The 230686-nt window shown below is 39.6% G+C and carries 238 protein-coding genes, 8 pseudogenes and 1 riboswitch (1 of these 247 running past the window's edge); of the genes and pseudogenes, 208 read left to right on the top strand and 38 right to left on the bottom strand.

The window, feature by feature from the left end; genetic code table 11:
• Positions 1–126: 126 nt before the first annotated feature.
• The 13 genes and pseudogenes from CCC20_RS04225 (at position 127) to CCC20_RS04170 (ending at position 8084) form a co-directional block, all read left to right on the top strand.
• Positions 127–666, top strand: coding sequence for a hypothetical protein (locus CCC20_RS04225; protein WP_236718687.1), 540 nt, complete (start codon positions 127–129; stop codon positions 664–666).
• Positions 667–673: 7 nt separating this feature from the next.
• Positions 674–1333: an AMP-binding protein gene (locus CCC20_RS04220; protein WP_236718686.1), complete on the top strand. Its 660-nt coding sequence runs from the start codon at positions 674–676 to the stop codon at positions 1331–1333.
• A 205-nt stretch (positions 1334–1538) separates the two neighbouring features.
• The gene (gene ahpC / locus CCC20_RS04215; protein WP_003066370.1) at positions 1539–2099 is read left to right on the top strand and encodes an alkyl hydroperoxide reductase subunit C; all 561 of its coding nucleotides are present in this window, start codon (positions 1539–1541) and stop codon (positions 2097–2099) included.
• An 11-nt stretch (positions 2100–2110) separates the two neighbouring features.
• A complete protein-coding gene (gene ahpF / locus CCC20_RS04210) occupies positions 2111–3649 on the top strand; it encodes an alkyl hydroperoxide reductase subunit F (RefSeq protein ID WP_058692481.1) in 1539 nt (512 codons plus the stop codon).
• Between the two features lie 275 nt (positions 3650–3924).
• Positions 3925–4557, top strand: a pseudogene (locus tag CCC20_RS11415) (biotin synthase BioB); the annotation flags it as partial.
• Positions 4555–4758, top strand: a complete 204-nt coding sequence (locus CCC20_RS11410) for a biotin transporter BioY (RefSeq protein ID WP_338000510.1) — start codon at positions 4555–4557, stop codon at positions 4756–4758. The pseudogene CCC20_RS11415 and the gene CCC20_RS11410, both read left to right, overlap by 3 nt.
• A gap of 475 nt (positions 4759–5233) precedes the next feature.
• A complete protein-coding gene (locus CCC20_RS04200) occupies positions 5234–5398 on the top strand; it encodes a hypothetical protein (protein ID WP_041974136.1) in 165 nt (54 codons plus the stop codon).
• Between the two features lie 242 nt (positions 5399–5640).
• Complete coding sequence (gene rpsF, locus CCC20_RS04195) at positions 5641–5931, top strand: 30S ribosomal protein S6 (RefSeq protein ID WP_003066359.1); 291 nt, start codon at positions 5641–5643, stop codon at positions 5929–5931.
• 11 nt (positions 5932–5942) lie between these two features.
• Positions 5943–6464, top strand: a complete 522-nt coding sequence (locus tag CCC20_RS04190; RefSeq protein WP_287179302.1) for a single-stranded DNA-binding protein — start codon at positions 5943–5945, stop codon at positions 6462–6464.
• Positions 6465–6524: 60 nt separating this feature from the next.
• Positions 6525–6764 (top strand): 30S ribosomal protein S18, encoded by a 240-nt coding sequence (rpsR, locus tag CCC20_RS04185; RefSeq protein ID WP_000068664.1) that lies wholly within the window; start codon positions 6525–6527, stop codon positions 6762–6764.
• Between the two features lie 133 nt (positions 6765–6897).
• On the top strand, positions 6898–7422 hold the full coding sequence (locus tag CCC20_RS04180; RefSeq protein ID WP_058692480.1) for a DUF2975 domain-containing protein: 525 nt from the start codon (positions 6898–6900) through the stop codon (positions 7420–7422).
• Positions 7423–7424: 2 nt separating this feature from the next.
• The gene (locus CCC20_RS04175) at positions 7425–7634 is read left to right on the top strand and encodes a helix-turn-helix domain-containing protein (protein WP_009854897.1); all 210 of its coding nucleotides are present in this window, start codon (positions 7425–7427) and stop codon (positions 7632–7634) included.
• An 18-nt stretch (positions 7635–7652) separates the two neighbouring features.
• Positions 7653–8084: a hypothetical protein gene (locus CCC20_RS04170; RefSeq protein WP_058692479.1), complete on the top strand. Its 432-nt coding sequence runs from the start codon at positions 7653–7655 to the stop codon at positions 8082–8084.
• Between the two features lie 44 nt (positions 8085–8128).
• On the opposite strand, the gene CCC20_RS04165 is transcribed toward CCC20_RS04170, so the two are convergent.
• Together CCC20_RS04165 and CCC20_RS04160 are read right to left on the bottom strand one after the other, a co-directional pair.
• On the bottom strand, positions 8129–8785 hold the full coding sequence (locus CCC20_RS04165) for a DUF1129 domain-containing protein (RefSeq protein WP_013852223.1): 657 nt from the start codon (positions 8783–8785) through the stop codon (positions 8129–8131).
• A gap of 302 nt (positions 8786–9087) precedes the next feature.
• Complete coding sequence (locus tag CCC20_RS04160; RefSeq protein ID WP_003066347.1) at positions 9088–10032, bottom strand: magnesium transporter CorA family protein; 945 nt, start codon at positions 10030–10032, stop codon at positions 9088–9090.
• A 315-nt stretch (positions 10033–10347) separates the two neighbouring features.
• Here CCC20_RS04160 and uvrA point away from each other — a divergent pair, with 315 nt between their 5' ends.
• The 4 genes from uvrA (at position 10348) to CCC20_RS04140 (ending at position 15266) form a co-directional block, all read left to right on the top strand.
• Positions 10348–13173, top strand: a complete 2826-nt coding sequence (uvrA, locus tag CCC20_RS04155; RefSeq protein WP_287179297.1) for an excinuclease ABC subunit UvrA — start codon at positions 10348–10350, stop codon at positions 13171–13173.
• Between the two features lie 147 nt (positions 13174–13320).
• On the top strand, positions 13321–14382 hold the full coding sequence (locus CCC20_RS04150) for a M24 family metallopeptidase (protein WP_058692477.1): 1062 nt from the start codon (positions 13321–13323) through the stop codon (positions 14380–14382).
• Between the two features lie 33 nt (positions 14383–14415).
• The gene (locus tag CCC20_RS04145) at positions 14416–14880 is read left to right on the top strand and encodes a deoxycytidylate deaminase (RefSeq protein WP_009854890.1); all 465 of its coding nucleotides are present in this window, start codon (positions 14416–14418) and stop codon (positions 14878–14880) included.
• A gap of 206 nt (positions 14881–15086) precedes the next feature.
• Positions 15087–15266, top strand: coding sequence for a hypothetical protein (locus CCC20_RS04140; protein WP_013852220.1), 180 nt, complete (start codon positions 15087–15089; stop codon positions 15264–15266).
• A gap of 89 nt (positions 15267–15355) precedes the next feature.
• Here the strand turns inward: CCC20_RS04140 and CCC20_RS04135 are convergent, their stop codons facing one another.
• Positions 15356–15511 carry a hypothetical protein gene (locus CCC20_RS04135; protein WP_236718684.1) on the bottom strand — a complete coding sequence of 52 codons (156 nt, stop codon included), beginning with the start codon at positions 15509–15511 and terminating at the stop codon, positions 15356–15358.
• 167 nt (positions 15512–15678) lie between these two features.
• Between CCC20_RS04135 and efp the strand changes: the two genes are divergently transcribed.
• The 3 genes from efp to nusB all read left to right on the top strand — a co-directional run bounded on the left by efp (position 15679) and on the right by nusB (position 17119).
• On the top strand, positions 15679–16239 hold the full coding sequence (gene efp, locus CCC20_RS04130; protein WP_003066333.1) for an elongation factor P: 561 nt from the start codon (positions 15679–15681) through the stop codon (positions 16237–16239).
• 69 nt (positions 16240–16308) lie between these two features.
• Entirely contained in the window at positions 16309–16698 is a 390-nt protein-coding gene (locus tag CCC20_RS04125; protein WP_012962452.1) for an Asp23/Gls24 family envelope stress response protein, read from the top strand.
• Positions 16691–17119 (top strand): transcription antitermination factor NusB, encoded by a 429-nt coding sequence (nusB, locus tag CCC20_RS04120; protein WP_003066329.1) that lies wholly within the window; start codon positions 16691–16693, stop codon positions 17117–17119. The genes CCC20_RS04125 and nusB overlap by 8 nt, the downstream gene beginning before the upstream one ends.
• 94 nt (positions 17120–17213) lie before the next feature.
• On the opposite strand, the gene CCC20_RS04115 is transcribed toward nusB, so the two are convergent.
• Positions 17214–18176 (bottom strand): LacI family DNA-binding transcriptional regulator, encoded by a 963-nt coding sequence (locus tag CCC20_RS04115; protein ID WP_058692476.1) that lies wholly within the window; start codon positions 18174–18176, stop codon positions 17214–17216.
• Position 18177: 1 nt separating this feature from the next.
• The gene (locus CCC20_RS04110) at positions 18178–19617 is read right to left on the bottom strand and encodes a sucrose-6-phosphate hydrolase (protein ID WP_003066324.1); all 1440 of its coding nucleotides are present in this window, start codon (positions 19615–19617) and stop codon (positions 18178–18180) included.
• A gap of 187 nt (positions 19618–19804) precedes the next feature.
• Between CCC20_RS04110 and CCC20_RS04105 the strand changes: the two genes are divergently transcribed.
• The 11 genes from CCC20_RS04105 to CCC20_RS04055 all read left to right on the top strand — a co-directional run bounded on the left by CCC20_RS04105 (position 19805) and on the right by CCC20_RS04055 (position 33341).
• On the top strand, positions 19805–21742 hold the full coding sequence (locus tag CCC20_RS04105; protein ID WP_003066321.1) for a sucrose-specific PTS transporter subunit IIBC: 1938 nt from the start codon (positions 19805–19807) through the stop codon (positions 21740–21742).
• A gap of 152 nt (positions 21743–21894) precedes the next feature.
• Positions 21895–22776 (top strand): fructokinase ScrK, encoded by an 882-nt coding sequence (gene scrK, locus CCC20_RS04100; RefSeq protein WP_058692431.1) that lies wholly within the window; start codon positions 21895–21897, stop codon positions 22774–22776.
• 515 nt (positions 22777–23291) lie between these two features.
• Entirely contained in the window at positions 23292–25820 is a 2529-nt protein-coding gene (secA, locus tag CCC20_RS04095) for a preprotein translocase subunit SecA (protein WP_013852217.1), read from the top strand.
• Between the two features lie 96 nt (positions 25821–25916).
• The gene (locus CCC20_RS04090; protein ID WP_003066311.1) at positions 25917–26948 is read left to right on the top strand and encodes a 3-deoxy-7-phosphoheptulonate synthase; all 1032 of its coding nucleotides are present in this window, start codon (positions 25917–25919) and stop codon (positions 26946–26948) included.
• A 3-nt stretch (positions 26949–26951) separates the two neighbouring features.
• Positions 26952–28007: a 3-deoxy-7-phosphoheptulonate synthase gene (locus tag CCC20_RS04085; RefSeq protein ID WP_013852216.1), complete on the top strand. Its 1056-nt coding sequence runs from the start codon at positions 26952–26954 to the stop codon at positions 28005–28007.
• A gap of 121 nt (positions 28008–28128) precedes the next feature.
• A complete protein-coding gene (gene acpS, locus CCC20_RS04080; protein ID WP_013852215.1) occupies positions 28129–28488 on the top strand; it encodes a holo-ACP synthase in 360 nt (119 codons plus the stop codon).
• A gap of 56 nt (positions 28489–28544) precedes the next feature.
• Positions 28545–29651, top strand: a complete 1107-nt coding sequence (alr, locus tag CCC20_RS04075) for an alanine racemase (protein WP_003066300.1) — start codon at positions 28545–28547, stop codon at positions 29649–29651.
• An 86-nt stretch (positions 29652–29737) separates the two neighbouring features.
• A complete protein-coding gene (recG, locus tag CCC20_RS04070) occupies positions 29738–31753 on the top strand; it encodes an ATP-dependent DNA helicase RecG (protein ID WP_013852214.1) in 2016 nt (671 codons plus the stop codon).
• 490 nt (positions 31754–32243) lie between these two features.
• Positions 32244–32594 carry a hypothetical protein gene (locus CCC20_RS04065; RefSeq protein WP_013852213.1) on the top strand — a complete coding sequence of 117 codons (351 nt, stop codon included), beginning with the start codon at positions 32244–32246 and terminating at the stop codon, positions 32592–32594.
• A 27-nt stretch (positions 32595–32621) separates the two neighbouring features.
• Positions 32622–33125, top strand: a complete 504-nt coding sequence (locus CCC20_RS04060) for a DUF2975 domain-containing protein (protein ID WP_013852212.1) — start codon at positions 32622–32624, stop codon at positions 33123–33125.
• 12 nt (positions 33126–33137) lie between these two features.
• Positions 33138–33341: a helix-turn-helix domain-containing protein gene (locus CCC20_RS04055; protein ID WP_013852211.1), complete on the top strand. Its 204-nt coding sequence runs from the start codon at positions 33138–33140 to the stop codon at positions 33339–33341.
• 64 nt (positions 33342–33405) lie between these two features.
• Here CCC20_RS04055 and CCC20_RS04050 read toward each other — a convergent pair whose 3' ends face one another.
• Positions 33406–34368 carry an asparaginase gene (locus CCC20_RS04050; protein ID WP_003066282.1) on the bottom strand — a complete coding sequence of 321 codons (963 nt, stop codon included), beginning with the start codon at positions 34366–34368 and terminating at the stop codon, positions 33406–33408.
• A gap of 70 nt (positions 34369–34438) precedes the next feature.
• Here CCC20_RS04050 and CCC20_RS04045 point away from each other — a divergent pair, with 70 nt between their 5' ends.
• A complete protein-coding gene (locus tag CCC20_RS04045; protein WP_013852210.1) occupies positions 34439–35842 on the top strand; it encodes an HAD-IIB family hydrolase in 1404 nt (467 codons plus the stop codon).
• A gap of 77 nt (positions 35843–35919) precedes the next feature.
• Here CCC20_RS04045 and CCC20_RS04040 read toward each other — a convergent pair whose 3' ends face one another.
• Positions 35920–36372, bottom strand: coding sequence for a universal stress protein (locus CCC20_RS04040; RefSeq protein ID WP_013852209.1), 453 nt, complete (start codon positions 36370–36372; stop codon positions 35920–35922).
• 323 nt (positions 36373–36695) lie between these two features.
• Between CCC20_RS04040 and CCC20_RS04035 the strand changes: the two genes are divergently transcribed.
• From CCC20_RS04035 to CCC20_RS03890, 30 genes and pseudogenes are all read left to right on the top strand, one after another.
• Complete coding sequence (locus CCC20_RS04035) at positions 36696–38462, top strand: glycerophosphoryl diester phosphodiesterase membrane domain-containing protein (RefSeq protein WP_287179292.1); 1767 nt, start codon at positions 36696–36698, stop codon at positions 38460–38462.
• 36 nt (positions 38463–38498) lie between these two features.
• A complete protein-coding gene (locus CCC20_RS04030; protein WP_003066271.1) occupies positions 38499–39713 on the top strand; it encodes a pyridoxal phosphate-dependent aminotransferase in 1215 nt (404 codons plus the stop codon).
• A gap of 213 nt (positions 39714–39926) precedes the next feature.
• Positions 39927–40712: a GTP-sensing pleiotropic transcriptional regulator CodY gene (gene codY, locus CCC20_RS04025; RefSeq protein WP_003066268.1), complete on the top strand. Its 786-nt coding sequence runs from the start codon at positions 39927–39929 to the stop codon at positions 40710–40712.
• On the top strand, positions 40712–41260 hold the full coding sequence (locus CCC20_RS04020) for a cysteine hydrolase family protein (protein WP_013852207.1): 549 nt from the start codon (positions 40712–40714) through the stop codon (positions 41258–41260). The genes codY and CCC20_RS04020 overlap by 1 nt, the downstream gene beginning before the upstream one ends.
• Positions 41261–41382: 122 nt before the next feature.
• Complete coding sequence (gene gatC, locus CCC20_RS04015) at positions 41383–41685, top strand: Asp-tRNA(Asn)/Glu-tRNA(Gln) amidotransferase subunit GatC (RefSeq protein WP_003066263.1); 303 nt, start codon at positions 41383–41385, stop codon at positions 41683–41685.
• Complete coding sequence (gene gatA, locus CCC20_RS04010) at positions 41685–43151, top strand: Asp-tRNA(Asn)/Glu-tRNA(Gln) amidotransferase subunit GatA (RefSeq protein ID WP_003066261.1); 1467 nt, start codon at positions 41685–41687, stop codon at positions 43149–43151. Before gatC ends, gatA begins: the two co-directional genes overlap by 1 nt.
• Positions 43151–44593: an Asp-tRNA(Asn)/Glu-tRNA(Gln) amidotransferase subunit GatB gene (gatB, locus tag CCC20_RS04005; protein WP_003066259.1), complete on the top strand. Its 1443-nt coding sequence runs from the start codon at positions 43151–43153 to the stop codon at positions 44591–44593. The genes gatA and gatB overlap by 1 nt, the downstream gene beginning before the upstream one ends.
• Before the next feature lie 159 nt (positions 44594–44752).
• Positions 44753–45661 carry a DMT family transporter gene (locus CCC20_RS04000; protein ID WP_041973337.1) on the top strand — a complete coding sequence of 303 codons (909 nt, stop codon included), beginning with the start codon at positions 44753–44755 and terminating at the stop codon, positions 45659–45661.
• 145 nt (positions 45662–45806) lie between these two features.
• Entirely contained in the window at positions 45807–46223 is a 417-nt protein-coding gene (locus CCC20_RS03995; protein WP_003066255.1) for a MarR family winged helix-turn-helix transcriptional regulator, read from the top strand.
• A gap of 8 nt (positions 46224–46231) precedes the next feature.
• On the top strand, positions 46232–47620 hold the full coding sequence (locus tag CCC20_RS03990) for an MFS transporter (RefSeq protein ID WP_003066253.1): 1389 nt from the start codon (positions 46232–46234) through the stop codon (positions 47618–47620).
• A 125-nt stretch (positions 47621–47745) separates the two neighbouring features.
• Positions 47746–48273: a YqeG family HAD IIIA-type phosphatase gene (locus CCC20_RS03985; RefSeq protein ID WP_013852205.1), complete on the top strand. Its 528-nt coding sequence runs from the start codon at positions 47746–47748 to the stop codon at positions 48271–48273.
• Positions 48273–49391, top strand: coding sequence for a ribosome biogenesis GTPase YqeH (gene yqeH / locus CCC20_RS03980; RefSeq protein WP_117575395.1), 1119 nt, complete (start codon positions 48273–48275; stop codon positions 49389–49391). Before CCC20_RS03985 ends, yqeH begins: the two co-directional genes overlap by 1 nt.
• Positions 49392–49531: 140 nt before the next feature.
• A complete protein-coding gene (yhbY, locus tag CCC20_RS03975; protein ID WP_041973355.1) occupies positions 49532–49846 on the top strand; it encodes a ribosome assembly RNA-binding protein YhbY in 315 nt (104 codons plus the stop codon).
• Positions 49847–49923: 77 nt separating this feature from the next.
• On the top strand, positions 49924–50562 hold the full coding sequence (locus tag CCC20_RS03970) for a nicotinate-nucleotide adenylyltransferase (RefSeq protein WP_013852203.1): 639 nt from the start codon (positions 49924–49926) through the stop codon (positions 50560–50562).
• The gene (gene yqeK, locus CCC20_RS03965; RefSeq protein ID WP_013852202.1) at positions 50552–51145 is read left to right on the top strand and encodes a bis(5'-nucleosyl)-tetraphosphatase (symmetrical) YqeK; all 594 of its coding nucleotides are present in this window, start codon (positions 50552–50554) and stop codon (positions 51143–51145) included. Before CCC20_RS03970 ends, yqeK begins: the two co-directional genes overlap by 11 nt.
• 35 nt (positions 51146–51180) lie before the next feature.
• Positions 51181–51534 (top strand): ribosome silencing factor, encoded by a 354-nt coding sequence (gene rsfS, locus CCC20_RS03960; protein WP_013852201.1) that lies wholly within the window; start codon positions 51181–51183, stop codon positions 51532–51534.
• Positions 51535–51619: 85 nt separating this feature from the next.
• Entirely contained in the window at positions 51620–52357 is a 738-nt protein-coding gene (locus CCC20_RS03955; RefSeq protein WP_009854853.1) for a class I SAM-dependent DNA methyltransferase, read from the top strand.
• Between the two features lie 94 nt (positions 52358–52451).
• A complete protein-coding gene (locus tag CCC20_RS03950; RefSeq protein ID WP_013852200.1) occupies positions 52452–54485 on the top strand; it encodes a DUF262 domain-containing protein in 2034 nt (677 codons plus the stop codon).
• 184 nt (positions 54486–54669) lie between these two features.
• Positions 54670–55764 carry a nucleotidyltransferase gene (locus CCC20_RS03945; protein ID WP_287179284.1) on the top strand — a complete coding sequence of 365 codons (1095 nt, stop codon included), beginning with the start codon at positions 54670–54672 and terminating at the stop codon, positions 55762–55764.
• Positions 55765–55849: 85 nt separating this feature from the next.
• Entirely contained in the window at positions 55850–56572 is a 723-nt protein-coding gene (locus tag CCC20_RS03940; RefSeq protein WP_270619592.1) for a MerR family transcriptional regulator, read from the top strand.
• A 117-nt stretch (positions 56573–56689) separates the two neighbouring features.
• Entirely contained in the window at positions 56690–57529 is an 840-nt protein-coding gene (locus CCC20_RS03935) for an SDR family oxidoreductase (RefSeq protein ID WP_270619593.1), read from the top strand.
• 231 nt (positions 57530–57760) lie between these two features.
• Positions 57761–58477, top strand: a complete 717-nt coding sequence (locus tag CCC20_RS03930) for a YebC/PmpR family DNA-binding transcriptional regulator (protein WP_003066231.1) — start codon at positions 57761–57763, stop codon at positions 58475–58477.
• A 188-nt stretch (positions 58478–58665) separates the two neighbouring features.
• Positions 58666–59352, top strand: a complete 687-nt coding sequence (locus CCC20_RS03925) for a gamma-glutamyl-gamma-aminobutyrate hydrolase family protein (RefSeq protein WP_003066229.1) — start codon at positions 58666–58668, stop codon at positions 59350–59352.
• A gap of 93 nt (positions 59353–59445) precedes the next feature.
• Positions 59446–59699, top strand: a pseudogene (locus CCC20_RS03920) (amino acid ABC transporter substrate-binding protein); the annotation flags it as partial.
• A complete protein-coding gene (locus CCC20_RS03915; RefSeq protein WP_013852196.1) occupies positions 59696–60841 on the top strand; it encodes an amidohydrolase in 1146 nt (381 codons plus the stop codon). The pseudogene CCC20_RS03920 and the gene CCC20_RS03915, both read left to right, overlap by 4 nt.
• A gap of 119 nt (positions 60842–60960) precedes the next feature.
• The gene (locus CCC20_RS03910) at positions 60961–61803 is read left to right on the top strand and encodes an amino acid ABC transporter substrate-binding protein (protein ID WP_013852195.1); all 843 of its coding nucleotides are present in this window, start codon (positions 60961–60963) and stop codon (positions 61801–61803) included.
• 113 nt (positions 61804–61916) lie between these two features.
• A complete protein-coding gene (locus CCC20_RS03905) occupies positions 61917–62816 on the top strand; it encodes a MetQ/NlpA family ABC transporter substrate-binding protein (protein WP_287179281.1) in 900 nt (299 codons plus the stop codon).
• A 208-nt stretch (positions 62817–63024) separates the two neighbouring features.
• A complete protein-coding gene (locus tag CCC20_RS03900; RefSeq protein ID WP_013852185.1) occupies positions 63025–64407 on the top strand; it encodes a M20/M25/M40 family metallo-hydrolase in 1383 nt (460 codons plus the stop codon).
• Positions 64388–65452 carry a methionine ABC transporter ATP-binding protein gene (locus CCC20_RS03895; RefSeq protein WP_003066218.1) on the top strand — a complete coding sequence of 355 codons (1065 nt, stop codon included), beginning with the start codon at positions 64388–64390 and terminating at the stop codon, positions 65450–65452. Before CCC20_RS03900 ends, CCC20_RS03895 begins: the two co-directional genes overlap by 20 nt.
• The gene (locus CCC20_RS03890) at positions 65453–66145 is read left to right on the top strand and encodes a methionine ABC transporter permease (RefSeq protein WP_003066216.1); all 693 of its coding nucleotides are present in this window, start codon (positions 65453–65455) and stop codon (positions 66143–66145) included. It begins immediately after the preceding gene.
• A 30-nt stretch (positions 66146–66175) separates the two neighbouring features.
• Here the strand turns inward: CCC20_RS03890 and CCC20_RS03885 are convergent, their stop codons facing one another.
• Complete coding sequence (locus tag CCC20_RS03885) at positions 66176–66616, bottom strand: Rrf2 family transcriptional regulator (protein WP_003066214.1); 441 nt, start codon at positions 66614–66616, stop codon at positions 66176–66178.
• Positions 66617–66797: 181 nt separating this feature from the next.
• Between CCC20_RS03885 and CCC20_RS03880 the strand changes: the two genes are divergently transcribed.
• On the top strand, positions 66798–67427 hold the full coding sequence (locus CCC20_RS03880; protein ID WP_003066212.1) for an NAD(P)-dependent oxidoreductase: 630 nt from the start codon (positions 66798–66800) through the stop codon (positions 67425–67427).
• A 59-nt stretch (positions 67428–67486) separates the two neighbouring features.
• Here CCC20_RS03880 and brnQ read toward each other — a convergent pair whose 3' ends face one another.
• A complete protein-coding gene (gene brnQ, locus CCC20_RS03875; protein WP_003066210.1) occupies positions 67487–68860 on the bottom strand; it encodes a branched-chain amino acid transport system II carrier protein in 1374 nt (457 codons plus the stop codon).
• 335 nt (positions 68861–69195) lie between these two features.
• Here brnQ and sstT point away from each other — a divergent pair, with 335 nt between their 5' ends.
• From sstT to CCC20_RS03850, 5 genes are all read left to right on the top strand, one after another.
• On the top strand, positions 69196–70422 hold the full coding sequence (gene sstT / locus CCC20_RS03870) for a serine/threonine transporter SstT (protein WP_003066208.1): 1227 nt from the start codon (positions 69196–69198) through the stop codon (positions 70420–70422).
• 150 nt (positions 70423–70572) lie between these two features.
• Entirely contained in the window at positions 70573–71427 is an 855-nt protein-coding gene (locus tag CCC20_RS03865) for an SAM hydrolase/SAM-dependent halogenase family protein (RefSeq protein WP_013643373.1), read from the top strand.
• Entirely contained in the window at positions 71424–71972 is a 549-nt protein-coding gene (locus CCC20_RS03860) for an ECF-type riboflavin transporter substrate-binding protein (RefSeq protein ID WP_003066204.1), read from the top strand. The genes CCC20_RS03865 and CCC20_RS03860 overlap by 4 nt, the downstream gene beginning before the upstream one ends.
• A gap of 55 nt (positions 71973–72027) precedes the next feature.
• Entirely contained in the window at positions 72028–73704 is a 1677-nt protein-coding gene (locus CCC20_RS03855) for an ABC transporter ATP-binding protein (RefSeq protein WP_003066201.1), read from the top strand.
• Positions 73697–74527, top strand: coding sequence for an energy-coupling factor transporter transmembrane component T family protein (locus CCC20_RS03850; protein WP_003066199.1), 831 nt, complete (start codon positions 73697–73699; stop codon positions 74525–74527). Before CCC20_RS03855 ends, CCC20_RS03850 begins: the two co-directional genes overlap by 8 nt.
• A gap of 53 nt (positions 74528–74580) precedes the next feature.
• Here the strand turns inward: CCC20_RS03850 and ktrA are convergent, their stop codons facing one another.
• The 3 genes from ktrA to rsmG form a co-directional block, all read right to left on the bottom strand.
• The gene (gene ktrA, locus CCC20_RS03845; RefSeq protein WP_003066197.1) at positions 74581–75252 is read right to left on the bottom strand and encodes a potassium uptake transporter gating subunit KtrA; all 672 of its coding nucleotides are present in this window, start codon (positions 75250–75252) and stop codon (positions 74581–74583) included.
• Between the two features lie 11 nt (positions 75253–75263).
• The gene (locus CCC20_RS03840) at positions 75264–76637 is read right to left on the bottom strand and encodes a TrkH family potassium uptake protein (RefSeq protein ID WP_285394848.1); all 1374 of its coding nucleotides are present in this window, start codon (positions 76635–76637) and stop codon (positions 75264–75266) included.
• 69 nt (positions 76638–76706) lie between these two features.
• The gene (gene rsmG, locus CCC20_RS03835; protein ID WP_270619618.1) at positions 76707–77420 is read right to left on the bottom strand and encodes a 16S rRNA (guanine(527)-N(7))-methyltransferase RsmG; all 714 of its coding nucleotides are present in this window, start codon (positions 77418–77420) and stop codon (positions 76707–76709) included.
• A 330-nt stretch (positions 77421–77750) separates the two neighbouring features.
• On the opposite strand from rsmG, the gene CCC20_RS03830 reads away from it, so the two are divergent.
• From CCC20_RS03830 to greA, 15 genes are all read left to right on the top strand, one after another.
• On the top strand, positions 77751–78299 hold the full coding sequence (locus tag CCC20_RS03830; RefSeq protein ID WP_013852188.1) for a LemA family protein: 549 nt from the start codon (positions 77751–77753) through the stop codon (positions 78297–78299).
• A gap of 126 nt (positions 78300–78425) precedes the next feature.
• On the top strand, positions 78426–79325 hold the full coding sequence (htpX, locus tag CCC20_RS03825) for a zinc metalloprotease HtpX (protein WP_003066190.1): 900 nt from the start codon (positions 78426–78428) through the stop codon (positions 79323–79325).
• Positions 79326–79463: 138 nt separating this feature from the next.
• Positions 79464–80000, top strand: coding sequence for a YceD family protein (locus tag CCC20_RS03820; protein WP_013852190.1), 537 nt, complete (start codon positions 79464–79466; stop codon positions 79998–80000).
• Between the two features lie 244 nt (positions 80001–80244).
• Complete coding sequence (locus CCC20_RS03815; RefSeq protein WP_003066186.1) at positions 80245–80937, top strand: response regulator transcription factor; 693 nt, start codon at positions 80245–80247, stop codon at positions 80935–80937.
• A complete protein-coding gene (locus CCC20_RS03810; protein ID WP_003066184.1) occupies positions 80937–82421 on the top strand; it encodes a sensor histidine kinase in 1485 nt (494 codons plus the stop codon). Before CCC20_RS03815 ends, CCC20_RS03810 begins: the two co-directional genes overlap by 1 nt.
• 189 nt (positions 82422–82610) lie before the next feature.
• Entirely contained in the window at positions 82611–83105 is a 495-nt protein-coding gene (gene nrdR / locus CCC20_RS03805) for a transcriptional regulator NrdR (protein ID WP_003066183.1), read from the top strand.
• Positions 83092–84249 (top strand): DnaD domain-containing protein, encoded by a 1158-nt coding sequence (locus CCC20_RS03800; RefSeq protein ID WP_013852183.1) that lies wholly within the window; start codon positions 83092–83094, stop codon positions 84247–84249. Before nrdR ends, CCC20_RS03800 begins: the two co-directional genes overlap by 14 nt.
• A gap of 10 nt (positions 84250–84259) precedes the next feature.
• The gene (gene dnaI / locus CCC20_RS03795) at positions 84260–85162 is read left to right on the top strand and encodes a primosomal protein DnaI (RefSeq protein WP_013852182.1); all 903 of its coding nucleotides are present in this window, start codon (positions 84260–84262) and stop codon (positions 85160–85162) included.
• Positions 85163–85316: 154 nt separating this feature from the next.
• On the top strand, positions 85317–86627 hold the full coding sequence (der, locus tag CCC20_RS03790; protein WP_013852181.1) for a ribosome biogenesis GTPase Der: 1311 nt from the start codon (positions 85317–85319) through the stop codon (positions 86625–86627).
• Between the two features lie 143 nt (positions 86628–86770).
• Complete coding sequence (locus CCC20_RS03785) at positions 86771–89860, top strand: pilus expression-regulating Snf2 family helicase (RefSeq protein WP_287179264.1); 3090 nt, start codon at positions 86771–86773, stop codon at positions 89858–89860.
• A gap of 257 nt (positions 89861–90117) precedes the next feature.
• Complete coding sequence (zapJ, locus tag CCC20_RS03780; RefSeq protein ID WP_144356717.1) at positions 90118–90714, top strand: divisome accessory protein ZapJ; 597 nt, start codon at positions 90118–90120, stop codon at positions 90712–90714.
• A gap of 33 nt (positions 90715–90747) precedes the next feature.
• Entirely contained in the window at positions 90748–92079 is a 1332-nt protein-coding gene (gene murC / locus CCC20_RS03775) for a UDP-N-acetylmuramate--L-alanine ligase (protein WP_287179261.1), read from the top strand.
• A 51-nt stretch (positions 92080–92130) separates the two neighbouring features.
• A complete protein-coding gene (locus CCC20_RS03770) occupies positions 92131–92625 on the top strand; it encodes a GNAT family N-acetyltransferase (protein WP_003066172.1) in 495 nt (164 codons plus the stop codon).
• Positions 92626–92723: 98 nt separating this feature from the next.
• On the top strand, positions 92724–94445 hold the full coding sequence (mltG, locus tag CCC20_RS03765) for an endolytic transglycosylase MltG (RefSeq protein ID WP_287179258.1): 1722 nt from the start codon (positions 92724–92726) through the stop codon (positions 94443–94445).
• A gap of 82 nt (positions 94446–94527) precedes the next feature.
• Entirely contained in the window at positions 94528–95010 is a 483-nt protein-coding gene (gene greA / locus CCC20_RS03760) for a transcription elongation factor GreA (protein WP_003066170.1), read from the top strand.
• A 293-nt stretch (positions 95011–95303) separates the two neighbouring features.
• Here greA and yidC read toward each other — a convergent pair whose 3' ends face one another.
• Positions 95304–96224 (bottom strand): membrane protein insertase YidC, encoded by a 921-nt coding sequence (yidC, locus tag CCC20_RS03755; protein WP_003066169.1) that lies wholly within the window; start codon positions 96222–96224, stop codon positions 95304–95306.
• An 89-nt stretch (positions 96225–96313) separates the two neighbouring features.
• Entirely contained in the window at positions 96314–96592 is a 279-nt protein-coding gene (locus CCC20_RS03750) for an acylphosphatase (RefSeq protein ID WP_003066168.1), read from the bottom strand.
• 177 nt (positions 96593–96769) lie between these two features.
• On the opposite strand from CCC20_RS03750, the gene CCC20_RS03745 reads away from it, so the two are divergent.
• From CCC20_RS03745 to yidD, 32 genes and pseudogenes are all read left to right on the top strand, one after another.
• Positions 96770–97759 (top strand): LacI family DNA-binding transcriptional regulator, encoded by a 990-nt coding sequence (locus CCC20_RS03745; RefSeq protein ID WP_003066167.1) that lies wholly within the window; start codon positions 96770–96772, stop codon positions 97757–97759.
• Positions 97760–98054: 295 nt separating this feature from the next.
• Positions 98055–99437, top strand: coding sequence for a glycoside hydrolase family 32 protein (locus CCC20_RS03740; RefSeq protein ID WP_003066166.1), 1383 nt, complete (start codon positions 98055–98057; stop codon positions 99435–99437).
• Between the two features lie 17 nt (positions 99438–99454).
• Positions 99455–100729 (top strand): oligosaccharide MFS transporter, encoded by a 1275-nt coding sequence (locus CCC20_RS03735; protein WP_003066164.1) that lies wholly within the window; start codon positions 99455–99457, stop codon positions 100727–100729.
• A 49-nt stretch (positions 100730–100778) separates the two neighbouring features.
• Entirely contained in the window at positions 100779–101522 is a 744-nt protein-coding gene (locus tag CCC20_RS03730) for a TrmH family RNA methyltransferase (RefSeq protein WP_003066162.1), read from the top strand.
• Between the two features lie 99 nt (positions 101523–101621).
• On the top strand, positions 101622–102125 hold the full coding sequence (locus CCC20_RS03725; RefSeq protein ID WP_003066160.1) for an HDIG domain-containing metalloprotein: 504 nt from the start codon (positions 101622–101624) through the stop codon (positions 102123–102125).
• Between the two features lie 48 nt (positions 102126–102173).
• Entirely contained in the window at positions 102174–102866 is a 693-nt protein-coding gene (locus CCC20_RS03720) for a Bax inhibitor-1/YccA family protein (protein ID WP_003066158.1), read from the top strand.
• Between the two features lie 127 nt (positions 102867–102993).
• Positions 102994–104238: a diaminopimelate decarboxylase gene (locus CCC20_RS03715; RefSeq protein WP_003066153.1), complete on the top strand. Its 1245-nt coding sequence runs from the start codon at positions 102994–102996 to the stop codon at positions 104236–104238.
• Positions 104239–104566: 328 nt separating this feature from the next.
• Complete coding sequence (locus CCC20_RS03710) at positions 104567–104767, top strand: hypothetical protein (protein WP_003066150.1); 201 nt, start codon at positions 104567–104569, stop codon at positions 104765–104767.
• A gap of 315 nt (positions 104768–105082) precedes the next feature.
• Entirely contained in the window at positions 105083–105622 is a 540-nt protein-coding gene (locus tag CCC20_RS03700) for a DUF1697 domain-containing protein (RefSeq protein ID WP_003066148.1), read from the top strand.
• 151 nt (positions 105623–105773) lie between these two features.
• Positions 105774–106016 (top strand): DUF961 family protein, encoded by a 243-nt coding sequence (locus CCC20_RS03695; RefSeq protein WP_472926573.1) that lies wholly within the window; start codon positions 105774–105776, stop codon positions 106014–106016.
• Positions 106017–106108: 92 nt separating this feature from the next.
• The gene (locus CCC20_RS03690) at positions 106109–106429 is read left to right on the top strand and encodes a TfoX/Sxy family protein (protein WP_003019339.1); all 321 of its coding nucleotides are present in this window, start codon (positions 106109–106111) and stop codon (positions 106427–106429) included.
• Positions 106430–106538: 109 nt separating this feature from the next.
• Positions 106539–106832: pseudogene (locus CCC20_RS03685) on the top strand (YdcP family protein); the annotation flags it as partial.
• Positions 106833–106932: 100 nt separating this feature from the next.
• The gene (locus CCC20_RS03680; protein WP_287179228.1) at positions 106933–107550 is read left to right on the top strand and encodes a DNA alkylation repair protein; all 618 of its coding nucleotides are present in this window, start codon (positions 106933–106935) and stop codon (positions 107548–107550) included.
• A 207-nt stretch (positions 107551–107757) separates the two neighbouring features.
• Positions 107758–108015, top strand: a complete 258-nt coding sequence (locus CCC20_RS03675; protein WP_002305255.1) for a DUF3781 domain-containing protein — start codon at positions 107758–107760, stop codon at positions 108013–108015.
• Positions 108012–108482 carry a GyrI-like domain-containing protein gene (locus CCC20_RS03670; RefSeq protein WP_003066134.1) on the top strand — a complete coding sequence of 157 codons (471 nt, stop codon included), beginning with the start codon at positions 108012–108014 and terminating at the stop codon, positions 108480–108482. The genes CCC20_RS03675 and CCC20_RS03670 overlap by 4 nt, the downstream gene beginning before the upstream one ends.
• Before the next feature lie 92 nt (positions 108483–108574).
• Complete coding sequence (locus CCC20_RS03665; protein ID WP_003066132.1) at positions 108575–108883, top strand: hypothetical protein; 309 nt, start codon at positions 108575–108577, stop codon at positions 108881–108883.
• Positions 108884–108885: 2 nt separating this feature from the next.
• A pseudogene (locus CCC20_RS03660) lies at positions 108886–109107 on the top strand (replication initiation factor domain-containing protein); the annotation flags it as partial.
• 39 nt (positions 109108–109146) lie between these two features.
• Positions 109147–109254 carry a DUF3789 domain-containing protein gene (locus tag CCC20_RS03655; RefSeq protein WP_353733552.1) on the top strand — a complete coding sequence of 36 codons (108 nt, stop codon included), beginning with the start codon at positions 109147–109149 and terminating at the stop codon, positions 109252–109254.
• On the top strand, positions 109255–109476 hold the full coding sequence (locus CCC20_RS03650; protein WP_002317729.1) for a hypothetical protein: 222 nt from the start codon (positions 109255–109257) through the stop codon (positions 109474–109476).
• A 76-nt stretch (positions 109477–109552) separates the two neighbouring features.
• Positions 109553–110038: a hypothetical protein gene (locus CCC20_RS03645; RefSeq protein WP_003066119.1), complete on the top strand. Its 486-nt coding sequence runs from the start codon at positions 109553–109555 to the stop codon at positions 110036–110038.
• A gap of 68 nt (positions 110039–110106) precedes the next feature.
• Positions 110107–110286 (top strand): annotated as a pseudogene (locus CCC20_RS03640) (hypothetical protein); the annotation flags it as partial.
• A 178-nt stretch (positions 110287–110464) separates the two neighbouring features.
• Positions 110465–110692 (top strand): annotated as a pseudogene (locus tag CCC20_RS11470) (site-specific integrase); the annotation flags it as partial.
• Between the two features lie 219 nt (positions 110693–110911).
• Positions 110912–111154, top strand: coding sequence for a YneF family protein (locus tag CCC20_RS03630; protein WP_013852176.1), 243 nt, complete (start codon positions 110912–110914; stop codon positions 111152–111154).
• A gap of 172 nt (positions 111155–111326) precedes the next feature.
• Complete coding sequence (gene racE / locus CCC20_RS03625; protein ID WP_003066111.1) at positions 111327–112136, top strand: glutamate racemase; 810 nt, start codon at positions 111327–111329, stop codon at positions 112134–112136.
• A 17-nt stretch (positions 112137–112153) separates the two neighbouring features.
• Positions 112154–113170 carry a nucleoside-triphosphate diphosphatase gene (locus CCC20_RS03620; RefSeq protein WP_003066110.1) on the top strand — a complete coding sequence of 339 codons (1017 nt, stop codon included), beginning with the start codon at positions 112154–112156 and terminating at the stop codon, positions 113168–113170.
• Positions 113152–113673: a metallophosphoesterase gene (locus tag CCC20_RS03615; protein ID WP_003066108.1), complete on the top strand. Its 522-nt coding sequence runs from the start codon at positions 113152–113154 to the stop codon at positions 113671–113673. The genes CCC20_RS03620 and CCC20_RS03615 overlap by 19 nt, the downstream gene beginning before the upstream one ends.
• Positions 113670–114137, top strand: a complete 468-nt coding sequence (cbpB, locus tag CCC20_RS03610; protein ID WP_003066106.1) for a cyclic-di-AMP-binding protein CbpB — start codon at positions 113670–113672, stop codon at positions 114135–114137. Before CCC20_RS03615 ends, cbpB begins: the two co-directional genes overlap by 4 nt.
• Entirely contained in the window at positions 114130–114870 is a 741-nt protein-coding gene (gene xerD, locus CCC20_RS03605; protein ID WP_003066102.1) for a site-specific tyrosine recombinase XerD, read from the top strand. The genes cbpB and xerD overlap by 8 nt, the downstream gene beginning before the upstream one ends.
• Entirely contained in the window at positions 114870–115574 is a 705-nt protein-coding gene (locus CCC20_RS03600) for a segregation/condensation protein A (RefSeq protein WP_003066099.1), read from the top strand. Before xerD ends, CCC20_RS03600 begins: the two co-directional genes overlap by 1 nt.
• A 55-nt stretch (positions 115575–115629) precedes the next feature.
• Positions 115630–116196 carry an SMC-Scp complex subunit ScpB gene (gene scpB, locus CCC20_RS03595; RefSeq protein ID WP_013852175.1) on the top strand — a complete coding sequence of 189 codons (567 nt, stop codon included), beginning with the start codon at positions 115630–115632 and terminating at the stop codon, positions 116194–116196.
• 81 nt (positions 116197–116277) lie between these two features.
• Positions 116278–117003 carry a pseudouridine synthase gene (locus CCC20_RS03590; protein ID WP_013852174.1) on the top strand — a complete coding sequence of 242 codons (726 nt, stop codon included), beginning with the start codon at positions 116278–116280 and terminating at the stop codon, positions 117001–117003.
• A complete protein-coding gene (gene yidD / locus CCC20_RS03585) occupies positions 117003–117263 on the top strand; it encodes a membrane protein insertion efficiency factor YidD (RefSeq protein ID WP_012962401.1) in 261 nt (86 codons plus the stop codon). Before CCC20_RS03590 ends, yidD begins: the two co-directional genes overlap by 1 nt.
• Before the next feature lie 20 nt (positions 117264–117283).
• Here the strand turns inward: yidD and CCC20_RS03580 are convergent, their stop codons facing one another.
• Positions 117284–118723, bottom strand: a complete 1440-nt coding sequence (locus tag CCC20_RS03580; RefSeq protein ID WP_009854793.1) for a TrkH family potassium uptake protein — start codon at positions 118721–118723, stop codon at positions 117284–117286.
• Positions 118724–118726: 3 nt separating this feature from the next.
• Positions 118727–120076: a Trk system potassium transporter TrkA gene (gene trkA / locus CCC20_RS03575; protein ID WP_013852173.1), complete on the bottom strand. Its 1350-nt coding sequence runs from the start codon at positions 120074–120076 to the stop codon at positions 118727–118729.
• A 257-nt stretch (positions 120077–120333) separates the two neighbouring features.
• Between trkA and kimA the strand changes: the two genes are divergently transcribed.
• From kimA to CCC20_RS03530, 9 genes are all read left to right on the top strand, one after another.
• Positions 120334–122181, top strand: coding sequence for a potassium transporter KimA (gene kimA, locus CCC20_RS03570; protein WP_013852172.1), 1848 nt, complete (start codon positions 120334–120336; stop codon positions 122179–122181).
• 295 nt (positions 122182–122476) lie between these two features.
• Entirely contained in the window at positions 122477–123022 is a 546-nt protein-coding gene (locus CCC20_RS03565; protein ID WP_003066084.1) for a tRNA (cytidine(34)-2'-O)-methyltransferase, read from the top strand.
• A gap of 95 nt (positions 123023–123117) precedes the next feature.
• Positions 123118–123288: riboswitch (FMN riboswitch) on the top strand.
• Between the two features lie 81 nt (positions 123289–123369).
• A complete protein-coding gene (locus CCC20_RS03560) occupies positions 123370–123939 on the top strand; it encodes an ECF transporter S component (RefSeq protein ID WP_003066082.1) in 570 nt (189 codons plus the stop codon).
• 387 nt (positions 123940–124326) lie between these two features.
• Entirely contained in the window at positions 124327–124740 is a 414-nt protein-coding gene (locus CCC20_RS03555) for an EamA family transporter (protein ID WP_003066080.1), read from the top strand.
• A 121-nt stretch (positions 124741–124861) separates the two neighbouring features.
• Entirely contained in the window at positions 124862–125518 is a 657-nt protein-coding gene (locus tag CCC20_RS03550; RefSeq protein ID WP_013852171.1) for a phosphatase PAP2 family protein, read from the top strand.
• Between the two features lie 122 nt (positions 125519–125640).
• Positions 125641–126582 (top strand): tRNA modification radical SAM protein MnmL/YtqA, encoded by a 942-nt coding sequence (gene mnmL / locus CCC20_RS03545; protein WP_003066076.1) that lies wholly within the window; start codon positions 125641–125643, stop codon positions 126580–126582.
• The gene (mnmM, locus tag CCC20_RS03540; RefSeq protein ID WP_003066074.1) at positions 126579–127142 is read left to right on the top strand and encodes a tRNA 5-(aminomethyl)-2-thiouridylate-methyltransferase MnmM; all 564 of its coding nucleotides are present in this window, start codon (positions 126579–126581) and stop codon (positions 127140–127142) included. The genes mnmL and mnmM overlap by 4 nt, the downstream gene beginning before the upstream one ends.
• Before the next feature lie 5 nt (positions 127143–127147).
• The gene (locus CCC20_RS03535; RefSeq protein WP_003066072.1) at positions 127148–127402 is read left to right on the top strand and encodes a hypothetical protein; all 255 of its coding nucleotides are present in this window, start codon (positions 127148–127150) and stop codon (positions 127400–127402) included.
• A gap of 49 nt (positions 127403–127451) precedes the next feature.
• Positions 127452–129476, top strand: coding sequence for a cation:proton antiporter (locus CCC20_RS03530; protein WP_003066070.1), 2025 nt, complete (start codon positions 127452–127454; stop codon positions 129474–129476).
• A 34-nt stretch (positions 129477–129510) separates the two neighbouring features.
• On the opposite strand, the gene CCC20_RS03525 is transcribed toward CCC20_RS03530, so the two are convergent.
• The gene (locus tag CCC20_RS03525; protein ID WP_003066068.1) at positions 129511–130299 is read right to left on the bottom strand and encodes an ABC transporter ATP-binding protein; all 789 of its coding nucleotides are present in this window, start codon (positions 130297–130299) and stop codon (positions 129511–129513) included.
• Positions 130300–130825: 526 nt separating this feature from the next.
• Between CCC20_RS03525 and CCC20_RS03520 the strand changes: the two genes are divergently transcribed.
• The 5 genes from CCC20_RS03520 to CCC20_RS03500 all read left to right on the top strand — a co-directional run bounded on the left by CCC20_RS03520 (position 130826) and on the right by CCC20_RS03500 (position 135004).
• On the top strand, positions 130826–132157 hold the full coding sequence (locus CCC20_RS03520; RefSeq protein WP_003066066.1) for a hemolysin family protein: 1332 nt from the start codon (positions 130826–130828) through the stop codon (positions 132155–132157).
• Between the two features lie 73 nt (positions 132158–132230).
• The gene (gene pflA / locus CCC20_RS03515; RefSeq protein ID WP_058692447.1) at positions 132231–133019 is read left to right on the top strand and encodes a pyruvate formate-lyase-activating protein; all 789 of its coding nucleotides are present in this window, start codon (positions 132231–132233) and stop codon (positions 133017–133019) included.
• 53 nt (positions 133020–133072) lie between these two features.
• Positions 133073–133720 carry a hypothetical protein gene (locus CCC20_RS03510; RefSeq protein WP_003066062.1) on the top strand — a complete coding sequence of 216 codons (648 nt, stop codon included), beginning with the start codon at positions 133073–133075 and terminating at the stop codon, positions 133718–133720.
• A 149-nt stretch (positions 133721–133869) separates the two neighbouring features.
• Positions 133870–134802: a manganese-dependent inorganic pyrophosphatase gene (locus CCC20_RS03505; RefSeq protein ID WP_003066060.1), complete on the top strand. Its 933-nt coding sequence runs from the start codon at positions 133870–133872 to the stop codon at positions 134800–134802.
• A 64-nt stretch (positions 134803–134866) separates the two neighbouring features.
• Positions 134867–135004: a hypothetical protein gene (locus CCC20_RS03500; RefSeq protein WP_003066058.1), complete on the top strand. Its 138-nt coding sequence runs from the start codon at positions 134867–134869 to the stop codon at positions 135002–135004.
• 78 nt (positions 135005–135082) lie between these two features.
• Here the strand turns inward: CCC20_RS03500 and yaaA are convergent, their stop codons facing one another.
• The gene (gene yaaA, locus CCC20_RS03495; protein ID WP_003066055.1) at positions 135083–135814 is read right to left on the bottom strand and encodes a peroxide stress protein YaaA; all 732 of its coding nucleotides are present in this window, start codon (positions 135812–135814) and stop codon (positions 135083–135085) included.
• Positions 135815–135923: 109 nt separating this feature from the next.
• Between yaaA and CCC20_RS03490 the strand changes: the two genes are divergently transcribed.
• Entirely contained in the window at positions 135924–136439 is a 516-nt protein-coding gene (locus CCC20_RS03490) for a YiiX/YebB-like N1pC/P60 family cysteine hydrolase (RefSeq protein ID WP_003066053.1), read from the top strand.
• Positions 136432–137088: a DUF1803 domain-containing protein gene (locus tag CCC20_RS03485; protein ID WP_003066051.1), complete on the top strand. Its 657-nt coding sequence runs from the start codon at positions 136432–136434 to the stop codon at positions 137086–137088. Before CCC20_RS03490 ends, CCC20_RS03485 begins: the two co-directional genes overlap by 8 nt.
• Positions 137089–137158: 70 nt before the next feature.
• Here the strand turns inward: CCC20_RS03485 and CCC20_RS03480 are convergent, their stop codons facing one another.
• From CCC20_RS03480 to CCC20_RS03460, 5 genes are all read right to left on the bottom strand, one after another.
• Positions 137159–138160 carry a FecCD family ABC transporter permease gene (locus tag CCC20_RS03480; RefSeq protein WP_013852170.1) on the bottom strand — a complete coding sequence of 334 codons (1002 nt, stop codon included), beginning with the start codon at positions 138158–138160 and terminating at the stop codon, positions 137159–137161.
• The gene (locus CCC20_RS03475; RefSeq protein WP_003066047.1) at positions 138157–139179 is read right to left on the bottom strand and encodes a FecCD family ABC transporter permease; all 1023 of its coding nucleotides are present in this window, start codon (positions 139177–139179) and stop codon (positions 138157–138159) included. Before CCC20_RS03475 ends, CCC20_RS03480 begins: the two co-directional genes overlap by 4 nt.
• 77 nt (positions 139180–139256) lie before the next feature.
• Positions 139257–140189, bottom strand: a complete 933-nt coding sequence (locus CCC20_RS03470; protein ID WP_270619607.1) for an ABC transporter substrate-binding protein — start codon at positions 140187–140189, stop codon at positions 139257–139259.
• A gap of 21 nt (positions 140190–140210) precedes the next feature.
• A complete protein-coding gene (locus CCC20_RS03465) occupies positions 140211–140993 on the bottom strand; it encodes an ABC transporter ATP-binding protein (RefSeq protein WP_270619609.1) in 783 nt (260 codons plus the stop codon).
• Between the two features lie 187 nt (positions 140994–141180).
• A complete protein-coding gene (locus tag CCC20_RS03460; protein ID WP_270619610.1) occupies positions 141181–142632 on the bottom strand; it encodes a UDP-N-acetylmuramoyl-L-alanyl-D-glutamate--L-lysine ligase in 1452 nt (483 codons plus the stop codon).
• A gap of 96 nt (positions 142633–142728) precedes the next feature.
• Between CCC20_RS03460 and CCC20_RS03455 the strand changes: the two genes are divergently transcribed.
• From CCC20_RS03455 to CCC20_RS03355, 21 genes and pseudogenes are all read left to right on the top strand, one after another.
• Positions 142729–144366 (top strand): putative polysaccharide biosynthesis protein, encoded by a 1638-nt coding sequence (locus CCC20_RS03455; protein ID WP_270619611.1) that lies wholly within the window; start codon positions 142729–142731, stop codon positions 144364–144366.
• Between the two features lie 263 nt (positions 144367–144629).
• Positions 144630–145724 (top strand): cystathionine gamma-synthase, encoded by a 1095-nt coding sequence (locus CCC20_RS03450; protein WP_003066037.1) that lies wholly within the window; start codon positions 144630–144632, stop codon positions 145722–145724.
• 1 nt (position 145725) lies between these two features.
• Positions 145726–146889, top strand: coding sequence for a MalY/PatB family protein (locus CCC20_RS03445; RefSeq protein WP_003066036.1), 1164 nt, complete (start codon positions 145726–145728; stop codon positions 146887–146889).
• A 157-nt stretch (positions 146890–147046) separates the two neighbouring features.
• A complete protein-coding gene (upp, locus tag CCC20_RS03440; protein WP_003066034.1) occupies positions 147047–147676 on the top strand; it encodes a uracil phosphoribosyltransferase in 630 nt (209 codons plus the stop codon).
• 259 nt (positions 147677–147935) lie between these two features.
• Complete coding sequence (locus CCC20_RS03435; protein ID WP_071432006.1) at positions 147936–149057, top strand: DUF6017 domain-containing protein; 1122 nt, start codon at positions 147936–147938, stop codon at positions 149055–149057.
• A gap of 15 nt (positions 149058–149072) precedes the next feature.
• Complete coding sequence (locus CCC20_RS03430; protein WP_002574007.1) at positions 149073–149285, top strand: DUF5348 domain-containing protein; 213 nt, start codon at positions 149073–149075, stop codon at positions 149283–149285.
• A 105-nt stretch (positions 149286–149390) separates the two neighbouring features.
• Positions 149391–149867 carry a PcfB family protein gene (locus tag CCC20_RS03425; RefSeq protein WP_069988615.1) on the top strand — a complete coding sequence of 159 codons (477 nt, stop codon included), beginning with the start codon at positions 149391–149393 and terminating at the stop codon, positions 149865–149867.
• Positions 149864–151669: a VirD4-like conjugal transfer protein, CD1115 family gene (locus CCC20_RS03420; protein ID WP_154252786.1), complete on the top strand. Its 1806-nt coding sequence runs from the start codon at positions 149864–149866 to the stop codon at positions 151667–151669. Before CCC20_RS03425 ends, CCC20_RS03420 begins: the two co-directional genes overlap by 4 nt.
• A gap of 28 nt (positions 151670–151697) precedes the next feature.
• Positions 151698–151925, top strand: a complete 228-nt coding sequence (locus CCC20_RS03415) for a hypothetical protein (protein ID WP_005946702.1) — start codon at positions 151698–151700, stop codon at positions 151923–151925.
• A gap of 96 nt (positions 151926–152021) precedes the next feature.
• A complete protein-coding gene (locus tag CCC20_RS03410) occupies positions 152022–152237 on the top strand; it encodes a Maff2 family mobile element protein (RefSeq protein ID WP_002566673.1) in 216 nt (71 codons plus the stop codon).
• 71 nt (positions 152238–152308) lie between these two features.
• Entirely contained in the window at positions 152309–153172 is an 864-nt protein-coding gene (locus tag CCC20_RS03405) for a VirB6/TrbL-like conjugal transfer protein, CD1112 family (protein ID WP_005946756.1), read from the top strand.
• 19 nt (positions 153173–153191) lie between these two features.
• Complete coding sequence (locus CCC20_RS03400) at positions 153192–153641, top strand: PrgI family protein (protein WP_003509300.1); 450 nt, start codon at positions 153192–153194, stop codon at positions 153639–153641.
• A complete protein-coding gene (locus CCC20_RS03395) occupies positions 153544–155949 on the top strand; it encodes a VirB4-like conjugal transfer ATPase, CD1110 family (protein ID WP_287179124.1) in 2406 nt (801 codons plus the stop codon). The genes CCC20_RS03400 and CCC20_RS03395 overlap by 98 nt, the downstream gene beginning before the upstream one ends.
• Positions 155950–155970: 21 nt before the next feature.
• Complete coding sequence (locus CCC20_RS03390) at positions 155971–157929, top strand: C40 family peptidase (protein ID WP_287179122.1); 1959 nt, start codon at positions 155971–155973, stop codon at positions 157927–157929.
• Between the two features lie 21 nt (positions 157930–157950).
• Entirely contained in the window at positions 157951–158202 is a 252-nt protein-coding gene (locus CCC20_RS03385; RefSeq protein ID WP_087257686.1) for a DUF4315 family protein, read from the top strand.
• Positions 158192–158932, top strand: a complete 741-nt coding sequence (locus CCC20_RS03380; RefSeq protein WP_287179119.1) for a DUF4366 domain-containing protein — start codon at positions 158192–158194, stop codon at positions 158930–158932. Before CCC20_RS03385 ends, CCC20_RS03380 begins: the two co-directional genes overlap by 11 nt.
• A gap of 3 nt (positions 158933–158935) precedes the next feature.
• Positions 158936–161020, top strand: coding sequence for a DNA topoisomerase 3 (locus CCC20_RS03375; protein ID WP_287179118.1), 2085 nt, complete (start codon positions 158936–158938; stop codon positions 161018–161020).
• Positions 161021–161153: 133 nt separating this feature from the next.
• A pseudogene (locus tag CCC20_RS03370) lies at positions 161154–167234 on the top strand (YodL domain-containing protein); the annotation flags it as partial.
• A 175-nt stretch (positions 167235–167409) separates the two neighbouring features.
• Complete coding sequence (locus tag CCC20_RS03365; RefSeq protein WP_287179115.1) at positions 167410–168354, top strand: hypothetical protein; 945 nt, start codon at positions 167410–167412, stop codon at positions 168352–168354.
• A gap of 2 nt (positions 168355–168356) precedes the next feature.
• On the top strand, positions 168357–168560 hold the full coding sequence (locus CCC20_RS03360; protein ID WP_069988605.1) for a transposon-transfer assisting family protein: 204 nt from the start codon (positions 168357–168359) through the stop codon (positions 168558–168560).
• A 299-nt stretch (positions 168561–168859) separates the two neighbouring features.
• Positions 168860–169684: an HNH endonuclease signature motif containing protein gene (locus CCC20_RS03355; protein ID WP_287179114.1), complete on the top strand. Its 825-nt coding sequence runs from the start codon at positions 168860–168862 to the stop codon at positions 169682–169684.
• Positions 169685–169783: 99 nt separating this feature from the next.
• On the opposite strand, the gene CCC20_RS03350 is transcribed toward CCC20_RS03355, so the two are convergent.
• Positions 169784–170308, bottom strand: a complete 525-nt coding sequence (locus CCC20_RS03350) for a hypothetical protein (RefSeq protein ID WP_069988603.1) — start codon at positions 170306–170308, stop codon at positions 169784–169786.
• 386 nt (positions 170309–170694) lie between these two features.
• The gene (locus CCC20_RS03345; protein WP_071431988.1) at positions 170695–170889 is read right to left on the bottom strand and encodes a helix-turn-helix domain-containing protein; all 195 of its coding nucleotides are present in this window, start codon (positions 170887–170889) and stop codon (positions 170695–170697) included.
• Positions 170890–171190: 301 nt separating this feature from the next.
• On the opposite strand from CCC20_RS03345, the gene CCC20_RS03340 reads away from it, so the two are divergent.
• From CCC20_RS03340 to CCC20_RS03330, 3 genes are all read left to right on the top strand, one after another.
• A complete protein-coding gene (locus tag CCC20_RS03340) occupies positions 171191–171523 on the top strand; it encodes a PadR family transcriptional regulator (RefSeq protein ID WP_071431986.1) in 333 nt (110 codons plus the stop codon).
• A 4-nt stretch (positions 171524–171527) separates the two neighbouring features.
• The gene (locus tag CCC20_RS03335; RefSeq protein WP_206671208.1) at positions 171528–172091 is read left to right on the top strand and encodes a DUF1700 domain-containing protein; all 564 of its coding nucleotides are present in this window, start codon (positions 171528–171530) and stop codon (positions 172089–172091) included.
• A 169-nt stretch (positions 172092–172260) separates the two neighbouring features.
• Positions 172261–173124: a CPBP family intramembrane glutamic endopeptidase gene (locus CCC20_RS03330; RefSeq protein ID WP_071431984.1), complete on the top strand. Its 864-nt coding sequence runs from the start codon at positions 172261–172263 to the stop codon at positions 173122–173124.
• A gap of 167 nt (positions 173125–173291) precedes the next feature.
• Here CCC20_RS03330 and CCC20_RS03325 read toward each other — a convergent pair whose 3' ends face one another.
• The 5 genes from CCC20_RS03325 to CCC20_RS03305 form a co-directional block, all read right to left on the bottom strand.
• Entirely contained in the window at positions 173292–173648 is a 357-nt protein-coding gene (locus tag CCC20_RS03325) for a cysteine-rich VLP domain-containing protein (protein ID WP_502705560.1), read from the bottom strand.
• An 11-nt stretch (positions 173649–173659) separates the two neighbouring features.
• On the bottom strand, positions 173660–174991 hold the full coding sequence (locus tag CCC20_RS03320; protein WP_287179102.1) for a relaxase/mobilization nuclease domain-containing protein: 1332 nt from the start codon (positions 174989–174991) through the stop codon (positions 173660–173662).
• Positions 174952–175281 carry a plasmid mobilization protein gene (locus CCC20_RS03315; protein ID WP_069988592.1) on the bottom strand — a complete coding sequence of 110 codons (330 nt, stop codon included), beginning with the start codon at positions 175279–175281 and terminating at the stop codon, positions 174952–174954. Before CCC20_RS03315 ends, CCC20_RS03320 begins: the two co-directional genes overlap by 40 nt.
• Before the next feature lie 257 nt (positions 175282–175538).
• Positions 175539–175907 (bottom strand): helix-turn-helix domain-containing protein, encoded by a 369-nt coding sequence (locus CCC20_RS03310; RefSeq protein WP_115784438.1) that lies wholly within the window; start codon positions 175905–175907, stop codon positions 175539–175541.
• Between the two features lie 74 nt (positions 175908–175981).
• Entirely contained in the window at positions 175982–176143 is a 162-nt protein-coding gene (locus tag CCC20_RS03305) for a helix-turn-helix transcriptional regulator (RefSeq protein WP_201798040.1), read from the bottom strand.
• 183 nt (positions 176144–176326) lie between these two features.
• Here CCC20_RS03305 and CCC20_RS03300 point away from each other — a divergent pair, with 183 nt between their 5' ends.
• The 7 genes from CCC20_RS03300 (at position 176327) to CCC20_RS03270 (ending at position 179862) form a co-directional block, all read left to right on the top strand.
• Positions 176327–176707, top strand: coding sequence for a GntR family transcriptional regulator (locus CCC20_RS03300; RefSeq protein ID WP_115784439.1), 381 nt, complete (start codon positions 176327–176329; stop codon positions 176705–176707).
• Complete coding sequence (locus CCC20_RS03295; RefSeq protein WP_115784440.1) at positions 176700–177560, top strand: ABC transporter ATP-binding protein; 861 nt, start codon at positions 176700–176702, stop codon at positions 177558–177560. The genes CCC20_RS03300 and CCC20_RS03295 overlap by 8 nt, the downstream gene beginning before the upstream one ends.
• Positions 177557–178201, top strand: coding sequence for an ABC-2 transporter permease (locus tag CCC20_RS03290; RefSeq protein ID WP_115784441.1), 645 nt, complete (start codon positions 177557–177559; stop codon positions 178199–178201). The genes CCC20_RS03295 and CCC20_RS03290 overlap by 4 nt, the downstream gene beginning before the upstream one ends.
• A gap of 35 nt (positions 178202–178236) precedes the next feature.
• Positions 178237–178494, top strand: a complete 258-nt coding sequence (locus CCC20_RS03285; protein WP_118633979.1) for a YgiT-type zinc finger protein — start codon at positions 178237–178239, stop codon at positions 178492–178494.
• Positions 178495–178523: 29 nt separating this feature from the next.
• Positions 178524–178712, top strand: coding sequence for a cysteine-rich KTR domain-containing protein (locus CCC20_RS03280; RefSeq protein WP_115784241.1), 189 nt, complete (start codon positions 178524–178526; stop codon positions 178710–178712).
• A 485-nt stretch (positions 178713–179197) separates the two neighbouring features.
• On the top strand, positions 179198–179629 hold the full coding sequence (locus CCC20_RS03275) for an RNA polymerase sigma factor (RefSeq protein ID WP_115784242.1): 432 nt from the start codon (positions 179198–179200) through the stop codon (positions 179627–179629).
• Positions 179626–179862 (top strand): helix-turn-helix domain-containing protein, encoded by a 237-nt coding sequence (locus CCC20_RS03270; RefSeq protein ID WP_115784243.1) that lies wholly within the window; start codon positions 179626–179628, stop codon positions 179860–179862. The genes CCC20_RS03275 and CCC20_RS03270 overlap by 4 nt, the downstream gene beginning before the upstream one ends.
• A gap of 195 nt (positions 179863–180057) precedes the next feature.
• Here the strand turns inward: CCC20_RS03270 and CCC20_RS03265 are convergent, their stop codons facing one another.
• Positions 180058–180579: a PadR family transcriptional regulator gene (locus CCC20_RS03265; protein WP_115784244.1), complete on the bottom strand. Its 522-nt coding sequence runs from the start codon at positions 180577–180579 to the stop codon at positions 180058–180060.
• Positions 180580–180792: 213 nt separating this feature from the next.
• On the opposite strand from CCC20_RS03265, the gene CCC20_RS03260 reads away from it, so the two are divergent.
• The 21 genes from CCC20_RS03260 to CCC20_RS03160 all read left to right on the top strand — a co-directional run bounded on the left by CCC20_RS03260 (position 180793) and on the right by CCC20_RS03160 (position 198816).
• The gene (locus CCC20_RS03260) at positions 180793–182169 is read left to right on the top strand and encodes an MATE family efflux transporter (RefSeq protein WP_287179079.1); all 1377 of its coding nucleotides are present in this window, start codon (positions 180793–180795) and stop codon (positions 182167–182169) included.
• A gap of 482 nt (positions 182170–182651) precedes the next feature.
• Positions 182652–183083 (top strand): sigma-70 family RNA polymerase sigma factor, encoded by a 432-nt coding sequence (locus CCC20_RS03255; protein ID WP_083389937.1) that lies wholly within the window; start codon positions 182652–182654, stop codon positions 183081–183083.
• A 5-nt stretch (positions 183084–183088) separates the two neighbouring features.
• The gene (locus tag CCC20_RS03250) at positions 183089–183322 is read left to right on the top strand and encodes a helix-turn-helix domain-containing protein (RefSeq protein WP_069988586.1); all 234 of its coding nucleotides are present in this window, start codon (positions 183089–183091) and stop codon (positions 183320–183322) included.
• Positions 183323–183717: 395 nt separating this feature from the next.
• Positions 183718–183885, top strand: coding sequence for a transposon-encoded TnpW family protein (locus tag CCC20_RS03245; protein WP_083389936.1), 168 nt, complete (start codon positions 183718–183720; stop codon positions 183883–183885).
• A gap of 105 nt (positions 183886–183990) precedes the next feature.
• Positions 183991–185820, top strand: coding sequence for a recombinase family protein (locus CCC20_RS03240; RefSeq protein ID WP_287179067.1), 1830 nt, complete (start codon positions 183991–183993; stop codon positions 185818–185820).
• A 410-nt stretch (positions 185821–186230) separates the two neighbouring features.
• Positions 186231–186821, top strand: a complete 591-nt coding sequence (gene clpP / locus CCC20_RS03235) for an ATP-dependent Clp protease proteolytic subunit ClpP (protein ID WP_003066032.1) — start codon at positions 186231–186233, stop codon at positions 186819–186821.
• 91 nt (positions 186822–186912) lie between these two features.
• Entirely contained in the window at positions 186913–187356 is a 444-nt protein-coding gene (locus CCC20_RS03230; protein WP_003066031.1) for a YlbF/YmcA family competence regulator, read from the top strand.
• Entirely contained in the window at positions 187349–187600 is a 252-nt protein-coding gene (locus CCC20_RS03225; protein WP_003066029.1) for a YlbG family protein, read from the top strand. The genes CCC20_RS03230 and CCC20_RS03225 overlap by 8 nt, the downstream gene beginning before the upstream one ends.
• A 109-nt stretch (positions 187601–187709) precedes the next feature.
• Positions 187710–188891: an ABC transporter substrate-binding protein gene (locus CCC20_RS03220; RefSeq protein ID WP_003066027.1), complete on the top strand. Its 1182-nt coding sequence runs from the start codon at positions 187710–187712 to the stop codon at positions 188889–188891.
• Between the two features lie 51 nt (positions 188892–188942).
• A complete protein-coding gene (locus CCC20_RS03215; RefSeq protein WP_003066025.1) occupies positions 188943–189827 on the top strand; it encodes a branched-chain amino acid ABC transporter permease in 885 nt (294 codons plus the stop codon).
• A 3-nt stretch (positions 189828–189830) separates the two neighbouring features.
• Complete coding sequence (locus CCC20_RS03210) at positions 189831–190784, top strand: branched-chain amino acid ABC transporter permease (RefSeq protein ID WP_003066023.1); 954 nt, start codon at positions 189831–189833, stop codon at positions 190782–190784.
• Positions 190784–191548, top strand: coding sequence for an ABC transporter ATP-binding protein (locus tag CCC20_RS03205; protein WP_003066020.1), 765 nt, complete (start codon positions 190784–190786; stop codon positions 191546–191548). Before CCC20_RS03210 ends, CCC20_RS03205 begins: the two co-directional genes overlap by 1 nt.
• Positions 191548–192258 (top strand): ABC transporter ATP-binding protein, encoded by a 711-nt coding sequence (locus CCC20_RS03200; RefSeq protein ID WP_003066018.1) that lies wholly within the window; start codon positions 191548–191550, stop codon positions 192256–192258. The genes CCC20_RS03205 and CCC20_RS03200 overlap by 1 nt, the downstream gene beginning before the upstream one ends.
• A 173-nt stretch (positions 192259–192431) precedes the next feature.
• On the top strand, positions 192432–193091 hold the full coding sequence (locus tag CCC20_RS03195; protein WP_058692439.1) for a CBS domain-containing protein: 660 nt from the start codon (positions 192432–192434) through the stop codon (positions 193089–193091).
• Between the two features lie 186 nt (positions 193092–193277).
• Complete coding sequence (gene tmk, locus CCC20_RS03190) at positions 193278–193913, top strand: dTMP kinase (RefSeq protein WP_003066013.1); 636 nt, start codon at positions 193278–193280, stop codon at positions 193911–193913.
• A gap of 10 nt (positions 193914–193923) precedes the next feature.
• Positions 193924–194799 carry a DNA polymerase III subunit delta' gene (locus CCC20_RS03185; protein ID WP_003066011.1) on the top strand — a complete coding sequence of 292 codons (876 nt, stop codon included), beginning with the start codon at positions 193924–193926 and terminating at the stop codon, positions 194797–194799.
• A complete protein-coding gene (locus CCC20_RS03180) occupies positions 194796–195596 on the top strand; it encodes a PSP1 domain-containing protein (protein ID WP_003066009.1) in 801 nt (266 codons plus the stop codon). The genes CCC20_RS03185 and CCC20_RS03180 overlap by 4 nt, the downstream gene beginning before the upstream one ends.
• The gene (gene yabA, locus CCC20_RS03175; RefSeq protein WP_003066006.1) at positions 195589–195909 is read left to right on the top strand and encodes a DNA replication initiation control protein YabA; all 321 of its coding nucleotides are present in this window, start codon (positions 195589–195591) and stop codon (positions 195907–195909) included. The genes CCC20_RS03180 and yabA overlap by 8 nt, the downstream gene beginning before the upstream one ends.
• Positions 195910–195915: 6 nt before the next feature.
• Positions 195916–196782 (top strand): 16S rRNA (cytidine(1402)-2'-O)-methyltransferase, encoded by an 867-nt coding sequence (gene rsmI / locus CCC20_RS03170; RefSeq protein ID WP_003066004.1) that lies wholly within the window; start codon positions 195916–195918, stop codon positions 196780–196782.
• 400 nt (positions 196783–197182) lie between these two features.
• Positions 197183–198418, top strand: a complete 1236-nt coding sequence (locus CCC20_RS03165) for an ammonium transporter (protein ID WP_003066002.1) — start codon at positions 197183–197185, stop codon at positions 198416–198418.
• Between the two features lie 56 nt (positions 198419–198474).
• Positions 198475–198816, top strand: coding sequence for a P-II family nitrogen regulator (locus tag CCC20_RS03160; RefSeq protein WP_003066000.1), 342 nt, complete (start codon positions 198475–198477; stop codon positions 198814–198816).
• A gap of 321 nt (positions 198817–199137) precedes the next feature.
• Here the strand turns inward: CCC20_RS03160 and CCC20_RS03155 are convergent, their stop codons facing one another.
• Positions 199138–199767, bottom strand: a complete 630-nt coding sequence (locus CCC20_RS03155; protein ID WP_003065995.1) for a copper homeostasis protein CutC — start codon at positions 199765–199767, stop codon at positions 199138–199140.
• A 135-nt stretch (positions 199768–199902) separates the two neighbouring features.
• On the opposite strand from CCC20_RS03155, the gene serC reads away from it, so the two are divergent.
• From serC to CCC20_RS03125, 6 genes are all read left to right on the top strand, one after another.
• Positions 199903–200994 carry a 3-phosphoserine/phosphohydroxythreonine transaminase gene (serC, locus tag CCC20_RS03150; protein WP_003065993.1) on the top strand — a complete coding sequence of 364 codons (1092 nt, stop codon included), beginning with the start codon at positions 199903–199905 and terminating at the stop codon, positions 200992–200994.
• 70 nt (positions 200995–201064) lie between these two features.
• Positions 201065–201613, top strand: a complete 549-nt coding sequence (locus CCC20_RS03145) for a GNAT family N-acetyltransferase (RefSeq protein ID WP_003065991.1) — start codon at positions 201065–201067, stop codon at positions 201611–201613.
• Positions 201614–201658: 45 nt separating this feature from the next.
• Complete coding sequence (locus CCC20_RS03140) at positions 201659–202837, top strand: 3-phosphoglycerate dehydrogenase family protein (protein ID WP_003065989.1); 1179 nt, start codon at positions 201659–201661, stop codon at positions 202835–202837.
• 155 nt (positions 202838–202992) lie between these two features.
• Positions 202993–203166 (top strand): DUF6440 family protein, encoded by a 174-nt coding sequence (locus tag CCC20_RS11400; protein WP_003065987.1) that lies wholly within the window; start codon positions 202993–202995, stop codon positions 203164–203166.
• A gap of 58 nt (positions 203167–203224) precedes the next feature.
• Positions 203225–203710, top strand: a complete 486-nt coding sequence (locus CCC20_RS03130) for a methylated-DNA--[protein]-cysteine S-methyltransferase (RefSeq protein WP_003065984.1) — start codon at positions 203225–203227, stop codon at positions 203708–203710.
• Between the two features lie 12 nt (positions 203711–203722).
• Positions 203723–204079, top strand: coding sequence for an arsenate reductase family protein (locus tag CCC20_RS03125; RefSeq protein ID WP_003065982.1), 357 nt, complete (start codon positions 203723–203725; stop codon positions 204077–204079).
• 136 nt (positions 204080–204215) lie between these two features.
• Here CCC20_RS03125 and CCC20_RS03120 read toward each other — a convergent pair whose 3' ends face one another.
• Positions 204216–204719, bottom strand: coding sequence for a LysR family transcriptional regulator substrate-binding protein (locus tag CCC20_RS03120; RefSeq protein ID WP_003065980.1), 504 nt, complete (start codon positions 204717–204719; stop codon positions 204216–204218).
• 224 nt (positions 204720–204943) lie between these two features.
• On the opposite strand from CCC20_RS03120, the gene CCC20_RS03115 reads away from it, so the two are divergent.
• Positions 204944–205087: a hypothetical protein gene (locus tag CCC20_RS03115; RefSeq protein WP_003065978.1), complete on the top strand. Its 144-nt coding sequence runs from the start codon at positions 204944–204946 to the stop codon at positions 205085–205087.
• A 65-nt stretch (positions 205088–205152) separates the two neighbouring features.
• On the opposite strand, the gene CCC20_RS03110 is transcribed toward CCC20_RS03115, so the two are convergent.
• On the bottom strand, positions 205153–205980 hold the full coding sequence (locus CCC20_RS03110; protein WP_003065976.1) for an exodeoxyribonuclease III: 828 nt from the start codon (positions 205978–205980) through the stop codon (positions 205153–205155).
• Positions 205981–206191: 211 nt separating this feature from the next.
• Between CCC20_RS03110 and CCC20_RS03105 the strand changes: the two genes are divergently transcribed.
• The gene (locus CCC20_RS03105) at positions 206192–206470 is read left to right on the top strand and encodes an autorepressor SdpR family transcription factor (protein WP_003065975.1); all 279 of its coding nucleotides are present in this window, start codon (positions 206192–206194) and stop codon (positions 206468–206470) included.
• Complete coding sequence (locus CCC20_RS03100) at positions 206460–207098, top strand: SdpI family protein (RefSeq protein ID WP_003065973.1); 639 nt, start codon at positions 206460–206462, stop codon at positions 207096–207098. The genes CCC20_RS03105 and CCC20_RS03100 overlap by 11 nt, the downstream gene beginning before the upstream one ends.
• On the opposite strand, the gene CCC20_RS03095 is transcribed toward CCC20_RS03100, so the two are convergent.
• Positions 207087–207635: a TetR/AcrR family transcriptional regulator gene (locus CCC20_RS03095; protein ID WP_013852164.1), complete on the bottom strand. Its 549-nt coding sequence runs from the start codon at positions 207633–207635 to the stop codon at positions 207087–207089. The two genes, CCC20_RS03100 and CCC20_RS03095, sit on opposite strands and share 12 nt — an antisense overlap.
• A 126-nt stretch (positions 207636–207761) precedes the next feature.
• On the opposite strand from CCC20_RS03095, the gene CCC20_RS03090 reads away from it, so the two are divergent.
• From CCC20_RS03090 to CCC20_RS03040, 11 genes are all read left to right on the top strand, one after another.
• Entirely contained in the window at positions 207762–209075 is a 1314-nt protein-coding gene (locus tag CCC20_RS03090) for an MATE family efflux transporter (RefSeq protein WP_003065970.1), read from the top strand.
• A 118-nt stretch (positions 209076–209193) separates the two neighbouring features.
• Entirely contained in the window at positions 209194–211197 is a 2004-nt protein-coding gene (gene metG / locus CCC20_RS03085) for a methionine--tRNA ligase (protein WP_287179036.1), read from the top strand.
• 196 nt (positions 211198–211393) lie between these two features.
• Positions 211394–212626 carry an aminoacyltransferase gene (locus CCC20_RS03080; RefSeq protein ID WP_270619615.1) on the top strand — a complete coding sequence of 411 codons (1233 nt, stop codon included), beginning with the start codon at positions 211394–211396 and terminating at the stop codon, positions 212624–212626.
• 63 nt (positions 212627–212689) lie between these two features.
• Positions 212690–212926 (top strand): DUF2829 domain-containing protein, encoded by a 237-nt coding sequence (locus CCC20_RS03075; RefSeq protein WP_003065964.1) that lies wholly within the window; start codon positions 212690–212692, stop codon positions 212924–212926.
• Positions 212919–213617, top strand: coding sequence for a 3-oxoacyl-ACP reductase (locus CCC20_RS03070; RefSeq protein ID WP_013852161.1), 699 nt, complete (start codon positions 212919–212921; stop codon positions 213615–213617). Before CCC20_RS03075 ends, CCC20_RS03070 begins: the two co-directional genes overlap by 8 nt.
• 198 nt (positions 213618–213815) lie before the next feature.
• A complete protein-coding gene (locus CCC20_RS03065; RefSeq protein ID WP_013852160.1) occupies positions 213816–214259 on the top strand; it encodes an ASCH domain-containing protein in 444 nt (147 codons plus the stop codon).
• 22 nt (positions 214260–214281) lie between these two features.
• A complete protein-coding gene (locus CCC20_RS03060; RefSeq protein ID WP_013852159.1) occupies positions 214282–215244 on the top strand; it encodes a Gfo/Idh/MocA family protein in 963 nt (320 codons plus the stop codon).
• A 143-nt stretch (positions 215245–215387) separates the two neighbouring features.
• A complete protein-coding gene (glmU, locus tag CCC20_RS03055) occupies positions 215388–216770 on the top strand; it encodes a bifunctional UDP-N-acetylglucosamine diphosphorylase/glucosamine-1-phosphate N-acetyltransferase GlmU (RefSeq protein WP_003065956.1) in 1383 nt (460 codons plus the stop codon).
• Between the two features lie 206 nt (positions 216771–216976).
• On the top strand, positions 216977–217525 hold the full coding sequence (locus CCC20_RS03050) for an NUDIX hydrolase (protein WP_013852158.1): 549 nt from the start codon (positions 216977–216979) through the stop codon (positions 217523–217525).
• Between the two features lie 5 nt (positions 217526–217530).
• The gene (macP, locus tag CCC20_RS03045) at positions 217531–217860 is read left to right on the top strand and encodes a cell wall synthase accessory phosphoprotein MacP (RefSeq protein ID WP_003065954.1); all 330 of its coding nucleotides are present in this window, start codon (positions 217531–217533) and stop codon (positions 217858–217860) included.
• An 83-nt stretch (positions 217861–217943) separates the two neighbouring features.
• On the top strand, positions 217944–218636 hold the full coding sequence (locus CCC20_RS03040) for a 5'-methylthioadenosine/adenosylhomocysteine nucleosidase (RefSeq protein WP_013852157.1): 693 nt from the start codon (positions 217944–217946) through the stop codon (positions 218634–218636).
• A 1402-nt stretch (positions 218637–220038) separates the two neighbouring features.
• On the opposite strand, the gene CCC20_RS03035 is transcribed toward CCC20_RS03040, so the two are convergent.
• Together CCC20_RS03035 and CCC20_RS03030 are read right to left on the bottom strand one after the other, a co-directional pair.
• Positions 220039–222216 carry a GH92 family glycosyl hydrolase gene (locus tag CCC20_RS03035; protein WP_013852155.1) on the bottom strand — a complete coding sequence of 726 codons (2178 nt, stop codon included), beginning with the start codon at positions 222214–222216 and terminating at the stop codon, positions 220039–220041.
• A 1-nt stretch (position 222217) separates the two neighbouring features.
• Positions 222218–223258 carry a GntR family transcriptional regulator gene (locus CCC20_RS03030; RefSeq protein WP_003065948.1) on the bottom strand — a complete coding sequence of 347 codons (1041 nt, stop codon included), beginning with the start codon at positions 223256–223258 and terminating at the stop codon, positions 222218–222220.
• Positions 223259–223457: 199 nt separating this feature from the next.
• Between CCC20_RS03030 and CCC20_RS03025 the strand changes: the two genes are divergently transcribed.
• Positions 223458–224747 carry a glycoside hydrolase family 125 protein gene (locus CCC20_RS03025; protein ID WP_043910284.1) on the top strand — a complete coding sequence of 430 codons (1290 nt, stop codon included), beginning with the start codon at positions 223458–223460 and terminating at the stop codon, positions 224745–224747.
• Here CCC20_RS03025 and CCC20_RS11465 read toward each other — a convergent pair.
• Positions 224744–225517 (bottom strand): annotated as a pseudogene (locus CCC20_RS11465) (IS110 family transposase); the annotation flags it as partial. The gene CCC20_RS03025 and the pseudogene CCC20_RS11465 overlap by 4 nt on opposite strands.
• Positions 225518–225767: 250 nt before the next feature.
• Between CCC20_RS11465 and CCC20_RS03015 the strand changes: the two are divergent.
• The 4 genes from CCC20_RS03015 to CCC20_RS03000 form a co-directional block, all read left to right on the top strand.
• The gene (locus CCC20_RS03015) at positions 225768–228446 is read left to right on the top strand and encodes an alpha-mannosidase (protein ID WP_058692433.1); all 2679 of its coding nucleotides are present in this window, start codon (positions 225768–225770) and stop codon (positions 228444–228446) included.
• Positions 228446–229378: an ABC transporter permease gene (locus CCC20_RS03010; protein ID WP_003065938.1), complete on the top strand. Its 933-nt coding sequence runs from the start codon at positions 228446–228448 to the stop codon at positions 229376–229378. The genes CCC20_RS03015 and CCC20_RS03010 overlap by 1 nt, the downstream gene beginning before the upstream one ends.
• A 14-nt stretch (positions 229379–229392) precedes the next feature.
• Positions 229393–230319: a carbohydrate ABC transporter permease gene (locus CCC20_RS03005; protein WP_013852152.1), complete on the top strand. Its 927-nt coding sequence runs from the start codon at positions 229393–229395 to the stop codon at positions 230317–230319.
• Between the two features lie 68 nt (positions 230320–230387).
• Positions 230388–230686 carry the 5' end (the start) of an ABC transporter substrate-binding protein gene (locus tag CCC20_RS03000; protein ID WP_058692432.1) on the top strand. 1162 nt of this gene lie beyond the right edge of the window, so only the first 299 of its 1461 coding nucleotides appear in the window; its start codon is at positions 230388–230390; its stop codon lies beyond the right edge, outside the window.

Raw genomic sequence — 230686 nt, 5'->3', positions numbered from 1 at the left:
GACGTAACTTTATTATTTCCATTTCAGCACTTATTCAGTGGCTTTTCTTTTTTATATCAAATACATTTTCTCACATTAAGACCATACGAATTGGCTATATTTTTCCCGTTCTTACGGAATGTTTGTTTGGACTTATCAATTTTACTTTATGGCTATTACTTATGTCATTACGATAAAGTCATGACACTTTTGATGACTTATCAAAAGCGAATTTATGCGATAACCGCTTGTCTAAGTCTGGGGACGATAGGGCTTTATTATTACAATACAAAGATTCTTGGGTTAAGTCGTCATTATGCGCATTTGGTTCATCAGCCTTGCATGATGATTTATGCGATTTTCATGATTGCAACGATATTTGCGCTTAGTTTGCATTACGCTAAAAATCGTGAAAAACCAAGTCTCCAATGGTTACGTCGCTCGGTTGATTTGTCGTCGAAATTATCATTTGGGATTTATCTGACGCAAACAGCCTCTCTTGCCATTTTTGGCTTAGTGATTGATTGGATTAATCCGTATTTGAGTGATGTAGCCTTGGCTTTGCTTTTCCCATTGGGTTATCTTTTGGTATTGGGTGGTGCGTGGCTAATTTCTTATTTTTGCTACAAAGTATCGCCATTTGGCATTTTAATTGGTCGTCCAAATCATATAAAGAAAGGAAATTAAGATATTCATGACACAGTTAGTTGATGATTTAAAGGCACGTTTGTTGGAAAATGCGGAGCGTGAATTTTTAAAAGATATCTCTCTTAATCGCTGGTTTACGGGGCAAGATGTGGAAGATGATATTGCTATTTTTCAAGAGGCTTTTAGGCGGAATGGTCTTGGAAAAGATGATGTCGTTTTTATGGCTCTGGAAAATTCAGCGGTTTATATTCCGATGAATCAGGCGATGTGGCGTTATGGGATTACCGCACATCCTGTAGCAAGTACAACACCGATTGCAGAATTGGTAGCAGATTATGATGAGAATCAGTATTCTGCTATGATTTTCAATCAGGAAAAAGCAGCTGCTTTCAAAGAAAATGCTGAATTGCACTACGAAGTGTCACATCTTAAAACATTTCCAGATTTGGTCTTGCTAAGTCGTAAGGACAATGATAATACGTATAAAGAAATGACACCAACTGAAGATACCTTAGGCTGGATTTTGAATACGTCTGGGACGACAGGAAAGTTTAAGCAAGTTGGACTTTTACACCGTTTTATGCGCTTAGCTGGTGAGGATAATTTTGTGTTGCACCGCATGACAAAAGAAGTTGATGAGCTTTTAAGCCTTGTTGGTTTATCGGATTTTGCGAATCATTCTCCAGATCATTTGTCAGGAGGGTGAAAATATCGATTGATTTTCTCAGTTTTTTGTTTGGAATTGAAATTAATAGATATTTGGTATCACTTATAAAATTGTTATACAACTATAGAACATATTGTTGGACATTGTGCAAAGGTTTACATATAATGTAGGGGATTGAAAGTGTTTAATTATTTTAGACATTTTTAATCAACTATAATGAATAAAATAATAGGAGGACTAGCACATGTCACTTATTGGAAAACCTATCGTTGAATTTTCAGCAGATGCTTATTATAATGGAGAGTTTATCAAGGTATCAAATGATGATTTACAGGGAAAATGGGCGATTTTTTGTTTCTATCCCGCTGATTTCTCATTTGTTTGCCCAACGGAACTTGGTGATTTACAAGAACAATATGCAGAGCTTCAAAAACTTGGTGTTGAAGTGTATTCTGTTTCAACAGATACGCATTTCGTTCATAAAGCTTGGCACGATGATTCTGATGTTGTCGGAACAATCACTTACGCTATGATTGGTGATCCAGCCCATGTTTTATCAGAAGGCTTTGAGGTTCTTGGTGAAGATGGTTTGGCACAGCGCGGCACATTTATCGTGGATCCTGATGGTATTGTTCAAGCCGTTGAAATTAATGCCGATGGCATTGGACGTGATGCAAGTACTCTTTTAGATAAAGTGCGTGCTGCACAATATATCCGAAAACATCCAGGAGAAGTTTGTCCTGCAAAATGGAAAGAAGGAGAAGACACATTAAAACCAAGTTTGGATTTAGTAGGTAAAATCTAAGGAGGTTTTATATGGCATTAGATGCAGAAATCAAAACACAATTGTCGCAATATCTTGCATTAATTGAATCTGATATTGTTTTTCAGGCTAATCTTGGAACAGATGAAAATTCTAAAAAAGTCAGAGATTTCATTGATGAAATCGTCTCAATGAGTGATAAGATTGGTTTTGAATCAAAGAAGCTTAGTCGTATGCCTGCTTTTCGAATTGCTAAAAAAGGACAAGAATCTGGTGTTGAATTTGCCGGCTTACCACTGGGACATGAGTTGACTTCATTGATTCTGGCACTTTTACAGGTTTCTGGACGACCACCAAAAGTAGATGAGGAAGTCATCAACCGAATTAAAGCTATTGATACTCCTCTTCATTTTGAAACTTATGTCAGCCTTAGTTGTCATAATTGTCCGGATGTTGTACAAGCTTTCAATATTATGGCTGTGATTAATCCGAATATTAGCCATACCATGATTGAGGGAGGTATGTTCCAAGATGAGGTCAAGGCTAAAGGGATTATGTCCGTTCCAACCGTTTTTCACAATGATGAAATACTGACTTCAGGACGTACCAACATTGAACAATTACTTGATTTGATTGCAGGACCAGTGTCAGAAACGACATTTGCAGATAAGGGAATTTTTGATGTCTTGGTTATTGGTGGCGGGCCGGCTGGAAATAGCGCAGCTATTTATGCTGCACGAAAAGGAATCAAAACAGGCTTATTAGCTGAAACGTTTGGTGGACAAGTGATGGAAACCGTCGGAATTGAAAATATGATTGGAACACCTTATATAGAGGGACCAGTGCTTATGTCCCAAGTAGAAGAGCATACCAAATCATATGATGTCGATATCATGAAAGCTCAAAAAGCGATAGCTATTCATAAAAAGGATGTTATCGAGGTTACGCTAGCTAATGGTGCGATTCTAAAATCTAAAACAGCCATTCTATCTCTTGGTGCCAAATGGCGTAATATTAATGTTCCGGGAGAAGTTGAATTTAGAAATAAAGGAGTCACTTATTGTCCGCACTGTGATGGACCACTTTTTACAGATAAAAAGGTAGCTGTCATTGGTGGTGGTAATTCAGGGCTTGAAGCAGCTATTGATTTAGCAGGACTTGCTAGCCGTGTCTATATTCTTGAATTTTTACCAGAATTAAAAGCTGATAAAGTCTTACAAGATCGTGCAGAAGCACATGATAATATTACTATTTTGAAAAATGTTGCTACAAAAGAAATTTTGGGTGATGAGCAGGTTACTGGACTAATTTATACGGATAGAGAAACTGGCGAGGACAAAACACTTGACTTAGAGGGAGTCTTTGTTCAAATTGGTCTCGTTCCCAATACTGACTGGCTAAAAGATTCTGGAATTGACCTTAATAATCGTGGTGAAATTATTGTGGATAATCAAGGGAGTACAACTGTTTCAGGTATTTTTGCAGCTGGCGACTGTACAGATCAAGCATACAAGCAAATTATTATTTCTATGGGAAGCGGAGCTACTGCAGCCTTAGGGGCATTTGACTACCTTATCAGAATGAATGATTAATTTTTAGGTTGAAGAAAAATCCTATTTTGGATTATTTTCTTCAATCTTTTTTATCTTATAATCAAAAAATATAAAATTTGGCGATATTTCTGTTGTAAGGATTATAAGAATTTTGTTATTGGTAACTAATGTCTACTAGTTTTAAAGGTTTTTATTTTATCATAGTTTAATGTTATAAAAGATTAATAATGTCGCTACAAGATGAAAAGAAAATTTTGTTAGAAAACAGTTAACTCAAATGTCATAATTGATTAACTGTTTTTAGGAGGTTTTCTATGATTTCAAAAAGAGACTGTTTAAATATTTTACAAAGTGACAGAAATTGGTGGGAATATTATGCGCAAGCTATTGTAGTGAAAAAGTAGATCAGGGAATTGGATTAGACTAAATACTCTACTGAATGCTAAAAGTGGCTATTGCTCTAAGGCTAAAGGTAGTAAGTCAAACATTGAGCGTTATGGATTATTACCTAAAAATCAAATTATTAGACAAGCTATTATTACCAAACGAAATCATTCCAGTGTTTTTTTGTATTGCATTAAGTTGGAGATAAGGAATTTTCTATATTGTGTGATGTTATATCGGGAATAAAGCGTATTATGGCGATTGAAATTTGTCTATCTATTGGTTTAGTTCGTGATGACCAACTAGTAAAATTAAAAGCAGCGGGTGTTGATAGAATTAATCATAATTTGAATACGCCACGAGATAATTATCCTAAAATTACGACGACACATACTTATCAAGATCGTTTAGACACGCTAGAAGTCTTAAAAAGAAATAATATTAATACTTGTTTGGGATTTATTTGTGGAATGGGAGAAACGGATGAACAGTTAATAGAGTTAGCTTTGGATTTGAAAAGTCAAGAACCTTACTCGGTTCCAGTAAATTTTTTGTTACCTATGCCGTTGGTAGATTTTATTTCAATACAGATAATTATTGTGTATATGTTATATCCTATTTTAGGAAAATACCATAGTTTCTTAACTCTTTTTATTTATCTTTTGTTAGGGCTATTCGGTTTACCTGTTTTTGCATTGGGTGGTGGTATATTATATATTTTGAGACTAAGTTTTGGAAATTACCATTTATTCAAGCTGAAGTAGAGAAACTATTAGGAAAGAAAGTAGTAACCTTTGCTAATATATTTATACAGAATTTGATATGTTTGCTATTTATTTACTTATTCGGCTTAACATACAAAACAGTTATCCTTTTAGTATTTTATGGAAAATTTGAAGTCTTTCACGATATACTATTTTTTAGTTCACTTGTTGATTTTTTAGTAGATTCAGGTCTAACTGTTATTATAACTTTAATGATGATAAAACTAAGAAACTATCATTTTTATAATTGATTCTTTTAGTTTAAGACGACTTTCAATATAGTCATTCTAGAGTAAGAAGATGTGTTTGATAGAAAATATTACTTTAACAGGAAATTAACTGATTTTCGTGTTATAACACTCAAAAAATATGTTAAAACAATTTGAATATTATATTAAAAATTCAAGACAAGACAAAATTTTTTTACAATTTATGCTATAATGTATCTCAAACTAGCGAAAAGCGAGGTAGGGATATGTGGGTTGTTCGGAAAATGTATTGGCGTAGTGGTCAACAATATGTACAAGCACAGAAAATGTTTGAAACCCGCGAAGAAGCGGATAATTTTAGAAAAGGCTTAGAGATTGCAACAGAGCTTTATGAAACGAATCTCCCTGTCTCTAATAAAGGTGAATTTTAATTTAATTTTTATATAGAAAGCACGGCTGTGCTTTTTTATTGTCTTATTCTATATAGTAGATAATGTTAATTTTTTAAAATGTCATTTTAACAATGTACATAATGGACAAATAAAATCTTTCTGTAATGCATAAATCTCTTGCGTATTCGCTCTACGTATAGTATAATAATTTATTGTGAGTATCCCTCACTTACTCGTGACGAGGGTCACGGGTCATTAGACCAAAAGGAGGAAAAATATCAATGGCTAAATACGAAATTCTTTATATCATTCGTCCAAACATTGAAGAAGAAGCTAAAAACGCTTTGGTAGCACGCTTTGACTCTATCTTGACAGACAACGGTGCAACTGTTGTTGAATCAAAAGATTGGGAAAAACGTCGTCTTGCGTACGAAATCCAAGATTTCCGTGAAGGACTTTACCACGTTATCAACGTTGAAACAGAAGATGCAACAGCTCTTAATGAGTTTGACCGTCTTTCAAAAATCAACGGTGACATTCTTCGTCACATGATCGTTAAACTTGACGCGTAAGAAGGTATTTTATGATTAATAATGTAGTACTTGTCGGTCGTATGACTCGCGATGCAGAACTCCGTTACACACCATCACCATCTAATCAAGCTGTTGCCACATTTACACTTGCTGTAAATCGCAACTTTAAAAATCAAAATGGTGAACGTGAAGCTGATTTTATTAACTGTGTGATTTGGCGCCAACAGGCAGAAAATCTGTCTAATTGGGCTAAAAAAGGCACATTGATTGGTGTTACAGGTCGTATCCAGACTCGTAATTATGAAAATCAACAAGGTCAACGTGTTTACGTAACAGAGATTGTTGCAGATAATTTCCAAATCTTGGAAAGTCGTGCTACACGTGAAGGTCAATCAGGTGGTTCATATAACGGTGGATTCAACAATAACAATTCATCATTTGGTGGCTCATCAAACGACGGTGGTTTCTCATCACAATCTTCACAATCACAAACACCTAACTTTGGTCGTGATGAAAGCCCATTTGGCAATTCAAATCCAATGGACATTTCAGATGACGATCTTCCATTCTAATGGATATGGACAACTCAAGTGAAAAACTTGAAACAACAATAATATAAAGGAGAATAAAACATGGCTCAACAACGTCGTGGCGGATTCAAACGCCGTAAAAAAGTTGATTACATCGCAGCTAACAAAATTGAATATGTTGATTACAAAGATACTGAGCTTCTTAGCCGTTTCGTTTCAGAACGTGGTAAAATTCTTCCACGTCGCGTAACTGGAACTTCAGCTAAAAACCAACGTAAAGTAACAACAGCTATCAAACGCGCTCGCGTTATGGCTCTTATGCCATTCGTAAACGAAGACTAATTCGTTACTTTAAATAAGAAAAATGACTCCGCGAGGGGTCTTTTTGTGTATGCAAATACTTTACAGAGTAAAATTATTGTTTTATAATAATTTTGAAGAGATAATTATTGTAAAACAATAATCGAGGTGTAAAATGAAACAGATTGTTTTTAAGGTTAGTAGGGAAGTTGTCAAAATTATACGCTATTTAGCAATTATTGGAATTATTGTCATGTTTTTAGGTATTCTAGGTGTTGTTCTTGACGGCTGGAATCAAAATGGAATGTTGACACTAGATTATAGCTCGCAAATTGCTCAAGTGCCGATTTGGTTTCCGATGCTTATATTGCTATTAGCGGCTGCTATTTTTTATATGGTCGTTATGATTATGCGAGCGTTAGACAAACTACTAATGAATTTTCAGAAAGACTCTTATTTCAATTCTGAAAATATCACTTGTCTTTCTAAAATATTGCGTTGCTTGCTGATTGCGACAGGTATTCAGTTGGCTGTTAACCTTATTTTTAATTTTTTGAATCTTGAACATGTTAGTGATTTATTTGAGCTATCATTGAAAGATTATTGGCTCAACATTGTATTACTTGTTGTCAATTATATTGGTATCCTTGTGATAAAACACGGCGTTCAACTTCAAAAAGATTACGATGAAATTATTTAGCTATGGAAGAAATACAAGTACATTTAGATAAAATGCTCAAGTTGAGAAATATAACCTCCAAAGAATTGGCTGAAAAAATTGGTATAACTGAGGCGAATTTATCGATTTTAAAGACTGGAAAGGCAAAAGGTGTTAGGTTTAATACGTTGATGAATATTTGCCGCGAATTAGACTGTCAACCAGGAGATATTTTGAAATATAGGAGAGACTAAGATGAAAAAGAGAAATTTTTGCTAGGACTGTTAGTGCTGTTGCTAACTATTTTGGCAGGATGTGGTGCTGATTCAGAATTAACTGACGTGTCGCAAGACATTCAAACGGAGATTAACAAAGATTATTCAGCAGAATTGTCAGAAATGAATATTATGGATATTATTTCAGTTGAGAGCGATGAGGAACAACAATTATCAGCACAGTTTTCGGGTACTCTTTATATCATGACTACCAAAGAGGACTTGCAGAAGTTATCTTCTGATGTCGATTTTGCTTTAAATGACGTTTCATTTACGGCTGTTAAAGAAAATAGTGACGATGATTTTAACATTAGGTATAACAATAGGACGTATTTTTCGGTTAAGAAAATTGATGTGACAGATATTGATAAGGTGAAAATTACATCAGATTGGTCAAAGAAAATTATCGTGGCATTGCGTAATGCCTAAAAAAGTCCTGCTAGGTTACCTAGCAGGACTTTTAATGTTTGAAATTATTGTTTCGGTGTCATGGCATTAAGGATATTATATTTCTTTTGAAGGAAATGACGTCCAAGAAGTGCAGCTGCACCAATGATTAACATAACGATGGCTGGTAATTGTGGGTTGATAACTGCTGGCAAGAATGCTGTTCCAGTGTAAAGGAGGACCCAACCAAGCATTGCCAAACCAAGCACCAAGATGGTTTTGGTCCAACCTGGACGTTCGCTTTTTGGTTTACCAGAGTGGCGATAGATGAAGTGATAAGTGGCATACATAGCAGCACCACCACCAAAACCAAGGGCAAGCAATGAAAGCAACCCAGAACTTGTTGTCGTTGAATTGAAGAAATCAATGACAGTATTAAGGAGGGCAACAATACCGATGAAAAGAAGTGATGTATCAAGCCACATTAACCAAGGATTGTCATTTTTATCAGTTTGCTCAGCATTCTTATCTGAATCTTTTTCAGTAAATGAAGCAGCCCAAACGGTAGGGGCACCGAAAAGAGCACGTGCAGTCAATCCTTTTTTCTGATTTTCAACAATTGTTGGTAAAACTTCTTCTAAAATCGTTTTGATTTCATCATCAGATTTGCCATCTTGAATTAATTGATTAGTAGCAATGTGAATAAATTCTTGATTCTTTTTAGTAAGTTTAGTTAAATCCATAATATATAGTCTCCTGTTTTTGTGAAATAGAAGTGTTGCTAAGAACATCCAGTAAAGCCCATGATTAAGATGAATTACTAGTGAGAGAAAATAAAACAGTTACTTTCTCTAATTAATAATCACCATAAATACACTGCCGATAAAATATTAAACTTCCGTTACTTAACATATCAAATGTCATAATGCAAAAACATTGGCTTGATAATAGTCACCTTTCAAACTAGTAAGCTGCCTAGGAAGAATCCTATTAGGATTCTTCCGTAATTCTGTTAGCGACCTTAGTCGCAACAGAATTTGGCAGGTTAAAACCACTTCTTCCTAAAGAAATAGATAACAACGAAGGCGCTCATAGCAGCGGCGATAAAAACAATGTACCAAAAGGCGTGTGGTAGACCATTTAGTGGCAACCAGTTATTTTGGAAGTTCATGCCATAAGCTGAGAAGATAACAGTTGGAATATCCAAAGCCATGGTCATCAATGCCAAGGTTTTCATGATTGTATTCTGATTGTTGTTGATGATTGAAGCAGTTGTTTCTGTCATGGCGTTCAAGACATTTTCATAAATGCCAGCCATCTCAATCGCCTGTTGCGTTTCAATCAGAGTGTCTTCAAGCAAATCTTCATCTTCGATATATTTTTTCAAAGAGCTGGTGCTACTTGAAAGCTTTTTAACGATACGTTCGTTGAATTTCAATGAGGCTTTCAAATAGACGATAGATTTTTCCAACTCCATCATGTCAATTAATTGCTCATTACGTGTGGCGTTTTCCAATTCAGCTTCGATTCGGTCGCTTTGGCGGTCGATAGAACGAAGGGCTGTTAGGAATAGTTCTGCATTGCGATAAAGCAATTGGAATACAAAACGTGTTTTCATGAATGTGTAAAAGTTTTTCACACGACGATTGAAAAAATTATCAAAAAGCGTCAATTCTTGCAAACACGTTGTGATAACAGCGTTGTCTGTCACGATAATACCGAGCGGAATAGTGACATAGTAACTTTTGTTATTACGTTCTTCGTAGGTTGGCACATCGACGATAATCAATGTATAATCATCTTCAACGGCAATACGTGATGTTTCTTCAAGGTCGAGTGGCGCACGAAGGTCTGTAATATCGATATTGAATTGCTCAGATAATTTGACAGATTCTTCCTGGGAGGGGTTGACCAAATTAATCCAAGCGCCGGGCTCGAATGTATTGATTTCTTTAAATTCTAACGCTGTTGATAGAAACATTTGTTCCATAAAAACAACCCCTCCTTTTACTCTAAGATACAAAATCTAGTTAAACGTATAACATTGGATTTTGTTCCATTTATTTTTGCTGTATGTCATATTAAAATCCTTAGCTTGATATTTTCAAGAGGAGAAAATTTTACATACTAATCTATTATACTACAATTAGCAGTTTTTTGGGATAAAGAATAGTAGAAAATTTGTTATAATAAGGTAAGAATCTTAGAAGTAGCTATGAAGAAAGGACTAGGACATTGGTAAAAAGTGAACCTATCGGATGAAGGATCATCAAGATAGGTTATTCATTTTGCTGATGAATAGATTATGCAAGATAAATTAATTATTCGTGGGGCACGTGCCCACAATTTAAAAAATATCAATGTTGACATTCCGCGGGATAAGTTGGTTGTTGTGACTGGTTTGTCTGGTTCGGGAAAGTCAAGTTTGGCATTTGATACGATTTACGCAGAAGGGCAACGTCGTTATGTAGAAAGTTTGTCAGCTTATGCGCGTATGTTTCTTGGTAATATGGAAAAACCAGATGTTGATTCGATTGAAGGTCTCAGCCCTGCTATTTCCATTGACCAAAAAACAACTAGTAAAAATCCTCGCTCTACGGTAGGGACAACGACAGAAATTAACGATTATCTGCGTCTTTTATATGCTCGCGTGGGGACGCCGTATTGTATCAATGGGCATGGTGCCATTACGGCATCATCTGTTGAGCAAATTGTTGACCAAGTTTTGGAATTGCCAGAACGGACGCGAATGCAGATTTTAGCGCCAGTTGTGCGTCGTAAAAAAGGACAACACAAGACGATTTTTGACCGTATTCAAAAAGAGGGTTATGTGCGTGTGCGCGTGGATGGCGAGATTTTCGATATTTCAGAAGTTCCTAAGTTATCTAAGAGCAAAATGCACAATATCGAAATCGTTGTTGACCGTTTGATTAATAAAGACGGTATCCGTTCGCGCTTGTTTGATTCGGTGGAAGCTGCGCTTCGATTGGCTGATGGTTATGTGATTATTGATACTATGGATGGTAATGAATTGCTCTTTTCAGAGCATTATTCATGTCCTGTTTGTGGTTTTACCGTTCCAGAATTGGAACCACGTCTTTTTTCATTTAACGCACCGTTTGGTTCATGCCCAACCTGTGATGGCTTGGGAAGCAAATTGGAAGTCGATTTGGATTTGGTGATTCCTGACCGTAGTAAAACGCTTCGTGAAGGGGCTTTAGCACCGTGGAATCCAATCTCATCTAACTATTACCCAGCCATGCTAGAACAAGCCATGACTTCTTTTGGTATTGATATGGATACACCATTTGAAAATTTGACAGAAGAAGAACAAAACTTGGTCTTGTATGGCTCAGGCGAGCGTGAATTCCATTTCCACTATATCAATGACTTTGGTGGTGAACGTAATATCGACCTTCCGTTTGAGGGAGTTGTCAATAATATTGACCGCCGTTATCATGAAACAAATAGTGACTTTACACGTAATGTTATGCGTGGTTACATGAATGAATTGCCATGTGCAACTTGTCATGGTTATCGTTTAAATAATCAAGCACTTTGTGTTCGTGTTGGTGGCGAAAATGGCTTAAATATTGGGCAAGTGTCTGATTTGTCAGTTGCTGACCACTTGGAACTTTTAACTCACCTAGAACTCTCTGAAAATGAAAAGACGATTGCAACGCCGATTGTTAAGGAAATCAAAGACCGTCTGACCTTCTTAAATAATGTTGGCTTGAATTATTTGACCTTGTCGCGTTCTGCGGGGACTTTATCTGGTGGTGAAAGTCAGCGTATTCGCTTGGCAACGCAAATTGGTTCAAACCTATCAGGTGTCCTTTATATTTTGGATGAACCTTCGATTGGGCTTCATCAACGTGACAATGACCGTTTGATTTCAAGCTTGAAAAAAATGCGTGATTTGGGCAATACCTTGATTGTCGTTGAACACGATGAAGATACCATGCGCCAAGCTGATTGGCTCATTGATGTCGGACCAGGTGCAGGTGATTTTGGTGGGCAAATTGTTGCCTCTGGAACGCCAGAAGATGTTGCCAAAAATAAAAAATCAATTACAGGGCAATATTTGTCTGGAGCAAAAGAAATTCCTGTGCCACTAGAACGTCGTAAAGGAAATGGGCGCGTGCTTCGTGTCAAAGGTGCTTCTGAAAATAACCTGCAAAATATTGATGTGACTTTCCCACTTGGTAAATTCATTGCGGTGACAGGTGTTTCGGGTTCTGGAAAATCAACCTTGGTTAACAGTATTTTGAAAAAAGCTGTTGCTCAAAAATTAAATCGCAATTCTGCCAAACCTGGTAAACACAAGGCACTTGAAGGTATTGAAAACATTGAACGCTTGATTGACATTGACCAAAGCCCAATCGGTCGTACTCCGCGTTCAAATCCTGCAACTTACACAGGTGTTTTTGATGATATTCGTGACCTTTTTGCTAAGACCAATGAAGCTAAGATTCGTGGTTACAAAAAAGGACGTTTCTCATTTAACGTCAAAGGTGGACGTTGCGAGGCTTGTTCTGGTGACGGAATTATCAAAATTGAAATGCACTTCTTGCCAGATGTTTACGTACCTTGCGAGGTTTGTCATGGCACACGTTATAATAGTGAAACGCTTGAAGTTCATTACAAAGACAAAAATATCGCTGAAATTCTTGATATGACAGTCAATGATGCGGTTGAATTCTTTGCACCAATCCCTAAAATCGCACGCAAATTGCAAACTATCAAAGACGTTGGACTTGGTTATGTTACTCTCGGACAACCAGCCACAACGCTGTCTGGTGGTGAAGCACAGCGTATGAAATTGGCGAGTGAACTTCACAAACGCTCAACTGGTAAGAGCCTTTATATCCTTGATGAACCAACGACAGGACTTCACACAGATGACATTGCTCGTCTGCTTAAAGTCCTTCAACGCTTCGTGGATGATGGAAATACCGTGCTTGTCATTGAACACAATCTTGATGTGATTAAGACAGCTGACCACATTATCGACCTTGGACCAGAAGGCGGTGTCGGTGGTGGACAAATCGTTGCCACAGGCACACCAGAAGAGGTCGCCAAAGTTAAAGAATCCTTCACAGGACAATATTTAAAAGACAAATTGAAATAAAAAATACACTCCGAAATCTGGTTTTCGGGGTGTTTTTCATCAACTTTCCTTCACCGCTTAAGCTTTTTTGGAAAAAGTCGGTAGAATACGATTGTCTTGGTGTTTTTTTGGTATAATAATTTTAAAATATCTACTAAGGAGAGTTGTATGCTAGCGAGAGTTGAGAGATTTGAGGCTAAGTTGAATCAATCAGAGGTTGATGCGTTTTTGGTGACTGGTCAAAATAATATTTATTATTTGACAGGGTTCTGGGGAACGTCAGCGACTGTTTTTATTTCTAAAAGTCGTCGGTTGTTTGTGACGGATGCTCGTTATACCTTGATTGCTAAACAGTCTGTTCAAGGATTTGACATCATTGAAAGTAGAGATGCTCTCCAAGAAATTGCTAAGGTGATTCAGGCGGATAATCTAAAGAAAATTGGTTTTGACAGCCAAGTATCTTTTGCTTATTATCAGACTTTGCAGGGTGTGTTTGCAGGTTATGATTTGGTAGCTATGACGAATTTTATGGAAGAATTGCGCATGATTAAAGACTCTTCTGAGATTGCAACGATTCGTAAGGCTTGCTCGATTTCCGACCGCGCTTTTGCTGACATGCTTGATTTCATCAAACCAGGTCAGACAACAGAATTACAAGTGGCGAATTTCCTTGATTTTCGTATGCGTGAATACGGTGCTTCTGGTGTGTCTTTTGAAACCATTGCAGCTTCTGGTTACCGCTCTGCCATGCCTCACGGCGTAGCCAGTGAGAAAGTCATCCAATCTGGTGAAACTTTGACGCTTGATTTTGGTTGCTACTACAACCATTACGTCAGTGATATGACACGTACCATTCATATTGGTGAGACGACTGATGAAGAGCGTGAAATTTATGACGTGGTTTTACGTGCTAATCAAGCGGTGATTGATTCGGTCAAAGCAGGAATGACACGCCGTGATTACGATAAATTGGCGCGTGATGTGATTGTAAAAGCGGGATATGCTGAGCAATTCACGCACGGCATTGGACATGGCATTGGGCTTGATATTCATGAAATTCCGTTCTTTGGCAATTCAGATGAGTTGGTTGAAGTTGGTATGACTATTACGGATGAACCAGGAATTTACCTTGATAACAAATACGGTGTCCGTATCGAAGATGATTTGGTTGTGACAGAAAATGGCTGCGAAGTCTTAACCTTAGCACCAAAAGAATTGATTGTGTTGTAGAGTTAGAGTTAGAGTTAGATAAGGAGGAAAACGATGACTGATAGACTTTCTTGGCAAGATTATTTTATGGCAAATGCGGAGCTGATTTCCAAGCGTTCGACTTGTGACCGTGCTTTTGTTGGTGCTGTTTTGGTGAAAGATAATCGCATCATCGCGACTGGTTACAACGGTGGTGTGTCAGAAACTGATAATTGTAATGAAGTTGGGCATAAAATGGAGGACGGACATTGTATCCGTACCGTTCATGCTGAAATGAATGCGCTTATTCAGTGTGCTAAGGAAGGTATTTCAACCAAAGGTACAGAAATTTACGTCACACATTTTCCATGTATCAACTGTACCAAGGCGCTGCTTCAAGCGGGAATTAAAAAAATTACTTATAAGACTGCCTATCGCATGCATCCATTTGCTATCGAATTAATGGAACAAAAAGGTGTTGAATACGTTCAACATGACGTTCCAGAAGTTAAATTGGGAATGGATGAATCGGAAGATTAATGAAGTTTAGGGAAAATGATTTATGAAAAATAAGGGAATCATTCTTGCAATATTAGGGATTTTAGTTTTATTCTTTAATCTCTCTCAACCAGTCTATGCAGGAGTTGACAATACTGGAAAGTAGGGGTAGTGTCACGACTGACGGAGGCTTTGGCTCTTTTGGTGGTTTTCGAGTGGTCTCTAGCGTTTCAAGCTCGAGCAGTAGCATGCCAACATCTAGTGGAGACGGCGATTTATTCGGCGTTGTATGTTTACTTGTCATGCTCTATGTATTTAGGAAAACAGGCAATGATGGGAAAGTAGAGCCTGAAAATGAAATTTTTTATCTCAATTTATCATTTAAAATTTTGTCATCAATTTCTGAAGCAGGCCCAACCCTTTGCTAGCAAATCGTTGATATAAAAATTATTATATAAAACAGCAAAGGCGATGTTAAGAACAAGACTGGCATTAGCATCAATATTGAGAGTTGGCGTTACAAACCTGCAATGATTGAGTCAATTACAATTTCCAGCCATTTCCAATCCTTGCGAAACAATGGCACAAATAAGAAAAAGAAAAGTGTTGTCCAGATAAAGCCACCTTTGACTTCCTTGATTGGACTGCTTGTATTTTTAAGTCTTACTGTCATCCATAAATCTTCGTTAGAATAAATAATTGATAATTCATTTTAGCAGAGTGAAATTTCTTTGACAAGAAAGATGTAGTAATGCCTTTTCAAAGATTAAAAACATTTGAGCCATAGCGTATTTTATGGTAGAATGAAGTGATAAATAATTTATAAGAGGTAATTAATAAATGATTGAAGCAAGTAAGCTTAGAGCAGGTATGACCTTTGTAACATCTGATGGAAAACTCATCAAAGTTCTCGAAGCAAGTCACCACAAACCAGGTAAAGGTAATACTGTTATGCGTATGAAACTTCGTGATGTACGTACTGGTTCAACCTTTGATACTACTTATCGTCCAGAAGAAAAATTTGAACAAGCAATCATCGAAACACGTGCTGCACAATATCTTTACAAAATGGATGACACAGCATACTTCATGGATACTGAAAGCTACGAACAGTATGAAATCCCAGTTGTTAACGTAGAGCAAGAATTACTTTACATCCTTGAAAACTCTGAAGTTAAAATCCAATTTTACGGTACAGAAGTTATCGGTGTAACTGCTCCTACAACAGTTGAATTGACAGTTACTGATACTCAACCATCTATCAAAGGTGCTACTGTTACTGGTTCAGGTAAACCTGCAACTCTTGAAACAGGTCTTGTTGTTAACGTACCAGACTTTATCGAAATCGGTCAAAAATTGGTGATTAATACGCAAGAAGGTACTTACGTATCACGTGCTTAAGCTTGCTAGTAGAGAGGGCATCGTTCTCTTTGCTTTTATCCTTATATTTTAATTTAGAAAGGAATGCTTATGACAACTGAAAATATCGGTGATATTGTTATTTCACCACGAGTACTAGAAGTTATCACAGGTATTGCTGCAACAAAAGTCGATGGCGTTCATTCACTTCGTAATAAAGCTATGACAGATAGTTTCAGCAAAACAGTTTTAGGTAAAGGAGTTTACCTTCAAACAGAAGAAGACGGCACAGTTAATGCAGACATTTACGTTTATCTTCAATATGGTGTTAATGTTCCTGCTGTCTCAATCGCAATCCAACAAGCTGTGAAAGCAGCTGTTTACGATATGGCAGAAGTAACAATTTCATCTGTTAATATTCACGTTGAAGGTATCGTTCCTGAAAAAACACCAAAACCAGATTTGAAAGCATTATTTGATGAGGATTTCTTGGATGACTAATAATTTTACAAATTCGAGACGAGACCTTCGTGAACGTGCTTTCCAAGCGCTCTTTAGCCTAGAATTTGGTGGAGAATATTTAGCAGCCGCACAGTTTGCCTATACTTATGACAAGACAATCGAAGAAGACGATACTATTGATGTTCCTGTCTTTCTTTTAAATCTTGTTAAAGGCGTACAAGATTTAAAATTTGAAATCGACCAACAAATTGAGACACATTTGAAGTCAGGTTGGTCATTAGAACGTTTGACACTAACTGATAGAGCCTTGCTTCGCTTGGGGCTTTACGAAATCAAATATTTCGAAGAAACTCCAGGACGTGTAGCGGTAAATGAAATCATCGAAATTGCTAAAAAGTATTCAGATGACACTTCAGCAAAATTTGTCAATGGCTTGTTGAGCCAATTTGTCGTAGAATAATAAACAGAGTGAAAGTTATAGGCTTTCGCTCTGTTTCAATAGAAATCATTAGTAAAATCACCAGCTATCTTTGTGATAGTTGGTGATTTTATATCTAAATACTTCCGCCAGGCAGAAGTGATATTGGTAGAATGTAATCTTTGCTCGCCTTTTCGCCTTTGATTTTCTTTAACAGAACATCCACGATTAGGCTTGCAATTTCATCAATCGGTTGTCGAATGGTTGTCAATTGTGGGAAGAAATTCTCAATAAATGATGTCCCGTCATAGCCGATAATTTTTAAATTATCAGGAATCTTCAGCTCAAGCTGATGTGCAATTTTCATGGTAAGGATTGCTGTTAAGTCATCTGAAACAAAGATGCCATCTGGTTTATTACTTGCAATGATTGACTTGATTTCCATTTCACGACGAATTGTGGATAGGGTGTTAGGAACTTTAAAAATCTTGCCTTCTGGGATTTGGAAAGAAAAACCAAGAGCGCGTAAGCCTGTGGGTGAATCTGTGTTATCATTTCCTGTAATCATAATGATATTTTGGCAGCCATTTTTTTGTAATGTTTTAGCGGCTAATTTACCCCCTTCAAAGTTATCAGAAGAGATAATAGGGATATTGGGAGCTAAATTTCTGTCAAAAGCAATAATAGGAGCTGCAACACGCTCGTAATCATCAATTCCTAAATTATGACTAGATGAGATGATACCATCAACTTGATTAGCTTCAAGCATTTCAATGTATTCACGCTCCTTAGCAGGATCATTTTGGCTGTTACAAATAATCGCCTTATAACCATGTTTGAATAATTCAATTTCAAGATATTCAATTAGTTCAGAATAGAAAATGTTGCTGATATTAGGAAAGATAAGTCCAATAAGTTGGGCTGATTTACCTTGAAGTCCGCGAGCTAAATTATTAGGCTTGTAACCCAGAGTCTTCATAGCTTCTTGAACTTTTTGTTTTGTTTTTTCTGATAAATAACCTTTATTATTAATGACACGAGAGACGGTTGTTGGACTTACTCCAGCTAATTCTGCGACATCCGTTAGTTTTGCTATCATGTTAGTATTTTAATTCAAAGTACGTTCCACTTGCTTCGCCTGATTTGATTTTAATACCATTTTGTCCTTCTTCAGGGAACACGCGGCTAGTAAATACTTTTTCTCCTTTGTTGATAAAGATTTCAATAATCGAATTATCTACAAAAATATTAGCACTTGTTTCTTTTGTATCAATCGAACATTCACGACTTGTACCAAATTCTGTAGCATATTGAACACCGGCTTTACTGCGGTCAAGGATAATTTTACCGTCTTTAGTATCTACAGTCAAGCTAAGTCCATTGCCTTTCTCATCTGCAAAAAGAAGAATTTCAGATTTTTGATTTTCGGGGAAAATCAATTCTAACTCATAAGTATTAGTGGTTTCGGATTTGTTAGCAAACGTTTCAGAAGCCGCACGAAGGGACGTGATAGCTTCTACAGGGTACTGATAGAGTTTTCCGTTTTTGATAGAAAGTTCTTTAACAAGACTCATTGCTCCTTGATAATCGTATTTATCTGTTGGATAATCAATATCAGGAAGTCCAATCCAACTAATAATTAAAGCACGTCCATCAGGAGCATTAAATCCTTGAGTGGCATAGGCTTCAAATCCATAATCAAGGTTTTGGATTTCAGAAGCATCAACAAGTTTTGCATGTTTAGTGTCAAACGATTGACATATTTTGTAAGTATTCGGAAAAATATTACTATAATCTAGCTCTGTTTTATCAAGACCTTGTGGACAATAAAGCAGAACAGGTTTATCGTCTACGAAAACAAGGTTTGGGCATTCAATCATATATTCTGAGCCTGTACCACCAAAATCAAGGTTACCAACTTCTTCCCAATTTTCAATATCGTTATTAACAGCTTTATACAATTTAATGAAGCCTGATTCATTAAGATTTTGAGCTCCAAGGATTGCGTAAAATTGACCTTTGTAGTTAAAGAGCTGTGGATCACGGAAGTGATCGGTTACATCATTAGCTTGGTGAATAAGAACATTTTCACACTTTGTAATATTGTAGTCCTTATCCATCCAAGCACCGATTTGAAATGGGTAGCGTACCCAATTTTCGTCACGGACATTTCCAGTGTAGAATAAGAAAAGCTTCCCATCTATTTCATAGGCAGAGCCAGAATAAGCGCCATGGCTATCGCGTTTGGTGTCGGGACGAAGCTCAGTACCAGTTTCATAAAAGTGAACTAAATCATCTGATTCTGTATGAACCCATTCTTTTAAGCCATGAGCCGCTCCAAATGGCCAATTTTGATAGAAGAGTGTGTATTTGCCGTTAAAGAAAGAAAAACCATTAGGGTCATTTAATAATCCAGTTTTAGGTTCAATATGATAGCTAGCATGCCAAGGAGATTGTTTTACATTTTTATTGATTGTTTCTCTCTCCTCTTTGCTCCAATCAGCATAAGCACGATATCGTATTTTTCTAGGTAAATCCATAATTTTCTCCTTTTATTTATCTATATACAAATAATATAGTAAACGTTTTCTTCTTAAAAATCAATCATTTTACACAAAAAAATAAAAAATATGATAAACGCTTGACATATATCTAAAATGTGTTAGAATGTAAATGTAGTTAAGTGAAACGCTTTCACGAAAGAAAATTATAAAAGGAGTTACTGTAATGGATTATGGTAAGGTAGCTTCCGACGTTGTAAAAGCAGTCGGAAAAGACAATCTTGTTGCAGCTGCGCATTGTGCGACACGACTTCGTCTCGTACTAAAGGATGATACAAAAGTTGACCAAAAAGCATTGGATGAAAATCCAGATGTGAAAGGTACATTTAAAATTGATGGCCAATATCAAGTTATTATCGGTGCTGGTGATGTTAACTTTGTTTATGATGAACTTATTAAAGAGACTGGTCTTTCAGAAGTTTCGACGGATGATTTAAAACAAATTGCTAGCAGTGGTAAAAAATTCAATCCAATTATGGCATTGATTAAATTGCTGTCAGATATTTTTGTACCAATCATTCCTGCTCTTGTTGCAGGTGGTCTATTGATGGCATTGCGAAACTTTTTGACATCTGCTGGACTTTTTGGACCTAAGTCAATTGAAGAAATGTATCCTGCTATCAAGGGTATTTCTGCAATGATTCAGCTTATGTCAGCTGCACCTTTCATGTTCTTACCAATCTTAGTTGGAATTTCAGCTGCGAAACGTTTTGGAGCAAATCAATTCCTTGGTGCTGCGATTGGTATGATTATGACAACACCAGATCTTGGTGGTTCGACGGAATATTGGAATATTTTTGGTTATCATGTTGCTCAAACGAATTATGCTTATCAAGTTATTCCAGTGTTAGCCGCTGTTTGGTTGTTATCAGTATTAGAGAAATTCTTCCACAAAAAACTACCGTCATCTGTTGACTTTACATTTACGCCATTATTATCAGTAATGATTACTGGTTTCCTAACTTTCACAGTTATTGGTCCTGTAATGTTATTGGTATCTAATGGAATTACAGATGCAATTGTTTGGTTGTATAATACAACTGGATTTATTGGAATGGGTATCTTTGGTGGTACTTATTCACTTATTGTTATGACTGGGCTTCACCAATCTTTCCCAGCGATTGAAACACAACTGCTTTCAGCATGGACAAATGGTGTGGGATATGGTGATTTCATCTTTATAGTTGCTTCTATGGCAAATGTTGCTCAGGGTGCCGCTACATTTGCAATCTGGTTCTTAACTAAAAATTCTAAGACAAAAGGCCTTACTTCATCTGCAGGGGTATCAGCGCTTCTTGGTATCACCGAACCTGCGTTATTTGGGGTTAACTTGAAATATCGTTTCCCATTCTTCTGCGCTTTAATTGGTTCAGGAGTTGCTGCAGCGGTGGCAGGTTTACTTAAGGTAGTTGCTGTCTCACTTGGTTCAGCAGGTTTCCTTGGTTTTCTTTCTATCAATGCAACATCCATTCCATTCTATGTATTGTGTGAATTAATTAGCTTTGCGATTGCTTTTGCAATCACTTACTTCTACGGTAAAACAAAAGCTGCAGGTGTCTTTGAAGCGGAAGCAGCTGCTGAACAAATAGCAGTTGAAACTCCATCCACTAAAGAAGCAGAAGTTGCTGCTGAATCAGCTCAACCTGGTGTGTCTGCTGAAACAATTGTTAGCCCACTCGCTGGTGAAACAGTTCCTCTTACAGCAGTAAATGACCCGGTATTCTCATCAGAAGCTATGGGTAAAGGTATTGCTGTGAAACCAAGCGGAAATACAGTTTACTCTCCAGTTGATGGTATAGTCCAAATCGCTTTTGAAACTGGTCATGCTTATGGTCTTAAATCTGACAATGGTGCTGAAGTTCTTATTCATGTTGGTATCGACACAGTATCAATGAATGGTAAAGGATTTGCACAAAAGGTTACTGCTAATCAAAAAGTTAAAAAAGGCGATGTTCTTGGAACATTTGATACTGCAGCTATTGCAGCAGCGGGTCTTGATGATACAACAATGATTATTGTGACAAATACTGCTGACTATTCAGAAGTGACTTCAGTTACAGAAGGTACAATTGAAGAAGGTGCAGATTTACTTAAAGTCAAATAAATATATATGTATATTTTTAGAGGTGGATATTCACCTCTTTTTATATAGAGAGAAGCTTGATTTTACAAGGTTTTAAGCTGTTTTTACTATTGCGTTATCGCTTTCTTTTGTGTATAATATTGAGTATAAAATTAGTAATTGAGGGAGAAAAAATGACTAAATTATACGGTAGTGTAGAAGCGGGCGGAACCAAATTTGTTTGTGCCGTTGGAGATGAAAATTTCCAAGTTGTTGAAAAAGTACAATTTCCAACAACAACCCCTTATGAAACCATTGACAAAACAGTAGCATTCTTTAAACGTTTTGAAGCTGATTTGGCAGGAATTGCTATTGGCTCTTTTGGTCCAATCGATATTGATGAAAATTCAGAAACTTACGGCTATATCACAACCACTCCAAAACCACACTGGGCTAATGTTGACTTGGTTGGATTGATTTCAAAACACTTTAAGGTGCCAATGTATTTCACAACAGATGTTAACAGCTCTGCTTATGGTGAAACAATTGTTCGTAAAGGTGTTAAGAGCCTTGTCTATTACACAATCGGTACAGGTATCGGTGCCGGTGCAATTCAAAATGGTGAATTCATCGGCGGTATCGGTCATACAGAAGCTGGTCACGTTTATGTGGCTCCACATCCACAAGACGTTGCGAACAACTATACTGGTTTCTGTCCCTTCCACAAAGGTTGTCTAGAAGGTATGGCAGCAGGACCATCACTAGAAGGCCGTACAGGCATTCGTGGTGAATTGATTGAGTTGAATTCAGAAGTTTGGGACGTTCAAGCTTACTATATCGCACAAGCTGCAGTTCAAGCTACTCTTCTTTACCGTCCACAAGTTATTGTCTTTGGTGGTGGTGTTATGGCTCAAGAACACATGTTGAAACGCGTTCGTGATAAATTCACTGCTTTGTTAAATGGTTACGTACCAGTTCCAGATGTAACAGAATATATTGTGACACCAGGTGTTTCTGAAAATGGTTCTGCTACTCTTGGTAACTTTGCTTTGGCTAAAAAAGTATCTGAACGCTAATTATTAATGTCTAATAAACCATTGAGATTGAGGGAATCTAAGGAAGCTTTCTTCAATCTTTTTTTATCTGAAATCTTATGAAGTTGATTTAATGTGTTTTCTTGTTGTTGAGGCAAAAAAAGGGTATAATCGTAGCGAGTCAAAACTGTAAAAATAGGAATCATTAAATTAAGACTAGACAAAGCTATTTTCTTCCTAAAATACGTTTTAATTTTATATTAATCTCGTTCAATTTTGGGAGCAAAGCGAGCATAAAAAACGATACTTTTCTGTTGTAGTGAAAGTGGCTGAATACTGCTTAATTCAGCCACACGGAAGTTTTGAGACAAACCTAGTTATGTCCAACAGTCCATTGGACTGTTGGACATGCCGTCTGCATTACTTATAAGGAGAGTATCAAAAAAAGAATTTTTACTGATTTTGAGCCTGTGAGCTCATTGCTTCAACGGTGAATTCTTGAATTCAAGCGCTTTTTGTGTTAGAATGTGATGATAAGTTTATCGAAAGGAATTGGGATGGCAAATATTCTACGGACTGTTATCGAAAACGATAAAGGTGAATTAAGAAAATTAGAAAAAACTGCAAAGAAAGTTGAGTCATATGCTGATGCTATGGCAGCTTTGTCTGATGAAGAATTGCAAGCAAAAACACCAGAATTTAAACAAAGATATCAAAATGGTGAAACATTAGATCAATTATTACCGGAAGCTTTCGCAGTTGTCCGCGAAGCAGCAAAACGTGTATTAGGACTTTATCCATATCGTGTTCAAATCATGGGTGGTATTGTTATGCACAATGGTGACGTTCCTGAAATGCGTACTGGTGAAGGTAAAACATTGACAGCGACAATGCCTGTTTACCTTAATGCCCTTGCTGGCGAAGGAGTACACGTTATCACAGTTAACGAATACCTCGCAACACGTGACGCTACTGAAATGGGTGAAGTTTACAGCTGGCTTGGATTATCTGTTGGTATTAACTTGGCTGCTAAATCACCATATGAAAAACGTGAAGCATACAATTGTGACGTGACCTATTCAACAAACTCAGAAGTTGGTTTTGACTATCTTCGTGACAACATGGTTGTTCGTCAAGAAGATATGGTACAACGTCCATTAAACTTCGCATTGGTCGATGAAGTTGACTCTGTTTTGATTGATGAAGCAAGAACGCCATTGATTGTTTCAGGTCAAGTAAGTTCAGAAACAAGCCAACTTTATATTCGTGCGGATCGCTTTGTAAAAACATTGACAAGTGTTGATTACGCTATTGATGTACCTACAAAAACAATCGGTTTGACTGATTATGGTATTGATAAAGCAGAAGAATACTTCCACTTGGAAAATCTTTATGATTTAGAAAATGTTGCTCTAACGCACTACATTGATAATGCTCTTCGTGCTAATTACATCATGCTTTTAGATATTGATTATGTGGTTAGTCAAATGGGAGAAATCTTGATTGTTGACCAATTTACAGGTCGTACAATGGAAGGACGCCGTTTCTCTGATGGTTTGCACCAAGCTATTGAAGCCAAAGAGGGCGTGGCTATCCAAGAAGAATCTAAAACAAGTGCTTCAATTACTTACCAAAACATGTTCCGTATGTACAAAAAATTGGCTGGTATGACAGGTACTGCAAAAACAGAAGAGGAAGAATTCCGCGAAGTTTACAATATGCGTGTCATTCCAATCCCAACTAACAAACCTGTGGCACGTATTGACCATTCAGACCTTCTATATCCAACACTTGACTCTAAATTTAGAGCTGTTGTTGCGGATGTCAAGGCTCGTCATGAAAAAGGTCAACCGGTCTTGGTTGGTACTGTTGCGGTGGAAACATCAGACCTTATTTCTAAGAAATTAGTTGAAGCTGGTGTGCCACACGAAGTTTTGAATGCGAAAAACCACTTCAAAGAAGCACAAATTATCATGAATGCTGGTCAACGTGGCGCTGTTACAATTGCGACAAATATGGCTGGTCGTGGTACCGATATTAAACTTGGTGAAGGTGTTCGTGAACTTGGTGGGCTTTGTGTCATTGGTACAGAACGTCATGAAAGCCGTCGTATTGATAATCAACTTCGTGGTCGTTCAGGTCGTCAAGGTGACCCAGGTGAATCACAATTTTACCTTTCACTTGAAGATGACTTGATGCGTCGTTTTGGTTCAGACCGCATCAAGGCTTTCCTTGACCGCATGAATCTTGAGGAAGAAGAAGCAGTCATCAAATCTAAAATGTTGACACGCCAAGTTGAATCAGCTCAAAAACGTGTTGAAGGTAATAACTACGATACTCGTAAACAAGTCTTGCAATATGATGACGTGATGCGTGAACAACGTGAAATTATTTATGAAGAACGTCGTGATGTTATCACAGCAGACCGCGACTTAGCTCCTGAAATCAAAGCTATGATTAAACGCACAATCAATCGTGCCGTTGATGCTCACAGTCGTGCAGACCGCGAAGAAGGTATCCGAGCAATCTTGAACTTTGCCAAAGTGAATCTGGTTGCTGAAGATTCAATCAGCTTATCTGATTTAGAAGGTTTGGACTTTGAGGCAATCAAAGAAAATTTGTATGAACGTGCTTTGAAAGTTTACGATACACAAATTGCTAAATTACAAAACCAAGAAGCTGTTATCGAATTCCAAAAAGTTTTGATTTTGATGGTTGTTGATAATAAATGGACTGATCATATCGATGCTCTAGATCAATTGCGTCAATCAGTCGGTTTGCGTGGTTATGCCCAAAATAACCCTGTTGTTGAATACCAAGCTGAAGGTTTCCGTATGTTCCAATCAATGATTGGAGCGATTGAATTTGATGTCACACGTACCATGATGAAAGCTCAAATTCACCAAAAAGAACGTGAACATTCATCACAACGTGCAACAACAATGGCAGAAAAGAATATTGCGGCGCAAACTGTTCGTGCTCAAGCTGATAGCGATATTGATTTTTCTAAAGTTAAACGCAATGACTTGTGTCCTTGCGGTTCTGGTAAAAAATTCAAAAATTGCCACGGTCGTAAACAATTTTAAAAAGTCGATAGAAAATTCTGAAAAATCAATTGAAAACCCACCTGAAAATGGTATAATAGAAAAAATCTAAAGTTTCTATTCAGGAGAGGAAAATTCATGTCATTTAAAGCAACAAGTAAAAAGATTAATTTCGATTCTCTCAAGGAAGAATCTGCCTTAACAGGTGACGTTTTAGTTAAAAAAGAAGCACGGGATCGTGAGCTAGAAGCTATTATTAAAGGTGAAGATGACCGTGTTCTTTTGGTCATCGGTCCTTGCTCATCTGATAATGAAGAGGCTGTTCTTGAATATGCACACCGTTTGGCGAAACTTCAAGAAGAAGTTAAAGATCGTGTCTTTATGGTTATGCGTGTCTATACAGCAAAACCGCGTACAAATGGTGATGGCTACAAAGGCTTGATGCACCAACCTGATACGTCAGAAGCACCAAGCTTGATTAATGGTATCAAAGCTGTACGTAACCTTCATTATCGTGTTATTTCAGAAACAGGATTGACAACAGCGGATGAAATGCTTTATCCTGAAAATCTTCCGTTGGTTGATGACTTAGTTTCTTATATTGCTATTGGCGCGCGTTCTGTTGAGGATCAACAGCACCGTTTTGTAGCATCAGGCATCAGCGTTCCAACAGGAATGAAAAACCCAACATCAGGTAATTTGAATGTTATGTTCAATGGTATCTATGCTGCACAAAACAAGCAATCTTTCCTATTTAATGGCGAAGAAGTTGAAACATCAGGTAACCCATTAGCGCACGTAATCCTTCGTGGTGCAACTAATGAGTATGGTAAAAATGTACCAAATTATTATTATGACAATGTTATCGATACGATTGAGCAATATGAAAACATGGGCTTAGAAAATCCTTTTATCGTTATTGATACAAATCATGATAATTCAGGTAAACAATATTTAGAACAAGTTCGTATCGTCCGCCAAACATTGATTAACCGCGATTGGAATGAAAAAATTAACAAATATGTTCGTGGTTTCATGATCGAATCTTACTTAGAAGACGGTCGTCAAGATTCGCCAGAAGTATTTGGTAAATCTATCACAGACCCATGTCTTGGTTGGGAAAATACAGCACAACTTGTTCACGAAATTTATGACACATTAGGTAAATAATATATGGGAATACATCAAAAAAGTGCAAAAATTGATATTGCACAAGTAAAAGAACTTTCAAAATTAGAAGGTGATTTTCTTGCTAAGAAAGCTGCGCGTGATGCAGAATTGGCAAAAATCATCACAGGTGAGGACAATCGTATCCTTTTGGTTATCGGTCCTTGTTCATCTGATAATGAAGAGGCTGTTCTTGAATACGCTAACCGCTTAGCGAAACTTCAAGAGGAAGTTAAAGACAAAATCTTTATCGTTATGCGTGTTTATACAGCAAAACCACGTACAAATGGTGATGGTTACAAAGGATTGATGCATCAACCTGATACCTCAAAATTGCCTGACCTTATCAATGGTATTGCTGCGGTTCGTCATCTTCATTATCGTGTTATCACGGAAACTGGCTTAACAACAGCGGATGAGATGCTTTACCCAGCAAATCTTCCATTGGTAGATGATTTGGTTTCTTATCATGCTATTGGTGCACGTTCTGTTGAGGATCAAGAACATCGTTTTGTGGCATCAGGTATTGATGTTCCGACAGGTATGAAAAATCCGACTTCAGGTAACTTGAACGTTATGTTTAACGGTATCTATGCCGCACAAAATAAACAAAACTTTATTTATCACAGCGCTGAAGTTGATACTGACGGAAATCCATTGGCACACGCGATTCTTCGTGGAGCAACGAATGAACACGGCGAAAATGAACCGAATTATTATTATGATGATTTGTTGAAAGCTATTGATCTTTATGAGAAAATGAGCTTAGAAAATCCATTTATTGTTGTTGATACAAATCATGATAATTCAGGGAAAAATTATCTTGAACAAATTCGTATCGTTCGTCAAACATTGATTAATCGTGATTGGAATGTTAAGATCAATAAGTACGTTCGTGGTTTCATGATTGAATCTTACTTAGAAGATGGTCGTCAAGACGCACCAGAAGTATTTGGTAAATCTATTACAGATCCATGCCTTGGCTGGGAAAAAACAGAACAACTTATTCGTGAAATTCATGCCACACTAAGTCGTGATTCGTTTGAAGAATTGCTATTCTAATAATTGAATAACCTATGGGGCTGGGGAATTTTCTCAGCTCCTTAGTTTTGGAAATCATTAAGTGATTAAGCAGATAAAACGTTTGAATTGGTAAAAAAATCGTTTTTCATAAAGGAGACGTATGATTATTGGTCACGGCATTGATTTGCAGGAAATTGATGCAATCAAGCGAGCCTATGAGAAAAATAACAGATTTGCTAAGCGAGTGTTGACAGACAAAGAGTTCCAATGCTTTTCAGAGCAAAAAAGTACGAAACGGCAGATGGAGTTTTTGGCGGGACGCTGGGCGGCAAAAGAAGCTTTTGCAAAGGCAATGGGGACTGGAATTGGAACACTTGGTTTTAAGGATATTGAAATTTTAAATAACCAATTAGGTGCGCCTGTGATTACCCAGTCACCTTTCTCAGGGAAGTGCTTTATTTCACTTTCTCATACAGGAAACCTTGTTCAAGCCAGTGTTATTTTGGAAGATAATACCTGAACAATGAAATTGAAACAAAAACATTCAAAAAATTTTCTAGCTTTGGAGGAGATAAAATGATTTCAAGTTTACACAGACCAACAAAGGCAGTCATTGATTTAGATGTCATTTGTCAAAATATTGATGCGGTTAAAGCCAATATACCACAAGATAAAAAAGCTTTTGCAGTTGTTAAAGCTAATGCTTATGGGCATGGTGCCACAAATGTAGCGCACGCTATTCATCATCTTGTGGATGGATTCTGTGTGTCAAATATTGATGAAGCTTTGGAATTACGTGAAGCAGGTATTGAGGAAACAATCCTTATTTTAGGTGTTATTATGCCTGATGAGGTGGCTTTGGCGCGTGATTACCATGTTACTTTGACGGTTGCTAGTCAAGAATGGCTTGATTTGGCAAATGAACAAGGTATTAGTTTAGCTGGTTTGGACGTTCACTTGAAAGTGGATTCTGGTATGGGGCGAATCGGTGTGCGCAGTCTTGATGAAGCAGAAAATGTGATTGCGAATTTGAAAAAAGCTGGCGCTAACGTTGCAGGTATCTTTACGCATTTTGCAACAGCAGACGAAGCTGACGATACGAAATTCAATGAACAGTTGGAATTCTTTACGAATTTGGTTGACAATTTAAGTGACAAGCCTGCCATTGTCCATGCCAGTAATTCAGCAACAAGTATTTGGCATAGTGAAACCATTTTTAACCTTGTTCGACTTGGGATTGTCATGTATGGATTGAATCCAAGTGGAACAGAGCTTGACTTGCCTTATCCGCTAAAGCCAGCGCTTAGCTTGGAATCATCATTGGTTCATGTTAAGACGATTCCTGCTGGGGCAACGGTTGGCTACGGTGCTACCTATACTGCTCAAAAAGAGGAATATATCGCGACTGTTCCAATCGGTTACGCAGACGGTTGGACACGTGATTTACAAGGTTTCTCAGTGCTTGTGAATGGCGAATTTTGTGAAATTGTTGGACGCGTGTCAATGGATCAAATTACCATTCGCTTGCCAGAAAAACTTCCAATCGGAACGAAAGTTACTTTGATTGGTCAAGAGAGCGACAAGGTTATTTCAGCGACAGATTTGGCTCAAAAACGTGGCACAATTAATTACGAAGTTCTTTGTCTATTGAGTGACCGTATTCCACGTGTTTATTCAAAATAAATGATAAAAAGATTCTATCTTGCTGTAAGAAACTTGCGGCGATTTAGAATCTATTTTTTGTTATAATAGTAGCAAAGTGAGGTCATATGAATTTACAATCATCAATTGTGGAATTAAAAGGAATAGGGGCTAAGTCGGCGGAAAAATTTTATAAGTTAGATATTTATACCATTGAAGATTTACTGCTGTACTATCCTTTTCGATATGAAGATTTTAAGAGCAAGCGTGTTTCAGAGCTTGCTGATGGGGAAAAAGCTGTCATTACGGGAACGGTTGTGACACCTGCAAATGTGCAATATTATGGTTATAAGCGTAATCGTTTGTCGTTTAAAATCAAGCAGGGCGAAGCGGTTATTGCGATTTCTTTTTTTAACCAGCCTTATTTAGCAGATAAAGTCGAGCTTGGCAGCGATATCGCGATTTTTGGAAAATGGGATGCCCTAAAATCAGCGGTGACTGGTATGAAAATTTTAGCGCAAGTTGAAGATGATATGCAGCCAGTTTACCGTGTTGCTCAAGGTATTTCACAAAATGCACTAGTCAAAGCTATCAAATCAGCTTTTGAAATTGGTGCTCAGAATTGGTTGCCTGAAAATTTACCGCAGGTGCTTTTGGACAAGTATCGTTTGTTAGGGCGTGCTCAAGCAACGGCTGCTATGCACTTTCCGAAAGATTTAGCAGAGTATAAACAAGCACTTCGTCGGATAAAATTTGAAGAACTGTTCTATTTCCAAATGAATTTGCAAGTTTTAAAGGCAGATAATAAATCAGAAGCTAATGGTTTGGCGATTGCTTATGATGAGCAAAAAGTTGCTGATAAGATTGCAGCTCTGCCATTTACCTTGACGGGTGGGCAAAGGCGCAGTCTTGATGATATTTTGGCGGATATGCGTTCTGGTGGTCATATGAATCGTCTCTTGCAAGGGGACGTTGGTTCTGGTAAGACGGTTGTGGCTAGTCTTGCCATGTATGCTACTTATACGGCAGGTTTTCAATCAGCTTTGATGGTGCCAACGGAAATTTTGGCGGAGCAGCATTTTGAAAGTTTGACCCAGCTTTTTCCAGATTTGTCCATTGCAATTTTAACATCAGGGATGAAAACAGCAGCCAAACAAGCGGCACTTTCGGCGATTGCGGATGGTTCGGTAGATATGATTGTTGGTACGCATGCGCTGATTCAAGATGCGGTAACTTACCACCGCTTGGGGCTTGTCATTACTGATGAACAACACCGTTTTGGTGTCAATCAACGTCGTGTTTTCCGTGAAAAGGGCGAAAATCCAGATGTGCTCATGATGACTGCAACACCAATTCCACGGACACTTGCTATTACGGCATTTGGTGAAATGGACGTTTCGATTATTGATGAATTGCCTGCAGGACGCAAACCGATTATCACGCGTTGGGTTAAACATGAACAGTTGGAAGTTGTGCTTGATTGGGTCAAAAAAGAATTGCAAAAAGGGGCACAAGCCTATGTGATTTCACCTTTAATTGAAGAATCTGAATCACTTGATTTGAAAAATGCTGTTGCCTTGCACGAGGAATTGTCAGCCTATTTTGCGGATAGTGCAACCGTAGCGCTCATGCATGGTCGCATGAAAAATGACGAAAAAGAAGCTATCATGCAAGATTTCAAGGCACAAAAAAGTCAGGTTTTGGTATCGACAACCGTCATTGAAGTTGGTGTTAATGTCTCAAATGCGACCATTATGATTATTATGGATGCTGACCGATTTGGGCTTAGCCAGTTGCATCAGCTTCGTGGACGAGTTGGGCGTGGAGATAAACAATCTTATGCTATTTTAGTCGCCAATCCCAAAACACAAACAGGAAAAGAGCGCATGAAAATCATGACAGAAACAACGGATGGTTTTGTTTTAGCAGAAGCCGACCTTAAAATGCGTGGTTCAGGTGAGATTTTCGGCACACGCCAATCAGGAATTCCAGAATTCCAAGTGGCAGATATTGTCGAAGATTACAATATTCTCGAGGAAGCTAGACGCGTTGCAAGTCAGATCGTTTCCGAAAAAGATTGGCAAAACAATCCACAATGGCAAATTGTTAGCCAAAATCTCAAAGACAAAGGAACTTTCGATTAAGGTTTATGAAAGTTTTCTGCAAGGATAGGTTAAGCTTTGCTCCTTATAATGACCCTATCAAATGAAACGAGAGGTAAAGCTTATGACAGTAAAAGTAACCTACAAAAAGTATTTTGCCAAAAAAATTCATGTGAAACCAGCTTACGGAAAGTAAGCTGAAAAAAGAGTACTCTTTTTTGATAAATCGCTATGGCAGTAGGGTAAAATCCCATGATAAGATACATAAGACCATAGAAAATATCGAGCTCAGCTGATAATGGCTGGGCTTTTTGGGTGCTTTTAAAGTTAATTTTTAGCTCAAAAACAGCAAAATGCTGCAAAAAACATTGAAAATCAATAAAAAAGTATTGTGAAACATAAAAAATGTGATATACCAAATATATCGAAAAACAATAAAATATTTTCGAAAAAGAATAATTACATATTGTAAAACGGATTTAAAAACTGAGCTCACAATAAATTCAAGAAAACAATTTTTAGGAGATTTATCATGAATACAAAAACTATCGGAAACCTTACCAAAACAGTCGCTAAAGTCGCTATCAATCTTACAACTATCGTTCTAGCTTTAACTATTATTGCTGATTTGGTTTCACATATTTACGGTTATGATACTGTCCACGTTGGTCACTATGGTGTCATTGATTGGTCAATCGGTAAGGAAACAAAGACATGGTTGTTGACTGCTTTAACCATTCTAACAAACAGTGTTATTATCTATGGTCTTGCGCAATTAAAAGCATTTATTTCAGAATTCACTATTAAGGAAGTTTTAGCTGACAAAACAGATTTAGCGACTTTGGCAGTTAAATACTTCTGCACACGTCGCTTAGCTCAATAAAAAAGGATACGATTTAAGGAGAATATCATGAAAAAAACAAACTATAAAGCCTTGAAAATTGCTAATATTTTTATCAATATTGTGATTGCTGTTATTGTCATATCAACGATAATCGCTATTGGACTTTCGGTGACTCAATCACATTTAGCTTTGACTAATCAAGTAGGCAATGGCATCGTATTTGATATTAACATTCCAGAAAAACTGTTACATTCGCCAGCTTTTATTGGATTAACCGTTATTGTTTCTGTTCTTTGGATTGCTTTGCTTGTTTGGGTTAAAATGTTCTTTCAAAATATTATTGATAATCGCATTTTTACTCAAGACAATGTTAAACTAGCGCGTTATGTTGAATATAATTTTATCGCTTTGGCATTTTTGGATAGCTGGTTCCAAAGTTTATGTTCTGGTTCGGAGGTGCTTAACCTTGTTAATGTAGCATACTTGGTGGCTGCTTTTGTGGTATGGGTATTCTCAATGATTTTAAAAGAGGCAATTATTATCGCTGAGGAAAACGAATTTACGATTTAAAGGAGGGAACATATGATTCGAATTAATCTTGATGTTGAGCTGGCAAAGCGGAAAATGAAATCTGGGGAATTGGCGGAACGTATTGGGATTACGAATGCTAATCTCTCTATTCTTAAAACAGGAAAGGCTAAAGCTGTTCGGTTAACGACTTTAAATGCCATTTGCCGTGAATTGGGTTGCCAGCCTGGGGATATCTTGGAATATATTTCTGATTAATAAAAAATCTGAGACACTGTCTGTCAGTTTGACAGAATCAATGTTTCAGATTTTTTTGTATTAATTAACCTTCAATGTATTCTTTGAGGGCTTGTCCTTTTAAGCCAGCGTTTAAGGCAATGAGCAATTTCAAGCGTGCTTTTTGGGCGTTGAGTTCTTTGACAAACATGACACCAGCCTTGGCGAGTTGGACACCGCCACCTTCATAAGCATAAACAGGTTCGGCAATACCGTTGAAACAACGTGAAACGAGAACAACAGGTACCCCTTGTTTGATTAAATCAACGATTTCTTGAGCTGCGCGTGGTGGCACATTTCCAGCGCCAAGGGCTTCGACAACAACGCCACAGACATTGCTAGGATTTAGGAAACTGATAATGCCGTCTCCTCCCATACCAGCGTAAGCTTTTACAATAGGAACCGTCCCTGAAATATCCTGCAAATCAAAACGGACACGTGGGTCAGCCGTTCTAAAGAAAAGAATGTCATGTTTTGTAATCAGACCAAGTGGACCGTGAATTGGTGTTTGAAAGGTTGAAACGTTAGTAGTATGCGTTTTTGTGACGTATTTGGCTGCGTGAATTTCATCGTTCATGACAACGAGAACACCTTTTCCGATAGCTTGGTCATGACTAGCCACACGAAGGGCACTAAGATAATTATAAACACCGTCACTACCAAGCTCGTTTGATGAGCGCATAGCACCCGTTAGGACAATAGGAATATTGGGAATTTCCATTGTATCAAGAAAATAAGCCGTTTCCTCTAGGGTATCTGTGCCATGAGTGATGACAATGCCGTCATAGTTATCAGCGTTTTTCTTAATCTCTTGGTAGAGTTTTAGCATATGTTTAGGTGTAATGTGCGGGCTTGGAACATTAAAAAAATCAAGTGCCGTCACTTGAATGTTTTCAAGATTAATCCCAACATGATTCATTGGGTTATCGGTATCTGGGCAGACATTACCTGCTTCATCAGCATGCATAGAAATGGTACCACCAGTATGCAGAACAAGGATTTTTTTCATTATTATAAAACTTCCTTTAAAAATGTGTTATAATCTATTTTAACATAAAGATGGAGGGCAAGGAAACGATTTGGCGATAAAAGCAGTCTTTTTTGATATTGATGGAACTCTTTTAAATGACCGAAAAAATGTGCAACAATCAACACAAAAAGCCATTAAAAGTTTGAAAAAACAAGGAATTTTTGTTGGTCTGGCGACAGGTCGCGGACCAAGTTTTGTACAACCGTATCTTGAAAATCTTGGCTTGGATTTTGCGGTAACCTATAATGGGCAATATATTTTTACACGTGACCAAGTACTTTATCATAATCAATTACCTGTTTCAACCATTTATCGTATTATTCGTTATGCGAATGATAGGCGCCGTGAAATTTCTCTGGGAACGGCATCTGGTTTAGTTGGTTCACGTATTATTGATATGGGAACTAGCCGTTTTGGACAAGTGGTTAGCACGATTGTCCCAAAACGTTGGGCAAAAGCGGTGGAGCGCAGCTTTAAGTATTTGATTCGTCGTTTCAAACCGCAAAATTTGAACAATCTGTTAACCATTATGCGCCAGCCGATTTACCAAATCGTTCTTGTTGCAACTGAAGGTGAGACTGATAAGATTCAGGAAGCTTTTCCTTATATCAAAATCACACGTAGTAGCCCTTATTCTGCGGACTTAATCTCAAAAGAACAATCAAAGATAAAAGGGATTGAGCGTGTGGGTGAGATGTTTGGCTTTGAATTAGCTGAAGTCATGGCATTTGGTGATTCTGATAATGATATTGAGATGTTATCAGGTGTCGGTATTGGTGTGGCTATGGGAAATGCTAAAAGTTCGGTTAAAGAACTCGCTCACTACACAACTGACAGCAATAACAATGATGGCATTTCAAAGGCTTTGGCTCATTACGGCTTAATTCATTTTGAAGTTGAAGAAAGTTTTGAAAGTCAAGACGAGAATTTCAATAAAGTTAAGGATTTTCATCATCTTATGGACGGTGAGACTTGCGAAACACCACGATTGTACGGCAGTGAAGAGGCAACACATCGTTCTGATTTTAAAGTGGAAGAAATTGTCGAATTTCTACATGCGGCAAGTAAGGGGAATCCAGAAACGTTTGAACAATCAATATCAAATTTGCATGCTGCCATTGATAAGGCAGTAAATAAAGTACGAAGTAAAGAACATCTAGAAACACCGCTGGTTGGTCAGGTAGATGCTTTGACGGACTTGTTATATTTGACCTATGGTTCATTTGTTTTGATGGGAGTTGACCCAAAACCGTTTTTTGATACGGTTCATGAAGCCAATATGGGAAAAATCTTTCCTGACGGAAAAGCGCATTTTGACCCTGTAACACATAAAATTTTGAAACCGGATGACTGGGAAGAACGGTTTGCGCCTGAACCTGCTATCAAACGTGAACTTGACCGTCAAATTCAAAAATCATTAAATCGTAAAAAAAGAAGCCAAGCTAGTCATTAAACTAACTTGGCTTTTTTTTGTAATTATAGAAGATTGATTAAAAATTATTATTAAAGAGTATCGATATGGCGCAAGACTTAGAAAGTCTTTTCGCTATCACGAACAACTAGCAAATCGACTTTTGCATGACGCATGATATATTCTGATGAAGACCCGATCAGAAGTCGTTCAAATGTATTGAGACCAGTTGCCCCAACCATAATCAAGTCAACTTTTTCTTTGTCAGGAATATCTCGTGCTAGGAGAGTTTTAGGATTACCAAATTCGATAACTTGTTTGACTTTCGTTAATCCTTTTTCGCGTGCTTGTTGCTCATAATTGTTCAATACATCTTTTGCTTCCTGTTCGAGCTTTTCATAAATGTAAGTGTCGAAAGTAGCAACGCTTTGAAGTGCGCGTGTATCAATAACGTGTGTTAGTAGCAACTCAGCATTATTGCGTAGTGCAATGTTTATCCCTTTTTCAAAAGCCAACTCTGATTCATAAGAACCATCAATCGCAATTAGGATTCGTTCATAATGATGTGACATAACTGCCTCCTCCTTAATTATGCTAGCAAGAGCGTAAAAGTGACCGAAAATGTAGGATTAATAAGAAATCTTGGTTTTAGTGACCTAAGGTTAGTTATCCGTGTGCTATTACATCAGGTAAAAGCATCCCGCATTCCAAACTTTCAGCCCATATCAATAAGTTTAATAAGCTAATTGCGGGATGAACAAGTAGCGTTAAACGCTTACAATTATTGTTAAAACATCCCTAAACTTATTATACTCTTTTTATGTAAAAAATGAAAGCGTTTGAAGTATTTTTCTGAATATATTTTGCTATAATAGAAAAAGTGAGGAAAAAAGTAATGAGAAAAGATATGATAGCTGTTTTAAAAGATTTGTATCGTCATAAATACACATACATTTTACGAGCAACGATTTTACAACTCCTAATCACGACAGTTGGGGCTTATGTCTTGTCACTGTTAATTAGGGTTGTTTTGGTTGGTTCTGACATTCCAGGAATGACAACCGACAATATCTTTTCTTTTTTAACCAATCCATTAACATTAAGTGTTTTGGTGATTTATCTTTTTTTGCTAGCTTTTTTAGTTTACCTAGAATTTTCGTTTCTCGTTGAAATTGTTCGGCATAAGGAAGCAAAATTACGGTTGACTTGGATGCGGTTAAAAGAAGATGCAATTTACTTTTTTAAAGCCATTTCAGGCTGGCACTTCTTAGCCTTTTTGGTTTATCTTATCTTAACGATTCCGTTTTTGAATGTGATGTTTTCATCAGCTTTGTTAGAAAATCTCTATATTCCGAAATTTATCTCAGGTGAGCTTTCGAAAACGGCAAATGGAAAACTACTCTATTATGGGCTTTACCTTTTTTTAGGCTACCTAAATCTTCGATTTTTATACACCTTGCCCTTGACGGTGACTGGAAAAGGTGAACGTTTTGGACGTCATATGGCAACATCTTGGCAACTAACACGTGGTAAGAAAATTTTTAAATTATTTGGGCTTGCTATTGTTTTGATTAGTGTTATAGCTGTTGTTGCTGTGTTTAGTTTCCTTGGCATCAGTTTGGCGGCTTTGGTTGATGGTGTAGATAAATCGTTTTGGGTTGAAACTTTATTCCTATCCTTTGTTTGGGGAGTATTGTTTGCAGGGCGACTGCTGTTCAAATTAGCATCGATTTCCTACTTATTACAAGTGATAGAAAATAGCAGTAGCACTTTAGCACCCGCTAATCAAGGAAATAGGCGACATCGTTTGTTAGCTTTGGCTGGACTAATTCTGGTCATTGGTGGTATGAATTATATATACAATGTTTTGAAAGTGTCTGGCGAACCTGTAGAGCACCTAGAAGTGATTGCACATAGGGGAATGGTTTCGCAAGGGGTTGAAAATTCTCTGGAGGCTTTGGAAGGTGCGGCAAATGCTGGCGCTGACTATGCTGAAATGGATATTATTTTATCAAAAGACCAGCAATTTATCGTTAGCCATGATGATAATCTTAAACGCTTAACGGGCAAGGATATCACGATTTCACAATCTAATGCTAAAGACGTCATTGGTTTGAAAACAAGTCAAAATGGATACCAATCGCAAATTATTTCTTTCGAGGATTACGTCGCTAAGGCAAAGCAACTCGGTATTAAATTGTTAGTCGAGTTAAAACCAACAGGCAATGAACCTGCAAATTATGAACAATTGTTTGTTGATAAAATGAAAGAGCTGGGTGTTGAGAAATCTTATATGACCATGTCTGCGGACCTAAAGACAATTGAAACGGTTGAAAAACTTGACCCAGCAATCAAAACAGGTTATACCATTTCTTTGCAAATTGGAAATTTCACCAGCCAGAAAGTGGATTTTTATGCGATTGAGGACTTCTCATATAATGAGCTCTTAGCACGTACAGCGCATAAAAATGGCAAGAAGATTTACGTCTGGACGATTAATTCAACTGATGATATTGAAAAATACGTCAAAACCAGTACAGACGGGATTATTACCGATTATCCAGATTTGGTGAGAGATATTGAAGTATATTTAGCAAACGATAATAGCTATCTTGACTATTTTTTGCATCTAACTAACCTTTCTTGGATTGAAAATTTGTAGGGGAAAGTTTATAATATCTAAAACGAGGTAAAATCTATGAAAATATTTGATAAATCTTCAAAGCTAGAACACGTTTCTTATGACATCCGTGGACCAATTCTTGACGAAGCCACTCGTATGATTGCTAATGGTGAAAAAATCTTGCGTCTTAATACTGGTAACCCAGCTGAATTTGGCTTTACAGCACCAGACGAAGTCATTCGAGATTTGATTGCCAATGCTCGCAATAGTGAAGCTTATTCAGATAGTAAAGGGATTTTTTCTGCGCGTAAGGCAATTATGCAATATTGTCAGCTAAAAGGGTTCCCACATGTGGATATTGATGATATTTATCTAGGAAATGGTGTATCTGAATTGATTTCAATATCTCTTCAGGCGCTTCTTGATGATGGGGATGAGGTCTTAGTACCAATGCCTGATTACCCATTGTGGACAGCTTGTGTTAGCTTGGCGGGAGGCAATGCTGTTCATTATCTTTGTGATGAAAAAGCTAACTGGTATCCTGATATTGATGATATCAAATCAAAAATCACTTCTAACACAAAAGCGATTGTTGTGATTAACCCTAATAACCCAACGGGAGCTTTGTATCCTGATGAGCTTCTTAAAGAAATTGTTGAAATTGCTCGTCAAAATGATTTGATTATCTTTGCTGATGAAATCTATGATCGCTTGGTAATGGATGGCAAAAAACACACAGCAATTGCTAGCTTAGCACCAGATGTTTTCTGTGTGTCAATGAATGGTTTATCAAAATCTCACCGAATCTGTGGTTTTCGTGTTGGTTGGATGGTCTTATCAGGTCCTAAAAATAATGTTAAAGGCTACATTGAAGGGCTTAATATGTTGGCAAATATGCGTCTTTGCGCTAATGTTTTAGGTCAACATGTTGTTCAAACATCACTTGGTGGCTACCAATCAGTTGATGAATTGTTGATTCCTGGTGGTCGAATCTATGAACAACGTAACTTTATCTACAAAGCTGTTAATGAAGTTCCAGGGCTTTCAGCTGTAAAACCAGATGCAGGACTTTACATTTTCCCTAAAATTGACCGTGACATGTATCAGATTGATGATGACGAACAATTCTGTTTGGAATTATTGAAACAAGAAAAAGTTATGTTGGTTCCTGGTAAAGGATTCAACTGGAATGAACCGGACCACTTCCGTATCGTTTATCTACCACGCGTGGAAGAATTGGCAGAAGTTCAAGAAAAGTTAACAAGAGTATTAAATCAATATCGACGCTAAGGAAAAAGCTATTAAAATGTTGGAAGTTTACAGTTTGATTGAAAAATCAACTTTAAAACCCGAACGTTTTAATGCTTTTTTTAATTAAAATCCGCCTAAAAAGAATGCGTTTACAAAAAATGTCAGAAGATAAAGGAATTTTCAGATAATTGTTTGCAAAATAAGAATTCCTTTGATATAATTGTAACGCAAATAACGCAAAGGAAGTAGAAAATGCCGAATTTATTAGAAAAAACACGAAAGATTACATCAATTTTGCAACGCTCCGTTGACAGCTTAGACACTGAATTGCCATATAATACAATGGCTGCTCAATTAGCTGATATCATTGATTGTAATGCTTGCATCATTAATGGAGGGGGTAACCTTCTTGGTTATGCAATGAAGTATAAAACAAATACTGACCGCGTAGAGGAATTCTTTGATGCCAAACAATTCCCAGAAAGCTATGTTAAAGCGGCTAGTCGTGTTTACGACACAGAGGCAAATTTGTCTGTGGATAATGAATTGACTATTTTCCCAGTAGAATCAAAAGACATCTATCCTGATGGCTTGACAACTATTGCACCAATCTATGGTGGCGGTATGCGTCTAGGTTCTCTTATCATTTGGCGTAATGATAAAGAATTTTTAGAAGATGATTTGATTCTTGTTGAAATTGCCTCAACAGTAGTTGGTATCCAATTACTTAATCTTCAAACTGAAAATCTTGAAGAAACCATTCGTAAACAAACAGCTGTTAATATGGCTATTAACACGCTATCTTACTCAGAAATGAAAGCTGTATCAGCTATTTTGGGTGAATTAGACGGTACAGAAGGTCGCTTAACTGCATCAGTTATTGCTGACCGCATTGGTATTACACGTTCAGTTATTGTCAATGCCCTACGTAAATTGGAATCTGCAGGGATTATCGAAAGCCGTTCATTGGGGATGAAAGGAACTTACCTTAAAGTCATCAATGAAGGTATCTTCGATAAATTAAAGGAATATAATTAATGAAAAAAGCTCTTATTTCAATTGACTATACCTATGATTTTGTAGCAAATGATGGCAAGTTAACGGCTGGAAAGCCAGCACAAGCTATTGAAGAAGCTATTACGCGTGTCACCAAAGAAGCCTATGAAGCGGGGAATTATATCTTCTTTGCCATTGATGGTCATGATGAGGGTGATGATTTTCATCCAGAGACAAAATTGTTCCCACCTCATAATATCAAGGGAACAAGCGGTCGTGATTTATATGGTCAGTTAGCTGATTTATATGCAGAAATCAAGGAAGATAGCAAAGTTTTTTGGTTGGATAAACGTCATTATTCAGCCTTTTCAGGGACGGATTTGGATATTCGATTGCGCGAACGTCGTGTGACAACTGTTGTATTGACAGGTGTTTTGACGGATATTTGTGTTTTTCATACAGCTATCGACGCTTACAATTTAGGATATGACATTGAGATTCCGGCGGAAGCAGTCGCGAGCTTAACAGAGGAAAATCATCAGTTTGCACTAAATCATTTTAAAAATGTCTTAGGTGCAAAGATTGTTTAAAAGTTGGAAGAAGTGGGAGACTACTTCTTTTTTTCATGTTAAAGAGGCTTAAAATATGGTATAATTTTAAGGACTGTATTGTAATTTAAGTTACGATTTAATTTAATCAAGGAGAGATAGAGATGAAAATTTCTGAAGAAGAAGTTCGTCATGTGGCTGATTTGTCAAAATTGTCCTTTGCTGAAGAAGAAACAGCAGAATTTGCGACAACTTTGTCTAAAATTGTAGATATGGTAGAACTCTTGAATGAAGTTGATACAGAGGGTATCCCTGTAACGACAACAATGGCAGACCGTAAGACTGTTATGCGTGAAGATGTGGCAGTAGCTGGTGATGACCGTGATGAGCTCTTTAAAAATGTGCCTCAATCTGAAAATTACTATATTAAAGTTCCTGCTATCTTAGAGGACGGAGGAGATGCCTAATGTCATTTAATACAAAATCAATTGATGAGTTGCATAATCTTCTTGTCAATAAAGAAATCTCAGCGGTTGAATTAACCAAAGCAACACTTGAAGATATTAAAGAACGTGAAGCAGCTGTTGATTCTTTCATCACTGTTTCTGAAGAAGCAGCTCTTGCACAAGCGGCAGCCGTTGATGAGAAAGGAATTGATGCTGATAATGTGATGTCAGGGATTCCTTTGGCTGTTAAAGATAATATTTCAACACGTGGTATTTTAACAACAGCAGCGTCTAAAATGCTTTACAACTATGAACCAATTTTTGATGCAACTGCGGTTGAAAAACTTTACGGTAAGGATATGATTGTTGTTGGTAAAACAAACATGGACGAATTTGCCATGGGTGGTTCAACTGAAACATCATACTTTAAGAAAACAAAAAATGCTTGGAATCATAGCAAAGTTCCTGGTGGATCATCTGGTGGTTCTGCGGCAGCTGTTGCCTCAGGTCAAGTTCGTTTGGCATTAGGTTCTGATACTGGTGGTTCAATCCGCCAACCGGCAGCCTTTAATGGTGTTGTCGGTTTGAAACCAACTTATGGACGTGTGTCACGTTTTGGTTTGATTGCATTTGGTAGCTCACTTGACCAAATCGGTCCATTTTCTCAAACAGTTAAAGAAAATGCACAATTGTTGAATGTGATTGCTGGTCATGACGCTAAAGATGCGACATCTTCTGACCGCGAAGTGGCTGATTTCACAGCTAAAATTGGTCAAGATATTAAAGGCATGAAAATTGCTTTGCCAAAAGAATACCTTGGAGAAGGTATCGATCCAGAAGTGAAAGAAACAATTCTTAAAGCGGCTAAACACTTTGAAAAACTTGGTGCAACAGTTGAGGAAGTTAGTCTTCCACACAGTAAATATGGCGTAGCGGTTTACTATATCATTGCATCATCAGAAGCTTCTTCAAATTTGCAACGTTTTGACGGTATTCGTTACGGTTACCGCACTGAAAACTACAACAATCTTGAAGATATTTATGTTAATACACGTAGCGAAGGTTTCGGTGATGAAGTGAAACGTCGTATCATGCTTGGTACATTTAGTTTGTCATCAGGTTATTACGATGCTTACTTCAAAAAAGCTGGTCAAGTTCGTACATTGATTATTCGTGATTTTGAAAAAATCTTTGCGGATTATGATTTGATTTTAGGTCCAACTGCTCCAAGTGTAGCCTTTGGTTTGGATACCCTTAATCATGACCCTGTTGCTATGTATTTGGCAGATATTTTGACAATTCCTGTCAACTTGGCTGGGCTTCCAGGGCTTTCAATTCCTGCTGGATTTGCCCAAGGGCTTCCAGTTGGTATGCAATTGATTGGTCCAAAATACAGCGAAGAAACTATCTACCAAGCTGCAGCAGCCTTTGAAGCAACAACTGATTATCATAAACAACAACCGATTATTTTTGGAGGTGACAAATAATGAACTTTGAAACAGTCATCGGGCTTGAAGTCCACGTTGAGTTAAATACAAATTCAAAGATTTTTTCACCGACATCAGCACATTTTGGTAATGAACAAAATGCCAATACAAATGTTATCGACTGGTCATTCCCAGGTGTTCTTCCTGTGATGAATAAAGGTGTTATTGATGCTGGTATTAAAGCAGCCTTGGCACTTAACATGGATATTCACCAAAATATGCACTTTGACCGTAAAAACTATTTCTATCCTGATAATCCAAAAGCTTACCAAATTTCACAATTTGATGAGCCAATTGGCTACAATGGTTGGATTGAAATTGAGCTTGAAGATGGGTCAACTAAAAAAATTCGTATCGAACGTGCTCATTTGGAAGAAGATGCTGGTAAAAACACTCACGGTACTGATGGTTATTCTTATGTTGACCTTAACCGTCAAGGTGTACCGTTGATTGAAATCGTCTCAGAAGCTGATATGCGTTCCCCGGAAGAAGCTTATGCTTACTTAACAGCTCTTAAAGAAGTCATCCAATACACTGGTATTTCTGACGTTAAAATGGAAGAAGGTTCTATGCGTGTGGATGCCAACATCTCTCTTCGTCCATATGGTCAAGAAGAATTTGGTGTGAAAGCTGAATTGAAAAACTTGAACTCATTTAACAACGTGCGTAAAGGGCTTATCTATGAGCAAAAACGCCAAGCACAAGTTCTTCGTTCAGGTGGTCAAATTCAACAAGAAACACGTCGTTATGATGAATCGACTGGTGAAACAATTTTGATGCGTGTTAAGGAAGGGTCATCAGATTATCGTTATTTCCCAGAACCAGACCTACCACTTTACGAAGTGTCAGACGAATGGATTGAATCAGTTCGCAAAACATTGCCAGAATTTCCAAAAGACCGTCGTGCCAAATACGTCACTGAATTTGGTTTGACAGCTTACGATGCTGCGCAATTGACAGCAACGAAAGCAACATCTGATTTCTTTGAAAGTGCAGTTGCGCTTGGTGGTGATGCTAAACAAGCTTCTAACTGGTTGCAGGGTGAAGTTGCTCAATTCTTGAACAGCGAAAATAAGACACTTCCAGAAATCTTGTTGACACCTGAAAATCTTGTTGAAATGCTTGCTATCATTGCTGACGGTACGATTTCATCAAAAATTGCCAAGAAAGTCTTTGTTCATTTGGCTAAAAATGGTGGTTCTGCGCGTGAATACGTTGAAAAAGCTGGTTTGGTTCAAATTTCTGACCCTGCTGTGCTTATTCCGATTATCCACCAAGTTTTTGAGGATAATGAAGCTGCTGTTGCTGACTTCAAGTCTGGTAAACGTAATGCCGATAAAGCCTTCACTGGATTTTTGATGAAAGCTACAAAAGGTAAAGCTAACCCACAAGTTGCGCTTAAATTGTTGGCACAAGAGTTGGCAAAATTAAAAGAAGACTAATAATAAGTAAAATCATCCTTCGGGGTGATTTTTTGTACAGCAGGGCAGAATTTTTAGAAAGATTATTTGACAAAAGTATCAGAAGTGGTGTGTTTTCTTTGATTTAAATATGTTATACTGATAGCTGAATTTACTTTTGATGTGTTGAATGGAGTTAAGATGAATAAGAATTTAAAGGGAACAATTATGGTGCTTATGGCAGGTATTGCTTGGGGGATTTCTGGCATCTCAGGGCAATATCTTATGACACATGGGCTGAACATTAACTTGCTGACAAGCATGAGATTAATTGTTTCTGGGCTTTTGTTGACTGTAATGGCGATAATTTCGCAACCACAGCATTTTTTTCGTGCAATAAAACAGCTGAAAGTTTTAGGCGGTATCGCTGTTTTTGCCATTATTGGGCTTTTGATGAATCAATATGCGTATTTGATGGCAATTCACTACACGAATGCTGGTACGGCGACGGTTTTACAGTATGTGGCACCGATTATTATTTTGGCTTACGTGTCGTTGAAAAATAAGCAACTACCGACATTGTCAGAATTCTTTGCGATTCTCTTTGCGATTTTAGGTACCTTTATCATTGCAACACATGGTCATTTTGACGGTTTGGCAATGACTCCGAAAGGCTTTTTCTGGGGGATATTTTCAGCAGTAACTTATTCTTTTTACATTGTTTTGCCTGTCAAATTAATTCGTAAATTTGGAAGTTTTACGGTGATTGGACTTGGCATGCTTATGGGAGGCATCGTTTTTCCAATCATGACACGCTCATGGCAGTATCCGCTAGTGTTAACATCAGGTAATTGGTTAGCTTTATTTGGAATTATCATTATCGGAACTGTCTTTGCTTATACTTTTTTCTTAAAAGGGACGACGATTATTGGGGCTGTGAAAGGGAGCCTGCTTGCAGCGGTAGAACCAGTCTCATCAGTCTTTTTCTCGGTAACCATTATGCATGAAATTTTCTACCCAATGGATTTTGTGGGAATGATTTTCATCATCGTAGCTGTTTTAACGGTTTCTCTCCATGACTTAATCGCTGTGCGTAAACAATTGCATTAATCACAATATCAAAGAGTTATGGTTGAGCAAATTTGCTTGCCATGACGTTTTTTGTTTTGTCCCTTGACATTTTTATAAAATAGGCTTAAACTATAATTTGTTAGCTTTCTAATAATTAGCTAACTAACAAAAATGAGGAAACGTTATGGAAAAAAATATCGGACGTTTGGTCAAAAAGGCAAGCAATCAATTGGGGCGAGAGTTTGACCAATTCGCAAAACCGTTTGATTTGACTGGTATGCAGATGTCTATCATTGATTTTTTAAGTCAAGGTGTAAAGGAAGAATATTTCCAGCAAGACATTGAAAAAGAATTTAACATTCAGCGTTCAACGACGACGGTACTTTTGCAACGAATGGAGAAAAAGGTACTAATTTATCGTCAAGTATCGCAACAGGATGCCAGACAAAAATCCGTTTATTTAACGGAGAAAGCTCAAGGTTTAGTGGAAGAATGTCGCTCTTACTTCAGAAATCAAGAAAGAGAGTTGGAAAAAAACTTTTCAGAAGAGGATATTGCCATTTTTGAGAAAATTTTAAAGTATTACATGAAAGAAAAATAGGAGGACACATGTCAGAAGAAAAAATTTCACCTAAAGTCATTAGAGCCGTTGTTGGTGCGGGAATGTTATCATTTTGTGGTGTGGTTGTCGAAACAGCTATGAATATCACATTTCCAACCTTGATGACAGAATTTGGAATTAATACCTCAACGGTTCAATGGATGACAACGATTTACCTTTTGGTTGTTGCGTCAGTTGTGCCTTTGTCAGCTTATTTAAAACGTTCATTTAAGACAAAATCTGTCTTTTTAGCAGCCAACTTGTTGTTTATTTTGGGGATTCTAATCGATACTATTGCGCCAAGTTTTGCCCTCCTTTTATTTGGTCGTGTGGTTCAAGGGATTGGTGTCGGAATTGCTCTCCCTTTGATGTTTAATATCATTTTGGACCAAGTGCCAATGAGTAAAATTGGTACAATGATGGGAGTAGGAACGTTGATTACAGCGGTCGCTCCAGCAGTTGGGCCAACATTTGGTGGTCTGGTCGCTTCAAACTTAGGTTGGCGTTTTATTTTTGTTCTGTTAATTCCGCTGTTATTAATTTCTTTGGCATTAGGTGTGACGTCTATTGAACAAAAAGATGAAGTGGCGCGTGAAAAATTAGATATTCTTAGCGTGATTGCGATTCTTTGTGCCTTTATTGGTTTGATTTTAGGAATTAATAATCTTGCTGATTACGATTTTCTTAGCTTGCCTGTTCTAGGCAGTTTATTTGTTGGTATAACAGGGCTTGTCGTACTTGTGAAACGTTCAGCTCAATTAGTTGTGCCGATTGTTGAGCTATCCGTTTTGAAAGACGGAAAATTTGCAGGACACGTCGTGGCATTTTTCCTTTTTCAAATTGTTAACTTGGGACTATCATTCTTGATTCCAAACTATATTCAAATGGTTAATCATTCAACATCAACAGTAGCAGGTCTTCTGGTTTTTCCAGGAGCGTTTATTGGTGCTTGTTTTGCTCCATTTAGCGGAAGTATCTTAGATCGTTTGGGAGCTAAAAAGCCAATTATTTTTGGGGTAAGCATGCTTGTTTTTGCTCTTTGTCTTTATAGTATTTTTGGCTTGCATTTATCAAATACTTGGTTGACAATTTTTTACATCCTATCAATGGGTGGAACTGGAATTGCTTTTGGTAATGTCATGACAAGTGGTCAAAAACAAATAGCACTTAAGGAGCGTGCAGATGCTAATGCTATTTTTAATACACTACAACAATTTGCTGGTGCTGTTGGAACAACAATCGCTTCACTGGTTGTAGCCTTAAGCCAAACAAACAGCAGCCTTAGTTACTCTGCAGCAACAGCCCAAGGTTCACGCAACGCTTTTATCGTCTTGCTTATTCTAGCAGCTGTCGAACTTGTTATCTTACTACGAGTTGTTGACGGAAAAGAAAAATAAGTTTATAGAGAGTGGCTTGCTGCTCTTTTTTCATTAAATTTCCTTATGTGGGAATGGTTTTCAATTCGCCATATTTTGGCAAATATGTTAAAATAAATAGTAAAATATATTTTTTGGAGAAGGATTTGAGTATAGACGATTATAGGCCGACCTTCGTGGTTGAGGCAGTTTATGATTTAAGAGCAGATGATTTATTACGACGTGGGATTCATGCCGTGTTAGTGGATTTAGATAATACCTTAATCGCATGGAATAATCCTGATGGAACGCCTGAAGTGCGTGCATGGTTAGATGAGATGACTATGGCGGATATTTCAGTTGTGGTCGTATCAAATAACAAGCATTCTCGTGTGAATCGTGCGGTTTCGCGATTTGGTGTGGACTTTGTTAGCCGTGCTATGAAACCTTTTACACGCGGTATCAATATGGCAATCAAACGTTATGGTTTTGATCGTGATGAGGTTATCATGGTCGGTGATCAGTTAATGACGGACATTCGTGCGGCACACCGTGCTGGTATTCAGTCTGTTTTGGTTAAGCCATTAGTGACTTCTGATGCTTGGAATACAAAGATTAATCGTTGGCGCGAACGCCGTGTTTGGGCTAAACTTGAAGAAAAATACGGAAAAATTCAATATCAAAAAGGAATTTAATGGAAGAATTATTATGTATTGGCTGTGGAGCCAAAATTCAAATAGAAGATAAGGAAAAGGTAGGATATACCCCAAAAGCTGCTCTTGAAAAAGGTTTAGAGAGTGGCGAATTGTATTGCCAAAGATGTTTTAGATTACGTCATTACAATGAAATCACCGATGTGCACATCACTGATGATGAATTTTTGAAACTTCTACACGAAGTTGGAGATAGTGATGCTCTTGTGGTTAATGTTGTGGACATCTTTGATTTCAATGGTTCAGTTATCCCTGGCTTGCCACGTTTTGTTTCTGGCAATGACGTCTTACTTGTCGGAAATAAAAAGGACATTTTGCCAAAATCAGTTAAGGATAGCAAAGTGACACAATGGCTGACAGAACGTGCGCATGAAGAAGGGCTTCGTCCAGTTGATGTCATTTTGACGAGCGCCCAAAATCATCAGGCTATCAAGGACTTGATTGAAAAAATTGAAAAATTACGTCGTGGGCGTGATGTTTACGTCGTGGGTGTTACAAACGTTGGTAAATCAACCCTTATCAATGCTATTATCAAAGAAATAACAGGTGAAAAAGATATTATTACGACATCTCGCTTCCCTGGAACAACCCTTGATAAAATCGAAATTCCATTGGACGACGGTAGTTATATTTTTGATACACCAGGGATTATTCACCGTCACCAAATGGCACATTATCTTGGGGATAAAAATTTGAAATACATCAGTCCTAAGAAAGAAATTAAACCGAAAACTTATCAGCTCAACCCTGAACAAACGCTGTTCTTGGCCGGTTTGGGACGTTTTGATTTTATCTCAGGAGACAAGCAAGGTTTTACAGCTTATTTTGACAATAATTTGAAATTGCACCGTACCAAATTAGCTGGTGCTGATGCTTTCTATGACAAACACGTTGGTAGTCTTTTAACACCACCAATAGACAAGGAATTAGCTGATTTTCCAAAATTAGTCCGTCATGAATTTACCATTAAAGCTAAAATGGATGTGGTTTATTCTGGGCTGGGTTGGATTCGCATTAAAGCTTCGCAAGATAGCCCTGTTAAAATTGCTGCTTGGGCGCCCGAAGGGGTGGCAGTATTGCTTCGCAAGGCATTGATTTAAAAGAATAAAAAGAAAGGAAGTTCAGGTCAATTTTGAGTGACTTGAACAGAGGCGGAAAATTTACTGAAAAGCCGACTGAACAAATTAAGATTTTTTGTTGAGTGTGTTTTTAGTGGATTTTTATGCCTGATATGATAATTATGTTAACATCAAAACAACGTGCTTTTTTGAAATCACAAGCACACTCAATGAAACCAATTGTGCAAATTGGGAAAAATGGTCTTAATGACCAAATTAAAACAAGTGTCCGAAATGCTTTGGATGCGCGCGAATTGATTAAGGTAACGCTTCTTCAAAATACCGATGAAGATATTCACGAAGTTGCTGAAATCTTAGAAGATGAAATTGGTTGCGATACTGTTTTGAAAATCGGACGTATCCTTATTCTTTATAAAGAATCGTCTAAAAAACAAAACCGTAAAATCTCACCAAAAGTAAAAGAATTGAATCGATAAAGTCAAGTTTACGAATTGACAATGTCGTTTTAAAGAGTTAGTCGTTTAAGAAGTCGCCTGGCTTGGAGGTAGTCAATATGGCATTAGAATTGTTAACTCCATTCACCAAAGTTGAATTGGAGAAGAAAGAAAAAGATAAAAATCGTAAGCAGATTGGAATTCTAGGAGGTAATTTCAATCCTGTTCATAATGCACATCTCGTCGTTGCAGACCAAGTTCGCCAACAATTGTGTTTGGATAAGGTTTTTCTTATGCCCGAATACGAGCCACCACACGTTGATAAGAAAAATACAATCGATGAAAAACATCGCTTGAAAATGCTTGAATTAGCCATTGAAGGTGTTGATGGTTTGGGAATTGAAACTATTGAATTGGAACGTAAAGGCATCAGCTATACTTACGATACAATGAAGCTTTTGATTGAAAAAAATCCTGATGTTGATTACTATTTCATCATTGGCGCAGACATGGTGGATTATTTGCCAAAATGGCATAAAATTGAGGAATTGATTAAAATGGTGCAATTTGTCGGTGTTCAACGTCCTAAATACAAAGCTGGAACGTCTTATCCAGTGATTTGGGTTGATGTGCCGCTGATGGATATTTCATCTAGTATGATTCGTCATCATTTTGAAAATGGTTGCCGTCCGAATTTCCTAATGCCACAGACAGTTATTGACTACATTGAGAAAGAAGGACTTTATCATGACTTATGAGGCTTATACCGCGGGAATTGAACGTGCTGAGCTTTTAGGCAAAGTTGCATCAGTTATGAGTGAAAAACGTTTTAACCATGTCCTTGGCGTGGAAAAAACTGCCATTGAATTGGCAGAGCGTTATGGTTATGATACGGAAAAAGCTGGACTGGCTGGATTAATCCACGATTATGCCAAAGAGATTTCAGACCAAGAATTTTTAGATTTGATTGATAAGTATCAGCTTGACCCAGAACTAAAAAAATGGGGCAATAATGTTTGGCATGGCATGGTCGGTATTTATAAGATTCAAGAAGATTTGGGCGTGACGGACAAGGAAATCTTGCGTAGTATTGAGACTCATACCGTTGGTTCAAGTGATATGTCTTTGCTAGATAAGATTGTTTATGTGGCAGACTATATCGAGCCAAATCGCCGTTTTCCCTTGGTGGAAGAAGCGCGCGTGATTGCTAAAGAATCGTTAGATAAGGCGGTTGCCTACGAAACTGTTCATACCGTAGAACATCTAGCGCACCAAGCCTTTCCTATCTTCCCACAAACCATTGAGACTTATAATGCGTATGTTGGGTTTATGAAAGATTAATCAGATAGATTGTAATTATTGAAAGAGGATATATATTGACTAAAGAAGAACTTTTAGCTGTTGTTGTCAAGGCAGCTGATGAAAAACGTGCAGAAGACATGGTTGTCTTAGACCTTTATGGATTGACTAGTGTGACAGATTATTTTGTAGTGGTTAGCGCCATGAACACACGTCAACTGGATGCTATTGCAGAAAATATTCGTGAAAAAGTTAAAGAAGCTGGTGGTGATGCCAGTCATGCTGAAGGTGATAGTCGTACAGGTTGGGTACTTCTTGACCTTAATGATGTTGTTGTCCATATCTTCTCAGAAGACGAACGTGAACACTACAACATTGAAAAACTTTGGCACGAAGCACCAATGGTTGACGTATCAGAATACCTTGCTTAATTTTGTAGCATTATTCTTATAATCTGGGGCACTTGTCTCAGATTATTTCATTCTAAGAATGATAGAAGTTTGATAGGACAAAACAATGAACAAAAACTACGAAAAATTTGCATCGGTTTATGATGCTATCATGGATGACTCCCTTTATGATAAATGGACTGACTTTTCGCTCCGCCATTTTCCAAAAAATAAGAAAAAACTCTTGGAATTAGCCTGTGGAACTGGGATTCAGTCAGTACGTTTTGCCAAAGCTGGCTTTGACGTGACAGGGCTTGATTTGAGTGAGGATATGCTTGAAATCGCAAGAAAACGTGCAAAAGCAGCTAGTGAAGCTATCGAGTTCAAACAAGGTAATATGCTCGATTTGTCGCAAGCAGGAAAATACGATTTGGTGACCTGTTATTCAGATTCTATCTGTTATATGGCTGATGAAGTTGAGGTTGGTGATGTCTTTAAGCAAGTTTACGACTGTTTGAATGAGGACGGAGTATTCATCTTTGACGTGCACTCAACTTACCAAACTGACACCGTTTTTCCTGGTTATTCTTACCATGAAAACGCAGAAGAATTTGCCATGGTTTGGGATACCTATGCTGATGAGGCACCACATTCTGTTGTGCATGAATTGACTTTCTTCCTGCAAGACGAGGATGGACGCTTCACACGCTATGACGAAGTTCATGAAGAACGCACTTATGAAGTCCTAACTTACGATATCCTCTTGGAACAAGCAGGCTTCAAATCATTCAAACTCTACGCCGACTTTGAGGACAAAAAGCCACGCAAAAAATCAAACCGCTGGTTCTTTGTCTGTCAGAAGTAGGGGGGAGTTACAGTTTATAATGTTGATGAAGTGAAATGATTAATAATGTTTGTACTATATTTGAGATACTTAACCTAGGATATGAGGAAAAATAATGCTTGGAAATTTAGAAACTTTAGATGTAATACTTCGCGAAAATTTATTAAGAATTCCTGATTATCAGAGGGGATATTCATGGAAAGATAAAGAGGTACGAGATTTTTGGGAAGATCTAGAGTTAATTGATGAAAATCGTAATCATTATGCAGGAGTCTTAACTTTTGAACGTGTAGACAGTAAGGTTTACGATAACTGGAATAAAGAAAATTGGTTAATAACTGAAAGAAGGATGAATCCTTATTATATAGTTGATGGGCAACAGAGATTAACTACAGCTGTTATATTATTGGTGAGCATTTTAGAAATTGCTAAAGCTTGTTATCCTGAAAAAGAGTTGGATACTAATCGTTCGATTGCATCTATTTATAGTGACTATATAGCACAAGAAAAAGATGGGAATAAAACATATAAGTTCTTGTATGACAATACAAGTGATAGCTTAGGATTTTATATTAAAGAAATTTTGAAAGATGATTTCCCAATAAATTTTAATTATGTGGTAGAGCAAAATGAATATTCAAATAATTTGAAAACTGCCAAGGATTTTTTTACTAACCAGTGTAAAAAATTAAGTTTTGAAGAGTTGGATAGATTATTAAAGAAACTTTTGTATCATCTTGTTTTTAATAAGTATATTATTGATGAAGAGTTAGATATTTTTGTTACATTTGAGACAATGAATAATCGAGGAAAACCTTTATCAAAATTGGAGCTGTTGAAAAATAGGCTAATTTATTTAACAATGCTTTTAAAAACGAATGACTGTGCTAAAGCAAATTTGAGAGAACAAATCAATGAATGTTGGAAAAAATTATATAGATATTTAGGGACTGAAGAACTTAATATTACTAATGGTAGCTTTTTAGGAAATAAGAGGGGTGGAAAAGATTTAGATGATTCTTTTTTGATGCAGCAGATAGATTCTTATAAGCCGATGAGAGAATATATTAGAAAATCTTCAAAAGAAATTAGTAAAGTTGATCTTCTTTTGGAGAATTATTTTACTGCTAAGAATGTGATTGACGGGGTTATCAGCATAAATGATATAAGAAGCTATATTGATGATTTGGGGAATAAGATAACATTGTGGGTTGGACTGAATAATCCATTCCAGTATTCAACAATTAGTTTTGAAGAAGCTAAGTTATTGAATGGAATCAGAATATTACTTAATTCTAAAGACAAAGTTCAAATTTTTGATCTTGTATATCCTGTTGAAATGATTAGTAGAGTAATTTTTTCTTTATATGGAGAAGAGAGTTGTGACGAAAAAGTCAGAAAGGGAATATTACAACAATTTGAATCTGCATTACTAATAAGATTGTTTGTAAGCAATTTAAAATATAAACGTGGTTATGGAAGACTTTCAACATTTATTCAGTTTAGAGATTTCTCTGTGCAATTAATGGATTTTTTTGAAAATGAAGAACTAAACTTTTCGGAATATCTTAATAAATTAAGAATAACTGTCAATAAGTTGAAACAAGCATTTGTTAGCGGTGAATTTTTTGAGAATGCAAAAATTGATTCTTTTTATTTTTATAAAAATAATAAACGAGTCGCTAAATATATTTTATATAATTTAGAAGCTAATTTAATTGAAGAAGCAAAAGATCCTGAGTTTAAAAAAAGGATTAGTGAGCTTTTTTCTCGCTTTGAAACTGATTTTTACAATATTGAGCATATCTATCCTAAAGCTGGTAAAAATACTTACTGGAGTGAACGATTCAGTAGCCTTAATGATAGAGAGAAGGAAAAGAAGAAGCATTCTTTACCTAATTTATTATTAGTTGGTAAAAAAAAGAATGGTTATCTTGCAAATAAATCGTATCCAGAAAAAAGGCAAGAAGGTGAATGCTGCTATGAATTCGGTATATATTCAGAGAGGAAGTTAGCAAAAGATTATGATAATTGGACACCAGAAACAATTCATCAAAGAGCTGAATCTTTAAAAAGATTTATTAATAAACGTTGGTCGATTTCTTTCAATAACAACGATATTTTTGATAAATTTATTGGATTAGATTAGCTATTTTAGTATGTAATTTGATGTATAGCACAAAAAAGTATTTATAATAGGAATTAAAGAAATGTGTTAACTATAGTTATAAATTTCTTTATTACTATCACTTTTTTGAAATGGTAAATAGAATCACATATTTTTTAATTGACTATTATGGAGTGGAGTTTGAGTATAATTAAAGGAGCACAACATGACTGTTACTGGTATCGTTGCTGAATTTAATCCTTTTCATAATGGGCATGAGTATTTGTTGTCACAGGCTGAGGGGGTCAAGATTGTTGCCATGTCGGGAAATTTTGTCCAACGTGGTGAGCCTGCGATTGTGGATAAGTGGACACGCGCGGAAATGGCTCTGCGAAATGGCGCTGATTTGGTGGTTGAATTGCCATTTTTGGTGGCTGTTCAGTCAGCGGATTACTTTGCACAAGGTGCGGTGGATATTTTAGAGCGTTTAGGTGTGGATAAGTTGGCATTTGGCACGGAAGAAAATCTGGATTATCAACACTTTTCACAGATTTATGAGGATAATCAACAGAAAATGGTGGATTACTTGCAAAGTTTGCCAGATAATTTGTCTTATCCACAGAAAACGCAGAAAATGTGGGAGACTTTTGCTGGTGTGAACTTTACTGGAAATACGCCAAATCATATTTTAGGACTTTCTTATGCCAAAGCTTGCGCTGGAAAAGCTATTCAGCTGACTCCAATCATGCGTCAAGGAGCAGGTTATCACTCGCTTGAGACAGAAACACCCTTTGCGTCCGCGACAAATTTGCGTGTCCACAGAAAAGACAAAGCTTTTGTGGATAAATTCATGCCAAATGCGGACCTTTTCCTAGGCGCCTCTCAGGTGACTTGGAATGATTATTTCCCTTTGCTCAAATATCAAATCCTGACAAATGCTGATTTGACGGGATTTTTCCAAGTTAATGAAGAACTAGCCAGCCGTATTCGCTCTGCTATTAGGAGTGTAGCGACTGTGGACGAGTTAGTGGATAAAGTTGCCACGAAACGCTACACAAAAGCGCGTGTGCGCCGTATTTTGGCTTATATTTTGGTGGGAGCTGTAGAAAAGCCCTTGCCAGAAGCTGTTCATGTGCTGGGATTTACGCCAAAAGGGCAGAAACACCTCAAAACGGTGAAAAAATCTGTGGATATCGTGGCTCGAATCGGTGCAAAACCGTGGGATGTGGTAACGCAACAAGCCGACCAAGTTTATGCGCTAGGAAATCCACACATTCAAGAGCAAAACTGGGGAAAAGTTCCAGTGATAATAAATAAGTGAGCGATTACAAGTAAAAAACTTCATTTTTTCTCTTGACCCTAACGTAACGTTATAGCCTATACTTATCATCGAGAGGAGCTAGTACATGAAAACAGTAAAAGAGATGAGTCAGATATCAGGCATTAGCGTGCGAACGTTGCATTATTATGACCAGATTGGTCTTTTAACTCCCTCCTTTATTGGGGAAAATGGCTATCGCTTTTATGATATGGACGCATTTGAACGCTTGCAAGAAATTCTTCTGTTTCGTGAGCTAGAATTTCCTCTTAAAAAAATAAAGGAAATCCTGTCGGACCCAAGCTATGACAAAGAAGAAGCTTTATGCGAGCAGATAAAATGGCTCGAATTGAAAAAAGAGCATTTGGAAAAAGTTATTTGTCATGCCAAGTCCTTGCAGGAAAATGGAGGAAACATGATGACATTTACGGCTTACGACAAGTCAGAGTTGGAAGCTTTTCAAAGAGAAGCTAAAGAACGTTGGGGAACGACGGAAGCTTATCAAGCATTTGAAAAAAATCCACAGACTGATTTTTCGGTCATTACGGAAGAAATGGCAGCGATAATGAGAGACTTTGCAAAGCTAAAAGAGTTTTCTTTTTCTGATAGCAAGGTTCAAAAACAAGTTGAAACTTTACAAAGCTATATTAGTGAGCATTTTTACCCATGTGATATGGAGATTTTGTCAGGTCTGGGGCAAATGTATATTGCGGATAATCGTTTCACAGCTTTTATCGATAAAGCGGCAGGTCAAGGGACAGCTAGTTTTGTCAGCTCTGCCATTGCAGAATATGTTAAAAATAACGGATAATTTATAAGTAGCCCAAGCTTTTAAAAAGCTTGGCTTTTCATTTTCAAACTAAATGTCAGCAGTTTTTGTGAGCTCATGCTAAAATGAAGGTGATTAAAGCTAACGGAGGAAAAAAACATGACGACATTAGCGATTACTGGTGTGACGGGGCATTTGGGTGGTTTTGTCGCCAAGGAATTATCAGAAGCAGGTGTTGCGGCACGTCACTTGGCGCGTTCGCCAGAACGTGCTCCCAAACTGGCAGGGGCAACTGTGAAAAAATGCAGTTATGAGTATTCTGATGAAGCTATCGCGGCTCTTTCAGGGATTAATGTGCTTTTTATGATTTCAGCCAAGGAGAATCCTGAACGTTTGCAACAACACAGGGCTTTTATTGATGCTGCTAAAGCGGCTGGTGTTAAGCATATTGTTTACACTTCGTTTTACAATGCTAGTCCAAGTTCAATCTTTACTTTGGCACGTGACCATGCGGCAACGGAGCAATATATTAAGGAAGAAGGATTGGCATACACTTTTTTGCGTGATAATTTTTATATTGATTTTTTTGTTGATATGGCACGCCAATACGGTGAAATCAAAGGTCCAGCAGGTAATGGAAAAGTTTCTGCTGTTGTGCGTTCGGATGTTGCCGATGTGGCAGTAGAAATTCTTAAAAATCCTGAAAAGTGGGCAAATCAAACCTTAAATATGACAGGACCAGAAGAATTGACATTATCGGAAATGACAGAGCAAATCAGTCATTCTCTTGGAAAAACGGTGACGTACGTTGAAGAAACTGTTGAGGAAGCTTACGACTCTCGCAAAATTTGGCAAGCCGAGCAATGGGAATACGATTCTTGGGTGTCAACTTATACCGCAATCGCTAAAGGGGAACAAGCAGGCTTATCAGATGATATTGAGTGTGTGCTAGGAAAAGCACCAATGTCCTTGGCACAATATTTGCGAGATTTGAGCTGATTTTTAATCATTTATGTGCCGTAAAAAGGCTTCTTTTTCCAAAAAATGTCCATTTAGTCAATTGTATGGAATTTAAACTCCCCATTTTACACAGCCTCGTCAAAGTGCTATAATATTAAGGATTACGAATTTAGCTTTGCTAGTTCAGTAGTTCAATGATTTGGAGATTTACGGTGTCCAAATCAATTAATCATGCTAAAATAAAAATAATCTTTACAAAGGAGACTACCCATGGGACGTAAGTGGGCCAATATTGTTGCCAAAAAAACTGCCAAAGATGGTGCTAACTCTAAAGTTTATGCGAAATTTGGTGTCGAAATCTATGTTGCTGCTAAAGAAGGTGAACCAGATCCAGAATCAAATTCAACTTTGAAATTTGTACTTGAACGTGCAAAACAAGCGCAAGTACCAAAACACGTTATCGATCGCGCAATCGATAAAGCAAAAGGTAATACAGACGAAACTTTCGTTGAAGGTCGTTACGAAGGATTTGGACCAAACGGTTCAATGATTATCGTGGATACTTTGACAAGTAATGTGAACCGTACTGCTGCTAACTTACGTACTGCATTTGGTAAAAACGGTGGTAACATGGGAGCATCTGGTTCTGTATCTTACATGTTCGATAAAAAAGGTGTTATTGTCTTTGATGGTGATGACGTAGATAGCGTTTTTGAACAATTGCTAGAAGCTGATGTTGATGTTGAAGACGTTGAAGCAGAAGATGGTGTTGTTACCGTTTATACAGCCCCAACTGACCTTCACAAAGGTATCGAAGCTTTGCGTGCTAACGGTATTGAAGAATTCAAAGTAACTGAACTTGAAATGATTCCTCAATCAGAAGTGACACTTGAAGGTGAAGACCTTGAAGTCTTTGAAAAACTTGTTGATGTTCTTGAAGATGACGAAGATGTTCAAAAAGTTTACCATAACGTATCAGATTTCTAATATCAGATATCGTTGATAAAATGATGGGATATTCAGCCTTTTTGAGCTGAGTATCCTTTTTATTTTTGGTGATAAGCTAAGGCTATCTTGGTGATAAAAAAAATCTATTGGCAATTAGTGCGAATTTAGGATAGAATAAATTTATCACAGTAAAGCAACCTTAAAACTAACGAAAGTGAGGACATCAAATGAAACAAGTCATTGTTGGGATTACAGGAAATATCAAAGAAATGCCAGCTATGTCAGGAATGTATTTTGATGCGGTTTCTCGTCATTTATCAGATGGTGTTAAGGTAGCTGGAGGGGTTCCAATCATCATTCCTGTGGGAACACCAGACCTTGCTAAAACCTATATCAGTATGATTGATAAATTAGTTTTATCAGGTGGACAAAATGTTACGCCAGAATTTTACGGTGAAGAAAAAGAAGTTGATAGTGACGATTACAGCTTAGAACGTGATGAATTTGAATTTGCTTTGGTGAAAGAAGCCATTCGTCAAAATAAACCGATTTTTGCAGTCTGCCGTGGTATGCAATTGCTTAATGTTGCTTTGGGTGGCACACTTAATCAAAAGGTTGATAATCATTGGCAAGATGATATTTCGGGTACATCTCATAAAGTGGAAATTTTGCCGAATAGTCGCGTTAGCCATTTGGTGAAGTCAGGTTCATGGATTAATTCGTTTCATCATCAAAGTGTCAAAGATTTGGCACCTAATTTGATTGCGACAGCGCGTGATGTTCGTGACGGGACAATCGAAGCTTATGAAAGTAAACATGGTGCTCCAATTTTGGGAATTCAATGGCACCCAGAACTTCTTCTAGAAAAAAGTGAAAGTCGTTTGCTGTTCAATTATTTGGTAAAAACATTATAATATAGATAAAGCTGATGTCAGTCAGTTTTTTTGGTATCCAGATATTTAGGAGAACTGAAAATGGGAAAAGTTTTATTGGAATTGGCAGTTTTATTGATTTTTGATAAAATCTCAGTTGAAACGATTATTAAACAAAAGAATCTGGATTTGACGAGTATTGAGCTGAATACAGATGATAATCCGGATAACTACATCATCTTTTCAAGTGATAGCCAATATCTACAAACAGCTTTTAATAAAGTTGTTTGTAGATGTTGTATAACAATGGGACTCTGGAAAAATTGAGTCAAAAATATTTAGGTGGTAGCTATTTACCAGAAGCATCAGCATTAGAGGTGAACAAATGACAGCAGAACTTTATGAAAAATTAACCAAAATTCGTCGTGATATTCATCAACATCCAGAAGTGTCTGAACGTGAATTTAATACGACAGAATTTCTGAAAAATCATCTTTCCAATCTTGGAATTCGCATTGTTGAAACAGGTTTAAAAACAGGATTTATTGCCGAAATTGGCCAAGGTGAGCCAATTATTGCGCTTCGAGCTGATATTGATGCTCTGCCGATTCGAGAAGCCAATACGTTTGATTACGCAAGTAAAAACGGTGCAATGCATGCGTGTGGACACGATTTTCACCAAACAAGTTTACTGGGAGCAGCTGAATTATTAAAGGCAAAAGAAGCTGAGCTTAAGGGAACCATCCGCTTGATTTTCCAGCCAGCTGAGGAAGTGGGGACCGGTGCTGATGCGGTGATTGAAGCAGGTGGTATTGAAGGAGTGTCTGCAATTATAGGCTACCATAATAACCCTCATCTTAAACCGGGGCAAATTGGCTTGCGTTCTAAAGCAATTATGGCTGCGGTTGAAAAATTTAAGGTTACGGTAACTGGTGTTAGCGGTCATGCTGCGCGTCCAGATTTTGGCATTGATACAATTTTGACCATTACGACCATTGTAAATAATTTGCAGGCGATTATCAGTCGAACGGTTTCGCCATTTGATGCGGCAGTGTTATCGGTGACACATATTGATGCTGGGACGACATGGAATGTTTTGCCGGATTCAGGCTATTTTGAAGGAACGATTCGATCATTTACGCCAGAAAATCGTCAGCATTTGCGTGAGCGATTTACCAAAATTGTGAAAAATACAGCCGAGCAATTTGGCGCACAAGTCACTATCGAGTGGGGAAAAACACCAACGGTGACTTATAACGACGAGACGTTGACCCCGCTTATTTTTGAGCATTCAAAACAGTTTGCGGAAGTTTTAGAAGTTGCTCCATTAACAGGAGGAGAAGACTTTGCGACCTACCAAGAACATATTCCAGGCGTTTTTGCCTTGATTGGCAGCAACGGTGATGACAATGCAGCAGATTTACATCATGATACCTTTACTGTAAAAGATGAAGCCCTACCAACAGCTGTTAATTATTATGTACAAAATGCTCTGTATCTACTAGACTATTACCGTTCTAAAAAGGATTAGCCGTGTGTGATAAGTTTTATTTATCACTGTGATAGATTTTAAGTATTTGTTAAGTGAGCTTGGTGATGTTAAGATGTAAGCATACCTTTGAAAGGGAGTTTCAAAAATAGGAGACAATTATGACATTAATGAAAAAAATCCTTGGTGTAACAGGTGTTGCACTAGCCTCTATAACCTTTTTAGCAGCTTGTTCATCAAGCTCATCTTCATCATCTAGTTCTTCAGGAAAGGAAGAAGTTGTCTTTGCAACAGTTGGAACAACGGCTCCATTTTCATATGAAGAAGACGGTGAATTGACAGGTTATGATATTGAAGTCGCAAAAGCAGTCTTTAAAGATTCAGATAAATACGAAGTAACATTCAAAAAAACAGAGTGGTCTTCAATCTTTACTGGACTTGATTCAGGAAAATATCAAATGGGTGGTAATAACATCAGCTATACTGAAGAACGCTCAGCAAAATACCTCTTCTCATATCCTATCGGTTCAACACCGTCAGTACTTGTCGTGCCAAATGACAGTGATATAACATCTTACGATGATATCGGTGGTCATTCGACACAAGTTGTTCAAGGAACGACAACCGCTGCTCAATTGGAAGAATATAATGAAGAAAATGCAGATAATACTGTTGACATCAATTATACAAATGAAAACATCACTCAAATCTTGACAAATCTAAATGATGGCAAATATGATTTCAAGATTTTTGATGCCCCAACTGTTAATTCTGTCATTAAGAATCAAAGTTTGGATAATTTGAAAACCATTGATTTGGAATCAGAAGAGCAACCATACATCTATTTCATCTTTGGACAAGACCAAGAAGATTTACAAGAATTTGTTAATAAACGTTTGAAAGAATTGCAAGAAGACGGTACATTGACAGAACTTGCTGCAAAATACCTTGGTGGAGATTACATACCTTCTGCCAATGATTTGAAAGTTCCAACATCAGATTAAAAAGTGTTGGTTATAGTTTTAAACTATAAGAAAACCTTGTTAATAACAATTTGAAACCTAGAATCAAATAGGATAAAATAAAAACACTTATTAAAACGAAAGAGGACATATCTATGAAATTGAAAAAATTATTTGGATTAGCTAGTGTAGCTTTGGCGTCAACTGTTTTGTTGGCAGCGTGTGGAGGTTCTTCAGATTCATCATCTTCTGATGATAAAACACTTAAAGTTGGTGTCATGACTTTAGATGATGCAACAGAACCACTTTGGGATAAAGTTGAAGAATTGGCAGAAGAAAAAGGTGTTAAGATTGAACTTGTTGAATTTACAGACTATAATCAACCAAACGAAGCCCTTCAAAATGGCGAAATTGATGTCAATGCTTTTCAACACAAATATTTCTTGAGCAACTGGAATTCTGAAAATGATGGAACTTTGGTAGAAGTTGCTGATACGTTTCTTAGCCCAATTCGTCTCTTCTCAGGAACTGACAGCGACGGCGATGCAAAATACACTGACGTTAGTGATATTCCAGATAAAGGGACTATTTCAATTCCTAATGATGCTTCAAATGAAAGCCGTGCCCTCTACCTTCTTCAATCTGCAGGTTTGATTGAATTAGACGTTTCTGGTGATGAATTGGCTACAATTAAAAACATTTCATCAAATCCGAAAAACTTAGATATTAAAGAAGTTGATGCTGCTCAAACTGCTTCTACATTAACATCAGTTGACGCTGCAGTTATTAACAACTCTTATGCACAATCTGCTGATGTTGACTATGACACAACACTCTACAAAGAAGCTGTTGATGAAAACTCAAATCAATGGATTAACGTTATTGCAGCCCAAAAAGGTTGGAAAAAATCAGACAAAGCTGATGCTATCAAGACTTTAGTTTCTGTTTACCAAACAAACGAAGTCGGAAAAATCATCGAAGAAGCTTCAGATGGTGCTGATATTCCTGCATGGGATGGCGCAACACCATCTTCATCATCTTCTGATGACGATTAATATAGCCTATTGAAAATGAAAAATTAGAGGCTGGGATAACTTCCCAGTCTCTAAAGCATTATTTCATATTTTATGGAGAGTTAATAACTTCTAAATTGCTTCTTTGTCGGGAGTGGATTTTAAAATAATTAGCAATATGGTAGAATAGTAACTTGGAGAGTTTTCAAAACTGTGCTACCGATGTGTTTTGAATTTTGAGAGGTAGAAAATGGTAGTAAGTGATAGTAATCAGTTGCAGAAGTTTGAAAATGATGACGTTGCTCAATATTATTTTGAGATTTTACGTCAGTTAATTGCTAAAAAATCGATTTTTGCACAGCAAATTGGGTTAGCAGAAGTAGCAAATTATTTAGGCGATATTTTCACTGAAGCTGGTGCTGAGGTGACGATTGACGATACCTGTACGGCGCCGTTTGTTTTAGCACGTTTTAAGAGCAATAGACCTGATGCTCAGACGATTATTTTTTACAACCATTATGATACTGTGCCAGCTGATGATGACCAGCCTTGGTCGTCAAATCCTTTTGAATTAACCGTCCGTGATGGCTACATGTATGGACGTGGTGTTGATGACGATAAAGGGCATATTACAGCACGCTTGACAGCCGTTCAGAAGTATCGCCGTGAGTTTGGAGATTTTCCAGTTAACATTATATTTATTATGGAAGGTTCGGAAGAATCAGCTTCTGTGGGTCTTGAAACCTATCTTGAAAAATACGCTGATGAGCTCCGTGGCGCGGATTTATTGGTGTGGGAGCAAGGTATTTCAAATGCCAAAGGTCAGATTGAAATTTCTGGTGGAACAAAAGGTATTGTCACCTTTGATATGATTGTTGATTCTGCTAAGGTTGATATTCATTCGAAATTTGGTGCGGTCATTGAGTCAGCATCATGGTATTTGATTAATGCAATTGCTAGCCTTCGTGATGAAACTGGTCGCATTTTGGTTGACGGGATTTATGACCAAGTCATTGAGCCAAGTGAGCGTGAGTTGTCACTTATACTAGAACATGCCAATCTTGATGCTGATAACCTAAAAACACTATATGGTTTGAATTTGCCGATGTTGACAAGGGATAAGGAAAAGTTAGTTCGAACGCTTTTCTTTGAACCAGCTATCACGATTGAAGGAATTTCAACAGGATATCAAGGGCAAGGTGTCAAAACAATTCTACCAGCTAAAGCTCAGGCTAAAATGGAAGTTCGTTTGGTTCCTGGGCTTGTGCCAAGAGATGTTCTTCAGAAGATTGAACAACATTTGCAACAATATGGCTTTGAGCAGGTGGAGTTGGTTTACACATTGGGTGAAAAGGCTTATCGTAGTGACATGTCTGCCCCAGCTATTCTCAATGTGATTGAGATTGCAAAGGTATTTTCACCAAATGGTGTTTCAGTTTTACCTACGACTGCTGGTACTGGACCAATGCACCAATTCTTTGAAGCATTAGAAGTTCCGATTGCTTCTTTTGGTATTGGCAATCCAGATAGCCGTGACCATGCTGGAGATGAAAATGTTAATTTGGCGGATTATTACACCCACATTGAAATGATTGAGGAGTTGATTAAGAGTTATGACAAAACCGATTATTAATTTAGAACATATTGACATTACGTTTTATCAGAAAAAACGTGAGATAGAAGCAGTAAAAGACGTTTCTATTACGATTGATAAAGGTACAATTTATGGAATTGTTGGTTATTCTGGAGCAGGGAAATCAACCTTAGTCCGTACGATTAACCTATTGCAGGCACCAACTTCTGGGAAAATTACGATTGGTGATGATGTGACATTTGACAATGGTAAGGTGCAGTTAAAAGGCGCAGCTTTACGTCAAAAACGTCAAAAAATTGGAATGATTTTCCAACATTTTAATTTAATGGCACAAAAAACAGCGCGCCAAAATGTGGCTTTTGCGCTTCGTCATTCAAAATTATCAAAAGAGGAAAAAGATAAGAAAGTTGCTGATTTGCTTGAATTAGTAGACTTGTCAGATCGTGCTGAAAATTATCCTGCTCAATTATCAGGTGGGCAAAAACAGCGCGTTGCGATTGCGCGTGCTCTTGCAAATGACCCAGAAATCTTGATTTCTGATGAATCAACATCTGCCCTTGACCCTAAAACGACAAAACAAATTTTAGCTTTACTGAAAGATTTGAATCAAAAGCTTGGTTTGACTGTGGTTATGATTACGCACGAAATGCAAATTGTTAAAGATATCTGTCACCGTGTTGCTGTTATGCAAAATGGGCACTTGATTGAAGAAGGTTCTGTATTGGACATTTTCTCAAATCCAAAAGAACCATTGACGCAAGAATTTATCAAAACAGCTACTGGTATTGATGAAGCTTTGGTTAAAATTGAAAAGCAAGCTCTTGTGCAACATTTGCCAAAAGACGATTTGCTTGTTCAATTGAAATACGCAGGAACATCAACAGACGAGCCTATTTTAAATCAGATTTACAAACAATTTGAAGTAACAGCGAATATCCTTTATGGAAATATTGAAATTCTAGACGATACACCAGTTGGTGAAATGATTGTTGTACTATCTGGTGAAGCCGATGCGCTTGCTGCTGCCCAAACAGCTATTCTTGAAGCTGGAATTGAATTAACTGTATTGAAACGAGGTGCCTAAATGATTGAATGGATTGAGACAAATTTACCAAATGTTTACCGCATTGGTTGGGAAGGAACGAATTCTTGGTCAGATGCCTTTTCAGCAACGCTTTATATGACTGGCTGGTCATTTGTGATTGGTGGCATTTTAGGACTTTTAATGGGATTATTTTTAGTTCTAACTGGACCAAATGGTGTGCTTAGCAATCGTATTGGGTTTAAAATTTTAGATATTTTCACGTCAATTGTTCGTGCCATTCCTTTCATCATTTTGTTGGCTATTTTGAAAGGTTTCACCTATGCTATCGTTGGAACCAACCTAGGTCGAACAGCGGCGCTAATTCCGCTATCAGCAGCGACATTTGCCTTCTATGCTCGTCAGGTTCAAGTTGTCTTTTCAGAAATGGATAGAGGTGTTATTGAAGCCGCACAAGCTTCAGGAGCTACCCTTTGGGATATTATTAAAATTTACCTTAGCGAAGGTTTGCCAGAACTTATCCGTGTCTCAACAGTAACGCTCATCTCACTTATCGGTGAAACAGCTATGGCGGGTGCGATTGGAGCAGGTGGTCTTGGTTATATTGCCATTTACTACGGTTATAACCGCTCAGCAACAGATGTCACTATCGTTGCAACAATCTGTATCCTTATCCTAGTCTTTATTATCCAATTTATCGGAGACTTCCTCACTAAAAAACTAAGTCATAAATAGAAAAAAGCACTTCTGTGAAAACAGAAGTGCTTAATGATTGTTTTGTGCTATTTTATTGTCCATGTCTGTAATGAGACTAGCAAGAGTGATATTCTCGAGAGAAGCTTTAAAATTTTCTTGAACCTCATCAATACGTGGTTGTAAAACGGAGTTCACCACGCGACCAACTGGGCAATTGGGGTTGGTATCATCATTAGCTTTAAAAATAGGCTTGTTTTTATCTTCGACTGCTTGAAAAATATCCCAAAAAGTGAGTTCTTGAGGTGCTTTTGTCAAATGCGCTCCGCCAACACCAGCTTCTACCTTTACGAGTTCAGCTTTTTGTAATTTCCCCAATAAATTTCGGACAATCACAGGATTGGTCTGGATACTGTTAGCGAGAAAGGTAGATGTCACTTTTTCTTTATTTTCAAAATGATAAATAGCTAATAGGATATGGACAGAAGTCGCTAATCGTGCAGAGTAAGGCATTTTTTCTCCTTGTACTAATCTAATTTGTTAAGAGTATTATAGCATATTTTTGTTGTAATTAAAAAACTTACAACTTTTTAGTTGTAACTATTGACATTACATCTGAAGAAGAATATACTATAGATATAGTTGTAATTGAATATATTACAACGAAAATTATTTATATTTTGGAGGAATCATTATGAAAATTGCAGTAGTTGCCGCAAATGGTAAAGCAGGTCAATTAATCGTTGAAGAAGCGCTTAATCGCGGACATGATGTCACAGCAGTTGTTCGTAGTTCTAATAAATCAAAAGCTCAGAAAGTTATTGAAAAAGACTTATTTGACTTAACAAAAGAAGATCTGGCTGGCTTTGATGTGGTTGTGGATGCTTTTGGGGCTTGGACAGAAGACCAACTTCATCTTCACAGCGATTCACAAAAGCATTTAGCAGATTTGTTGTCAGGAACAGATACACGCTTGATGATTGTTGGTGGTGCAGGAAGTCTTTATGTCAATCCTGAACATACCGTGCAATTGGTTGACACACCAGAATTTCCTGCTGTTTTCAAACCATTGGCTAATGCGCAACGTCAATCATTGGCAGAAATTCGTGAACGCAATGATGTCAAATGGACATTTGTTAGCCCAGCAGCAGATTTTCAAGCTGACGGTAACCGTATAGGGCAATATATTCTTGCTGGTGAAGAATTAACTACAAACGATAAGGGTGAAAGTATTATCAGCTATGCAGACTATGCTATTGGCTTTGTTGATGAAATTGAAAATAGCAAACACATCCAAGAACGCATTAGTTTGCTTGGAAAATAAGATAACAAAACACACCAAACTCATTTGAGTTTAGTGTGTTTTGTTAGTAATCATATTATCTATGCTTTTTTGACTTTTGTGATAAATATGCTAAGAATGAAGCCGACGAGGGCAAAGCTAATCCACCCCATTGAGAATTGTCCGAATGGAACAATTGTTGTGAAGAATTCAACGAAGCTCGTTGGAAGTGTGAATAAGCCAGTCATTGTAGATAATGTTGAAAAGGCATCATATAGTGCTGGAATAACAGTGAAACCAATGGTTAAGCGATAAACAATTGGACTATTATTGAAGAATTTATCAAGGAGTACCAAAAGAACAATCACGACTGTAAGTGGGTAGAGAAGGTAAAGAACTGGCAATGACCATTTAATCAACTCAGAAAGACCACCAAAGTAGAAGAATAAAGCAATCAAGGTAAAGATACTTGCCCAAGCAACGTGAGACAATTTTGGTTGTAGTTTGTGGAAATATTCTGCGCAGGCTGTGATTAGCCCTGTTGCTGTCGTTAAGCAAGCAAGGAAAATTGCTGCCGCAAGAACTGCTCGTCCAGTGTTTCCAAGATAGAAATAAGCTGCTTGTCCTAAAACGTTTCCACCATCAATAGCAGCGCCATTAAATGTAAATTGTCCGTTAGTAAGTGTAAATAAGCTTTGTGATGTTGCACCGATACGAGACACAAAAATGTAAATAAGCGCAAGCAATATGGTTGCAATGATACCAGATTTGAAGGTCAAAAGAGCGACTTCTGACTGATTTTTGGCACCGTGTTGTTTACTAGCATTGATAACGATAATGGCAAAAGCAAGGGAGGCAAGGGCGTCCATTGTACCATATCCTTGAATGAGCCCCGCAACAAAAGGGACGTCTTTAAAGGCATTACTAATATCGTTAGCGGCGTTATAAGCAGTACCAATGTCACCAGCTGGTTTGACAAAGGAAGCAATCACCAAGATTGCAAGAATGATAAGAAGCGCAGGTGTCAAATATTTCCCAATACGATCAGCAATCTTGCTTGGTTTAATGGCTAAAATGTACGAAAGACCAAAAAAGAGCAAACCGTAAGCAATTTTTACACCAATGCTATCACCTAAAATTGGTTGAATCCCAATCGAGAATGAAGTAGCACCTGTCCTTGGAATCGCAAAGAAAGGTCCAATTGACAAATAGAGGGCAATCGAAAATAACAAGGCATAGTGGCGTGAAACAGGGCGTGCAAAATCCTCGACGTCGCTAGCACCAGAATAAGCAACAGCAACGACTCCAAGCAATGGCAAAGTGACGCCTGTCAAGCAGAAACCAAGAATAGCCAAGGTTAAGTTACTTCCAGAATAAATGCCTAAAAAGGCAGGGTAAATAAGGTTACCCGCTCCAAAAAATAGAGCAAATAACATGAAACCGATAATGACATAAATATTTTTAAATGGTTTCATATGTCCTCCTAATAATGAAAAATGCTTACAATTACTTTTTAATTGAGTAAAATTGTATGACAAATATTATAGCGAACCGACAAGCTGTCGTCAATAGAAGAAAAGTTCAAAAATGATAAACAAATGCTCATAAAAAGCTGGCAATCCGTGTCCTAAAGCCGCAAAATACGGTAAATAATGACAAAAGAGGTATCATCAAAAAATTTAAATTGTGAAAATATTTGGGAAATAGTGTATTTAAGTGCTGTTATTTAACAAATCTTGTGAGAAGGATGTTTGACGAAGTAGCGGTTTTGTATTATTATAAAAAAGTTATTACTATATGAGGAGTTACTATGAGACATTTTATTGGGGTTTGGAATAGAACTAGCCTAATCAAACGTATCATTATGGGAGTGATCCTTGGTTTAATTCTGGGAGTATCCTTTCCAAAATTATCAGGAATCGGCATTTTGGGAGATTTATTTGTAGGTGGTCTTAAAGCTGTGGCACCATTACTGGTTTTTGTTTTGGTTGCCAATGCTTTATCACAACATGAAGCAGGACAAAAGACTAATATGTCAACAGTTGTCGGCCTTTACCTTATTGGAACATTGGCTGCAGCGCTAGTAGCAATATTAGTTAACTACATTTTCCCGTTAAAATTGACATTAGCCAATGTAGCAGAATCGGATTTATCAGCACCAGAAGGGGTAGCAGAAGTTTTCAAAGACCTCTTACTCAAAGTTGTGGATAACCCTGTCAATGCTATTGCATCTGCTAACTATATTGGAGTGCTGGCCTGGGCAGTTGTCTTTGGGCTTGCGATGCGCAATGCTAGCCAACAAACTAAAGACTTACTACAAACTATGGCAGAAGTAACGTCGCAGGTTGTGCGTTGGATTATTAATTTAGCGCCATTTGGTATTTTAGGTTTGGTCTTTAACACTATTTCTGATAATGGAATCGGAATTTTAGCTAATTATGGTTTCTTGATTGTAACTCTAGTTGGAACAATGTTTTTTGTGGCTCTGGTGGTTAATCCATTAATTGCGTTTGTGATGATCCGTCAAAATCCCTACCCACTTGTTTTTCGTTGTTTGAAAGAATCTGGTTTGACAGCCTTCTTTACGCGTAGTTCAGCGGCAAATATCCCTGTCAATATGAAACTCTGTGAAGATTTAGGCTTGAATAAAGACACTTATTCAGTATCTATTCCTCTTGGAGCAACAATCAATATGGCTGGTGCAGCGATTACGATTAACGTCTTAACACTCGCTGCGGTTAACACCCTCGGAATTAGTGTTGATTTTCCAACTGCTTTCTTATTGAGTGTGATTTCAGCAGTATCTGCTTGTGGTGCTTCTGGTGTGGCAGGTGGTTCTCTCCTATTGATTCCAGTTGCGTGTAGTTTATTTGGCATTTCAAACGATATTGCTATGCAAGTTGTTGGTGTTGGGTTTATTGTTGGTGTTGTTCAAGATTCTTGTGAAACAGCGCTTAACTCATCAACGGACGTTCTTTTTACAGCAGTAGCTGAAAAATCCGTCTGGGGTAAAAACAAAAAAGCAAAACATAACTAATCACCGTAGCTGGGCAAATTGCTCAGCTATTTTTTATATTAAAACCCTTGCTATAACCTGTATTTATAACTGGTTCAAGAAATAAGCTTCTTTAAAATATACCTTATTTATGGTAAAATAAAACAACATCAAAAAGGAGGAAATATCATTTTGAGCAATCATTTACTTGTTTTACAATCGGATTTTGGTTTGGTTGACGGGGCAGTTGCTGCCATGGTTGGAGTTGCCTTGCAGGAAGAGCCAACTTTAAAAATTCATAATTTAACTCATGATATTACTCCTTATAATATCTTTGAGGCCTCTTATCGCCTTTTTCAAACGGTGGAATATTGGCCAGAAGGAACCACTTTTGTTTCAGTGGTTGATCCAGGAGTTGGTTCAAAGCGAAAAAGTGTTGTTGCTTTAACAGAGAACAACCAGTTTATCGTGACACCTGATAATGGCACTTTAACCTATATCAAAACACATGTTGGTATCAAGGCAGTCCGAGAAATTTCAGAGGTTAAAAATAGACGCAAGAATACAGAGTATTCTTATACATTCCACGGACGTGATGTTTATGCTTATACAGGAGCAAAACTAGCTAGCGGTCATATTTCATTTGAAGAAGTGGGACCAGAATTACCTGTTGAAGCTGTTTTGGAATTGCCTGTCGTTGAGACAGAAATTCTGGAGAATGCTGTGCGTGGGGCAGTCGATATTTTAGATGTTCGTTTTGGGTCATTGTGGACATCAATTAAACGTGAAGAGTTTTATACGTTATCGCCTGAATTTGGTGACCGTTTTGAAGTGACCATTTTTAATAACGATATGTTGGTTTACCAAAATCAAGTGACTTACGGAAAATCATTTGCAGATGTGCGAATTGGTCAGCCGATTATCTATATTAACTCACTTTATCGTGTTGGACTTGCTATCAACCAAGGGTCATTTGCCAAGGCTTATAATGTTGGGGTCGGATCTAATTGGCGCATTGAGATTAAAAAATTAGGAGTATCATTATGAAAAATAATTCGATAAAAACCGTTGTTGCGACAGGAATTGGCGCAGCCTTGTTCATTATCGTTGGAACTTTGATTAACATTCCAACACCTATCCCAAATACCAATATTCAATTACAATATGCCGTAATTGCTCTTTTTGCTGTGATTTATGGTCCGACGGTTGGTTTCTTTTCTGGTTTTATTGGACATGCCCTGAAAGATGCCCTTCAATATGGTTCACCTTGGTGGACATGGGTGCTTGTTAGTGGCTTGATTGGTTTGGCTATTGGCTTATTAGCTAAGAAAATCAATATTGAAAAAAGTCCTTTGACAGTAAAAGATTATGTTTGGTTTAATGCTGTACAGATTATTGCTAATGTTGTTGGTTGGGCTTTGATTGCCCCTTATGGTGATATTTTGATTTACAGCGAACCAGCAAGCAAAGTTTTTGCTCAAGGTATTTTATCAGCAGCTATCAACAGTTTGACAATCGCTATTGGTGGTTCCCTCTTGCTTGCAGTATATTCTAAAACACGCACGCAATCAGGTAGCCTAACCAAAGATTAATACATAAGTAGAAGCAGGGGTTCCCTGCTCCTAATCATTTTTTAGGAGAATAGTCATGAAGCCCTTTATTCAATTTAAGGATTTCACTTTTAAATATGATATTCAAGCAGAACCAACGTTAGAATCTCTTAATTTAACGATTGAAAAAGGACAAAAGGTACTCATCATAGGTCCATCAGGTTCTGGAAAATCAACAATTGGTCACTGTCTTAATGGGATTATCCCTAATATTTACCATGGGGAGAAATCTGGGCAGTTTACTATTGATGGTAAAGAAGCATTTGGCTTGTCTATTTACGACAAGTCTCATTTGGTTTCTACGGTTTTACAAGACCCAGATGGTCAATTCATTGGATTAACTGTGGCAGAGGACTTGGCTTTTGCGCTTGAAAATGACTGTGTTTCTTTGGAAGAAATGCAAGAAAAAGTTGCTCATTGGGCAAAAAGGCTTGATTTAACAGAGTTTTTAGACAATCGTCCGCAAGATTTGTCAGGTGGACAAAAACAACGTGTTAGTTTAGCGGGGGTTCTGATTGATGAGAGTCCGATTTTACTTTTTGACGAGCCCCTTGCCAATCTAGACCCAAAATCAGGTCAAGAAATGATTGATTTGATTGACCATATTCATCATGAAGAAAAGGCGACGACGATTATCATTGAACATCGTTTGGAAGATGTGCTCTATCGTCATGTGGATAAAGTCGTTTTGGTGAATGATGGTCAGATTTTATTTGATGGTCATCCAGATGAGCTATTACGGACAGAGCTTTTGATTCAAAATGGCATTCGTGAGCCACTTTACGTAACGGCTTTAAAAGATTTGGGTGTTGATGTGACATCAATGGAACATCTGTCAGATCTAAGTCAAGTTGATTTGACAAATATTACTGTAATGGCGCCTAGTTCAATTCAAGAAGAAGTACCGCAGGATAAGCTTTTAACGGTTGAGCAGCTACATTTTGCTTATCAAGAGAATCGTTCTATTTTGAAAAATATCAATTTTGAGATTAATCAAGGTGAACGGATTGCCATTGTGGGAAAAAATGGTGCTGGCAAGTCAACTTTGGCAAAAGCTATCTGCCAATTTATCACGCCAGAAGGTGATATTCGTTATAGAGGACAATCGATTATGATGGAGTCTATCAAAGAGCGTGCCGAAAAAATCGGTTATGTTCTTCAAAATCCAAATCAGATGATTAGTCAGACGATGATTTTTGATGAGGTGGCGCTTGGACTTCGTTTGCGTGGAGTAGCTGAGCAAGACGTTGAAAAACGCGTGTTGGAAACGTTAAAAGTTTGTGGTTTATATGAATTCCGAAAATGGCCTATTTCTGCGCTGTCTTTTGGTCAGAAAAAACGAGTGACAATTGCTTCGGTTCTGGTAATGAATCCTGAAATCATTCTTTTAGATGAACCGACAGCAGGTCAAGATAAGCGAAATTATACTGAAATCATGAATTTCCTTAATCAGCTCAATAAAGCAGGGCATACCATTATCATGATAACCCATGATATGCAGTTGATGTTGGAGTATTCTGACCGCAGTATTGTAGTGAGCAATGGTGAAATCATTGCGGATTGTTCGCCAGTGGCATTATTCAATCAAAATACTATCCTAGAAAAAGCTAACTTGAAAAAGACTAGCTTGTTTGAATTAGCAGAAAAATTAGCAGTTGACCCAATTGCCTTGACGCATTATTACATTGAAAAAGAGGGAGGTATTCATGGCTAGTCATCTTATTGGTTATCAGAGTGGTCGTGGTTTCCTTTATCAATTGTCAGGTGCCAGCAAATTAATTTTCTTTGTTTTGGTATCGGTTGCTTGTATGACAACCTATGATACGCGTTTGATAGCAGCAATTGGTATTGCTTCCCTTGTTTTGTTTAAAATAGCAGGCATTCGTTGGCAGCAAGTTTCTTTTGTCGTCAAATTTATTGGCTTTTTTGCTTTTTTAAATGTGGTCATGGTGTATTTGTTTGCGCCGAATTATGGCGAAACAATTTATGGAACTAAGACCATTTTGCTACAAGGCTATGGGCGATTTTATCTTACCAGTCAAGAATTATTTTATCTGTTTAACCTTGCTTTGAAATATTTTTGCACGGTTCCGTTGGCTGTCTTATTTCTTATGACAACGCAGCCAAGTCAATTTGCTTCAAGTCTGAATCAAATCGGTGTGTCTTACAAGGTCGCCTATGCAGTTAGTCTGACCCTACGCTATATTCCTAACGTGCAAGAAGAATTTTACATGATTCGAATGTCACAAGAAGCGCGTGGACTGGAACTATCACAAAAAGAAAAACTAATGAAACGTATCAAAGGAAACCTCCAAATTGTCATTCCCTTGATTTTCAGCTCACTTGAGCGAATTGATACGGTGTCAACAGCCATGGAGCTACGTCGTTTTGGAAAAAATAAAAAGCGTACTTGGTACACTTATCAAAAATTCACAACAGCGGATTTGTTGACTATTGTGGTTGCTATTTTACTAGTCATTATTAGTTTGTGGCTTTTCCATCTTAACCAAGGACGTTTTTACAATCCTTGGCATTAAAAAAACGTATAACCCAGAACAATTAGCTGTTCAACGGTTTATACGTTTTTTTCTTATTTCAAATAACCAAGATAATCAAATTTTTCAAACGTATTGTCATTTGCAATGGCAACGACTTCAGTATTGGCTTCAAAAGCTTGGTTGGGATTGATAGGGGTATCAAGACTTGACGTTGATTTTTTACGAATACCGATTAAATTAAGATCGTATTTGTGTCGAAGGTCCAGCTGAACTAGACTTTTTCCAACCCAAGAATCAGGAATAGAAAATTCAATCATAGCAATATTATCCTCGATGTGAATAATATTTTTAATATGGTGTCGAAGCATATTTGAAGCAACTCTTTTTCCAGAGTCGCGTTCTGGTGTGATAACTTTAGTCGCCCCAATGCCGTAAAGCACTTCTTCATAAGTTGCATTTTTGGCTTTGGCCAGAATAGTTTTTACCCCTAATTTTTTACAGTGCATAATGGCAAGAACTGAAGATTCCAGGGTGTTTCCAGTTGCAATTACGACAACATCACATTGCGCAATGCCGACGGCTTTTAAAAATTCAATATCTGTCATATCACCAACAGCTGCCTTAGTTGCCATATCAGCCACATTTTGAACGAGATTTTCATATCTATCTAAAGCAATGACCTCTTGCTCGAATTTATTTAATTCTTCAACAACAGTACGTCCAAAAATTCCTAATCCAAGAACTCCAAAAATCTTTTTTGTCATAATAATTTCCTCTAACCAACATTAATATTTGTTTGTGCGTAGCGAATATCTTTTTCCTTCTTTTGCAAAAGACTAAGTAGTACAGTAATCGGTCCAACACGTCCGATAAACATAAGTGTCATGATGACAAATCGCCCTGCTTGCGATAATTTAGGCGTTAAATCCATGGAAACTCCGACCGTAGCAATCGCAGAAATGGCTTCAAACAGCAGAGCTAATGGGTCATGAAGTGGTTCGAATTCCAAAAGTAACAGATAGCCGATAGTTAAAATAGTAAAGAAAAAGATTAACACGGTAAGTGTTTGTTTTATAGCTTTATTGGCAATAACACGGTGGCGGAAAGTGACCTCATTTTGCCCTGCAAGTTCGGATTTGAAAAGCAAGAAGGCAATTGCAACTGTTGTCACTTTAACACCGCCAGCCGTACCACCAGGAGCACCACCGATAATCATTTGAATCATATAAAGAACATTCGTTGCTGAATGCGTATCAAGATAAGAAATCGTTGCAAATCCAGCCGTCCGCATGGTTACTGATTGGAAAAAGCAGACCATGATCTGTTGAAAAAAGGTGTAGTGCCCAATTGTCTTAGCATTTTTAAATTCAATTAGCCACGTCAATGCTGTTCCAAGCAGTAAAAGTATTCCCGTTGTAGCAAGCACTAAACGTGTCTGATTGCTTAATGAGCGAGAAAATGCAGAGAAGCGATAAGGTTTGTCTTTGATAAAGTGTTTGATAGCTTTTTTTAAATCCATCCAAACAGCAAACCCGATCCCGCCAGATATGATTGCAGTGGTAACCGCCAGATTAACCAAGGGCTTTAGAGCGAATTGTTTAAGGCTGGCATCGCCAAAATTATCAAACCCAGCATTACAAAAGGCAGAGACAGCAAGAAAAATGGCATTAAAAATACCGTGCCCCAAGCCAAAACGTGGAATAAAATCAAAGAGCAATACAATAGCAACCAAGGACTCAATAATAAAAGTGATTTTGTAAGCATTAAAAAGGTAATGCCTAAGGTCATTGTTATTGTCATAGCTAAGCGCTGATTGCAGCAAACTCTGCTCTGATAAATTCATGCGACGACGTAAAAGGTAGGTACTGATTGCAATTAAAGTAACCAATCCTAGACCACCAATTTGCATGAGACACATTGCAATCACTTGACCGAGTCCATTATAAACACTTGCGACAGGAACGACTGATAATCCCGTCACACAAACCATTGAAACCACATTGAACAAGTGGTCAAGGTAAGTAGTGCTAGGAGCATCGGCATAGTGAACTATCGGGAGTGAGAGTAACAAACTCCCAAAAAAAATGACGATGACAAAACTAAACGTTAACCGTCGCGTACTTGTTAAAGATTTAAAAATGCTATTCAAAGAGTATTCCTCCTAAACTCCAAAACGGTTTTCAAAGCCTTCTAAAAGAGCCTTACGGCTCATAATATATTAAAGAGGTTTTTTATTTGGCATCCCAGCCTTACGTGGGTATTTATTTGGTGTTTCTTTTTTCTTTTCAAGAATTGTGATTTGGCGACTATCGCCATTTGGCAATTCATAATGATAATTGTCTATGAGTTTTGAAAAAAGAATTGTCATGGCATTTTTGGCATCTGCCAATTCTTCTTCGGCAGCAGAAGCTTTAAGAGCAATTAAGTGCCCACCAACTTTTAAAAATGGGATTGTCAATTCGGTCAATACTTGGAGACGAGCAACAGCTCGTGCTGTTACAATATCATAGCTTGCGCGGAAATGCTTATCTTGACCAAAATCTTCAGCACGTCCATGGTAAAAATGAACGCCCTCTAAGCCAAGTTCATCTGCCAATAAATTAAGAAAATTAATACGCTTATTTAGCGAATCAATGATAGTAACATCAATATCAGGGCATAAAATCTTGATAGGAATACTTGGAAAACCAGCTCCAGCTCCAATATCTAGCAAATGAATCGCTTGATTTGTTATTTTTCCTTGAAGAACGGGAGCAATAGAATCATAAAAATGTTTCAAATAAACCCCCTCTTTATCCGTAATAGCCGTCAAATTAATCTTTTGATTCCATTCAACCAAAAGCTCAAAATAACGTTCAAATTGCTTTTTTTGTGTATCTGTCAACTCAAAACCTTGTTGACTAAGTTTCTTATAAAATTCTTCAGGTGTCATGATTATCAGTAAAGAAAGCATTAGCAGCCTGCAAAACACAAACCACCACAACTTTCTTTAATATCCTTTCAATTCCAATATATGTCATCTTATTTTACCATAAAATCCCATCCAATAACATTCTTAGAAATAGTTATAACATCCGAAAAACTAATTTTCCCCCAGCTTCTTATGTAATCACTTTAAGAATTAAAAGAAAACTGATATAATAAGCCTAGAAAGTATATTTTTATCTATTTATTTTAGTAGTTTATCAAAAGCTTTTGTGTAGCGGTAGGTTACAAAAAGCAACTGATTTTGGAAGGGTATGTCATACCCAAGGAGGAATTTATGATTTTTGTTATTATCGCTATTATTGTTTTAGTAGTTTGGATTATTGCTGTCTATAATGGTCTTGTTAAAAGTCGTATGCAAACTAAGGAATCTTGGAGTCAAATTGATGTGCAACTCAAACGTCGTAATGACCTCATTCCAAATCTGATTGAGACTGTAAAAGGCTACGCAGCTTATGAAGAAAAAACATTTGCTAAGATTACAGAATTGCGCAGTCAAGTTGCTCAAGCAGAAACACCAGCAGAAGCAATGCACGCGTCAAATGCTCTTACCAAACAACTCTCAAGCTTGATTGCTGTTGCTGAAAATTATCCTGAACTTAAAGCTAATAACAGCTTTATCAAGTTGCAAGATGAATTGACAAATACAGAAAACAAAATTTCTTATTCACGTCAGTTGTTCAATACAACAACAGCAAATTATAATGTTAAATTAGAAACTTTCCCAAGTAATATCATCGCAGGTATGTTTGGCTTTAAACCAAGCCAATTCTTGGAAACACCTGAAGATGAAAAAGAAACACCAAAAGTATCATTTGACTTCTAAAAAATGGTGTTTTGAGAAGTTGTTTTAAAGCAACCTTTAATAAAGAAAGGAATAAAATGGAAGGTCTCTTGAAATGGTTGGTGACTTTAACAACTCAAAGAGACTTTCTATTTTCTTAATAAAATCATGTTATACGATCAAATTTCTAGTAACAAGCGAAGAACGGTTGTTTTGATTCTTGTTTTCTTCTTGATTTTGTCAGCTATTGGTGCCGCAGTAGGCTATCTTTGGTTAGATAGCCTAGAATTCGGTGTGGTTATCGCCTTAATCATTGGTGGAATCTATGCTGCTAGTATGATTTTTCAATCTACAAATGTTGTCATGTCAATGAACAATGCGCGTGAAGTCAGCGAGGAAGAAGCCCCAGAACTTTATCATATTGTAGAAGATATGGCAATGGTGGCACAAATTCCAATGCCGCGCGTGTTTATCGTTGAAGATGATTCTTTAAATGCGTTTGCGACAGGTTCGAGTCCTGAAAATGCTGCCGTCGCAGCCACCACAGGATTGTTAGCTGTGATGAATCGTGAAGAATTGGAAGGTGTTATCGGACACGAAGTTAGTCATATTCGTAATTACGATATCCGCATTTCTACCATTGCTGTCGCCTTAGCCAGCGCAGTGACTTTGATTGCCAGTATTGGTAGTCGCATGATGTGGTTTGGTGGGAACAGTCGTCGCCAATCAAATAACCGTGATGAGGGTGGTCTTGGTATTTTGATGCTTCTCTTTTCGATTTTATCGTTAATTTTAGCACCACTTGCTGCAACTCTTGTTCAATTAGCGATTTCACGGCAACGTGAATACCTTGCTGATGCCAGTTCTGTTGAACTCACTCGCAACCCTGAAGGAATGATTAAAGCACTTCAAAAACTGGAGCAATCTTCTCCAATGCATCATCCTGTTGATGAAGCAAGTGCGGCACTCTATATTAATGACCCTATCAAAAAAGAAGAAAGAACAACATCATTGTTCAATACACATCCATCTATTTCGGATCGTATTGAACGTCTTCGTCAAATGTAAGTATTTTTCTCCTTCACACGCTTGTGTGAAGTTTTTTGTTGCTACGTTATTCAATAAGCTTTATTATTGGTAGTAATATGTACAGACAATACTGTAAAAAGTTGGTATAATAGTAAAGAAATTTTAAAAGAGGTAATAATGATGTTTTCAATTTCGGAAATAAAAAAGAATTCAGATGGAATTAGTTTTAATTCTGTTTTAGAAATTAAAGAAAAATTAATAGAACGTACTAAAGATGTGCTAGATGTTAAAGAGATTTTTGTACAAGGAACTATTTCCTACGATGATGGCTTATATCTGTTAAATTATACACTTGATTATACGATTACGTTACCATCAAGTCGCTCAATGTTGCCTGTAGATGTGCATCAAGTTGAAGAAGTCTCAGAAATTTTTATTGACGCAGCGGATATTCATGCAAAAGAAGATCTTGTTAGAGAAAATCTTGTCTTAGTACTTGAAGAAGATTATATTGATTTAGAAGAGAGTGCTATTGATAATATTTTATTAACGATTCCAATGCAAGTTTTAAGCGAAGAAGAACAAAATTCTGACACAATGCCATCAGGAAATAGCTGGTCAGTTTTGACAGAAGAACAATATAATGCCCTGCAGAATAAGAAGAAAAAAGAAAATAGTCCGTTTTCTGCTTTAAATGGATTGTTTGAAGATTGATAATATTTTTATTAAAAAAATAAAGTATTCTTGAATTATTGTTAACACTTTGATATACTTTTAAAGTGTTATAGTATACTTATCTTTAATATTTGCTTTGATGATATTATAACAAACAAGTAAGAATGCTATAATATTTTTTTAATCAATAAACAAAGGAGGCGCTCTGTATAAGAGTGTATACTTTAGCAAAATAGAGATTTTATAATTTTTAGAATAATAAAATAATAAAAGGTTGGTGACAATGAGTAAAAAGATTTTAATTATTGAAGATGAAAAAAATCTTGCACGCTTTGTGTCTTTGGAATTACAACATGAAGGTTATTCAGTAGTTGTAGAAACAAACGGGCGTTTAGGGCTTCAAACAGCTCTTGATGATGATTTTGACTTGATTTTGCTTGATTTAATGCTTCCAGATATGGATGGATTTGAAATTACGCGTCGTCTTCGATTGGAAAAAGAAACTTCTATTATTATGATGACAGCTCGCGACTCTATTATGGATATTGTTGCTGGGCTTGATCGTGGTGCAGACGACTATATTGTCAAACCATTTGCAATTGAAGAACTCTTGGCTCGTGTTCGTGCCGTTTTTCGCCGGCAAGATGTTGAATTTAAACGAGAACAGGGTAATCAAGGAAAAGAAGGATTGCTTGGTCTACGCTTAAATCCTCAAAATCGTTCAGCGGTTCGAGGTGATGATGAAATTTCGCTTACAAAACGTGAGTACGATTTGTTAAGTGTTCTTTTGTCGAATGTTAATCGTGTAATGACACGTGAAGAACTGTTAGCCAATGTTTGGAGATATGATACTGATATTGAGACAAATGTTGTTGATGTTTACATTCGTTACCTTCGCGGAAAAGTCGATATTCCAGGTAAAGAATCTTACATTCAAACAGTTCGTGGAATGGGCTACATTATTCGAGAAAAATAATGATAAAATGGGAAGAAAAGTCTTTATCTAGAAAAATATCGATTTTCTCTTTGCTTCGGATTCTCCTTGTGTTAACTATTTTTAATCTAATCGTTTACTTTGGGACTACCCAAATCTTTTTAGCACGAGAACGTTACGATGTTGAGCAAGGTGCCGAAGTAGTGAGAGATTTTTTGTCTCAAGAAAGTGCACTGACAGTTGATAATCTTTTGGAGCTGTTGGATGAATATAATGCTACGAGGTCACTTGTTGAGGAAGATGGTACCCAATATATCCTAGATAAAAGTGGTGGGATTGATGATTTGACTTCTGATAATCAAGATGTCGCCATTTTTAACAAGGATAAGCAATTAGTTTTAACGACTGATAAGTCAGTTGCAAATTTTAAAACAGGTACAGTTGGCAAAATAAAAATCTACCGTGCACCTGCTTTTACAGGTTACTATTCAACGGCGAAAGTTTACTCCAAAAACACAAAAGAAGTTATTGGCTATGTGACGCTTTTTCAACACTTTAGCTCCTACTATCGGATGCGATATTGTCTTGTAGCAATCCTTTTGATTACAGAGTTGGCTGAGATGGGGTTAATTTCACATGTTCTTTTCTCTTCGACAAAACGCTTTTTACGTCCGTTGGAAGAATTTCAAGGAGTTGTTAGTAATATTGCCGAAACCCCTGGTGATTTGACTGTCCGTAGTGCTATTCATTCTGGAGATGAAATTGAAGAAATTTCTGCTAACTTTGATAAAATGTTAGATCAAATTGAAGGGTATACTAAAAGACAAGCGCGTTTTGTTAGTGATGTTAGTCATGAATTACGAACACCGATTGCAGTTATTAAAGGACATCTTGGTTTACTGAAACGTTGGGGGAAAGAAGACCAACATATTCTTGAAGAAAGTTTAGATGCTGCTTATCATGAAACGGATCGAATGTCCATTATGGTTAATGAAATGCTAGATATGGTTCGTGTTCAGGGAAGTTTTGATTTACACAAAGGTGAAAAAACAGATTTGAAAAAATCAATTGAATTTGTTTTGGGAAATTTCCGTATTTTGCACCCAGATTTTAATTTTCAATTTTCAACAAGTGTGGAAGAATGTGTCTTTGCAGAAATTTACAAAAATCATTTCGAACAGGCAATTTTGATTTTAATTGATAATGGCGTAAAATATTCTTCTGGAAGTAAAATAATACATGTGACTTTGGACGTCCAAGGAGATGATGCTATTATCAAAGTTCAGGATGAAGGAGAAGGTATTTCTCAGGAAGACCTAAAATATATTTTTGAACGTTTTTATCGAACAGATAAATCACGTAATTGTGTTTCGACACAAGGAGGTCTTGGGATTGGTTTAGCTATTCTTAAGCAGATTGTTAATGCTTATGAGATCAATGTTAGCGTTAATAGTGTTGTTGATGAAGGCACGGAGTTTACATTGGTTATTCCGATAATTAAGGCAAAACAAGATAAAACAGACTGAGTTTTTCTCTCGGTCTGTTCGTTTTTCTAATAAAGCATAATTGAACGGTCAATTTTTTATTAGAAAAGGGACAAGGTTTAAAAAATGGGAAAAGTTTTGGCTGATATGGTCAAACTGGTATTACTTTCCTAATGATTGATTTTATGTTAGAATAAAGTATTAAATTAATTGGTAAAATGGGGTGTTTGCATGCGTTGTCCAAAATGTAATTATAATAAATCAAGTGTTATTGATAGTCGCCAAGCTGAGGACGGAAATACCATTAGACGTCGTCGCGAATGTGAAAATTGCCATACACGTTTCACGACTTTTGAACGTGTTGAAGAATTGCCCTTACTAGTCATAAAAAAAGATGGAACGCGTGAACAATTTTCTCGTGAAAAGATTTTAAATGGTATTTTCCAAAGTGCTCAAAAACGTCCAGTATCAAGCGATGATATTGAACAAGTTGTCTCACGTATCGAGCAAAAAGTTCGTAGTGAGTACGAGGGTGAGGTTCCGAGTACAGCCATTGGTAACCTTGTCATGGATGAGTTAGCTGAACTTGATGAGATCACTTATGTGCGTTTTGCCTCTGTTTACAAATCGTTTAAGGACGTTGATGAGATTGAAGAACTTCTACAACAAATTACCAAACGAGTTCATAGTAAGAAGAAAAGAAGTAATTTAAATGAGACCGATTGATGAGTTTTCTTATATCAAAAATAATAAGGTTTTATTAGATTCTGATAGTCTTAGCCAGTTGTATCACCCAGTAATTGGAAATCACGCGGTTTTGCTTTACGATTATTTATTGGCATTTTTTGATAATGGTGTTAAACGTCATAAATTTAGTGAGATTCTCAATCATTTGCAATTAAGCATGCATCAGGCGGAAGAAGCTTTTGCAATTTTGACTGCTGTTGATTTGCTTGTTTTGTACCAAACACGTGATGCTTATGTTTTAAAATTACAGCCAGCTTTGAATCGTGAGACTTTTCTTAGCAATCCTATCTATCGTCGTTTGTTAGAGCAGGAAATTGGAGATGTTGCAGTGGCGGAATTGGATATTAAAATTCCGCAAGAGGCTAGAGATATTTCCAAAAAATTCTCGGATATTTTTTCAGCAGAGGGGACACCAAAGCCAAAAGCAAATGTGTCAAAAAATCATTTTGATTTGGATAGCTTTGAGCGTTTGATGTTGCGTGATGGCCTGCAATTTAAAGATGAAAAAGCAGATGTTGTTTCGATTTACAGCCTTGCTGACCAATACACAATGAATTGGTTTGATACCTATCATTTGGCAAAAAGCACGGCTATTAATGGTAAAATTTCACCACAACGAATGACTGTTCAGTTGGAACAACAAAAAAATACGACATCACAAGGTCAAAGCAAAGAGCAATTTGATGCCAAGGAACAAGTGATTATTCGTGAAGCTAAGCAAGCTAATGCAAGAGAATTTTTGGAGAAAATCAAAGCACCACGTCGTGCAGTAGTTACCGAGAGTGAGCGAAAATTATTGGAAGAATTAGCCAACATGAGCTTTTTAGATGAAGTAATTAACGTTATGGTGCTTTATACTTTAAGTAAAACACAGTCAGCTAATCTCAATAAACCTTACATTATGAAGGTAGCAAATGATTTTGCCTATCAAAATATTACGACTGCTGAAGCTGCTGTTTTGAAAATGCGCAGCTTTACCCAACGCAATAAAGACCGTAAAACACAAGCAAAGGTTGCTAAAAGCAATGTCCCTGAATGGACAGCAAAAGAATACAAGCACGTTGCTACTGCTGAAGAAAAGGCAAAATTGGAAGAACTCAAACGTAGCATGTTAGAAGATTAAGGAGCGAATGATGGAAAAAATCGGACAAACCTTGGCTAAACAGCTTCGCCAAAGTCACACAGACCTTAATGAATTGACCCAAGTTATTTTAGCAGATAAGGAAATTGCTGATTTTATCACGTCAAATGGCTTGACTCAGAAGCAAATTAACCGTAGCTTACCTAAGTTTAATCAATTCATGGTGGAGCGTGAAAAATTTCAAAATCAGGATAAATCCTATATTGCTAAAGGTTACAAGCCTGCTCTTAGCATGAATGAGGGCTATGCAGATGTCATTTATTTGGAAACACGCGAGTTAGTCGAGGCTAAAAAACGTCAAGATATTAAAAATCGTGTGACTTTGATTGGTTTGCCAGCTAGTCTCAAACACATTTCAACAGATGATCTTGATTTAGGAGACCCAAATCGTATTGAAATTTACAATTATTTGAACGATTACCAAAAAAATCTTGAGACTGGAACTCAAAAAGGGCTTTACGTTTTTGGAAATTTTGGTGTTGGGAAGTCTTATTTGATGGCTTATCTAGCAAATCGTTTATCTGCCAAGTACGGCAAGTCAACGACCTTGCTTCATTTTCCGACTTTCTGTGTTGATATTAAAAATGCTATCAATACAGGAACGGTGAAAGAGCAAATTGACCAAATCAAACAATCTGAAATTTTAGTTCTTGATGATATTGGGGCAGAGCAACAAAGCCCATGGATTCGTGATGATGTTTTGCAGGTTATTTTACAATACCGCATGCAAGAAAATCTCTTGACATTCTTTACATCAAATCTTGATGTTAAAGGACTTGAAGAACATTTTGCGGCATCACGTTCAGGTGATGAAACATGGCAAGCCAAGCGTGTCATGGAACGTATTCGTTATTTGGCTCGTGAAATTCATTTACAAGGTGATAATCGTCGCTAATCGTAAATCATTAAAAGTGATAAAATAGATAAAAGAATTTGAAAGGAATAAATTCGACAAAGGGATTCTTGAGAAATCAAAATGTCTTTCGTGTGGAAAAAAATCCACTTAAAATAGTTTAGACTGTTTTAACGAAGCTGGTACTAGAAGAATTATGGCTTTACCTACAGTTGCTATTGTCGGGCGTCCAAATGTTGGAAAATCGACTTTGTTTAACCGTATTGCCGGTGAGCGCATTTCAATTGTGGAAGATGTCGAAGGTGTTACACGTGACCGCATTTACACAACGGGTGAATGGCTTAACCGCAAGTTTTCATTGATTGATACTGGTGGTATTGATGACGTTGATGCACCATTTATGGAACAAATCAAACACCAAGCTGACATTGCGATGACTGAAGCAGATGTTATCGTGTTTGTGGTTTCAGGAAAAGAAGGCGTTACAGATGCTGATGAATATGTTTCAAAAATCTTGTATCGTACTAATAAACCAGTGATTTTAGTGGTCAATAAAGTTGACAACCCTGAAATGCGTAGTGATATTTATGACTTTTACTCACTTGGTCTTGGGGACCCATATCCAGTATCATCTGTTCACGGGATTGGTACAGGGGATGTCTTGGATGCTATCGTTGAAAATCTGCCTGTTGAGGAAGAGGACGAAAATCCAGATATTATCAAATTCAGTCTGATTGGTCGTCCAAACGTTGGTAAATCAAGTTTGATTAATGCGATTCTTGGTGAAGAACGTGTGATTGCAAGCCCAATTGCAGGGACAACACGTGATGCTATCGACACAAACTTTACGGACAGCGAAGGTCAAGAATACACAATGATTGACACCGCAGGTATGCGTAAATCTGGTAAGGTTTATGAAAATACTGAAAAATATTCAGTAATGCGATCAATGCGTGCCATTGATCGTTCAGACATCGTTCTTATGGTTATCAATGCCGAAGAAGGAATTCGTGAGTACGATAAACGTATTGCAGGATTTGCTCACGAAGCTGGTAAAGGAATCATTATCGTTGTTAACAAATGGGATACAATTGAAAAGGACAACCATACAGTTGTAAAATGGGAAGAAGATATTCGTGATCAATTCCAATTCTTGTCATATGCACCAATTGTCTTTGTTTCAGCGGCGACAAAACAACGCTTGAACAAATTACCTGATATGATTAAGAAAATTAGCGCAAGCCAAAACAAACGTATTCCGTCAGCTGTGCTTAATGATGTTATCATGGATGCTATTGCTATCAACCCAACACCAACAGATAAAGGGAAACGTTTGAAAATCTTCTACGGCACACAAGTTTCTGTTAAACCACCAACGTTTGTTATCTTTGTTAACGAAGAAGAACTCATGCACTTCTCATATATGCGTTTCTTGGAAAATCAAATCCGTGCAGCTTTCAGCTTTGAAGGCACACCAATTAATTTGATTGCCCGCAAACGTAAATAAGATTTAAAAGCACCGTTTGTGGTGCTTTTTTTGCTGCATTTGGAAAATATCGCTAAAAATAAAATTAAAAGGATTATTTTTTCAAGCTAAAGAGGGCTGAATTTGATATAATAAAAGGATAAGGAAAAAGGTGGTGGCTAAGAGTGGGTAGAATGATTCCAGGTCGAATTCGCAATCAGGGAATAGAACTTTACGAACAAGGTTTGGTTGATATTGTTAGTAAACAAGAAGAAGTAATTCAAGCGAAAGTTGGTGTACATCATCTTCAATATGCTTTAGAAGATGAACAAGTGAGATGTGATTGTGATCTGTTTGCCAAGAAAAAATATTGTGAGCATTTGGCGGCTTTAGAGTACTTCCTAAAGAATAATACAGAAGGCAAAGAGTTGTCAGATGAGCTTAGTTCACATCAAGAAATTCAGCAAGAAACGAAAAAAGTAACCTCATTTGGTAGTGTCTTTCTGGACGGCTTGGTTATCAACGATGACGACACAACAAAATACCGTTTAGCAGCTTATGGTAATCAGAGCCCCTATTCATCAGATTATTGGTGGACGTTAAAAATTAATCGTTTGCCTGATGACCGTGCTTATGTTGTCCGAGACATTAAAGCCTTTTTAGCGATTATTAAAAGCGAAGGCTATTATCAAATTGGGAAAAATTATTTTGAACCTTTGTCTTTGATTCAATTTGATGAGGCTAGTAAAGACTTAATTCAATTTTTATGGCGTGTCTTGCCAGATAGTGACCGTGTTGATTTGGAGTATATTTTGCCAAATCACGGTCGAAATCTTGCGTTGACAAGTGGGACATTTGAGGAAGGCATTTCATTGTTAAACGCGCTTTATGATTTCTCATTTGAACACAATCATCAAAATTATGGGCAACTGGTTTTTAGACCATTAGATGCCTCAGAAGGGCTGTTGTCATTTAAAGTCATTGTTCACCGTCAATCAATTGAACTAATTATTACAGAAAAAACATTTCAGCCACTTTTTGACAATACTTTCTTATTTACAAATGGTATGATTTACGGTTTGAATTTGAAACAACAAAAAATCTTAGCCGCTGTTCGTAGTCTGCCGATTGAGTCTGATTTAGCGAAGCATTTGTTCTTTGATTTGGATGACCAAGCAAAATTAGCTGCTAGTTTGCTTGATTTTAAAGAGCTTGGAGTGGTTGAAGCTCCGAAAAGTTTTGAAATTCATGACTTTGTACCTTCTTTCCATTTAATGTTAAATGAATACCAAGAGATTGCTTTAAAGGTGACTTTTGATTATGGTACGGTTAAGGTCAGTAGTAAACGTGAACTCGAAGACTTACCATTTGCTAGTCATTTTAAGCATGAAGAACGTGTGTTTAGGACTTTAGAAGCAAATGGCTTTGCTGCCTCGTTTTCATCTTACCATGCACCTTTGGCGAATGAAGATTTATACGACTTTTTTACCAATACTTTGGAACAATTGGAACGTTTAGGTAAGGTAATCCTGTCTGATGATCTTGAGGAAATGCGTCAGTTTGAGCGCCCACAAGTTTCTGTTCAAACAAATGGTGGTTTGTTGGATATTTCTTTTGATTTTTCAACTATTTTTGAAAACGATATTGATGCTGCCTTAGAAGCACTCTTTAAAAATCAACCCTATTTTGTGAATGATGCTGGTAAATTAGTTGTTTTTGATGAGGAAACACAACGTGTCAGCAATGCTTTGCAAAAATTACGAGCTAAGCAGCTGAAAAATGGGCATTTACAATTAGAAGCCATTTCAGCGTTCCAAATTTCAGATTTATTCCAAGACAATGATCGTGTGACATTTTCAAAAGAAGTTGAACAATTGGCACACGATTTGAGACACCCAGAAAATTTTGAGGTTACGATTCCGGAATTAAACACGCAGTTGCGAGATTATCAGACGACTGGTGTTCGTTGGTTATCTATGCTTGACCATTACGGATTTGGTGGCATTTTAGCTGATGATATGGGACTCGGTAAAACCTTACAAACAATTGCTTTTCTAACCTCTAAATTAACGCCAGAAACACGCATTTTGATTCTATCACCGTCAAGTTTGATTTACAATTGGCAGGATGAATTTACTCGATTTGCACCAGAAATTGATGTCGTTGTGGCTTACGGTTTAAAAGCAGTGCGTGATGATATTATTTCGCAAAATCATCAGGTTGTGATTACTAGTTATTCCTCTTTCCGTCAAGATTTTGACGAATATAGTCAGTTGGATTTCGATTATTTGATTTTGGATGAAGCGCAAGTGATGAAAAATACACAAACGAAGATTGCTCACTATTTGCGCCAATTTAAGGTTAAAAATTGTTTTGCTCTTTCTGGAACACCGATTGAAAATAAATTATTGGAAATCTGGTCAATTTTCCAAATTGTTTTACCAGGATTATTGCCAGATAAAAAACGTTTCCTCAAAATGGAAGCTAAGCAAGTGGCACGTTTTATTAAGCCATTTATCATGCGTCGCCATAAAGAAGAAGTTCTTCCAGAATTACCAGATTTGATTGAAATTAATTATCCTAATGAGCTTGATCATAAGCAAAAAGCGATTTATTTAGCACAGCTTCGACAAATGCAAGAAACGATTGCAGGAGCATCTGATGCCGATATTAATCGTCGTAAGATTGAGATTTTATCAGGTATTACGCGTTTGCGGCAAATTTGTGACACACCAAGTCTCTTTATGGATTACAATGGTGAAAGTGGCAAACTAGATAGTCTTCGCACTCTCTTGATACAAGTTAAAGAAAATGGACACCGTGCTCTTATCTTTTCACAATTTAGAGGGATGCTTGATATTGCAGAAAAAGAAATGGAAGAGCTTGGTTTAACTTCCTACAAGATTACAGGGTCAACACCAGCGAATGCCCGTCAAGAAATGACACGAGCTTTTAATAATGGCTCAAAAGATACCTTCTTAATTTCTTTGAAAGCAGGTGGTGTAGGACTTAACTTGACTGGTGCCGATACGGTTATCTTGATTGACCTTTGGTGGAATCCAGCTGTTGAAATGCAAGCCATTAGCCGTGCTCATCGTATTGGTCAAAAAGCAAACGTCGAAGTTTATCGCTTAATTACACGCGGAACCATTGAAGAAAAAATTCTAGAAATGCAAGAAAGCAAGAAAAATCTTGTAACAACGGTACTTGATGGTAATGAAACTCGTGCTAGTATGACCATTGAAGACATTAAAGAAATTTTAGGTGTCGATTAATAATCTTAACGTCAGTTTTTCAGCTATGAAAGACTGACTTTCTTTTGTGAAAACTTTGAAAAAATACCTGAATTAGTTTATAATAAAAATGCTACAAAGTTGGGGTTTGATTTGAGCTAATTTTGGTTTCTAACTTTATTTTGAGATGGAATCTTTGAGTTACTAGGACGTAGGTCATGATAGTGACTATTTGCCTTGACTTCTTAGTGAGTGATGATAAGTAATTGGCATAGTGTGTTGAGAAAGGAAGTGATGCTGTGAGTAAAACTGTAAGACGCTTTCCCTTAGTTGCTGATGGTGAGCCAGTAAGTAATCCATCAAAAGCAATGGCTTTATACGAAAATGAAGATTTAATTACCAATATTCATGGAACTTATCATGAAAAGGACTACGACAACGTCGCTAGAGACGATAACTTTGTTGGAAATATAAAAAATGATGCAGAGCGCATAAAAACAGTTAGCGAAGGTAAATCTTATGCGGAATTAGCGCGCGATGAAGCGAGACGAGATATTAAGAAAAAGCGTCAAGCTTACTTATCTAACGACGTTAAAAAGATGCCGTCAAAAGCAACTTTTCAACAACAACTAAAGGCTACTTTACCTAAAACTCCTGCTAAACCGACTAATAAACTTAGTCATTTAACAGAAAAAATGCATCAAGAAGACTATATCTTGGCAGAAATTCCCGTAACGTATAAAGAGCCAGATAATTCTTCTGTACCAAAACCAAAGAAAAACAACTATGATTTCTTGAAACGTAGCCAAATTTACAATAAGGAAGCTCAACAAAGCCAAAGGGAGCATAAGGTTGCTCAAGAGTTAAATTTGACACGCTTTGATGACGCTAATTAAACTGCCTGGCAGTTATTAAATAGAGGAGAAAAAATGTCTAAAACCTATCATTTTATCGGAATTAAAGGATCTGGTATGAGTGCCCTTGCCTTAATGTTGCACCAAATGGGATATAAGGTTCAAGGGAGTGATGTTAGTAAATATTACTTTACACAACGTGGTTTAGAACAAGCAGGCATTAAAATCTTGCCATTTTCTGAAGACAATATCACATCAGACGTTGAATTAATTGCCGGTAATGCTTTCCGTGAAGATAATAATGTTGAAATTGCCTATGCCGTTAATAATGGCTTTAAATTCAAACGATATCACGAATTCCTAGGTGATTTCATGCGCAAATTCACAAGTTTTGGTGTTGCAGGTGCACACGGAAAAACATCAACTACAGGTTTGTTGTCACATGTATTAAAAAATATTACAGATACCTCTTATTTGATTGGTGATGGTACTGGTCGTGGGTCAGCTAACAGCAACTATTTTGTTTTTGAGTCTGATGAATATCAACGCCATTTCATGCCTTATCACCCAGAATATTCTATTATTACAAATATTGACTTTGACCACCCTGATTATTTCAAGAGCATCGATGATGTTTTTGATGCATTTAATGACTATGCAAAACAAGTTCAAAAAGCTTTGTTCTTGTATGGTGATGATGCTTATCTTCGTAAAATCACGTCAGATGCTGACATTTACTACTATGGATTCAAAGATACAGATGACTTTGTTGCTTATGATATTGTTCGCACAACAAACGGTTCTGTTTTCAAAGTGAGACACGGTGATGAAGAACTTGGTTCATTCCATCTTCCAGCGTTTGGTCTCCACAATATTTTGAATGCGACTGCTGTTGTTGCCAATCTTTATATCGCTGGTATTGATATGGAATTGGTAGCAGAGCATATGAAGACATTTGCAGGGGTTAAACGTCGTTTCACTGAAAAAGTAATTAATAACACGACTATTATCGATGATTTTGCACACCATCCAACTGAAATCATTGCGACACTTGATGCTGCTCGCCAAAAATATCCAAGCAAGGAAATTGTAGCGATTTTCCAACCACACACCTTCACACGTACAATTGCCCTTTTGGATGAATTTACGAATGCTTTGAATCAAGCAGATTCTGTTTACTTGGCACCAATCTATGGTTCAGCACGTGAAGTTGACCACGGTGATGTTAAAGTTGAAGATTTAGCTAGTAAAATCCAAAAATCAGCTAAGGTGATTAGTCTTGAAAATGTATCACCACTACTTGACCATGATAGTGCCGTTTATGTTTTTATGGGGGCTGGTGATATCCAAATGTATGAACGTGCTTTTGAAGAATTGTTAGCAAATTTGGCTAATAATACGCAATAAAAAATGTGGTGAAAAGGAGCAAAGAGCTCTTTTTCTTTTGAGGATGATTCTATGATGATAAGGAATGTATGTCTTGAGGATTTACAAGATATTATAGATATTGAACGCAAGAATTTCTCTGCAGAAGAAGCAGCAAGCCTAAAAGATATGAAAGAACGCATTCTGACTATTCCAGATACTTTTTTAGTAGCTGAGATTGACGGAAAGATTTGTGGCTATGTTGAAGGACCTGCCATTTTTCAACGCTATTTAACAGATGATTTATTCCATCAGGTTGTTTCAAATCCAGTTGACGGAGGATTTATTGCAATCACAAGCCTTTCAGTGGCTCCTGATTTCAAAGGACAAGGTATTGGAATGGCTTTACTGGCGACAATGAAAGATTTAGCAATTGCTCAAAAACGTATAGGGATTACACTTACTTGTCATGAGAATTTAATTTCTTACTATGAAAGAAATGGTTTTAGCGATGAAGGTGAATCAGAATCTACCCATGGTGGTTCTAGTTGGTATAACATGGTCTGGGAATCACCAATGATTGAGTGATGACATTATTAAGAATAGATAACAAACCACCCCCGTCAGTTGATTTTGCGCTATTTTTAGGTTATAATGGCGATTGATTAAGATTAGGAGGATAAGCTTTGACCGAATTTAACGACGATAAGCCAAAAACTCAAAAAGAAAAAAGTTTCAAGGAGCAAATTTTAGCTGAGTTAGAGGAAGCCAGACGTTTGCGTAAGCAACAAGATTTAGAACTTCAGCAGAAAGAAAGAGAAGCAGAGGAATTTGCACGTAAGACAGCAGAATTAATGGCAGAATACGAAGCTGAGGAACGAAAAGAGCGCCAAGAGGCGGAAATTCATGAAGAAAAGCACCGCCTTGAAGAAAAAGCTCAAACAGCTATTGCTGAAAACCAGATTGAAACGACGATAGATGACAAAGAGATTAATGATGTTTTGAAAACTATTAATCAAACTTTTAATCCCAACAGTTCAGTTTCAGAGGGGAGTGCTGAAAACGAACAGGAAAGTTATCTTGTCCGAGCAACAGATGGTGTTGGTTTTGCTGGTATTCCAGATATTCCTGAAGAAATTACAAGTGATGATTCTCAAGTTGCTGATTCTAATATTCAAGCCGATGAAAACGTTCAGGCTGCAGAAAGCATTACGGATAGCTCAGCAGAGACTAATATAGACTTGGAGAAAAACGTGGGAACAAAACGCAAAAGAAAACGCCAAAAAACCGATAGTTTGGCACGACGTATTGCCTTGTTCTTGATAACAGCTATTATTATTGCTTTATTGGCAACTGTTTTTTTTGTTTATCGATATGTTGATAGCGCTGTCGGAGCACTTGATAGCACATCAACAGAGTACGTTACCGTTGAAATTCCAGAAGGTTCAGGAAACAAATACATCGGACAAATTCTAGAAAAATCTGGTGTTATCAAGAGCGCAACTGTCTTTAATTACTATACAAAATTCAAAAATTATAGTAATTTCCAAAGTGGCTATTATAACTTACAAGCTAGTATGGATTTAGAGGAAATCTGTAAACTTCTTAAACAAGGTGGGACCGCAGAGCCAGAAGAACCTTCTCTAGGAAAAATTCTGGTGCCAGAAGGCTATACCATTAAACAAATTTCAGAAGCTGTTACAAAAAATACAGCGGATGATGATTCATCAACACCTTTCACAGCAGATGACTTTTTGTCGGTTGTTCAAGATGGATCTTTCATTTCAAAAATGGTTGAAAAATATCCGAAATTATTAGCGAATTTACCAAGTGCAGATGAGGCGACGTATCAATTAGAAGGTTACCTTTTCCCAGCTACTTATAGCTACTATGAAGATACAACCATGGAAGATTTGGTTGAGCAAATGATTTCAACAATGGATTCGTATATGTCTAGTTACTATGATACGATTTCTGAAAAAGGTATGACTGTCAATGAAGTGCTTACGCTAGCCTCATTGGTTGAAAAAGAAGGTTCAACAGATGATGACCGTCGCAATATTGCAAGTGTCTTTTACAACCGTTTAAATGCTAACATGGCTCTTCAAAGTAATATTGCTATTTTGTATGCTATGGGCAAACTTGGTGAAGAAACGACATTATCAGCGGATGCAAGTATTGACACATCCATTGATTCACCGTATAATGTTTATACCAATACTGGTTTGATGCCTGGTCCAGTTGATAGTCCAAGCTTGTCAGCTATTGAGGCGACTATTAATCCCGCTTCAACGGATTACTACTATTTTGTAGCCGATGTGAATACAGGAGCTGTTTATTACTCAGAAACCTATGAAGAGCATGAAGCAAATGTTGAAAAATATGTTAATAGTCAATTAGATGAATAATAAATACTGACAAACATGGTGTGCTTCACATCATGTTTGTATTTGTAGATTATCCAAATAAATTTTAGAAAAGAGATAGAAAATGGCAGAAAAAACTTATCCAATGACCCTCGCTGAAAAAGAACAACTCGAACAAGAATTAGAAGAATTAAAATTAGTTCGTCGTCCAGAAGTTGTCGAACGTATTAAAATTGCACGTTCATATGGTGACCTTTCTGAAAACTCAGAATACGATGCTGCTAAAGACGAACAAGCTTTTGTTGAAGGACAAATCCAAATTTTAGAAACTAAAATTCGCTATGCTGAAATCATTGACAGCGATGCTGTTGCCAAAGATGAAGTAGCGATTGGTAAAACTGTTACTGTTGAAGAAGTTGGTACAACTGATAAAGACGTTTACCATATCGTCGGTGCAGCTGGTGCTGATATCTTCTCAGGACGTATTTCTAACGAAAGCCCAATTGCGCAAGCTTTAATTGGTAAAAAAACAGGTGATATTGTTACTATCGAATCACCTGCAGGAAGCTACGACGTTAAAATCGTTAGTGTTGAAAAAACAGCTTAATAAAGTCAGAGCCCCACAAAGGGCTTTTAGAATGTAGATAAACCTATTTTTAACTGAGATAAGTTATAAATAATTATTGTCTCTGTTTGTTTTCAGGATTATTTGCGAGTGAAGCGAGCAAGAAAATGATACTTTGTGCCGCTTAAACAATCTGGGAGATTGTTAGAGATCTTATCTAGAAATAAAAAAGCGAGGAACCTAAGGGAAGTATCGAAAAAGACTTTTTCTTGAAGTTAAAAATTAAAAAGGAACAGGAAGTGCTAAACTTCCTGTTCCTTTTGGTTTTAGTTTTATTATTTACGTTTACGTTGTTTACCAGCGTTGCGGTTGCTTTTCTTAGGTTTGTTGCTAAGTTGTGCATTGTTAGCAGCTGGTGTTACGTCTTTACGAACTTTTGATTTGTAAGTTTTTGGTGGATTTTTTTCAAATTCAGCAGCAATTTTCTGACGAAGTTTTGGTTTGATGATGAGCATAGTAATCAATTGTTGGATGATTGAGAAGAAACCACCGACTAACCAATAAAGGAGAACACTTGCTGGCATGCTCATACCGAAGAATACCATCATAAGTGGCATAGCGTACATCGTACCTTTCATCGCAGCACGTTGTTCTTCAGCAACACCTTGCATAGACAACCATGATTGGAAGAGGTACAAGACGGCGATAACGGCTGTTAGAGGGATACTGCGTGTGCCAAGGTCTATTCCTAAGAAAGTACTTTCAGAGACACCTTGTGTGTATTGCGCAGCAAAATACATTGCTGAGAAGAATGGCATTTGGACGAGAAGTGGGAGACATCCCATACCACCAAGCATATTGATGCCATTTTCTTTTTGGGCAGCCATCAATTCTGTTTGGGCAGCTAATTTTTCTTCTTGTGTTGTTGCATTACGCATACGCTCGTTGATTGGTTCAAAGATTGGTTTAAGATAAGCCATCTTTTCAGATTGATAGCTTGCTTTCCAAGATTGGTAAAGTCCGAGCGGTAGAATAATACAACGAACAATGATAGTTACTAAGATAATAGCTAAACCAAAGCCAAGTCCAACATTATTAGCAAAATATTGGATAAGTTTTGCCATTGGTTCACCAAGAATGTACCAGATAGTACCAGTAGGATTACCATTTGAATCACGACTGACACAACCAGTTAGTAAGAACAATAACGATAAGCTGAGTCCTGAAAAGAGGACACGATTTAGTTTCTTTTTCAATAGATTATTTCCTTTTATTATAATACCCTACTATTTTACTGTTTTTTGGGCAATTTCTCAATACATCTGTAGTCTTATTTTTTAGTGTATTAGTTGACAATGCGAAAATCAGTGAAATCTTCGAAATTAGCAATTTTAACATCAACATAGGTAACCTTTGACCATTGTGAAGGACCTTTGCGAATTTCTTGGATGAATTTAGCTATTTTAGCTGAGTCCTCGGATTGAGCGAGAATTTCTACGGTGCCATCGTCATTATTCCAAACGCGACCATAAATATCCCCGAGTTCAAGGGCTAGGGCATAAGTCGAATAACGGAATCCAACACCTTGAACACGCCCTGAGACAATTAAGCGTACTTTTTTCATCTCACTTTCCTCCTTATAAATACTTGTTAACTTTATCTAGTTTTATTATAACATAAGCAGTTTATGACTGCTTATGTTATAATAGTCATAAAGTTAAAAAAAGAATAGTTAAGTAAGATTACTGATTAATGATTACTGGAATTGGTAGTTGTTAACTCAAAAATTAGTGAGGAATATATGTCCGAAAAACGTCCAAGACTTGAAGATGTAGCTGCTTTGGCGGGTGTTTCCAAAACAACTGTTTCCAGAGTTTTAAATAATAGGGGATACTTAAGTAAAGAAACAATTCAAAAAGTTAATGATGCAATGAAAGAAATAGGCTATCAGCCAAATATTATTGCACGACAATTCTATACACAAAAGACTAACTTAGTCGGACTTATCTTCCCTACTATTAATAACCCATTCTTTGCGCAACTAGAAGCTGAAATGGAACTTCTTTTGTACAAAAAAGGATATAAAGTTTTAATTGGTAATTCACAAAATGATCCAGATAAAGAAGAAGATTATTTGAATCAATTACTGAGTCATCAGGTTGATGGTTTAATTGTTGGGGCGCATAACCAGGGGTTAAGTGAGTATCAAAACAGAAACTTACCAATTGTTTCTATTGATAGAATTATGAATGAGGATATTCCTGTTATTTCTTCGGATAATTACCAAGGTGGGAGGATAGCTACAGAAAAACTAATTTCTGCTGACTGTCAGTATATCGTACATACTAATGGTCCTATAGAATTACAGACACCAGCTCAGAAGCGTCGTATTGGTTATGAAGATACCATGATAGAACATGGATTGACACCAATAACTTATCATCTTGACTTTAATATTAGTCAGGAAGAAAAAAGGGAGTGTCTACGTCACATTTTTGTAGAACATCCGGAAGTTGATGGTATTTTTGCATCTAATGATACTGATGCAGCTATTTTGTTATCTTTAGCACAAGAATTTGACCGTAATGTTCCAAATGATTTAAAAATTATTGGATATGATGGTGCAGATATGGTACGCTTATTACTCCCCCATCTTTCGACTATTCAGCAGCCTATCAATGAGATGGCTGAACTAGCAGTAACCATTTTAGATAATCGGATTAATGGTAAAGGTGACGAAACTACTTCATATACATTACCGGTGAAACTGATTGAAGGTAAAACTTGTTAAATATAAGCAGAAGTAATTAATATTTTTTACAACAGACTCTACATTCTATTTATATGAGAATGTAGAGTTTTTTGCTTGTTTTTACAAGTATATAAAATGTCACATTATTCCTAAAATAATAAGTTAGTATTTGGGTTAAGTCAATGGTGCTACTGGCTAAGATTTTTTTATTTTTTTTGCAAAAAAATATATCAACCGGTTGACATATGAAAATGTAAGCGTTATAATATAACTAACTTCTAGAGGAAAACGATTATATTATATGTTAACCGGTTGATATAAAAAGAGGATAATTATGAATGAAATGACTGTTACTAACCAACGTTATCGCCTTAACTATCATTTAATGGCCAAATCAGGATGGATTAATGATCCTAATGGTTTATCATATTTTAAGGGGTATTACCATATCTTTTATCAATATTATCCATATGACTCTGAGTGGGGGCCAATGCATTGGGGACATGCTAGAAGTAAAGATTTGGTTCATTGGGAAACACTACCAGTTGCTTTAACACCAGGAGAAAGTGAAGATGGCTGCTTTTCAGGTAGTGCGATTGAGTATGATGGAAAATTATGGTTGATTTATACTGGTCACCATTATACTGATCCAACAGATCAAGAACAATTTTATGAAGATCAGAATCTTGCCTACAGTACTGATGGTATCCATTTTACAAAATATGAAGGTAACCCTGTTTTGAGAACACCTGTCGGTAACACCAAACATTTTAGAGATCCAAAAGTTTGGCAAGATAGTGATAATTTCTATATGGTTTTGGGAAGTCAAGAGGAGAATGGATTAGGTAGAGCGTTGCTATATCGTTCTAAAAATTTAATTGATTGGGAATTTATTTCAGTATTATCACAAGCTATCGATTGTGATAGAGAAGGTTTTATGTGGGAATGTCCAGATTTCTTCAGATTAAATGGAGAAGATGTTTTACTAATGTCGCCACAAGGAGTCCAAGAAGATGGTGATAAATACCGTAACCTGAATCAGACAGGCTATTTACTTGGACAATTAGATGACAACAATGGTGTCTTCCATCGTGGGGAGTTTTTCGAGATTGATAATGGTCATGATTTCTATGCAACTCAAACTTTACTGACACCAGATGGACGTCGTGTTATGATAGCTTGGATGAATGCCTGGGATTCTCCGATGTATGAAAAAGAAGATGGTTGGGCAGGAGCTTTAACATTACCAAGAGAATTGGTTATTCGTGATGGTCGACTTTGTCAGTTGCCAATTAAAGAATTAAAAACTTTGCGCGAAAAGATATTATTTGATGGAAAACTTGAAAAAGATGTGCCTTATACTTTAGAAGATAGCAGTGAAATTATTATTGATGCTCAACATATTAATTCTGGTCAATTCTTAAGTCTTTTTGATGGTAGTAATAGTTTAAAAATATCCGTTGATCGTGATGGTGATCGAATTATTTTAAATCGAACAACTACTGATGGTGAACGTGTCGCTCATATGTCATTATCTGATAGCTTGTCTTTACATATTTATGTAGATAGTAGCTCTGTTGAAATTTTCATGAATCAAGGAAGTGTCACTTTTACAGAAAGGATGTATTGGCAGGATAAAATTAACCTAAGCCTGTTAGCAGACTGTGATAATCAATCACGTATCTATCAATTGGAAAGAAATGCAAATAGTTACTAAGATTTGAGAGGTAAATTATGAGTAATTTAAAAAAGTATACTGCTAATCCGTTTTATATGAGCAATTCCTTGATGATTCTTTTATTCTTTACAGGTTGGGGAATTTGGTGGTCATTTTTTCAAATTTGGTTAACAACTAAGCAAGGCTTTTCAGGAACACAAGTTGGAACAATCTATTCTTTCAATTCAGCTATAACATTGATTTTAATGTTTGTGTATGGTTCACTACAGGATAAGCTTGGAATCAAAAAAAATCTATTAATTTTTTGTGTTGCTTGTGAAGTATTTTTAGGTCCTTTCTTTACTTGGGTTTATGTTCCTCTATTAAAAAGTAATTTTATTGTCGGTGCTTTAATTGGTTCTATTTACCTTTCAGTAGCTTTTCTTGCTGCTTCACCAACTTTTGAAGCTTTAGCAGAACGAATGAGTCGTCGTTTTGGTTTTGAATATGGTCAAGCACGCGCATGGGGATCTTTTGGTTATGCTGTTGCGGCTTTAATCGCAGGCTTCATGTTTACACTAAATGCCTATTTGATTTTTTGGATTGGTTCAGTATTTTCAATTGTATTATTACTTGTTTTGCTTTTTGTTAAACCAGAAAATGACACAGCTATCGTTACAAAATATGAAAGTAAATCTGATAACCAAGATGTCAATAATTCACCATCGCTACTAGAAATTTTGAGTGTGTTCAAGATGCCTGATCTTTGGAAAATTGTTATTTTCATCAGTATGAGTTGGACTTTCTATACTGTTTTTGATCAACAAATGTTTCCTGAATTTTTCACTACATTCTTTGGAACAGAAACAGCAGGTCAACAAGCTTATGGTGTTCTTAACTCTTTAGAAGTATTCTTAGAATCAATTATGATGGGAATTATTCCAATTATGATGAGAAAGACAGGGGTTCGTAAAAGTCTATTGATTGGATTGGTTATTATGGTTCTACGTATTGGTGGCTGTGGTTTGGTAACTAATCCTCTTGGTGTATCAATCATTAAGCTTTTACATGCTCCAGAAACTGCAATTTTTATTCTTGCAATGTTCCGTTATTTTACCCTACACTTTGACACGCGTATTTCGACGACACTTTATATGGTAGGGTTTCAAATTGCTGCACAAGTTGGACAGATTATTTTTTCAACGCCATTTGGATTATTACATGATAAAATTGGCTATCAACCAACTTTCTTAATTGTGGCAGGTATTGTATTCATTTCTGCGATATATGCTTTCTTTGTTTTAAAAAAGGACGATCAAGATGTTTATGGACAACCTTTGGAAATAAATTAAACACTACACTAAATCTCCTATTTAGGAGATTTTTTGTTATAATGTAAGCATGCAAGTAGTTATAACCTCAAAATCGAATAATCTCATTAAAAAGGCTAAAAAGTTATTGAAAAAAAAGTATCGTGACCATTCTTATTTAATTGAAGGTTGGCATCTTTTTGAAGAAGCGGAAAAAGCAGGGGCAGAATTTTTAAATATTTTTGTTCTTGAGGACTATGCTGACCGCGTCAGCCATTTTTCAATGGTAACATATGTAACACCTGAGATTTTAAAAGAATTAACGGATTCTAAGACACCGCAGGGGATCATTGCTGAACTTGCTATGCCAAGCCTGCCTTTAGAGAATTTAAAGGTAGGGCGATATTTGGTACTGGAAGATGTTCAAGACCCAGGAAATGTGGGAACGATGATTCGTACAGCAGATGCCGCTGGTTTGGACGGTGTGTTGATTTCAGAAAAATCAGCTGATATTTACAATCAAAAAACGCTACGTTCCATGCAGGGTAGCCATTTTCATTTACCGATTTGGCGTACTAATGTGTATGAGGCTTGTCAGAAGTTACAAAATCTTGATGTACCGCTGATTGCCACAACACTTTCCAAAGAGTCTGTGTCTTACAAGACCGTTGAGCACAATGGAAATTTTGCGCTTGTCATGGGAAATGAAGGTAATGGTATCTCAGATTCAATGACAAAGCAAGCTGATATTTTGGCACATATTATTATGCCTGGGCAAGCAGAAAGTTTAAATGTTGCTGTGGCAACAGGAATTGTCCTTTTTCAGTTGATTTAATTTGAAAATTGCGGTGCAGGAAAAGTAATTTTTGAGAACTTATTTTCAGTTTAATTTAAGGTCATATGCTATAATTAGAGCGAAAGAAGGTGATTCTGCATGGAAGCATATAAAAAAGATAAAGAGTTTATGGAGCTTGTTGGTCATCTTATCCAACACCCTCGTTTTCAAAAATTAGATAATATTCCACAGCATCACTATTCGACGCGTATGGAACATTCTATTAATGTGGCTTATACGAGCTACAAGATTGCCAAAAAAATTGGTTGGGATGAAAAATCCACGGCGCGAGGAGGACTTTTACACGATTTCTTTTATTACGATTGGCGAGAAACGAAATTTAATAAAGGCCATGCTTGGGTACATCCGAGAATTGCTGTGCGTAATGCCAGAAAATTGACTACACTAAATAAACGTGAGGAAGATATTATCTTGAAACATATGTGGGGAGCAACAATTGCTCCACCGCGTTATAAAGAAGGTTATATCGTGACAATGGTGGATAAATATTGGGCTGTCAAAGAAGCCATTACCCCATTTCGTAATCGTTTTAATAAGAGAAAGCGTTACAGTCGTAAAATTTTACCTAGTAATCATCGCTAGAATGGATTGAGTTTAGAAGGATTTTCTAATAGTAAGAGAGGAGATTTCATGAATCATAACGATGTTATTTACACACAGACAGATAGTGCACTGAATCGTTTCTTTGCCAAGATTTACGGTTTGGTCGGAGTTGGAATTGGGTTATCAGCTTTGGTATCGTTTTTGATGCTATATGTGTTTACTGATAACATGATTAATATTATTGTTTACCATCCATTTGTTTATTATGTTGCTATCTTTTTAGAGCTTGCTTTGGTTTTCTTAGCTAGTAATGCTGCTCGTAAAAATACGCCTGCTGCTCTGCCGTTGTTTCTATTTTATTCGGCATTAAATGGCTTTACGCTTAGTTTTGTTATTGTGGCATATACGCAAGCAACGGTTGTTCAAGCCTTTGTTTCATCAGCTTTAGTCTTTGGTGTTATGGCTGTTATCGGAACTTTTGTTAAAAAAGATTTGTCTGGAATGGCTAAGGCACTTATGGCAGGGTTGATTGGTATAATTATTGCTAGTTTGGTCAATATGTTTATTGGTTCAGGCACAATGAGTTATATCATTAGTATCATTTCAGTTTTGATTTTCTCTGGTTTGATTGCTTATGATAATCAAATGATTAAACGTGTTTATGAGAGCACTGGTGGTAATGTTGGTGATGGTTGGGCAATTTCAATGGCCTTAAGTCTTTACCTTGATTTTATTAACTTGTTCTTGAGTTTGCTTCGTATTTTTGGAAATGACGATTAATATGATGAAAAGGAGTTGGTGCAGTTCAATCTGTATCGGCTTCTTTTATTTTTAGGGGATTTCCATTGGTGATTTTGGCGCTTTGTGTTATAATAGTCCTAATATTTTGAAAATTCGAGGGATAAATATGAAAACACCTTTTATTTCAGCTGAAGAGCTCCAAAAAATTACTGATGCATTTCCAACGCCATTTCATCTTTATGATGAAATGGGTATTCGTGAAAAAGCTCGCGCCTTAAACAAAGCTTTTGCTTGGAATAAGGGGTTCAAGGAGTATTTTGCGGTTAAGGCAACACCGACACCTGCGATTTTGAAGATTCTTCAAGAGGAAGATTGTGGTGTAGATTGTGCGACAGAAGTGGAATTATTGATGAGTCACAAGCTTGGTTTTACCGATATTATGTTTTCATCGAACGATACTCCTGCGCGTGAATTTAGATATGCTAAAGAAATCGGAGCAACGATTAATCTTGATGCTTATGAGCATATTGCTTTCTTGAAAGAAGCGGCTGGGCTTCCTGAAACCGTTTCGCTTCGTTACAATCCAGGAGGTGTTTTTGCTCTTGGAACAGATATTATGGATAACCCCGAAGAATCTAAATTTGGGATGACTAAAGCCCAATTGATTCAAGGGTTCAAAGATTTGAAGGCAGAAGGCGTCAAAAACTTTGGTATTCATTCATTTCTTGCTTCAAATACAGTCACAAATGATTACTATCCTGAATTGGCGCGTCAATTATTTGAATTGGCAGTTGAGGTTAAAGAAAAAACAGGTGTAGCTGTCAGCTTTATCAATTTGTCTGGTGGTGTTGGGGTCAACTATCGTCCCGAACAAGAACCAAATGACATTGCTGTGATTGGTAAAGGCGTTCATCGTGTCTTTGATGAGGTGTTGATTCCAGCTGGACTTGGTGATGTCAAAATATTTACCGAACTTGGTCGCTTTATGTTGGCGCCGCATGGTTTACTTGTAACCAAAGTTCGTCATCGTAAACAAACTTATCGAACTTATATTGGAGTCGATGCGTCAGCAGTTAACCTGATGCGCCCTGCCATGTATGATGCTTATCATCATATCACTAACGTGTCTAATCCTAATGGCAAACTTGAAGTGGTTGACGTTGTCGGCTCACTTTGTGAAAACAATGATAAATTTGCAAAACAGCGTGAATTGCCAGAAGCGCGTGTTGGTGATACGCTTGTGGTTCATGATACTGGTGCGCATGGTTTTTCAATGGGCTATCAGTATAATGGTCGCCTACGTTCAGCCGAAATCCTTTACCAAGAAGACGGTGGTGCTCGCTTAATCCGCCGTGCAGAAACACCAGAAGATTATTTCGCAACTATCGAAGGATTTGATTTCGATAACTAACATACCACCATAAAGCACTCGCTTGTGCAATCAAAGTATTGATTAGCATAAAGCGGGTGTTTTTTAGTTAAAAATATAATAAAAATCTGATTATCCGCTAAAACACAGTATCTATCAGCATTTTCAAGGAAATAAATACATCAACTTACTACTTATTTACTACCATTGAATGAGCCTTGATACGCAAAGTTTTCCTAGATATGGTACAGCATATCAGTATTGAAACAGGAAAAATTGAATAACTCATAGACTATGGAATACCTAAAATGACGTTCCATCTCTATTTTATTACCCAAAATGAAAGTAGCATTAGATTTATGAAAAAATATTGAAACGATTGTGTGCGGGCGTACTTGCCCTAGCGACTGTCGTTACCACCTTATCGAGTACATCTGTTCATGCGGAAAGTAAACAATACTGGGCGCAATCCAATGAGCGTGTCTCTATCGTTGAAAAAATAATGAATGACGATTTGGAGGTAATGACTGACACAGTCTATAAAGGAATTATCCGCGCTAGCAGGATATAAAATGACCTATCCATTGACAATCAAAGCTGGCGAAAAGTATTTTAAGTACGAATAAAAGGTAAAACTTGCCAATCCAGTAGCCGATACGGTATCAGGAAAAAACTATACGGGTGCAGATGTGGACTGGTATGTAAAGGCAGAGGATATTGTGTTGAAGAATAAAGGCAATCAAAACGCAGGCAATCCACAGAACCATACACCGCAGGGACAGACGAAAAAATAGGCTTAGTGAATAGATTTTCATTGTAGCGGATATGTGGAACTGTTATAATATGGAATGAAAACAAATTAAATTCATGTAAAGGTAGTGGTGTTATGAAAAGGTATATTGCATTTCTTCGAGGTATAAATATCAGCGGAAAAAATAAAATTTCAATGGCAGAACTAAAAAAGAATTTTGAAGAACTTGGTTTCGAGGAAGTTAAAACATACCTAAATAGTGGCAATGTGATTTTTTTGAGTGATGAAGAAAATATAGGAAAATTAACAATTCAAATTGAAACCATGATAAAGGAATATTTTGGATTTGATATCCCTATCTTTTGTATGTCCAAAGAAGAACTTGAAAATATTTTACAAAATGCTCCTGATTGGTGGGGCAACGAAAATAAAGAAATTTATGACAATTTGATTTTTATTATGCCCCCTGCCACGTTTTCTGATGTTTTCAATGAAATTGGAGAACCGAAAGAAGAATTAGAAAAGATAAGAAATTATAAAGATGTTATTTTCTGGTCTTTTAGTCGAAAGGATTATCAAAAAACAAATTGGTGGTCTAAGACAGCAAGTACAAATATTAGTGGAAAGCTGACAATAAGAACAGCAAATACAGTTAGAAAACTAGCTAAAATGTAATTACTTTTTTACCACAGTTTATATTTCATATCCATACACGCAAAGCAGTTAGTCTGAGGATTGACTGCTTTTTTCGTACCCAGAAAGGAGTGATTGATTTATGCGTATGATTTTGGAATAAAGGACACCGAGTCCCCAGCTTAAAAAGCGTATCTATGATTTGAAGTGCAGTCTGCATGGTGGAATTATCCCCGTGTCTGTACCGCCAGAAGTGCCGTTAAGGGAATTTCCCTACAATGCAGTCGTGGAGCTTGTCAATCCCGCAGCCGATACAGTATCAAGAAAAACTTTTACTGGTGCTGATGTAGACAGGTATGTAAAGGCAGAGGATATTGTATTGAAGAATAAAGGCAATCCACAGAATAATAACACGCAGGAACAGGCCAAAAAATAAGCCAACATCTTATATTTTTATTGTAGCGGATATATGGAACTGTTATAATATGGATATGAAGAAACGAGCAAATTTGAATTTGAGGTGGAAATATGGCATCAAGCAAGGAATATTTAGAGTTTATTTTAGGGCAGTTATCTGAGTTAGAAGAAATTACTTATCGAGCTATGATGGGAGAATTTATTATCTATTATCGTGGCAAGATTGTAGGTGGTATCTATGATGATAGATTGCTTGTTAAACCAGTGAAATCGGCAATTAGTTATATGCCGACAGCTCCGTATGAATTACCCTATGAGGGAGCAAAAGAAATGTTGTTGGTAGATGAAGTTGATAATAAGGAATTTTTAGCAGGATTATTTAATGCTATGTATGATGAGTTACCAAATTCAAAACCGAAAAAGAAGAAATAATAAACGCCCAGTTTGAAAACTTTATATCCATACACACAAAGCAGTTAGTCTTAGGATTGACTGTTTTTTCATACCCAGAAAGGAGTGATTGATTTATGTGCATGATTTGGAACAAAGGACATCGAGTACCCAGCTTAAAAAGCGTATCTATGATTTGAAGTGCAGTCTGCATGGTGGAATTATCCCCGTATCTGTACCGCCAGAAGTGCCGTTAAGGGAATTTCCGTACAATGCAGTCGTGGAGCTTGTCAATCCCGCAGCCGATACAGTATCAAGAAAAACTTTTACTGGTGCTGATGTAGACAGGTATGTAAAGGCAGAGGATATTGTATTGAAGAATAAAGGCAACCAGAACGCAGGTAATCCACAGAACTCTACACCGCAGGGACAGCCGAAAAAATAAACTTACGAAATAGATTTTCATTGTAGCGGATATATGGAACTGTTATAATATGGATATGAAGAAACGGACAAATTAGAATTTGGTGAGGAGATGAGGCTGTTTGAAAAAATATATTGCTACTTTAGAAAAAGAATTTTCTTTAATAGAAAATGGGTTCAAAGAGGAAGAAAAAAGAGCTTTTTTAGATTATAAATCCAATGATAGTGAACATAGTAAAACATTGGCATTTTTAGCCTATAAGTCTGATGTGTATCAAGTAAGAATGTACGGCGTATTTCTTTTTGGTTATTTATCAGAAGATGAAAATATTTTAGAATTTATGAGAGATGAGGTTTCGCATGACGATAATTGGAGAGTTCAAGAAGTTTTAGCAAAGGCGTTTGATGAATTTTGCAAGAAAACAGGATATAAACAGGCACTTCCAATTATAGATGAATGGTTAAAAAGTAGTAATCCTAATACAAGGAGAGCTGTTACAGAGGGATTGAGAATATGGACAAGTAGACCATATTTCAAAGAAAATCCGAATGAAGCTATTAAAAGAATTTCCGGCTTAAAAGAGGATACAAGTGAATATGTTAGAAAATCAGTTGGGAACGCTTTAAGGGATATTAGTAAGAAGTTCCCAGAGTTAATTAGAATTGAACTTGATAGCTGGCACTTAGAAACTAAAGAAATTAAACAAGTTTACAAGCTTGCAAGTAAATTGATTGTATGACAAATTCCAGTTTGACAATTTCATATCCATACACACAAAGCAGTTAGTCTTAGGATTGACTGCTTTTTTCGTACCTAGAAAGGAGTGATGAAAAGATGTGCTGTTAGAACTTTTTAATAAGATTATCGGAGCATAAAATTTTATTGTGGTACTGATATGCGAATGTTATAATTGGGATATAAAACATACAAATAAATTTGCTGAAAAATGAGGTATCAAAATATGGAAAATGAATTACTGGAAAACTTAGGAAGACTTCACACAACTGAACTTGGCGTTATTAGAATTAAAAAGAACTTATCTTTGAATGTAGAAAATGTAATTGAATGGTGCAAAGAAAAAATTAGCCTTTCTAATGCGGAAATCACAAGAAAAGGAAAAAACTGGTATATAACGATTGATAATTGTATTATAACGGTAAATGCGTACAGTTATACCGTTATCACTGCTCACAAGGTAAAATGATAAATTTTTCTATAAAGGAATTAAACGCATTTGCAGTTATTGGGCAAGAAGTAGAACTGACTAATTATCAAAAAAAGAATATTCAGATTAGTACACAGTTTTGGAGAAAGTTTAACAGTAGTTTGAAAAAAGCGTATCTTTCACAATCGGGAAATTGGGTAAAATATGCTTTTATGGAAAGAAGAAATGGAAAACTTTATTATTTCTGTTCTATTCCCCAAAGAACCATTACCCCAGAGGGCTTTCTGTATAAAGAAATACCGTCTTATAAATATTTGGTTGTGGAGCATATTGGTGCTATGGATAAAATATATGAAACTTATGGCAAGATTTATCAAGAAATTATTCCTAGTACATCGTATATTCCTATAAAAGATATTATCCTACACTTTGAAAAATACGATTATCGTTTTCATTGGAATAGTGATAATTCAGTTATTGAAATTTGGATACCTATTCAAGATTGAAAGCAATTTCATATCCATACACAAAGCAGTTGGTCTTAGGATTGACTGCTTTTTTCATATCCAGAAAGGAGTGATTGATTTATGCGTAAGATTTGGAACAAAGGACATCGTATCAGAGCCAGCGACAAGCACCTTGTTTACCACTTTTCCATAGGGACGCTTCTGTTTGTATTCGTGGCGGTTCTATTGCTATTGAATATAAAACAGCTCATGCGTACCGATTGGGAGCATTTCGGCTTGTTAGAAAACGGCTTGACGCTTTCCCCTTACAACTTTATAACGATACTGATAGCGACTGGTGTTTGTACATTGGTCGCTTTTCTGTATTATCGCTTCTGCTACGACAGTTTCAAGAAGCTCCTACACTGTCAAAAGCTGGCAAGAATGGTACTGGAAAATAAATAGTATGAAACTGACGACAAAGCCAGAGCCTTACACCTTAGACCGCACATTGCGTTGGGTACAACGGCAGGTAGCACCGACCTTGAAAATGCTGAAAAAGATTGATAAGGGAAACGGTACAGACTACATGGAAACAATCGAAAAGCAGGCAACCTTGAGTGAAAAACATAAAATGATAATCAAACAGCAGACGACCCCTGCAAAAGATTTAGTGGAAAGTTAGGAGTGATAAAAAATGTGGGAATTAGGAAAAGACTTCCTGTTGGTATCTATGGGAATGGGTATCGGCGTAGTCTTGATGTGTATTTTGAGTGTTGGCAAAGAAGCTGACTATAAAATGAAACAATTAAAAGAAAGCGAGGACAATTAAATGAATTTCGGGCAAAATTTGTATCAATGGTTTTTAAGCAACGCACAGAGCCTAGTGCTTATGGCGATTGTGGTTATCGGTATCTACTTAGGGTTCAAACGTGAATTTTCAAAGCTCATTGGCTTCTTGGTAGTTGCCCTTGTCGCAGTCGGCTTGGTATTCAACGCTGGCGGTGTGAAAGATGTACTGTTAGAGCTGTTCAATAAGATTATTGGTGCGTAAAACCTTATTGTAGTGTTTATATAGGGCTGATATAATTGAAATATCTTAATAAAATATCAAAGGAGAAACCTATTTTATGAGCCAAAATTTTCAATATACTAAACAATTCAATTTTTTTACTGATAAAGAAATTGAAGAACAGTTAAAGAAGTCTGATTATAAACACTTGTATAAATGGTTTGATACTGACATACCCAATGATAATCCAAAGCTAATTAGACCTAGCAATAATTTTGAAAATAAACTTGCTGACGAGAGAATATATTATTTTGCATATATAAAATTTTTCAAAATGGACAATCAATTATATGGGATTGTTGCAGGAAAAACAAAGTCTAAATTAGTTAATAGAACTTCTGATGTGAATTTTACAAAAAATTTGAAATATGCTCCTAAAACAAAATGGAACGCAAAAGAATTTCTTGTTCTAAATAACCTTGAATGGGAAAAAAGTAAAATTTTAGTAATTATTCCAAAACAAACAGAGATTGGGTTAAAAGAGAAAGAAGCAAAACAAATAGAAAATTGGTTGCAAAAAGAATTTAATTTGTTCGGTAGTTGATATTGAAAGCAGTTAGTCTTAGGATTGACTGCTTTTTTCTTACCTAAATTTCAGATTGGAGTGATGAAATGAATGATATTTTTAAGGATATGCAGGCAAAAGTCGGCTGTGATTATATTTCTGACCTGCCCTCTTACAAACGTAAGGTATGGCAGGAAATGAAACGACTGAACCCTGCCGATTATGAAGAAAAGCAGTTGGAAGATTTTTCAAAGTATGTGTTTGGTATGTCGTACCAGACCTTAAAAAGACACATGCTGGGAAGCGTGATGGTATATCATTGAGGGAAAAAGAAGCACAGATAAAAAGCGGAACGATGGTATCGACACAGTCAGCGGTAAAATGGCAGTCTGCCAGCTCTATGACAAGAAGAACAGTCAAGGAAAGAATATCAAGAGGACTACTGAAAAATGACCCGTTGGATATGAGGGGCTGGTGCGAGAACTGATTAACAAGTATCACATGGACAAGTTACTGAACATCACACCACATTTATTCCGACATACTTACTGTACAAATATGACAAACAGAGGAATGAACTCAAAAACTCTCCAATATCTCATGGGACACGCTAACATAACCATGACACTTGGCTGTGACGCACACGGTACATTTCAGTCTGAAAAAGTGGAGCTGAAAAGACTGGCTTGTTAATATCGGAGCTTATATATACTACTCATTTACTACTTTTGGTTGCATTTTCATGCTGGTAAATGCCAGCTTATCAACTTATGAAAAGATAATCAGAAATTTAGTAAGCTTTTTAGTTAAAAAGACTTACAATTCATTTGACAAAAACCATTCAAGAATTTGTAAACTCTTTCTATTTTTGCTATAATGAGTGTTGTAGAAAAACTTAGGAGAAAATTATTCATGACAACATTTCTTTGGATTTTGTTAGTTTTGGTTGCCCTTCTTGGCGGCCTTGTTGGTGGCGTTTTTATTGCTCGTAAACAGTTTGAAAAGGAAATTGGTGAACACCCACGTTTGACGCCTGAAGCGATCCGTGAAATGATGAGCCAAATGGGTCAAAAACCTAGCGAAGCTAAGATTCAACAAACTTATCGTAACATTATCAAACAATCAAAAGCAGCTGCAACCAAAGCTAAAAAATAATCTTTAAGCTTTGGTTTGAAAAAATAATTGTCAATTGCTGTGATTGGTGTCGTTGATATTCCAAAAAGTCAGTCTTTTGGCTAAGATTTTCGAGCACAGAGCTCAGAAATGAATGACTCAGTTGGCTCACCAACTGAGTTTTTTCTAAGTCCATGATTAGAAAGAAGATTCTATGGATAATAGACCAATTGGTTTTTTAGATTCTGGAGTTGGTGGCTTAACAGTTGTACGTGAGTTAATGCGTCAGCTGCCACATGAAGAAATTGTATATATTGGAGATTCTGCTAGAGCACCGTACGGTCCTAGACCTGCTGAACAGATTCGCGAATACACTTGGGAATTGGTTAATTTTCTCTTGACACAAAATGTTAAGATGATTGTATTTGCTTGCAATACTGCAACAGCAGTCGCTTGGGAAGCAGTTAAGGAAAAACTGGATATTCCTGTTTTGGGAGTTATTTTGCCAGGTTCTAGCGCAGCCATTAAATCAACTCGCAATGGAAAAATCGGTGTGATTGGAACGCCGATGACAATCAAGTCGGATATTTATCATCAAAAAATAAAATCATTGGCACCGCAAATGAACGTTACAAGCCTCTCTTGTCCTAAATTTGCTCCTCTTGTAGAATCTAACGAAATGACATCAAGTGTTGCTAAAAAAGTTGTTTATGAAACGTTAGCACCGCTTGTTGGTAAAGTCGATACATTAGTGCTCGGATGTACACACTATCCTTTACTTCGTCCGATTATTCAAAACGTAATGGGACCGAATGTCAAACTTATTGATAGTGGGGCTGAATGTATTCGTGATGTATCGGTTTTGTTAAATTACTTTGAAATTAATCGCAGTCGCACACAAGATGATGTGACTCATGCGTTTTACACAACAGCAAGTAGCCAGAGTTTCAAAGAAATTGCTGTGAATTGGCTTGCTAAAGATATTGATGTGCAACACGTCGATTTGAAAAAGCTGAACAAATAGAAATAGGATTGTAATAAATGACTGATAAAATTTATGAGTATAAAGATGCGGAAAATTGGTTTCTTGGTGAATGGGGCGGATTTAATGCCATTTCAGGTTTAGGAAATGTTTGCGATGATGCCGTGTATGAATTAAGTCAACAACTGGCTAAATTGAACACAAGCAAGTGTTGTGGCAATTGCCACGGAGATTGTCATTCCGATGATAGAAATGGTTATAATGTGACTGTTGTGAAAAAATCATCAGATTTTCAATTGATTCGTTTTGTCGCTGATATGATTAATCAAGAAACAAATCGCAAGCTTGAAGTGACACAACGTGCGGGAGCAGTGATTGTTACGGAAGCTGAACAATTGCTCTTGGTTCATTTGCCAGAAAACGGTGTTGAAGCAGCGGCTTTCTTTGGACAAACTTCTGAAGCTGACTTTGGTGATACGATTTTGATTGCAACACGTAATGAAGGCAAGACCAAAGAATTCCGTAAGATGTTTGAAAAAATCGGTATCAAGGTTGAAAATCTTAATGATTATCCTGATTTACCAGAAGTTGAAGAAACTGGCATGAGCTTTGAGGAAAATGCACGTTTGAAAGCTGAAACCATTTCAAAATTGATAGGAAAAATGGTCTTGGCAGATGATTCAGGATTGAAGGTTGATGCTCTTGGCGGACTTCCTGGGGTTTGGTCAGCTCGTTTTTCTGGACCAGATGCGACAGATGAATCAAATAACGCCAAACTACTTCATGAGCTGGCTATGGTATTTGACCATAAAGACCGTTCTGCACAATTCCATACTACTTTGGTGGTTGCAGCACCAGACAAAGACAGTTTAGTTGTTGAAGCTGACTGGCCAGGCTATATTGCAATGGAAGCAAAAGGCGATAATGGCTTTGGCTATGACCCATTGTTTATGGTCGGTGAAACTGGACGTCACGCAGCTGAATTGACTGCTGAAGAAAAAAATAATATTTCGCACAGAGGATTGGCTGTTAAGAAATTAATGGAGGCATTCCCAGTATGGCAAACAAAACAATAATTGTAATGAGTGACTCTCATGGCGACCGTGAGATTATCAATGATATTAAGACAAAATACCAAGGGGAAGTAGATGCTATTTTCCACAATGGTGATTCTGAATTGCCAAGTTCGGACACGATTTGGGAAGGTATCAAGGTGGTTCGTGGTAACTGTGACTATGACAATGGTTATCCTGAAAGATTAATCACTTATCTCGGTGATGTTGTTGTGGCACAAACACATGGTCATCTTTATAATATTAATTTTACGTGGGATAGATTGGATTTATTTGCCCAAGAAGCGGATGCTGATATTTGCCTTTATGGTCATCTACATCGTCCAGCAGCTTGGCGCAATGGCAAAACAATCTTTATCAACCCAGGTAGTGTTTTACAACCACGTGGTGATGTGAAAGAAAAACTCTATGCCAAAATTGACATTACTGATGATAAGATTAAGGTAAATTATTACACACGTAATCACGACCTTTTCCATGTACTTTCTAAGGAATTTGACAGATGATAGCAAAAGAATTTGAAGAGTTTCTTCTCAGTCATTTGGAACATTATTTGATTCCAGCAGAGGATTTAGCTATTTTTATTGATACTCATAATTCTGACCATGCTATGCTTTTATTAGCTAACAATGGTTATTCGCGTGTTCCGGTTATTACTAAAGAGAAAAAATATGTTGGAACCATTAGCATTGCGGATATTATGTCTTATCAAGCCAAAAATCAGTTGACAGACTGGGAATTAGCTCAAACAGATATTGGTAAAATGGTAAATACTAAAATGGAAACGATTAGTGAAACGTCAAATTTGACGGATATTATGCATCTTTTGGTAGATTATCCATTTTTACCTGTTTTAGATAAAAATGACCAGTTTTTGGGCATTATTACTCGTAAATCGATTCTAAAGGCGGTGAATAGCCTTTTACACGATTTCACTGATTATTACACGATTACTCCGAAAGATGATTGATTTTATCCAAGATTTTATTGATAGCAAGCCCTTATCTGAAAATACAAAGAATGCCTATTTTTATGATTTGCAACAATTCGTTGAAGCTATTGATGGCAAAGTTAGCAAAGAAAAGCTGGCATTGTATGAACACTCTTTGTCACTTTTAAAAGCTTCGGCTAAAAAACGAAAAATTTCAGCGGTCAATCAGTTTCTGTATTTTTTATATGAAACAGACCGACTGGACCATTTTTACAAGTTGAGTAATAAAGAGAAAATCACAACAAAACCAGTTGAACTGGCGCTTTTGGATTATCGTTCTTTTTATCAGGAAACGAATTGTCAAACAGGGCAGCTAATTGCGCTTTTGATGATTGAGCTTGGTTTATCACCAAGTGACATTCAACAGTTAAAAATTGCTGATTTTGATTTGACTTTTGCTGTTTTGCGCGTGCAAAGAGCAGGCTTAGTGAGGGTTTTAGAGCTTCCTGAAAAATTATTGCCTTATGTGGCAGCAAGTTTTTCAGAGAATCAGCTTTATCTTTTTGACAATCAAGGACAACCTTATTCACGTCAATGGTTTTTCAATCAACTAAAATCATTTTTAGCAACCTTGGATTTAGATTACTTATCTGCGCAGGCAATTCGCAAGCAGTACATTTTGCATCAAAAAGCAGCAGGTAAATCAATATTGGAGGTTAGTCGTAATCTGGGCCTTAAAAGTCCAGTGACTTTAGAGAAATTTTATAAATAATGGATATTAAGTTAAAAGATTTTGAAGGTCCTCTTGATTTGCTTTTGCATTTGGTTTCAAAGTACCAAATGGATATTTATGATGTGCCGATTGTAGAAGTTATTGAGCAATATTTGGCTTATATTTCAACCTTGCAAGCCATGAAATTGGAAGTGGCTGGTGAATATATGGTTATGGCAAGTCAGCTGATGTTGATTAAAAGCCGTAAGCTTTTGCCAAAAGTTGTCGAGGCAGAGCCAGAAGAAAATGACCCTGAACAAGAATTGCTGACCCAAATTGAGGAATATCGCCGCTTTAAAGCGATTAGTGAGGAACTGTCAGCGCAGCACGACGAACGTGCTAAATTTTATTCAAAACCAAAGCAAGAATTAATTTTTGAAGATGCTGTGTTAACACACGATAAGACGGTCATGGATTTGTTCTTATCGTTTTCGCATGTCATGGCTGAAAAACAAAAAGAATTAAAAAATAGCAATACAGTTATCGAACGTGATGATTATCGCATTGAGGACATGATGACAATCATTGTGGAACGTCTTAATGCGACAAAAAAACTAGTGCTGACAACCGTTTTTCGTGAATGCCAGACACTTCCTGAAATGATTACCATTTTTTTGGCAACCTTGGAATTAATCAAAGTTCACGAAGTTGAGGTTGAACAAGAAAAAAATTTTGGTGACATTGTTTTACGAAGTGTTAGCTAAGCTGTCAAATCTTGTAGAAGGCATTTAGCAAAAGAAGATTAAGAAAGGAAGTTACATGAACTATTTAGCTCAGATTGAAGCCCTCCTTTTTGTGGCAGGTGAAGAGGGATTGAGCTTGCGACATTTGGCTAGTATGGTTAATTTAACACCGACAGCTCTCCAACAACAATTGGAAAAATTAGCCCAAAAATATGAAGTAGATGAGACATCAAGCCTCTGTCTGATTGAAACCGCAGGTAATTATAAAATTGTAACGAAGGAAATCTTTGCTGGCTTACTACGAGAGTTTGCTAAAGCACCTGTCAACCAAAGTTTATCACGTGCGAGTTTAGAAGTTTTGTCCATTATTGCTTATAAACAACCTATTACACGTATTGAAGTTGATGATATTCGTGGGGTGAATTCAAGCAGCGCTATTAGCAAATTGATGGCTTTGGGACTGATTACAGAAGCAGGGAAAAAAGAAGTTATTGGTCGTCCAAATCTATATGCGACAACTGATTATTTCTTAGATTTCATGGGCATTAACGACTTGAGTGAATTAATCGACGTTTCCAATATTGAGTTGGTCGATGAGGAAATGACCCTTTTTGATAATTCTGGCTTGCCTGAAGAAGGTTAGACAGTCGCTAAAAATAACGAAATACTGTAAAATAACAATAAAATCAATTGGTATTTTATAGCATGTAGTAAAGGAAAGAGAATGAGAATTAATAAATATATTGCCCATGCGGGAGTTGCTAGTCGTCGAAAAGCTGAGGAGCTTATCAAAAAAGGCTTGATAACGATTAATGGTAAGGTGGTTACAGAACTAGCAACAACGGTCAAATCTGGCGATGTTGTTGAGGTTGAGGGCTCACCGATTTATAATGAGGAAAAGGTTTATTATCTTCTTAATAAGCCTCGTGGTGTTATTTCAAGTGTTTCAGATGAAAAAGGTCGTAAAACAGTTGTTGATTTGCTGCCAAATGTTACCGAACGCATTTATCCTGTTGGACGTTTGGACTGGGATACAACTGGGCTTTTGATTTTGACTAATGATGGTGATTTTACAGATGAAATGATTCACCCACGTAATGAAATTGACAAAGTCTATTTGGCGCGTGTTAAAGGCATTGCAACGAAGGAAAACTTGCGCCCATTGACACGTGGTGTGGAGATTGATGGTAAAAAGACAAAACCAGCACGCTACAATATTGTCAAAGTTGACCCTGAAAAAAATCGTTCAGTCGTTGAGTTAACTATCCACGAAGGACGCAATCATCAAGTCAAGAAAATGTTTGAATCTGTTGGACTTTTGGTGGATAAATTGTCTCGTACACAGTTTGGAACGCTTGATTTGGCAGGACTTCGTCCAGGCGAATCACGTCGTCTCAACAAAAAGGAAATCAGTCAATTGCATAATCTGGCTGTCAATAAACAAAAATGATGAAAAAAAGTCTTATTGCTCTTGTGAAATGGTATCAAAAACGGATTTCACCCATGTCACCGCCGTCATGTCGCTATCGCCCAACGTGTTCTAATTACATGATTGGCGCGATTGAAAAGCATGGTTTAAAAGGTGTTTTAATGGGAATTGCACGTATTCTACGTTGTCATCCATTTGTGACAGGTGGTGATGACCCAGTTCCAGACTATTTTACGCTTCGACGCAATAAAGATTTTCGCACAAAGAAAGAGGAAGGCTAAAGCTTTCCTCTTTTCGTTATTTAATATTTTGACCAAGTTCTTGGAATGAAGAGTAGTAACATTGGGTAAATTTCCAAACGCCCAGCAATCATAGCAAAAGACATGATTAATTTTGAAAATGGGCTAAAGATAGCAAATGTATCACTAGTACCAAGCATTGGTCCGATATTATTGAAGGTTGAAGCAGCAGCGCTGACAACGACCATAAAGTTATTACTATCTAACGATAAGATTAAAATGAGTCCAACCAACAGTGTGATGTAGAGTGAAAAATACTTCAAGACACCACGTTGCGTTTCTTTGTCAAGTGGTTGATGATTGACATGGAGAGTCATAATGCGATTAGGGTAAAGCGTTGATAAAACTTGATTTCTTGAGATTTTGGTTAAAATCAATGCTCGCATAACTTTGAGCCCACCAGCCGTAGAACCAGCCGAGCCACCGATAACCATCAGAATGAGCAGGATAACTTGAGAAAAGAGCGGCCAGACGGTTAAATCAGTAATTCCGAATCCTGTTGTCGTAATTACATTAGCAACTTCAAATAGTGCATTTTCCAATCCTTTACCAGCACTTGCATATAGCCCACCAACATTGAGCCAAATAAGCGCCGTAGCAATGACAATGATGCCGATATATGTTCTTAGTTCTTCATCTTTAAAGAATGCTTTGAATTTACGAAGGAGTAGGAAATAATACAAGTTGAAGTTGATTCCGAAAAGAAGAACAGCAACAGAGACAATATTGGTAATGAGTGAGCTGTTATAGTGAGCAATCGAATCATTATAAACAGCGAAGCCACCAGTACCTGCACAGCCCATGGCTGTAACGATACTATCATATATTGGCATGCCGGCTATTTTTAAAATAATAGCAAGTACAACGAACATTGTCAGGTAAATAATGTATAAAATCTGTGCCGTTTCTTTTAATTTGGAAACCACTTTACCAAAAACAGGTCCAGGGACTTCAGCTCGCATGACTTCGAGGTGGCTATTTTTACTATTTTCCATAATGGCTAGCGCGAAAACAAGCACTCCCATACCACCGATTAAGTGGGCGAAACTTCGCCAAAAAAGAAGTGAGTGCGTTAAGACGCTGACATCAGGTAAAATGGTTGCTCCCGTTGTTGTAAATCCTGAGCTCATTTCAAAGAAGGCATCGATGATGCTTGGAATTTGCCCAGATAAGACAAAAGGCAGTGCTCCGAAGAAAGACCAGAGTATCCAACAAAGAGCGACAATCAATAACCCTTCCTTGGTATAAATGTGGTAATTTTTAGGCTTGAAAGCAGACCCCAGCAAACCAAGAATAAGAAGGATACCAATTGTAATGCCAATACTGTTGAGCACACGCAATGGCTCACTATAAATAATGGCGACCAACATTGGTACAAGTAGAAGTGCCGCTTCAATTAAGAGTAATTTTGAAAGGAGGTAACGAACCATACTTCTATTCATAACTTACCTCGCTAACAAATCATAAATGCGTGTGATGTTTTTCAAGAAGGTAACAACGACAATTTTATCACCAACTTGTAGAACATCTTCACCTGTAGGATAGATTGTTTTTCCTTTGCGGATGATGGCAGCAATCAAAATATTATCTCTGAATTTCAATGATGATAGGCTCTTACCAGCCATTTTATTGGATTCACGAATTTCAAATTGCAAGGATTCAATGCGTCCGTTGGCAATATGGTGCATGGCATCAAGGTTTGAATCTTGTGCATTAACACGTCCGCGAATGAAGTGCATCATGGTATCAACAGCGATACTTTTTGGTGTGACAATACTTGAGAATTGACTGGTATCAATAATCTCAAGCAAACTTGTACGGTTGACTTTGGTAATATTTTTTTGCACTCCCAAGGTTTCAAGGAACATTGAAGTGATGATATTTTCTTCGTCAACTCCTGTCAAGGTAGCAACAGCATCAAAGTTTTCAACGCTTTCTTCCAATAACACACTTTTGGCAGTACCATCACCTTGAACAACATGTACATCAGGAAACTCTTGGCTAAACAGTTCAGCACGTTCCTGATTGTTTTCAATCACTTTAAGATTGATTCTTGTATGTTTTAAGATGTTGAGGAGATAGTATGCGATTCGTCCTGCGCCGATAATCATCAGATTTTTAATGATTTTGGTTTTGACAAAGTTGTGGAAGAGAATCATTTCCACACGATTTCCTGTGACAAAAATCTTATCTCCCGTTTTGAGAATGGCATCACCATCTGGAATAATCAGCTTACCTTGGCGTTCAATGGCACAGATGACAATATTGCCAAATTTCTTTCGGAATTGGCTAAGTGTCATTTGACAAAGCTTACTGCCGTCAGCAATCATAAATTCCATTAACATGACGCGACCGTTGACAAAGTGTTCTACGGAAAGTGCATTTGGAAAATCAACTGAGTTGGCAATGTAGCGAGCTGTTAGCAACTCTGGATTGACAACAAGTGAAAAACCAAGAAAGTCTTTATCTTTAAAATAGGCGTTAGAGTATTCTGGATTGCGCACACGAACAACGGTTTCTTTAGCTCCCATTTTTTTAGCCAAAACAGCTGAAATCATATTGACTTCATCTTTGGCAGTTAGGGCGATAAAGATATCACAGTTGCTAACATCTGCTTGTTCGAGAATTTTAAAATTGGCTCCGTTACCAACAATCCCCATAATATCTTGACGTTTGGTGATGTTTTTTAAAACGGATTCTTTCTCTTCAATTAAGACAACATCGTGTTTTTCTTCAACAAGGGAGCGACAAAGTGCGGTACCAACCTTACCTCCGCCGACAACAATTATTTTCATTCTTACCTCCGAAATGTATCACCCCTATAATACTCTTTTTTTTCTAAAAATACTAGCTATTTAATCATTTGTAACCCCTTTCTTTATAGAGCTGTTTTCCTATTTAAAAAGAATGGTTGAGATAGATTCTGTATTTTTGAAAAATTTACAGAAGGTAACATTGATTGTTAAAATTATATAACATTTTTACAAAATACTTGCTAAATGAGAAGGGGAGAATTATAATAAATCGTTATCTAATTTTAGGGAGAATTTCAATGCTTGAAAAGTTAAGAAATGTTTTTATCGGTAATCCATTAAAATCAGCTGGCGAGTCTGATGAAGAACATTTATTGTCTAAATCACAAGCGTTAGCGATGTTATCGAGCGATGCTCTTTCATCTATTGCCTATGGACCAGAACAAGTTATCTTAGTTTTAACAACGATTTCTGCGGCAGCTATTTGGTGGTCTCTACCGATTGGATTATTGGTTTTGGTATTGTTAGCTAGTTTGACAATTTCTTACCAACAAGTTATTCACGCCTATCCAAAAGGTGGCGGAGCATATATGGTTTCGACTGAAAATCTATCGCCAAGCATGGGCTTGATAGCTGGTGGTAGTCTTTTGGTTGATTACATGTTGACGGTAGCAGTATCCGTAGCATCTGGTGCCGATGCAATTACATCAGCTTTTCCTGCTATTAAAGAATTTAATCTGGAAATTTCTATTGTATTGGTTCTAATTTTGATGTTTATGAATTTGCGTGGTTTGCGTGAATCAGCGACCTCGCTGATGATTCCAGTTTACCTTTTCATTGTCAGCATCCTTTTCTTAATTGGCTACGGAGGCATTCAAATTGCAACGGGGCACCTTGCTTATAGTGCAACAGCACATGTTGGCAAAGTTGTTCCTGGGGTGTCGTTGATTCTTTTACTAAGAGCTTTCACAAGCGGTTCGGCTTCCCTTACTGGTGTTGAAGCTATTTCAAATGCGGTGCCATTTTTCAAAAAGCCTAAAGAAAAAAATGCTGCTGGTACGCTTGCTATCATGTCAATCATTTTAGGTGTTATGTTTGCAGGTATCACTTTCTTAAACTATTGGTTGGGCATTTTGCCAACAGCACATGTGACTGTTTTGGCGCAAATTGCTCAAAAGGTCTTTGGAGATTCAGCAATTGGAAACGCACTTTTCTATATTTTCCAGTTGTCAACAGCACTTATCTTAGCCGTAGCTGCTAATACTGGTTTTTCAGCCTTTCCAATGTTATCTTTCAACATGGCTAAAAATAAATACATGCCACATCTTTTCATGGAAAAAGGAGCCCGTTTAGGCTATTCTAATGGAATTATTACCTTGGCAGGCGGAGCAATTGTTTTGCTCTGTATTTTCAATGGATCAACAGAACGTCTTATCCCACTTTATACAATTGGTGTTTTTATTCCATTTGCTCTTTCACAAACTGGTATGGTCATCCATTGGAAACGCAAATTTGGTAAAGGGTATTTGAAACATTCGCTTGCTAATATTTTAGGAGCAATCATTTGTTATCTGATTATCTTGATTTTATTGATTTTTAGAATCGGTGAAATCTGGCCATTCTTCCCAATTATTGTGGTCTTGATGATTCTATTTTATTCAATTAAGAGCCATTATAATAATGTTGCCATGCAGTTACGTTTAACAGACGATGTCAAAAATATTCATTACGACGGCAATACGGTTTTGATTTTAGTTGGGAATATCACACAAGCAAGTATTCGTGCCATTAATTACGCCAAAAGTATCGGTCAAACCGTTGTTGCTATGCATGTTTCAACGTTAGAAACCCGTGAAAAAGATTTGGAAATTGAACAAGAATTTAAAACCTATTTCCCAGACGTAACGTTTGTCAATATCGAATCAAACTACCGTGATGTTGTGAAACCAACAATGTCATTCGTTCAAAAAATGAATCGGGAAGCTAAGAAAAACAACCATACCATGACGGTAATTATTCCAAAATTCATTCCAAAACACAGTTGGCAAAATATTCTTCACAACCAAATGAGCTTACGCTTGCGTGCTCGCCTACGCTGGTATGAAGATATTATCATCGCAACGTATTCTTATCATTTGAAAAAATAAATACATAAAGCCCTGAATTTCAGGGTTTTTTAAAAAAAATGAAATAAAAAGTATTGAAACCGTTATTTTTAGGAAAAGAGTCAAAAAATCTTGAAAAAATACGCAAAAACATCACAAAATCATGTCAAATGCGTTGACTTTAGGTATTAAAGTGTTATAATAAATATCAAGAATTCGTTAGTTTAAATCAAACCTGTTATGATTTAAGTTAATGAATCGCCGCCAACCACATTGTTTGCTGAGCTTGACTCCGAGCAGTGTGGTTTATTTTTATGTCGAAATGAAAGGGTAAGTTATGAATATTGAAGAGCTTGACTATCACGAAGAACCGAATAAAGCGACGAATCATATTGTTCTTTTTCAACCACAAATTCCACAAAATACAGGAAATATTGCCAGAACTTGCGCTGCGACAAACGCTCCTTTGCACATTATTCGTCCAATGGGATTCCCAATTGATGACCGTAAAATGAAACGCGCGGGGTTGGATTATTGGGAAAAACTTGATGTGACATTTTATGATAGTTTGGATGAATTTATGGAAAAATGCGATGGTGAGGTTCATTTGATTAGTAAATTTGCCAACAAAGTGTATTCTGATGAAAATTATAACGACGGGAAGCACCATTATTTTCTTTTTGGGCGTGAAGATAAAGGTTTGCCAGAAGAATTTATGCGAGCTAATCCTGAAAAAGCTCTTCGCATTCCGATGAATGATGAACACGTTCGTAGCCTAAACTTATCAAATACTGTTTGTATGATTGTTTATGAAGCTCTTCGTCAGCAAGCTTTTCCGAATTTAGAATTAAGTCATACTTACGCACACGATAAATTAAAATAATTCATATGAAAGCAGTCAAAATGGCTGTTTTTTTGATAATGGCAAGGTTTTTGTGCGAAAAATATTGCATGAATGCTGTTTTTTTGCTATTCTAGAATTGTCTTCAGGGCAGGGTGTAATTCCCGACCGGCGGTAATAATTGCTGAAAATTTTCAACAACTTAGTTTGGTAAGAGAACGAGAGTGATTTAAGTCCGCGAGCTGCAGGGCAGCTGATCTGGTGCGATTCCAGAACCGACAGTATAGTCTGGATGGGAGAAGACTAAGAGTTTGGCTATGCTGTTTTTGTTGTGCTACCATATACTCGAACGCCTTCTTTCAATTTGAGAAAATTGGAGGAACTTTTTTATGCCTGAAACAATGACTAATACGCGTAAAATCGCTCATATTGCGATTTTATCTACACTTTCTTTTTTGCTGATGTATCTTCAGTTTCCACTGATTCCATCAGCTAGTTTTTTACAGTTTGATTTTTCAGTTTTGCCTGTTTTAGTTGGGCTTGTGATGTTTGATTTGAAGAGTGCTTTGGGAATTTTAATTCTTCGTACTCTGCTAAAGCTTTTGCTAAATAACGGTGGTATTTCAACGATTATTGGTTTGCCAATGAATGTCCTTGCTCTAGGTGTTTTTGTAGTAGCGCTAGCTATTCTTTGGAACCAAAAACCAAGCTTGAAAAATTACATACTGGCATCAGTCGTGGGAACGCTTGGCTTAACTGTGGTAATGTTTATGCTGAATTATGTTTACGCTGTGCCACTTTATGCCAAATTTGCGAATTTTGATATTTCTGCTATTTTAGGTTTGGGAAACTATCTCTTTGCCATGGTCATTCCATTTAACCTCATTGAAGGGATTATCTTTTCGGTGACATTCTTTATTTTATATAGTTGTCTTAAACCAATTTTAAAAATAGATTAAGTTGAAAAATTTTTAATACTTCCCCTAGGTTTCTTGCTTTTCAATTTCTAGACTTAGACCTCAAACCATCCACTGGATGCTTTGAGCTGTCGGCAAGTTTAACAGTCCAGTGGACTGTTAGAGGAAACCAAGGAATTCTTAAAACTTCCGAGACGTCATTTCTCTTATCTGCAACCTTAAACAATCTTCCAGATTGTTTAAGCGGTACAAAGTATTGTTTTGTTGGGAGCAAAATTCGCAAATAATTCTAAAATAAACAGAGAAAATAATTATTTGTAACCTATTTTGGATTAAAAGTGGTTTGTCTATACTCTAAAAGCCAACAATGTGTTGGCTTTTGCTTTACGCTCAAAAATGTTATAGTTTAAGTGGAATGAGGGAAAATAGATGTGGGTTTTATTTGCGATTTTATCGGCAGTATTTGCTGCGTTAACATCTATCTTAGCTAAGATTGGGATAAGTGGTGTCAATTCAAATTTAGCGACAGCTATCAGAACAGTTGTCGTGGTTTTCATGGCTTGGGGAATAGTCTTTATCACAAATGCTCAGAGTGGTATTGGTGATATTAGCCGAAAAAGTTGGTTGTTTTTGATATTGTCTGGGCTTGCTACTGGTGTTTCTTGGTTATTTTATTATCGCGCTTTACAAATGGGCGACGCTTCAAAAGTAGCTTCGATAGATAAATTAAGTGTTGTCATCACCTTGATTTTAGCCTTCATTTTTCTAAATGAACAGCTAACTTTAAAGTCAATGCTTGGGTGTTTGCTGATTGTGGCTGGAAGCCTTTTGATGATTTTGTAAACTGTTTAGAATGATAAATTCCTACAATTTTGCCACAGATTTTTCGAGGATTTATCTGGGATTTGAAAACTAACTAAGGTATAATAGACTTACGACATTTTGATAGAAAAGGTATTGTAATATGAAACATAAACAAAATTATCTTGTAGGAGCTTCATTTTTCCTTGTCATTTTTATGATGTTAGGCTATTTGGTCAAATTCTTTCCTGAGACTTTGGCTGGAATTGACTCAAGCATTCAAACAAGTGTTCGTGGCGACCTTCCTGCCAATGCGACAACTTTCTTTAAAATCGTAACGAATTTTGGACACGAAGTTTTTATCTTTGTTTATGTCTTTGCCATTGCTTTTGTATTTTATTTCTGGAAAAAGTGGAAAGCAGAGGCTATTTTGCTAGCTGGAAATTTAGTGTTAATGGGTATTTTTTCAACAGGTTTTAAATACCTTTACAATCGTCCGCGCCCAAGTATCCAGTACTTTATTCCAAAGCCAATGGGACCATCATTTCCTAGTTGGCATTGTGCGGCAACCATGGTCGTTGCTTTGAGTTTGGTTGTGATTATGGAACAACACTTAACCAAGATGATACTTAAACGTTGCTTACAAGTTTTAGTTGTGGTTATTGCTTTGACAACAGCACTTTCAAGAATTTACTTAGGGGTTCATTATCCGTCTGATATTTTGGGAGGCTGGTTACTAGCATTTACTATCGTAGCCGCAACCTATCCATTTTATGACAAAAAACGCTTTGAATGGCGCTTTCAAGGAAAACAAGAGTGAAAAAATTAGAATGAGAGAATAAAAGAAACTGGGGTCATCCCAGTTTCTTTTATAGCTAAGAATACGCTTACGACAAGTGATAAGAGTTTGTTTGTTTTTGGGAAAGTGTTATAATATAAGCTATGAAAAAGCGTTATAATACTTTAAATGATTATTATCGTCAGATTTTTGGGGAGAAGATTTTTAAAGTTCCTATCGATGCGGGCTTTGATTGTCCAAATCGAGATGGTACGGTCGCACATGGAGGCTGTACATTTTGCACTGTATCTGGTTCAGGAGATGCGATTGTTGCTCCTGATGCACCAATTCGTGACCAATTTTACAAAGAAATTGATTTCATGCACCGCAAATGGCCAGATGTTAAGAAATACTTGGTTTATTTTCAAAATTTCACAAATACGCATGATACCGTAGATGTCATTCGTGAGCGTTATGAGCAAGCCATTAATGAACCTGGGGTGGTTGGTATCAATATTGGTACGCGTCCAGACTGCCTGCCAGATGAGACGATTGCTTATATTGCTGCGCTTTCTGAGCGTATGCATGTAACGGTTGAGCTTGGTTTGCAAACAACTTATGATGAAACATCCAAAATCATCAATCGCGCGCATACTTATGACCTTTACGTTGAAACGGTTAAACGCTTGCGTCAGTTAGCGCCAAAAGTTGAGATTGTTTCACATTTGATTAATGGTCTGCCTGGCGAAACGCATGACATGATGATTGAAAATGTCAGACGTTGTGTGACAGATAATGAAATTGACGGGATTAAGCTTCATTTATTGCATTTGATGACAAGTACGAAAATGCAACGTGATTACCATGAAGGGCGTTTAAAATTGCTGGGTATGGAAGAATATGTTAATATCATCTGTGACCAACTGGAGATTATTCCTAAAAATATCATTATTCATCGTATTACAGGTGACGCTCCGCGCGATATGCTCATTGGTCCAATGTGGAGTCTTAAAAAATGGGAAGTCTTAAATGCCATTGATCAAGAAATGGAACGCCGTGGTTCTTATCAAGGGTGTAAGCTAGAAAATAAGGAGGTCGTGTTATGATAAAACGTCCTTTGCATTTATCTCATGATTTTTTAGCAGAAGTTTTGGATGAACAAGCTATCGCAGTTGATGCGACCATGGGAAATGGCAATGACACAGCTTTTCTTGCCCAACATGCTAAAGAGGTTTATGCCTTTGATGTGCAAGAACAAGCTTTGCAAAGCACGAAAGAACGTTTAGAAAAACAAGAAATTCACAACGCTCATTTAATTTTGGATGGGCATCAACATATTGACCATTATGTGAATCAACCAATTCGCGCAGCTATTTTCAATTTAGGGTATTTGCCAAGTGCTGATAAAACGGTTATCACTAAACCTGACACAACCTTGATTGCTGTGGAGAAAATTTTAGAAAAGCTTGAGGTTGGTGGTCGCTTAGCTATCATGATTTACTATGGACATGAGGGTGGCGACATGGAAAAAGATGCTGTGCTAGAATATGTCAATCAGCTAGACCAAAGGCTTTTTACCGCCATGCTGTATCAACCTTTAAACCAAATTAATCAACCACCATTTTTAGTGATGATTGAAAAATTAAAACAGTCGAAAGAGAGTTAAGCATTATGCAAACCGTAGCGGTTCGTGAAAAATTACATCAAATGCATCAAAAATATTTAGATGACGCAAACACTAAACCGTGTGCCAAGTTGTCAGAAGAAGATGCAGAGAAAATCTTGACAATTAAGAAAAAGTTAGCTAGTCTTGAAAAAGAACGTTGCGTACGACTTCGTGATCGTAAAGATGTTACGGCTATTGATCAAAAAATTGCCAAGCAAAAAGAACGTTTTACTGTTTATTGCCGCCAAAAACAACGATAAGGAGTGATGGTTTATCGAGAGTTCTATCCTTGTTATAGCATTTTTATTAATGCTTATTGTTTCCAACGTCATTAATCGTCTTTATCCTAAATTGCCTTTACCTTTTATCCAAATTGTTTTGGGAATTTTGGTGGGTGTTTTAGCAAAAGAGACGACACTCACTTTAGATTCAGAGCTATTTCTGGCTTTGGTAATTGCACCGCTTAATTTTAGAGAGGGGCAAGAAAGTGATGTGACGACCTTTGTCAAATACAAGTCGATTGTGGCTTATCTGATTTTGCCAACTGTTTTGATAACAATGCTGACAGTTGGTTATGTGACTGGTAAGTTATTGCCTGTTGATGTCCCCTTGGCTGCTAGTTTTGCCTTGGGAGCAGCGCTTGCTCCGACAGATGCCGTTGCGTTTTTATCAATTGCAAAACGGTTTAAATTTCCAAAGCGAGTCGAATCCATTTTGACAATAGAAGGGCTTTTGAATGATGCCAGCGGTTTGATTTCTTTCCAATTTGCTGTGACGGCTTTGACTACTGGAGCCTTTTCTTTGCTTACTGCGAGCTTTAGTCTGTTTTGGGCAATTATTGGTGGAATGTTGGTCGGGCTATTTTTTGCCTTGTTAAATCGAGGAGTCATGGCTTTTCTTGAAAAAATTGACGTCGCTGATGTGACAGGGGCTCTCTTATTGGAATTATCATTGCCGATTGTGTCATACTTTGTTGCCAGTCTTTTTGGTGTATCGGGTATCATTGCTGTCGTGATTGCTGGATTATCACAAGCCAGTCGCTTCAAACGAATTCGCTTATTTGATGCTGAGGTGGACCGTGTCAGCCAGATTATTTGGGAGACGGTCAGCTTCATCTTAAATGGCTTTGTCTTTATCGTTTTTGGCTATGAATTGACACGTATTGTTGAGCCTGCTTTGACCAATCCTTTGGTTAATAATTATCGTCTTGCGGCGATTGTGTTAATCGTGACAGCTTTGCTCTTTTTAGTTCGATTTGTCATGGTTGGGCTTTATTATATTCTCCATTATCGTAAAGAAAAACGTTTCAGTAAATCACTATTGAGGGAGGTTTTACTGTTAACTTTTTCTGGTGTGAAAGGGACGGTATCAATCGCGACAATTTTGCTATTGCCGCAGTTTGAAAGTTACGCCTATAGCTTGATTTTATTTACTGTAGCAGCGGTGACTTTGTTAAGTTTTCTAATTGGAGTATTTGTTTTACCACACTTGGCACAAAACTCTGATGATACTGATACTACCGATTATGTCACTCAAATTGCTATTTTAAATGAAGTGGTTAAGACATTGGAGCAAGATTTAAAAGAAGTCAAGAACAAAGGTCCACTTTATGCAGCCATTGATAATTACAATGGGCGTATTGAGCACTTAATTTTGGAACAAGAGCCGACTATTGTCAAAAAAGAATTGGCTTACTTGCGCTTGATGATTCTTGGAATTGAAAGCGATGGTTTAGAGCATGCTTTTTCAGAAGGCAAAATAGAATTAGTTGAATACCGTTTGTATCAACGTTATTTGCAAAATTTGGAACGTCAGATTAATCGCGGTTTTATTTCAACGTTTAGTTATTTCTTCACGATTAGCATGCGAGTGATTCGTCGCTTAGTTCGTGAAAGCCTTAGTTTTTGGCCGACTATCCGTCACTTTCTTTCTGGAAAATCACGCGAAATTAAATTGACAGAAGATAACCGTGACCGCTTGACAGAGCTTTATTTAAGCAATACGGAGCTGGTGTTAGAAGGGTTACAAGATTTGGAAGGCATTTATAATTCTGAGCTGATTGGCTTTCTTCAAAGGTCACGCCTACAAGAAGCTAATATCATTGAATCGGGCGTCTTTGTTGAACGTGTCATTGCTCATATGAAACCTGATAATATTGATGAAATGTTGCGAGGGTATTATCTTGAGCGTAAAGTGATTGCTGAATATGAAATGCGTGGAGACATTACATCAAGCTACGCAACCTTCCTACGCCGCAATGTCAATAAACTCGAAAGTTATTCGTTAAAAGATGACTATGGAACACTACCATATAATTACTTTATTATAAAATGACCCCTAGAACAAAAATGTCCTAGGGGTTTTACTGTTATGATTTAAATTCAGGTTTGATGTAAATGCGTTCGTCGCCTAGTGGGATGATTGAGACGGTTTGGTCATAGAAATCGGTTAAAATGTCCTCAGTCAAAACATCATTTTTAGGACCTTGGGCAATGATTTCTCCTTTTTTCAGCAACAAGACATGAGTTATTGATCGTGTAATTTCTTCGGCATGGTGTGTTACGTAGAGAATTGTTGGAGCATTAGGAAGGCTTGTGATTTGCTTAATCTGTGTCAATAGTTTTTCACGCGCAAACAAATCAAGCCCACTTGTAGCCTCATCTAAAATCAAAATTTCAGGATTTTCCATTAAACTACGTGCGATAAGGAGCAGTTGTTTTTCACCTTGTGACAGACTAGCATAAATACGTCCAAGCAGATGTTCGCCACCAATTGAAATCAACATTTGTCGTGCTTCATCAAGTTCTTTTTCACCGTATTCTTTGTAAAGAATGCTTGATTTGTATTTCCCAGTCAAAACGATTTTTTCGGCAAGCATATTTGCTGGAAGTCGCTCAGCAATAAATGAGCCAACGATACCAATTTTGGTACGAATATCGCTAATATCAGTACCACCAAATGGTGTTCCTAGGACTTCCACCTCACCGTCTGTTTTCCAATATTCAGCCATGATAAGCTTTAAAAGTGTTGTCTTACCAGAACCATTCAATCCTAAAATAGCCCAATGTTCCCCCTTGTTAACTGCCCAGTTAAGATTTTTTAATAATAATTTATGTTGACGTTCTAAGCTGACATTTTTTAGTTTTACTTGTAACATCTGGAGACCTCCATGTGTTTTTAATAATTATTATATCATTTTTCTGAAAATTTTGATATTTTAGTTTGGCATATGTAAAATATGGATGATATAGCTATCAGAATGTAAATAAATCTACTTTTAACCGAAATAAGTTATAAGTAATTATTACTTCCGTTTAATTTCAGAATTATTTGCGATCCTTGTCCCCAATAAAACGATACTTTGTGCCGCTTAAACAATCTGGGAGATTGTTTAAGGTTTCAGATTGGGAATTTTTTGGTTTCCTCTAACAGTCTACTGAATTGTTAGGACTGCCGATGGTTCAAAGCCTCTAGTGGATGGTTGAGGTTTAAGCCTAGAAATTGAAGAGCGAGGAATCTAAGGAAAGTATCAAAAAGACTTTTTCTTCAGTTTAACAGCTGATAGAGCTGTTTGCCTATTACATAAATGCAAAAATATGCTATAATGTAATTACTGTACTATTTTGTCGTGGAGAATAAAATCTTACCATAATAGATATTTGAAGAATAGGAGTAGAATTGATATGGAAGACCCCAGTCAGAATTTAATTTTGCAATTTGTTTTATTATTAATTTTGACCTTGCTAAATGCTTTTTTCTCAGCTTCTGAGATGGCATTAGTTTCCCTTAATCGTTCACGTGTTGAACAAAAAGCAGAAGAAGGCGATAAGAAATTCATTCGTCTATTGTCTGTTTTGGAAAATCCTAATAATTTTTTATCAACGATTCAAGTTGGTATCACCTTTATCAGTCTCTTACAGGGGGCTAGCTTATCTGCCTCTCTTGGGGGTGTTATTGCGTCTTGGTTTGGAGATTTTGTTTGGGCTCAGACAGCAGGTAGTGTTATTTCCCTTGTCTTTTTGACCTATATTTCCATTGTTCTTGGTGAGCTTTATCCAAAACGTATTGCCATGAATCTCAAGGAAAATCTGGCTGTTATCTCTGCCCCTGTTATCATTTTTCTTGGAAAAATTGTTAGTCCTTTTGTTTGGCTCTTATCAGCGTCAACCAATCTTCTCTCACGTATTACGCCAATGCAATTTGATGATGCGGACGAAAAAATGACCCGTGATGAAATTGAATACATGCTGTCAAATAGTGAAGAAACTCTAGATGCTGAAGAAATTGAGATGTTACAAGGTATCTTTTCGCTCGACGAATTAATGGCGCGTGAAGTTATGGTTCCAAGAACAGACGCTTTCATGATTGACATCAATGATGATACACAAGAAAATATTCAAGAAATTCTCAAACAGAATTTTTCACGTATTCCTGTCTATGATGATGATAAGGATAAGATTGTTGGTGTACTTCACACCAAACGCCTGCTGGACGCTGGTTTCCGTGATGGTTTTGACAATATTGTCTTGCGTAAGATTTTGCAAGAACCGCTCTTTGTTCCAGAAACGATTTTTGTGGACGATTTGTTACGCCAATTGAGAAATACCCAAAATCAAATGGCAATTTTGTTGGACGAATATGGTGGCGTTGCAGGTATTGTCACACTTGAGGATTTGCTTGAAGAAATCGTCGGAGAAATCGACGACGAAACAGATAAAGCAGAGCAATTTGTCCGTGAAATTGGTGAACATACTTATATTGTTCTTGGGACAATGACCATCAACGAATTTAATGACTATTTTGACGTCGATCTTGAAAGTGATGATGTGGATACTATTGCTGGTTACTACCTAACTGGTGTGGGAAATATTCCGGACCAAGATAGTCGTGAAACATTTGAAGTGGATACGAAAGAAAAACACCTTGCTTTGACAAATGATAAAGTTAAAGATGGACGTGTTACAAAACTGAAAGTTATTTTTTCTGATATAGAACAGAGTATTGAAGAAGACTAAGCTAATCTTAGTCTTTTTCCTTTAGAAAATGTTATAATGAAAGCAGAAAAAACGGTTACAAAGGAAGAAAAAAATGACTGAAATTGATTACGGAAAAGTAACTGGGATGATTCACTCAACAGAAAGTTTTGGCTCTGTGGACGGTCCAGGGATTCGGTTTGTAATTTTTATGCAGGGCTGTAAGATGCGCTGTCAATATTGCCACAATCCAGACACTTGGGCTATGGAAACCAATAAATCGCAAGAACGCACAGTTGATGATGTATTGGCTGAAGCTTTGCGTTACAAGCATTTCTGGGGAAACAATGGTGGCATTACCGTATCAGGTGGTGAAGCCATGTTACAGATTGAATTTGTCACAGCACTTTTCACAAAAGCAAAAGAATTGGGAATCCATTGCACGCTAGATACTTGTGGTTTTGCTTTTCGTGACACACCAGAATACCATGAAATTGTGGATAAATTGTTAGCAGTAACAGATTTGGTTCTTTTAGATTTGAAAGAAATTAATCCTAAACAACATATTGTTGTGACACGTCAGCCAAATACTAATATTTTGGCATTTGCGCGTTATTTATCTGATAAGGGTATTCCTATTTGGATTCGTCACGTTTTGGTACCTGGATTAACTGATTTTGATGATGATTTGGTTGAACTTGGTAAATTTGTCGCAACGTTGAAAAATGTGGATAAATTTGAAATTCTTCCTTATCATACCTTGGGTGAATTTAAATGGCATGAGCTTGGCATTCCATATACTTTGGAGGGCGTTAAACCTCCAACGAAAGAACGTGTGCAAAATGCCAAAGACCTGATGCATACAGAATCTTACACCGAATACATGAAACGGATTCATCAGTAAAAATATTGACATTAGCTTGAAACTTTGGTAAGCTCTAGCATAAGGTGGAATCTATGAACAGTTACAAAGTTTTAAAATTTGACGACGAATTCGTTTACTTGATGCAAGACGGAAAAATAAAAAAGCTTGCGCGTGATTTATTTGATTTTGACATAAAACTAGGAGACAAGGTTGACTATATTCAAGACGGGGACATTGTCCTTGTCTTGCCAAATCAAGATGAGGCGACTTTTGATTTAGATGATGACAAGTCTGTAAAATCTGGGCTATTACAAGGTATCTTGAACCTTTTTCTAGAAACATTGTCTATCCATAATAATGACCTAGGTAATCTGAAAAAAATTTTTTCTCAATTATTGGTGACGCTTTTTATGGCTTGGAGTTTACTTGGTGTCATTGCGATTGAAATCTTACTCTTGATTGAATCGCTTATTACATTTATTTGGCGTTTGCTCGTCAAAGGTGTGAAGAAATTGCATATTGTGGATAATAGCCGAAAGTACATGGCTTATCGCAAAGAACAAGAAGCTATCCGCAATCAAGAAAATCGTGAAGAAGAAGAACGCTTGTTACGCTTAGCCTTAGAGCAAGAAAAAACTGCAAAAGCAGAAGCCGCTAAGGACGATTCTTCTGATAATGAAATGCCAGATGTCGAAAACATCAGCAATGATTTCAAACAAAACACGACAGAAAAAGACTAAAGTAAAAGCATTTTTATCAGTAATTAACAATAATTAGTGATAAAGGTGCTCTTTTTGTGTTATTATTGCGATAAAAGCAGCTACTGACTTTGCTATCTCCTTTAAATTTTGCTAAAATAAGAATAAATAATTATTATGAGGTAGAAAACATGTCTAAAATTTTAGTTTTTGGTCACCAAAATCCAGACTCTGATGCTATCGGTTCATCAGTTGCTTATGCTTATTTGAAACGTGAACTTGGTGTTGATGCTGAAGCTGTTGCTCTTGGAACACCTAATGAAGAAACAACTTTCGCTTTGAATTACTTTGGCGTAGAAGCACCACGTGTTGTTGAATCAGCAAAAGCTGAAGGGGCTGACCAAGTTATTTTGACAGACCACAACGAATTCCAACAATCAATCTCTGATATTCGTGACGTTGAAGTTATCGAAGTTGTTGATCACCACCGTGTTGCAAATTTTGAAACAGCTAACCCACTTTACATGCGTTTAGAACCAGTTGGTTCAGCTTCATCAATCGTTTACCGCCTATACAAAGAAAATAACGTTGTTATTCCTAAAGAAATGGCTGGTTTGCTTTTGTCTGGTTTGATTTCAGATACACTTCTTCTTAAATCACCAACAACTCACTCAACTGACCCAGCTGTTGCTGCTGACTTGGCAGAAATCGCAGGTGTAAACCTTGAAGAATATGGTTTGGCATTGCTTAAAGCTGGTACAAACTTGGCAACAAAATCTGCTGAAGAATTGATTGACATTGACGCTAAAACATTTGAACTTAATGGAAACCAAGTTCGTGTAGCACAAGTTAACACAGTTGATATTAACGAAGTTCTTGAACGCCAAGCAGAAATCGAAGCAGCTATTACAGCAGCAAATACTGCAAATGGTTACTCTGACTTTGTACTTATGATTACTGATATTCTTAACTCAAACTCAGAAATCTTGGCACTTGGTTCAAACATTGACAAAGTTGAAGCTGCCTTCAACTTCAAACTTGAAAACAACCACGCATTCCTTGCAGGTGCTGTTTCACGTAAAAAACAAGTTGTCCCACAATTAACAGAGAGCTTCAACGCTTAATTAATAAGGGATAATAAAAAAGCGACGTGAGTCGTCTTTTTTGGAGAAGTTAAGGAAAAGAAATATGACAGACGAAAAAATACTCTATCATAAAAAAGGAAACCATTGGGAGATTACACTTTCAAAAACGTCAAAAAGAGAAAAGATAGAAGGTGTAATAGGACTTCTTATTGCACTCATTACTTATTTTTTGATGAAATAATGTTATTTCGGTAAATCCTAACATAACAAAAGCCAACCAATCGTTAATTTGATTGGTTTGCTTTTTATTTTTGGGATGTTATTCTTGATCACGGATAAAGGTGAGGGTTTGGTCTTTGGATAATTCTGGTGAGAATTGGAAGCCGTCAAAGGTTAGGTGTTTGATTTGCTCAATGGTTTCAATTTGTTTTTCAGCCATTAGTGAGACCAAACGACCACGTCCTTTTTTAGAAATGGTTGAATGAACTTTTGGCTTTCCGTTTCTATTTTCCATAAAGACAATTTTAACCATGCGTTTGCGGATATTTGGAGAGAAAACTTGCTCAAATTCTGATGACAGTAATGAAATGATGAGTTCGTCATCTTGGACTTCTTCGTTGTATTGTTGTCTCCAAAATTGTTTTAATGATGTGTTGTCAATCTTGAGATTTCCTTGAAAATCAAGGCGATGTGGTGCGATTAACGTCATGGGACTGATTAAACCGTATAAGGCAGTAGCGATACGAAGGTGGTTATCAAGATAATGTCGCTCCGCTTCGGTTACCTGAGTTCGTTTCATATACCGATACATGAGACCGTCATATAATAGCCATGCGGGATAGGTTTTGGCTTGTTTATCCGCTAGACGTTGCCAACGTGTCCATTCTTGGTCAGCTTTACTTGAATTGATTTTGTAGAAATTAGCCAAATTTTCGGCGGGGTATTCTTGTAAGGTTTTGAGCACTGCTTGGCTCTGGGCAGATAATGGTTGGCTTGGAAAAGCATCTTGGTTGGTATGTAATTCTTTGGCGTTAGGAATTAATATTTTCATACTGGCATTATAGCATAGACCTCAAAAATTCTTCAAAGATAAAAACTTATTAAAAAGTGAAGTTTATCTTCTTATAGCAGTCATTCTTGTTTTTTGTTACAATAAAGCTATGAATATTCAAGAATTGCGAGCTGGCGATTTGCTTTTTATGTACGGAATTTCCGATATGTCGCAAGCTATCCAGAAAGCAACTGGACAATATAGCCACGTTGCTATTTATTTTGACTCAATGATTTATCACGCGACCAAGGATAAAGGTGTCATTAAACAGCAGTTAAGGGAATTTTTGAAAACGAAGCAGCATAGGATTTTTGTTTACCGTTATCCTAGGATTAAGGCTGATCAGGTTCAGGTAGCAGCGGAGCATTTGCTGGGCAGACCTTACAATCACAGTTTCTATCCAGATAATGGTTCTTATTATTGCTCACAATATATTGCGGATATTTTGCCGATTTTTGAAACGATTCCCATGCAGTTTGGTGATGACAAGCATACGATTTCTGAGTTTTGGCAGCAATATTATGATGAGCTTGGAGTGGCTGTTCCGTTAAATCAATCTGGGACTAACCCTAGTCAATTGGCACAGTCCGAGAATTTGCAGTATTTAGGAGAATTACATGATTAACATTTGTAATCCAGATAAATTAACCAGACAAGCTTTTTTTCAAGACTTGATTAATTTTCTTTATCAAACAGATGATGTGACCTTACGCCAAATCAAGGCAAACTTTCCAGAAGTTCCCAAAATTGACCGTTTGATTGAGGAATACGTGCAAGCAGGCTACATTATTCGTGACAATAAACGCTATACGATTGGTTTTGACTTGCTTGATAGCCTAGAAAATGTTAGTTTAGACAGTCAACTTTTTGTAGATGACCAAAGTGCTATCTATGAGGACTTGATGGCTCTGACTTTTGAAACACGTTTGACAAATGAGGCTAATGATTTGGTGCTTGTTGAAAAAACAAGTATCGCTCGTAGTGAGTTAACCTTGTCAAATTATTTCTTCAAATTAGCAGATAATTTACCAATGTCTAAAGCGCAAGAACCTTTGTATGACTTGCTTGGAGACGTCAATCCACAATACGCTTTGAAATATATGACAACATTTTTGTTAAAATTTGGTCGTAAGGACGAAGTTGCCCAAAAACGCCCAGATATTTTTGTAGAAACGTTGGAAAAATTGGATTATATCCGAAAAAATGACCAAGGGAAGTACGAATTGAACATGCTTTTTGACAAAGAAAACTTGATTTTTACCAGTAAAGCTTAAAAAACCTGTCCAGTGGACAGGTTTTTCATGAGCCTGAAAATTAAAAATCGAGTTAAGTCCATTGGACAATTCACGTTGTTTTTATCATTAGATAGAGAAAATAAGGAGCTCCGATAACGGCAACGACAAGTCCTGTTGGAATTCCTGTGCCAACTAAGCAAACACGTCCAATTGTATCGGCGATTAAAAAGATAATCATTCCGATGAGCAGACTAGACGGAAGGCTGATGCGGTGGTCGCTTCCTAATAATTGGCGCGTGATGTGACCAGCAAGCAGACCGATAAATGTAATATTGCCCACAAGAACAACACTAAGCGCCGCCAAGGCAGTCGAGAGTATTAGTGTGTAGAGACGTTCTCGTTTTAGATTTAAACCTAAAGCGATAGCTGTTTCTTCGTTAAGGCTCATAATATTTAGTGCATAACTTCGACTGTAAGTTAGTAGCCAAGTGACTAATAGCAGCGGTGCTAAAATCATCAATGTCTGCCAATTGCCACCACTTACTTTTCCGCTTAGCCATGAGACGATATAATCCGTCTTACTCGTATCAAGGTTAGCAATGATTGAAATCATGATGCCTGAAAGCAAGCTAGAAATCCCAACACCTGTAATGATAAGGCGTGTCGGACTAATCGGCTGATTTTTCTGACGTGAAACAAAATAAACAGTACAAATGGTCAGAATACCACCTAACATGGCTAAAAATGGCATAAGCGCAATCATCATGGAATTGGTAACATCCAAAAGCCCAACCATAATCGCAATCACGAGCCCAGCTCCTGCATTTATTCCTAAAATACCTGAATCGGCTAAGGGATTTTTAGTGAGTGTTTGAAGCAACACACCTGACATGGCAAGCGAACCGCCACCGAGCATACAAGCCAAAATGCGTGGCAGTCTGATTTGCGTGACAATGAAAGACATGGTTGCATCTGATTTTCCTAAAAAGACCTTGCAAACCTCTAGAAGTGAGGAATTAGCATATCCTAGAGATAAGGATAGCAGGAAAATAAGACATAACAGAAAAATGAGAACACTGAAATGACAAGCTACTTTCTTTCCAGATGTCATAAATTTTCCCCCTTTCGCACCAACCACAGAAAGCATGGTAAGCCAACAATACTAACAACCGCACTAACTGGCGTTTCTGCTGGCGGATTGATTGTACGGCAAATCAAATCGACCCAAAGCATAAAAGTGCTCCCAGCAAATGCTGTTAAAGGAAGGATAATCCGATAATCTTTCGCCACAAACATTTTGATAAAATGAGGAATGATAAGCCCGACAAATGCAATGCTGCCAACAAGAGCCACGGCGGCAGCCGATAAGATAACCACAATAGCAAGGAAAGTCATGGTCATGGCAAAAGTTCGTTGCCCCAGAGCTTTAGCAACTGTTTCATCAAGACTTAGAATGGTTAATTGACGCGCAAAAAGCTGCGCTAATAGCAATCCAAGGATAATAAAAGGCGCAATAATTCCCAACATTTTCCAATTTATTTGTGCTAAGCCACCAGATTGCCAACCGATAACTGCTTTTGACAAATCAAAATACAGCGTTATTGCCTGACCAAGTGATGAAAATAGGGTTGAAATCATAGCACCTGCTAAAATGAGTCGAAGTTGTTGGTATCCTTTTCGAGGATGATAAGCTATTCCAAATACTAAAATAGCAGCTAAAATCGCACCAAACAGACAAGTGATTAAAATCAAACTGTAATGCATACTACCAAAAATGGCATAACCTACAATCAAGGCTAAACCAGCGCCAGCATTAATGCCAAGCAAACCAGGGTCAGCAATAGGATTACGAGTAACGCCTTGAATAATGCTACCAGCTTGTGCCATGGCAGCCCCAACTAAAATAGCAGCAATGGTTCTTGGAAGCCGCAAATCAAAAATCACATCTTGTAAGTTAGAATCAGTTAAAGGGTGTCTAAAAACACTCATTAATTGAGCATTAGAATAAGCTACCGCACCAAAGCGAAGGCTTAAATACCAACCAAGGATAAAAAGAAAACATAGGCTGAAAAAAAGAAGCCACGCTCTTAAACGTTTATTCTTTTGAAAAAGAAGGTACAGTTGTTTCATTGTCTTTCCCTTTCAGAGAAATCAGCGAAAACTACCTAGCGTATGGATTGCAGGCAGTTCTCAGCTGGTAAATGAGTTTAACTATTAGCTTGCTTGATTGCTGATACAAAAGCATCCAGCTGTTTATCAAGCGACATTGGGTCTGAGAAGTAGAAGAGGCTTTCATCAACTTCTAAAACGTGATTATTTTTCACAGCAGAAATATTGTTCCAAACATCGCTTTCTTTTAGGGAAGCTGCCGCTTCTTTAGTGTCGTCACTAACATTAAGAACAACGTAGTCTCCGATATAATCTCCAAGAACTTCTTGTGAAATGCCAAACCAGCCAGCAGGGAAAACATCATCTTGGACTTTTTGTGGTGCAGCATAACCAAGCGAATCATAAATCAACTCACCACCACGTCCCCAGTTATTACCATAAAGGTAGATATCTTTGTCGTAAAAATCCATAACCGTAAAAGTCGTTGATGAATCAATGTATTGACTCAGTTCTTCTTTAGCTTCAGCAGTTTTAGTTTCCCAGTTATCAAGCCATTCTTGGGCTTCATCTTCTTTATCAAAAACTTTTCCGAGATTAGTCATCATTTCCAAATAATCACTTTTACCGTATTCAATGACTAAAACAGGAGCAATTGCTTTCAAATCATCAAGATTTTCATCTGTTGAAAAAGCGATGATAAGGTCTGGTTTTTGGGTAGCAATAGCTTCGGTATCATCTGATGTTAATTGGACAGCCTCAGCTAATTGATCACCAAAAGAAGGGCTATTTTTTTCTAAATCAAGTGAATAACTTGAAACATTGACACCGAGTTCTAATAAATAACCTGTGTATGAGTAGGCAAAATTAATGACCTTTTGAGGATTTTTAGGAATATCTCCTTCATAAGAAAATCCAGTAATTTTAGGCATGCTAGATAACTCGGTATTATCTGAAGTTGATGATGTATTATGGCAAGCAACGAGTAAAAATGTTGCTAGAAAAGTCGTTAAAACGGCGAAAAACTTTTTCATGTCTATTCTCCTAATAAAAATCTATGTTAGCTGATAAGTCAGCAAAATAGGACGATTGTGGATAGGGTCTTGAACGATATGGGCTTCGATATTAAAAATATCACGTAAAATGTCTGCTGTCATGATGTCTTGAACCTTACTGTGATATTTAATCGCGCCAGCTTTCATGGCAATCAATTCGTCAGAAAAACGTGCTGATAAGTTCAAATCGTGCAAAACCATAATAATAGTTTTCTGGGTATCTTGGTTAAGTTTTTGGAGTAATTCCAAGATTTCCAGCTGGTGGTTCATATCTAGATAAGTTGTTGGCTCGTCTAAAAAAATAGTATCTGTGTCTTGAGCTAAAGCCATAGCAATCCAAACACGTTGACGTTGGCCACCTGAAAGCGAATCAACTTTTTCATTGGCAAATTCAACAACTTTGGTTATTTCCATTGCCCAGTTGATTTTTTCCTTGTCTGTGTCGCTTAAACTTCCCAAATAGTTTTGATGTGGAAAGCGACCGTATGAGACAAGCTCATAAACTGAAATCCCTTCAGTCGCTTCAAGCATTTGGGGGAGTAGTGCTAACTTTTTGGCAATTTCTTTAGTTGGTAAATGAGCAATTGCTTCTCCGTCAACAAATACTTGACCAGCTTTAAGGGCATGAATGCGTGTTAAAGCTTTTAATAAAGTTGATTTACCACAGCCATTGGCACCGATAATTGTCGTGATTTTTTGTTTTGCTATGGTGACAGATAAGTCATTGATAATCACTTTATCCTCGTAAGCTACTGAGATGTTTTCAGCGTAAATATCTGACATAATCGACCTCCTTTCAAAATGATTTTAGGGGAATTTTTCTTCCCAAAAACAAGTCCCTAAATCGAGAATTGTTTTTTTATTGTAACAAGAAAAAAGACCTCTGAAAAGCCTTTTTTTGAATATTTTTATATTATTTAAATATTTTTATTATTAATTAGAATAGTTCAAAATAATACTTGAAATCGTTCTAATTAAGATAGCTTTTAGCGATATTCAAATCACCAGCATAAGCTGTGCGTTCACCATTTACGATTTGATAAGCATCAGCTCCTTTACCAGCGATAATAACGGCATCTGTTTCATTATTAGTGCGTGCCATAGCTTGTGAAATAGCCTTTTCACGGTCAACTTGAATGTCAAGTGGACGTGTCACTTGACTAGCAATTTCTTCGGCAATAGCTTGTGGGTCTTCGTAATTAGGGTCATCAGCTGTTAAGATAACGTGAAGATTTGGGTGAGCATTGATGACACGAGCAAAGTCAGCACGACGGCTTTCTCCCTTATTACCAGTTGCACCAAGAATCAGGTGAAGGTCGCCTTTTTGGTGTTCCTCAACGACAGATAACAGTTTTTCAAGACTGTCACCATTGTGCGCATAATCGACGAAGACTTTAGCACCATTAGTTTGCGTAATGACTTCCATGCGACCAGGGACACTTGTTTGGGCAATTCCTTTTTGAATATCAGCTAGACTTGTTCCCAAACGCAGACAAGCAAGACCAGCAGCAACCGCATTTTCTTGGTTAAATGAGCCAATGAGCTGAATATCATAATGTCCTGCCAGTTTGCCAGTCACATCAAAGTCAAAAGCTCTGCCATTTTCAATCGTATTATCAGAATCCTTGCCGTAAAAATCATGAGGAGTATTGGCAACTTGTTGTGCGACAACATTAAAATAATCCATACCTGCATTGACAACAACAGCTTTGCTATTTGTCATTAAAAGGCGTTTGTGGTAGAAATAATCTTCAAATGTTGGATGTTCAATCGGTCCAATGTGGTCTGGGCTGATATTAAGAAATGCTCCAACATCAAAAGTCAATCCGTAGACACGATCGACAAGGTAAGCTTGGCTAGACACTTCCATGATGAGGTGAGTCATGCCATTATCAACAGCAGTTGCCATCATCTTGAAGAGGTCGAGACTTTCAGGTGTGGTTAATTTTGATTTGAAGAATGTCTTACCATCAAGCGTTGTGTTCATTGTTGAAAACATAGCTGGTTTGTGGCTTTGTTTCAAAATGTTGTATGTAAAGTAAGCCGCAGTTGTTTTCCCTTTTGTACCAGTGAAAGCAATGATTTTTAATTTTTCTTCTGGATGACCATAAAATTCCATGGCAATCAAGCTCATCGCTTTTTTGATATCTGTTACGATAATCGCAGGAATATCAAGTTCGTAATCAACTTGGCTGACATAAAAAGGTAAGCCTTTTTGGATAGCTTGTTCAAGGTATTCTTTTTTAAAAGTTGCCCCTTTAGCAAAGAAAAGGGTTGAACTGTCGATAGCACGACTGTCAAAACTGATTTTTGAAAAGCTAGGATTTTCTTTCCAAGTCAGACTGTATTGATTGTGGAAGATTATTTCGCGGAAATTATGGTTTTTTTTCAGAATGTCGAGGGTTTTTTCAAGTGTAATCATACTCTCTATTTTAGACTTAATGTCTTTGTTTTACAAGTCACAATCAAAAGTTTATAATAAAAAGTAACGCTTATTTTAAAAATTAGGAAGAATACTATGTCTGAAAACAAAACAAATATGACACAGCAGCAACAGATGGTGCGCGGGGCGGCATGGTTGACAGCGTCAAACTTTATTAGTCGCCTTTTGGGTGCTTTCTACATTATCCCTTGGTATGCTTGGATGGGGACTCACGGTGAGCAAGCCAATGCACTTTTTGGAATGGGCTATAATATTTACGCCGTTTTCCTACTCATCTCAACCGCGGGAATTCCTGTTGCCATTGCTAAACAGGTTTCGAAGTATAATACGTTAGGTCAAGAAGATACTAGTTATTATTTATTATGTCAAATTTTAAGATTGACCTTGGTATTGGGGCTTATTTTTGCGGCGATTATGTACATTGGCTCACCAATTCTAGCTGCTTGGAGTGGTGGCGGAGCTGATTTGGTTCGTGTTATGAAAAGTTTATCTTGGGCACTCTTACTTTTCCCGTCAATGAGTGTTCTACGTGGCTTTTTCCAAGGATTTAATAATTTAAAACCTTATGCTATGAGCCAAATTGCAGAGCAAATTATCCGTGTTATTTGGATGCTTTTAACAGCTTTCATGATTATGAAAATTGGCTCTGGTGATTATGTTTCAGCCGTTGTTCAATCAACGTTTGCTGCTTTTATCGGAATGATTGCTAGTGTCCTCGTCCTCCTTTTCTTCCTTCGGCGCGAGGGTAAATTGCAAGCTATTTTCTCTGCAGGAAATAATGATGTTGATATTGATGCCAATGCGATTATCATTGAAACGATAAAAGAAGCTATTCCGTTTATTATTACAGGAGCAGCGATTCAACTCTTCCAGATTGTTGACCAGTTGTCATTTATCAACACAATGAAGTTGTTTACGTCGCATACGACCAAAGAATTGCAAATTTTATATGCTTATTTGTCAAGTAATCCAAATAAAGTAACGATGATTTTGATTTCTTTGGCTACTGCCATCGGTGGAGCTGGTATTCCCCTTTTGACAGAAAACTTTGTTAATAAAGACAAAAAAGCAGCAGCGCATTTGGTTATTAATAGTTTGCAAATGCTGTGTATGGTGCTTTTCCCAGCAATGCTTGGGGCGATTATTTTAGCACAGCCACTCTATACGCTTTTCTACGGTGCGCCAAATAGCACAGCCCTGTGGTTATTTGTAGGTGCCTTGCTGCAAGTGATTTTCTTAGCACTTTATAGCCTTTTAGCCCCTATGCTTCAAGCTTTGTTTGAAAATCGCAAAGCTATTCGTTATTTTGGTTACGGTTTAATTATTAAAATTGTTTTGCAAATTCCGTTTATCTATTTCTTCCACGCTTATGGCCCACTTTTATCCACAGCCATTGGTTTAACAATACCGATTGTTCTGATGTATAAGCGCATTTATGAAGTGACACGCTTTAACCGTAAAGCTTTGTTGCGAGGAATTTTTCTTGTTAGTATTTTAACAGCTATGATGGGTGTTATTGTTGCTATAGCAACCGTTGGACTTCATTTTATTGTTAGCCCAACGACACGTGTTGGTAGTGTTGTTTATATTGTGCTTGTAGGTGCCTTAGGTGTTCTTGTTTACGGCTTCCTTGCCCTAGTAACTCGTTTGCTTGATAAATTAATTGGTGGCAGAGCAAAAGCACTCCGCCAAAAACTACATTTAGAGCGATGAAAACAGTCCAGTGGACTAACTCGCTTCTTTATTTTTAAGCTCATGAAAAAACAGTCCACTGGATTGACTCGCTTTCTTATTTCTGGGCTCGTGAAAAAAACGTCCAAGGGACGTTTTTTTTAGTTATAGTTTTTACTTATAGATGATTATCAAGAAATAGAATAACGAAAAAGTCATGCATTTCAACGAATAAATGATAGAATAGTTTATAAATTTTAATAGACCAGATAGCTGGTAGTGATATGTTTTGAGGGGGAGACACCATGAAAAGTGATTGTAGATTGGCAACTATTTTAGCACATGCAGGAATAAAATCAGATGAAGCGACAGGAGCGTTAGCAGCACCTATTCATTTTTCCACAACTTATCAACACCCAGAGTTTGGAAAATCAACAGGTTTTGATTACACAAGAACGAAAAATCCAACACGCGCAACGCTTGAAAAGACACTTGCAGCGATTGAAAAAGCAGATTATGCACTTGCAACGTCATCTGGTATGAGTGCTATTGTTTTAGCCTTTGAAATTTTTCCTGTTAGAGCCAAAGTAGTTGCCGCACGTGACTTATATGGTGGCTCTTTCCGTTGGTTCAATGATAAAGAAAAAGAAGGGCGTTTTTCGTTTGAATACACCAATACAGAAGCAGAGCTTTTAGCAGCGATTTCTGATGACACGGATATTGTTTACATTGAGACCCCAACGAACCCACTAATGGTTGAATTTGACATTGAAAAAGTGGCGAATGCGGCTCATGCCAAGGGCGCTAAGCTTATTGTGGACAATACTTTTTACAGCCCAATTTATCAAAATCCAATTCCACTTGGAGCTGATATTGTTGTGCATTCAGCCACAAAATATTTGGCAGGACATAATGATGTCTTAGCAGGCGTTGTGATTACAAACGACAAAGAGACATATGACAAACTTTTCTACAATCTCAATACGACTGGTCCAACCTTATCACCATTTGATTCTTATATGTTGATGCGTGGGCTAAAAACCCTTAAACTTCGCATGGAAAAATCAACTGAAAATGCGCGTGAGATTGTTGCATTTTTGGAAAAATTACCTGCTGTTAAAGAAGTGCTTTATACGGGTAAAGGTGGCATGATTTCTTTCAGAGTGGTTGATGAAAGTAAGATTCCAGATATTATCAATAGCCTTGACATCATTACATTTGCAGAAAGTCTTGGTGGTGTGGAAAGTTTAATCACTTACCCGAGAACCCAAACACACGCAGACATTCCTGAAGAGGTTCGTTTATCTTACGGATTAACCAATGATTTATTGCGCCTATCTATTGGAATCGAAGATGTTGAAGATTTGATTGATGACCTAAAACACGCATTGGAGGCTTAGTATGGGAACATATGATTTTACAACGAGACCAAATCGTCTAACACATTTCACATATAAATGGCAGGCATCTGAAAATGACCCTGATTTGCTTCAACTTTGGGTTGCTGATATGGATTTTTTGCCTGTTCCAGAAATTAAAGAAGCGATTATAGATTATGGACAAGAACACATCTTTGGCTATAATTATTTTAAGGATTCTCTTTATCAATCAGTGATTGATTGGGAAAGAAAAGAACACGGCTACAACATCACCAAAGATGACATTTCTTTCATTGACGGTGTTGTTCCTGCCATTTCAGTTGCTATTCAGGCCTTTACTGAAAAAGGCGATGCGGTGCTGATTAATTCGCCAGTTTATTATCCTTTTGCACGGACAATTCGCTTAAATGACCGTAAATTAGTGGAAAATTCTTTGATTATTAAGAATGGGCATTTTGAAATTGACTTTGACCAACTTGAGAAAGATATCGTTGATAATCAGGTAAAACTTTATGTTTTTTGTAGCCCACACAACCCTGGTGGACGTATCTGGTCAGCACAAGAATTACAAAAAATCGGTGAGCTTTGTGAAAAACATGGCGTTATATTGGCTTCAGATGAAATTCATCAAGATTTGGCGCTTTTTGGCAATAAGCATCATTCTTTCAACACAGTTGATGACCGTTTTAAAGAATTTACACTTATCCTGTCATCAGCTACGAAAACATTTAACATTGCTGGTACGAAAAACAGTTTTGCGATTATTCAAAATCCGAAACTTCGTAAGCAATTTAAACGTGTCCAACTGGCTAATAATCAACACGAAGTTCCGACTCTGGGAATGATTACGACGGAAACTGCCTTTACTTATGGCAAGCCATGGTTAGAAGAATTAAAAAAAGTTATCGAAGAAAATATTAATTACGTTGTGGATTATTTTGAAGAACATACCAAGATTAAGGTCATGAAGCCTGAGGGAACTTACCTTGTGTGGCTTGACTTTTCAGCCTATGACATTGAACAACCACAATTAGATGAAAAACTTCAAAAGGAAGCAAAAGTGGTGTTAAATGACGGCGCACATTTCGGAAAAGAAGGCAAAAGTTTTGCTCGTCTAAACGTTGCTGCACCACTAGAAACTGTAAAAGAAGCCAGCAAACGCATCGCTAGCGTCTTTGGAAAGTAAAGACATCAGTCCAATTGGCTGATGTTTTTTTCATAAAACTGAGAATAATGACTAATTTTAAAAAAGTATGACATTCGTCATAATTAGTGAGCATATTTTGCCATTTTCTGCTATAATTGATAAGGTTAAACTAAATTCAGTATAAAAGGAGTACATCATGGGAAAATTCCAAGTTATCTCACACCCGCTTATCCAACACAAATTATCAATCTTGCGTCGCACAACAACTTCAACTAAAGATTTTCGTGAATTAGTTAACGAAATTGCAATGCTTATGGGTTATGAAGTGTTGCGCGACCTTCCACTCGAAGATGTTGAAATCGAAACACCGATTACAAAAACAACTCAAAAACAATTAGCTGGTAAAAAATTAGCAATTGTTCCTATTTTACGTGCTGGTATCGGTATGGTTGATGGTTTTCTTAGCCTTGTTCCAGCTGCTAAAGTTGGTCATATCGGAATGTATCGTGATGAAGAAACATTGCAACCTGTTGAATACCTTGTAAAATTACCAGAAGATATTGACCAACGACAAATTTTTGTGGTTGACCCAATGCTTGCAACAGGTGGTTCAGCTATTTTAGCCGTTGATTCTCTTAAAAAACGTGGCGCAGCTAACATTAAATTTGTTTGTCTCGTATCTGCACCAGAAGGTGTTAAAGCTCTCCAAGAAGCACACCCAGATATCGACATTTACACAGCCACTCTTGACGAAAAACTTAACGAACATGGTTACATCGTTCCAGGTCTTGGTGACGCTGGTGACCGACTATTCGGTACAAAATAAGGTTAAGTTGATTGCTTAACTATTAAAAAGAGCACCTCATTAACCGTGGTGCCATAAGAAAACATGAAAAAACCCAGTAAAATCAATGTTTTTTAGGGCAGCGGAAAACGGGGCAGGTCAAAACAACTGAATAATCAGACAGAAACAGGGTGTTGTCAAGCATGACAGCGCCCTTTTCTGTTCCCCGGCCAAGCCGCAGATTTTGAAAAAAGTCTGCGGCTTTTCTTTTTGCCCAAAAGCAGAAAGGAGGCGACGGCCTATGTACTTCACTTCCGGCAGCGATCGGGCCTTTGAACAGCTCATGCAGGGCAAGCCCGGTTTTGACCACTACGACAGCGGCGAGGCGGTCACGCCGGAGGACTGCGGCACCTGCCGCTTTTATCGCCCGCACTGGAAATATCAATTCTGCGTCTATGCGGAATGTCCCTACCAGCCGGGCAAGCTGACCGCCTACGACGCGGTGACATTTCGAGTGAAAGGAGTTGAGAATATGGCAGTATTTCGTGTAGAGCGTAACAAGGGCTACACGGTGATGTCCAATCACCACCTGCGGAACAAGGACTTATCCCTGAAAGCCAAGGGCCTGTTATCGCAAATGCTCTCCCTGCCGGAAGATTGGGACTATACGCTGAAAGGTTTGTCCCTTATCAACCGGGAGCAGATCGACGCGATCCGGGCCGCAATCCGGGAGCTGGAACAGGCCGGGTACATCGTCCGATCCCGTGAGCGCGACAGCCAAGGGCGCTTGCGCGGCGCGGACTATGTGATCTATGAACAGCCCCAGCCTGTGCCGGATTCACCTACGTTGGAAAATCCAATGTTGGATAATCCAACGCAGGAAAAGCCTACGTTGGGAAAACCAACGCAATTAAATAAAGATATATCAAGTAAAGAAAAATCAATTACTGATGTATCAATTACCGATCCCATTCCTATCCTTTCCCGACCCTCTCCTTTGGAGGACGAGGCGGCACAGCCGCCGGAACGGAAAGGAACGGAAGCGAAATCACAGAGCGCCATAGAGATTTATCGTCAAATCATCATGGACAACATTGAGTACGAACACCTTTGCCAGCACGTCAAGGGCATTGACCGGGAAACGCTGGACGAGATTGTGGACTTGCTGGTGGAAACCGTATGCAGCGCCCGCAAGACCATCCGCATTGCCGGGGACGATTACCCAGCAGAGCTGGTGAAATCCAAGTTTATGAAACTGGACAGCTCTCACATCGAGTTTGTCTTTGACTGTTTGAGCAAGAACACTTCGGAAATCCGCAACATCAAGAAATACCTGCTGGCTATGCTGTTCAATGCGCCCAGCACGATCAACGGTTACTATGCCGCGCTGGTGGCCCATGACATGAACACCGGCAAAATCTGAAAGGAGGACGGCCCTATGAAACAGGGTGCATTGATTTTCGACGAGCGCAGCGACCGTTACGACATTCGCTTTGATCTGGCGGACTACTACGGCGGCCTGCACTGTGGGGAAACCTTTGATGTGATGGTGGGCGGCAGGTGGAAGCCCACCCGCATTGAGTACGGGGCCAACTGGTATCTGGTTGGCATCCGTGCCGACGATCTTTCCGGCCTGCGGGTGAGGATTTAATCGGGGACAACCGGCGCAAGCGGCTGTCCCTTTTCTGTTTCCTGCGGCGGCTGACGGTGCCACCTTAACCGTCCCGCCGCACTTCTGCGAAAGGAGGGATAGCGATTGCAGGAGGAAGTAACCCAAAAGACAATAGCCTTTTCCATCAAATCGGCCAAGCTGACAATCCAAGTGCTGCAAGCGGCGGCCCGCAAGTTTCTGGAAACCCAAAACAAGGGCAAGACCAAGCTGCACCACGGCCAGCAGAGCCTAAAGCAGCTCAAAAAGCACGGGGCGGCCCTGTCCAATATCGAGATCACCGACGCCAACATTGGACTGTTTAAGCCCTGCGCCAAGAAATACGGCGTGGACTTCACGCTGCGGAAAGACGCCACTACCCAGCCCCCGCACTACATCGTGATTTTCAAGGCCAAGGACGCCGACAACATGGAACAGGCGTTCAAGGAGTTCACGGCCAAGAAGTTGCAGCGGGAGGAACGGCCCTCGATCCGCAAGGACATTGCCGCAAGCAAGGAAAAGGCAGCAGCCCGCAACGCTGACCGGGCCAAGGAAAAATTCAAAGAAAGGGGGCTGTCACGATGAAGCCGGAAATGAAAAAACTGATAATCGCCAATCTGCCCTATCTGCTGTTTGTCTATCTGTTCGGCAAGCTGGGGCAGGCGTACCGGCTGGCGGAGGGCATCGACCTTTCCCAAAAGCTCCTGCACTTTGCGGATGGCTGCGCGGCGGCCTTTGAAAGTGCCGCCCCCAGCTTCCACCCCACTGACCTGCTGATCGGCGTCGCTGGTGCTGCGGCGCTGCGGCTTATGGTGTACTGCAAAGGCAAGAACGCCAAGAAATACCGCAAAGGCGTGGAATATGGCAGCGCCCGATGGGGCGGCCCCAAGGATATAGCCCCCTATATCGACCCCAATTTTGACAACAACATTCTGCTGACACAGACGGAACGGATCACCATGAACAACAGGCCGAAAGACCCCAAAACCGCAAGAAATAAAAATGTTCTGGTGATCGGCGGTTCCGGCTCCGGCAAGACCCGGTTCTTTGTAAAACCAAACCTGATGCAATGTGTGTCCAAGGACTATCCGACCTCATTTGTGATAACCGATCCCAAGGGCAGCTTGATCGGTGAAGTGGGCCAGCTCCTTATCCGCAGCAGCTACCGCGTGAAAGTGCTGAACACCATCAATTTTTCCAAGAGCATGAAATACAACCCGTTTCGGTATCTGCACTCGGAAAAAGACGTGTTGAAGCTGGTAAATACCCTGATTTGCAACACTAAAGGCGAGGGCGAAAAAAGTGCGGAAGATTTTTGGGTGAAATCGGAACGGCTGTTCTACACGGCCCTGATCGGCTATATCTGGCAGGAAGCGCCGGAGGAAGAAATGAACTTCACGACGCTGCTTGAAATGATAAATGCCAGCGAAGCCCGCGAGGACGACCCGGAATTTCAGTCGCCGGTGGATTTGATGTTTGAGCGATTGGAGGAACGCGATCCAGACCACTTTGCCGTCCGCCAGTATAAAAAATTCCTGCTTTCGGCGGGCAAGACACGTTCCTCTATCCTTATCAGCGCAGGCGCGAGAATGGCCCCTTTTGACATCCGCGAGGTGCGGGAGCTGATGGAGGACGACGAACTGGAACTTGACACCATCGGGGACGAGAAAACGGCGCTGTTCCTGATTATGTCGGACACGGACACCACCTTTAATTTCATTCTGGCAATGGTACAGAGCCAGCTTATCAACCTGCTTTGTGACCGGGCCGATGATAAATACGGCGGGCGGCTGCCGGTTCACGTCCGCATGATACTGGACGAGTTTGCGAACATCGGCCAGATACCCAACTTTGACAAGCTGATCGCCACCATCCGAAGCCGTGAAATCTCGGCTTCTATTATTTTGCAAAGCCAGTCACAGTTAAAGGCCATCTACAAGGACGCTGCGGAAATCATTTCCGATAACTGCGACTGCACGCTTTTTCTTAGTGGGCGGGGCAAGAACGCCAAGGAAATCTCTGACGTGCTGGGCAAAGAAACCATCGACAGCTACAACCAGAGCGAAAACCGGGGCGCACAGACCTCTCACGGATTGAATTATCAGAAGTTAGGAAAGGAGTTGATGTCACAGGACGAAATCGCAACGATGGACGGAGGCAAGTGTATTTTGCAGGTGCGCGGTGTCAGGCCGTTTTTCAGTGAGAAATACGACATTACCCGTCACCCCCGCTATAAATACCTTTCCGACGCCGACAAGAAGAACTATTTTGATGTGGACAGCTACCTGTCGTCCCTGCGCCGGAAAAGGCGGCGCGTGATAACGGAGGACGAACCCTTTGACCTCTACGACATTGAGCTGTCGGAGGAAGATTTTTCCGCAGAATAAAGCGGCCATAGAGAAAGGAGCGTGACCGATGGGACACTCGGACGAATGGACATTTGCGGATTATTTCAAGTATGAGAAAGAAATCTACCGGGCAATCATTTCCGCTGCGGTGCTGTGCCAGTGGATCGCAGAACATGATACCCCGCCCACGGACGGGGAAGCCGAAGAACTTGCAAGGGAAATAGACCGCAGACTGTGTGAAGCATGGGGCGAAATTTTTTCGCTGGCTGTGCTGGAATGGCGGGACGGCCAGTAACTCCGGGCCGTCTGCGGATTGTGAGGCTGCCGCTGTGAACGGCGGCTTTTTTTGCACCCAAACACCATCACAATCTGAATTTATGGAGGTATATTTATGGAATTTTTCAATAGTGCAGTTGATACTTTGCAGACCATCGTTGTGGGCCTCGGCGGCGCGCTTTGCGTATGGGGCGGCGTCAATCTTTTGGAGGGATACGGGGCGGACAACCCTGCAAGCAAGTCACAGGGAATCAAGCAGCTTGTCGCCGGAGGTGGCGTTGCCCTCATTGGCATGACCCTTGTTCCGCTGCTGTCCGGGCTGCTGGGATAACCCCATGTGTGTTAGAAAACCCTCCGCGTCCTCTCTGATCTGGGAGGGCGCGGGAAAGGAGGTGTCCCCACATGATCGGTGATTTAATCGGGGAATGGATCAAAGGAATCCTGATCGACGGTATCATGGGCAACCTGTCCGGCCTGTTTAACACGGTCAATACCAAAGTCGGGGAAATCGCGTCGGATGTGGGCAGTACCCCGCAGGACTGGAACGGCGGCATTTTCTCCATGCTGCAAAACCTGTCCGAAACGGTGATCGTCCCCATTGCGGCGGCCATTCTCGCCCTTGTGATGTGCTATGAGCTGATCGACATGATTGTGGAAAAGAACAATATGCACGACTTCGACAGCTCCATGTTCTTCCGCTGGATTTTCAAAAGCGCCTTTGCCATCCTCATTGTGACGAACACATGGAATATCGTCATGGGCGTGTTTGACGCCACCCAGCAGGTCGTCAACCAGAGCGCCGGGGTGATTATCGGAGATACCAGCATTGATTTTGACACGCTGCTCCCTGATCTGGAAAGCCGCCTTGAAGCAATGGACATCGGGCCGCTTCTGGGCCTGTGGTTCCAGACCCTTGTTGTGGGGCTGACGATGAACATTCTTTCCATCTGCATTTTCCTTGTGACCTATGGAAGAATGATTGAAATTTACGCCGTGACCGCATTGGGGCCGATCCCCCTTGCCACGCTGGGCAATGCAGAGTGGCGCGGCATGGGCCAGAACTACTTGAAATCCTTGCTTGCGCTGGGCTTCCAAGCCTTTTTAATCATGGTGGTTGTCGGGATTTATGCGGTGCTGATCCAGCAGATCGGAACCGCCGACGACATATCCGGTGCGATCTGGGGCTGTATGGGCTATACCGTTTTGCTTTGCTTCTGTCTGTTCAAGACGGGAAGTATCAGCAAGGCCGTATTTACCGCCCACTAAAGAAACGAGGTGACTTTTTATGGCTTATGTAACTGTCCCCAAGGATTTAACCAAGGTCAAATCCAAGGTAGTATTCGGGCTGACGAAACGCCAGCTCATTTGTTTTGGCGGTGCGCTGCTTGTTGGCGTCCCGCTTTTCTTTTTGATCCGGGGCCGCGTCCCGACCAGCGCGGCGGCGCTCATTATGGTGTTTGCCATGCTGCCGGGCTTTCTGCTGGCGCTTTACGAAAAACACGGCCAGCCCCTTGAAGTGGTGGTGCGCCAGATCGTAGAGTGCTGCTTCATCCAGCCCAAGGAACGGCCCTACCAGACCAACAACGCTTATACCGCCCTTGTGCGGCAATCCCAAATGGAAAAGGAGGTCAACGCCATTGTCCAAAAAGCAAAAGAACGAAACGAGCGCAAAAGCGCCGGTCAAGCTCACCCGCGCCGAAAAGAAAGAGATTCAGGCCGTCATCCGAAAGTATAAGGGCGACGGCAAGCCCCATTCGGCGCAGGTCAGTATTCCCTATGAGGCCATGTATCAGGACGGCGTGTGCCGGGTGACGCCCCGCACCTTTTCCAAGTGCATTGAGTTTACGGACATCAGCTACCAACTGGCGCAGGCGGACACCAAGACCGCCATCTTTGAAAACCTGTGCGACCTCTACAACTATCTGGACGCCTCCATTCATGTGCAGTTTTCCTTTATCAACCGCAAGATCGACCCCAAGCAGTACGCCAAGAGCTTTGAAATCCGGGCGCAGGGGGACGACTTCGACGACATCCGCAGCGAGTATTCCGACATTTTGCAAGACCAGCTTGTGAACGGGAACAACGGACTGATGAAGCGGAAATTTATGACCTATACCATCGAGGCGGACAGCCTGAAAATGGCCCGCGCCAGACTGCGCCGGATCGAAACCGACCTTTTGGGCTATTTCAAGAGCATGGGGGCCTCCGCGTGGGGACTGGACGCCAAGGAACGGCTGGAAGTCATGCACAGCATTTTCCACCCGGACGGGGAACCGTTCTCCTTTGACTGGAAGTGGCTTGCCCCGTCGGGGCTTTCTACCAAGGACTTTATCGCCCCGTCCTCGTTCCGCTTCGGCAATGCCCGGATGTTCGGGCTGGGCGGCAAATACGGGGCGGTGAGCTTTCTGCAAATCCTCTCCCCGGAACTGTCGGATGAAATGCTGGCCGACTTTCTCAACACGGAAAACGGCATTGTGGTGAACCTCCATGTGCAGGCCATCGACCAGAGCGACGCCATTAAGACGGTCAAGCGCAAGATCACCGACCTTGACGCCATGAAGATTCAGGAACAGAAACGGGCTGTCCGCAGCGGCTACGACATGGATATACTTCCCAGCGACCTTGCCACCTACGGGCAGGACGCCAAGGAGTTGCTAAAGACCTTGCAGAGCCGGAATGAACGGATGTTCCAGCTTACCTTTTTGGTGCTGAACACCGCAGACACCCGGCAAAAGCTGGAAAACGATGTGTTCTGGGCTGCCGGTATTGCACAGAAATACAACTGTTCCCTTGTGCGGCTGGACTACCAACAGGAACAGGGGCTTATGAGCAGCCTGCCGCTGGGGGCCAGCCACATCCAGATTGAACGCTCCCTGACGACTTCCAGCGTGGCCGTGTTCGTCCCTTTTGTAACGCAGGAGCTTTTTCAGGGCGGCGACGCCATGTATTACGGGATCAACGCCAAGACCGGCAACATGATTATGCTCGACCGCAAACGAGCGAGGTGTCCCAACGGGCTAAAGCTGGGGACACCGGGAAGCGGCAAAAGTATGAGCTGTAAATCAGAAATTTTGAGCGTGTTCCTCTGCACCCCGGACGATGTGTATATCTGTGATCCAGAGGCCGAGTATTACCCCCTTGTGAAGCGGCTGCATGGGCAGGTGGTGAAGCTGTCGCCTACCAGCAAAAACTATGTGAACCCGCTGGACATCAACCTGAACTACTCCGAGGATGAAAACCCGCTGGCCTTAAAATCCGACTTTGTACTGTCGTTCTGTGAGCTTGTCATGGGTGGCAAGAACGGGCTGGAAGCCATTGAAAAGACGGTGATCGACCGGGCGGTACAGGTGATCTACCGGCCTTATCTGGCAGACCCCAAGCCGGAAAATATGCCCATCCTTGCAGACCTGCACAAAGCCCTGTTAGACCAGCATATCCCGGAGGCCGACCGGGTGGCGCAGGCCCTTGACCTGTATGTGTCCGGCAGCTTAAATGTGTTCAACCACAGAACCAACATCGACATTCAAAACCGCATTGTGGCCTTTGACATCAAGGAGCTGGGCAAGCAGCTAAAGAAAATCGGTATGCTCATTGTCCAAGACCAGATTTGGGGGCGCGTCACCCAAAACCGCAGCAAGGGCAAGGCGACATGGTATTTCTGTGATGAGTTCCACCTGCTTTTGCGTGAGGAACAGACGGCGGCCTTTTCCTGTGAGATTTGGAAGCGTTTTCGTAAGTGGGGCGGGATTCCCACAGGTGCGACACAGAATGTGAAAGACCTGCTTTCCTCCCCGGAAATTGAGAACATTTTGGAAAACAGCGACTTCATCTGCCTGCTCAATCAAGCCAGCGGCGACCGCAAAATCCTTGCGGAACGGCTGAACATTTCGCCCCAGCAATTACGGTATGTGGACAATTCCGAACCCGGCGAGGGGCTTCTCATTTACGAAAATGTGATCCTGCCCTTTAAGAACCCCATCCCGAAAAACACCCAGCTCTACCAGATCATGACGACCCGGTTAGGCGAGGGCGAAACGGTATGACAGACAAGGAGGTGACGCCCTATGAAGCCATTGAAGCCCCGTGATAAGGTGACGCAGCACATGACCCGCGACGGCCTGACGCTGGATAACCAGACCACAGGCGAAAGCGTCAACATTTCCAGCCGGGAGGCCGAACAGGACTATTCCGCAGCCGAGCCGGGCGGCACCGCTGAAAAGGTGCTGGAACGTGCCGGGGACATCCGGGAGCGCAGCAAGGCAAAGCGTGTCGCCAAGGATGGTGCGAATACAGCGGCGCAGGCCACCGGCCCCGCGTCCCGCCTGCAATTCACCGCCGAGGAACGGGCCGATCCCGCCCTTTCCAAGTACGTCCACAAGGCGGAAAAGCGGGCGGAAAAGCTGGACGCAGCCAAAGAAGCCCTGCCGAAAAAGCGCGTCGTCACCACGGAAACCGTCTATGACGAGGCCAAGGGCAAGGCCAAAACCAAGCTGCACTTTGACAAGGTGGAGAAACCGGCCCCCAAACTCAAACCCAACCCGGCCAGCCGTCCGATGGAGGAAGCGGGCTTGTATCTGCATGGAAAAATCCATGAGGTTGAGCATGAGAATGTGGGCGTCGAGGGCGGCCATAAGGGAGAAGAACTTGCCGAGCGCCAAGCGGGAAAAGCCATCCGCAGCGGCATCCGGCGTCATAAACTCAAACCCTACCGGGCCGCAGCCAAGGCCGAGAAAAAGGCCATTGCCGCCAATGCGGAGTACATCTACCAGAAATCCTTGCGGGATAACCCGGAAATGGCGCAGACGGTGAAAAACCCGGTGGCCCGGTTCTGGCAGAAACAGAAAATCAAACGGGATTACGCCAAGGCAGCACGGGCGGCGGGCCAGACGGCACAGGGCGCAGCCAGCGCCACTAAGACCACCGCCGCAGCCGCCAAGAAAGCCGCCGAGAAAAGCAAACAGGCCGCGTCCTTTGTGGCCCGACACTGGAAAGGCGTGCTGCTGATCGGCGGTGTGGGCCTCATGCTCATGTTGATTATGGGCGGCCTGCAATCCTGTACGGCCATGTTCGGCAGCGCCGGAATCGGCGTGGCGGCCACGTCCTATCTGTCCGAGGACAGCGATATGCTGGGGGCCGAAGCCGCCTATGCGGACATGGAGGCCGATTTGCAGTATGAGATTGACAACTACGAAAGCCTGCACCCCGGCTATGACGAATACCGCTTCGATCTGGACGAGATCGGCCATGACCCCTATGTGCTGACTTCCATCCTGTCGGCGTTGCATGATGGCGTCTATACGCTGGGCGACGTTCAAGGCGACCTTGCCATGCTCTTTGAGAAGCAATACACCCTGACACAAACCATTGAAACAGAAACCCGATACCGCACCGAAACCCGGACGGACAGCGAGGGTAACCCCTACACCGTGCAAGTTCCCTACACCTATTACATCTGCAACGTGAAGCTGGAAAACTTCGATATGTCCCATCTGCCTGTTTACATCATGGGCGAGGAACAAATGAGCCTGTATGCGGTGTATATGCACACGCTGGGCAACCGGCCTGATCTGTTTCCCAACGGCACCTATCCCAACGCTTCCACCGTCAAGGAGCCGACCTACTACGAGATACCCCCGGAGGCTTTGGAGGACGCCACCTTTGCCGCAATGATGGCCGAGGCGGAAAAGTATGTGGGTTATCCGTATGTGTGGGGCGGCAGCTCTCCCAGCACCAGCTTTGATTGCAGCGGCTTTGTGAGCTGGGTCATCAATCACAGCGGATGGGACGTGGGACGGCTGGGCGCACAGGGCCTTTGCAATATCTGTACCCCTGTTTCCCCGGAGCAGGCCAAGCCCGGCGACCTTGTATTTTTCGTCGGCACCTACGACACCCCCGGCGTTTCCCACGTCGGTATTTATGTGGGCAATTCCGTGATGTTGCACTGTGGCGACCCTATTTCTTACACCAACCTCAATTCGAGTTATTGGCAGCAGCATTTCTATTGTTACGGGCGTCTGCCTTGACGCCAGAAAGGAGTTTTGACGATGGCAAACAAACTTGACCGTATCGAAAAAGACATTGAGAAAACCAAGGCCAAGATCGCGGAGCTGCAAAAGCAGCTTCGTGAGCTGGAAGCGGCAAAGACCGAACAGGAGAATTTGCAGATCATCCAGCTTGTGCGCGGCCTGAACATGAAGCCGGAGGAATTTGCGGCGTTCCTGCGCGGCGGCGCTTTGCAGAGCGCCCCGGCCCCGCAGCCGGATTTTGAACAGGAGGACAATGCCGATGAAGAATAAGATCATTCGCACGTTTACCGTGACGCTGGCCGCCGTGCTTTGCCTGACGGCCTTTTCCACCACCGCTTTTGCCGGTGGCACTGACCCCAACCCGGAGCCTTTGCCGGAAACCACCGAGGCACCGCAGGAGGAAGAACCCACCACCGGCGGCATGGAGCCGGAGGGCGTACCTGTTACCCCGGAGGGCAACGCAACACTGGTGGATGATTTTTATGGGGATAAGCAGCTTATCACCGTTACCACCAAGGCGGGCAACTACTTTTATATTTTGATCGACCGGGCGAACGAGGACAAGGAAACCGCCGTTCACTTCCTCAACCAAGTGGACGACGCTGACCTGCAAGCACTGTTGGAGGACGGCGAAGCTGCCCCGGAAACCTGCACCTGTACGACCAAGTGCGCGGCAGGAACCGTCAACACGAATTGCCCGGTATGTAAAACCAATATGACCGAGTGTACCGGCCCGGAGCCGGAGCCGCAGGAGCCGGAGGAAACCGAGCAGCCGCAGGAAGATGAAGCGAAAGGCACCGGCATGGGCGGCCTTGTCGTGTTCCTTGTGGTGGCCCTGATCGGCAGCGGCGCGGCCCTTTACTTCTTCAAGTTTAAGAAGCCCAAGGCCGACACCAAGGGCGGCGACGAGCTGGACGAATACGATTTTGGCGAGGACGAGGACGACGAGGACGAACCGACCCCGGAGGACGAGGAACCCGCGCAGGATAAGGAGGAATAAGGAATGAGTATTCAGTTGGTAATTGCAGAGAAACCGAGCGTCGCCCGCAGCATTGCGGGCGTGATCGGTGCGGATCAGAAAAAGGACGGCTACATGGAGGGCAACGGCTATCTGGTGAGCTGGTGTATCGGCCACCTTGTTTCCCTTGCCGACGCCGGAGCCTATGACGAGCGTTTCAAGAAGTGGCGCTATGACGACCTGCCGATTTTGCCGCAGGAGTGGCAGTACATCATCCCCGCCGAGAAAAAAGGACAGTTTGCCGTGCTGCGTTCCCTGATGGAGCGCCCCGACGTGACGGGCCTTGTGTGCGCCACCGACGCCGGGCGCGAGGGCGAGCTGATTTTCCGTTTCGTCTACCAGATGGCGGGCTGCAAAAAGCCGTTCAAGCGCCTTTGGATTTCCAGCATGGAGGACGCCGCGATCCGCGAGGGCTTTGCCCACCTGAAACCGGGAGCCGACTACGACGACCTGTATCAATCGGCCCTGTGCCGGGCGCAGGCCGATTGGCTGGTAGGGATCAACGCCACCCGGCTTTTCTCCATCCTCTATCACAAGACCCTGACCGTGGGCCGTGTCCAGACGCCTACCCTCAATATGCTGGTTGACCGGGAAGCCAAAATCAGCAATTTCAAGAAAGAGAAATACCACGTTGTCCATATCGCGGCGGGCGGCATGGAGGCGGCCAGCGACCGCTTTATGAACCCCGACGACGCCGACGCCACCAAGACGGCCTGTGCAGGAGCGCAGGCCGTTTGTGTATCGGTGAAGCGTGAGAAAAAGACGGAGCAGCCGCCCCGCCTGTATGACCTCACCACCTTGCAGCGGGAGGCCAACCGCCTGTTTGGATTTACCGCCAAGCAGACCCTTGACTATGCCCAACAGCTCTACGAAAAGAAGCTGCTGACCTATCCCCGCACCGACAGTCAGTATCTTACCGACGATATGCAGCCTACGGCGGAAAGCATCGTGTCCGGCCTGTGGCCGCTGCTTTCCTTTGCGGCGGGGCTGGACATTGCTCCGCAGTTTGGCCGGGTGCTGAACAGCAAAAAGGTGTCCGACCACCACGCCATTATCCCCACGATGGAGTTTGTGCAGAAAGGCTTTGACGGGCTGACCGAGGGCGAAAAGAAACTGCTGTCCCTTGTGTGCTGCAAGCTGCTGTGTGCCGTGGCCGCGCCCCATGTGTATGAGGCCGTCACCGCCACATTCACCTGCGCCGGGAACGAGTTCACCGCCAAGGGAAAAACCATTCTCATCCCCGGCTGGAAAGAGATTGAGCGCCGCTTCAAGGCGTCGTTCAAGACCGACGCCGACGAGGACGCGCCGGAGCTGGCACGGGAGCTGCCGGAGATCACCGAGGGCCAGACCTTTGACCCGGTGGAGGCCAGCATCACCGAGCATTTCACCACACCGCCCAAGCCCTACACGGAAGATACGCTTTTGTCTGCTATGGAACAGGCCGGGGCCGAGGATATGCCGGAGGACGCCGAGCGCCAAGGTTTGGGAACCCCGGCAACCCGCGCTTCTATTCTGGAAAAGCTGGTGCAGATGGGCTTTGTGGAGCGCAAAGGCAAGCAGCTACTTCCCACCAAGGACGGCCACAATCTTGTGTGCGTCCTGCCGGATGTGCTGACTTCTCCCCAGCTCACGGCTGATTGGGAAACCAAGCTGACGGCCATTGCCAAGGGCGAGGCCGACCCGGAGGGCTTCATGGCGGGCATTGAGGAAATGACCCGGAGCCTGATTTCCCGGTATTCGCAGATCAGCGAGGACGCGCAGAAGTTGTTTCAGGCCGAGCGTATTGTTATCGGCAAGTGTCCCCGCTGCGGCGAAGCCGTCTACGAGGGCAAGAAAAACTATTACTGCGGAAACCGGGCCTGCCAGTTTGTCATGTGGAAGAATGACCGATTTTTTGAGGAACGGGGCAAGATGTTCACCCCGAAGATCGCCGCCGCGCTGCTCAAAGACGGAAAGGCAAAGGTAAAGGGCCTGCGCTCCATGAAAACCGGCAAAACCTACGACGGGACGGTGCTTTTGGCCGATACCGGCGGGAAGTATGTCAACTACCGCGTGGAGAAAAAGAGCTGACGGAGTAACGTAGCAAGCATAGGAAGTGTAGCCACACTTCCGATAAATCCCTGACCCGGCCACCCTGCCGGGCCGGGGATTTTGCATGTTGGGGAAAGCCCCAAACCCCTATGAATATGAAAGGAGTGAACCCATGAGCGAAGTGTTTTCTATCCTGTTTCATAACCGACAGCGTTATGAGCAAGGCAAAGAGGGCCTTTGGTTTTCTTTGCCGACCACAACCGAAAAGCTGCAAGCAGCCCTGCGGGAAATCGGGATCAGTGCCGACAATCCGCAGGACTTTTTCTTGTACGACTACCAAAGCCCGCAGGAGCGTTCCATTAAGCTGCCCCGCGATTTGGTGCTGTCTGCCGATGTGGACGAGCTGAACTTCCTTGCCGCGAGGCTGGAAAAACTGGACGCCGCCGAGCTTGCGGAGCTGAACGCCGCCCTGACAAGCCCGCAGAGCGATTTTCACAGTATCGGCCAGATCATCGACTATCCCGACAACGTGGACTACTATGTGCATCTGCCGGATGTCACCGGCACGGGCCAGTTGGGTGACTACTACCTGAACCGTTCCGGCATGGTGGATATGCCGGAGGAATGGAAAGCGGGAATTTTCCTGCCCCGTTTCGGCCTGCATATTGCCAATACGGAGCATGGTGTTTTCACTGATTACGGCTATCTGGTGAAAAGCGGCGACGAGTGGCAGCGTGTCCATGAGGGCCAGCCGGTGCCGGAGGAATACCGGGTGATGGCTTATCCCGCGCCGGAAATTCTGCGGGACGAGGCCCCGGCCCGGACGGTGCAGCCGGAGGCAGCGCCCACCGCCGAAGCTGCGGCCCCGCCGCCCGTCGTCCCCATTATTCTCAACAGCCAGAACAGCGCCGACCGCATGAAAGAAATCACCGACCGGCTGGAAACCGGCATACAGGAACTTTTCGAGAGTGAACGCTACAAAGCCTATCTCACCTCTATGGCGAAGTTCCACAGTTACAGCTTCAACAATACGCTGCTGATCGCCATGCAGGGCGGCCAGCTTGTGGCGGGCTACAACAAGTGGCGGGACGATTTTCACCGCAATGTGAAACGGGGCGAGAAAGGCATCAAGATTTTGGCCCCCGCCCCCTATAAGGTGAAAAAGGAAGTGCCGAAGCTGGACGAACAGGGCAAGCCGGTCATGGACAAAGACGGCAAGCCTCTGACCGAAGTACAGGAAACACAAGTTCCGGCGTTCAAGATCGTGTCTGTCTTTGACGTGAGCCAGACCGAGGGCGAACCGTTGCCCTCTATCGGTGTGGACGAGCTGGCCGGAAATGTGGAGCAATACGAGGACTTCTTCAAGGCACTGGAACAGATTTCCCCCGTGCCGATGGCCTTTGAGGACATCCCCGGTGGTTCTCACGGCTACTACCACCTGACGGAAAAGCGGATCGCCATACAGGAGAACATGAGTGAGCTGCAAACTTTGAAAACAGCCATCCATGAGATTGCCCATGCCAAGCTCCACGCCATTGACCCGGAGGCCCCTGTGACCGAGCATGCCGACCGGCCCGACAGCCGCACCCGCGAGGTGCAGGCCGAGAGCGTGGCCTATGCCGTCTGCCAGCACTACGGACTGGACACGTCCGACTATTCCTTTGGGTATGTGGCCGGTTGGAGTTCCGGCAAAGACCTGAAAGAGCTGCGGGCGTCCCTTGAAACCATCCGGGCCACCGCCCATGAGCTGATTACCACCATCGACGGCCACCTTGCCGAGCTTCAGCAACAGCGGCAGGCGCAGCAGGCCGTGGAGCAAATTGTGGAGCCGACTGTGGAACAGGCCGCCGAGCAGCCTGCCCCCGACAGTGTGTTTTCCAAGCTGCCCCCGGAACAGCAGCAGGAAATGACCGACAGTGTAAAGGCCATGCTGCAAACCCTGATTGACGCCGATGTGAAATCCACCGGCGAGGTGACGCAAGGCACGTTGGACGCTATTCAGACACAGGGCTTTGTCCTTTCCGGCGACGGGACGCTGCAACGGGCCGAGGCCCAGCCGGAGCCGCAGCCGTGGAATGGGATTGACGGCCTTTTGAACAACAAGCCCATTATGCCGGAGGCCACCCCCACGGAACGGGCCAACGCCCTGATCGACTGGGCCGAGCGTGACGGACAGCGCATGGGCAACGAGGAACGCCGGTTGATCGTGGAGTACGCCGAGGCCGTGGACAACACGGACAAGGTGATTGCCCTTATCAATGAGCTTTGCGAACATGGCTTTGAAATGCAGCACGGCCATATGGACGAGCTGGTGAAAAGCCGGATTGACCGAGAAATTGCGGAGGCCAAGGCCGCACAGCAGCCCGCCCTTGACCCCACGGCAGAGCCAGTTGTGACGATCCTTTTCACTGAAAGCCCCGATCTGGAAATGGGCCAGCAAATGCCGCTGCATGAGGCTGACGCCTTGTTTGCCCGGCTGGACGCAGAACATCGAGGCGGCGGCTACTATGACAAGACCGACTTCCGCATTGATTTTACATTCCAAGGAGAGCCGCACAGCTATTCCGGGCGGCAGGATTTTGGCGACCGGGACGGTTCCCTGATTGAGCATATCCGGGAGTATCAGACCTTTTATCTGAACGACGAAAAATGGAAAGACCATCTGACCCGGCAGGGAGGCCCGGAGGCATGGGCGGAGGATCACGCCAGCCGGGAAGCCTTTCTCACCGAGATCATCCCCTACATGGAGCTGCATTGCAACCTGTCCCGGCTGGAACAGGAGGCGCAGACCCGTTTGGCGTCCAGCGACACCCTGACGCCGGAGGAAACCGCCTACTATGGGGCGCTGGTGGACTACGCTATGGAGTGCCGTCCGCTGCTCAACCACGGAGAGCCTTTGCCGGAAATGCCGAAACTGACCGACTTCGACCAGAGCTTGCAGGACTACAAGGCGCAGGTGGAGGCCGAAATTGCACAGGAGGCCGCCGACGCCGGTATGACCGTGGAGGAATATGCGGCGGCTGGCTATGAGGCCCTGGCCCAGCCTCAGGAGGCCCAAGAGCCGCCCCAGCAGGAAACCCCGGCCCAGCCGACGAAAGAGCCTGCGGTGTCCGACTACTACTATTCCATCAATGAGGGCGCGGCCCGCCGTGCCAAGGAAATGAACAGCTTTTCCGACTACCAGCCCGGCAGCGCCACAGCCGAGTACCGGCATTATGTGGATGAAGCCTTTGCGCTGGCACAGGAACAGAAAAAGCGCGTCGATCCCATGTACCATGAGAAGATCGACAGCCTGCTTGACACCTATGCCCGGAAGCTGGCCGCCAACATGAACCACGGCTATGAGATTGACGCCCGTGTTCCGTCCATTTTGATTGCCGGTGGTTCCAATTTCCCGGTACGCCAGAAAGAAAAACAGAACGCGGCCCGCGACAGTAATATGCAGGAATGGCAGTACATCCAAGGGCTGCTTGATAAAATCCGCAGCACCGGCATGGGCGGCATCCGGCAGGACGACCCGCAGGCCATTCCCAAGCTGCAAAAGAAGCTGGCCGGTCTGGAAAAGGCGCAGGAAACCATGAAAGCGGTCAACGCCTATTACCGCAAACACGGCACACTGGACGGCTGCCCGCACCTCTCTCCTGAAAACATCGAAAACCTGAAAGCGGATATGGCATCCGGCTGGCACTATGAAAAGAAGCCGTTTCAGAGCTGGGAGCTGTCCAACAACAATGCGGAAATCCGCCGCGTCCGGCAGCGGATCGAAAGCCTGACCCGCGCAAACGAAGTGGCCTATGTGGGCTGGGAGTTTGACGGCGGCCATGTGGAGGCCAACCGGGATCAGGGCCGCTTGCAGGTGTTCTTTGACGGCAAGCCGGAAGCGGACGCCCGCCAGCAGTTGAAAGAACACGGTTTCCGCTGGGCGCCGAGTGTGGGCGCATGGCAGCGGCTTTTGAACGACAATGCCTACCGTGCGTCGGACAGGATTGCTTGTATTCAGCCCCTTTCCGGCATCAAGCCCACGGAGCTGCAACGCAACAGCAGCCGGGAGCAGAGGGCGCAGATGGCACAAGAACAGGCCGAGCCGGACTACTTCTACCGGGTACACGCCAACCCCCGCAGCGACAGCCGGGAAAACCTGTATATGCTGCAAGCCTATATCCCGCAGGACAACGGCAGGGCCAAGATTGGGGATGTTCTCTACATCGGGACGCCGGAACGGTGCCGGGAGCTGATGGATCAGCTTAATACCGGGGAGCTGACGCAGGAGGCCGTCAAGGAGCTGTATGCCAAGGAACAGGAGCAGCCGGAACAGAAACCCACCCCGGAACAGGAACCGGCACCAGAGCCGGAGCCGGAACAAGAACCCGTGCAGGAGCCGGAAACCGCCCCGGAGCCGGAAGTTACTTCCGACACCGAACCGCAGGCAGCCCCCGCAAAAACCCTGACGGAGTTGCAGGAAAAGGCGCTGGAAATCGCTGACCGATACAAAGACCTGCCCTTGCAGGCCAAGATTGATGTGATCGCGCAGGCGTTTGGCTGTAAGACCGGCGAAATCCACACGTCCCCCTGTACCGGCAAATGGCGCGGCACCAGCGATATGACGATTCGTTTTGACAACGGCGCGTCCCTGTTTATCGGCAACCACCTGACGCCGAAAGCCAAGACGGTCAAGGTGCAGACGGAATGTGTCAACCGTACTTTGGTACAGTACAACCCGGAGATCGTCAAGGCCACCAAGGAAGCGGCCCTGCCCGCGCTGTTGCAGCGGGAGGCCAAGGACAACGAGATCGCGGCCCAAAAGGGATTGAAGCCCTACACGCTGCTCAATGTGGAGTTCAACGAGGGAGCCGACGAAAAGACCGGCGGTTATATTGGCTGGTACTATGTGACGCTGGCCGTGGACGGCAAAATCTGTACCCATCTGGAAACGGGATTGAACCATGACATTGCCAGCGGCAAGGTAAGCGACACCCCCACACGGGCCGACTACTACCCGGCAGGAGCCTTGAAAGAGGCCGATGTGGACTACGTTTTCAATAACGTGGGATTTTCTTCTGATTCCAGCCTCTATACGGTGCCGCTGCGGGACGATGTGCGGGAACGGGCCGAAAAGACACTGGCCGAGCGCAGCGCCGCCGCGCCGGAGGCAAGCCGGGAATGGGGCTTTTACATCATTCCCGATCTGAAAACATGGGCCACCAATGCCGAGCAGCAGACCCCGATAGAGCATTTCGCTACCTTTGAGGAAGCCAAGGCCCGGTTCGACGAGCTGCGGAGCCAGCCCTATAACAGCGAGGCCAAGGATTTGAACACCGATGGCCGCCCCTATGCCCATCTGACGCTGGGCATGGAAAGCAAGGACGGCATGAGCGCCGCCGATATTCTTCATGTACGGGCGGGCCAGAATTATCTTGTGGAGGACTTCACTCGCATGGAACGGTTGCGGAGTGATCCCGTGGTACTGGAAAGCCTTTCCCGTGTGGCACAGGAAATCGGCTTTGACCGGGTGCGGCCCTATGTGGTGGAGAACGGCAGCTACAAGGCCATGCCGGATATGCCTTTCACCCAATGGGAAAACCCGTATTTCACCGTCGATCCCCCGGCACAGGAGCAGGGCGACACCTTTACCATCTACCAGCTCAAAGGCGGGCCGGAAACACGGGACTATCGCTTTGAGGCTTACGAGAGCTTGCAGGAAGCGGGGCTGGCCGTTGACCGGCAGAATTACGATCTTATCTACACGGCCCCGCTGGACGGCAAAACCACGCTGGAGGACATCTACCGTACATTCAACCTTGACCGTCCCGCCGACTTCACCGGCCACAGCCTTTCCGTTTCCGACGTTGTGGTGCTGAACCGTAGCGGCAAGGAGGAAGCCCATTACTGTGACAGCTTCGGCTTTACGCCGGTGCCGGAGTTTTTCTTGCAGCGGGAAAAACAGCTTACGCCACGGGAATTGCTCACCGGCGAGAGCATCCAGACCCCAAGAGGTAGCTTCCTTGTAACCGACATGAGCCGGGAGCAGTTGGAGGCCGCAGGCTATGGTTTCCACCACCAATCCGAGGACGGCAAGTATCTTATCATGGGCAACGGCACAGACGCTTTTGCCATCCCCGCCCAGCAGGAAAGCCCCATCAAGGCCGCTGAAATGACGACCGAGCAGAACTACAACATGATCGACGGTGTTCTGAACAATGCCCCGACCATGAGTGAACTGGAAGCCAAGGCCAAAGCCGGGGAACAGATTTCCTTGTTCGACGTGGCCGAGGCAGCCAAGGCGGAGGCCCAAAAGCCCAAGCAGCCCCAGCGCCCGGCGCAGAAACAGAAAAAACCGTCCATCCGGGCGCAGCTCAAAGCCGCCAAGGAGGAACAGCAGAAGAAACCGCCGCAGCGGGAAAAAGCACAGGAATTGGAGGTGTGACACCATGAACAGGTTTGAGAATGTGGATGTTCTGGCCGCGCTGGAACAGCTCATGCGGCAGAACACCGCCTTTTATCGCAACGATTTTGAGATCGACAAAGAGATCATCGGGCGGGCCGCTGCCAGCGACAAGGCCGAGGACAGGACGCTTTTGTGGATGTCCCGCCCGTCCGGGACGCACTGTTTCCGGGAAAGTGATGTGTACCTGCAAGGCACCCGGCAGCACAACACATGGAAGTTTTACGGGGAGCAGACCCGTGACCGGGTGCTGGCCTACGCCGTGGAGCTGACCGGCAAGGTGCGAGGCGTCATTCGCGGCAATCTCTATGAGCTGGACTATCCCCAGCACTTCCGGCACGTCGCAGCCGAGGCGGTACAGGCCGACAACATCATCCTGCACTATGAAAAGGGCGACCGGGAGCAGCCCGCCGGTCTGTACTTCGACGGGCGGCCCGATCCCAAGTTGGGGGCGTTCCTGCGGTATGAGGCCAAGCCTAATGAGCCGGAACACCTGCGGGAGCTGTTGCGGCAGGAACAGAAAGGCCGGGCGCAGCTTGCGCCCGGCGACTTCAAGGCCCACGTCACGGCGCTGCATGACGGCATGATTTTGGCCGAGGCGCAGCGGATCGTGGCCGGGCTGAAAGATCTGTCCGCCCCCAACAGCCCCAACAAAACGCATTTCATGGTGGAGCTGTCCCCGTACTTCGTCCAGATTGCGTCCAGCAAGGACACCGACCGACTGTTTTCTATGCTGCCCTATAAATCCCTGTGCTTTACCGGCATGAAAGACCGGCACGGCCTGTATGCGGTGATCGGCAAGGACGAGAACCGGGACAAGGAAGTGCGGAGGCCCCGCGCTTCCATCCGCAGGCAGCTATCCGAAACCAAACAGGCCCAAGCCCCGAAAAAGGCCCCGGCCAGAACCAAGAAAAACGAATTGGAGGTATGACAATGGTACCGTTTACCGTAGAGGAAGAAAACCTGATCTGTATGTATCACAAGAGCGACCGGCGCAGAACGGCGGCCAACATTCGGGCCGCCCTGCCGGACATGGACGAGGACATGGCGGCGCTGGCCCGCCAGACCGCAGACAAGCTGGACGCCATGCACGACGCCGACTTTGAGGCGCGGCAGTTCCATTTCACGGACGAGTGATCCAAGTATAGCAAAGCGCCGGGCGCGGTGGCTGTATGGCCTCTGCGTCCGGCGCTTTTTAGTATATTACACTGTATTGTTCATATAATATTGACTTTATACTTCATAATTTGTATAATTTTACCATAAAACATAAGGGGATTGCGCGATTGAAATGAATGAAAGAGGTGATTCCATTGGGATGATAGTTTGATGGCATTTTCTATTTACGATACCTAATAAGGAGGAATGACTGTATGTTGAAAAAACACTTAAAGAAAATTGTGAGTTTGGTGCTTGTCACCATGATGGCCATAGGAATGTCGATTACTGCTATTGCGGCTGAACCCTACCAGAATGAGTTGGAAGCCGTCATGGATACCTCTCCCGCTGATTCCGGGCAAGTCACTCATTACGATACGACCACGGGTGAAATGCTTGTTGAGGATGGTGAACTTCTTACTTTCGACGAAGTTGCCATCCCTGTTCCTAAAGGATCTGCTGATACTCCCAGTGAGCGAGGAATTGAAATTTATCTTGTCCGTGCTGGAATTAAAAAAACCAGTGGCGGCGAATTTACTTGGTATTTTAATGTTGATTGCCCAACCTCTCCTTTTGTGAAACCAAATATTAAATTGACAGCTCAATTAAAGGGGAGTTTTACAACATTATCCGGCTCTTACTCAAATGTTGGGGGTTCTGTTTACCATACATATACATCCAACAGTGAGTATGGCGTAGATTACACATGGACAGTTCCTGCAAAAACAGGGTATTATTATGTTGCCTACACTATTACGGACTATGATAATGCTACTTCTGGAAGTGGCGTAACAACAACTGCACTTTCTAATAGAACAGGACACGCTTGGAATTTTAATTTTTCTGATTCTGTAAGCGGGAAAAGCCTACCCATGCCGCCTGCTAACTATGCCAAAGGTGCAACAACTACTCGTCCGTCTAATTTAGCTGATACCTACTATAATACTTACACCGCCAATACGGGCGTTACCTTAAATCGCAGTTTATACGATGTTCACCATATTCGCCCGCTTGCATACGGCGGAAGTAATGCGTATAGCAATCTGATTCATCTTCCAAAAGCAACACATACACAGGTAACAAGTTGGTGGGCTGGTTATTAACGGCATCCTTTTCAAAGAAATCTCACAAAAATCAAAAGTTTAATTAGTCAACAAAAAAGTTGCAGAAGAACACTGTTGAACGTGTCCTCTGCAACTTTTTTAGATATTCTCTTGCCGTGTTAAACCAGTTATATTATAAAATTCATCTGTAAACTTTATCTCTTTATACGGAAAATCCTTTTGGAGTTTTTTGATATAATCAAATGGATTTTCTATCGGTTCAACCTCTAAATTAGAGGAAATATTTTGAAGTATGCTTTGTACTGGCTCACTACTTGTATATCTAACTTCATCAGGATCATTCATAAAGTTTTCAAAAGCATCTTTATCCATCCACACTACTTGTTGAATTGCATTTGTTGTTTTCAGAGAAAGAAGCAACCTTAAAAAATCTGTAAAATCTTTAGCAAGTGGATAAACATAATAATTACAGCACGTTTCTGGATTTACGCAAAAAACAATCTCCTTAAATCCCTTGATAAAGCAATAATGTATTCCATTATCCCACCCAATAATTTGGGCTCCAATCGGCGTACAAAAAAATGGTTCTCTCAATTCGATTGATAGACCTATGGGCGAGGTGTCTAAATTTAATTTCTTGAACTTATCAAATATATTCTCCATAATCAGCTCTCCACATCAAAAATCCTATTTTGTAATCGTACCTTTCATTTTCCTTTCTGTCCATTAAAAAACACAACCAAGGCCCCCGCTACGGCAACGGCTACAATCACACCGAGATCAGTAGATCCATTAAGGAAATCATTTCCTATTGCCATGAATACAACTCCTACAATAAGGGTAACTATCAATGTTATAATTGATTTGAGCATAGTATATTTTTCCCTTTCTTTTAACTTGTAGATACACACTTGATATTCTTTTCTTAGTATATCATCAATGTGGTTTTAGAGCAATACAATATGAAATATAAAGTGTAAGAGTGATCTAAGCATCGCAAAGCGCCGGGCGCGGGGGCTGTGTGCCTCTGCGTCCGGCGTTCTTTTTCTTTATGCCTGCCCCATCGGGAAGTGTGGCAGTTCTTCCAGCAGTTTCAGAATAAGGTGCTGCTTCATATCTTCGTCAACGGCCAGCACGTCGATCATAGGGGTGTAGTGTTGGATCACCTTTTCCGTGGCCCACTTCTCACCTGCAACGGCGGCCTTGATCGTGGCGCTGTCCAGCAACATTTCCTGTTCGGCCATCCCTTAAACACTCCTGTCATAGTTTTATTATGAGCATACCACAGAAGCGCCGGGAATAACACCATAAGAAGAATTTTCCTACGCATTTTGAAGTCCTCTCTGACGGGGATTGGATAACCTGTCCTGCCTGCCCGCCGACCATGCCGAAAAAGCCCCGAAATGGCGGGTTTTTCAGCGGCTTAAATGCGTAGACAGATAGAGTTTTTAAGTTATTAGATAAGATACATACAAAGTTTGTTTGAATATACTCTTGACATTAGATATACTGTGTAGTACGATATATAGGCAGGAGGTACAGTACATGAATATTGACGATTGGAAATCCCAGATTAAGCGAGGGACACTTGAATTTTGTATTCTGTTAATGATAAAGCAGCGACCGTCCTATGGATATGAAATTATCAGCACATTAGAAAAATATCCTATTTTGGCCGCAAAAGAGAATACAATTTATCCGCTACTTAGACGGCTAATGAAAGAAGATTATGTTTCATCCTCATGGCAGGAAAGCGCCGAGGGTTTGCCGCCGAGAAAGTATTATTCCATTACGGACAAAGGACTTGAGTATATTTCTGCAATGTCTAAAGAATGGAATAATCTATTAAATGCAATCAATGAAATTAAAGGAGAATAAAACAATGGAACTGGAAAAATCCCTTAACGAATATCTTGAAAAAATTGAAAAATATCTGAAACCACTGATTGTATCAGAGCGTGTGGACATTGTCAAAGAGATTAAAAGCGAAATGCTTGAATTACAGGCCAGCGGTACTTCCACAGAACAGATCATTGAGCGACTGGGAAATCCGAAAGAACTTGCAAGAGCCTATTTAGGGGAAGCTGTTGCAAAAAACAATGGTTTTAACTGGCGTCGGTTGAGTGCCGTAATTGCGTTTTACAGTCTTGCAGGCATTGGTGGTATGTTTGTTTTGCCAATTACCAGTATTTGCGGTATCGCCTTTATGGTAAGTGGTGTGCTTTGCCCGATTGCGGGTATTATCAAGCTCGTTGCTCATTTAATGGGATACGAAATTACAGAAATTGGTATCAGCATCGGCGCTTTTTCTGCTAATGCGATAGCTTTTCTCCCTATTTCTATTTTGATTGGTGCAGTAATTTTTGCTATTGGATGGTTGCTTTGGAAGCTCACCATTGTAATCATTAAGTCTATGAGCAAAGGGAAGAAAAAACTGGATCAATAATATAATAAAAAATGCCGGATATAGCGGCCTGTCAGCCCTGCGTCCAGTGTTTTTTTCAACCGGCGACCACTACACAATAAGGTAGAAATTTGACAGCAAATGCGAGAATTTCTTTTCAGTAGCTTTCCAGTTTTTGTTGCAAAGTCATTGAGAAAGGTTGATACATAAAATGGAGCATATAAAATTTACTTCATTGCAAATTACTGTTGCAATCGTACTTTCTATAATCATTTTAACTGTCGCACAAATACTTTCATTTTCAATCAGTGAGTTACCCCTAAATATAGGCGTGACACCTGCTATCTGCAATATCTTTGCAGGAGTGCTGTATTGTGTGTTCGCCTTCTTAGGAACCAAGTTATTATGCCAAAAGCTATTGAAAACGTCTTTACTCGAATTAAAAATTCCTCGATTTAAGGTTAAAGCGGTTTGGATAATATCAGCTTTGACAATGCCTGCTTTGGTTTTGCTAATTGCAATACTGCTCGGCGGACATTGGGAGATCAATACTTTTAATTCCACAGATCGCAATGCAACAATTACTGGTGCCATCTTCTTTTATGGACTGGCAACAGGGATTGTGGAGGAACTGATTTTTCGGGGCATAATCATGGGATGTCTGGAAAAAAGGTTCAACATACAAATTGCCGTTATAGTACCATCTGTTCTTTTTGGGCTACTTCATATTATCGGAAATGACCTCAATTTTATAAGTATTATTCAACTTCTAATTGCTGGAAGCATCGTTGGGGTATTGTTTTCTCTGATAGCCTATGGAAGCAACTCTATCTGGAATAGTGCTATCGTTCATGGTATTTGGAATATAGTTATCATAGGAGGAATTTTGCATATAGGAAATGAAGCAGACAGTAGTTCCATTTTCAATTTTATACTGGATAACAAGTCTTTTTTAATATCTGGCGGTGATTTTGGTATTGAAGCATCTATAATTTCCATTTTGGTCTATTTACTTTTCATTGTATTGGCAGCTATTCAGGTTAAACGGAAAGGCACTAAAAGTAAGATTGAATAATATCGTTCCATGAGAAAACGCCGGGCGCAGGGCCAGCAGGCCGCCGCGTCCGGCGCTTTCTCATGGGTTGCTTTCTACGCATTTAGAAGTGTGTTCTGGCGGGGATTGGATAATCTGTCCTGCCTGCCCGCCGACCATGCCGGAAAAGCCTTGTCACGGCTGGGTTTTCACCGGCCTAAATGCGTAGACAGGAGGTATCTTTTCCTCTGCCGTTCGGCTTCCTTCTTCCGGCGCATCCGCACCGCGCAATCCGGGCAGTATTTGGCCCGGTTGGACTTCGGCGTAAACACGGCCCCGCATACGGCGCAGCGTTTCACCTCGTCCCGGCTTTTGCTGATCTCGGCGTACAGGGCCGCGTCCAGTGGGAGGACGGCAACCTTAAACCACCGGCACAGCAGCGAATAGGAAATGCTCTGAACACAAACACATTCTTCGACATCGTCCAGCAGTAGACAGTTCCCGTCACAGTAATTGCAGCACTCATGCGTCAGCTTCCGGGCCTTGCGGTATTGAGGGTAATTCATTCTCGGTATGCTCATAGCTCTTGTGCCTGCTCCTTTCCCGGCGTCACCCGCAAAATGCTGTCCACATTCTGCTTGATAATGCCGTATTCTTTCAGCTCTCGCTTGACTTCGCCGTACTGTTCGTACAGCCGCGCTTTCTGCTTGTCCAGCTCCCGGTACTCGGCTTTCAGGGCGGCCAGATCGGGCAGCCTTGTGATCCCGGCGTCCTTGATGGCCTTTGCCGCAGCCTCGTACAAAATGAGCTGGCTTTCATGTTCGCGCCGGAACGCGGCCTTGTCTTTGGCCTTGCGGTATTCCAGCACCACGGGCCGGAGCTGCTTGTAGGTGGTGAGGTTCTTTATCAGCACCGCCATGTTCCCAAGACGCCGTTCCACATCTTTGAGGGCCGCAGCCGCCTCGTCGTTGGCCGCGCTGATCTCAATAACCTTGCTTTCCAGCTCGGCATATTGCTCTATGCCATGCTCGGTAAGAAAGTTCATTGTCTTTGCGGCCTGCTTCAAATTTTGGAGTTTCGCCCAACGTGCATAGCCCGCGCTCTGCTGGGCCTTGATGTTGTTCTCCAAGTCGATCCGCAGGGTGATACCCTTGTGCTGCCGGTTTGGGCCTCTGTCCACGGCCAGCCCCTTGATCCGGCTGGTGATGGCTTCCTCGGTGTAGTTCTCGCCCAGCGTCTTGCAGCGGGTGAAGCGTTCCTGTCCGGGGGCGCGGAACGAAATAAATTTACCCTGCTTGATCTCATAGCCCTGCGCCGCCATGAGCCGGAGAAAATCGTCAAAGTTTTTGGCCTGCGGGATTACTGTGTCAATGGCAGCTTTCAGTTTGGCTTTCCAGCTCTTGCCCTTGCGCCCGGCATCCCATTCCGCATAGCTCTTGCCTTTATCCCGGCTGGGCTGTACCACCGACAAACCATGTTCCCGGCACAGTCGGTCACTGGTGCGCCGGATATAGGCGTAGCTCTGCCGATTAGAATTGTACTTGCGGTGGTTCACCATATCCACGGCACAGAAAATCAGGTGATTGTGGACATGGCCCTTGTCGATGTGGGTTGTCAGCACATAGGAGTATTTGCCTTGCAGCACTTCGTCGGCAAGTAGCTTGCCGATCTCATGGGCCTGTTCCGGCGTGGCCTCGCCGGGGGCAAAGGATTGGATCAGGTGGTGGGCCAGATTGTTGCCTTTCTGGATGGCCTGCGCCAGCAGCATTTCAAATTCTATGTCCGCTGTTTCATAGGAACAGCCAAAAGAGGACACCAGCATTTTGTCCTCGGTCTTGTCCGGGTTCTCGATGTAGTCCAGCGCCTTTTTCAGCGTTGACTTGATAGGATGTATCTTTGTAACTGCCATATCTTCGCCAGCGCCCCTTTGATGTCCTCAATGTCCTGCGCGTACACAGTCCCGGTACTGTTGATACGCCGGGCAATCTGATTGACATTGACGCCGATCTTTTGCAGCTCCGCGGTCTGCGCCCGGATGTCGCTGGTGTCCATGTGGACGATATACCCGTCAATGAGCATTTTCCGGGCATAGGCGGAAAAGTTCTTCGTGTGGAGCTGGGCCATTTTCTGCTGGATCAAGGCCCGTTCTTCCGGCGTCACAGGGACGCGCAGCACAATGTTTCGTGTTCGGTTTGCCATTCATTCACCGTCCTTTCTGAACAGGGGTTTGGGGCTTTCCCCAACAAGCAACCGGCCACGGCCCGCAGGGACAGGGGCGGGCCGGTTTTCGGAAGTGTGGCTACACTTCCTATGCTTGCTGCGTTTCTTCTTCTCCGCTATAAGTACATTCGCAAGCCCTCAAATTACCCGCAAAACAGGGGCTTTCTCGAAAAAAGCGCAAAAAAATAAGAGAGCCTTGCGGCTCTCCTTGTAAAAGCGGAAAACAGAGGATGCTTTCACACATCCCCCGTTTCTTTCGCTGATTGTTCAATTTTCAGCGCCCCGTCGATTGCGCCCTCAATGACCGGCAAATAGTGTTCCGGGCAAAGTTTCAGCTTGTGGCTGACCCGCTGCCGCTGTTCGCTGTCCCCGCGTATGACTTCCGGGTTGAAATACTGCTCTACGGGAAGCCCGCAGACTTTGATAAGCTGGATCACAACCGGGAGGCTGGGGATCGTGCCTTTATTTTCAATATTGGCAAGATAGCGCCATTCAATTCCCACTATTTCGGCCAGCACCTTGCGCGTCAGGTGCTTTGCTTTCCGCGCAGCTTTCACGTCCGCGCCGAAAGTTTCAAAGCCGGGGCAATCTTCAACTTTAGCCATATAACATCACCCATTTACATTGTATAATTCATACTCTGTCCGTGGAATGTTGTTATATGCAGTTAGATTAAACTTTATAATTCATATTGTCCTTTGTTCTCAATATTCATAATGGTACGGGAGTCACGGTCTACTAATTCCGCAACATAGGCTTGTGTCCAGCCCTTTTCTTCTCTGGCTCGTTTGAGTGCCAGCCCGAGGCCGTGAAAGTCAAACCTTCTTTCATCTTGGTTCATTCTCATATCACCCTATATCATTCTACATTTCGTGTTAGATTATGGGAATGTAATGAAGTTTTACATTAGGTTGTATTTTATTTCTCGTTTCTTCCCAAATGTTGATTGTGGCGATCCACTTGACAAAACTGCTCTTTCTGACTATACTGTATATGTATAAAGAAATACAGTTAGGGGGATTGTATGCACATAGTAATATCAAACACATCAGATTTGCCGATTTATGTGCAGATAAAGGAGCAAGTCAAAGAACAAATTTTGTCGGGTGAGCTTGAGGAAGATGAAATGCTACCATCACTTCGACAGTTGGCAAAGGATTTGAAAATCAGTGTATTGACTACTACACGAGCCTACAACGAGTTAGAGGAAGAAGGTTTTATTACAAGTCGTCAAGGTAAAGGATTCTTTGTAATGTCGAGTAGTTCAAATCTCATTCGAGAACAGCTAATACAAGAGGTAGAAAAAAATCTTAACAGTGCAATATTGGCGGCTGAACGAGCTTCTATGACCGATGAAGAACTTATTAAGCTCCTACGGCTTTTATTGGAGGTAAACCATGAGTGAACAATGTTTAGAATTAAAAAATGTATGCAAAAGTTTTCGTGATTTTACGCTGAATAATATTAGCTTCACATTGCCACAAGGGTATATTATGGGGCTTGTCGGCCCGAATGGAGCAGGAAAAACGACAACAATTCAGCTTATTCTCAATATGCTTGAAAAAGATGCTGGCAAGATTTTGGCCTTTGGTAAAGATAATGTGGTTAGTGAAAAAGAGATAAAGCAGGATATTGGTATTGTTTTTGATAGCATATTTTATGTGGATAGCTGGACAGTAAAAGATACAGAAAAAGCAGTATCTATTTTTTACGATAACTGGCGACATGATATTTTTAACGATATGGTTAAACGCTTTGACTTACCGCTAAATAAAAAGGTTGGCGAGTTATCACGCGGTATGCAAATGAAGCTAATGCTTGCGTGTGCGTTTTCGCATGATGCCAAGCTGCTAATACTCGATGAGCCTACAAGTGGACTTGATCCTCTTACTCGAGATGAGTTTTTGGAAATTCTGCAAGATTATATCAGAGATGGTCAAAGAAGTGTGCTGTTCTCAACACATATTACCACCGATTTGGAGCGCGTAGCTGACTATATCACCCTCATCAATCGAGGCAATATGATTTTTACAGGTAGTATGGAAGATTTGTTAAGCAGTTACCGCCTCATTAAAGGGAAACCTTGCGATCTTACAGCCGATCTCGAAAAAAATATTTTGGGATTACGCAAAACAGCTATGGGGTTTGAAGGTCTTATAACTGCAAATGCGGCAGTCCAATACAAACATTGCGTTCTTGATACCGCAACTATTGATGACATTATTATCTGCATTGGCAAGGGAGGTACAAAGGCATGACAGGGGTTGCGAGAATTACAAAACTGGATTTTTTTATAATGAAATCACAAGGAATTTCATATTTGTCATTGGTTGCAGTAATTTTGTTGTTCGGACTTATGGGTTCCTCCATAACTGTGTTATGCATTACAGGCGCATGGTTTATCGCATTGATGGCTACTAACATTTTTGCCATACAGGAAAAAAATCATCTTGACCGTTTATATGGTTCTGTTTGCGTGAGCTTGAACGAGGTCGTTCTTGGACGATACACCTTTGTGTTTCTGAATTACTTCACCAGCATGGTTGTAATTATTATCCTATATCTCGGCTTTGTGCTGTGTCGAAAAGCTACATTCGATGTGCCTGATATAATACTTGGATTGGGGTTATCATTTTTAGTTTTCTCTACAATAACAGGAATACAAATGCCGTTATTTTTCAAAATGGGGTACACCAAAGCAAAGTTATGGTCTGTCATTCCTTTTGCAGTTGTAATGTTATTGGTGGTATTACCCTCTTTTGTATCTGCATTATCTGGTATCCTTGACTTTGCACAATCGCATAAGGAACTTTTTGCATTTGCCTGTATATTAACAAGTTGTATTATTCAATTTGTTTCATATCACATTGCTGTTATTTTCTATCGTAAACAAAGATAGAAGATTGCAATACCAACTGGAAAGGAGGTCAATCTATGTTTATACCGAAGTGTAAAAAATGCGGCGGCAAAGTGATTTCCGCATACACCAATATTGAGATTGAAACTAATGGTGTTCTGAAAACTGTAACAAATACTCCCGCGAAAAAATGTTCTAAATGCGGACATATTATTGTAGACGACATTACAATGGAAAAAGCAAAACAGTATGCCAATGATTATCCTGCAAATACAATCGACTATGCAATGTGCGAAGCCGAAGAAGTTGTAGTAATTCAGACCCTCTTATTGTAAGTAATAGGATAAGGGGGCTGTAATAGAAAATGGATAAAGAAAACTGGATATTATGTCCCGTTTGTGGAAATAAAACAAGATTAAAGATACGGAAAGATACGGAACTCAAAAACTTCCCGCTATTCTGTCCGAAATGTAGGCAAGAAACCTTGATCCATGTAAAACAATTCAATATAACCGTTATCAAAGAGCCAGACGCACAGACGCAGAGCCAATAACACACAAGGTCTGATCCCCTTGTGGTTATCGGCTCCTTTTTTATCTCAATAAGCGACAACAGCCTGCCCCGCCCAACGGGGAAAGAAAAAAACCGTTGCCGGGCAGGTTACTTTCGTGCGCTCACTTTACAAATCCCAGCGGCGGTTTTGAGAAATCAAGGCCGCCGCTTTCCTTTGCCCGGCGCAGGATCGGCGGCCCACGGAGGGAGCCGCCATGCTGATATGTCCTGTTTTTCAAAAGCATAGCTTATTAAAAAAAGCCTGTACCCAACAGGGGTCAGCTCCGGCCAGCAGTATGAACTATACTATGTAAGAAAACATCATAACACTTTCATATTCGCCCGGTGGGTCTACGACCTGCCGGGCGAATTTTGTCGATTCCTGCGGTTTTTCGGTGCGGGCCGAAGCTGCCGCAGCAACATAGACACAGGGGGCGACGCAACCGGCCCCGGCTTCTCATTCTCCCGCAGATCGGGGGTGAGAAGATGAAGTACACTCCTGATGGTTATGGAGAACGCTGCCGGTTTGACGCTTTCTGCAAAACTGTTCTCCGCAACGAGGCCAGAACCCACCTGCGGGATTTGGGCCGCCAGCGGAACCGGGAAACCGAGTTCAGCGCCTTGCCGCAGCAAGAAATGGACAAGCTCTGCACAGTGGACGAATACCCAAGCGACAGCATCCTATTCACAGCCTATGGCTATACCTTACATATCCGGGACGAGCTGGTGGCCGACGCCTTTGCAAGTCTGCCGGAACAGGAACAAGGCATTTTGATCCTGCATTGTGTGTTGGAGCTGGCAGACGGTGAAATCGGCAGCCTTGTGGGAATGTCCCGCAGCGCCGTCCAGCGGCACCGTACCAAGGCCTTGAACGAATTACGGAAACGATTGGAGGACGAAAGGAGGAACCCGAAATGAAGCAGCCGACTTTCCGTGGCCGGGAACTGTTGCCCCTGTCTGTGATCGAGGCGGCCCGCGCCGGTGATCCTCTGGCCGTGGAGCGCGTCTTGCGGTACTATGAGGGCTACATGGACAAGCTCTGTACCCGGACGCTCTATGATCTGGACGGTACGCCCCATGTGCAGGTGGACGAGTACATGAAGCGCCGATTGCAAAACAGACTGATCCGGGCCATCCTGAACAGCCCATAAGAAAGCGCCGGACGCGGCGGCCTGCTGGCCCTGCGCCCGGCGTTTTCCTATGGGTTTATTCTACGCATTTCAAAGCCCGTTTCAGCGGGGATTGGAGCAATCCTATTACGGCCCCGTCAATCGCTTGCCGGAAGCCCGCTGCGGCGGCCTATTCAGCGGCTTAACTGCGTAGCTTGCAGAATGGTTTTTAGTAGTTCAAACAATATTCAAAGAAGAAACCCATGTTTGAATTGCTTCCGCAAGTACATACTGCTGACGCAAGACGGCCATACCTGTTGCTGGAATACTGGGTTCGTTTTCTTTTTCCCGTATATTATCTTCCAGATAAGATTTCAGAATACTAACATTTTCCTCAATCTCTGCTATGCACGATTTTTGTTTTTCAGGCGGTAAGGATTCCAAATTCACAATAACAGCGTTGAAATCCAGAAAAATGTTGATAGGCTTTGCAGCAATCTCAAACATCAGCCGTTCAAATTCTGCTTCTCCGGCTTCCGTCAGGGAGTAAATTGCTTTTTCTGGCATTTTTCCTTCCTTTACAATTTCGCCTTGGATTAGCCCTTTTTCTTCCAACTGAATAGCTTTTTTATAAATGGATGGGGTGCTGATTTTTACCCATTTTGATATGTTTCTATATTCAACCAACTTTTGAATATCGTAGGCACTCATTGGCTCCTTTTTTAATATTCCCAATACGATTAAATCTATGGTAGCCATGTGGATCACGACCTTTCGCTTGTTTTCTGCATAAAAGAATACTGTCAAATTAACTATAAATTATAGTAGTAGATTTTATACTTTTTGTCAAGGAAAATCCCGCCACTTCCCTTGACATATACTATAAATTATAGTAGTATGATTTATGCGGCAGTATGCTATAATTTATACTACTGTAAATTACACTCACAGGGAGCGAAAGGAGTATTAACAATGAGTGAACGTAACAACAAACTTGAGCTTTTGGGAAGTGCGCCCATACCAAAAGCTCTGATGGCGCTTGGCGTACCGATTATGATTGGGATGTTAATCAACGCCCTATATAATCTGGTGGATGCCTATTTTGTGGGCGGACTGGGCAGAAGTCAAATGGGAGCTATTTCCATCGTTTTTCCGTTGGGACAAGTCGTGGTTGGCTTGGGCCTTATGTTTGGTAACGGAGCTGCATCCTATCTGTCAAGACTTCTGGGACGTGGCGATAAGGATACTGCCAATAAAGTGGCAAGTACAGCCTTGTATAGCAGCCTTTTGATTGGTGCTATTATCATCCTTTTTTCTACGATCTTTCTCAAACCAATTTTGACCATGTTAGGCGCGACAGAAACTATTATGCCGTATGCCCTGACGTACTCAAGAATTTATATACTGTCCTGTGTTTTCAACGTGTTCAACGTGACCATGAACAACATTGTAAGTAGCGAAGGTGCAGCAAAGACAACCATGTGTGCGTTACTGCTGGGAGCTGTGTTGAATATTGGATTAGACCCTCTCTTTATTTACACTTTCAATATGGGAGTTGCCGGTGCAGCAATCGCCACCGCAATTTCGCAGATGGTATCTACTCTTGTTTATCTTACATACGTTCTGCGAAAAAGAAGTGCATTTTCTTTCAGCGTAAAAGCCTTTTCTCCGACTGGACAAATGATGGCGGAAATCTTGAAAATCGGTATCCCTACTTTGGTGTTCCAGTTGCTTACAAGTCTTTCGATTACACTGATTAACCGTGCAGCCAGCGATTATGGTGATTCCGTCATTGCAGGCATGGGGGCGGTTACACGAATTACTTCTATGGGAACACTGGTTGTCTTTGGCTTTCTGAAAGGATTCCAGCCTATTGCCGGATTCAGCTATGGGGCAAAGAAGTTTGACCGCCTGCGCGAAGCAATCAAAACCTCGATTATTTGGTCTACAAGTTTCTGCTTGGTTGTGGGCTTGGCAATGGCCATTTTCTCCACACAGATTATCTCTCAATTTACTGATGGAGATACCCAAATGATTTTAGCTGGTCAAAAATCACTGTTTGCAAATGGGATCACATTCATTCTTTTTGGTTTTTACACGGTATATTCCTCTCTGTTCCTTGCATTAGGAAAAGGTGCAGCAGGCTTCTTTTTGGGAGCTTGCAGACAAGGCATCTGCTTTGTTCCTGTGATTTTGCTGCTGCCTATGGTATGGGGCATGAACGGAATTTTGTATGCCCAGCCCATCGCTGATGTGATTTCCGTAGTAATTACCGTATTTATGGCATTACATCTTCACAAGGAATTATCCGAAAGTGAACGTCGCGCTTTTTCTGAAAAAGCCCAATAAGTAGTTTACCAATACAAATAACACTTATCTGCCCGGCGGCAGAAAAGAAAAAAACCGTTGCCGGGCAGGTTGATTTCGCGCGCTCACTTCACAAATTCCAGCGGCGGTTCAAAATCAAGGCCGCCGTTTCTCTTTGCTCGGCGCAGGATCGGCGGCCCACGGAGGGAGCCGCCATGCTGATATGTCCTGTTTTTCAAAAGCATAGCTTATCAAAAAAAGCCTGTATCCAACAGGGGGCAGCTCCGGCCAACAGTATGAACTATACTATGTAAGGAAACTTCATATCAATTTAATTTTCGCCCGGTGGGTCTATGACCTGCCGGGCGAATTTTGTCATTTCCTGCGGTTTCAAATTTGCTCTGAAACCTTTTTCAAAAAAAGTCCCAAAAGGAGGCGGTCAGCGGGCAGCAAAGGGTGTCGCAGGATTAGTAGTAGCGGAAAGGGAGAGAAACACCCAATCCCCCAACAGAAAGGGGGTGAAAATGATGGAAGCTATCCCCCGCGACTATGGACAAGGCCAGTTTGATGCCTTTTGCAAAAAAGTGTTGAAGAACGAGGCACGGGCTTATCTGCGGAATATGAAGCGTCAAAGAGATCGTGAAACGATGTTCAGCGACTTGCCGCAGCATGAGTTGGACAAGCTCTGCACCGTAGACCGCTATCCCAGCGACAGCTTTGTGTTTAGCTCTCATGGGTACGATTTACATATCGACAACGAGCTTGTGGCCGACGCTTTTGCCGACCTGCCGCAACAGGAACAAAGCATTTTGATCCTGTACTGCGTACTGGATATGGCAGACGGCGAGATCGCCAGCCTCACAGGGATGTCCCGCAGCGCCGTCCAGCGCCACAGGACAAAAACACTGAAAGAGTTGCGTGTAAAATTGATGGCGCTCATGCCGGAAGGAGGTTGACGCGGATGAAAGAACCTGCCTACAAAGGCAAAGAGCCTTTGCCCCTTTCAGTGTATGTGTCCGCCCGTGCAGGCGATCCCCAAGCCGTAGAACGGTTGCTTCGGTACTATGACAATTACATGAATTGTCTGTGTACCCGGACGCTCTATGACGAGGACGGCTATCCTCATTTATGCGTGGACGAGTACATGAAGCGGTGCTTAGAAATCAGGTTGATCCAAGCTATCGTTAAAGTTTAACGATAATCGCCCGGCTGGATGCAGCGGCTTACCCTTTCCCCGCCAGCAAAAGGTCTGTGGCGTCACAGTTCTTTGAAAAATATGCCCGTATATAGCGGCGCATCATAGGGCAAACGGACACATTCTGTCTGTGCCGAGCCGTGCGGCAGGTGCGCCATGAGGCTTTCCAGTAGGAAAAAGCGGAGCGATCAAACCGGGCTGTAAAACAAGTGTGGCAACTTGTGGGCGACGACGTACAGGCAAGACAATGATACTCCCGCGTTGAACGCCCTCAAAGCATTGCGCGGCGCACCCATCAGCATGGGCCGGGGTGAGATTCCCGTGGAGCTGTGCCAGCAGCCGTCCGTACTGCCCATTTCGTTTTACACCAATGTAAGCGAAAGGGGGATTACTGTATGAGTACAGTAACAAGTCAGAACCAGACCGCCCCCGTTGTACGTCAGTACGAGATCGGAGGCGTTCGATATATTGTGAAAGCGACCGTCAAAGACGGCGCGAAAGAAACCGCAGTCAAGAAAATCCGTCGGCTGCTCCAAAACGATTTGAACAAGGCAGCCACTTAAAAATTAAAGATTTTTTCATTTCCTACAAGCAGACGGATGGGGCATGATATGGTATAATATACTTGTATCATGCCTCGTTTTCCGGCTGCGGAATAGGAGGAACTTATGAGCAAACAGCCGGAAATGGTGATTGCACGGAACCCCCGTGCGACACGGAATAACGATACTACTTTGAACCTTGACAATCAAATGTACCAACATCCAGTCACTTCCTTTCAGCGCGTATCCAATGACGCGCCGTTGAGCGAGGAAACCAAGACGGCTATCCAAAACACGGTGCTGCAATTCTATGTCCACAGCCAGCCGCAGGAGGAAGCCGAGGGCATTACCGCCTGCTATGAGCGTCTTTCCCAAGAAGATAAGCTGGACGGCGAGAGCAACAGTATCAGCAATCAGAAGCGGATTTTGGAAAAGTATTGCCGGGATCACGGCTATACCGCCATCCGCCACTACGACGAGGACGACGGATATTCGGGAACCAACTTCAACCGGCCCGGATTCCAGCGGATGCTTGCCGACATCAAGGCGGGCAAGATCAAGCGCGTTGTCGTTAAGGATATGAGCCGGTTCGGGCGTAACTATCTGCAAGTCGGGATGTACACGGAAATGCTGTTTCCAGAGTACGGCGTCCACTTTATTGCCGTCAATGACGGTGTGGACAGTGTGCGCGGGGACAGCGAGTTTACCGCCATCCGCAACGTATTCAATGAAATGTACGCCAAGGACACCAGCAAGAAAATCCGGGCAACGTGGCAATCCAAAGGACGCTCCGGCGAACACCTCACCACTATCCCGCCTTATGGGTACAAGAAAGACCCGGAGAACAAGAAGCGGTGGATCGTGGATGAAGAAGCTGCCGCCGTTGTCCAGAAGATTTTTGCACTGTGCATGGACGGCATGGGGCCGACGCAAATTGCAAAATGGCTCCAAGAAAATAAAGTTCTTTCGCCTGTTGCTTACTGCTACGAAAACGACTTGCCGACAACATCTAAACGGCCAACTGACCCTTATAAATGGGCAACAAAGACGGTAGTGCATATTTTGGAACGCCTTGACTATTTGGGCCATACGGTCAACTTCAAAACTTCTAAGCAATCGTTCAAGAGCAAGAAAGTATTGTGGAATGATCCGGCGGATTGGGTGATCTTTGAGAACACACAGGAACCTATTATTGAGGAAAGCGTGTTTCTGATCGTCCAGAAAATCCGACAAGGCCGCCGCCGTCCCACTAAGATGGGCGACATGGGTATGTTCTCCGGCCTGCTGTTCTGTGCGGATTGCGGCGGAAAGATGTACTTGTGCAGAGCCAATCACTTCAAACCTGAACAGGAATATTACCTTTGCTCAACTTACCGTAAAGACCGCACTTTATGTTCGACCCATTCTATCCGGCGCGTTGTCCTTGAAGAAATCGTGCTGCGAAACCTGCGGGAAGCCATTCAGTATGTGACGCAGTATGAGGACGACTTTGTGCAGCGGGCCGCAGATCAAAGCCTGCGGGAACGGGACAAGGAGCTGGCACAAAAGAAAGATACTCTGGCGCAATCGCAAAAGCGGATTGCCGAGCTGGATGTTATCATCAAGCGACTGTATGAGGATAACATTTCCGGCAAGCTCTCCGACGAGCGTTTCATCAAACTGTCCCGTGACTATGAGCTGGAACAGACCAACCTTACAAATCTTGTCGAACATCTGCGGCAGGAAGTCAAGGAACAGGAGAAGCAGAAAGTCAACGTCAGGCAGTTCATTGCAGCGGTCAGAAAGTACACCGATATGCAGCAGCTTGACGCTTCCATTCTCCGGGAGTTTGTGGATAAAATTTATATCTCCGAGGTTTACACGCCGGACGAGAACGAGCCGCGCATTAAGGTCAGAGAAATTGAGATTGTCTATAACTTCATTGGTGCATTTGATTTTGAGGAAGCAAGGGAGTAATCCCAAGCAGCCCAAAAAGAAAAGAAAACCGGCGTAGCCTAAACTACGCCGATTCTCTCACATAAATGTTTTCTTACGGAACCACGCCTTTTGAAGTGCTCTTTTTAATATCTGCATGTTCTACTTTATTTTATTATCTAAAAAATGTAGAGTTTCAATTGATTTGTAGTGCAATGTAATGAAAGTCAATGTTTCAAAAATCACATGAAATCAAGGTTTCTACCGTCTATTGACGTGTAGTGAACCCCTATTTTACTTCAGGAAAAAGTCAATTATTAACGTTTTTTATTTGACCTTTTTTGACCAATTGACTATAATAGTTTCAGATTGATTATTAAAACCAGACATGGATAAGAAGGTGATAGTCACCATTTCAATTTGTCCGTGTAGCTTAATAAAGGAGAAAATATATGATTCCTGTAGTTATTGAACAAACGAGCCGTGGCGAACGCTCATACGATATTTATTCACGCCTTTTGAAAGACCGTATTATCATGTTGACTGGACCAGTTGAAGATAATATGGCTAACTCTATCATTGCCCAATTGTTGTTCCTTGATGCACAAGATAACACTAAAGATATTTACCTTTATGTTAATACTCCTGGTGGTTCAGTATCAGCAGGGCTTGCCATTGTTGATACAATGAATTTCATTAAGTCAGATGTTCAAACAATTGTTATGGGTATGGCAGCTTCAATGGGAACTGTTATTGCGTCATCAGGTGCAAAAGGTAAACGTTTCATGTTGCCAAATGCTGAATACATGATTCACCAACCAATGGGTGGTACTGGTGGCGGTACACAACAAACAGATATGGCAATTGCTGCCGAACACCTTTTGAAAACACGTCAAAACTTGGAACAAATTTTGGCTGACAACTCTGGTCAAACATTGGAAAAAGTTCATGCTGATGCTGAACGTGATAACTGGATGAGTGCACAAGAAACTCTCGAATACGGCTTCATCGACGAAATCATGGTAAACAACGAATTAAACTAATTGAAGATATATATTAAACCCGCCTTTGGTGGGTTTTTTGTTGCGAGCTGACCAAGGATACATTTAACTTTAATTGTGGTATAATCGTTTTATGTTGACAATTGATGAACAATTATTTGATATTGATGAAGCTATTGATGAGGTTGCCGCATCTTTTCTTGAGTTGGAAAGTGTTAAAAACTATCGGAAAGCACGTGAGGTTTTCTTGGCAGATACTGTGCTTCAGGAAAAAATTATGCATTTTCAAGCCTTGAAACAAAGCTATGAAGATGTTAAATCGTATGCAGCTTTTCGATCAGAAGTTGCTGAAATACGTCGTCAACTTTTTAAGGAAAAAAGGGGCATTGACATTAACGAAAAAGTTAGTCAATTGCGACAAAGTGAAGTTGCTGTTCAAAAAAATTTAGCAGAGCTATCACAAAAGATCTCATCAACTATTTCATCTGATATTTTTGTAGAGACAGGTTTGCCTTTGGCACCACATAAATCACATTATGGGAATTGTAGTAAAGGAGGAAGGAAAAAGCATGTTTAAAAAGCAGGAACGTCAGGGGATTATTGTTTATTTATACTATAATCGTGATGCTCGAAAGTTAAATAAATTTGGTGATGTTTTATACCATTCGCATAAAATGCGATATCAGATCTTGTATGTAAACAAGGAAGAAGCAGAAGATATTGCAAAAGAAATTTCAGAATTGAAATTTGTTAAAGAAGTATTATTATCGGAGTTTGATAATATCGATGAAAATTTTGTAGGCAATTTAGCTCGTTTTTGATATAATATAATCTTGTATGAAGAAGTACGAAAAGAATATTGACAATTTTCTGATAATTCAGTATTATTTTAAGTGACTTTTTATTAGAAATTTAAGGAGAGAAATTCTTATGCATAAAAAGATTGCGCTCACAGCGCTAACTTTTTTAGCCTCAATTACTTTAGCAGCTTGTAGTAAGTCGCCAGACGTAACTGCAAATGCCACAGGAACAACGATTGGTGACACCTTGAAAATTGGTGTTAACCTTGAATTGACTGGTGCGGTAGCTGCTTATGGTAATGCAGAAAATGACGGTATTAAACTTGCCGTTGAAGAGATTAATAAAGCTGGCGGTGTTGATGGTAAAAAAATTGAACTCGTTACGAAAGATAATAAATCTGAAAACGCGGAAGCCTCTACTGCAGCGACTAACTTGGCTATTCAAAGTCAAGTTAATGCAATGATTGGTCCAGCCACTTCTGGTGCGGTTTCTGCCGCTAGTTTGAATGCCCAGAAAACAGGGGTTCCGTTGTTGACTCCAAGTGGTACACAGGATGATTTGACAGTGGGTAGTGATGGTGTGAAAAAAGACGTTTTCCGTACGACTTTCCAAGACAGCTTCCAAGGTCAAGTTTTAGCACAGTACGCTTATAGCAATTTAAATGCTAAAAAGGTTGTTCTTTATTATGATAACTCAAGTGACTATGCTAAAGGAATTGCTGAGGAATTCCAAGAAAAATATCACGGAGAGATTGTTGCAACAGCGACATTTGCTTCAGGGGATAAAGATTTCCAATCAGCCTTGACAAAATTCAAAAACTTGGATTATGATGCGATTGTAATGCCAGGTTATTATACAGAAACTGGTATCATTACAAAACAAGCGCGTGATATGGGTATCGAAGTTCCAATTTTGGGACCTGATGGTTTCAATGATGATAGCTTCGCTGACTTGGCCGGTACAGCAAATACGCATGATGTTTATTACGTATCGGGTTATTCAACGAAAACAGCACTTTCAGATAAAGCAACAGAATTTATTGCAGCATATAAAGAAAAATACGGTTCAGAACCAAATATGTTTGCAGCGCTTGCTTATGACTCTGTTTATATGATTGCTAAAGCAGCAGAAGGTGCAGAAACTTCAATTGATATTGCTAATAACTTAGCAAATCTGACAGATTTTGAAGGTGTTACTGGTACAATGACTATCGATGAAGATCATAACCCAATCAAGACAGCTTTGATGGTTAAGATGAAAGATGGTGTTGAAGATTCAGCTGAAGCCGTTGAAATTACAGGAGATAACTAGAGGTCATTTTCCTTTAGCTTTATATCACATAACTAGAAAGTTTGGTATTATATGTTTTTAGAACAGCTCCCCCAACAACTGGTTAATGGTATTATTCTAGGAAGTATCTATGCGTTACTTGCTCTTGGGTATACCATGGTTTATGGGATTATTAAATTAATTAATTTTGCTCATGGCGATATTTATATGCTAGGTGCATTTATCGGTTACTATGCTATTAGTAGCCTTCACATGAATTTCTGGATTGCCCTCATTTTTACAATGATTGCAACAGCTTGCCTGGGAATGATTATTGAGTTTTTGGCTTATCGTCCATTACGTCATTCGACGCGTATTGCAGCCTTGATTACGGCGATTGGTGTGTCGTTCTTCCTTGAATATGGTATGGTTTTCTTGGTTGGCGCAAATACGCATTCATTCCCGCAAGCTATCGATATTGTTAGCTATAAGATTGGCTCTGTAACAGTGACAAACATTCAATTGTTGATTTTAATTGTTTCCCTTGCTTTGATGGTAGCTTTGCAATTAATCGTTAAGAAAACAAAAATGGGGAAAGCAATGCGTGCCGTGTCTGTTGATAGCGATGCAGCTGAATTAATGGGAATTAACGTCAATTCAACAATTAGTTTCACATTTGCGCTCGGTTCAGCACTTGCAGGTGCCGCAGGTGTGTTAATCGGTCTTTACTATAACTCAATTGAACCATTAATGGGGATGACACCTGGTATTAAAGCCTTCGTTGCCGCTGTTCTGGGTGGTATCGGCATTATTCCAGGGGCAGCTTTAGGTGGATTTGTTATTGGTATTTTGGAAACTTTATCAATTTCGCTCAACCTTTCAAGTTATCGTGATGCCATTGTTTACGGTGTCTTAATTATCATTCTTTTGGTAAGACCTGCTGGTATTCTTGGCAAAAACGTGAAAGAGAAGGTGTAGAAAATGAAAAAGAATCTAAAAATCAATCTTTCTTGGCTTGCTTTGATTGTTGTTCTTTTTGGAATCTTAGAATTTCTAGCAACAACTAATATTTTGAACCTTTACTACATTCAAATTCTCATGGGGATTGGGATTAGTATTTTAATGGGACTTGGTACTAACCTTGTGCTCGGTTTCTCAGGACAATTCACACTTGGACAAGCTGGGTTTATGGCAATCGGTGCTTATGCCACAGCGATTATCACACAACAAAATCCAACTTACGGTGGCTTTTATTTCTCAATGCTTGTTGGGATTGTGATTGCTGTTCTTGTAGCGCTTGTCTTTGGTATTCCAACACTTCGTTTGAAAGGTGACTACCTTGCGATTGCAACGCTTGGTATGGCTGAAATTATCCGTATTGTTATTGTCAATGGTGGCGATTTAACCAATGGTGCAGCTGGTTTGACAGGAATTTTGCCATACACAACATGGCCAGTTATCTTTATCTTTGTCGTTGCAATTACGATTTTGATTTTAAATTTCCTACGTTCATCTATTGGACGTCAAGTTATTTCTGTTCGTGAAGACGAGATTGCAGCAGAAGCAATGGGTGTCAATATCACAAGAATGAAAGTCTTGATTTTTGTAATGGGAGCTATCATTTCAGCTATTGCTGGCTCACTTTACGTTGGTTACATCGGAACAGTTGTACCAAAAGACTTTACTATCATGAAATCAATTGATTACTTGATTATTGCTGTTCTTGGTGGGCTAGGTTCTATCACAGGAACTATTCTAGCAGCCATTGTTTTAGGCATTCTTAACATGTTCTTACAAAACGTTTCAAACCTCCGTATGATTATCTATTCTTTGGCATTAATTTTGGTAATGATTTTCCGTCCAGGAGGACTTTTAGGAACAAAAGAATTCACATTATCACGTTTCTTTAATAAAACTAAGGGGGGCAATCATTAATGGCACTTCTTGATGTTAAAAATTTAACCAAAAATTTCGGTGGTTTGACAGCCGTTGGTGATGTCACAATGCATTTAAATGAGGGAGAATTAGTTGGTCTTATTGGTCCAAACGGTGCTGGTAAAACAACACTTTTCAACCTTTTAACAGGTGTCTATGAACCAAGCGAAGGTTCAGTTTCTTTGGATGGCACATTGTTAAATAGCAAGAAACCTTATAAAATCGCATCACTTGGTCTTTCACGTACTTTCCAAAATATCCGTCTCTTTAAAGATATGACCGTTTTGGAAAATGTACTTGTTGGCATGGCTAATCAAAATAAATCGCATGTCTTTGCAAGCTTTCTTCGTTTGCCAAAATTCTATCAAAGCGAGGAAGAGTTGCGCCAAAAAGCTATGGATTTGTTAGCTATCTTTAATTTGGATGGAGATGCAGATACCCTAGCTAAAAATCTTCCTTACGGTCAGCAACGTCGTTTGGAAATTGTACGTGCCCTTGCCACTGAACCCAAAATTCTCTTTTTAGATGAACCTGCTGCTGGGATGAACCCACAAGAAACAGCAGAATTGACACAGTTAATTCGTCAAATCAAAGAAGAATTTGACATTACCATTATGCTTATCGAACACGATATGAGTCTTGTAATGGAAGTGACAGAACGTATTTACGTTCTTGAATATGGACGTTTAATTGCTCACGGTACACCTGATGAAATCAAAAATAATCAACGTGTTATTGAAGCTTATCTTGGAGGTGAAGGATAATGACAATGTTAAAAGTTGATAATTTATCAGTCCATTACGGCGTTATCCAAGCTGTAAAAGATGTTTCTTTTGAAGTCAATGAAGGAGAAGTTGTCACACTTATCGGTGCCAATGGTGCTGGTAAAACTTCTATTCTTCGTACGATTTCTGGTTTGGTTCGTCCAAGTGCTGGTAAAATCGAATTCTTAGGACAAGAAATTCAAAAAGAACCTGCTCGAAAAATCGTTGCTAGTGGCTTGTCACAGGTTCCTGAAGGACGTCATGTTTTCCCAGGCTTAACTGTGCTTGAAAACCTTGAATTGGGAGCTTTCTTGCGTAATGACCGTGAAGAAAATCAAAAGAATTTGAAGAAAGTTTTTGAACGCTTCCCACGACTTGAAGAACGTAAATCGCAAGATGCAGCCACACTTTCAGGGGGTGAGCAACAGATGCTTGCTATGGGGCGTGCTTTGATGAGCCAACCCAAATTACTTCTTCTTGATGAACCGTCAATGGGGCTTGCGCCAATTTTTATCCAAGAAATATTTGACATCATTCAAGATATTCAAAAACAAGGAACAACTGTCTTGTTGATTGAACAAAATGCCAATAAAGCGTTAGCAATTGCTGACCGCGGTTATGTTTTAGAAACAGGAAAAATTGTTCTTTCAGGAACAGGTAAAGAATTGTTAGAATCAGAAGAAGTCCGCAAGGCTTACCTTGGTGGCTAACAAACCGTTAACTGAATTTAGTATTTAACCAAGTCTAGGATAGCTGTTATCCTAGATTTTTTATCATTAACAACAATCTCGTCTGCTTTATTTTCATTATTTTTTCAATCTTTGGTGAAACCGTTTGCGGTTTGTGGTATAATAATAACAAGAAAATAATGCGGAGAATTGTTATGGCAGTAAAAGATTTTATGACTAAAAAAGTTGTTTATGTGTCTCCTGATACAACAGTAGCACATGCGGCTGATATGATGAGAGAACAAGGCTTGCGTCGCTTGCCTGTTATCGAAAATGATAAGCTTGTCGGGATTGTTACCGAAAGAACAATGGCAGAAGCTAGTCCTTCAAAAGCAACGACTTTGTCAATTTATGAGATGAATTATTTGCTTAATAAAACTAAAATTCGTGACGTGATGATTCGCGATGTTGTGACGGTTTCACCGTACGCAAGTCTAGAAGATGCGATTTATACCATGATGAAAAATCGTGTTGGAATTGTTCCTGTTGTCGAAAGCGACCAAGTCTATGGTGTTATTACAGATAAAGACGTTTTCAAAGCTTTTCTTGAAATTTCTGGTTATGGCGAAGAAGGTGTTCGCGTGGTTATTTCGGCTGATGATACGGTTGGAACTTTGGCAAAAATTGTAGATACGATTTCAAACGACAATCTCAATATCAAACGTACCGTTGTTGCCACTCGTAAATCTGGGAAAGTCGCTATTGAAATCCAAATTGACGGTAAAGCTGATGTTGCAGATCTACGAGAAAAATTGCTTAATCAAGGCATTCAAGTTGATGCGCTTGAATTAACAGAAGCAAAATCATTGGATTAAGTGCTAATTTAACTGAGAAAGCAGAATTTAGTTTCAAGCTAGGTTCTGTTTTTTTGAGCGACGAGACGGAAAGTTATGTCTATCAACTTTTTATGCTTGAATCCAATAAGTTAGCGAATTTGCTAGTGTTATTTTTGTCTGTTTTTTGTTAAAATAGAAGCATAGAAAGAATTTTAAGGAATTTTCATGAAAAACGGTATAATCATTTCATTTGAAGGTCCAGATGGTGCTGGAAAAACCACAGTTTTAGAACAAGTCCTTCCAGTTTTGCAAGAAAAGGGCTATGATATTATAACCACACGTGAACCTGGTGGTGTCGAAATTGCAGAGCGTATTCGTGATGTCATCTTAGATGTTAACCACGTTGCTATGGATAATAAGACAGAGTTGCTCTTGTATATGGCTGCAAGACGTCAACATTATGTTGAAAAGGTTCTGCCAGCTTTAGAGGCTGGTAAGGTGGTCTTGATTGATCGTTTTATTGATAGTTCAATTGCTTACCAAGGTGCTGGACGTGGCTTGGATAAAGATATCATTAGGAGATTAAATGACTTTGCAACAGACGGTAGAAAACCAGATTTGACGCTTTATTTTGATGTTGAATCAGAAATTGGTTTAGCCAGAATTGCTAAAAATGCTGAGCGTGAAGTTAACCGACTTGATTTGGAAAAATTAGACATGCACAAGCGTGTTCGAGAAGGTTATTTAGCCTTGACTGAACAAGAAAAACGTATTGTGACTATTGATGCGTCACGTGAATTGGCAGAGGTCGTGTCAGAGACACTTCATACCATTCTTGAACAGTTAGCAAAAAATGAGTAGAGGGATTTAGATGGAATTAGAGCACTTGCAACCCCAACTTTTTAAAGAGTTTAATCAAATTTTGAAATCAGATAGGATGAACCACGCCTATCTTTTTTCAGGGGATTTTGCGAGCTTTGATTTTGCTCTTTACTTTGCTAAAAGTCGTTTTTGCGAAAACCTCCAAGATAGTTTGCCATGCGGGAAATGCCGTGAATGTCAGTTAATTGCGGAAAATGAATTTTCGGATGTTAAGGTTGTCAAACCAAGTGGGCAAGTCATCAAAACTGATACGATTCGTGAATTGATGCGTGATTTCTCACGTTCAGGTTTTGAAGGCAAATCACAAGTTTTCATTATTCAAAATTGTGAAAAAATGCATGTTAATGCTGCAAATAGCCTTTTGAAATTCATTGAAGAACCACAAAGTTCTTCCTACATGATTTTGTTGACTAGTGATGAGAATAAAGTTTTACCGACGATTAAAAGTCGAACACAGATTTTCCGTTTTCCGAAAAATAAGCCACTGTTGATCGAGCAAGCTGAAAAAGCTGGAGTTTTGAAAATACAAGCAGAAATATTAGCAGAATTGTCAAAAACACCGGAGCACCTTGATGAAATGATGCAAGATAAAAAAGTATTGGATGTCATTCAAACTTGTGAGCGTTTTGTCACGGTTCTGTTTAAAGAAAAAATGCTGGCTTATTTAGAAACAGGGCGTTTGGTTCAAGTTGCTTTAGAAAAGTCTGACCAAGAACTTGTTTTTCAACTCTTGCCGCTATTTTTAGCAAAGCAATTTAATCAAAAAGAAAGTTTGGTTTATTTAGAAAAAAGTTTTAAGGCGCAACAAATGTGGAAAAGTAATGTGAGTTTCCAAAATGCGCTAGAATATATGGTGATTTCATGACAGAAGTATTGAGCGTAAAATACGAAGAAACAGGCAGTATTGTCTATGTTTTACCAAATAAAAAATATAAACTCGGCGATTACGTCGTCGTCAAAAATAAAAAAGGGTGTCGTTTGGCGCAAGTTGTCACTAGCAACGAAGTCATTGATGAGGTCAAATTACCTGCTGAGATGGATTCTGTAACACGTCTTGCCAATGAAAAAGATAAACAAGCTTACCAAGAAAATATTGATTTAGCGAAGCGTTCGTTTTCAACGGTTAATGAGCTAATTTTAGCTAATGACCTAAAAATGAAAGTGATTGATATTATTTTCCCTTTGGAAAGAAGCTGTGTGCTTATCACGTTTTCAGCAGAAGAACGTGTTGATTTTCGTCAATTGCTACGTGATTTAGCAGGTCATTTCAAAACAAGAATCGAACTTCGTCAAATCAACAGCCGCGAAGAAGCTAAGGTTTATGGTGGTCTTGGACCGTGTGGTCGTGCCCTTTGTTGTTCAAGTTTTTTGGGAGAATTTCCACCTGTGTCTATTAAAATGGTCAAAAATCAAGGAATGTCACTCAGCACAGGAAAAACATCAGGTATCTGTGGGCGTTTGATGTGTTGTTTGAGTTTTGAAGATGACTTTTATAAAGCCTCTAAGAGGAAATTCCCTGATGTAGGAACGGAGATTGAAACAGTTGATGGCTTGGGAGTTATTGCAGGGATTGATGTGTTTTCTGATACCGTCAAAGTTCGTTTTCCAGAAAAACACACGCTCTTAACCTATGCTTTAGAGGAGGTCAAAGTACGTGGATAAAAAAGAATTATTTGATGCCTTTGATGGTTTTTCACAAAATTTAATGATTACCTTAGCTGAAATTGAAGCCATGAAAAAACAAGTGCAATCACTACTAGAGGAAAATACAGCTTTGCGTCTTGAAAATGATAAAATTCGCACGCGTCTAGCTCAACTTGAGCAAGATACACCAGCTAAATCTTCTAAGCAAGGAAAACGATATATCGAAGGCATTTACCATGATGGTTTCCATATTTGCAATGATTATTATGGTCAACGTCGTGAAAACGATGAAGAATGTATGTTTTGTATGGAAGTTTTAGATAGGGAGTAACTGCCTATGAAAGTACAAAAAAGTTTTAAAAATCAGACAACCTATGGCCAGCTGTATCTTGTTCCAACACCGATTGGCAATATGCAAGACATGACTTATCGTGCCGTGGAAATACTAAAAAATGCTGATTTTGTCTGTGCAGAAGACACTCGCAATACAGGGCTTTTGCTGAAACATTTTGACATTTCAGCCAAGCAAATTAGCTTTCATGAACACAATGCCTATGAAAAAATTCCTGAATTGATTGCTCTGATGAAAGAAGGAAAAATTTTGGCACAAGTGTCTGATGCTGGGATGCCTTCTATTTCTGACCCAGGTCATGATTTAGTAAAAGCAGCTATAGCTGAAGAGATTACTGTCGTTGCTATCCCAGGGGCTTCTGCTGGGATTACGGCGCTTATTGCGAGTGGCTTAGCACCGCAACCACATATTTTTTACGGTTTCTTGCCAAGAAAAGCTAAGCAGCAGAAGGAATTTTTTGAAGCTAAGAAGCAGTATCCTGAAACACAAATTTTTTATGAATCACCTTATCGTGTCGCAGATACATTGGACAATATGTTAGCAGTATATGGTGATAGAAAAATTGTTTTGGTTCGTGAGTTGACAAAGCTTTTTGAAGAATACCAGCGCGGATGCATCTCAGAAATTTTGGAATACATTGCCCAAAATCCTTTAAAAGGAGAGTGTTTAATCGTTGTATCTGGTCAAGATGAGATAGCGACATTAGAAGAAATATCAGAAAATATTAATCCAGCTGAACTCGTTGCTCAGTTAATCGAAGCTGGGGACAAGCCAAATCAAGCCATTAAAAAAATTGCTAAAACTTACGGCTTAAACCGTCAAGAAGTTTACAATGCTTATCATCAACTTTAAACATTACTAATCAGCTGAGACAACTACCGATGATTATGGAATTATCATCGGTAGTTTTTTGTCTTGTAAACTCCTTTTATTTATATTTTATAATTTTATGTAAGAAAACATAACAAGGATAGTTGTATCAAAATTAGCGACTTTGCTAACATTTCTATGTCAAGTTATAGAATCAATAAAATGAGTATTATCAAAGGAAGAATATTGTTTTTAAATGTAGAAGAAGACTGACGTTTTATGTTATAAATACAGAAAATTTAGAAAATTCAACAAAAAACACTTTACTCTGCCCCAAAATAATGTTATATTATCTAACATAAAATATCGCAACACTTGTTGTAGTATTTTAGAAAGTCGACTTTAAGGTTTAAAGTCTTAGAATATAAAAGGAGTTTTTGATATGGATGCAGGAAGTATAGCTTTTATGATTATCTGTGCTAGCCTAGTCTTTTTGATGACACCAGGTTTAGCATTCTTCTATGGTGGTTTAGGGAGACGCAAAAATGTCATTAATACAATGATGATGTGTGTGATTCCGATTGCTGTTGCTTCAGTAATGTGGATGATTTGTGGGTATTCCCTTTCATTTGGTGGTGATGGAAGCCTAATTGGTAATTTCTCGCATCTCTTTTTCAATGGTGTTAGCGAAACGGCTAGCACACGTGGTTTAGAAATTCCTGATGCGTTATTCGCAGCGTTCCAAATGATGTTTCCAATCATTACGGTTGCCATTTTAACAGGAGCGGCAGCAGGACGTATGCGTTTTACACCTTTGATTATTTTCATCATTTTCTGGCTTCTCTTGGTTTATTTCCCATTTGCTCATATGGTCTGGGATGAAGGGCTTTTGGCTCAATGGGGAACAATTGACTTTGCTGGTGGTGATGTCGTTCATATTACCTCTGGGGTTTCAGGTTTGGTTTTGGCATTGGTACTTGGAAAACGTCGAGATTATAACCGTTTAGAATACCGTCCGCATAACGTACCATTTGTTTTCCTTGGTGCAGGTCTTCTCTGGTTTGGTTGGTTTGGATTCAATGCTGGTTCTGCCCTTGCAGCAGACGGGCTTGCAGTCCATGCCTTTGTCACAACACACATTTCAGCAGCGGCAGCAATGTTGTCTTGGTTGCTTGTTGAAAAAGTGTTAACTGGAAAATTCTCACTTGTCGGTGCTTCAACAGGATTGGTAGCAGGGCTTGTCGCTATCACGCCAGGAGCAGGTTTTGTTTCAACGTGGAGCTCTCTTCTCATCGGTCTTTGCGTTAGCCCAGTTTGTTATTTTGCGATTTCAGTTCTTAAGAGTAAATTCGGTTATGATGATGCTTTAGATGCCTTTGGTTGTCATGGTATCGGAGGGATCTTTGGTGGTTTGGTAACAGGACTTTTCACTACACCAGAACTCGCTCTTGACGGAAACAATATCGGTTTAATCTATGGTAATGCGCATTTATTCCTAGTAATAGTAGCAGCTATCATTTTTACAATTGTTTGGTCAGCGGTAGCAACTTTTGTTATTATTAAAGTGATTTCAATCTTCACAAGTATTCGTGTTGAGGATCGTGCGGAAGCTATTGGTCTTGATGATAGTGAGCATGAAGAAACAGCTTACCCAACATTTATGGGGCTTGATTCATAATTAAAGGATAGTTAGAAATCTGAGCTAAATAGAAACGTTTAGAAAGAGAGTGTATTATGAAAAAAATAGAGGCGATTATCCGTTCAGACCGTTTGGAAGATCTCAAAGATGCCTTATCTAAAGCAGGATTTACCAAGGGAATGACAGTCAGTCAAGTGCTTGGTTATGGAAACCAACGCGGTTTTGCAGAATATGTTCGTGGTCAAAAGATTGTGCCAACTTTGCTTGCGAAAGTAAAAGTTGAAATTGTGACACACGATGCGGCGGTTGATGAAATTGTGGATATCATCTGCAAAGCTGTTCGTACAGGTGAAGTTGGAGATGGTAAAATTTTTATTCTTCCGATTGAAGAAGTTGTCCGTATTCGGACAGGAGAACGAGGTGGTGATGCCGTTTAAGTTTTAAAATCTCCGAAGTTTAGTCAAGCAAAAATAGTGGTAGAAAACCTGAATTCTTAAAGGATTCGGTTTTTTTGATATAAAAAAGGGAGTGAGACAGAAATCGGTAATTTTGAAAAAATTCGATTTCGTTATCTCACCCCCGTATGGCTCGAAAGATTTGTGGAATCTTTCGAGGTGGGAAAAGAAGTCAAGCGTAGCTTGATGTCAAAAAAGGGTTGTAAAAGCTGATTTATCAGCGCATTAAAAACCCCTCAACTACTGCGTTTTGCAATTAACAACAGGATAAACAAAGAAGCCGAACACTTTTGTCTCTGCCTTTTAATTAATTTTTGTTCCGTGTGCTGCTTGAGCACCAGTTTTTTCAATAAGTTCTTGGTAATTATCAGCTGTGACACCGCCACCAATCATGATTTCAATACGACCGTCAGCGTAATCAACAAGATCTTTAAGGTGAGCGACATTTTCAAAAATATCATTATTTTGAGTAGATCCGTGTGTCAAAATACGTGTAAAGCCTAATTTAACCAATTGGTCGAGTGCTTCTTTTTGCTCTTCAAGCGGAATTTGGTCAAAAGCCATGTGAAAAACAAGTGGTAGTCCTTGTGTGGCGGGAAGAAGTTGTTCGATACCATCTTGGTCAATGTGATTATCTTCTGTTAATAATCCCAAAACTAAACTGTCACTTTCAAGTTCAACGGCGCGAAGAATATCGTCTTCCATGATGCGAAGTTCGCTATCATTATAGACAAAGTTACCACCGCGAGGACGAATCATTGTTGCTAGTGCGATGTCTTTTTCATGCAGGTAGCGTGCCGCTTCTTTGATAACACCATAAGATGGCGTTGTACCTCCAACGGCTAAATTATCACAAAGTTCAACGCGTTTAACAGACTGATTGAGTTGATTGAGAAGTGTTGTATTTTCAGCACAAAATTCTTTGATAATCATTTGGACTCCTTAATTATTTACTACTTACTATTATATCATGATTATTTATAAATATTTTAAGTAAAAAATCTCAAAAATCTTTACAAAATTCAGAAAATTGTGTTATAATTTATACTATTATACGGAGGTATTTTTATGACAATTTACAATTTCTCTGCAGGTCCTGCAGTGTTACCGAAACCAGTGCTTGAACAAGCACAGCGTGAAATGCTTGACTACCAAGGTAGCGGCATGAGTGTTTTAGAAATGTCCCACCGTTCCAAAGAGTTTGATAATATTATTAAAGAAGCAGAACAATTATTGCGTGAATTAATGGCTATTCCAGATAATTATAAAGTGATGTTCCTTCAAGGTGGTGCATCTACGCAATTTACAATGCTTCCTTTAAACCTTGCTAAGGGACGTAAGGCATATTATCTAGTTGGTGGTTCGTGGGGTAAAAAAGCTTATGCAGAAGCTGTTAAATTGTCCAAAACTGTTCCTTTTGAACCATTGCTACTAGCATCATCTGAAGATACAGTATATGACCATATTCCTACTTTTGATTCAAAAGATATTGATCCAGAAGCTGCTTATGTTCACATCACAACAAACAATACAATTGAAGGAACGTCTATTTATGATCTTCCTGATACAAATGGTGTGCCAATTGTAGCGGATATGTCTTCAAATATTCTGGCTGTACGTTACAACGTTGAAGATTTTGCTTTGATTTATGCAGGTGCCCAAAAGAACATCGGTCCTGCAGGGGTTACAGTTGTAATCGTCCGTGAAGATTTCTTGAATGATGAACCAACGCTTTCTGCTATGCTTGATTACCGTATCCAAGCAGAAGCGGGTTCACTTTACAATACACCGCCTGCATATAACATCTATATTGCAAAACTTGTTTTTGAATGGGTGAAAGCTTTCGGTGGTGTTGATAAAATGGAAGCTGCTAACCGCGAAAAATCAGGTTTGTTGTACGATTTCATTGACCAATCTGACTTCTATACAAACCCTGTTAAAAATCCAGCAGAACGTTCAGTAGCTAATATTCCATTTGTAACACCAAGTAAAGAACTTGATGCTAAATTTGTTGCTGAAGCAACACCGCTTGGATTTAAAAATATCAAAGGTCACCGTTCTGTGGGTGGTATGCGTGCTAGTCTTTACAATGCATTCCCACGTCAAGGGGTACTTGATTTGATTGAATTCATGAAAAAATTTGAAGCTGAAAATAAATAATTGTTTTATTACCACTTTCGCATCGAATTTGTTATAAAATAGATTCATAATCATTAGAAGAGGTAATAATATGGAAATTAGACAAGCTTTTCCAAATGAAGTCGACCAAATCATGCTCGTTATTGAGGACGCACGAAAACAATTGGCAGCAAGCGGTAGTAATCAATGGCAAGGGAAATATCCTGATGAGGATACGATTTATGATGACGTTTTGACTGGTCAAGGGTATGTAGCCTTATTAGATGGGCAAATTGTAGCCTATGCAGCTGTTATCACTGATGGTGATCCTGCTTATGACAAGATTTACGATGGTCAGTGGAAACACAATAATCACCGTTACATCACATTTCACCGTGTTGCTGTTTTGTCTAGTGTGACTGGTCGAAAGGTTGCTCAAACATTTCTTCAAGGATTGATTGAAGGAACTGATGGACATGATTTCCGTTGTGACACCCATGAAAAGAATGGTGCCATGCAACACATTTTTGAGAAACTTGGTTATGTCTATTGTGGAAAAGTGCCAATTGATGGTGAACGTCTAGCTTATCAAAAAATTAAAACTAAGGATGAGAATGCTCTCTATCAAGAAGTTGATGAGGCTGATCATCATAGTTATTAACAATAACGGAAAAGGAAGGCTTTTTGTAGCCTTTGTGTGAAATAAATGGTATATAGTGTTAAAACGTTTAATAATATTAATCAAGTAGGGCTTAAAGAATTAGGAAATCATTTTCAAATTGATGGTGAGTTAGCGGAAAATCCAGATGCCTATATTCTTCGTAGTCAAAATTTGCATGGAACAGTATTTCCAGAAAATTTAAAAGCGATTGCGCGTGCAGGTGCAGGAACAAATAATATTCCGATTGATGAAGCAACGGCAGCAGGGATTGTAGTCTTTAATACGCCTGGTGCAAATGCTAATGCTGTAAAAGAAGCGGTTCTTGCTTCTATCTTGATGTCAGCGCGTGACTACATCGCTGCTAATGCGTGGGTAAACACCCTTTCTGGTGATGATGTTCCAAAACAAGTCGAAGCTGGTAAGAAACAATTTGCTGGTAATGAAATTTCTGGTAAAACGCTAGGCGTTATCGGACTTGGTGCTATCGGTGGTCGTATTGCTAACTATGCACAACGTCTTGGTATGAATGTTCTAGGGTATGACCCATATGTTTCTATTGAAACAGCTTGGAATATTTCTCATCACGTCAAACGTGTGGCTGATGTTAAAGAAATCTTTGCGAATTCTGATTATATCACTGTTCATGTGCCTTTGACAGATGAAACACGCCATACATTTGATAGTGAAGCATTTGGTTTGATGCAAAAAGGAACGGTTGTTATCAATTTTGCGCGTGGTGAATTGGTTGACAATGCAGCACTTTTTGAAGCTATTGCAGCTGGTGTTGTGAAACGTTACATTACTGATTTTGGGACAGAAGAGTTGCTTAACAAAGATAAAATCACAGTTTTCCCTCACGTAGGTGGTTCAACGGCTGAAGCTGAACTTAATTGTGCGATTATGGCTGGTAAGACAATTCGTCAGTTCATGGAAACAGGTGAGATTACTAACTCTGTTAACTTTCCAAATGTGCATCAAGCATTGACTGCACCATATCGTATCACATTGATTAATAAAAATGTGCCAAATATCGTCGCTAAAATTTCAACAGCGGTCTCTGACTTAGGCATTAATATTGATAATATCATCAATCGCTCAAAAGGTGACTATGCTTATACGCTACTTGACCTTGATGAAACTGATAAGGCGAAAATTGATCACTTAGTTGCTAATTTTGAATCTAGCGATAATATCGTTCGTGTACGTTTAATCACGAAAAAATAACAATAAAGATTGGAAGAGTTGGGAGTATTTCTCAGCTCTTTTTTTCTTTTTTTGCTATAATGGTTAAAACGATTTCAAAATTAGGGGAGGGAGATAGTTTATGGATAAAAAGCAGTTAAAAGAATACCAAAAACAGTTAAGAGAACGATTTTTCAGTGTTCGATTTGGTAATAAAAAAACAAAATTTGGTTCTGTTAGTTGACCGTGAAATTGGAGTAGAATATCTTGGAGTGACGGCTGGTCTAGGTAATCCTTCGGGGATAACACCTTTACTTAATGCGGATGGGACACCTAAGATTAATACAGAATGGCAGAACCATCAGTTATAGATAAGGCAGCAGAGCTTGCTTTTTCTATTAGGCATATGGATTAAGTGGGAGTGATAAAATGTTAAGAAAGTTGGTTTATCAGTCTGAGTTAGGAGAAATAGTCGTATTAGCTAATGAAAAAGGGCTCTTAGGTTGCTATTTTCTAGGACAAAAGTATTTTGAATATGGTTATGAACGCGAAAAAATTATTGAAGAAACGACCATTTTTTTAGATGAGGCAAAAGTTTGGTTGGATGATTATTTTACTGGTAAAAATCCCGACCCGAGTCGATTGACCTTGGTGCCTTATGGTACGGCTTTTCAGAGGAAAGTTTGGAAAGTCTTAGTACAAATTCCTTATGGGGAGACAATGACCTATGGAGAAATTGCCGAAAAAATTAACTGTGGTTCGGCGCAAGCCGTTGGTGGAGCTGTAGGTAAAAATCCCTTGTCTATCATTGTTCCTTGTCACCGTGTTTTAGGAAATCAAGGGCAATTAACAGGCTATGCTGGCGGAGTAGAGCGAAAGTGTTGGCTATTGGAACATGAGAAAGCTAATTTTTAGAAGGAGAAAGAAATGTTTACTTTTTATGAATATCCAAAATGTAGTACGTGTCGCCGTGCTAAGGCGGAATTGCAAGAATTAGGTGTTGATTTTGTAGCTGTCGATATTACAGTCGATACCCCAAAGGCAGAACAATTGGAAGAATGGATTGAAAATTCAACATATACTATCAAGAATTTTTTCAACACTAGCGGACAAGTCTACCGTGCCCTTGGTTTAAAAGATAAAATCGATAGTTTGTCAATTGATGAGGCAGCAAGCCTCTTGGCTTCAGATGGTATGCTCATCAAACGTCCAGTACTGGTTAAAGATAATCAAGTCTTACAACTTGGCCACCGCAAATCCTATGCAGAATTGCTAGAAAAATAAAATCAACCACTTTCGGTATAGAAAGTGGTTTTTTGTGGGAATTTTTACTCAATGAAAATTAGACTGGTGAGCCGATGTTGATAGATTATTTTTTCAAATTAAGCTAGTGAGGTCTGAATTTGATTTCCAACGAATGTTAATTATCTTGCAGGAGTTTGTTTAGTAATTTTTGAAAATCTTGGACAACTTCTCGGTGATTATCTTTTCGTTTGACGATAGAGCAAGCGATTCCTGATGTTTCTTCAAAGGGAATCCACATGAGATTTGGTGTATTGTCCTTTAAAAATCCTGGGACGAGGCAAACCCCACGACCAGATAAAATATTGGTAATGGTAGATGAGTGATTTGGGCTATCAAAGGTTTTTACTTGGGATTTAGAGATTACTTTTTCCTGAGCTTCTTTGAGTTCTTTGGGGCTGATTTGGCTGACCATTAAAGTTTGATTGTTGAGGTCAGTAGATTTAGCTGTTTTCAAAGTTGATAGGGGATGAGAATTTTCAACAACTAAGTAAATCGGGCTTTGGTATAAAAAAGTTGCTTCCAATTCTGTGATGTTTGGCAATGATGAAGTGATAGCCAGTGCTATGTCCAGTTGCCTGTTTAACAATTGTTCGAGAGCATCCGTAGCATTGAACTGCACATCAATAATTGATTATTTTTCCTACCTGAGATAATCATGGTGATTCCTAAAATGAGGAGGCTTGAAAAAACTCAGGAGCCTAGGATAATGGTAATGAGCCAGCTAAAGTAGGCATCGGCTGGACCACTGAATTGTCTTAGCATCATGGTTTGAAGGAAAAAGAGTGAAAAAGGGAAGAAGCAAAAGAAATGTTTTTATTTGCTTTGAGATAATTCGTTGGTATTATGACAGCAGTAGCGACTAATTCAGCTGCAACTTATGGTGTTAATGCTAATATCCACGGCATGAATGTCAGCTTCTTTGCCATGTCTTTATTTGCTTTGATATTATTGCTACTTGCTCTCAGCTGCCCTACAAGTGAAAAGTAAGAAGGCTTAATTTTTTTAATAAAAATAATCTCCTAAGCTAAAAAACTTAGGAGATTTTATGTGGGTTATAAATCAATTTCCAAGACAATTGGTGTGTGGTCTTGGCGTGCGCCTGAGTCAATCATTTCTGATTTTGTGATTTTGTCTGCGATACGACTTGATGTGAGCCAGTAGTCAATACGCCAGCCACTATTGTTGATTTTGCTTGTTTTGCTACGTTGCGCCCACCAACTATAAACATCAGGAATATCGCCATGGATGTAGCGGAAAGTGTCGGTAAAACCTTTTGCTAGTAAGTTGGTGAATCCTGCACGTTCTTCGTCGGTAAAGCCAGGAGAACGACGGTTTGAGCTTGGGTGTGCCAAGTCAATTTCTTTGTGAGCGACGTTGTAGTCACCTGTTGCCAAGACTGGTTTTACTTGGTCTAATTCTGTTAAGTAATCTGCATATTTTTCGTCCCAGATTTGACGTTCAGCCAAACGTTTTAAACCGTCACCAGCGTTTGGGGTGTAAACTTGTGTGACGAAAAATTTGTCAAATTCAAGGGTGATAATGCGCCCTTCACTATCCATGGTGTCAGGAGCACCGATTTCAGGATATGAAATGCTTGGTGTCAAGCTACTTTTGTAGAGAAACATGGTACCAGCATAGCCTTTTCTGGCAGGTTCAACAGATGAACGCCAAGAGACCTCGTATTCAGGAAAATAATCTTGCAAAATTTGCAAATGCTTTTTGGTCGGACCTTTGGCTGACAATTTTGTTTCTTGAATGGCAATGATGTCAGCATTTTCAGTAACCAAGGTATCAATAACAGCGCGAGACATAACAGCGCGTGCGGAATCGCTAGTCAAAGCAGCGTTGAGTGAATCAATATTCCACGAAATAAGTTTCATAACTAAGCTACCAGAACCTTGTAGGAAAACAAGATTCTCTTCTTTCTAAAAAAATCTAATCGTTACCCCCTATTTTAACAAAAAAAGAAATAGTACGCGACTTTGATGATTTGAAAGGTGGTTTTTTCTTACCATAAAATATGAAGAAAGTGTTATAATCTATTTAGAAAAATATCTAAATAGATTTTCTAAATAACGAAGGGAGGCAGCTATGGGATTTGCAGAGACTTTTAAAGCGTTATCACACCCAATTCGGCGAGAGATTCTGGAGTTATTAAAATCAGAACGCTTGCCAGCAGGTGATATTGCTGGACATTTTGACGTTGCAGGTGCGACAATTTCTCACCACCTTAATATTTTGAAAAAGGCTGGTTTGGTTGTTGAGAAACGTGAGAAAAATTTTATCTATTACGAATTAAGTACGTCAGTTTTAGAAGATATTATGACATGGTTAGCGGATTTAAAGGGGGAGTCAGGAAATGAAGATTAATAAAAAGAGTTTGGTTAAGACAAGTCTTGTCATTCTTTTACCAGTTCTTATCGGAATTTTATTGTGGAATCAATTGCCAAGTCAAATGGCGACACATTTTGATATTAGTGGAACTGCCGACGGTTATAATAGTAAAATTTTTGCCATCTTTGCTTTTCCGATACTTTTCTTACTTTTTCAATCGATTGTGCTAGTATCGTTAGAAAAGGATTCTGTTAAAGCTACCACGCCAGCTCGTATGGTAAAGATATATGCGTGGCTCATTCCTTTGTTTAGTTTAATTGTCCAGTTATCGATTTATGCGAATGCACTTGGAGTTATCAAAAGTAGTCCGGCACTTGTAACTGCTTTTCTGGGCAGCATCTTTATTTTTATTGGAAATTACCTTCCTAAAACACAACGAAATTATACGATTGGCATTCGTTTGCCATGGACACTTTCTGATGACCGCAATTGGTATAAAACGCACCGTTTTGCTAGTAAGATTTGGGTGCTGGGTGGCTTGCTTCTTTTATTTGATAGTTTTTTCCAACTTGCTTTGCCTTATGTTTTGGGTGGTGTTATTGGTGTAATGGTTATTGTGCCAGTGCTTTATTCGTTTGTGCTTAGTCGTCACTCAAGCAAGTAATTTCAGGTAATAATGTGTGATTTCAATAGCTTCGAGGTCTGGTTGGGCGTGTAGCCACCAGCTAAGCGTTGTTAAAAAAGTATCAATAATATATTGGTCCAACAGTTGGTCAGGTAACGCGTTTTCTTTAAAGTAAATGGGCTTAAGAATGGGAACCAAATATTTTTGAAGTTCTGCTTGTAGACTGCGACTAAAATAATCGTCTTCCAGCTGGTAAAGGGTTGTCACTTTATCAGCATTTTCTTTGAAGTGTTGGTAAAGGTGAGTTACCTGCTCTTCAAGGCTGCCTTTGTGTAAGGATTGGTTGGTTTGATGTTCAGCAAGCGAAGAAGTCACAAAAACGTGTTGAAAAAGCTGTTGACAGACAGCGATTAGCAAATCATCTTTGCTCGTAAAATGACTATAAAAGGTTGAACGACCAATATTAGCTTTCTGACATAATTCGCCAATGCGAATATCGTGAAATGATTTTTGAGCTAATAAATCAAAAAATGCGGTAAAAATGGCTTCCTGTGTCTTGACTTCCTGACGTGTCATGAGATTTCTCCTAAAATGGACATTTTTTCTTTTTTGTCTATTATTGAACATTATAATATTTTTGCGTATGGTTTTAAAGTTAAAAGTTTAAGATAATAGAGATAATTTAAAGAAAGAAGTAATCTTATGACAAATACATTACATAAATCCATTTTAAATCTTGCGATACCAGCAACGATTGAAAATATTTTACAGACCTTGGTGGGCTTTATTGATACCTTGATGATTGCAAAACTTGGCTTGACAGCGGTGACAGCAGTAGGTGTTTCTAATACAATTCTTAATGTTTACTTAGCGGTTTACATTGCCATTGGGGTTGGAAGTTCAGCACTGGTATCGCGAAATATTGGTGCGAAAAATAGCAAAGCTGCAAAGAGCGTTGCTGTTCAGTCGATTTATTTAGGACTCATTGTTAGTTTGGTTTTGGGACTGGTAGCGGTACTGTTTGGACATTATCTTTTACTTTGGATGGGGCTTGATGCAACAGAATTGGCAGCAGCCAAAACTTATTTTTACCTTGTTGGCGGATTGACGTGTTTTAATAGTTTGATGACTGTTTTAGCAAGTATTATTCGTGCAACTGGTGATACCAAGTCGCCGATGACGATTTCAGCTATCACAAATGTGACGAATGTCTGTGTTGATTATGTTTTGATTTTTGGGATTGGGTCGTTTGCTGGACTTGGAATATTGGGGACAGCGATTGGAACAGTAATTGCCAGAATCTTTGGAACGGTTTTGTTGTTTAAAAAATTACAATCTTCGGCACTAGCCTTGAAAAGAGAGGATTTAAAGTTTGGAAGTCGTGATAAGGAATTGATTTCCTTGACCATTCCGGCGACAGCAGAGCGTTTGGTCATGCGTTTGGGACAAGTGGTTTATATGAGCTTGATTGTTGCGATTAGTAGTAAAACATACGCCAGCCATAATATTGCAGGGTCAATTGAATCATTTGTTTACATGCCAGCTTATGGTTTAGCAACGGCAGCAGCTGTTTTGGTTGGTATGGCAAAGGGTGAAAAAGATTATCATAAAATTCGTCAAGTTGGTTTTTGGTCAACCCTTTATGGCGTTGTTATCTTAGGATTTTTCGGGCTATTTTTGTTTTTTGGTGGAGCTTATTTTGCCACTTTCTTTACCTCTGATAGCTCTGCGATTGCCCAAGTGGGCATTGCTTTAAAAATTGATGGTTTTATCCAACCTGTTTTGGCGATTAGTTTGATTTTAGCGGGAGCTCTTCAAGGAATGGGGGATACCAAAACGCCTCTTTACAGCACCGTTATTGGCATGTGGGGAATACGCGTGGTTGGTGTATTTCTCTTAGGACAATATCTTGGTTTAGGTATTGCAGGTGTTTGGTTATCGATTCTAATTGATTTAGCCATTCGAGCTATTTTTCTATCTTATCGCTTTAATAAAGTCACTAAAATCTTGGCGTGATTGCCAGGATTTTTTCGCATTGTTATGCGATTTTACCTATAATCAGCTATAAATTTATGTTATAATAAAGTGTTATCAATAAAGGAGTTTCATTAGCTCCTATTTGAAAGGAAAGAAAATGACTAGTAAACAACCATTTTATATTACAACACCTATTTATTATCCATCTGGTAAGCTTCACATTGGTTCAGCTTATACAACAATTGCTTGTGACGTTTTAGCACGTTACAAACGCATGATGAACCACGAGGTTTTTTATTTGACTGGTCTTGATGAACACGGTCAAAAAATTCAACAAAAAGCTGAAGAAGCAGGAATTACACCACAAGCTTATGTTGACGGTATGGCTGCTGACGTTAAAAAACTTTGGGAAATGCTTGATATTTCTTATGATAAATTCATTCGTACAACTGATGATTACCATGAAAAAGTCGTTGCTGATGTTTTTGAAAAATTGTTGGCACAAGATGATATTTATTTGGGTGAGTATTCTGGTTGGTACTCAGTATCAGATGAAGAATTTTTCACAGAAAGCCAATTAGAAGAAGTTTTCCGTGACGAAAATGGAAAAGTCATTGGCGGGATTGCACCTTCTGGACACGAAGTAGAATGGGTTTCAGAAGAATCATATTTCTTACGTCTTGGAAAATATGCTGACCGCTTGGTAGAATTTTTCCATGCATACCCTGATTTCATCCAACCTGATGGTCGTATGAACGAAATCATCAAGAACTTCATTGAACCAGGTCTTGAAGATTTGGCTGTCAGCCGTACATCATTTACATGGGGCGTTAAAGTGCCTTCAAATCCAAAACACGTTGTTTACGTGTGGATTGATGCGCTTCTTAACTACGCTACGGCACTTGGTTATGGTCAAGAAGAACACGCAAACTTTGATAAATTCTGGAACGAGGGAACAGTTTTCCATATGGTTGGTAAAGATATCCTACGTTTCCACTCAATTTACTGGCCAATTATGCTCATGATGTTAGATATGAAATTGCCTGACCGCTTGATTGCCCACGGTTGGTTTGTCATGAAAGACGGTAAAATGTCTAAATCTAAAGGTAATGTGGTTTACCCAGAAATGCTTGTCGAACGCTATGGACTTGACCCACTTCGTTATTACCTCATGCGCTCACTTCCAGTTGGTTCTGATGGAACATTTACGCCAGAAGATTACGTTGGACGTATCAATTATGAGTTGGCAAATGACCTTGGAAACCTTCTTAACCGCACAGTTGCCATGATTAATAAATATTTCGGTGGCGATGTTCCAGCCTACGTTGAAAATGTCACAGCATTTGATGCTGATTTGGCAGGTGTTGTCGAAGAAAAACTCGCTGAATACCATAAACAAATGAATGTTGTTGACTACCCACGCGCACTTGATGCGGTTTGGAGCATTATTTCACGTACAAATAAATACATTGACGAAACAGCTCCTTGGGTTCTTGCAAAAGATGACGCTAAACGTGATGAACTGGCAGCAGTAATGGCTCACTTGGCAGCTAGTCTTCGTGTGGTGGCTCACCTTATTCAACCATTTATGATGACAACATCAAACGCTATTATGGAACAACTTGGTCTAGGAAGTGACTTTGACCTTGAAAATCTTACCCTTGCAGGCTTCCCAGAAGGTGTTAAAGTTGTTGCCAAAGGAACACCAATCTTCCCACGCCTTGACATGGAAGCTGAAATCGACTATATCAAAGCTAACATGGGTGGAGCAGCAGTTGCGACAGAAGAAAAAGAATGGAATCCAGCAGATGTTGAGCTAAAAAATGAAAAGAAAGCTATCAAATTTGATGACTTTGACAAAGTAGAAATCCGTGTCGCAGAAGTCAAAGAAGTATCAAAAGTTGAAGGTTCTGAAAAATTACTCAAATTCCGTCTTGATGCTGGCGACGGGGAGGACCGTCAAATCCTTTCAGGAATTGCAAAATTCTATCCAAATGAACAAGAACTCGTTGGTAAAAAATTGCAAATCGTTGCTAATCTGAAACCACGTAAAATGATGGGCTTGCTTAGTCAGGGAATGATTCTATCGGCTGAACATGATGGCAACTTGACTGTTTTAACCGTTGACCCAAGCGTACCAAACGGTAGCCAAATTGGTTAATAGTTGTCACAAAAGATAATGAAAATACTCAGTACCTATAATGGTAACTGGGTATTTAACTTGTCTTTTTATGAAAAGAAATTCGCAAAAAATGAAAATAAATTTCAAAAATGACAATTAATTTTCATTTAAGTTTCCTTTGATAATTTTTAATGGCGAATTTTATTATGGTGAATTAGAATCGAGAAAAACAAACATGACTTTAAAAATCTTATCACGAGAAGATTATGAACAAGTGAGTGCCACATTTAAAGAACGTTCGTTTATGCAATCTGTTGAAATGGCGGATTTGCTTGAAAAACGTGGGTTTGACATTACTTTTCTAGGTTTGGAAGCAGATGGAGCTATCCAAGTGGCGGGTGTTTTGTACAGCATGCTGATGACAGGCGGACTTCACATGGAAATTAATTCGGGTCCTGCTTCGACAGATACGGCTTATCTGGCTGAATTTTACAGAGAATTACAAGCTTATGCCAAGGAAAATGGGGCGCTTGAACTGATTGTCAAGCCTTACGATACTTATCAAACATTTGATAGTCACGGTGAGCCAAATGACGACGAAAAGCCTGAACTGATTACGTGTCTGACAGAACTTGGCTATCACTTTGATGGTCTGCAAACTGGTTATCCTGGTGGCGAACCAGATTGGCATTATGTCAAAGATTTGACAGGATTGACACCTGAAACGCTGCGCAAGTCATTTAGCAAAAAAGGACGTCCGCTAGCTAACAAAACAAATTCTTTTGGTATTAAAGTGCGTCGTCTAGAGCGTGATGAACTCCACATTTTTAAAGAAATTACAGCATCAACTTCAGAACGTCGCGAATACGTTGATAAACCGTTAGATTATTATGAAGCTTTTTACGATAGTTTTGGTGATAAATGCGAATTTATGATTGCAACGATTAATTTCCAAGACTATCTTAAAAATCTTCAGTCTAGCCATGAAACGATTGCTTCTGAACTAGCTGTTTTAAATCAAAGAATTGCTGACGGTGTTAACTCAGCTAAGGTCAATAAACAAAAAGCGCAGTTGGATAAACAAATTGCAACCTTTGATGTTCGTATCAAGGAAGCCAAAGAGCTTATTGAGAAACATGGTTCAGAAGATGTGGTTTTGGCAGGTAGTCTCTTTATTTACACACCACAAGAAGCTGTTTACCTCTTTAGTGGCTCTTATACGGAATTTAACAAATTCTATGCGCCTGTCGCCCTTCAAGAACATGTGATGACAGAATCATTAAATCGTGGCATTCATTTTTATACTTTCCTTGGTATTCAAGGGATTTTCGACGGTAGTGATGGTGTTCTTCGTTTCAAACAAAACTTTAATGGCTATATTGTCCGCAAAATGGGAACATTCCGTTATTATCCACGTCCAATGTTGCATAAAGTCATAGCTGTAATCAAGAAAGTTCTAAGACGATAATTATAACGAGCTTACGAGCTCGTTTTTTGATATACTAGACTTAGTAAAATCAAGGAGAGAGAAATGACTTTTGAAGAAATTTTGCCTGGTTTAAAGGCTAAGAAAAAATATGTCCGCACAGGCTGGGGTGGCGCTGAAAATTACGTTCAGCTATTTGATACGCTTGAGCAAAATGGCGTGGCATTACCAGTGACACCGTATTTTCTCATCAACGTTTCAGGTGACGGTGAAGGCTTTTCCATGTGGTCGCCGACTCCATGTGACGTCCTAGCGACTGATTGGGTTGAAGTCCATGACTAAAGTTCTCATCACAGGCGTTAGTTCTGGCATTGGACTCGCACAAGCACGACTTTTTTTGAAAAATGGCTGCGCGGTATATGGCGTTGACAAATCGCAAGCGCCTCAGATTCAAGATGATAACTTTCATTTCTTGCAGTTGGACTTGACGACGGATTTAGCTGCGCTGTACGATTCTGTTCAGGACGTGGATATCTTGTGTAACACTGCTGGAATTCTCGACGCTTACAAGCCTTTGCTTGAAGTATCAGACGACGAATTGGAACGTGTTTTTCAGACCAATTTCTTTGCGACAGTAAAAATTACACGCCACTATTTAGCCAAAATGGTGGAACGAAAATCTGGTATCATCATCAACATGTGCTCAATTGCGTCATTTATCGCAGGTGGTGGCGGAGCAGCTTACACCGCTAGTAAACACGCTCTTGCAGGCTTCACGCGCCAGCTGGCACTTGACTATGCTAAGGATAAGATTCAAATTTTTGGTATCGCACCAGGTGCGGTTAAGACAGCCATGACAGCTAGCGATTTTGAACCTGGAGGATTAGCTGACTGGGTAGCCCAAGAAACACCAATCGGACGTTGGAGTAATCCCGAAGAAATCGCTGATTTGACAGAATTTTTAGCATCAGGCAAAGCAAGCTCCATGCAAGGCGAAATCATCAAAATCGACGGCGGCTGGAGTTTGAAGTAGTTATTGGTTATTTGCGAGCGTGGTAAATAGCATATTTAGAAACGAGATTTTAGCAACGGGTAGATAAACAATTCGGCATTGCTTCAAAGGTAGAATAATGAAAGAGAGACTTCAAAATGAAGAGGAGAAAACTATAGTGGGAAATTCTGTCAAACGGATTGTAAGAAGAAGTAAGACAGAAAAGAACAGGAGATAACCATGAACGCACAAGAACTTTGGAACAAGTATAAGAAAATCAACCCATCAATCGGAGATGACATTGACGCTTGGCAATTTGGGCTAGAAGCTGATTTGTTAGCGAAGCTAGTCCTTGAGGGCACAAAAACAGCGACGGCATCAGCTTATGACTTATATGTTGTTGATAATGACCCGCTACCTGAAGTTGGGTCTTATGATGTGATTTTAGACAGCAAAGACCAAGCAGTTTGCATTATTCAGATTAAAAAAGTCTCTGTTGTACCTTTTAAGGAAGTCTCGGAGAAGCATGCTTTCAAAGAAGGTGAGGGTGATAAATCGCTTGCTTACTGGCGAGATGTTCATGAAGCATTTTTCAAACCCTATTTTAAAGAATGTGGGTTGACATTCACACCAGAAAGCTTAATCGTTTTAGAAGAATTTGAAGTGGTTTATCCCACAGTTTAGCAAATACGATAGGAGGAAATTCATGAAATTAGCCATTTTAGGAACAGGAAAAATTGTGGACGAAGTGTTACCCGTTTTAAAGGAAATCAATGGCATTGAGTTAAGTGCTATTTTATCAACACCACGAAGTCTTGAAAAAGCACAAAAACTCGCTGAAATTTACGGCATTTCTCAAGCAAGTAGCGACTATGATAGCATTTTGGCAAATCCAGACGTTGACACCGTTTATGTGGCACTTCCAAACCACTTGCACTATGATTATGCTAAAAAAGCACTTCTTGCTGGGAAACACGTCATTTGTGAAAAGCCATTTACATTGACTTTAGCAGAATTTGAAGACTTGGCAAAAATAGCAGAGCAGAACAATCGTATTTTGTTAGAAGCTATTACCAATCAGTACCTTGGCAATTTTGCAGCTATTAAAGACAATCTGGCTAAGCTTGGTGATATTAAAATCGTTGAATGTAATTATTCACAGTATTCTTCACGTTACGACGCCTTCAAACGTGGCGAGATTGCGCCTGCTTTTGACCCAGCAAAAGGTGGCGGAGCACTGCGTGACCTTAATATTTACAACATTCATTTGGTAATTGGCTTATTTGGTAAACCTGAAAAAGTACAGTATTTGGCAAATATGGAACGTGGTGTGGATACCTCAGGTATCCTAATCATGGATTATGGTCATTTTAAAGCTGCTTGTATTGGTGCCAAAGATTGTGCAGCAGAGATTAAATCAACGATTCAAGGCAATAAAGGCTCAATTGCTATTATCGGCGCTACGAATACCTTGCCAGAATTAGCTTTAAGCTTGAATAATCAAAGCATGACAATGATTAATGAAAATACCCTAAATCACCGTATGCACGATGAATTTGTTGCTTTCCAAGCCATTATCGAGCAAGAGGACATGACGGCTACAAAACTGGCGCTTGAGCATAGCCGTGCCATTATGGAAGTCTTGGATGCAGCCGTTAACAGCTTGTAATGGTTAGAATGTGCACCTTGATTGCCATAAAATTAAGCTCAAAATAAGTAAATGTGATATAATGGAGTAGCTTGTGTGAGAAAAATAAAGGAATGAAACCTTGTTTATCCCACAGAACTACTCTATTTTTTAAGGAATTAGTTATGTCAAATTATGCAATTATTTTAGCCGCTGGTAAGGGAACACGTATGAAATCTGACTTGCCAAAAGTCCTTCATAAAGTTTCTGGCATTACAATGTTAGAACACGTTTTTCGTGCCGTATCAGCTTTGAATCCAGAAAAAAATGTGACGGTTATTGGGCATAAAGCCGAAATGGTTCGTGAGGTTTTAGCTGACAAATCAGAATTTGTCATGCAAACAGAACAACTCGGAACTGGTCATGCGGTCATGATGGCAGAAAATGAATTGGCTGGTCTTGAAGGTCAGACCCTTGTTATCGCTGGTGATACACCGCTTATCACTGGAGAAAGCTTGAAAGAATTAATTGATTTTCATGTTAGCCACAAAAACGTTGCCACAATTTTAACAGCGACAGCCGAAAATCCATTTGGTTACGGCCGTATCATTCGTAATGAAAACGGCGAAGTGCTTAAAATCGTTGAACAAAAAGACGCTTCTGAATTTGAACGTCAAGTCAAAGAAATCAACACAGGAACTTATGTCTTTGACAATAAACGCCTTTTTGAAGCGCTTAAAAATATCAACACTAACAACGCCCAAGGGGAATATTATTTGACTGATGTTATTTCAATTTTCCGCAATAATGGTGAAAAAGTCGGAGCTTACGTGCTTCATGATTTTGATGAAAGTCTTGGTGTTAATGACCGTGTGGCACTTGCGACAGCAGAAGACATTATGCGCCGTCGTATCAACAAAAAACACATGGTCAACGGTGTGACTTTCCAAAACCCAGCAGCAACTTACATTGATGTTGACGTTGAGATTGCACCTGATGTGATGATTGAAGCCAACGTTACCCTCAAAGGAAATACTAAAGTTGGTTCAGGCTCTGTCTTGACAAATGGTACTTATCTTGTTGATGCAACAATTGGTGAAAATGTCGTTATCACAAGCTCAATGATTGAACAATCTGTTGTTAAAGATGGTGTAACCATTGGACCATTTGCTCATGTTCGCCCAGATTCAACACTTGAAAAAAATGTTCACATTGGTAACTTTGTTGAAGTAAAATCATCTATCGTTGGTGAAGATACTAAAGCAGGACATTTGACATACATTGGTAATGCGACCGTTGGAAGCGAAGTTAATTTTGGTGCTGGTACAATCATTGCCAACTATGATGGTCAACATAAATTTAAAACAACCATTGGCAACAATGTGTTTGTTGGAAGCAATTCAACAATCATTGCGCCAGTTACTTTGGGAGATAACGCTTTGACAGCAGCAGGTTCAACGATTTCTGATGATGTTGAAAAAGATGCTTTAGCGATTGGACGTGGTCGTCAAGTTAATAAAGCAGGCTATGCGCTTAACAAACCACACCACCCAAACAATAAAAAGTAAGCATATTTTAGGAGGTTTAAATCATTAAGCTGTATTATGACATGGGCGATTTCTGCTTATTGTTCAGAGGGGACAGTATCAACTTGATTTGACCTCTTTTTAATGATTTTTTAGGGACATTATGGCAATTGACCGTGTAAGAATGGCATTTCTTGCTGTTTTGTAGTAAAATTTATTTGGGAATATTTTTAGGGAGAATGCTTAGTATGGCTTTTGAAGAAAAAACGCTCAAACGAACAGAAATTTTTGATGGGCACATTTTTAAAGTTGTTGTTGACGATGTTGAATTACCAAATGGTTTAGGTCAAGCTAAAAGAGAACTCATTCTTCACCGAGGAGCTGTTGCTGTTTTAGCGGTGACTGATGAGAATAAAATTATTCTGGTTAAGCAATATCGCAAGTCAATCGAAAAAATTTCTTACGAAATTCCAGCAGGCAAACTCGAAATTGGTGAAAACGGCTCTGAACAAGATGCCGCTGCGCGTGAATTAGAAGAGGAAACAGGATACTCTGGCGATTTAAAACAAATTCATGAGTTTTATACTGCTATTGGTTTTTGCAATGAAAAAATTAAGCTATATCAAGCAACTCATTTGCAAAAAGTGCCAAATCCACGTCCGCAAGATGATGACGAAGTCTTAGAAATTCTTGAATTAACCTATCAAGAATGTATGGATTTGGTGAAATCTGGAGCTATTGAAGATGCTAAAACAATCATAGCCCTTCAATATTATGCTCTGCATTTTGGAGGATAGACAAAATGGGAAAACCACTTTTAACAGACGAGATAATCGAACGTGCTAACCGTGGTGAAATTTTTTATGATGACCAGTATCTAGAGGATGACGAGGAGACAAAAGTTATTCGTACAGACCTTTATGACACCATTGTGCCATATGAAGAAGAGGAAGAAGAAACCCAAGGATTTCTGGATAAATGGAAAGATCGTAAGAAAAAAGACCAATACGTTTATAAAAGTCGTCGCATTGAAAATGCTAAACGTAGCAAGTTTCAACGAAAACTTAATCTAATCATGTTTGTGGTTATTGTTTTATTAATTGCACTCTTTTTCGCGGTGTTTAATCTCTAATTAAAAAAGTTAAGAAGGAGTAAGCAAGAGTTAGAAAACTAACTTGGAGAATCATCTTAGTTGAAAACTCTTGTATTTTTGTGATGAAAATTGGAATTATTGCAGCAATGGAGCAGGAATTAAAGCTTCTTGTGGAACATTTGGAAAACAAAGTTGAACATCAAGTTCTAGGGAATACTTATTATGAAGGTAGGCTTGGAAATCATGATGTTGTTCTTGTCCAATCAGGTGTTGGAAAGGTGATGTCAGCGATGTCTGTAGCTGTTCTTGCCGATCATTTTGGTGTTGATGCTCTTATTAACACAGGGTCAGCTGGTGCTGTTGCTACGGGTTTAAATATTGGTGATGTTGTCGTTGCCGATAAATTAGTTTATCATGACGTTGATTTAACAGCTTTTGGCTATGATTATGGTCAAATGTCAATGCAACCTCTTTACTTTGAGTCAGACAAAGGCTTTATTGACACTTTTGAACAAGTCTTAAACAAAGCTAACGTCGCTAGTAAAATTGGTTTGATTGCAACTGGGGATTCTTTTATCGCTGGCCAAGATAAAATTGATGCTATTAAAGCAGCATTTCCAGAAGTTCAAGCTGTTGAAATGGAAGGTGCTGCGATTGCACAAGCTGCCCACAGTTTGAACAAACCATTTATCGTTATTCGTGCAATGTCTGACACAGCAGCCCATGATGCCAATATTACATTTGATGAATTTATCATCGAAGCTGGTAAACAATCTGCCAAAATTTTAATGGCATTTTTGGAAAAATTAGCGTAGTAACAGTGACTAAGGGATTATTTATTATAGTTAACACTTTACTCAAATAAATCAGATATATGGAAGTAAAATAAAAATAAGTCTGAGACAAGAGTAACTCAAATCAAAAAGCAACAGTTTTGATACTGTTGCTTTTTGATTTGTAGCAAGGCTATCTCATGTATCTTCACTGTAACACAAATCAAACAAACTTACCATTAGAAATTGCTTCTTGTTTGTCTACTCACAAGGGGTCTTTTCTGGACGGAAAATCAAAAAAATGATGGTTGAAAACTTGGCATGCTCTATCGAACAGGTCAACTTGTCGTCTCTTAGCGGACTATCAACAATTTCAAGTAGTAGCTGGTATGGAAAGATAAAAGAAAACTTAAACGCCGTCAGCTTAAGAAAGTCCTTCAAAAAGTTTTAGTGCGGGCTGAAAAGTATGAGAACTATCAAGAAACATTTGATGGTCATAATAGCTTTTCTAAAACCAATCCAGATGCTACCTTTATGCGGATGAAAGAGGAGTATATAGTGGTCAACTCAAAGCAGGTTATGGCAGTAAAGAGAACCTCCTAACCTTAGAAATGGGAGTCAGCCACCTGATTAAATATGGCTTATTTAATAAAGACTAGAAAAGAAAGCAGAAGCAATGCTAAAGGTATTTCGATAATTGAGGTTATGATGAAGTCAATGTTATTTACCTCATCTTGACGGTTTGGAAGATCATTTTGATTCTGTTAAACATCAGAGGACAGAGACAGGATTTGAACAAGAAATCAAGGTTTATCAAGCCGTACAGCTAATTTACCTTCCCAAAAAGGACTCTATGTGAATGGGAATATCAGCTCTTAAAAGTAAAAGAAAGCGCTGTTATCTTAGGAAAGCAGTCAGATTTTTGCACAACGCAAAGTTGATGTGGAATCAGTCTTCGGTCAGATCAAGGCTTGTTTGGGTTACAAACGCTGTAGCTTACTGAAATACAACAAGAAATTAACTAATAAAAAAGAGAAACTCACACTAAATATGACTCTCTCTTTTTTATTAGCTGAGAATTCTGCTTATCTCAGACTTATTTTTTGTCTAAGGTTCCTCAATATATAGTTGAGGACATTCTTTTTGGGCTCGTGAGTGTTTAGTTAACTTTAAAATATTTTTACTACAAGCTAATATTAGCTACTCAAACTTTAATAGTCGCTCAGTTAGTTTTCTACTTGATGTCTATTTATACTGATTAATGCAATGCACAATGTTCAGAAAATAGTGTTTCAACTATTAATTGGAAGTGACCTGAGTACTATGAATTAAAGCCTATACCACATAGTAACTTGATATTAGTATATGAACTTTAAAGTTATAACTCCCTAAGTTTTTGGTGGCTTTGTCGGTATCTTTTTCGATTTAAGAATATGTTTTTTAATTAATCATTTGAGGTGTTAGTGGTATCAGTTGTCATAGAATAGGGGAGTTCATTTGCTGTATAAGAACGTGGATTTGGTACAATTCCTAGTTCAAATGACAGCTCCCCTCCCTTGATGATATCATCATGGTTTAAGAAAGTTTCTGTGATAGTTTTCTTATTAAGATCAATGTGATCAACAAATAGTTGTTGAGGAGCGTTTGGTTGAGCGAGAATAGTCAGTTGTTTTCCAGAAGATAGGTTGATAATAGCTTTGTCCCAAAGAGGAATACCGAGTACATATTGGTTTGAAGCAGCAGTAACTGGATAAAAACCAAGGCTAGAGAAAATGTACCAGGCAGCAGTTGTGCCGTTATCTTCGTCACCTGGATATCCTTCATAACCGTTGTTAAAAGTCTCTGTCATAAGTTGTCGTAATAAAGGAGTAGCCATCCAAGGTTTTCCGATATAGCTAAAAAGATAGGGATAATGAAAGCTTGGCTGATTCGAAATAGCAACTTGACCAAATTCGAGTGCTGCTAACTCGCTCATTTCATGGATTTCAAAACCATACCCTTCTACATTGAAATCTGGTCGCTGATTACATAATTTAATTAATTTTTTCTCAAAAGCTTCAGAGGAACCATAGCAACTAATAAGTCCAGCAAAATCATGTAAAACTGACCAAGAAGTTTGCCAAGCAGAACCCTCGGCGTAGTCTCTCCCCCATCTTGTAGGGAGAAAATCAGGACGGAAATTACCATCAGTATCTTTAGCACGCATAAAACCAGTAACAGGATCAAAGATATTACGATAATTTTTGGCTTGTTGGGCATATTTTTGAGCTATATCATCTTTTCCTAGTTTTTTAGCAACTTGTGAAATACAATAATCAGAGAAAGCATAATCCAGAGTGTGGTTAACAGACTCATGGTGATTGAGTGGTACATAGCCTAGCTGCAAGTAATCTTTAGTACCGCGTCGACCGTAATTTGTCTTGCTTGATTGAACAGTTGCCCCTTTTATCATCGCATCTAAAAATTCAGGCATTAAGTCAAGACGGATTTCCTTACTAGCTGCATCAGCAATGACCGCATCAATTAAAGTACCGGGCATAAGGCCACGTTCATCTGGAGAGAGCCATTTTGGTAAAAATCCTGTCTCACGATAGCTGTTAAGAAATCCTTCTAGCATATCACTATACTGTTCTGTTGCAATTAGGCTGTATAGTGGATAGACAGTTCTGAAAGTATCCCAAAATCCATTATTGGTGTAAAGTGGTCCTGTTTTAATGCTTTTAGAAGTAGTATCATAATGAATTTTCCGATTATCCTTATCGTATTCATAAAATGTTTGAGGAAACAGGAAAGTACGATAGAAGTTATGGTAGAAAGTAGAGACTTCATCTTGGTTATGGTGTTCAATCTGAATACGTGAAAGTAAATCCTCCCAAGCGGCTTCAGCTTTGGTAAGATAATCTTCTTTAGACCAATCTTGTTCACGTTTGAGATTAAGCTGGGCCTGTTCTTGTGAGATAAAAGAAGTTGCAAAGTGGATACTAATTTGTTGAGAATCGCCGAAATGTAACTGAACAGCTCCATTTTCTTCCGTCGTTTTCTGTTCACTTATTGTAAAAGGTTGGCTAGTTTTTAGAATGCAGTAGAAAGTGAAATTTTTATCTTCGCAGTCGGCAAAATTAATAACTGAAAGACTGAGAAGATTAGAGTCTTCTTGAGCTACTTTATATTGACCTGGAAGATGAAGCACGAGTCCATTTTCGCTTGCTTGAGTGTCTTTATAGGTAATGTCAAGTAAACCACCATACATAGACGGAATCAATTCAGAAGTGATTTGGTAGCGACATTGAGTGATTTTTAATCGTGTAGGATTAAAAATAGCTTCTTCTGGTCGGTAGGAACTTGTAATATGGTATAAAGAAAGGTCTTTTACCAAGCCCGAAATAGGAGTCATAGTGAGATGTGAAAAATCTCCCATCCATGGACTTGGTTGATGAGTTATGCGATACCCTTCAAAGGTTCGATCGTTTGGATGAAACCACCAAGCCCCTCGGTTGTTAGCAGTCGAGGGGGCGAAATAATTCATCCCCCAAGGAAGTCCCGTGTAAGGGAGGCAGTTTCCATGTGAAAAAGTAGCATCATTTGCAGTGCCATGACGTGTGTCGATAGTATGAATAATCATTTTATATTGTGTGCTCCTTTAAAGTTTTGCGTTTTACAAGATGGACAGGGATTTTAACATCATTTGGCCTTTCTCCTGTTTGAATCCAGTCCAGAAGAAGTTGACCAGCGACCTGTCCCATACGAAAGAAATCTTGTGCTACTGTAGTAAGTGGTGGATTGGAAAGACTCGCTGCCTGAATGTCATCAAACCCTATAATGGAAAGATCATTTGGGATAGAAAAATTATTATCTTGTAATGTTTTCATTGCTTGTAGAGCCACTAAATCATTTTCGCAAACTAAACCAGTTACCTTTTGCTCACGCACTAATTCTAAGACCGAATCTTCTGTATACAGCGCATTATCTAATGTAGTATGAAAAGGAATATTATATTCATTGAGAACTTTAATATAACCTAAGTAGCGATTTCTAGTTGTATGAGGATGATGTTTTTCATTGCTAGTAAGAAAGGCAATGCGCTGATGCCCTAGTTCTAATAGTGCTTGTGTAGCTTGTTCACCACCATTAAAATTATCTGAAGAGACACACGGAAATTGAAAACTATAGATTGGTTTATCTAATAATACAACAGGAAATTGCTGTAGGGAAAGTTCTAATAAGATATCTAGATACTGTGCAGTCGATAGAGGATAGTAAATCAAGCCATCAAAACTTTTGGTAATATCAGCGACGGTATTTTCATTTAGATAATTAGCATAGGTAATAAAAACTTTGATATCACTATTATCTAAAGTTGGTACAAGTCCCTGGGTGAAATTACCAAAAGAGACACCTTCAAATGGAATGAGAAAGAGGATTTGTTTCGAAGAGTGGGTTTGTTGCTTTTGAGGGAGTTGGACAAAGGTACCTTTTCCTCTGGTCCTACTAACAAGTCCAAGATGCTCTAAATCATTAAGAGCTCGCTTGGCAGTGATGCGGCTTACAGAGTAACTTTCGGAAAGTTCCTTTTCAGTTGGAAGCTGGTCTCCTACTTTAAAATAACCACTAACAATTTTTTGTTTTAAATCGTCAGAGATATGTTGGTAGAGAGGTAACGTCATAAAAGTATCCCTTTCTTTTAAATATGATATATCATATTTTACTATTTTTTATTAAAAAAACAAGGAAAAAAGCCCAAAAAACTATTTTTTTAATTAAAAAGTTATAATATATCAAAAAAAGCGCTTGCAAAAAATATCAAAAAGACGTATAATCTACTCAAAAGATATATCAAATATTCTATGGAGGAAGACAGTGAGTATGACTATTCCAAAATCGGTTCAAAAATTTATGGAAGAAATAACGGAACTTTGTGGTGAAACTCATAAAGAGTGGGCGATTAATTTTAATCATTCTTTTTCAAATACTTTAGAAACGACCTTAAAAGTTCATGACGATGGTACTACTTTTTTGTTGACAGGTGATATTCCAGCTATGTGGCTGCGGGACTCGACAGCTCAAATGCGTCCTTATCTTGTATTAGCCGAAAAAGATGAAGCTATTCGGAATTTAATTGCTGGCCTTGTTCGTAAGCAAATGTATTATATCAATCTCGATCCATATGCAAATGCCTTTAATGAAAGCGAAAATTTTGCAGGTCATCAGAGTGACCACACAAATTTTAATAGTGCAAAAGGATGGATTTGGGAACGCAAATACGAGATTGATTCGCTTTGTTATCCTGTTCAACTAGCTTATTTGCTCTATAAAAATACGGGCTATACAGAGCATTTTGATGAAGTTTTTGTAGAAGCAGCAAGTAAAATATTAGATGTCTTCGAAATAGAACAAAATCATGAAAAGTCTGAGTATCGTTTTGTTCGTGATACGGAGCGTTTGGAAGATACGTTACCACGAGAAGGACGTGGGACAGCTGTCGCTTACACGGGGATGACTTGGTCCGGTTTTAGACCAAGTGATGATGCTTGTCAATATGGTTATCTGGTTCCGTCTAATATGTTTGCAGTAGTAGTGTTAGATTACCTTGTGGAGATTTTTACCAATCTTATCCCAAATGATATTCTAGCTTGTCGAGCTGAGAAATTATGTATGGTGATTCGGGACGGGTTGGAGAACCATGCCAAGACGACAAATCAAAAAGGTGAGACTATTTGGGCCTATGAAGTAGATGGTCTTGGTCAAGCATCTATTATGGACGACAGCAATGTTCCTAATTTAATGGCGGCTCCTTATCTTGGCTTTTGTGAGATGGATGATGCCTGCTACCTTCAAACGCGAGAGACACTACTAAGTCAGGAAAATCCATTTTATTATGAAGGAACATATGCGTGTGGTATTGGTTCCAGTCATACTCCTGAAAACTATGTGTGGCCAATTGCAATGGCTATGGAAGGGCTAACTAGTTTAGATAAAAAAGAGAAAAGACGTATCTTAGATCAGTTGGTTGCAACTGATGCAGGGACGCATTTAATGCATGAAGGCTTTGATGTCGATAACCCGAAACACTATACTAGAGAGTGGTTTAGTTGGGCTAATATGATGTTTTGTGAATTAGTTATGGATTATTTTGATATTCGTGTAAAAAGATAAGAGGATAATTTTCTAGCGGTTTCAAAGGCTGTCATATCAGCTCCAATTTCAGAAATGACACGTAAAGCTGATAAGCGAACCAGGTACGCTTTGGATAACTGATACTTGTTCTTGAAACTCCTGTTTCAAGTCTAAAATTATTTGTTTAAATCTTCTTTACAAATGGCTAGTTCGTTGTAGTGAACCTTAATCAGTGGTTATCTCACTATCAATGGTAATTTCTAAAGCTTGGGCTTTGACTGTCATACTTTTATGAACCAGTTCTCCAATTTTTGATTCTTCTTCAGGGTGGTCAAGGATGCTTTTGATAATTGATTGAGCACTTTTTCCGAAAACATCAGAAACGACAGTTGCCGCTTGAATATTAGACCAAGTCAGACAATTTTGATAATGGTTCTTTTCATTCACTTGAAGTTGCGTTAATTTCATACGATAACGAAAGAGGTCAGCTATCCACTGTGTATTTTTCTTATCTGTCTTTTTCCTCGAATTGCTTTGACGTATTTAGGATAAGCCAAACAAATATGGCAGTCCTTTTTAAGGATATTAAAGACTGGAATCCAGTATTTTCTAGTTGATTCCATGCAGATATCCAACCAGGAATAATAGTTAAGCCAATCTTTTAGCTGAAGAAGCCCGTTGGTAAAAGTCGAAAAAGGTTTACGGTGATATTTCGTAATTCTTTGCTTATTTGCGATAGCAACAACCGCAATCACAAAGGTTTTGTGCACATCGATTTCACAACAAGTCGGATAGACAATTTTTACTATGGGTTACTCCCTACATAAACGAGCTAAGTATAAGTTTAGTGCTCATCTTTGCAGTTAGTGATGCTTGATAGAAAAGACGGCACCTATAAGGATACAAGGTCGTAGATGAAATCACACACTTACTCATCTCCCTGTGATTTGTAGTAGTGACAAGGCTTCTCACTTTAATTGTAATCTAGAAAACTCAAAGCACAACACTTTCTCATGAGGTGTTATGCTTTGAATGAAACGAAAGGAATGTATTATAAGAATGACAAAGAAAACAGTACATATCATTTCTCATAGTCATTGGGATCGGGAATGGTATATGGCTTATGAAGAACATCACATGCGACTGATTCAGTTGATTGATGATTTATTGGATTTATTTAAGGCAGATCCAGACTTTGATAGTTTTCATTTAGATGGACAAACTATTATTCTAGAGGATTATTTGCAAGTAAGACCTGAAAGGCGTCAAGAATTAGCTGAAGCGATTACTGCAGGCAAATTAAAAATTGGACCTTTTTATATTTTACAAGATGATTTTTTAATTAGTCCTGAAGCGAATGTTCGTAATATGTTAATAGGACGTCAAGATTCTGAGCATTGGGGCTCGCCAGTAGAACTAGGTTATTTTCCAGATACTTTTGGTAACATGGGACAAGCTCCACAACTCATGAAAGGTGCAAAACTAAATGCCGCAGCTTTTGGTCGAGGGGTTAAACCTATTGGTTTTGATAATCAGGTTTTAGAGCAGTCCGATGAAGCTTATAGCTCACAGTTTTCAGAAATGTGGTGGGAAGGACCAGATGGAACTAAGATTTTAGGGATTTTATTTGCTAACTGGTATTCTAATGGAAATGAGATACCTTCAGAAAAGGAAGCTGCAAAAAGCTTTTGGAAAGAAAAATTAGCAGACGTGGAGCGCTTTGCTTCTACATCTCACCTTTTGATGATGAATGGAGTTGATCATCAACCAGTTCAAAAAGATTTGAGTAAGGCTATTCGACTAGCCAATGAACTTTTTCCAGACTATCATTTTGTTCATAGCAACTGGCCAGCCTATTTAGAGGCAGTATGTTCGGATTTGCCTGAGGAGCTTTCTACGGTAACAGGAGAATTGACTTCTCAAGAGACTGATGGTTGGTATACTTTGGCCAATACAGCTTCTAGCCGTGTTTATCTCAAACAGTGGAATACAAAAGTAGAACGCCAATTGGAAAATGTTGCCGAGCCACTAGCGAGTCTGGCTTACCGAGTGACTAATCAGTATCCACATGATCAATTAACTTATGCATGGAAGACGCTTCTGCAAAATCATCCTCATGATAGCATTTGTGGTTGTTCAGTTGATGCAGTACATCGTGAAATGATGACACGTTTTGAGAAAGCTTACGATGTCGGAAACTTTATTGCTGAGGATGCCTTAGTGGAATTATCAAAAGCAATTACTTTTGAAGGGGAACATCCTTTTGTAGTATTTAATACGGCAAGTTATTCAAAAACTGGTGAGGTCGAAGTTGAGGTGGTTTTGGAACGCAAGTTCTTTAAGGATGGACGTCCGGATCAACTCTATGATCATTTACAAACACGTCCTCAATGTCAATATAAGGTTGTTGATCGAAATGGCTGTGAAATTCCAGCTATGATTAGTGATGAGGAAGTTCTATTTGATTATGATTTACCAAAAGACCGTTTCCGAATCCCTTATATGAAACGTTTTGTTAAAGTCACTCTCTTCTTGAAGGATATGCCTGCTTTTTCTTGGGATACTTACGATTTAGTTCGAGCAGATACAGCCTCTTATCAGAAAGAAAGTATGATTTTTGATCGAATTATTGAAAATGAATATATTCAATTGAAAGTTCAAGAAAACGGTAGCCTGCGTTTGTTTGATAAGATTTCGCAAAAAGTTTTTCGTGATTTACTTGTTTTTGAAGAGACAGGAGATATAGGGAATGAATACATCTATTTCCAACCAACAGGCACAAAGCCAATCCTGTCAACGGATTTACCAACTACTTTCTCTGTTGTCATAGATAGACCAGAATTAGCAAAAGTTCGATTAGAGCAAGTCATGATGGTTCCTGAATCAGCAGATACCTTGTTGGAAGAAGAACAGAAAAAAGTTTTGGAATTCCGTAATCGAAAGGCGGGCCGTTCTGAGAAGATGATACCGATGAAAGTAACAACTTTCATAACAGTTCGTCAATACTCGAAAAAAATAGATTTTGAAACTTATGTGGACAATCAAGCTAAAGATCATCGCCTTCGGGTACTCTTTCCAACAGGTATGAAAGTAGCGACTCATGAAGCAGATAGTATTTATGAAGTGGTAACTAGACCAAATGTAGTACCAAAAACATGGGAGAATCCAACAAACCCACAACATCAGCAGGCTTTTGTAAATTTACGTAATGACCAATATGGTCTAACTGTTGGTAACTTTGGTTTGAATGAATATGAAATTTTAGATAGTTCGACTATTGCACTTACTCTCTTTAGGGGAGTCGGTGAGATGGGGGATTGGGGCTACTTCCCAACGCCGGAAGCACAAACATTGGGCAAGCTTAGATTTTGCTATAGCTTAGAATGTCATGGTCAACCAAGGGAACGTTATAAGACTTATCAAAATGCTTATGCTAGTCAAGTACCATTTTCAGCGATTCAGATTTTATCCACAGATGATAATACATCTACTAAGATACCGTCTCATGGAACAATGGTAACTATTGATGATGAGCGTTTTGCTGTGACAGCTTTAAAACGTCGTATATCTGATAATGGTCTCGTCTTACGTGGTTTTAATCTATCGAATCAATCGATTGATTTGAAATTTAATGGAGCTTTACAACTTAATTTATTGGAAGAAGCTTTAGATACACCTTTTGAGGGTCATGTCGGTCCATGCAATATTCAAACTCTATTAATTAAGGAGGAAGAATAATGACAAAATTTTTCAAAAATCTTTGGAGATACAAAGCTTTGGTAGCTATGGCTTTGCCTGGTGCTGTTTGGATGGTTTTCTTCTTTTACATCCCAGTTTTTGCTAATGTTGTCGCTTTCAAAGACTTTCATTTAGATCCAGCAGGTTTTTTAGCTAGTTTATCCAATAGCCCTTGGGTAGGATTGAGTAATTTTGAATTCCTCTTTTCTTCAGGAGCAGCTTTTGACATTACTCGTAACACTATTCTTTATAATCTTGGTTTTATTACTCTGAATTTGTTTATTTCGATTTCATTTGCCATTATTATGAGTGAGTTACGTAATAAAAAGCTTGTAAAAGTGTATCAGACAATGTCACTTTTCCCTTACTTTCTTTCTTGGATTGTAATTTCTTACTTTGTTTATGCATTTTTGGCACCAGGAAAAACAGGTATTATCAACCAACTCATTATGAATAATGGTGGTGTGCCTGTTAACTGGTACCAAGAACCAAAGTATTGGGTTGCTATAATTCTCTTTATTGGTGTCTGGAAAGGAATTGGTTATAACTCAATTGTTTATTTTGCTACTGTCATGGGAATCAATCCAACCTATTATGAAGCAGCCATGGTAGATGGAGCTACAAAATGGCAACAAATTAAACATGTTACCATACCACAAGTTATTCCTTTGATGACCATTTTGACCATACTAGCAGTGGGTAATATTTTTAGAGCAGACTTTGGATTATTCTACAATGTACCACGTCAGTCAGGTGCCTTAACTTCGGTTACTCAGGTGTTAGATACTTACATCTATAATGGTTTGGCTAATACAGGAGATTTAGGAATGGCGACGGCTGCCGCACTTTATCAGTCAGTTGTTGGTTTTATTTTGTTAATGATTACAAACTTTTTCGCTCGTAAATTAGATAGCGATTCTGCCTTATTCTAGGAGGAGATTTGATTGTGAAGAAAAAAAAGAAAAAAATAGCATCTTTATCTGTTAGGGGATTTAATCGTCCGGTCAATTTTATCTTCAATATTGTGATTGCGTTATTTGCGATTTCATGTGTTCTCCCCTTTTTATTTGTTTTAGCTATTTCACTTACAAAAGAATCAGCTTTACAGCAATATGGTTATAGTTTTTTTCCTAGGGAATGGAGCTTTTATGCTTACACTTTCTTGTTTGATCAGATGAAAGAGAAGATGTTGCAGTCTTTATTTGTAACAATTCTTGTAACAGTTCTTGGGACAGTGATTAATGCGACGGCAACTTCTTTATATGCTTATGCAATTTCTCGGAATAACTTTCCTTTTCGTCGCTTTTTTACAGTATTTTGTCTTATCACTATGCTGTTTTCACCTGGTATGATTGCTAACTATCTTGTTGTAACCAATCTTTTGCAACTGCAAGATACAATTTGGGCCTTAATTTTACCAATGGCAGTTTCTCCATTTAATATTATTGTTATGCGAACCTTTTTCAAACGTTCGGTTCCGGATTCTATTATTGAGTCAGCACGTATTGACGGGGCTAGCGAGATGAGAATCTTTACTCAAATTGTTCTTCCACTAGCTGTCCCTGGTATTGCTACTATCTCACTTTTTGCAGCGCTTGGCTATTGGAATGATTGGTTCAATGCTCTACTTTATATATCAGATGATAAGCTGATACCGTTGCAGTATTTATTGATGAAGATTCAAAATAATCTACAATATTTGACGCAAAATGCTGGAGCAGGATCACAGATTGCTGGTGGTCTAGCGGCTCTTCCGGGAGAATCAGCTCGAATGGCTATTGTCGTTATCTCAACTTTGCCGATTGCAATCAGCTATCCTTTCTTCCAACGCTATTTTGTTAAGGGATTGACAATTGGCGGTGTCAAAGAATAGCTAAGATATTATTTACTTTTTAATGTGTTATTTAAATAAAATGGAGGAAACTCCAAGGAGGTTATCTTATGAAAAAATACCAAAGAATTGCTCTTGCTTCACTGTCGATATTGGCAGCTACAACTCTCGTAGCTTGTGGAACTTCAAAATCTTCTAAAGAAGGTTCTAGTGACAAAATCCTGCACATGTATCAAAAAGGTGATAAGCCGGATAATTATGAAGAGTTGATGGCTCAAGCTAATAAAATTATTGAAAAAGAAACAGGATATAAACTAGAAATTAGTTACATTGGTTGGGGAGATTATGATAAAAAAATGAATGTTATAATTTCTTCTGGTGAGGATTACGATATAGCTTTTGCTCAGGA

The organism is Streptococcus sp. LMAG:39 (assembly GCF_008680485.1).
Lineage (GTDB): Bacteria > Bacillota > Bacilli > Lactobacillales > Streptococcaceae > Streptococcus > Streptococcus pasteurianus.
Note: the sequence above shows the minus strand (reverse complement) of the source record. Positions and strands in the feature narration are given on the sequence as shown.

What these genes read in the sequence shown, in the direction of transcription:
- CCC20_RS03215 (WP_003066025.1), top strand. Translation starts at nt 188,943, where the DNA reads ATGTTTTTAGAACAGCTCCCCCAACAACTGGTTAATGGTATTATTCTA.
- rsmG (WP_270619618.1), bottom strand. Translation starts at nt 77,420, where the DNA reads ATGACACCTGAAGAATTTTATAAGAAACTTAGTCAACAAGGTTTTGAG.
- CCC20_RS03530 (WP_003066070.1), top strand. Translation starts at nt 127,452, where the DNA reads ATGCTTATTGTTTCCAACGTCATTAATCGTCTTTATCCTAAATTGCCT.
- CCC20_RS03490 (WP_003066053.1), top strand. Translation starts at nt 135,924, where the DNA reads ATGAATATTCAAGAATTGCGAGCTGGCGATTTGCTTTTTATGTACGGA.
- CCC20_RS04110 (WP_003066324.1), bottom strand. Translation starts at nt 19,617, where the DNA reads ATGGATTTACCTAGAAAAATACGATATCGTGCTTATGCTGATTGGAGC.
- CCC20_RS03715 (WP_003066153.1), top strand. Translation starts at nt 102,994, where the DNA reads ATGAAAACACCTTTTATTTCAGCTGAAGAGCTCCAAAAAATTACTGAT.
- CCC20_RS03250 (WP_069988586.1), top strand. Translation starts at nt 183,089, where the DNA reads ATGAAAGAACCTGCCTACAAAGGCAAAGAGCCTTTGCCCCTTTCAGTG.
- mnmL (WP_003066076.1), top strand. Translation starts at nt 125,641, where the DNA reads ATGAAAAAGCGTTATAATACTTTAAATGATTATTATCGTCAGATTTTT.
- mnmM (WP_003066074.1), top strand. Translation starts at nt 126,579, where the DNA reads ATGATAAAACGTCCTTTGCATTTATCTCATGATTTTTTAGCAGAAGTT.
- CCC20_RS04060 (WP_013852212.1), top strand. Translation starts at nt 32,622, where the DNA reads ATGAAAAAAACAAACTATAAAGCCTTGAAAATTGCTAATATTTTTATC.
- CCC20_RS03270 (WP_115784243.1), top strand. Translation starts at nt 179,626, where the DNA reads ATGAAGCAGCCGACTTTCCGTGGCCGGGAACTGTTGCCCCTGTCTGTG.
- CCC20_RS03435 (WP_071432006.1), top strand. Translation starts at nt 147,936, where the DNA reads ATGTACTTCACTTCCGGCAGCGATCGGGCCTTTGAACAGCTCATGCAG.
- codY (WP_003066268.1), top strand. Translation starts at nt 39,927, where the DNA reads ATGCCGAATTTATTAGAAAAAACACGAAAGATTACATCAATTTTGCAA.
- xerD (WP_003066102.1), top strand. Translation starts at nt 114,130, where the DNA reads ATGATTGATTTTATCCAAGATTTTATTGATAGCAAGCCCTTATCTGAA.
- CCC20_RS03465 (WP_270619609.1), bottom strand. Translation starts at nt 140,993, where the DNA reads ATGTCAGATATTTACGCTGAAAACATCTCAGTAGCTTACGAGGATAAA.
- CCC20_RS03410 (WP_002566673.1), top strand. Translation starts at nt 152,022, where the DNA reads ATGGAATTTTTCAATAGTGCAGTTGATACTTTGCAGACCATCGTTGTG.
- CCC20_RS03995 (WP_003066255.1), top strand. Translation starts at nt 45,807, where the DNA reads ATGGAAAAAAATATCGGACGTTTGGTCAAAAAGGCAAGCAATCAATTG.
- CCC20_RS03110 (WP_003065976.1), bottom strand. Translation starts at nt 205,980, where the DNA reads ATGAAACTTATTTCGTGGAATATTGATTCACTCAACGCTGCTTTGACT.
- CCC20_RS03195 (WP_058692439.1), top strand. Translation starts at nt 192,432, where the DNA reads ATGGCAGTAAAAGATTTTATGACTAAAAAAGTTGTTTATGTGTCTCCT.
- CCC20_RS03060 (WP_013852159.1), top strand. Translation starts at nt 214,282, where the DNA reads ATGAAATTAGCCATTTTAGGAACAGGAAAAATTGTGGACGAAGTGTTA.
- CCC20_RS04040 (WP_013852209.1), bottom strand. Translation starts at nt 36,372, where the DNA reads ATGTCACATCATTATGAACGAATCCTAATTGCGATTGATGGTTCTTAT.
- CCC20_RS03600 (WP_003066099.1), top strand. Translation starts at nt 114,870, where the DNA reads ATGGATATTAAGTTAAAAGATTTTGAAGGTCCTCTTGATTTGCTTTTG.
- CCC20_RS04140 (WP_013852220.1), top strand. Translation starts at nt 15,087, where the DNA reads ATGCCAACATCTAGTGGAGACGGCGATTTATTCGGCGTTGTATGTTTA.
- CCC20_RS03025 (WP_043910284.1), top strand. Translation starts at nt 223,458, where the DNA reads ATGACTATTCCAAAATCGGTTCAAAAATTTATGGAAGAAATAACGGAA.
- scpB (WP_013852175.1), top strand. Translation starts at nt 115,630, where the DNA reads ATGAACTATTTAGCTCAGATTGAAGCCCTCCTTTTTGTGGCAGGTGAA.
- CCC20_RS03040 (WP_013852157.1), top strand. Translation starts at nt 217,944, where the DNA reads ATGAAAATTGGAATTATTGCAGCAATGGAGCAGGAATTAAAGCTTCTT.
- acpS (WP_013852215.1), top strand. Translation starts at nt 28,129, where the DNA reads ATGATTATTGGTCACGGCATTGATTTGCAGGAAATTGATGCAATCAAG.
- CCC20_RS03095 (WP_013852164.1), bottom strand. Translation starts at nt 207,635, where the DNA reads ATGACACGTCAGGAAGTCAAGACACAGGAAGCCATTTTTACCGCATTT.
- CCC20_RS03385 (WP_087257686.1), top strand. Translation starts at nt 157,951, where the DNA reads ATGGCAAACAAACTTGACCGTATCGAAAAAGACATTGAGAAAACCAAG.
- gatC (WP_003066263.1), top strand. Translation starts at nt 41,383, where the DNA reads ATGAAAATTTCTGAAGAAGAAGTTCGTCATGTGGCTGATTTGTCAAAA.
- CCC20_RS03290 (WP_115784441.1), top strand. Translation starts at nt 177,557, where the DNA reads ATGACAGGGGTTGCGAGAATTACAAAACTGGATTTTTTTATAATGAAA.
- der (WP_013852181.1), top strand. Translation starts at nt 85,317, where the DNA reads ATGGCTTTACCTACAGTTGCTATTGTCGGGCGTCCAAATGTTGGAAAA.
- CCC20_RS03945 (WP_287179284.1), top strand. Translation starts at nt 54,670, where the DNA reads ATGACTGTTACTGGTATCGTTGCTGAATTTAATCCTTTTCATAATGGG.
- CCC20_RS03065 (WP_013852160.1), top strand. Translation starts at nt 213,816, where the DNA reads ATGAACGCACAAGAACTTTGGAACAAGTATAAGAAAATCAACCCATCA.
- yqeH (WP_117575395.1), top strand. Translation starts at nt 48,273, where the DNA reads ATGGAAGAATTATTATGTATTGGCTGTGGAGCCAAAATTCAAATAGAA.
- CCC20_RS03115 (WP_003065978.1), top strand. Translation starts at nt 204,944, where the DNA reads ATGACAGCAGTAGCGACTAATTCAGCTGCAACTTATGGTGTTAATGCT.
- CCC20_RS03885 (WP_003066214.1), bottom strand. Translation starts at nt 66,616, where the DNA reads ATGCCTTACTCTGCACGATTAGCGACTTCTGTCCATATCCTATTAGCT.
- CCC20_RS03445 (WP_003066036.1), top strand. Translation starts at nt 145,726, where the DNA reads ATGGGAACATATGATTTTACAACGAGACCAAATCGTCTAACACATTTC.
- CCC20_RS03285 (WP_118633979.1), top strand. Translation starts at nt 178,237, where the DNA reads ATGTTTATACCGAAGTGTAAAAAATGCGGCGGCAAAGTGATTTCCGCA.
- CCC20_RS03335 (WP_206671208.1), top strand. Translation starts at nt 171,528, where the DNA reads ATGGAACTGGAAAAATCCCTTAACGAATATCTTGAAAAAATTGAAAAA.
- CCC20_RS03935 (WP_270619593.1), top strand. Translation starts at nt 56,690, where the DNA reads ATGACGACATTAGCGATTACTGGTGTGACGGGGCATTTGGGTGGTTTT.
- CCC20_RS03300 (WP_115784439.1), top strand. Translation starts at nt 176,327, where the DNA reads ATGCACATAGTAATATCAAACACATCAGATTTGCCGATTTATGTGCAG.
- CCC20_RS03220 (WP_003066027.1), top strand. Translation starts at nt 187,710, where the DNA reads ATGCATAAAAAGATTGCGCTCACAGCGCTAACTTTTTTAGCCTCAATT.
- CCC20_RS03860 (WP_003066204.1), top strand. Translation starts at nt 71,424, where the DNA reads ATGAAAAATAATTCGATAAAAACCGTTGTTGCGACAGGAATTGGCGCA.
- CCC20_RS03450 (WP_003066037.1), top strand. Translation starts at nt 144,630, where the DNA reads ATGAAAAGTGATTGTAGATTGGCAACTATTTTAGCACATGCAGGAATA.
- rpsR (WP_000068664.1), top strand. Translation starts at nt 6,525, where the DNA reads ATGGCTCAACAACGTCGTGGCGGATTCAAACGCCGTAAAAAAGTTGAT.
- CCC20_RS03990 (WP_003066253.1), top strand. Translation starts at nt 46,232, where the DNA reads ATGTCAGAAGAAAAAATTTCACCTAAAGTCATTAGAGCCGTTGTTGGT.
- CCC20_RS04220 (WP_236718686.1), top strand. Translation starts at nt 674, where the DNA reads ATGACACAGTTAGTTGATGATTTAAAGGCACGTTTGTTGGAAAATGCG.
- CCC20_RS03275 (WP_115784242.1), top strand. Translation starts at nt 179,198, where the DNA reads ATGAAGTACACTCCTGATGGTTATGGAGAACGCTGCCGGTTTGACGCT.
- CCC20_RS03075 (WP_003065964.1), top strand. Translation starts at nt 212,690, where the DNA reads ATGACTTTTGAAGAAATTTTGCCTGGTTTAAAGGCTAAGAAAAAATAT.
- CCC20_RS04105 (WP_003066321.1), top strand. Translation starts at nt 19,805, where the DNA reads ATGGATTATGGTAAGGTAGCTTCCGACGTTGTAAAAGCAGTCGGAAAA.
- htpX (WP_003066190.1), top strand. Translation starts at nt 78,426, where the DNA reads ATGTTATACGATCAAATTTCTAGTAACAAGCGAAGAACGGTTGTTTTG.
- CCC20_RS04055 (WP_013852211.1), top strand. Translation starts at nt 33,138, where the DNA reads ATGATTCGAATTAATCTTGATGTTGAGCTGGCAAAGCGGAAAATGAAA.
- CCC20_RS03415 (WP_005946702.1), top strand. Translation starts at nt 151,698, where the DNA reads ATGGGACACTCGGACGAATGGACATTTGCGGATTATTTCAAGTATGAG.
- CCC20_RS03010 (WP_003065938.1), top strand. Translation starts at nt 228,446, where the DNA reads ATGACAAAATTTTTCAAAAATCTTTGGAGATACAAAGCTTTGGTAGCT.
- CCC20_RS03645 (WP_003066119.1), top strand. Translation starts at nt 109,553, where the DNA reads ATGAGCCAAAATTTTCAATATACTAAACAATTCAATTTTTTTACTGAT.
- CCC20_RS03090 (WP_003065970.1), top strand. Translation starts at nt 207,762, where the DNA reads ATGACAAATACATTACATAAATCCATTTTAAATCTTGCGATACCAGCA.
- CCC20_RS03125 (WP_003065982.1), top strand. Translation starts at nt 203,723, where the DNA reads ATGTTTACTTTTTATGAATATCCAAAATGTAGTACGTGTCGCCGTGCT.
- CCC20_RS04165 (WP_013852223.1), bottom strand. Translation starts at nt 8,785, where the DNA reads ATGGATTTAACTAAACTTACTAAAAAGAATCAAGAATTTATTCACATT.
- scrK (WP_058692431.1), top strand. Translation starts at nt 21,895, where the DNA reads ATGACTAAATTATACGGTAGTGTAGAAGCGGGCGGAACCAAATTTGTT.
- CCC20_RS03255 (WP_083389937.1), top strand. Translation starts at nt 182,652, where the DNA reads ATGATGGAAGCTATCCCCCGCGACTATGGACAAGGCCAGTTTGATGCC.
- CCC20_RS03100 (WP_003065973.1), top strand. Translation starts at nt 206,460, where the DNA reads ATGAAGATTAATAAAAAGAGTTTGGTTAAGACAAGTCTTGTCATTCTT.
- CCC20_RS03560 (WP_003066082.1), top strand. Translation starts at nt 123,370, where the DNA reads ATGCCTGAAACAATGACTAATACGCGTAAAATCGCTCATATTGCGATT.
- CCC20_RS03505 (WP_003066060.1), top strand. Translation starts at nt 133,870, where the DNA reads ATGTCTAAAATTTTAGTTTTTGGTCACCAAAATCCAGACTCTGATGCT.
- CCC20_RS03565 (WP_003066084.1), top strand. Translation starts at nt 122,477, where the DNA reads ATGAATATTGAAGAGCTTGACTATCACGAAGAACCGAATAAAGCGACG.
- efp (WP_003066333.1), top strand. Translation starts at nt 15,679, where the DNA reads ATGATTGAAGCAAGTAAGCTTAGAGCAGGTATGACCTTTGTAACATCT.
- CCC20_RS03050 (WP_013852158.1), top strand. Translation starts at nt 216,977, where the DNA reads ATGGCTTTTGAAGAAAAAACGCTCAAACGAACAGAAATTTTTGATGGG.
- CCC20_RS03745 (WP_003066167.1), top strand. Translation starts at nt 96,770, where the DNA reads ATGTCCGAAAAACGTCCAAGACTTGAAGATGTAGCTGCTTTGGCGGGT.
- CCC20_RS03205 (WP_003066020.1), top strand. Translation starts at nt 190,784, where the DNA reads ATGGCACTTCTTGATGTTAAAAATTTAACCAAAAATTTCGGTGGTTTG.
- CCC20_RS03130 (WP_003065984.1), top strand. Translation starts at nt 203,225, where the DNA reads ATGTTAAGAAAGTTGGTTTATCAGTCTGAGTTAGGAGAAATAGTCGTA.
- secA (WP_013852217.1), top strand. Translation starts at nt 23,292, where the DNA reads ATGGCAAATATTCTACGGACTGTTATCGAAAACGATAAAGGTGAATTA.
- recG (WP_013852214.1), top strand. Translation starts at nt 29,738, where the DNA reads ATGAATTTACAATCATCAATTGTGGAATTAAAAGGAATAGGGGCTAAG.
- CCC20_RS03895 (WP_003066218.1), top strand. Translation starts at nt 64,388, where the DNA reads ATGACAAAACCGATTATTAATTTAGAACATATTGACATTACGTTTTAT.
- CCC20_RS03580 (WP_009854793.1), bottom strand. Translation starts at nt 118,723, where the DNA reads ATGAATAGAAGTATGGTTCGTTACCTCCTTTCAAAATTACTCTTAATT.
- rpsF (WP_003066359.1), top strand. Translation starts at nt 5,641, where the DNA reads ATGGCTAAATACGAAATTCTTTATATCATTCGTCCAAACATTGAAGAA.
- CCC20_RS03350 (WP_069988603.1), bottom strand. Translation starts at nt 170,308, where the DNA reads ATGGAGAATATATTTGATAAGTTCAAGAAATTAAATTTAGACACCTCG.
- macP (WP_003065954.1), top strand. Translation starts at nt 217,531, where the DNA reads ATGGGAAAACCACTTTTAACAGACGAGATAATCGAACGTGCTAACCGT.
- CCC20_RS03320 (WP_287179102.1), bottom strand. Translation starts at nt 174,991, where the DNA reads ATGGCAGTTACAAAGATACATCCTATCAAGTCAACGCTGAAAAAGGCG.
- CCC20_RS03485 (WP_003066051.1), top strand. Translation starts at nt 136,432, where the DNA reads ATGATTAACATTTGTAATCCAGATAAATTAACCAGACAAGCTTTTTTT.
- CCC20_RS03720 (WP_003066158.1), top strand. Translation starts at nt 102,174, where the DNA reads ATGAATCATAACGATGTTATTTACACACAGACAGATAGTGCACTGAAT.
- CCC20_RS04000 (WP_041973337.1), top strand. Translation starts at nt 44,753, where the DNA reads ATGAATAAGAATTTAAAGGGAACAATTATGGTGCTTATGGCAGGTATT.
- CCC20_RS03240 (WP_287179067.1), top strand. Translation starts at nt 183,991, where the DNA reads ATGAGCAAACAGCCGGAAATGGTGATTGCACGGAACCCCCGTGCGACA.
- CCC20_RS03675 (WP_002305255.1), top strand. Translation starts at nt 107,758, where the DNA reads ATGAGGTATCAAAATATGGAAAATGAATTACTGGAAAACTTAGGAAGA.
- CCC20_RS03650 (WP_002317729.1), top strand. Translation starts at nt 109,255, where the DNA reads ATGAATTTCGGGCAAAATTTGTATCAATGGTTTTTAAGCAACGCACAG.
- CCC20_RS03620 (WP_003066110.1), top strand. Translation starts at nt 112,154, where the DNA reads ATGACTGATAAAATTTATGAGTATAAAGATGCGGAAAATTGGTTTCTT.
- CCC20_RS03905 (WP_287179281.1), top strand. Translation starts at nt 61,917, where the DNA reads ATGAAATTGAAAAAATTATTTGGATTAGCTAGTGTAGCTTTGGCGTCA.
- CCC20_RS03510 (WP_003066062.1), top strand. Translation starts at nt 133,073, where the DNA reads ATGAACAGTTACAAAGTTTTAAAATTTGACGACGAATTCGTTTACTTG.
- CCC20_RS03525 (WP_003066068.1), bottom strand. Translation starts at nt 130,299, where the DNA reads ATGTTACAAGTAAAACTAAAAAATGTCAGCTTAGAACGTCAACATAAA.
- nusB (WP_003066329.1), top strand. Translation starts at nt 16,691, where the DNA reads ATGACTAATAATTTTACAAATTCGAGACGAGACCTTCGTGAACGTGCT.
- brnQ (WP_003066210.1), bottom strand. Translation starts at nt 68,860, where the DNA reads ATGAAACCATTTAAAAATATTTATGTCATTATCGGTTTCATGTTATTT.
- clpP (WP_003066032.1), top strand. Translation starts at nt 186,231, where the DNA reads ATGATTCCTGTAGTTATTGAACAAACGAGCCGTGGCGAACGCTCATAC.
- CCC20_RS04035 (WP_287179292.1), top strand. Translation starts at nt 36,696, where the DNA reads ATGAGAAAAGATATGATAGCTGTTTTAAAAGATTTGTATCGTCATAAA.
- CCC20_RS03590 (WP_013852174.1), top strand. Translation starts at nt 116,278, where the DNA reads ATGAGAATTAATAAATATATTGCCCATGCGGGAGTTGCTAGTCGTCGA.
- CCC20_RS04020 (WP_013852207.1), top strand. Translation starts at nt 40,712, where the DNA reads ATGAAAAAAGCTCTTATTTCAATTGACTATACCTATGATTTTGTAGCA.
- CCC20_RS03800 (WP_013852183.1), top strand. Translation starts at nt 83,092, where the DNA reads ATGAGACCGATTGATGAGTTTTCTTATATCAAAAATAATAAGGTTTTA.
- CCC20_RS03035 (WP_013852155.1), bottom strand. Translation starts at nt 222,216, where the DNA reads ATGATTATTCATACTATCGACACACGTCATGGCACTGCAAATGATGCT.
- ktrA (WP_003066197.1), bottom strand. Translation starts at nt 75,252, where the DNA reads ATGACAAAAAAGATTTTTGGAGTTCTTGGATTAGGAATTTTTGGACGT.
- CCC20_RS03915 (WP_013852196.1), top strand. Translation starts at nt 59,696, where the DNA reads ATGACAGCAGAACTTTATGAAAAATTAACCAAAATTCGTCGTGATATT.
- CCC20_RS03265 (WP_115784244.1), bottom strand. Translation starts at nt 180,579, where the DNA reads ATGGCTACCATAGATTTAATCGTATTGGGAATATTAAAAAAGGAGCCA.
- CCC20_RS03360 (WP_069988605.1), top strand. Translation starts at nt 168,357, where the DNA reads ATGGTACCGTTTACCGTAGAGGAAGAAAACCTGATCTGTATGTATCAC.
- cbpB (WP_003066106.1), top strand. Translation starts at nt 113,670, where the DNA reads ATGATAGCAAAAGAATTTGAAGAGTTTCTTCTCAGTCATTTGGAACAT.
- CCC20_RS03615 (WP_003066108.1), top strand. Translation starts at nt 113,152, where the DNA reads ATGGCAAACAAAACAATAATTGTAATGAGTGACTCTCATGGCGACCGT.
- CCC20_RS03390 (WP_287179122.1), top strand. Translation starts at nt 155,971, where the DNA reads ATGAAGCCATTGAAGCCCCGTGATAAGGTGACGCAGCACATGACCCGC.
- CCC20_RS03535 (WP_003066072.1), top strand. Translation starts at nt 127,148, where the DNA reads ATGCAAACCGTAGCGGTTCGTGAAAAATTACATCAAATGCATCAAAAA.
- CCC20_RS03420 (WP_154252786.1), top strand. Translation starts at nt 149,864, where the DNA reads ATGAAGCCGGAAATGAAAAAACTGATAATCGCCAATCTGCCCTATCTG.
- CCC20_RS03930 (WP_003066231.1), top strand. Translation starts at nt 57,761, where the DNA reads ATGGGACGTAAGTGGGCCAATATTGTTGCCAAAAAAACTGCCAAAGAT.
- CCC20_RS04050 (WP_003066282.1), bottom strand. Translation starts at nt 34,368, where the DNA reads ATGAAAAAAATCCTTGTTCTGCATACTGGTGGTACCATTTCTATGCAT.
- CCC20_RS03880 (WP_003066212.1), top strand. Translation starts at nt 66,798, where the DNA reads ATGAAAATTGCAGTAGTTGCCGCAAATGGTAAAGCAGGTCAATTAATC.
- metG (WP_287179036.1), top strand. Translation starts at nt 209,194, where the DNA reads ATGACTAGTAAACAACCATTTTATATTACAACACCTATTTATTATCCA.
- CCC20_RS03670 (WP_003066134.1), top strand. Translation starts at nt 108,012, where the DNA reads ATGATAAATTTTTCTATAAAGGAATTAAACGCATTTGCAGTTATTGGG.
- CCC20_RS03480 (WP_013852170.1), bottom strand. Translation starts at nt 138,160, where the DNA reads ATGACATCTGGAAAGAAAGTAGCTTGTCATTTCAGTGTTCTCATTTTT.
- CCC20_RS04065 (WP_013852213.1), top strand. Translation starts at nt 32,244, where the DNA reads ATGAATACAAAAACTATCGGAAACCTTACCAAAACAGTCGCTAAAGTC.
- glmU (WP_003065956.1), top strand. Translation starts at nt 215,388, where the DNA reads ATGTCAAATTATGCAATTATTTTAGCCGCTGGTAAGGGAACACGTATG.
- CCC20_RS03475 (WP_003066047.1), bottom strand. Translation starts at nt 139,179, where the DNA reads ATGAAACAACTGTACCTTCTTTTTCAAAAGAATAAACGTTTAAGAGCG.
- ahpF (WP_058692481.1), top strand. Translation starts at nt 2,111, where the DNA reads ATGGCATTAGATGCAGAAATCAAAACACAATTGTCGCAATATCTTGCA.
- CCC20_RS04180 (WP_058692480.1), top strand. Translation starts at nt 6,898, where the DNA reads ATGAAACAGATTGTTTTTAAGGTTAGTAGGGAAGTTGTCAAAATTATA.
- CCC20_RS03365 (WP_287179115.1), top strand. Translation starts at nt 167,410, where the DNA reads ATGAACAGGTTTGAGAATGTGGATGTTCTGGCCGCGCTGGAACAGCTC.
- ahpC (WP_003066370.1), top strand. Translation starts at nt 1,539, where the DNA reads ATGTCACTTATTGGAAAACCTATCGTTGAATTTTCAGCAGATGCTTAT.
- CCC20_RS03950 (WP_013852200.1), top strand. Translation starts at nt 52,452, where the DNA reads ATGCTTGGAAATTTAGAAACTTTAGATGTAATACTTCGCGAAAATTTA.
- CCC20_RS03830 (WP_013852188.1), top strand. Translation starts at nt 77,751, where the DNA reads ATGATTTTTGTTATTATCGCTATTATTGTTTTAGTAGTTTGGATTATT.
- CCC20_RS03500 (WP_003066058.1), top strand. Translation starts at nt 134,867, where the DNA reads ATGACAGACGAAAAAATACTCTATCATAAAAAAGGAAACCATTGGGAG.
- CCC20_RS03015 (WP_058692433.1), top strand. Translation starts at nt 225,768, where the DNA reads ATGACAAAGAAAACAGTACATATCATTTCTCATAGTCATTGGGATCGG.
- CCC20_RS03855 (WP_003066201.1), top strand. Translation starts at nt 72,028, where the DNA reads ATGAAGCCCTTTATTCAATTTAAGGATTTCACTTTTAAATATGATATT.
- pflA (WP_058692447.1), top strand. Translation starts at nt 132,231, where the DNA reads ATGACTGAAATTGATTACGGAAAAGTAACTGGGATGATTCACTCAACA.
- yhbY (WP_041973355.1), top strand. Translation starts at nt 49,532, where the DNA reads ATGTTAACATCAAAACAACGTGCTTTTTTGAAATCACAAGCACACTCA.
- alr (WP_003066300.1), top strand. Translation starts at nt 28,545, where the DNA reads ATGATTTCAAGTTTACACAGACCAACAAAGGCAGTCATTGATTTAGAT.
- CCC20_RS04125 (WP_012962452.1), top strand. Translation starts at nt 16,309, where the DNA reads ATGACAACTGAAAATATCGGTGATATTGTTATTTCACCACGAGTACTA.
- trkA (WP_013852173.1), bottom strand. Translation starts at nt 120,076, where the DNA reads ATGAAAATAATTGTTGTCGGCGGAGGTAAGGTTGGTACCGCACTTTGT.
- CCC20_RS03815 (WP_003066186.1), top strand. Translation starts at nt 80,245, where the DNA reads ATGAGTAAAAAGATTTTAATTATTGAAGATGAAAAAAATCTTGCACGC.
- CCC20_RS03400 (WP_003509300.1), top strand. Translation starts at nt 153,192, where the DNA reads ATGGCTTATGTAACTGTCCCCAAGGATTTAACCAAGGTCAAATCCAAG.
- CCC20_RS04115 (WP_058692476.1), bottom strand. Translation starts at nt 18,176, where the DNA reads ATGATAGCAAAACTAACGGATGTCGCAGAATTAGCTGGAGTAAGTCCA.
- gatB (WP_003066259.1), top strand. Translation starts at nt 43,151, where the DNA reads ATGAACTTTGAAACAGTCATCGGGCTTGAAGTCCACGTTGAGTTAAAT.
- CCC20_RS03730 (WP_003066162.1), top strand. Translation starts at nt 100,779, where the DNA reads ATGCAAGTAGTTATAACCTCAAAATCGAATAATCTCATTAAAAAGGCT.
- CCC20_RS03315 (WP_069988592.1), bottom strand. Translation starts at nt 175,281, where the DNA reads ATGGCAAACCGAACACGAAACATTGTGCTGCGCGTCCCTGTGACGCCG.
- CCC20_RS03725 (WP_003066160.1), top strand. Translation starts at nt 101,622, where the DNA reads ATGGAAGCATATAAAAAAGATAAAGAGTTTATGGAGCTTGTTGGTCAT.
- CCC20_RS03245 (WP_083389936.1), top strand. Translation starts at nt 183,718, where the DNA reads ATGAGTACAGTAACAAGTCAGAACCAGACCGCCCCCGTTGTACGTCAG.
- CCC20_RS03630 (WP_013852176.1), top strand. Translation starts at nt 110,912, where the DNA reads ATGACAACATTTCTTTGGATTTTGTTAGTTTTGGTTGCCCTTCTTGGC.
- CCC20_RS03305 (WP_201798040.1), bottom strand. Translation starts at nt 176,143, where the DNA reads ATGAACCAAGATGAAAGAAGGTTTGACTTTCACGGCCTCGGGCTGGCA.
- CCC20_RS04030 (WP_003066271.1), top strand. Translation starts at nt 38,499, where the DNA reads ATGAAAATATTTGATAAATCTTCAAAGCTAGAACACGTTTCTTATGAC.
- CCC20_RS03340 (WP_071431986.1), top strand. Translation starts at nt 171,191, where the DNA reads ATGAATATTGACGATTGGAAATCCCAGATTAAGCGAGGGACACTTGAA.
- yaaA (WP_003066055.1), bottom strand. Translation starts at nt 135,814, where the DNA reads ATGAAAATATTAATTCCTAACGCCAAAGAATTACATACCAACCAAGAT.
- CCC20_RS03555 (WP_003066080.1), top strand. Translation starts at nt 124,327, where the DNA reads ATGTGGGTTTTATTTGCGATTTTATCGGCAGTATTTGCTGCGTTAACA.
- CCC20_RS04090 (WP_003066311.1), top strand. Translation starts at nt 25,917, where the DNA reads ATGTCATTTAAAGCAACAAGTAAAAAGATTAATTTCGATTCTCTCAAG.
- upp (WP_003066034.1), top strand. Translation starts at nt 147,047, where the DNA reads ATGGGAAAATTCCAAGTTATCTCACACCCGCTTATCCAACACAAATTA.
- CCC20_RS03810 (WP_003066184.1), top strand. Translation starts at nt 80,937, where the DNA reads ATGATAAAATGGGAAGAAAAGTCTTTATCTAGAAAAATATCGATTTTC.
- CCC20_RS03940 (WP_270619592.1), top strand. Translation starts at nt 55,850, where the DNA reads ATGAAAACAGTAAAAGAGATGAGTCAGATATCAGGCATTAGCGTGCGA.
- CCC20_RS03405 (WP_005946756.1), top strand. Translation starts at nt 152,309, where the DNA reads ATGATCGGTGATTTAATCGGGGAATGGATCAAAGGAATCCTGATCGAC.
- yidD (WP_012962401.1), top strand. Translation starts at nt 117,003, where the DNA reads ATGAAAAAAAGTCTTATTGCTCTTGTGAAATGGTATCAAAAACGGATT.
- CCC20_RS04085 (WP_013852216.1), top strand. Translation starts at nt 26,952, where the DNA reads ATGGGAATACATCAAAAAAGTGCAAAAATTGATATTGCACAAGTAAAA.
- CCC20_RS03470 (WP_270619607.1), bottom strand. Translation starts at nt 140,189, where the DNA reads ATGAAAAAGTTTTTCGCCGTTTTAACGACTTTTCTAGCAACATTTTTA.
- CCC20_RS03225 (WP_003066029.1), top strand. Translation starts at nt 187,349, where the DNA reads ATGTTTAAAAAGCAGGAACGTCAGGGGATTATTGTTTATTTATACTAT.
- CCC20_RS03890 (WP_003066216.1), top strand. Translation starts at nt 65,453, where the DNA reads ATGATTGAATGGATTGAGACAAATTTACCAAATGTTTACCGCATTGGT.
- CCC20_RS03455 (WP_270619611.1), top strand. Translation starts at nt 142,729, where the DNA reads ATGTCTGAAAACAAAACAAATATGACACAGCAGCAACAGATGGTGCGC.
- murC (WP_287179261.1), top strand. Translation starts at nt 90,748, where the DNA reads ATGTCTAAAACCTATCATTTTATCGGAATTAAAGGATCTGGTATGAGT.
- CCC20_RS03070 (WP_013852161.1), top strand. Translation starts at nt 212,919, where the DNA reads ATGACTAAAGTTCTCATCACAGGCGTTAGTTCTGGCATTGGACTCGCA.
- CCC20_RS03820 (WP_013852190.1), top strand. Translation starts at nt 79,464, where the DNA reads ATGATGTTTTCAATTTCGGAAATAAAAAAGAATTCAGATGGAATTAGT.
- CCC20_RS03200 (WP_003066018.1), top strand. Translation starts at nt 191,548, where the DNA reads ATGACAATGTTAAAAGTTGATAATTTATCAGTCCATTACGGCGTTATC.
- CCC20_RS03900 (WP_013852185.1), top strand. Translation starts at nt 63,025, where the DNA reads ATGGTAGTAAGTGATAGTAATCAGTTGCAGAAGTTTGAAAATGATGAC.
- serC (WP_003065993.1), top strand. Translation starts at nt 199,903, where the DNA reads ATGACAATTTACAATTTCTCTGCAGGTCCTGCAGTGTTACCGAAACCA.
- CCC20_RS03155 (WP_003065995.1), bottom strand. Translation starts at nt 199,767, where the DNA reads ATGATTATCAAAGAATTTTGTGCTGAAAATACAACACTTCTCAATCAA.
- CCC20_RS04135 (WP_236718684.1), bottom strand. Translation starts at nt 15,511, where the DNA reads ATGACAGTAAGACTTAAAAATACAAGCAGTCCAATCAAGGAAGTCAAA.
- CCC20_RS03925 (WP_003066229.1), top strand. Translation starts at nt 58,666, where the DNA reads ATGAAACAAGTCATTGTTGGGATTACAGGAAATATCAAAGAAATGCCA.
- CCC20_RS03740 (WP_003066166.1), top strand. Translation starts at nt 98,055, where the DNA reads ATGAATGAAATGACTGTTACTAACCAACGTTATCGCCTTAACTATCAT.
- CCC20_RS03160 (WP_003066000.1), top strand. Translation starts at nt 198,475, where the DNA reads ATGAAAAAAATAGAGGCGATTATCCGTTCAGACCGTTTGGAAGATCTC.
- kimA (WP_013852172.1), top strand. Translation starts at nt 120,334, where the DNA reads ATGCTTGAAAAGTTAAGAAATGTTTTTATCGGTAATCCATTAAAATCA.
- CCC20_RS03180 (WP_003066009.1), top strand. Translation starts at nt 194,796, where the DNA reads ATGACAGAAGTATTGAGCGTAAAATACGAAGAAACAGGCAGTATTGTC.
- racE (WP_003066111.1), top strand. Translation starts at nt 111,327, where the DNA reads ATGGATAATAGACCAATTGGTTTTTTAGATTCTGGAGTTGGTGGCTTA.
- CCC20_RS03520 (WP_003066066.1), top strand. Translation starts at nt 130,826, where the DNA reads ATGGAAGACCCCAGTCAGAATTTAATTTTGCAATTTGTTTTATTATTA.
- greA (WP_003066170.1), top strand. Translation starts at nt 94,528, where the DNA reads ATGGCAGAAAAAACTTATCCAATGACCCTCGCTGAAAAAGAACAACTC.
- CCC20_RS03910 (WP_013852195.1), top strand. Translation starts at nt 60,961, where the DNA reads ATGACATTAATGAAAAAAATCCTTGGTGTAACAGGTGTTGCACTAGCC.
- rsmI (WP_003066004.1), top strand. Translation starts at nt 195,916, where the DNA reads ATGAAAGTACAAAAAAGTTTTAAAAATCAGACAACCTATGGCCAGCTG.
- CCC20_RS03185 (WP_003066011.1), top strand. Translation starts at nt 193,924, where the DNA reads ATGGAATTAGAGCACTTGCAACCCCAACTTTTTAAAGAGTTTAATCAA.
- CCC20_RS03430 (WP_002574007.1), top strand. Translation starts at nt 149,073, where the DNA reads ATGAAACAGGGTGCATTGATTTTCGACGAGCGCAGCGACCGTTACGAC.
- CCC20_RS03330 (WP_071431984.1), top strand. Translation starts at nt 172,261, where the DNA reads ATGGAGCATATAAAATTTACTTCATTGCAAATTACTGTTGCAATCGTA.
- CCC20_RS03970 (WP_013852203.1), top strand. Translation starts at nt 49,924, where the DNA reads ATGGCATTAGAATTGTTAACTCCATTCACCAAAGTTGAATTGGAGAAG.
- CCC20_RS11410 (WP_338000510.1), top strand. Translation starts at nt 4,555, where the DNA reads ATGCCGTTGGTAGATTTTATTTCAATACAGATAATTATTGTGTATATG.
- gatA (WP_003066261.1), top strand. Translation starts at nt 41,685, where the DNA reads ATGTCATTTAATACAAAATCAATTGATGAGTTGCATAATCTTCTTGTC.
- CCC20_RS03355 (WP_287179114.1), top strand. Translation starts at nt 168,860, where the DNA reads ATGTCGATTACTGCTATTGCGGCTGAACCCTACCAGAATGAGTTGGAA.
- CCC20_RS03955 (WP_009854853.1), top strand. Translation starts at nt 51,620, where the DNA reads ATGAACAAAAACTACGAAAAATTTGCATCGGTTTATGATGCTATCATG.
- yqeK (WP_013852202.1), top strand. Translation starts at nt 50,552, where the DNA reads ATGACTTATGAGGCTTATACCGCGGGAATTGAACGTGCTGAGCTTTTA.
- CCC20_RS04160 (WP_003066347.1), bottom strand. Translation starts at nt 10,032, where the DNA reads ATGGAACAAATGTTTCTATCAACAGCGTTAGAATTTAAAGAAATCAAT.
- CCC20_RS03210 (WP_003066023.1), top strand. Translation starts at nt 189,831, where the DNA reads ATGAAAAAGAATCTAAAAATCAATCTTTCTTGGCTTGCTTTGATTGTT.
- CCC20_RS03850 (WP_003066199.1), top strand. Translation starts at nt 73,697, where the DNA reads ATGGCTAGTCATCTTATTGGTTATCAGAGTGGTCGTGGTTTCCTTTAT.
- CCC20_RS03310 (WP_115784438.1), bottom strand. Translation starts at nt 175,907, where the DNA reads ATGGCTAAAGTTGAAGATTGCCCCGGCTTTGAAACTTTCGGCGCGGAC.
- CCC20_RS03140 (WP_003065989.1), top strand. Translation starts at nt 201,659, where the DNA reads ATGGTATATAGTGTTAAAACGTTTAATAATATTAATCAAGTAGGGCTT.
- CCC20_RS03375 (WP_287179118.1), top strand. Translation starts at nt 158,936, where the DNA reads ATGAGTATTCAGTTGGTAATTGCAGAGAAACCGAGCGTCGCCCGCAGC.
- CCC20_RS03165 (WP_003066002.1), top strand. Translation starts at nt 197,183, where the DNA reads ATGGATGCAGGAAGTATAGCTTTTATGATTATCTGTGCTAGCCTAGTC.
- CCC20_RS03690 (WP_003019339.1), top strand. Translation starts at nt 106,109, where the DNA reads ATGGCATCAAGCAAGGAATATTTAGAGTTTATTTTAGGGCAGTTATCT.
- CCC20_RS03345 (WP_071431988.1), bottom strand. Translation starts at nt 170,889, where the DNA reads ATGGCCGAACAGGAAATGTTGCTGGACAGCGCCACGATCAAGGCCGCC.
- CCC20_RS03770 (WP_003066172.1), top strand. Translation starts at nt 92,131, where the DNA reads ATGATGATAAGGAATGTATGTCTTGAGGATTTACAAGATATTATAGAT.
- CCC20_RS03280 (WP_115784241.1), top strand. Translation starts at nt 178,524, where the DNA reads ATGGATAAAGAAAACTGGATATTATGTCCCGTTTGTGGAAATAAAACA.
- CCC20_RS03145 (WP_003065991.1), top strand. Translation starts at nt 201,065, where the DNA reads ATGGAAATTAGACAAGCTTTTCCAAATGAAGTCGACCAAATCATGCTC.
- tmk (WP_003066013.1), top strand. Translation starts at nt 193,278, where the DNA reads ATGAAAAACGGTATAATCATTTCATTTGAAGGTCCAGATGGTGCTGGA.
- CCC20_RS03750 (WP_003066168.1), bottom strand. Translation starts at nt 96,592, where the DNA reads ATGAAAAAAGTACGCTTAATTGTCTCAGGGCGTGTTCAAGGTGTTGGA.
- CCC20_RS03460 (WP_270619610.1), bottom strand. Translation starts at nt 142,632, where the DNA reads ATGATTACACTTGAAAAAACCCTCGACATTCTGAAAAAAAACCATAAT.
- sstT (WP_003066208.1), top strand. Translation starts at nt 69,196, where the DNA reads ATGAGACATTTTATTGGGGTTTGGAATAGAACTAGCCTAATCAAACGT.
- CCC20_RS03700 (WP_003066148.1), top strand. Translation starts at nt 105,083, where the DNA reads ATGAAAAGGTATATTGCATTTCTTCGAGGTATAAATATCAGCGGAAAA.
- CCC20_RS03295 (WP_115784440.1), top strand. Translation starts at nt 176,700, where the DNA reads ATGAGTGAACAATGTTTAGAATTAAAAAATGTATGCAAAAGTTTTCGT.
- CCC20_RS03230 (WP_003066031.1), top strand. Translation starts at nt 186,913, where the DNA reads ATGTTGACAATTGATGAACAATTATTTGATATTGATGAAGCTATTGAT.
- CCC20_RS04150 (WP_058692477.1), top strand. Translation starts at nt 13,321, where the DNA reads ATGCTAGCGAGAGTTGAGAGATTTGAGGCTAAGTTGAATCAATCAGAG.
- CCC20_RS03105 (WP_003065975.1), top strand. Translation starts at nt 206,192, where the DNA reads ATGGGATTTGCAGAGACTTTTAAAGCGTTATCACACCCAATTCGGCGA.
- CCC20_RS04190 (WP_287179302.1), top strand. Translation starts at nt 5,943, where the DNA reads ATGATTAATAATGTAGTACTTGTCGGTCGTATGACTCGCGATGCAGAA.
- uvrA (WP_287179297.1), top strand. Translation starts at nt 10,348, where the DNA reads ATGCAAGATAAATTAATTATTCGTGGGGCACGTGCCCACAATTTAAAA.
- nrdR (WP_003066183.1), top strand. Translation starts at nt 82,611, where the DNA reads ATGCGTTGTCCAAAATGTAATTATAATAAATCAAGTGTTATTGATAGT.
- dnaI (WP_013852182.1), top strand. Translation starts at nt 84,260, where the DNA reads ATGGAAAAAATCGGACAAACCTTGGCTAAACAGCTTCGCCAAAGTCAC.
- CCC20_RS04145 (WP_009854890.1), top strand. Translation starts at nt 14,416, where the DNA reads ATGACTGATAGACTTTCTTGGCAAGATTATTTTATGGCAAATGCGGAG.
- CCC20_RS04200 (WP_041974136.1), top strand. Translation starts at nt 5,234, where the DNA reads ATGTGGGTTGTTCGGAAAATGTATTGGCGTAGTGGTCAACAATATGTA.
- CCC20_RS03260 (WP_287179079.1), top strand. Translation starts at nt 180,793, where the DNA reads ATGAGTGAACGTAACAACAAACTTGAGCTTTTGGGAAGTGCGCCCATA.
- CCC20_RS03550 (WP_013852171.1), top strand. Translation starts at nt 124,862, where the DNA reads ATGAAACATAAACAAAATTATCTTGTAGGAGCTTCATTTTTCCTTGTC.
- CCC20_RS03380 (WP_287179119.1), top strand. Translation starts at nt 158,192, where the DNA reads ATGAAGAATAAGATCATTCGCACGTTTACCGTGACGCTGGCCGCCGTG.
- CCC20_RS04175 (WP_009854897.1), top strand. Translation starts at nt 7,425, where the DNA reads ATGGAAGAAATACAAGTACATTTAGATAAAATGCTCAAGTTGAGAAAT.
- CCC20_RS03030 (WP_003065948.1), bottom strand. Translation starts at nt 223,258, where the DNA reads ATGACGTTACCTCTCTACCAACATATCTCTGACGATTTAAAACAAAAA.
- CCC20_RS03325 (WP_502705560.1), bottom strand. Translation starts at nt 173,648, where the DNA reads ATGAATTACCCTCAATACCGCAAGGCCCGGAAGCTGACGCATGAGTGC.
- CCC20_RS03080 (WP_270619615.1), top strand. Translation starts at nt 211,394, where the DNA reads ATGACTTTAAAAATCTTATCACGAGAAGATTATGAACAAGTGAGTGCC.
- CCC20_RS03735 (WP_003066164.1), top strand. Translation starts at nt 99,455, where the DNA reads ATGAGTAATTTAAAAAAGTATACTGCTAATCCGTTTTATATGAGCAAT.